The 226,651-nt window shown below is 58.6% G+C and carries 217 protein-coding genes, 3 tRNA genes, 1 other RNA gene, 1 pseudogene and 1 riboswitch (1 of these 223 cut by a window edge); of the genes and pseudogenes, 110 read left to right on the top strand and 112 right to left on the bottom strand.

What is annotated here, in order from left to right; translation table 11 throughout:
* Positions 1-749: the 5' end (the start) of a methylmalonyl-CoA mutase gene (scpA, locus tag B9Z40_RS14510; RefSeq protein ID WP_100174066.1), read on the bottom strand. Its footprint begins 1,429 nt before the window's first position; the window shows 749 of its 2,178 coding nt (coding positions 1-749); it begins with the start codon at positions 747-749; its stop codon lies off the left edge, out of view.
* Positions 750-932: 183 nt separating this feature from the next.
* On the opposite strand from scpA, the gene B9Z40_RS14505 reads away from it, so the two are divergent.
* The gene (locus B9Z40_RS14505; protein ID WP_100174065.1) at positions 933-1,568 is read left to right on the top strand and encodes a GntR family transcriptional regulator; all 636 of its coding nucleotides are present in this window, start codon (positions 933-935) and stop codon (positions 1,566-1,568) included.
* Positions 1,569-1,694: 126 nt separating this feature from the next.
* A complete protein-coding gene (locus tag B9Z40_RS14500) occupies positions 1,695-3,647 on the top strand; it encodes a methyl-accepting chemotaxis protein (RefSeq protein ID WP_100174064.1) in 1,953 nt (650 codons plus the stop codon).
* Between the two features lie 12 nt (positions 3,648-3,659).
* Here the strand turns inward: B9Z40_RS14500 and dusA are convergent, their stop codons facing one another.
* From dusA to B9Z40_RS14480, 4 genes are all read right to left on the bottom strand, one after another.
* Positions 3,660-4,676 carry a tRNA dihydrouridine(20/20a) synthase DusA gene (gene dusA / locus B9Z40_RS14495; protein WP_199172575.1) on the bottom strand — a complete coding sequence of 339 codons (1,017 nt, stop codon included), beginning with the start codon at positions 4,674-4,676 and terminating at the stop codon, positions 3,660-3,662.
* Positions 4,677-4,776: 100 nt separating this feature from the next.
* Entirely contained in the window at positions 4,777-5,514 is a 738-nt protein-coding gene (gene phbB / locus B9Z40_RS14490; protein ID WP_100174063.1) for an acetoacetyl-CoA reductase, read from the bottom strand.
* Positions 5,515-5,558: 44 nt separating this feature from the next.
* Entirely contained in the window at positions 5,559-6,740 is a 1,182-nt protein-coding gene (locus B9Z40_RS14485; protein WP_100174062.1) for an acetyl-CoA C-acetyltransferase, read from the bottom strand.
* Between the two features lie 25 nt (positions 6,741-6,765).
* Entirely contained in the window at positions 6,766-8,484 is a 1,719-nt protein-coding gene (locus B9Z40_RS14480; protein ID WP_100174061.1) for an alpha/beta hydrolase, read from the bottom strand.
* An 89-nt stretch (positions 8,485-8,573) separates the two neighbouring features.
* On the opposite strand from B9Z40_RS14480, the gene B9Z40_RS17365 reads away from it, so the two are divergent.
* The gene (locus tag B9Z40_RS17365; RefSeq protein WP_100174060.1) at positions 8,574-8,864 is read left to right on the top strand and encodes a hypothetical protein; all 291 of its coding nucleotides are present in this window, start codon (positions 8,574-8,576) and stop codon (positions 8,862-8,864) included.
* Here B9Z40_RS17365 and pgeF read toward each other — a convergent pair.
* Positions 8,778-9,566 (bottom strand): peptidoglycan editing factor PgeF, encoded by a 789-nt coding sequence (gene pgeF / locus B9Z40_RS14470; protein WP_100174059.1) that lies wholly within the window; start codon positions 9,564-9,566, stop codon positions 8,778-8,780. The two genes, B9Z40_RS17365 and pgeF, sit on opposite strands and share 87 nt — an antisense overlap.
* A 134-nt stretch (positions 9,567-9,700) precedes the next feature.
* Between pgeF and aat the strand changes: the two genes are divergently transcribed.
* From aat to B9Z40_RS14455, 3 genes are read left to right on the top strand one after another with little or no spacing between them, the layout of a single operon-like run.
* Entirely contained in the window at positions 9,701-10,468 is a 768-nt protein-coding gene (aat, locus tag B9Z40_RS14465) for a leucyl/phenylalanyl-tRNA--protein transferase (protein WP_100174058.1), read from the top strand.
* Positions 10,465-11,202, top strand: coding sequence for an arginyltransferase (locus B9Z40_RS14460; RefSeq protein ID WP_100174057.1), 738 nt, complete (start codon positions 10,465-10,467; stop codon positions 11,200-11,202). The genes aat and B9Z40_RS14460 overlap by 4 nt, the downstream gene beginning before the upstream one ends.
* Positions 11,203-11,250: 48 nt before the next feature.
* The gene (locus B9Z40_RS14455; RefSeq protein WP_100174056.1) at positions 11,251-12,030 is read left to right on the top strand and encodes an IclR family transcriptional regulator; all 780 of its coding nucleotides are present in this window, start codon (positions 11,251-11,253) and stop codon (positions 12,028-12,030) included.
* A 66-nt stretch (positions 12,031-12,096) separates the two neighbouring features.
* On the opposite strand, the gene B9Z40_RS14450 is transcribed toward B9Z40_RS14455, so the two are convergent.
* The 6 genes from B9Z40_RS14450 to B9Z40_RS14425 form a co-directional block, all read right to left on the bottom strand.
* Positions 12,097-13,191: a serine hydrolase gene (locus B9Z40_RS14450; RefSeq protein ID WP_100174055.1), complete on the bottom strand. Its 1,095-nt coding sequence runs from the start codon at positions 13,189-13,191 to the stop codon at positions 12,097-12,099.
* Positions 13,192-13,307: 116 nt separating this feature from the next.
* Complete coding sequence (locus B9Z40_RS14445; RefSeq protein WP_100174054.1) at positions 13,308-14,846, bottom strand: 2-isopropylmalate synthase; 1,539 nt, start codon at positions 14,844-14,846, stop codon at positions 13,308-13,310.
* Between the two features lie 197 nt (positions 14,847-15,043).
* The gene (pssA, locus tag B9Z40_RS14440) at positions 15,044-15,865 is read right to left on the bottom strand and encodes a CDP-diacylglycerol--serine O-phosphatidyltransferase (protein ID WP_100174053.1); all 822 of its coding nucleotides are present in this window, start codon (positions 15,863-15,865) and stop codon (positions 15,044-15,046) included.
* 112 nt (positions 15,866-15,977) lie between these two features.
* Positions 15,978-16,994 (bottom strand): ketol-acid reductoisomerase, encoded by a 1,017-nt coding sequence (gene ilvC / locus B9Z40_RS14435; RefSeq protein ID WP_019425312.1) that lies wholly within the window; start codon positions 16,992-16,994, stop codon positions 15,978-15,980.
* A 40-nt stretch (positions 16,995-17,034) separates the two neighbouring features.
* Entirely contained in the window at positions 17,035-17,526 is a 492-nt protein-coding gene (ilvN, locus tag B9Z40_RS14430) for an acetolactate synthase small subunit (protein WP_053175395.1), read from the bottom strand.
* A gap of 2 nt (positions 17,527-17,528) precedes the next feature.
* Positions 17,529-19,292, bottom strand: a complete 1,764-nt coding sequence (locus B9Z40_RS14425; protein ID WP_100174052.1) for an acetolactate synthase 3 catalytic subunit — start codon at positions 19,290-19,292, stop codon at positions 17,529-17,531.
* A 304-nt stretch (positions 19,293-19,596) separates the two neighbouring features.
* On the opposite strand from B9Z40_RS14425, the gene B9Z40_RS14420 reads away from it, so the two are divergent.
* Genes B9Z40_RS14420 through B9Z40_RS14395 form a run of 6 tightly spaced genes read left to right on the top strand, consistent with a single transcriptional unit; the run spans position 19,597 to position 22,904 of the window.
* Positions 19,597-20,163: an RNA polymerase sigma factor gene (locus B9Z40_RS14420; protein ID WP_100174051.1), complete on the top strand. Its 567-nt coding sequence runs from the start codon at positions 19,597-19,599 to the stop codon at positions 20,161-20,163.
* On the top strand, positions 20,160-20,606 hold the full coding sequence (locus B9Z40_RS14415; protein ID WP_100174050.1) for a DUF3619 family protein: 447 nt from the start codon (positions 20,160-20,162) through the stop codon (positions 20,604-20,606). The genes B9Z40_RS14420 and B9Z40_RS14415 overlap by 4 nt, the downstream gene beginning before the upstream one ends.
* A complete protein-coding gene (locus B9Z40_RS14410) occupies positions 20,599-21,327 on the top strand; it encodes a DUF3106 domain-containing protein (RefSeq protein ID WP_100174049.1) in 729 nt (242 codons plus the stop codon). Before B9Z40_RS14415 ends, B9Z40_RS14410 begins: the two co-directional genes overlap by 8 nt.
* Entirely contained in the window at positions 21,324-21,863 is a 540-nt protein-coding gene (locus tag B9Z40_RS14405; protein WP_233204925.1) for an RDD family protein, read from the top strand. The genes B9Z40_RS14410 and B9Z40_RS14405 overlap by 4 nt, the downstream gene beginning before the upstream one ends.
* Before the next feature lie 22 nt (positions 21,864-21,885).
* Positions 21,886-22,290 (top strand): diacylglycerol kinase, encoded by a 405-nt coding sequence (locus B9Z40_RS14400; RefSeq protein WP_100174047.1) that lies wholly within the window; start codon positions 21,886-21,888, stop codon positions 22,288-22,290.
* Positions 22,287-22,904: a TIGR00730 family Rossman fold protein gene (locus B9Z40_RS14395; RefSeq protein WP_100174046.1), complete on the top strand. Its 618-nt coding sequence runs from the start codon at positions 22,287-22,289 to the stop codon at positions 22,902-22,904. The genes B9Z40_RS14400 and B9Z40_RS14395 overlap by 4 nt, the downstream gene beginning before the upstream one ends.
* A gap of 44 nt (positions 22,905-22,948) precedes the next feature.
* Here the strand turns inward: B9Z40_RS14395 and B9Z40_RS14390 are convergent, their stop codons facing one another.
* Together B9Z40_RS14390 and B9Z40_RS14385 are read right to left on the bottom strand one after the other, a co-directional pair.
* On the bottom strand, positions 22,949-23,287 hold the full coding sequence (locus B9Z40_RS14390) for a P-II family nitrogen regulator (protein WP_100174045.1): 339 nt from the start codon (positions 23,285-23,287) through the stop codon (positions 22,949-22,951).
* 35 nt (positions 23,288-23,322) lie between these two features.
* Complete coding sequence (locus B9Z40_RS14385) at positions 23,323-24,996, bottom strand: NAD+ synthase (RefSeq protein ID WP_100174044.1); 1,674 nt, start codon at positions 24,994-24,996, stop codon at positions 23,323-23,325.
* A 4-nt stretch (positions 24,997-25,000) separates the two neighbouring features.
* Here B9Z40_RS14385 and B9Z40_RS14380 point away from each other — a divergent pair, with 4 nt between their 5' ends.
* The 3 genes from B9Z40_RS14380 (at position 25,001) to B9Z40_RS14370 (ending at position 27,064) form a co-directional block, all read left to right on the top strand.
* Complete coding sequence (locus B9Z40_RS14380) at positions 25,001-26,212, top strand: GNAT family N-acetyltransferase (RefSeq protein WP_100174043.1); 1,212 nt, start codon at positions 25,001-25,003, stop codon at positions 26,210-26,212.
* Positions 26,213-26,447: 235 nt separating this feature from the next.
* Positions 26,448-26,774: a type II toxin-antitoxin system RelE/ParE family toxin gene (locus tag B9Z40_RS14375; RefSeq protein ID WP_100174042.1), complete on the top strand. Its 327-nt coding sequence runs from the start codon at positions 26,448-26,450 to the stop codon at positions 26,772-26,774.
* The gene (locus B9Z40_RS14370; protein ID WP_100174041.1) at positions 26,771-27,064 is read left to right on the top strand and encodes an addiction module antidote protein; all 294 of its coding nucleotides are present in this window, start codon (positions 26,771-26,773) and stop codon (positions 27,062-27,064) included. Before B9Z40_RS14375 ends, B9Z40_RS14370 begins: the two co-directional genes overlap by 4 nt.
* 49 nt (positions 27,065-27,113) lie before the next feature.
* Here B9Z40_RS14370 and ppa read toward each other — a convergent pair whose 3' ends face one another.
* Complete coding sequence (gene ppa / locus B9Z40_RS14365) at positions 27,114-27,644, bottom strand: inorganic diphosphatase (protein ID WP_100174040.1); 531 nt, start codon at positions 27,642-27,644, stop codon at positions 27,114-27,116.
* 159 nt (positions 27,645-27,803) lie between these two features.
* Here ppa and B9Z40_RS14360 point away from each other — a divergent pair, with 159 nt between their 5' ends.
* From B9Z40_RS14360 to glp, 4 genes are all read left to right on the top strand, one after another.
* Positions 27,804-29,237, top strand: coding sequence for an aldehyde dehydrogenase family protein (locus B9Z40_RS14360; protein ID WP_100174105.1), 1,434 nt, complete (start codon positions 27,804-27,806; stop codon positions 29,235-29,237).
* Between the two features lie 114 nt (positions 29,238-29,351).
* Positions 29,352-30,494, top strand: a complete 1,143-nt coding sequence (moaA, locus tag B9Z40_RS14355; protein WP_100174039.1) for a GTP 3',8-cyclase MoaA — start codon at positions 29,352-29,354, stop codon at positions 30,492-30,494.
* A 5-nt stretch (positions 30,495-30,499) separates the two neighbouring features.
* Positions 30,500-31,132: a molybdenum cofactor guanylyltransferase MobA gene (gene mobA / locus B9Z40_RS14350; RefSeq protein ID WP_100174038.1), complete on the top strand. Its 633-nt coding sequence runs from the start codon at positions 30,500-30,502 to the stop codon at positions 31,130-31,132.
* A 51-nt stretch (positions 31,133-31,183) separates the two neighbouring features.
* Positions 31,184-32,482 (top strand): gephyrin-like molybdotransferase Glp, encoded by a 1,299-nt coding sequence (gene glp / locus B9Z40_RS14345; protein WP_100174037.1) that lies wholly within the window; start codon positions 31,184-31,186, stop codon positions 32,480-32,482.
* 64 nt (positions 32,483-32,546) lie between these two features.
* On the opposite strand, the gene B9Z40_RS14340 is transcribed toward glp, so the two are convergent.
* From B9Z40_RS14340 to B9Z40_RS14325, 4 genes are all read right to left on the bottom strand, one after another.
* Positions 32,547-35,639 (bottom strand): efflux RND transporter permease subunit, encoded by a 3,093-nt coding sequence (locus tag B9Z40_RS14340; protein WP_100174036.1) that lies wholly within the window; start codon positions 35,637-35,639, stop codon positions 32,547-32,549.
* Positions 35,626-36,948, bottom strand: a complete 1,323-nt coding sequence (locus tag B9Z40_RS14335) for an efflux RND transporter periplasmic adaptor subunit (protein ID WP_100174035.1) — start codon at positions 36,946-36,948, stop codon at positions 35,626-35,628. The genes B9Z40_RS14340 and B9Z40_RS14335 overlap by 14 nt, the downstream gene beginning before the upstream one ends.
* A gap of 132 nt (positions 36,949-37,080) precedes the next feature.
* Positions 37,081-37,527, bottom strand: coding sequence for a ribonuclease HI (gene rnhA, locus B9Z40_RS14330; RefSeq protein WP_100174034.1), 447 nt, complete (start codon positions 37,525-37,527; stop codon positions 37,081-37,083).
* Positions 37,514-38,365, bottom strand: a complete 852-nt coding sequence (locus tag B9Z40_RS14325; RefSeq protein ID WP_100174033.1) for a class I SAM-dependent methyltransferase — start codon at positions 38,363-38,365, stop codon at positions 37,514-37,516. The genes rnhA and B9Z40_RS14325 overlap by 14 nt, the downstream gene beginning before the upstream one ends.
* Between B9Z40_RS14325 and gloB the strand changes: the two genes are divergently transcribed.
* Both gloB and B9Z40_RS14315 read left to right on the top strand, forming a co-directional pair.
* Positions 38,364-39,134: a hydroxyacylglutathione hydrolase gene (gene gloB / locus B9Z40_RS14320; RefSeq protein ID WP_100174032.1), complete on the top strand. Its 771-nt coding sequence runs from the start codon at positions 38,364-38,366 to the stop codon at positions 39,132-39,134. The genes B9Z40_RS14325 and gloB overlap by 2 nt on opposite strands.
* Before the next feature lie 65 nt (positions 39,135-39,199).
* Positions 39,200-40,714, top strand: a complete 1,515-nt coding sequence (locus B9Z40_RS14315; RefSeq protein WP_100174031.1) for a transglycosylase SLT domain-containing protein — start codon at positions 39,200-39,202, stop codon at positions 40,712-40,714.
* A gap of 40 nt (positions 40,715-40,754) precedes the next feature.
* Here B9Z40_RS14315 and B9Z40_RS14310 read toward each other — a convergent pair whose 3' ends face one another.
* The 4 genes from B9Z40_RS14310 to dnaX form a co-directional block, all read right to left on the bottom strand.
* On the bottom strand, positions 40,755-41,801 hold the full coding sequence (locus B9Z40_RS14310; RefSeq protein WP_100174030.1) for an ABC transporter substrate-binding protein: 1,047 nt from the start codon (positions 41,799-41,801) through the stop codon (positions 40,755-40,757).
* A gap of 133 nt (positions 41,802-41,934) precedes the next feature.
* Positions 41,935-42,525, bottom strand: coding sequence for a recombination mediator RecR (gene recR, locus B9Z40_RS14305; RefSeq protein WP_100174029.1), 591 nt, complete (start codon positions 42,523-42,525; stop codon positions 41,935-41,937).
* A gap of 10 nt (positions 42,526-42,535) precedes the next feature.
* Positions 42,536-42,859: a YbaB/EbfC family nucleoid-associated protein gene (locus B9Z40_RS14300; protein WP_019429347.1), complete on the bottom strand. Its 324-nt coding sequence runs from the start codon at positions 42,857-42,859 to the stop codon at positions 42,536-42,538.
* Between the two features lie 38 nt (positions 42,860-42,897).
* Positions 42,898-44,826, bottom strand: a complete 1,929-nt coding sequence (dnaX, locus tag B9Z40_RS14295; protein WP_100174104.1) for a DNA polymerase III subunit gamma/tau — start codon at positions 44,824-44,826, stop codon at positions 42,898-42,900.
* A gap of 198 nt (positions 44,827-45,024) precedes the next feature.
* Here dnaX and ffs point away from each other — a divergent pair.
* Both ffs and B9Z40_RS14285 read left to right on the top strand, forming a co-directional pair.
* An RNA gene (gene ffs / locus B9Z40_RS14290) (signal recognition particle sRNA small type) lies at positions 45,025-45,121 on the top strand.
* A 359-nt stretch (positions 45,122-45,480) separates the two neighbouring features.
* On the top strand, positions 45,481-47,178 hold the full coding sequence (locus tag B9Z40_RS14285) for an AMP-binding protein (RefSeq protein ID WP_100174028.1): 1,698 nt from the start codon (positions 45,481-45,483) through the stop codon (positions 47,176-47,178).
* A gap of 98 nt (positions 47,179-47,276) precedes the next feature.
* On the opposite strand, the gene B9Z40_RS14280 is transcribed toward B9Z40_RS14285, so the two are convergent.
* Together B9Z40_RS14280 and B9Z40_RS14275 are read right to left on the bottom strand one after the other, a co-directional pair.
* A complete protein-coding gene (locus B9Z40_RS14280) occupies positions 47,277-47,570 on the bottom strand; it encodes a hypothetical protein (RefSeq protein ID WP_100174103.1) in 294 nt (97 codons plus the stop codon).
* An 83-nt stretch (positions 47,571-47,653) separates the two neighbouring features.
* A complete protein-coding gene (locus B9Z40_RS14275; protein WP_100174027.1) occupies positions 47,654-48,991 on the bottom strand; it encodes a TIGR03862 family flavoprotein in 1,338 nt (445 codons plus the stop codon).
* Between the two features lie 103 nt (positions 48,992-49,094).
* Here B9Z40_RS14275 and trxA point away from each other — a divergent pair, with 103 nt between their 5' ends.
* The 12 genes from trxA to B9Z40_RS14215 all read left to right on the top strand — a co-directional run bounded on the left by trxA (position 49,095) and on the right by B9Z40_RS14215 (position 59,772).
* Positions 49,095-49,427, top strand: coding sequence for a thioredoxin TrxA (trxA, locus tag B9Z40_RS14270; protein ID WP_100174026.1), 333 nt, complete (start codon positions 49,095-49,097; stop codon positions 49,425-49,427).
* 243 nt (positions 49,428-49,670) lie between these two features.
* Positions 49,671-50,933: a transcription termination factor Rho gene (rho, locus tag B9Z40_RS14265; RefSeq protein ID WP_019425344.1), complete on the top strand. Its 1,263-nt coding sequence runs from the start codon at positions 49,671-49,673 to the stop codon at positions 50,931-50,933.
* Between the two features lie 84 nt (positions 50,934-51,017).
* A complete protein-coding gene (locus B9Z40_RS14260) occupies positions 51,018-51,281 on the top strand; it encodes a type B 50S ribosomal protein L31 (RefSeq protein ID WP_019425345.1) in 264 nt (87 codons plus the stop codon).
* Positions 51,282-51,371: 90 nt separating this feature from the next.
* The gene (locus B9Z40_RS14255; RefSeq protein WP_100174025.1) at positions 51,372-53,105 is read left to right on the top strand and encodes a hypothetical protein; all 1,734 of its coding nucleotides are present in this window, start codon (positions 51,372-51,374) and stop codon (positions 53,103-53,105) included.
* A 2-nt stretch (positions 53,106-53,107) separates the two neighbouring features.
* Positions 53,108-54,469, top strand: coding sequence for an MATE family efflux transporter (locus B9Z40_RS14250; RefSeq protein WP_100174024.1), 1,362 nt, complete (start codon positions 53,108-53,110; stop codon positions 54,467-54,469).
* Between the two features lie 36 nt (positions 54,470-54,505).
* Entirely contained in the window at positions 54,506-54,808 is a 303-nt protein-coding gene (locus B9Z40_RS14245) for an antibiotic biosynthesis monooxygenase (protein ID WP_100174023.1), read from the top strand.
* A gap of 118 nt (positions 54,809-54,926) precedes the next feature.
* The gene (locus B9Z40_RS14240) at positions 54,927-55,625 is read left to right on the top strand and encodes a fumarylacetoacetate hydrolase family protein (protein WP_100174022.1); all 699 of its coding nucleotides are present in this window, start codon (positions 54,927-54,929) and stop codon (positions 55,623-55,625) included.
* Positions 55,626-55,832: 207 nt separating this feature from the next.
* Complete coding sequence (locus tag B9Z40_RS14235) at positions 55,833-56,861, top strand: TRAP transporter substrate-binding protein (RefSeq protein WP_100174021.1); 1,029 nt, start codon at positions 55,833-55,835, stop codon at positions 56,859-56,861.
* Positions 56,862-56,985: 124 nt separating this feature from the next.
* Positions 56,986-57,474 (top strand): TRAP transporter small permease, encoded by a 489-nt coding sequence (locus B9Z40_RS14230; RefSeq protein WP_100174020.1) that lies wholly within the window; start codon positions 56,986-56,988, stop codon positions 57,472-57,474.
* Positions 57,471-58,787 (top strand): TRAP transporter large permease, encoded by a 1,317-nt coding sequence (locus B9Z40_RS14225; protein WP_100174019.1) that lies wholly within the window; start codon positions 57,471-57,473, stop codon positions 58,785-58,787. The genes B9Z40_RS14230 and B9Z40_RS14225 overlap by 4 nt, the downstream gene beginning before the upstream one ends.
* 117 nt (positions 58,788-58,904) lie before the next feature.
* On the top strand, positions 58,905-59,453 hold the full coding sequence (locus B9Z40_RS14220) for an NUDIX hydrolase (RefSeq protein WP_100174018.1): 549 nt from the start codon (positions 58,905-58,907) through the stop codon (positions 59,451-59,453).
* Between the two features lie 85 nt (positions 59,454-59,538).
* Complete coding sequence (locus tag B9Z40_RS14215; RefSeq protein ID WP_100174017.1) at positions 59,539-59,772, top strand: hypothetical protein; 234 nt, start codon at positions 59,539-59,541, stop codon at positions 59,770-59,772.
* Between the two features lie 90 nt (positions 59,773-59,862).
* Here B9Z40_RS14215 and B9Z40_RS14210 read toward each other — a convergent pair whose 3' ends face one another.
* The gene (locus B9Z40_RS14210; protein ID WP_100174016.1) at positions 59,863-61,521 is read right to left on the bottom strand and encodes an acyl-CoA synthetase; all 1,659 of its coding nucleotides are present in this window, start codon (positions 61,519-61,521) and stop codon (positions 59,863-59,865) included.
* A 129-nt stretch (positions 61,522-61,650) separates the two neighbouring features.
* Between B9Z40_RS14210 and dnaG the strand changes: the two genes are divergently transcribed.
* Positions 61,651-63,735 (top strand): DNA primase, encoded by a 2,085-nt coding sequence (gene dnaG / locus B9Z40_RS14205; RefSeq protein ID WP_100174015.1) that lies wholly within the window; start codon positions 61,651-61,653, stop codon positions 63,733-63,735.
* Between the two features lie 77 nt (positions 63,736-63,812).
* On the opposite strand, the gene cysE is transcribed toward dnaG, so the two are convergent.
* The gene (cysE, locus tag B9Z40_RS14200) at positions 63,813-64,580 is read right to left on the bottom strand and encodes a serine O-acetyltransferase (RefSeq protein WP_100174014.1); all 768 of its coding nucleotides are present in this window, start codon (positions 64,578-64,580) and stop codon (positions 63,813-63,815) included.
* Positions 64,581-64,591: 11 nt separating this feature from the next.
* On the bottom strand, positions 64,592-65,335 hold the full coding sequence (locus B9Z40_RS14195) for an RNA methyltransferase (RefSeq protein ID WP_100174102.1): 744 nt from the start codon (positions 65,333-65,335) through the stop codon (positions 64,592-64,594).
* 149 nt (positions 65,336-65,484) lie between these two features.
* On the opposite strand from B9Z40_RS14195, the gene B9Z40_RS14190 reads away from it, so the two are divergent.
* The 3 genes from B9Z40_RS14190 to B9Z40_RS14180 are packed head-to-tail and all read left to right on the top strand — an operon-like array spanning position 65,485 to position 69,913.
* Complete coding sequence (locus tag B9Z40_RS14190) at positions 65,485-66,435, top strand: inositol monophosphatase family protein (RefSeq protein WP_100174013.1); 951 nt, start codon at positions 65,485-65,487, stop codon at positions 66,433-66,435.
* A 3-nt stretch (positions 66,436-66,438) separates the two neighbouring features.
* Entirely contained in the window at positions 66,439-69,075 is a 2,637-nt protein-coding gene (gene mutS, locus B9Z40_RS14185; protein ID WP_100174012.1) for a DNA mismatch repair protein MutS, read from the top strand.
* A 10-nt stretch (positions 69,076-69,085) separates the two neighbouring features.
* Positions 69,086-69,913, top strand: a complete 828-nt coding sequence (locus B9Z40_RS14180; RefSeq protein WP_100174011.1) for a proteasome-type protease — start codon at positions 69,086-69,088, stop codon at positions 69,911-69,913.
* Between the two features lie 56 nt (positions 69,914-69,969).
* On the opposite strand, the gene B9Z40_RS14175 is transcribed toward B9Z40_RS14180, so the two are convergent.
* Positions 69,970-73,365: a DUF2126 domain-containing protein gene (locus B9Z40_RS14175; protein ID WP_100174010.1), complete on the bottom strand. Its 3,396-nt coding sequence runs from the start codon at positions 73,363-73,365 to the stop codon at positions 69,970-69,972.
* Positions 73,366-73,670: 305 nt separating this feature from the next.
* On the opposite strand from B9Z40_RS14175, the gene B9Z40_RS14170 reads away from it, so the two are divergent.
* Entirely contained in the window at positions 73,671-75,140 is a 1,470-nt protein-coding gene (locus B9Z40_RS14170; RefSeq protein ID WP_100174009.1) for a circularly permuted type 2 ATP-grasp protein, read from the top strand.
* A gap of 18 nt (positions 75,141-75,158) precedes the next feature.
* Positions 75,159-76,136 (top strand): alpha-E domain-containing protein, encoded by a 978-nt coding sequence (locus B9Z40_RS14165; RefSeq protein ID WP_100174008.1) that lies wholly within the window; start codon positions 75,159-75,161, stop codon positions 76,134-76,136.
* A gap of 28 nt (positions 76,137-76,164) precedes the next feature.
* Here the strand turns inward: B9Z40_RS14165 and B9Z40_RS14160 are convergent, their stop codons facing one another.
* Both B9Z40_RS14160 and B9Z40_RS14155 read right to left on the bottom strand, forming a co-directional pair.
* A complete protein-coding gene (locus B9Z40_RS14160; protein WP_100174007.1) occupies positions 76,165-77,064 on the bottom strand; it encodes a transglutaminase family protein in 900 nt (299 codons plus the stop codon).
* A 15-nt stretch (positions 77,065-77,079) separates the two neighbouring features.
* Positions 77,080-79,836: a circularly permuted type 2 ATP-grasp protein gene (locus tag B9Z40_RS14155; protein WP_100174006.1), complete on the bottom strand. Its 2,757-nt coding sequence runs from the start codon at positions 79,834-79,836 to the stop codon at positions 77,080-77,082.
* A gap of 168 nt (positions 79,837-80,004) precedes the next feature.
* Here B9Z40_RS14155 and B9Z40_RS14150 point away from each other — a divergent pair, with 168 nt between their 5' ends.
* Complete coding sequence (locus B9Z40_RS14150) at positions 80,005-80,808, top strand: alpha/beta fold hydrolase (protein ID WP_100174005.1); 804 nt, start codon at positions 80,005-80,007, stop codon at positions 80,806-80,808.
* On the opposite strand, the gene B9Z40_RS14145 is transcribed toward B9Z40_RS14150, so the two are convergent.
* A complete protein-coding gene (locus tag B9Z40_RS14145; protein WP_100174004.1) occupies positions 80,809-81,633 on the bottom strand; it encodes an undecaprenyl-diphosphate phosphatase in 825 nt (274 codons plus the stop codon). It lies immediately after the preceding gene.
* A 184-nt stretch (positions 81,634-81,817) separates the two neighbouring features.
* Here B9Z40_RS14145 and B9Z40_RS14140 point away from each other — a divergent pair, with 184 nt between their 5' ends.
* From B9Z40_RS14140 to B9Z40_RS14125, 4 genes are read left to right on the top strand one after another with little or no spacing between them, the layout of a single operon-like run.
* Positions 81,818-82,228, top strand: a complete 411-nt coding sequence (locus B9Z40_RS14140) for a DUF2306 domain-containing protein (protein ID WP_100174003.1) — start codon at positions 81,818-81,820, stop codon at positions 82,226-82,228.
* Between the two features lie 19 nt (positions 82,229-82,247).
* Positions 82,248-82,751 (top strand): DUF6622 family protein, encoded by a 504-nt coding sequence (locus B9Z40_RS14135; protein ID WP_100174002.1) that lies wholly within the window; start codon positions 82,248-82,250, stop codon positions 82,749-82,751.
* 38 nt (positions 82,752-82,789) lie between these two features.
* Positions 82,790-83,908 (top strand): sensor histidine kinase, encoded by a 1,119-nt coding sequence (locus tag B9Z40_RS14130; protein ID WP_100174001.1) that lies wholly within the window; start codon positions 82,790-82,792, stop codon positions 83,906-83,908.
* Positions 83,909-83,915: 7 nt separating this feature from the next.
* Positions 83,916-84,731, top strand: a complete 816-nt coding sequence (locus B9Z40_RS14125; protein WP_100174000.1) for a LytTR family DNA-binding domain-containing protein — start codon at positions 83,916-83,918, stop codon at positions 84,729-84,731.
* 17 nt (positions 84,732-84,748) lie between these two features.
* On the opposite strand, the gene B9Z40_RS14120 is transcribed toward B9Z40_RS14125, so the two are convergent.
* Positions 84,749-85,117: a hypothetical protein gene (locus B9Z40_RS14120; protein WP_143473992.1), complete on the bottom strand. Its 369-nt coding sequence runs from the start codon at positions 85,115-85,117 to the stop codon at positions 84,749-84,751.
* 234 nt (positions 85,118-85,351) lie between these two features.
* On the opposite strand from B9Z40_RS14120, the gene B9Z40_RS14115 reads away from it, so the two are divergent.
* Positions 85,352-86,578, top strand: a complete 1,227-nt coding sequence (locus B9Z40_RS14115; RefSeq protein WP_158238106.1) for a cytochrome-c peroxidase — start codon at positions 85,352-85,354, stop codon at positions 86,576-86,578.
* On the opposite strand, the gene B9Z40_RS14110 is transcribed toward B9Z40_RS14115, so the two are convergent.
* Positions 86,571-87,782: an MFS transporter gene (locus B9Z40_RS14110; RefSeq protein WP_100174101.1), complete on the bottom strand. Its 1,212-nt coding sequence runs from the start codon at positions 87,780-87,782 to the stop codon at positions 86,571-86,573. The genes B9Z40_RS14115 and B9Z40_RS14110 overlap by 8 nt on opposite strands.
* Positions 87,783-87,984: 202 nt before the next feature.
* On the opposite strand from B9Z40_RS14110, the gene B9Z40_RS14105 reads away from it, so the two are divergent.
* Genes B9Z40_RS14105 through B9Z40_RS14090 form a run of 4 tightly spaced genes read left to right on the top strand, consistent with a single transcriptional unit; the run spans position 87,985 to position 91,214 of the window.
* Positions 87,985-89,844, top strand: a complete 1,860-nt coding sequence (locus B9Z40_RS14105; RefSeq protein WP_100173997.1) for a glutamine--tRNA ligase/YqeY domain fusion protein — start codon at positions 87,985-87,987, stop codon at positions 89,842-89,844.
* Between the two features lie 47 nt (positions 89,845-89,891).
* On the top strand, positions 89,892-90,200 hold the full coding sequence (locus B9Z40_RS14100; protein ID WP_100173996.1) for a nucleotidyltransferase family protein: 309 nt from the start codon (positions 89,892-89,894) through the stop codon (positions 90,198-90,200).
* Positions 90,190-90,534, top strand: coding sequence for a DUF86 domain-containing protein (locus B9Z40_RS14095; RefSeq protein WP_100173995.1), 345 nt, complete (start codon positions 90,190-90,192; stop codon positions 90,532-90,534). Before B9Z40_RS14100 ends, B9Z40_RS14095 begins: the two co-directional genes overlap by 11 nt.
* Positions 90,535-90,587: 53 nt before the next feature.
* Positions 90,588-91,214, top strand: a complete 627-nt coding sequence (locus B9Z40_RS14090; protein WP_100173994.1) for a pyridoxamine 5'-phosphate oxidase family protein — start codon at positions 90,588-90,590, stop codon at positions 91,212-91,214.
* Between the two features lie 75 nt (positions 91,215-91,289).
* On the opposite strand, the gene B9Z40_RS14085 is transcribed toward B9Z40_RS14090, so the two are convergent.
* Positions 91,290-92,012, bottom strand: a complete 723-nt coding sequence (locus tag B9Z40_RS14085) for an SOS response-associated peptidase family protein (RefSeq protein WP_100173993.1) — start codon at positions 92,010-92,012, stop codon at positions 91,290-91,292.
* Between the two features lie 76 nt (positions 92,013-92,088).
* Here B9Z40_RS14085 and B9Z40_RS14080 point away from each other — a divergent pair, with 76 nt between their 5' ends.
* The 4 genes from B9Z40_RS14080 to B9Z40_RS14070 all read left to right on the top strand — a co-directional run bounded on the left by B9Z40_RS14080 (position 92,089) and on the right by B9Z40_RS14070 (position 94,370).
* On the top strand, positions 92,089-92,625 hold the full coding sequence (locus B9Z40_RS14080) for a pseudouridine synthase (RefSeq protein ID WP_100173992.1): 537 nt from the start codon (positions 92,089-92,091) through the stop codon (positions 92,623-92,625).
* Between the two features lie 93 nt (positions 92,626-92,718).
* Positions 92,719-93,357: an NAD(P)H-dependent oxidoreductase gene (locus tag B9Z40_RS14075; RefSeq protein WP_100173991.1), complete on the top strand. Its 639-nt coding sequence runs from the start codon at positions 92,719-92,721 to the stop codon at positions 93,355-93,357.
* Positions 93,358-93,502: 145 nt separating this feature from the next.
* Positions 93,503-93,643 carry a hypothetical protein gene (locus tag B9Z40_RS17285; protein ID WP_019427071.1) on the top strand — a complete coding sequence of 47 codons (141 nt, stop codon included), beginning with the start codon at positions 93,503-93,505 and terminating at the stop codon, positions 93,641-93,643.
* A gap of 40 nt (positions 93,644-93,683) precedes the next feature.
* The gene (locus B9Z40_RS14070) at positions 93,684-94,370 is read left to right on the top strand and encodes an RluA family pseudouridine synthase (protein ID WP_100173990.1); all 687 of its coding nucleotides are present in this window, start codon (positions 93,684-93,686) and stop codon (positions 94,368-94,370) included.
* Positions 94,371-94,374: 4 nt separating this feature from the next.
* Here the strand turns inward: B9Z40_RS14070 and B9Z40_RS14065 are convergent, their stop codons facing one another.
* A complete protein-coding gene (locus B9Z40_RS14065; RefSeq protein WP_158238105.1) occupies positions 94,375-95,271 on the bottom strand; it encodes a DMT family transporter in 897 nt (298 codons plus the stop codon).
* A gap of 121 nt (positions 95,272-95,392) precedes the next feature.
* On the opposite strand from B9Z40_RS14065, the gene B9Z40_RS14060 reads away from it, so the two are divergent.
* A complete protein-coding gene (locus B9Z40_RS14060) occupies positions 95,393-95,683 on the top strand; it encodes a 2Fe-2S iron-sulfur cluster-binding protein (RefSeq protein WP_100174100.1) in 291 nt (96 codons plus the stop codon).
* 19 nt (positions 95,684-95,702) lie between these two features.
* On the opposite strand, the gene ntrC is transcribed toward B9Z40_RS14060, so the two are convergent.
* From ntrC to B9Z40_RS14005, 11 genes are all read right to left on the bottom strand, one after another.
* Positions 95,703-97,280 (bottom strand): nitrogen regulation protein NR(I), encoded by a 1,578-nt coding sequence (gene ntrC / locus B9Z40_RS14055; RefSeq protein ID WP_100174099.1) that lies wholly within the window; start codon positions 97,278-97,280, stop codon positions 95,703-95,705.
* A 36-nt stretch (positions 97,281-97,316) separates the two neighbouring features.
* Positions 97,317-98,381, bottom strand: coding sequence for a nitrogen regulation protein NR(II) (glnL, locus tag B9Z40_RS14050; RefSeq protein ID WP_100173988.1), 1,065 nt, complete (start codon positions 98,379-98,381; stop codon positions 97,317-97,319).
* 65 nt (positions 98,382-98,446) lie between these two features.
* The gene (locus B9Z40_RS14045; RefSeq protein WP_100173987.1) at positions 98,447-98,968 is read right to left on the bottom strand and encodes a hypothetical protein; all 522 of its coding nucleotides are present in this window, start codon (positions 98,966-98,968) and stop codon (positions 98,447-98,449) included.
* Positions 98,969-98,974: 6 nt separating this feature from the next.
* On the bottom strand, positions 98,975-100,390 hold the full coding sequence (gene glnA, locus B9Z40_RS14040; protein WP_100117643.1) for a type I glutamate--ammonia ligase: 1,416 nt from the start codon (positions 100,388-100,390) through the stop codon (positions 98,975-98,977).
* A 217-nt stretch (positions 100,391-100,607) separates the two neighbouring features.
* Positions 100,608-101,441 carry a molybdopterin-binding protein gene (locus tag B9Z40_RS14035; protein WP_100173986.1) on the bottom strand — a complete coding sequence of 278 codons (834 nt, stop codon included), beginning with the start codon at positions 101,439-101,441 and terminating at the stop codon, positions 100,608-100,610.
* 50 nt (positions 101,442-101,491) lie between these two features.
* On the bottom strand, positions 101,492-102,457 hold the full coding sequence (locus B9Z40_RS14030; RefSeq protein WP_100173985.1) for an EI24 domain-containing protein: 966 nt from the start codon (positions 102,455-102,457) through the stop codon (positions 101,492-101,494).
* A gap of 139 nt (positions 102,458-102,596) precedes the next feature.
* Positions 102,597-103,004 (bottom strand): type II toxin-antitoxin system VapC family toxin, encoded by a 408-nt coding sequence (locus tag B9Z40_RS14025; protein ID WP_100173984.1) that lies wholly within the window; start codon positions 103,002-103,004, stop codon positions 102,597-102,599.
* A 9-nt stretch (positions 103,005-103,013) separates the two neighbouring features.
* Positions 103,014-103,244 carry a CopG family transcriptional regulator gene (locus B9Z40_RS14020; RefSeq protein WP_100173983.1) on the bottom strand — a complete coding sequence of 77 codons (231 nt, stop codon included), beginning with the start codon at positions 103,242-103,244 and terminating at the stop codon, positions 103,014-103,016.
* Between the two features lie 55 nt (positions 103,245-103,299).
* Positions 103,300-104,262, bottom strand: coding sequence for a sterol desaturase family protein (locus tag B9Z40_RS14015; protein WP_100173982.1), 963 nt, complete (start codon positions 104,260-104,262; stop codon positions 103,300-103,302).
* A gap of 4 nt (positions 104,263-104,266) precedes the next feature.
* A complete protein-coding gene (locus tag B9Z40_RS14010; protein ID WP_100173981.1) occupies positions 104,267-105,121 on the bottom strand; it encodes a polysaccharide deacetylase family protein in 855 nt (284 codons plus the stop codon).
* Entirely contained in the window at positions 105,105-106,049 is a 945-nt protein-coding gene (locus B9Z40_RS14005) for a beta-propeller fold lactonase family protein (protein WP_100174098.1), read from the bottom strand. Before B9Z40_RS14005 ends, B9Z40_RS14010 begins: the two co-directional genes overlap by 17 nt.
* A 101-nt stretch (positions 106,050-106,150) precedes the next feature.
* Here B9Z40_RS14005 and B9Z40_RS14000 point away from each other — a divergent pair, with 101 nt between their 5' ends.
* Entirely contained in the window at positions 106,151-106,972 is an 822-nt protein-coding gene (locus B9Z40_RS14000; protein WP_100173980.1) for an alpha/beta fold hydrolase, read from the top strand.
* A 53-nt stretch (positions 106,973-107,025) separates the two neighbouring features.
* Here the strand turns inward: B9Z40_RS14000 and B9Z40_RS13995 are convergent, their stop codons facing one another.
* Positions 107,026-107,745 (bottom strand): pseudouridine synthase, encoded by a 720-nt coding sequence (locus B9Z40_RS13995; protein WP_100174097.1) that lies wholly within the window; start codon positions 107,743-107,745, stop codon positions 107,026-107,028.
* 124 nt (positions 107,746-107,869) lie between these two features.
* On the opposite strand from B9Z40_RS13995, the gene B9Z40_RS13990 reads away from it, so the two are divergent.
* Positions 107,870-108,145 carry a hypothetical protein gene (locus B9Z40_RS13990; RefSeq protein ID WP_100174096.1) on the top strand — a complete coding sequence of 92 codons (276 nt, stop codon included), beginning with the start codon at positions 107,870-107,872 and terminating at the stop codon, positions 108,143-108,145.
* Between the two features lie 59 nt (positions 108,146-108,204).
* Here B9Z40_RS13990 and ettA read toward each other — a convergent pair whose 3' ends face one another.
* From ettA to B9Z40_RS13975, 3 genes are all read right to left on the bottom strand, one after another.
* Positions 108,205-109,866 carry an energy-dependent translational throttle protein EttA gene (gene ettA, locus B9Z40_RS13985; RefSeq protein WP_100173979.1) on the bottom strand — a complete coding sequence of 554 codons (1,662 nt, stop codon included), beginning with the start codon at positions 109,864-109,866 and terminating at the stop codon, positions 108,205-108,207.
* 91 nt (positions 109,867-109,957) lie between these two features.
* Positions 109,958-110,908 carry a 3'-5' exonuclease gene (locus B9Z40_RS13980; RefSeq protein WP_100173978.1) on the bottom strand — a complete coding sequence of 317 codons (951 nt, stop codon included), beginning with the start codon at positions 110,906-110,908 and terminating at the stop codon, positions 109,958-109,960.
* A gap of 76 nt (positions 110,909-110,984) precedes the next feature.
* Positions 110,985-111,983 (bottom strand): tripartite tricarboxylate transporter substrate binding protein, encoded by a 999-nt coding sequence (locus B9Z40_RS13975; RefSeq protein WP_233204924.1) that lies wholly within the window; start codon positions 111,981-111,983, stop codon positions 110,985-110,987.
* A gap of 326 nt (positions 111,984-112,309) precedes the next feature.
* Here B9Z40_RS13975 and B9Z40_RS13970 point away from each other — a divergent pair, with 326 nt between their 5' ends.
* Positions 112,310-114,193, top strand: a complete 1,884-nt coding sequence (locus tag B9Z40_RS13970) for a DEAD/DEAH box helicase (protein ID WP_100173976.1) — start codon at positions 112,310-112,312, stop codon at positions 114,191-114,193.
* A 64-nt stretch (positions 114,194-114,257) separates the two neighbouring features.
* On the opposite strand, the gene B9Z40_RS13965 is transcribed toward B9Z40_RS13970, so the two are convergent.
* The gene (locus B9Z40_RS13965; protein WP_100174095.1) at positions 114,258-114,641 is read right to left on the bottom strand and encodes a hypothetical protein; all 384 of its coding nucleotides are present in this window, start codon (positions 114,639-114,641) and stop codon (positions 114,258-114,260) included.
* 147 nt (positions 114,642-114,788) lie between these two features.
* Here B9Z40_RS13965 and B9Z40_RS13960 point away from each other — a divergent pair, with 147 nt between their 5' ends.
* Positions 114,789-115,778 carry a 2-hydroxyacid dehydrogenase gene (locus B9Z40_RS13960; RefSeq protein ID WP_100173975.1) on the top strand — a complete coding sequence of 330 codons (990 nt, stop codon included), beginning with the start codon at positions 114,789-114,791 and terminating at the stop codon, positions 115,776-115,778.
* A 36-nt stretch (positions 115,779-115,814) separates the two neighbouring features.
* Here B9Z40_RS13960 and B9Z40_RS13955 read toward each other — a convergent pair.
* Positions 115,815-116,856 (bottom strand): annotated as a pseudogene (locus tag B9Z40_RS13955) (LacI family DNA-binding transcriptional regulator).
* 187 nt (positions 116,857-117,043) lie between these two features.
* Between B9Z40_RS13955 and B9Z40_RS13950 the strand changes: the two are divergent.
* The 10 genes from B9Z40_RS13950 to gndA all read left to right on the top strand — a co-directional run bounded on the left by B9Z40_RS13950 (position 117,044) and on the right by gndA (position 125,969).
* Positions 117,044-118,021, top strand: coding sequence for a 2-hydroxyacid dehydrogenase (locus B9Z40_RS13950; protein WP_100174094.1), 978 nt, complete (start codon positions 117,044-117,046; stop codon positions 118,019-118,021).
* A 16-nt stretch (positions 118,022-118,037) separates the two neighbouring features.
* The gene (locus tag B9Z40_RS13945; protein ID WP_100173974.1) at positions 118,038-118,562 is read left to right on the top strand and encodes a gluconokinase; all 525 of its coding nucleotides are present in this window, start codon (positions 118,038-118,040) and stop codon (positions 118,560-118,562) included.
* 18 nt (positions 118,563-118,580) lie between these two features.
* Positions 118,581-118,919, top strand: a complete 339-nt coding sequence (locus tag B9Z40_RS13940) for a hypothetical protein (RefSeq protein WP_100173973.1) — start codon at positions 118,581-118,583, stop codon at positions 118,917-118,919.
* Positions 118,920-118,959: 40 nt separating this feature from the next.
* Positions 118,960-119,934, top strand: coding sequence for a TRAP transporter substrate-binding protein (locus B9Z40_RS13935; protein WP_100173972.1), 975 nt, complete (start codon positions 118,960-118,962; stop codon positions 119,932-119,934).
* 65 nt (positions 119,935-119,999) lie between these two features.
* Positions 120,000-120,767, top strand: coding sequence for an SDR family oxidoreductase (locus B9Z40_RS13930; protein ID WP_100173971.1), 768 nt, complete (start codon positions 120,000-120,002; stop codon positions 120,765-120,767).
* Between the two features lie 81 nt (positions 120,768-120,848).
* On the top strand, positions 120,849-121,388 hold the full coding sequence (locus tag B9Z40_RS13925; protein WP_199172573.1) for a TRAP transporter small permease: 540 nt from the start codon (positions 120,849-120,851) through the stop codon (positions 121,386-121,388).
* Positions 121,389-121,403: 15 nt separating this feature from the next.
* Entirely contained in the window at positions 121,404-122,681 is a 1,278-nt protein-coding gene (locus tag B9Z40_RS13920; RefSeq protein ID WP_100173970.1) for a TRAP transporter large permease subunit, read from the top strand.
* Positions 122,682-122,720: 39 nt separating this feature from the next.
* Complete coding sequence (locus B9Z40_RS13915) at positions 122,721-123,761, top strand: L-idonate 5-dehydrogenase (protein WP_100173969.1); 1,041 nt, start codon at positions 122,721-122,723, stop codon at positions 123,759-123,761.
* Positions 123,762-123,800: 39 nt separating this feature from the next.
* Positions 123,801-124,550, top strand: a complete 750-nt coding sequence (locus B9Z40_RS13910; protein ID WP_100173968.1) for an SDR family oxidoreductase — start codon at positions 123,801-123,803, stop codon at positions 124,548-124,550.
* A 9-nt stretch (positions 124,551-124,559) separates the two neighbouring features.
* Positions 124,560-125,969: an NADP-dependent phosphogluconate dehydrogenase gene (gene gndA, locus B9Z40_RS13905; RefSeq protein ID WP_100173967.1), complete on the top strand. Its 1,410-nt coding sequence runs from the start codon at positions 124,560-124,562 to the stop codon at positions 125,967-125,969.
* Position 125,970: 1 nt separating this feature from the next.
* On the opposite strand, the gene B9Z40_RS13900 is transcribed toward gndA, so the two are convergent.
* The 3 genes from B9Z40_RS13900 to B9Z40_RS13890 all read right to left on the bottom strand — a co-directional run bounded on the left by B9Z40_RS13900 (position 125,971) and on the right by B9Z40_RS13890 (position 129,025).
* On the bottom strand, positions 125,971-127,164 hold the full coding sequence (locus B9Z40_RS13900) for a mandelate racemase/muconate lactonizing enzyme family protein (protein ID WP_100173966.1): 1,194 nt from the start codon (positions 127,162-127,164) through the stop codon (positions 125,971-125,973).
* 66 nt (positions 127,165-127,230) lie between these two features.
* Entirely contained in the window at positions 127,231-128,238 is a 1,008-nt protein-coding gene (locus tag B9Z40_RS13895) for a TRAP transporter substrate-binding protein (protein ID WP_100173965.1), read from the bottom strand.
* 40 nt (positions 128,239-128,278) lie between these two features.
* Positions 128,279-129,025 carry a FadR/GntR family transcriptional regulator gene (locus tag B9Z40_RS13890; protein ID WP_100174092.1) on the bottom strand — a complete coding sequence of 249 codons (747 nt, stop codon included), beginning with the start codon at positions 129,023-129,025 and terminating at the stop codon, positions 128,279-128,281.
* Between the two features lie 183 nt (positions 129,026-129,208).
* Between B9Z40_RS13890 and B9Z40_RS13885 the strand changes: the two genes are divergently transcribed.
* From B9Z40_RS13885 to B9Z40_RS13865, 5 genes are read left to right on the top strand one after another with little or no spacing between them, the layout of a single operon-like run.
* On the top strand, positions 129,209-130,945 hold the full coding sequence (locus B9Z40_RS13885) for an IlvD/Edd family dehydratase (RefSeq protein WP_100173964.1): 1,737 nt from the start codon (positions 129,209-129,211) through the stop codon (positions 130,943-130,945).
* Between the two features lie 15 nt (positions 130,946-130,960).
* A complete protein-coding gene (gene denD, locus B9Z40_RS13880; protein ID WP_100173963.1) occupies positions 130,961-131,977 on the top strand; it encodes a D-erythronate dehydrogenase in 1,017 nt (338 codons plus the stop codon).
* A 7-nt stretch (positions 131,978-131,984) separates the two neighbouring features.
* Positions 131,985-132,944 carry a sugar kinase gene (locus B9Z40_RS13875; protein WP_100173962.1) on the top strand — a complete coding sequence of 320 codons (960 nt, stop codon included), beginning with the start codon at positions 131,985-131,987 and terminating at the stop codon, positions 132,942-132,944.
* Positions 132,941-133,837, top strand: coding sequence for a 2-dehydro-3-deoxygalactonokinase (locus tag B9Z40_RS13870; protein ID WP_100173961.1), 897 nt, complete (start codon positions 132,941-132,943; stop codon positions 133,835-133,837). Before B9Z40_RS13875 ends, B9Z40_RS13870 begins: the two co-directional genes overlap by 4 nt.
* A 51-nt stretch (positions 133,838-133,888) precedes the next feature.
* A complete protein-coding gene (locus B9Z40_RS13865; RefSeq protein ID WP_100173960.1) occupies positions 133,889-134,539 on the top strand; it encodes a 2-dehydro-3-deoxy-6-phosphogalactonate aldolase in 651 nt (216 codons plus the stop codon).
* A gap of 43 nt (positions 134,540-134,582) precedes the next feature.
* On the opposite strand, the gene B9Z40_RS13860 is transcribed toward B9Z40_RS13865, so the two are convergent.
* The 4 genes from B9Z40_RS13860 to B9Z40_RS13845 are packed head-to-tail and all read right to left on the bottom strand — an operon-like array spanning position 134,583 to position 139,113.
* Positions 134,583-135,287, bottom strand: a complete 705-nt coding sequence (locus tag B9Z40_RS13860; RefSeq protein WP_100173959.1) for an ABC transporter ATP-binding protein — start codon at positions 135,285-135,287, stop codon at positions 134,583-134,585.
* Between the two features lie 2 nt (positions 135,288-135,289).
* Positions 135,290-137,074, bottom strand: coding sequence for a branched-chain amino acid ABC transporter ATP-binding protein/permease (locus tag B9Z40_RS13855; RefSeq protein WP_100173958.1), 1,785 nt, complete (start codon positions 137,072-137,074; stop codon positions 135,290-135,292).
* Entirely contained in the window at positions 137,067-137,918 is an 852-nt protein-coding gene (locus B9Z40_RS13850) for a branched-chain amino acid ABC transporter permease (RefSeq protein WP_100173957.1), read from the bottom strand. Before B9Z40_RS13850 ends, B9Z40_RS13855 begins: the two co-directional genes overlap by 8 nt.
* Before the next feature lies 1 nt (position 137,919).
* The gene (locus B9Z40_RS13845) at positions 137,920-139,113 is read right to left on the bottom strand and encodes an amino acid ABC transporter substrate-binding protein (RefSeq protein WP_100173956.1); all 1,194 of its coding nucleotides are present in this window, start codon (positions 139,111-139,113) and stop codon (positions 137,920-137,922) included.
* Between the two features lie 225 nt (positions 139,114-139,338).
* Here B9Z40_RS13845 and B9Z40_RS13840 point away from each other — a divergent pair, with 225 nt between their 5' ends.
* Genes B9Z40_RS13840 through B9Z40_RS13830 form a run of 3 tightly spaced genes read left to right on the top strand, consistent with a single transcriptional unit; the run spans position 139,339 to position 142,690 of the window.
* Positions 139,339-140,148 carry a citryl-CoA lyase gene (locus B9Z40_RS13840; protein ID WP_100173955.1) on the top strand — a complete coding sequence of 270 codons (810 nt, stop codon included), beginning with the start codon at positions 139,339-139,341 and terminating at the stop codon, positions 140,146-140,148.
* Between the two features lie 17 nt (positions 140,149-140,165).
* Entirely contained in the window at positions 140,166-141,797 is a 1,632-nt protein-coding gene (locus B9Z40_RS13835) for a class I adenylate-forming enzyme family protein (RefSeq protein WP_100173954.1), read from the top strand.
* Positions 141,794-142,690 (top strand): dioxygenase, encoded by an 897-nt coding sequence (locus B9Z40_RS13830; RefSeq protein ID WP_100173953.1) that lies wholly within the window; start codon positions 141,794-141,796, stop codon positions 142,688-142,690. The genes B9Z40_RS13835 and B9Z40_RS13830 overlap by 4 nt, the downstream gene beginning before the upstream one ends.
* 33 nt (positions 142,691-142,723) lie before the next feature.
* On the opposite strand, the gene B9Z40_RS13825 is transcribed toward B9Z40_RS13830, so the two are convergent.
* The 4 genes from B9Z40_RS13825 to B9Z40_RS13810 are packed head-to-tail and all read right to left on the bottom strand — an operon-like array spanning position 142,724 to position 145,683.
* The gene (locus B9Z40_RS13825; RefSeq protein WP_100173952.1) at positions 142,724-143,620 is read right to left on the bottom strand and encodes a pirin family protein; all 897 of its coding nucleotides are present in this window, start codon (positions 143,618-143,620) and stop codon (positions 142,724-142,726) included.
* A 33-nt stretch (positions 143,621-143,653) separates the two neighbouring features.
* A complete protein-coding gene (locus tag B9Z40_RS13820; RefSeq protein ID WP_100173951.1) occupies positions 143,654-144,406 on the bottom strand; it encodes a tRNA-uridine aminocarboxypropyltransferase in 753 nt (250 codons plus the stop codon).
* 21 nt (positions 144,407-144,427) lie between these two features.
* Positions 144,428-145,309 carry a PA4780 family RIO1-like protein kinase gene (locus B9Z40_RS13815; RefSeq protein WP_100173950.1) on the bottom strand — a complete coding sequence of 294 codons (882 nt, stop codon included), beginning with the start codon at positions 145,307-145,309 and terminating at the stop codon, positions 144,428-144,430.
* Entirely contained in the window at positions 145,306-145,683 is a 378-nt protein-coding gene (locus B9Z40_RS13810; RefSeq protein ID WP_100173949.1) for a VOC family protein, read from the bottom strand. Before B9Z40_RS13810 ends, B9Z40_RS13815 begins: the two co-directional genes overlap by 4 nt.
* Positions 145,684-145,841: 158 nt before the next feature.
* On the opposite strand from B9Z40_RS13810, the gene B9Z40_RS13805 reads away from it, so the two are divergent.
* From B9Z40_RS13805 to gloA, 3 genes are read left to right on the top strand one after another with little or no spacing between them, the layout of a single operon-like run.
* Positions 145,842-146,636 carry an SDR family NAD(P)-dependent oxidoreductase gene (locus tag B9Z40_RS13805; protein ID WP_100173948.1) on the top strand — a complete coding sequence of 265 codons (795 nt, stop codon included), beginning with the start codon at positions 145,842-145,844 and terminating at the stop codon, positions 146,634-146,636.
* Between the two features lie 14 nt (positions 146,637-146,650).
* Positions 146,651-147,223 carry a PaaI family thioesterase gene (locus tag B9Z40_RS13800; RefSeq protein ID WP_233204923.1) on the top strand — a complete coding sequence of 191 codons (573 nt, stop codon included), beginning with the start codon at positions 146,651-146,653 and terminating at the stop codon, positions 147,221-147,223.
* Positions 147,220-147,606, top strand: a complete 387-nt coding sequence (gene gloA / locus B9Z40_RS13795; RefSeq protein ID WP_100173947.1) for a lactoylglutathione lyase — start codon at positions 147,220-147,222, stop codon at positions 147,604-147,606. The genes B9Z40_RS13800 and gloA overlap by 4 nt, the downstream gene beginning before the upstream one ends.
* A gap of 65 nt (positions 147,607-147,671) precedes the next feature.
* On the opposite strand, the gene B9Z40_RS13790 is transcribed toward gloA, so the two are convergent.
* The 4 genes from B9Z40_RS13790 to B9Z40_RS13775 all read right to left on the bottom strand — a co-directional run bounded on the left by B9Z40_RS13790 (position 147,672) and on the right by B9Z40_RS13775 (position 151,638).
* On the bottom strand, positions 147,672-148,655 hold the full coding sequence (locus tag B9Z40_RS13790; protein ID WP_100173946.1) for a tripartite tricarboxylate transporter substrate binding protein: 984 nt from the start codon (positions 148,653-148,655) through the stop codon (positions 147,672-147,674).
* Between the two features lie 104 nt (positions 148,656-148,759).
* The gene (gene eda, locus B9Z40_RS13785; protein WP_100173945.1) at positions 148,760-149,395 is read right to left on the bottom strand and encodes a bifunctional 4-hydroxy-2-oxoglutarate aldolase/2-dehydro-3-deoxy-phosphogluconate aldolase; all 636 of its coding nucleotides are present in this window, start codon (positions 149,393-149,395) and stop codon (positions 148,760-148,762) included.
* Positions 149,386-151,227: a phosphogluconate dehydratase gene (gene edd, locus B9Z40_RS13780; protein ID WP_100173944.1), complete on the bottom strand. Its 1,842-nt coding sequence runs from the start codon at positions 151,225-151,227 to the stop codon at positions 149,386-149,388. The genes eda and edd overlap by 10 nt, the downstream gene beginning before the upstream one ends.
* Before the next feature lie 168 nt (positions 151,228-151,395).
* On the bottom strand, positions 151,396-151,638 hold the full coding sequence (locus tag B9Z40_RS13775) for a hypothetical protein (protein ID WP_199172572.1): 243 nt from the start codon (positions 151,636-151,638) through the stop codon (positions 151,396-151,398).
* Between the two features lie 113 nt (positions 151,639-151,751).
* On the opposite strand from B9Z40_RS13775, the gene B9Z40_RS13770 reads away from it, so the two are divergent.
* Both B9Z40_RS13770 and pdxH read left to right on the top strand, forming a co-directional pair.
* Positions 151,752-152,333: a gamma-glutamylcyclotransferase gene (locus B9Z40_RS13770; RefSeq protein ID WP_100174089.1), complete on the top strand. Its 582-nt coding sequence runs from the start codon at positions 151,752-151,754 to the stop codon at positions 152,331-152,333.
* A gap of 36 nt (positions 152,334-152,369) precedes the next feature.
* Positions 152,370-153,002: a pyridoxamine 5'-phosphate oxidase gene (gene pdxH, locus B9Z40_RS13765; protein WP_100173943.1), complete on the top strand. Its 633-nt coding sequence runs from the start codon at positions 152,370-152,372 to the stop codon at positions 153,000-153,002.
* A gap of 13 nt (positions 153,003-153,015) precedes the next feature.
* Here pdxH and B9Z40_RS13760 read toward each other — a convergent pair whose 3' ends face one another.
* The 5 genes from B9Z40_RS13760 to B9Z40_RS13740 all read right to left on the bottom strand — a co-directional run bounded on the left by B9Z40_RS13760 (position 153,016) and on the right by B9Z40_RS13740 (position 158,064).
* A complete protein-coding gene (locus tag B9Z40_RS13760) occupies positions 153,016-153,972 on the bottom strand; it encodes an AEC family transporter (protein WP_100173942.1) in 957 nt (318 codons plus the stop codon).
* Positions 153,973-154,055: 83 nt separating this feature from the next.
* On the bottom strand, positions 154,056-156,071 hold the full coding sequence (locus B9Z40_RS13755) for a TonB-dependent receptor (RefSeq protein ID WP_100173941.1): 2,016 nt from the start codon (positions 156,069-156,071) through the stop codon (positions 154,056-154,058).
* Positions 156,072-156,149: 78 nt separating this feature from the next.
* A complete protein-coding gene (locus B9Z40_RS13750) occupies positions 156,150-156,533 on the bottom strand; it encodes a DUF2946 family protein (RefSeq protein WP_100173940.1) in 384 nt (127 codons plus the stop codon).
* Positions 156,534-156,559: 26 nt separating this feature from the next.
* Entirely contained in the window at positions 156,560-157,093 is a 534-nt protein-coding gene (gene msrA / locus B9Z40_RS13745) for a peptide-methionine (S)-S-oxide reductase MsrA (protein WP_100173939.1), read from the bottom strand.
* 83 nt (positions 157,094-157,176) lie between these two features.
* Positions 157,177-158,064 carry a LysR family transcriptional regulator gene (locus tag B9Z40_RS13740; RefSeq protein ID WP_100173938.1) on the bottom strand — a complete coding sequence of 296 codons (888 nt, stop codon included), beginning with the start codon at positions 158,062-158,064 and terminating at the stop codon, positions 157,177-157,179.
* A gap of 102 nt (positions 158,065-158,166) precedes the next feature.
* Between B9Z40_RS13740 and B9Z40_RS13735 the strand changes: the two genes are divergently transcribed.
* The 8 genes from B9Z40_RS13735 to galE all read left to right on the top strand — a co-directional run bounded on the left by B9Z40_RS13735 (position 158,167) and on the right by galE (position 167,954).
* Positions 158,167-159,363 carry an acyl-CoA dehydrogenase gene (locus tag B9Z40_RS13735; protein WP_100173937.1) on the top strand — a complete coding sequence of 399 codons (1,197 nt, stop codon included), beginning with the start codon at positions 158,167-158,169 and terminating at the stop codon, positions 159,361-159,363.
* 135 nt (positions 159,364-159,498) lie between these two features.
* The gene (locus B9Z40_RS13730) at positions 159,499-160,143 is read left to right on the top strand and encodes a TetR/AcrR family transcriptional regulator (RefSeq protein ID WP_233204922.1); all 645 of its coding nucleotides are present in this window, start codon (positions 159,499-159,501) and stop codon (positions 160,141-160,143) included.
* Positions 160,144-160,170: 27 nt separating this feature from the next.
* Positions 160,171-161,304, top strand: a complete 1,134-nt coding sequence (locus B9Z40_RS13725) for an efflux RND transporter periplasmic adaptor subunit (RefSeq protein WP_100173935.1) — start codon at positions 160,171-160,173, stop codon at positions 161,302-161,304.
* A 13-nt stretch (positions 161,305-161,317) separates the two neighbouring features.
* The gene (locus tag B9Z40_RS13720; RefSeq protein ID WP_100173934.1) at positions 161,318-164,533 is read left to right on the top strand and encodes an efflux RND transporter permease subunit; all 3,216 of its coding nucleotides are present in this window, start codon (positions 161,318-161,320) and stop codon (positions 164,531-164,533) included.
* 41 nt (positions 164,534-164,574) lie between these two features.
* Entirely contained in the window at positions 164,575-165,234 is a 660-nt protein-coding gene (locus B9Z40_RS13715; RefSeq protein WP_100173933.1) for a protein-L-isoaspartate O-methyltransferase, read from the top strand.
* 17 nt (positions 165,235-165,251) lie between these two features.
* Positions 165,252-165,581 carry a rhodanese-like domain-containing protein gene (locus B9Z40_RS13710; RefSeq protein ID WP_100173932.1) on the top strand — a complete coding sequence of 110 codons (330 nt, stop codon included), beginning with the start codon at positions 165,252-165,254 and terminating at the stop codon, positions 165,579-165,581.
* Positions 165,582-165,620: 39 nt separating this feature from the next.
* A complete protein-coding gene (locus tag B9Z40_RS13705) occupies positions 165,621-166,976 on the top strand; it encodes a TolC family outer membrane protein (protein ID WP_100173931.1) in 1,356 nt (451 codons plus the stop codon).
* Between the two features lie 3 nt (positions 166,977-166,979).
* Positions 166,980-167,954, top strand: coding sequence for a UDP-glucose 4-epimerase GalE (gene galE, locus B9Z40_RS13700; RefSeq protein WP_100173930.1), 975 nt, complete (start codon positions 166,980-166,982; stop codon positions 167,952-167,954).
* Position 167,955: 1 nt separating this feature from the next.
* Here galE and B9Z40_RS13695 read toward each other — a convergent pair whose 3' ends face one another.
* From B9Z40_RS13695 to B9Z40_RS13685, 3 genes are read right to left on the bottom strand one after another with little or no spacing between them, the layout of a single operon-like run.
* Positions 167,956-169,317, bottom strand: coding sequence for a 3-deoxy-D-manno-octulosonic acid transferase (locus B9Z40_RS13695; protein WP_100173929.1), 1,362 nt, complete (start codon positions 169,315-169,317; stop codon positions 167,956-167,958).
* Positions 169,317-170,396, bottom strand: coding sequence for a glycosyltransferase family 4 protein (locus tag B9Z40_RS13690; RefSeq protein ID WP_100173928.1), 1,080 nt, complete (start codon positions 170,394-170,396; stop codon positions 169,317-169,319). The genes B9Z40_RS13695 and B9Z40_RS13690 overlap by 1 nt, the downstream gene beginning before the upstream one ends.
* Positions 170,397-170,415: 19 nt before the next feature.
* Entirely contained in the window at positions 170,416-171,819 is a 1,404-nt protein-coding gene (locus B9Z40_RS13685) for a phosphomannomutase/phosphoglucomutase (protein WP_100173927.1), read from the bottom strand.
* A 134-nt stretch (positions 171,820-171,953) separates the two neighbouring features.
* Between B9Z40_RS13685 and B9Z40_RS13680 the strand changes: the two genes are divergently transcribed.
* From B9Z40_RS13680 to B9Z40_RS13670, 3 genes are read left to right on the top strand one after another with little or no spacing between them, the layout of a single operon-like run.
* Positions 171,954-173,495 carry a DNA-3-methyladenine glycosylase 2 family protein gene (locus B9Z40_RS13680; RefSeq protein WP_100174088.1) on the top strand — a complete coding sequence of 514 codons (1,542 nt, stop codon included), beginning with the start codon at positions 171,954-171,956 and terminating at the stop codon, positions 173,493-173,495.
* Positions 173,492-173,995, top strand: coding sequence for a methylated-DNA--[protein]-cysteine S-methyltransferase (locus B9Z40_RS13675; RefSeq protein WP_100173926.1), 504 nt, complete (start codon positions 173,492-173,494; stop codon positions 173,993-173,995). Before B9Z40_RS13680 ends, B9Z40_RS13675 begins: the two co-directional genes overlap by 4 nt.
* Positions 173,992-174,888, top strand: a complete 897-nt coding sequence (locus tag B9Z40_RS13670) for a DMT family transporter (RefSeq protein ID WP_100173925.1) — start codon at positions 173,992-173,994, stop codon at positions 174,886-174,888. Before B9Z40_RS13675 ends, B9Z40_RS13670 begins: the two co-directional genes overlap by 4 nt.
* On the opposite strand, the gene B9Z40_RS13665 is transcribed toward B9Z40_RS13670, so the two are convergent.
* Together B9Z40_RS13665 and B9Z40_RS13660 are read right to left on the bottom strand one after the other, a co-directional pair.
* Positions 174,869-175,930 carry an RNA methyltransferase gene (locus tag B9Z40_RS13665; protein WP_100174087.1) on the bottom strand — a complete coding sequence of 354 codons (1,062 nt, stop codon included), beginning with the start codon at positions 175,928-175,930 and terminating at the stop codon, positions 174,869-174,871. The genes B9Z40_RS13670 and B9Z40_RS13665 overlap by 20 nt on opposite strands.
* Before the next feature lie 18 nt (positions 175,931-175,948).
* Positions 175,949-176,170, bottom strand: coding sequence for a SlyX family protein (locus B9Z40_RS13660; RefSeq protein WP_019430677.1), 222 nt, complete (start codon positions 176,168-176,170; stop codon positions 175,949-175,951).
* 176 nt (positions 176,171-176,346) lie between these two features.
* Here B9Z40_RS13660 and metK point away from each other — a divergent pair, with 176 nt between their 5' ends.
* Positions 176,347-177,528, top strand: coding sequence for a methionine adenosyltransferase (gene metK / locus B9Z40_RS13655; protein WP_100173924.1), 1,182 nt, complete (start codon positions 176,347-176,349; stop codon positions 177,526-177,528).
* Positions 177,529-177,625: 97 nt separating this feature from the next.
* On the opposite strand, the gene B9Z40_RS13650 is transcribed toward metK, so the two are convergent.
* Entirely contained in the window at positions 177,626-179,584 is a 1,959-nt protein-coding gene (locus B9Z40_RS13650; RefSeq protein WP_100173923.1) for a methyl-accepting chemotaxis protein, read from the bottom strand.
* A gap of 406 nt (positions 179,585-179,990) precedes the next feature.
* Here B9Z40_RS13650 and B9Z40_RS13645 point away from each other — a divergent pair, with 406 nt between their 5' ends.
* Positions 179,991-180,788, top strand: a complete 798-nt coding sequence (locus tag B9Z40_RS13645; protein ID WP_100173922.1) for a DUF6088 family protein — start codon at positions 179,991-179,993, stop codon at positions 180,786-180,788.
* Positions 180,781-181,545, top strand: a complete 765-nt coding sequence (locus B9Z40_RS17280) for a nucleotidyl transferase AbiEii/AbiGii toxin family protein (RefSeq protein ID WP_100173921.1) — start codon at positions 180,781-180,783, stop codon at positions 181,543-181,545. Before B9Z40_RS13645 ends, B9Z40_RS17280 begins: the two co-directional genes overlap by 8 nt.
* 459 nt (positions 181,546-182,004) lie before the next feature.
* Here the strand turns inward: B9Z40_RS17280 and B9Z40_RS13635 are convergent.
* The 9 genes from B9Z40_RS13635 to folC form a co-directional block, all read right to left on the bottom strand.
* A tRNA-Asp gene (locus tag B9Z40_RS13635) sits at positions 182,005-182,081 on the bottom strand.
* Positions 182,082-182,138: 57 nt separating this feature from the next.
* Positions 182,139-182,214: transfer RNA gene (locus tag B9Z40_RS13630), tRNA-Glu, on the bottom strand.
* A 53-nt stretch (positions 182,215-182,267) separates the two neighbouring features.
* Positions 182,268-182,343, bottom strand: a tRNA-Ala gene (locus B9Z40_RS13625).
* A 74-nt stretch (positions 182,344-182,417) separates the two neighbouring features.
* On the bottom strand, positions 182,418-183,812 hold the full coding sequence (gene gltX / locus B9Z40_RS13620) for a glutamate--tRNA ligase (protein ID WP_100173920.1): 1,395 nt from the start codon (positions 183,810-183,812) through the stop codon (positions 182,418-182,420).
* A 1-nt stretch (position 183,813) separates the two neighbouring features.
* Entirely contained in the window at positions 183,814-185,025 is a 1,212-nt protein-coding gene (locus tag B9Z40_RS13615) for an O-succinylhomoserine sulfhydrylase (RefSeq protein WP_100173919.1), read from the bottom strand.
* A 9-nt stretch (positions 185,026-185,034) separates the two neighbouring features.
* The gene (gene purF / locus B9Z40_RS13610; RefSeq protein ID WP_100173918.1) at positions 185,035-186,549 is read right to left on the bottom strand and encodes an amidophosphoribosyltransferase; all 1,515 of its coding nucleotides are present in this window, start codon (positions 186,547-186,549) and stop codon (positions 185,035-185,037) included.
* A 38-nt stretch (positions 186,550-186,587) separates the two neighbouring features.
* Complete coding sequence (locus B9Z40_RS13605; RefSeq protein WP_100173917.1) at positions 186,588-187,082, bottom strand: CvpA family protein; 495 nt, start codon at positions 187,080-187,082, stop codon at positions 186,588-186,590.
* Between the two features lies 1 nt (position 187,083).
* Positions 187,084-187,854 (bottom strand): SPOR domain-containing protein, encoded by a 771-nt coding sequence (locus tag B9Z40_RS13600; protein WP_369823460.1) that lies wholly within the window; start codon positions 187,852-187,854, stop codon positions 187,084-187,086.
* Positions 187,855-187,884: 30 nt separating this feature from the next.
* Positions 187,885-189,174, bottom strand: coding sequence for a bifunctional tetrahydrofolate synthase/dihydrofolate synthase (gene folC / locus B9Z40_RS13595; RefSeq protein ID WP_100173915.1), 1,290 nt, complete (start codon positions 189,172-189,174; stop codon positions 187,885-187,887).
* Between the two features lie 48 nt (positions 189,175-189,222).
* Between folC and B9Z40_RS13590 the strand changes: the two genes are divergently transcribed.
* From B9Z40_RS13590 to argG, 4 genes are all read left to right on the top strand, one after another.
* Positions 189,223-189,567 (top strand): arsenate reductase, encoded by a 345-nt coding sequence (locus B9Z40_RS13590; protein WP_100173914.1) that lies wholly within the window; start codon positions 189,223-189,225, stop codon positions 189,565-189,567.
* 91 nt (positions 189,568-189,658) lie between these two features.
* Positions 189,659-190,336, top strand: coding sequence for a glycine zipper 2TM domain-containing protein (locus B9Z40_RS13585; protein ID WP_100173913.1), 678 nt, complete (start codon positions 189,659-189,661; stop codon positions 190,334-190,336).
* Positions 190,337-190,466: 130 nt separating this feature from the next.
* A complete protein-coding gene (locus B9Z40_RS13580) occupies positions 190,467-190,784 on the top strand; it encodes a pyrimidine/purine nucleoside phosphorylase (RefSeq protein ID WP_100173912.1) in 318 nt (105 codons plus the stop codon).
* 19 nt (positions 190,785-190,803) lie between these two features.
* Positions 190,804-192,144, top strand: coding sequence for an argininosuccinate synthase (argG, locus tag B9Z40_RS13575; protein WP_100173911.1), 1,341 nt, complete (start codon positions 190,804-190,806; stop codon positions 192,142-192,144).
* Positions 192,145-192,474: 330 nt separating this feature from the next.
* Here the strand turns inward: argG and murB are convergent, their stop codons facing one another.
* Positions 192,475-193,527, bottom strand: coding sequence for a UDP-N-acetylmuramate dehydrogenase (gene murB / locus B9Z40_RS13570; protein ID WP_100173910.1), 1,053 nt, complete (start codon positions 193,525-193,527; stop codon positions 192,475-192,477).
* A gap of 40 nt (positions 193,528-193,567) precedes the next feature.
* On the opposite strand from murB, the gene B9Z40_RS13565 reads away from it, so the two are divergent.
* Positions 193,568-194,053: a YajQ family cyclic di-GMP-binding protein gene (locus tag B9Z40_RS13565; RefSeq protein ID WP_100173909.1), complete on the top strand. Its 486-nt coding sequence runs from the start codon at positions 193,568-193,570 to the stop codon at positions 194,051-194,053.
* A 12-nt stretch (positions 194,054-194,065) separates the two neighbouring features.
* On the opposite strand, the gene B9Z40_RS13560 is transcribed toward B9Z40_RS13565, so the two are convergent.
* Genes B9Z40_RS13560 through B9Z40_RS13545 form a run of 4 tightly spaced genes read right to left on the bottom strand, consistent with a single transcriptional unit; the run spans position 194,066 to position 198,616 of the window.
* Complete coding sequence (locus B9Z40_RS13560) at positions 194,066-194,818, bottom strand: 2OG-Fe dioxygenase family protein (RefSeq protein ID WP_100173908.1); 753 nt, start codon at positions 194,816-194,818, stop codon at positions 194,066-194,068.
* A gap of 20 nt (positions 194,819-194,838) precedes the next feature.
* Positions 194,839-195,858 carry a methionine synthase gene (locus tag B9Z40_RS13555; protein ID WP_100174086.1) on the bottom strand — a complete coding sequence of 340 codons (1,020 nt, stop codon included), beginning with the start codon at positions 195,856-195,858 and terminating at the stop codon, positions 194,839-194,841.
* A 29-nt stretch (positions 195,859-195,887) separates the two neighbouring features.
* Positions 195,888-196,901 (bottom strand): LLM class flavin-dependent oxidoreductase, encoded by a 1,014-nt coding sequence (locus B9Z40_RS13550; RefSeq protein ID WP_199172570.1) that lies wholly within the window; start codon positions 196,899-196,901, stop codon positions 195,888-195,890.
* Positions 196,898-198,616, bottom strand: a complete 1,719-nt coding sequence (locus tag B9Z40_RS13545) for a long-chain fatty acid--CoA ligase (RefSeq protein ID WP_100173907.1) — start codon at positions 198,614-198,616, stop codon at positions 196,898-196,900. The genes B9Z40_RS13550 and B9Z40_RS13545 overlap by 4 nt, the downstream gene beginning before the upstream one ends.
* Positions 198,617-198,850: 234 nt before the next feature.
* Here B9Z40_RS13545 and B9Z40_RS13540 point away from each other — a divergent pair, with 234 nt between their 5' ends.
* Both B9Z40_RS13540 and B9Z40_RS13535 read left to right on the top strand, forming a co-directional pair.
* Positions 198,851-199,501: a response regulator gene (locus B9Z40_RS13540; RefSeq protein ID WP_100173906.1), complete on the top strand. Its 651-nt coding sequence runs from the start codon at positions 198,851-198,853 to the stop codon at positions 199,499-199,501.
* Between the two features lie 142 nt (positions 199,502-199,643).
* Positions 199,644-201,842 carry an OsmC domain/YcaO domain-containing protein gene (locus tag B9Z40_RS13535; protein WP_100173905.1) on the top strand — a complete coding sequence of 733 codons (2,199 nt, stop codon included), beginning with the start codon at positions 199,644-199,646 and terminating at the stop codon, positions 201,840-201,842.
* Positions 201,843-202,324: 482 nt separating this feature from the next.
* On the opposite strand, the gene B9Z40_RS13530 is transcribed toward B9Z40_RS13535, so the two are convergent.
* From B9Z40_RS13530 to B9Z40_RS13465, 13 genes are all read right to left on the bottom strand, one after another.
* Positions 202,325-203,764: an SIR2 family protein gene (locus B9Z40_RS13530; RefSeq protein ID WP_100173904.1), complete on the bottom strand. Its 1,440-nt coding sequence runs from the start codon at positions 203,762-203,764 to the stop codon at positions 202,325-202,327.
* Positions 203,765-203,768: 4 nt separating this feature from the next.
* Positions 203,769-204,143, bottom strand: coding sequence for a TIR domain-containing protein (locus B9Z40_RS17240; RefSeq protein WP_158238104.1), 375 nt, complete (start codon positions 204,141-204,143; stop codon positions 203,769-203,771).
* A gap of 243 nt (positions 204,144-204,386) precedes the next feature.
* Positions 204,387-204,884, bottom strand: coding sequence for a TIR domain-containing protein (locus B9Z40_RS13520; protein WP_100173902.1), 498 nt, complete (start codon positions 204,882-204,884; stop codon positions 204,387-204,389).
* A 307-nt stretch (positions 204,885-205,191) separates the two neighbouring features.
* A protein-coding gene (locus B9Z40_RS13515; RefSeq protein WP_369823459.1) for an IS3 family transposase occupies positions 205,192-206,330 on the bottom strand; the annotation gives its coding sequence in 2 pieces (ribosomal slippage) (positions 205,192-206,081 and positions 206,081-206,330; 1,140 coding nt in all).
* Positions 206,331-206,450: 120 nt separating this feature from the next.
* Positions 206,451-206,759: a copper-binding protein gene (locus B9Z40_RS13505; protein ID WP_100174084.1), complete on the bottom strand. Its 309-nt coding sequence runs from the start codon at positions 206,757-206,759 to the stop codon at positions 206,451-206,453.
* 11 nt (positions 206,760-206,770) lie between these two features.
* Positions 206,771-207,235, bottom strand: coding sequence for a DUF411 domain-containing protein (locus B9Z40_RS13500; RefSeq protein WP_100173899.1), 465 nt, complete (start codon positions 207,233-207,235; stop codon positions 206,771-206,773).
* Positions 207,219-207,752, bottom strand: a complete 534-nt coding sequence (locus B9Z40_RS13495; protein WP_100173898.1) for a plastocyanin/azurin family copper-binding protein — start codon at positions 207,750-207,752, stop codon at positions 207,219-207,221. The genes B9Z40_RS13500 and B9Z40_RS13495 overlap by 17 nt, the downstream gene beginning before the upstream one ends.
* Positions 207,753-207,795: 43 nt before the next feature.
* Positions 207,796-209,217 (bottom strand): multicopper oxidase family protein, encoded by a 1,422-nt coding sequence (locus B9Z40_RS13490; protein WP_100173897.1) that lies wholly within the window; start codon positions 209,215-209,217, stop codon positions 207,796-207,798.
* A 72-nt stretch (positions 209,218-209,289) separates the two neighbouring features.
* Complete coding sequence (locus B9Z40_RS13485) at positions 209,290-210,726, bottom strand: TolC family protein (RefSeq protein WP_199172569.1); 1,437 nt, start codon at positions 210,724-210,726, stop codon at positions 209,290-209,292.
* 432 nt (positions 210,727-211,158) lie between these two features.
* Complete coding sequence (locus B9Z40_RS17155) at positions 211,159-211,602, bottom strand: hypothetical protein (RefSeq protein ID WP_143473990.1); 444 nt, start codon at positions 211,600-211,602, stop codon at positions 211,159-211,161.
* A gap of 205 nt (positions 211,603-211,807) precedes the next feature.
* Positions 211,808-214,963, bottom strand: coding sequence for an efflux RND transporter permease subunit (locus B9Z40_RS13475; protein ID WP_100173895.1), 3,156 nt, complete (start codon positions 214,961-214,963; stop codon positions 211,808-211,810).
* Positions 214,960-216,459, bottom strand: a complete 1,500-nt coding sequence (locus B9Z40_RS13470) for an efflux RND transporter periplasmic adaptor subunit (RefSeq protein ID WP_100173894.1) — start codon at positions 216,457-216,459, stop codon at positions 214,960-214,962. The genes B9Z40_RS13475 and B9Z40_RS13470 overlap by 4 nt, the downstream gene beginning before the upstream one ends.
* A complete protein-coding gene (locus tag B9Z40_RS13465) occupies positions 216,456-217,664 on the bottom strand; it encodes a TolC family protein (protein WP_233204927.1) in 1,209 nt (402 codons plus the stop codon). Before B9Z40_RS13465 ends, B9Z40_RS13470 begins: the two co-directional genes overlap by 4 nt.
* A gap of 593 nt (positions 217,665-218,257) precedes the next feature.
* Between B9Z40_RS13465 and B9Z40_RS13455 the strand changes: the two genes are divergently transcribed.
* Both B9Z40_RS13455 and B9Z40_RS17360 read left to right on the top strand, forming a co-directional pair.
* On the top strand, positions 218,258-218,458 hold the full coding sequence (locus tag B9Z40_RS13455; RefSeq protein ID WP_255408275.1) for a heavy-metal-associated domain-containing protein: 201 nt from the start codon (positions 218,258-218,260) through the stop codon (positions 218,456-218,458).
* Positions 218,455-218,673: a GDCCVxC domain-containing (seleno)protein gene (locus B9Z40_RS17360; RefSeq protein ID WP_100173890.1), complete on the top strand. Its 219-nt coding sequence runs from the start codon at positions 218,455-218,457 to the stop codon at positions 218,671-218,673. The genes B9Z40_RS13455 and B9Z40_RS17360 overlap by 4 nt, the downstream gene beginning before the upstream one ends.
* Positions 218,674-218,701: 28 nt before the next feature.
* Here the strand turns inward: B9Z40_RS17360 and cadR are convergent, their stop codons facing one another.
* Positions 218,702-219,184, bottom strand: a complete 483-nt coding sequence (gene cadR / locus B9Z40_RS13445; protein WP_100173889.1) for a Cd(II)/Pb(II)-responsive transcriptional regulator — start codon at positions 219,182-219,184, stop codon at positions 218,702-218,704.
* Positions 219,185-219,269: 85 nt separating this feature from the next.
* Between cadR and B9Z40_RS13440 the strand changes: the two genes are divergently transcribed.
* From B9Z40_RS13440 to B9Z40_RS17150, 3 genes are read left to right on the top strand one after another with little or no spacing between them, the layout of a single operon-like run.
* Positions 219,270-221,516, top strand: a complete 2,247-nt coding sequence (locus tag B9Z40_RS13440) for a cation-translocating P-type ATPase (protein ID WP_100173888.1) — start codon at positions 219,270-219,272, stop codon at positions 221,514-221,516.
* On the top strand, positions 221,513-222,589 hold the full coding sequence (gene lspA / locus B9Z40_RS13435; RefSeq protein ID WP_100173887.1) for a signal peptidase II: 1,077 nt from the start codon (positions 221,513-221,515) through the stop codon (positions 222,587-222,589). The genes B9Z40_RS13440 and lspA overlap by 4 nt, the downstream gene beginning before the upstream one ends.
* Complete coding sequence (locus tag B9Z40_RS17150; RefSeq protein ID WP_143473989.1) at positions 222,576-222,827, top strand: hypothetical protein; 252 nt, start codon at positions 222,576-222,578, stop codon at positions 222,825-222,827. The genes lspA and B9Z40_RS17150 overlap by 14 nt, the downstream gene beginning before the upstream one ends.
* A gap of 85 nt (positions 222,828-222,912) precedes the next feature.
* Here B9Z40_RS17150 and B9Z40_RS13425 read toward each other — a convergent pair whose 3' ends face one another.
* The 4 genes from B9Z40_RS13425 to B9Z40_RS13410 form a co-directional block, all read right to left on the bottom strand.
* The gene (locus tag B9Z40_RS13425) at positions 222,913-223,737 is read right to left on the bottom strand and encodes an FTR1 family protein (RefSeq protein ID WP_100173885.1); all 825 of its coding nucleotides are present in this window, start codon (positions 223,735-223,737) and stop codon (positions 222,913-222,915) included.
* A gap of 17 nt (positions 223,738-223,754) precedes the next feature.
* Complete coding sequence (locus tag B9Z40_RS13420; protein ID WP_100173884.1) at positions 223,755-224,084, bottom strand: cupredoxin domain-containing protein; 330 nt, start codon at positions 224,082-224,084, stop codon at positions 223,755-223,757.
* A gap of 227 nt (positions 224,085-224,311) precedes the next feature.
* Positions 224,312-224,572: a hypothetical protein gene (locus tag B9Z40_RS13415; protein ID WP_100173883.1), complete on the bottom strand. Its 261-nt coding sequence runs from the start codon at positions 224,570-224,572 to the stop codon at positions 224,312-224,314.
* Between the two features lie 26 nt (positions 224,573-224,598).
* Positions 224,599-225,177, bottom strand: a complete 579-nt coding sequence (locus tag B9Z40_RS13410; protein WP_100173882.1) for a TMEM165/GDT1 family protein — start codon at positions 225,175-225,177, stop codon at positions 224,599-224,601.
* A 4-nt stretch (positions 225,178-225,181) separates the two neighbouring features.
* A riboswitch (yybP-ykoY riboswitch) is annotated at positions 225,182-225,354 on the bottom strand.
* 71 nt (positions 225,355-225,425) lie between these two features.
* Between B9Z40_RS13410 and B9Z40_RS13405 the strand changes: the two genes are divergently transcribed.
* The gene (locus B9Z40_RS13405; RefSeq protein WP_100173881.1) at positions 225,426-225,761 is read left to right on the top strand and encodes a YnfA family protein; all 336 of its coding nucleotides are present in this window, start codon (positions 225,426-225,428) and stop codon (positions 225,759-225,761) included.
* Here the strand turns inward: B9Z40_RS13405 and B9Z40_RS17440 are convergent.
* Positions 225,758-225,916, bottom strand: coding sequence for a DUF4113 domain-containing protein (locus B9Z40_RS17440; protein ID WP_158238103.1), 159 nt, complete (start codon positions 225,914-225,916; stop codon positions 225,758-225,760). The two genes, B9Z40_RS13405 and B9Z40_RS17440, sit on opposite strands and share 4 nt — an antisense overlap.
* Positions 225,917-226,651: the final 735 nt, after the last annotated feature.

Here is a 226,651-nt window from a genome sequence, read left to right as displayed (position 1 = left end):
AGTGCCTGGTTCGCACCGGCCTCTTGCATGTGGTAACCCGAGATCGAAATCGAGTTGAACTTGGGCATGTTCTTGGCCGTGTACTCGATGATGTCGCCGATGATCTTCATCGACGGCTCAGGCGGGTAGATGTAGGTGTTGCGCACCATGAACTCTTTCAGAATGTCGTTCTGAATCGTTCCGGAGAGTTTGTCTTGGCTCACGCCCTGCTCTTCGGCCGCCACCACATAACCGGCCAACACGGGCAGCACCGCACCGTTCATGGTCATGGACACGCTGACTTTGTCCAGCGGGATCTGGTCAAACAAGATCTTCATGTCTTCGACCGAGTCAATCGCCACACCGGCTTTGCCCACGTCACCCGTCACACGCGGGTGGTCAGAGTCGTAACCACGGTGCGTGGCCAAGTCAAAAGCGACCGACACGCCCTGCCCGCCTGCGGCCAAGGCCTTGCGGTAGAAGGCGTTGGATTCTTCGGCGGTGGAGAAACCGGCGTACTGGCGGATCGTCCAGGGGCGCACCGCGTACATGGTGGCCTGCGGACCACGCAAGAAAGGCTCAAAGCCCGGCAGCGTGTTGGCATAAGGCAGGTTGGCTGTGTCAGCCGCTGTGTACAAAGGCTTGACGACGATGCCGTCGGGCGTCTTCCAGTTCAGGGCGGACACATCGCCACCGGGGGCAGACTTGACCGCTGCTTTTTGCCAGGCTTCCAGGTTGGATGCGTTGAATTCAAATGCGTTTGACGACATGGCGCTGTGCTTTCGGGACAAAAATGACTGAAATGGATTTTGGCAGCCTGGGGCTTCATACCCGCTTACAAGTGCTGTGATTCATAATTATTGATGCAGAATATTTTAACCGGCTTACAATTCAGCATCTGAAAAATAGACACCCGCCCCCCAAATTTCCGCCGATTTATCCCCTCACGCACCATGTCAGCCCTGTCTCTTGCCCCTCGCGCCCTGTACGAAGAAGTGGCAGAACTTCTTCGGCAACGCATTTTTGCGCGTGAACTGGAGCCAGGCAGCTGGATCGACGAATTGCGCATCGCCGAGGCTCTGGGCATCAGCCGTACCCCTTTGCGTGAAGCGTTGAAAGTGCTGGCCGCCGAAGGCCTGGTGACCATGAAGGTGCGCCGGGGTGCCTATGTGACCGAGGTCAGTGACAAAGATCTGCGCGACGTTTACCACCTCTTGGCCTTGATGGAATCGGACGCCGCCCGGGTAGTGGCCCAAACCGCCAGTCCCGAGCAAATCGCGCAAATCAAGGCTTTGCACCAAGACCTGGAAAAAGCCACGCACGACCGTGACCGTTTCTTTGAGATCAATGAAGCCTTTCATATGCTCTTGCTGGAATTGGCCAACAACCGCTGGCGCGACCAAATGGTGGCCGACCTGCGCAAGGTGATGAAGCTCAATCGCCACAGTTCGCTGTTCAAGGAGGGCCGCATCGAGCAATCCTTGGCCGAGCACCAAGCCATTGTCGAGGCCTTGATCGCGAGACAGCCCGAATTGGCAGCCGAGCGCATGTCGGCGCACTTCTCCAACGGACTGGAAGCGGCCAGTTGATGCAGGCAGGCATTTCTCTCAGCAAAAAATAGGCGAGACGGCGCAAAGAAGCCCTGAAAAAATTGTGGTTTTTAAATAAAATAGCAATTTTGATGGATTGCCGCATTCCATGTGGCGTGTTTGAAAATGCTGAACATTCAGAATTTACGCATTGGCACCCGGCTCGGTTTGGCCTTTGCCGCTTTGGTAGCGCTTCTCATCAGCCTTGCGCTGATCGGCATGAACCAACTGGCCAAGGTGGCCAAAGACACCGATGTGATCGCCCATGATCGGCTGGTCAAACTCAGTTTGACGCAAACCATCGAAAACGAGGTCAACCGACAATCCCGCGCCATTCGCACGGCATTGATCGCCAGCGACAGGAAAGTGGTCGAAGCCGAACTTGAAAAAATCAAAGATTCAACACCTCGCATTTCTGAAGCGATCACGCAACTTCAAGCGACGATTGACACCACCGAAGGTCTAGAGGCGCTAGACCAACTGATCAAGACCCGGAAAGTTTTTAAAGAGCACGAACTCAAATTGATCGAGCTCATCCTGGCCAAGCGCATCGATGAAGGTCAAGAATACCTGGTCAACGAAATGCTCAAACCCCAGACGGATTACCTCCTCAGCGTAGAAGCTTTGGCTGAGGCAGAAAAAAAAGACATTGAAACTTTTGCGGTCGATTCGGCGCAAAGCGCCACATTGGGGCAGACCTACATGCTGACAATCGCTGTGATTGCGGTCTTGCTGGCAGTGGCAGTGTCACTGCTGACCACGCGCTCCATCACACGACCGCTGAGTCAACTTCAGGATTTGTTGAGCGAGGTGGAGAAAACTTCGGACTTCAGCAAACGCATGGTCCAAAACGGGCGCGATGAAGTGGCCATAACGGCACAAGCTTTCAACCAAATGCTGGACGCGCAACAGCGTGCCATTCGCGAAGTCAACCAAGTGGTCTCAGCGATTGCACAAGGCGATTTCGACACCCGGATCACCACAGATCTTCGTGGTGATTTGGCCGCCATGAAAAACGCCGTGAACGAGAGTGCTCAAAGCGTCAAAGTCACGATGACTGCACTCAATGAGGTGATGCAGTCGCTGTATGAGGGCCAGTTCGGCGCCCAGATTCAGGCCCAAGTGAGCGGTGAATTCAAGGTCACTTTGGACCGCGCAGCACAAGCCACCGAGGCCCTTCAGAAGATGATGGGAGATATCGGTCTCGTGATGTCGCGCGTGTCTCAAGGTGACTTGACCAGCCGAGTGCAAGTGCTCGGACGTGGCGATCTGGAACACCTCAAAAACAACATTAACCAGTCACTGGACACCCTGGCGCTCACGCTGCGTGAAATCAATACCAACACCCAGCTGCTGGCAACGCAGGCCACCCAAACCAGCCAGGCCGTATCGCAAATTGCTTCGGGCGCCGACACACAAACCAACGCCATCAGCCAAGTGGCCACAGCCTTGCGCATGAGCGCAGACTCGATTGCCGATGTCTCCAGCAACACCGAATCGGCCAGCTACCAATCGCGTGAATCGGTGGCGCTGGTGCGCAGCGGCAAACAAAAAATGATGCACATGGCCGAGGTGGTCAACAACATCGCGGCCAATTCCCAAAAAATCAACAAAATCTCGGAAGTGATCGAGAGCATTGCCAACCGAACCAACTTGTTGAGCTTGAACGCGGCCATCGAAGCAGCACGCGCAGGCGAACAAGGCAAAGGTTTTGCCGTGGTCGCTGACGAAGTGGGCAAACTGGCCGTTAGCAGCGCTGAGAGCACCAAGGAAATTGCGATTTTGGTCAAACAAGCTTCGATTGAAGCCACACGCGCCGTAGAAACGGTAACGGGCGTGAACGAAGACATGGACAAAATTGAAGCCGGTGCAGGCAAAACCGACGGCATGCTGCAACGCATCTCGGCAGCGGTGGAGGAACAAAGCAGTGCCCTGCAAGAAATTGATGCCAACGTCGGCAATTTGAGCCACATCGCAGGAAGCAACGCTGCAGCCTCTGACGAATTGACGGCCACAGCCATAGAGTTGGCCAAAATCGCCGACAACAACCGCCGGGAAGTGGCCAAGTTCAGCTTTTAAGGGGGCGCAGCTTCAGTCGGTGATCACCGCGCCCCGCGCCAACGCCGCACGGGCCAAAGCCCAGACTTCACGCGGCGGCAAGGGCTTGAGCTTGTGGTCACTCCAGACCTGCCGCCACAAACGCCCACCGCGTTGCCCGTGGTACAGGCCCAGCATGTGCCGCGCGATCGCGTACCAAGGACAACCGTCTTCGGCAAAGGCGCGCTCCATATAAGCCACCATGGCCTCTTCAACCGATTCGCGGCTGGGCACCTCGTGGGCATCACCGTAAAACTCGGCGTCCCAAGTGCCCAAAAGCCAGGGGTTGTAATAGGCCTCGCGCCCAACCATCACGCCATCGGCATGCTCCAGGTGACTGGCGATCTCTTCGTTGGTTTTGATGCCGCCGTTCACAGCGATCAGCAAACTCGGAAAATCTTTTTTGAGCTGGTAAGCCAATTCGTAACGCAGTGGCGGAATTTCGCGGTTTTCCTTGGGGCTCAGGCCGTCGAGCCAAGCGTTGCGGGCATGGACGATGAAGACTTTGCAACCGGCCTCGCTCACCGTGCCTACAAAGTCGCGCACAAAGTCGTAGCTTTCAATGCGGTCAATGCCAATGCGGTGCTTCACCGTCACCGGCACATCCACCACATCGAGCATGGCCTTGACGCCATCAGCCACGGTTTGTGGCTCGTTCATCAAACAAGCACCGAACGCCCCGCGTTGCACTCGGTCACTGGGGCAGCCGCAGTTGAGGTTGATCTCGTCGTAACCCCACTCTTGCCCCAACTTAGCGGCATGGGCCAGGTCGGCAGCGTCGCTGCCGCCCAATTGCAGAGCCACAAGGTGCTCTTCGGCGTTGAAACGCAAATGCCGCTGCACACTGCCGTGGCGCAAAGCCCCAGTGGTCACCATTTCGGTGTAGAGCAAAGTGTGGCGGGTCAGCAGGCGATGGAAAAAACGACAGTGACGGTCGGTCCAGTCCATCATGGGGGCAACCGAAAGGCGCCAGGGATTAAAAGCTGGACTTGGCAAGGTGACTTCAGACATGGCTTGATTATCCCAGCCCCACCACCTGAGAATTTCTATCTGAGCATCCCAAAAACAAACCCCGCCGAAGCGGGGTTGGTTCAGGTTTGCCGAAAACGACTCAACCCATGTGCAAACCGCCGTTGACCGAGAAGTCTGCACCCGTGGCGTAACCGCCCTCTTCGCTGGCCAACCAGGCCACGATGGAGGCGATCTCGCTGGGCTTGCCCAAACGCTTTACGGGCACAGTGGCCACAATTTTCTCGAGCACATCCGGGCGAATGGCATTGACCATGTCGGTGCCGATGTAACCAGGGCTCACGGTGTTCACCGTCACGCCTTTGGTGGCCATCTCTTGGGCCAAGGCCATCGAGAAACCGTGCATGCCGGCCTTGGCGGCCGAGTAATTGGTTTGACCCGCTTGGCCTTTGTTGCCGTTCACCGAGGAGATCTGAATGATGCGGCCCCAGCCTTTTTCCACCATGTCGGGCACAACCTGTTTGGTCACGTTGAACATGGAGTTCAAGTTGGTGTCGATCACGGCATCCCAGTCTTCGCGTGTCATTTTTAAAAACACGCGGTCACGGGTGATACCGGCGTTGTTCACCAGCACGTCAATGACGCCATGCTCTTCTTTCGCTTTGGTGAAAGCGGAGACGGTGGAATCCCAATCACCCACGTTGCCCACCGAGGCGTAGAACGTGTAGCCCAGGGCTTTTTGCTCGTCCAGCCATTTGGTGAAGTCGCGGGTTGGGCCGCAACCGGCGATGACCTTGAAACCATCTTGGTGCAGACGCTGGCAGATCGAGGTACCGATGCCACCCATGCCACCTGTGACGTACGCTATTTTTTGACTCATGAAGTTGTCTCCTGTTATGAAAGTTGTTGAAAAACGAAAAGAAATCAAAGGCGCTCGATCGCCAAGGAAACGCCCATGCCGCCACCGATGCACAAAGCGGCCAGACCTTTTTGGGCTTGAGTGCGCTGCATTTCGTGGAGCAAGGTCACCAAGATGCGGCAACCGGAGGCACCGATGGGGTGACCGATCGCGATCGCACCGCCGTTGACGTTGACCTTGGCCGGATCGATATCGAGCGCACGGTTCACAGCACAGGCTTGTGCAGCAAAGGCTTCGTTCAGTTCGAACAGGTCGACGTCCTGGGCTTTCCATCCGGCACGGGCCAGCGCCTTTTGCGACGCAGGCACGGGGCCCATGCCCATGGTGGCTGGGTCCAGTCCGCTGGTGCCAAAAGCGGCAATGCGGGCCAAGGGCTTGAGGCCCAAAGCGGCAGCCTTCTTGGCACTCATGACCATCACGGCGGCCGCACCGTCGTTGATGCCCGAGGCGTTGCCTGCAGTGACGCTGCCGGCCTTGTCAAAGGCGGGGCGCAGACCGGCCAGCACTTCTTCGCTGGTTTTCTTGTTGATGAATTCGTCGTTGTTGAACACCAGCGCATCGCCCTTGCGCTGAGGGATCAGCACATCGACGATTTCGTCCTTGAACTTACCCGTTTCTTGCGCAGCGGCTGCTTTGCGCTGGCTGCCTGCAGCCAAGGCGTCTTGCATTTCTCGGGTAATGCCGTGGGCCTTGGCCACGTTTTCGGCTGTGATGCCCATGTGGTACTGGTTGTAGACGTCCCACAAGCCGTCCACGATCATGGTGTCGGTCATTTTCCAGTCGCCCATGCGCTGGCCGTCGCGGCTGCCGTTCAAAACGTGGGGGCTGGCACTCATGTTTTCCTGGCCACCAGCAATCACGATTTCGCTGTCGCCCCAAGCCACCGCTTGCGCGGCCAGCATCACGGCCTTGAGACCCGAGCCGCACACGGCGTTGATGGTCAGCGCTGGTGTTTCTTGCGCCACACCGGCTTTCATCATGGCTTGGCGGGCGGGGTTTTGGCCCACGCCTGCGGCCAGCACCTGGCCCATGATCACTTCACCAATGGCGTCCACAGGCAAACCACTGCGCTCCAGCAAGCCTTTGATGACGATGCTGCCCAATTCGGTGGCCGGGGTTTTGGCGAGTGAACCACCAAATTTACCCACGGCAGTTCGGGCTGCTGCAACGATGACGATGTCTTCCATTTTTTCTCTCCAGTAAAAAAATCAATCAGGCTTTGGCTTTGACGTAACGGCCAGGAGCCGCTTCGATGGCTTTGTATTTGGTCGCTTTGCCATAGGTTTTGGGGGCGGCAATTTGCTTGCCCGCATGGGTCTTGAGCCAATCCGACCAGTCGGTCCACCAGCTGCCCGGCACTTCTTTGGCGCTGGCAACCCACGCGTTCACATCGGCCGGGAATTTGCCGCTCTCGCTCAACCAGTGGCTGCGTTTTTTGGCAGCAGGTGGGTTGATCACACCTGCGATGTGACCCGAGGCTCCCATCACAAAACGCTTTTTGCCCGGTAAAACTTGCGTGCTGGCGTAAGACCCGCCAATGGGCACGATGTGGTCTTCACGCGAGCCGTAGATGTACACCGGCAAATCGACTTGCCCCAGATCAATGGCCTCGCCACACACGGTGACTTTGCCGGGTTTGACCAAGTTGTTTTCGAGGTACGTGTTGCGCAGATACCAAGCATAAAAAGGGCCGGGCAAATTGGTGGAATCGCTGTTCCAGTAGAGAAGGTCAAATGGCGGTGGAGTCTCGCCTTTGAGGTAATTGCCCACCACGTAGTTCCAGACCAAGTCGTTGGGGCGCAAAAAGCTGAAAGTAGAGGCTAAGTCCTGGCCTTTGAGCAAGCCGCCTTGCCCCATTTGCTGCTCACGGAACTTGACGAAGTTCTCGTCAATGAACACATCCAAAATGCCGGTGTCGGTGAAGTTGATCAGTGTGGTGAGGAAAGTCGCACTGGCCACCGGTTTTTCACCCCGAGCGGCCAAAACGGCCAGTGCTGTCGACAGGATGGTGCCGCCCACGCAAAAGCCCAAAGCGTTGATCTTGGGGGCGCCCGTGATCGCTTGCACGGTGTGGATGGCCTCGATGGCGGCGTGCTCGATGTAGTCGTCCCAGCTTTTTTGCGCCATGGACTCGTCGGGGTTGCGCCAACTCACCACAAAGGTTCGGTGGCCTTGGCTCACGGCGTAGCGGATCAGCGAGTTTTCGGGCTGCAAGTCCAGGATGTAAAACTTGTTGATGCAAGGCGGCACCAACAAAAACGGCTTTTCATAAACCTTGGCGGTCAAAGGCTTGTATTCGATGAGTTGGAAAAATTCGTTTTCAAACACCACCGCACCTTCGGTGGTGGCCACGTTCTTGCCCACTTCAAAAAGGCTCTCGTCGGTCATCGACACATGGCCCTGCTGCATGTCGTGGAGCAGGTTCTGGATCCCCTTTGAAATGCTCACGCCCTGGGTGTCAATGGCTTTCTTTTGCGCTTCGGCATTGAAGGCCAAAAAGTTGCTGGGCGAAGAAGCCGCCACCCATTGCTCAATGGCGAAGCGGATACGGGTGCGTGTTTTTTCGTCGGCATCCACTGCATCGGCCAAACCCATCAGCGTGCGGGCGTTGAGAAGGTACGTGGCGGCATTGAATGCAGCCATCGGATTGGCAGCCCAAGCCTCACCCGAAAAACGACGGTCTTTCATGGGAACAGTATTTGGCAAGCCCTGGTTCCACAACTCAGCGGCTTCTTTGACATACTGCGCTTGTAGGGTCTTGAGCTTTTCCTGTGAGAATTGCAGTGCTGATGGGGTGTTCGCTGCGCCTTGCTGGCCGCCAGTCAGGTCCATGGTTTGAAAATGTTGCATGGCCTGCCCCCAGCTTTTGGCCAAGTTTTCTTGAAAACCTTCACCCCATTGCGTCCAAAAATCTGGTGTGGATGCACTCATGAACCCGTCTCCTGAAAGTTGTTTTTTTGATATCGCGTGCTTTCAGTATCTTTCAATTTGATGTCGCATAAATTACAAAGCTCAAAAAAATGTATTTGATCGTTATTGCGTGGCTCTATGTCACCTTATTGATGGCCCTGGCTGAAGCCTTTAGCACTCAAGGGACTGTATTGGGTGCCATCATCACCTTTCTTTTGTACGGTGTACTGCCCATGAGCTTGGTGGTTTACATCATGGGAACCCCGTTGCGACGCAAAGACCGTTTGCGCAAAACAGACTTGGAAACCGAAGCCTCAGGGCTCGAGCCAGATACAAGCAGCCATGCGACCGGACTGCCCCAAAGTGGGACTGTCCCGCCGGTGAGAAAAGAACCGGACTGAGTTCGTAACCGTACACCAGTCGGATTGGCTGTTGTTGCCATAAACGCGTTCAATGCCGAGTTGCCGCAAGCGCAGTCGGGCCAGCCCCGCCAAATCGGCCAGCCATTTCCCAGGCCTCAAGGGCTTAAAAAGGTGTTCTGCGCTGCTGCCCTTGTCACAAAAGGCCGCCACCACCTCAGCGCCCACTTCGAAGGCTTGAGGTCCAATGCATGGCCCAAGCCACACCAAGATGTCTTCTGCCCGGGTCTGACCCACCGGTGAACTGCCGCGCAAGGACTCCAAAACCCCTAAACCGCCCTCTCCGGCCAAACCACGCCAACCTGCGTGCGCAGCAGCCACCCATTGCCCTTGGGTGTCACACATCAAAACAGGCAAGCAGTCGGCCACCATGATGGTGCAAGCCACACTTGGATCTGTCGCAACACAAGCGTCGGCCTCGGTCCCTTGCGCGCTGCCTGCATTCAAGTGAACCACTTGGTGGCCATGCACCTGGTTCAAAAAAACCACTGACGCGCCAACTGCGGACTGCAAACGCTGGCGGTTGATCTGGGTATGGGCGCGCTCATCACCCACATGGTCGCCCAAATTCATGCTGTCCCAAGGCGGTGTCGAAACACCACCGTGTCGATCGGTCATCAAGGTACGGACGTGCGGGGGTGCAGGCCAGATGGCGCGCAACCAAAAATCAGCTGGAGAGGTCATCGATCGGTCATTCCCTGGGAGCCACGCCTCTCAATTAAAAAGGCATCTTTGCATGGCGAGGATAAACCCAAAAAAGCAGCGCACGGCAGATTGCCATCCAGCGTTCGGGCTCGCTTTTCATGTGTAATGCTGGCATGCCACGCAACGCTTACGAGCCCCCACTGACATGGATTGAACCTGGTCAGGCATTGCCCTCGCCTGAACAAGCCTGGGGCCCCCACTCCTCTGCGCCTGGCTTGCTGGCGGCCAGTCCAGACCTGTCTGCGATGCGGCTTGTAGCGTCTTACAGCCAGGGGATTTTCCCTTGGTACAGCAGCGGTCAACCCGTGCTCTGGTGGAGCCCAGACCCCCGCATGGTGTTGCGGCCTCAGAACTTTCGGTTGCACCGTTCCCTGCGTCAGGCGCTCAAGCGAGGGCAACTTGATCCAGGCTTTTCATTGTGTTTTGACAAGGACTTTCACCAAGTCATCGAACGTTGCAGCCAAGCCCCCAGAACCGGGCAAAGCGGCACTTGGATCGTGCCCGACATGGTCAAGGCTTACCAAGAACTTCACAGCATGGGCTTGGCCCACAGCGCCGAACTTTGGCTGAACGGCTCGCTGGTGGCTGGACTGTATTTTGTGGCCATGGGTCACGCCGTGTTTGGCGAATCCATGTTCACCACCGTCACCGACGGCTCCAAAATGGCTTTGGCCATGCTCGTCAGTGTGTGCCTTGAGCACGGAATTGAGGCCATTGACTGCCAGCAAAACACCCGGCACCTGGCTTCGCTCGGGGCTGCCGAGATGCCACGCGCCGATTTTTTGGCTCAGGTCCAACAAGCGCGGCACATGCCCCCGGTGGACTGGGGCAGCCAATCTTTATACTGGGATTTGTTGGTGACTTTGGACAACACCCTGTGACCCACCTGAACGAAATTCCCCTGCAATCTGTGCAGTTCTACGCGACTGCGGCCTACGATTGCAGTTACTTGCCCAATCGATCGGCCCGATCGCAGGTCGCCACGCCCAGCCACCTGATCCACAACGAGGTCTATTCGGACTTAGTCGATCAAGGCTTTCGCCGCAGCGGCATGTTCACCTACCGCCCCTACTGCGATGGATGCCAGGCTTGCCTGCCTTTGCGCGTCAAGGTGGAGGCGTTCAAACCAGACCGCAGCCAGCGCCGTGCGTGGCGGGACCATCAGCGTTTGCAAGTGCGTATTCTCGATTTGCACTTTGACCCCGAGCATTACGCGCTCTACCTGCGCTACCAAACCCACCGCCACGCTGGTGGCGGCATGGACCATGACAGCGTTGACCAATACCAACAGTTTTTGCTGCAAAGTCGCGTCAACTCCAGAATCGTGGAATTCCGAGCCGCAGCGCCCGATGGCGAGTTGGGCGCTCTGAAAATGGTCAGCATTGTGGATGTTTTGAACCAAGGCCTCTCAGCCGTGTACACCTTCTACGAACCAGAGGACACGGGAAGTTACGGCACCTTTGGCGTGCTCTGGCAGATTGAGCAGGCCCGCCAGTTGAAATTGCCTTATGTCTTTTTGGGCTACTGGATAGAGCAAAGCCCCAAAATGAATTACAAATCACGCTTTGCACCTTGCGAGGTCAGGGTCCAAGGCGAATGGCAACCGTTGCCCTAGCATTTGAAATTTTCACAGTGTAAAATTTTGAGGCTGACCCACGACACCATGAAAAAAGACCCTGCCTTCACGCCAACACCTACCATCCAGGTGATCGAGCGCATGTTTTCGCTGATCGATGTGCTGGCCTCGCGCTCGGAAGCCATTTCGCTGAAAGAAATCAGTGAAAAAACGGGGCTGCACCCGTCCACTGCGCACCGCATTTTGAACGACCTGGCCACAGGTCGCTTCGTCGACCGACCTGAGGCGGGCAATTACCGTTTGGGCATGCGGCTCTTGGAGTTGGGTAACTTGGTCAAAGGCCGCTTGAATGTGCGCGACGCCGCTTTGTCACCGATGCGTGATTTGCACAAACTGATTCAGCAACCGGTGAACCTGAGCATGCGACAAGGCGATGAAATCGTTTACATCGAGCGTGCCTACAGCGAACGCTCGGGCATGCAAGTGGTTCGCGCCATCGGTGGACGTGCCCCCTTGCATTTGACTTCTGTGGGCAAGCTCTTCTTGGCTGCCGACGACCCATTGCGTGTGCGCTCTTACGCCACGCGAACAGGCTTATTAGGACAAACGCGCAACAGCATCACCCAGTTGCAGGTGCTCGAGCGTGAGCTGTCTCGGGTCAAACAATACGGCATCGCTCGCGACAACGAAGAGTTGGAGCTGGGCGTGCGCTGCATCGCTGCGGGTATTTACGACGACCAAGGCAAGTTGCTGGCGGGCCTGTCGATCTCCGCTCCCGCTGACCGTTTGGACGAAGGCTGGCTGCCCAAACTGCAGGCCACTGCCCACGCCATCTCCAGCACCTTGGGCTACGACGGCCGCCCATGACAACCGTTGGCGTTCACACAAGAAAAAACCCCGCATTGCGGGGTTTTTTTGTGAGTTTGTGAAATCTCAACCGGGCTGCTGGTCAGCCAAAGCAGAGTGTCGGGTACCGGATGTGTTGGAGGATTTTTCAACCCAGCGGCGCACGCGCTCAGCGTCTGCGATGCGGGTGAGTTTGCCTGCGGAATCCAGAAAAACCATGATCAGCTTGCGCCCTGACACTTGGGCTTGCATGACCAAGCACTGGCCCGCCTCAGAGATGTAGCCTGTTTTTTGGATGCCAATGTCCCAGTTGGCACTTTTGACCAACCGGTTCGTGTTGTTGTACTGAAGCGTGCGCCGACCGACCTCGATCTCACGACCGTGTGAAGTGGACAATTCGCGCAAGACAGGCACTTTGTAAGCCGCAGCCACCAGGGTGGCCAAATCGTTGGCGCTGGACTGGTTGCGACTGGACAAGCCAGTCGGCTCCACATAACGGGTGTCCGACATGCCCAAGGCTTGTGCGCGCCCATTCATGCGGCTGACAAAGTCGTCCATGCCGCCCGGGAAACTGCGACCCAAAGCATGGGCAGCGCGGTTCTCGCTGGACATCAACGACAAGTGCAACAAATCGCCACGGCTGAGCACTGTACCGACAGCCAAGCGAGATGAACTGCCTTTTTCAGTGTCCACGTCGGCCTGGGTGATGGCAATCATCTCGGACATGGGCAATTGGGCTTCTGAAATGATCAAGCCGGTCATGAGCTTGGTCAACGATGCAATCGGCAACACCGCTTTGTCGTTTTTACGAAACAACACCTCTCGGGTGTCTTGGTCGATGACCAAAGCCACGCTCGAATGCAGATCCAAAGGATCCGATGCGCCGTGAAGCCCTGCCAGCTGCCCATAAGAAGCTCGCATGGGCACTGCTGGACGCTGCGCAGAATTCACACGCTTGGCGCTGGCTTTGGGAGCCACGCTTGTCGCCTTCTTCTTGACCGCTTTTTGGGCAACAGTGACAGGCCGTTTTTTCTCGTTCGCCGTTTTGTTTTGCGCCCAAACGTCTGTGGGCGACACCAAAGTCAACAGCAAAGCGCACCCAAACAATGCAGCGGCCAAGCCACTCACTGCCGAGCCGGTGACTGGCCGAGAAAAAGAAAAACCAAATCGCAACGGGAACATCTTGTATCTATCAAAAGCTTAATCTTCTGCAAGTGTACTCAAATAAAAAAAGTCACGCAAGAACAAAGACTTGCGTGACTTTATTCAAGCCAGATAGTACGTTTAAAGTACTGCTTTCAACCCTGCGCAGCCACCCGATCGGCTTTGCTCTGCAATTTATTGAGGGCGCTCAGATAGGCCTTGGCCGATGCCACAACGATGTCAGGGTCTGATCCCACACCGTTGACCACACGACCGCTGTTTTGCAAACGGACCGTCACTTCACCTTGGCTCTCGGTCGACCCGCTGATGGCATTGACCGAGTACAGCACCATTTCAGCACCGCTTTTGATGTGCGACTCGATGGCTTTGAGCGAGGCATCCACAGGGCCGTTTCCGTCCGATTCGGCCCGCACCTCTTTGCCCTCAACCGTGAAAACCACCGATGCATGGGGCCGCTCGCCGGTTTCGCTGTGCTGCGACATGGAGACAAAACCATACTGCTCTTTGTCGGCAGTCACGCTCTCGTCGCCCACCAAAGCCAGGATGTCTTCGTCAAAAATCTCGCTCTTGCGGTCGGCCAACTCCTTGAACTTGGCAAAGGCGTTGTTGATTTCTGTCTCGCTGTCGAGCGTTACACCCAGGTCCTGCAGGCGCTGCTTGAAGGCGTTGCGGCCACTGAGCTTGCCCAAGACGATCTTGTTGGTGGTCCAGCCCACATCCTCAGCGCGCATGATTTCATAGGTGTCGCGCGCCTTGAGCACGCCGTCCTGGTGAATGCCCGAGGCGTGGGCAAAAGCGTTGGCCCCGACCACGGCTTTGTTGGGCTGAACCACAAAACCCGTCGTCTGGCTGACCATTCGGCTGGCCGCCACGATGTGGCTGGTGTCAATGCCGATGTCGAGGCCGAAATAATCGCGACGCGTTTTGACCGCCATGACCACTTCTTCGAGTGAGCAATTGCCCGCACGCTCGCCCAAACCGTTGATGGTGCACTCAACCTGACGTGCGCCGCCAATCTTGACGCCAGCCAAAGAGTTGGCCACCGCCATGCCCAAGTCGTTGTGGCAGTGCACGGACCAAATGGCTTTGTCAGAGTTGGGAATGCGCTCGCGCAGGGTGCGGATGAACTCGCCGTACAGCTCAGGCACGGCATATCCCACCGTGTCGGGCACGTTGATCGTGGTAGCCCCTTCGGCAATCACGGCTTCGATGACTCGGCACAAGAAATCCATCTCGCTGCGGTAACCATCTTCCGGGCTGAACTCAACATCGCCCACCAAATTGCGTGCAAAGCGAACCGATTGCTTGGCTTGCTCAAACACTTGGTCGGGCGACATGCGCAACTTCTTCTCCATGTGCAATGGGGAGGTTGCAATGAAAGTATGAATGCGACCGCTGTTGGCGCCTTTGAGGGCCTCGGCAGCACGCGAAATGTCGCGGTCATTGGCTCGGGACAAAGAGCAAATGGTGGAGTCCTTGATCGCGTCGGCGATGCTTTTGACCGCCTCAAAATCACCATTGGAGCTGGCAGCAAAACCGGCTTCGATCACGTCCACGCGCAGACGCTCCAGCTGGCGGGCAATGCGCAGCTTCTCGTCGCGGGTCATGGATGCACCGGGGGACTGCTCGCCGTCGCGCAAGGTGGTGTCGAAAATAATCAGTTTGTCAGTCATGTTCACTCCTGGTCAAAAACCCGCAAGTCCAAGCAAAAATGCAAAAGGCCCGATGCGGATGGCATTCGGGCCTTTTGGGAAAATGTTTGCGTGCGCTACACATCCCGCCCGTGGGGCGTTAGCAGTAGTGCAAACAAAGAAAAATTCATAGAAACACTTTAGCACAGTTCAAAACGCAAAGTGTCTTGCAGTTGACATCACTGGTGCAAACCGCGTTCATCGGGCTCGTCGGTGGAGGTGCTGATCATGCTGGTCGGCTGGCCTTTGGCCTTGCGCCAGATGTAGATCACATAACCGCTCAAGCCATAGAGCACAAACAAGCCGAACAAAACCGTGGGGGGATCGATGTTCACCGCCGCAATGCCCAAGGCCACCAACACCAAGGTGGCAAACGGCACGCTCTTTTTCATGTGCATGTCTTTGAAGCTGTAAAACGGCACGTTGGTCACCATCGTCAAACCCGAAAACAGGCACACGGCAAACATGCCCCAGGCCACCGCTTTGGCAGGCACGGCGTTGTCAAACATGATCCACACAAAGCCCATGACCAAGGCCGCGGCAGCTGGCGATGGCAAGCCCTGAAAATACCGTTTATCGACCACGCCCGTGTTCACATTGAAGCGTGCCAGGCGCAGCGCAGCGCAGGCGCAATACACAAATGCGGCAATCCAGCCCCAGCGGCCCAACTCCTTGAGCGTCCAGACATACGCAATCAGGGCAGGCGCGGCACCAAAAGACACCATGTCAGACAGCGAATCCATCTGTTCGCCAAAAGCACTTTGGGTGTTCGTCATGCGGGCTACACGGCCATCCAGGCTGTCGAGCACCATGGCGCTGAAAATGCCCACCGTGGCCAAATCAAAACGGCCATTGATGGCCATGACCACCGCATAAAAACCCGCAAACAGGGCCGCCAAGGTGATCATGTTGGGCAACATGTAAATGCCCTTGGAAGGTTTGCGCACGGGAGCGGCTGACTCCGGCTCTTCGGCTCTGTTTTTGTCGTTGATTTTGCTCATCGTCCATTCCTATTGCGTTTTTCGGAGCCATCCCTTATCAGCCAAGTTTAAGGCAGTCCGAGCGCCCAAGAAAAAGGCCACCGAGGTGGCCTTTTTCCATCGCAAAAAGCGATCAGTTGCGGGTCTTGTCAACCAGCTTGTTCTTGGCGATCCAAGGCATCATGGCGCGCAGTTGTGCGCCCACGACTTCGATGGAGTGCTCAGAAGTCAAGCGACGACGCGCCGTCATGCTTGGGTAGTTGGTCTTGCCTTCCAAGATGAACATCTTGGCGTATTCACCCGTTTGGATGCGCTTCAAGGCATTGCGCATGGCGACGCGCGACTCTTCGTTGATGACTTCAGGACCGGTCACGTACTCGCCGTACTCGGCGTTGTTCGAGATCGAGTAGTTCATGTTGCCGATACCACCTTCGTAGATCAGGTCAACGATCAGCTTCAACTCGTGCAAGCACTCGAAGTAAGCCATTTCAGGGGCGTAACCGGCTTCCACCAGCGTCTCGTAACCCATCTTGATCAGCTCAACCGCGCCACCGCACAGAACAGCCTGCTCACCGAACAAGTCGGTTTCAGTCTCTTCTTTGAAGTTGGTTTCAATGATGCCGGCCTTGCCGCCACCGTTGGCCATGGCGTAGCTCAGAGCCAAAGCACGGGCCTTGCCGCTCTTGTCCTGGTGAATCGCCACCAAGTGGGGCACGCCGCCACCTTGGGTGTAGGTGTTGCGCACGGTGTGACCTGGGGCCTTAGGGGCGACCATCCACACGTCCAGGTCTTCGCGGGGAACGACTTGGTTGTAGTGTACGTTGAAGCCGTGGGCAAAGGCCAAAGAAGCGCCTTGTTTGATGTGGGGGGCCACATTGTTGTTGTAAACCTCGGCGATCATTTCGTCGGGCAACAAGATCATGACCACGTCAGCTGCCTTGACGGCATCGTTGACTTCCATCACGGTCAAACCGGCTTTGCCGACTTTGTCCCAAGATGCGCCACCTTTGCGCAGACCGACGACCACTTTGACGCCGCTGTCGTTCAGGTTTTGGGCGTGTGCATGGCCTTGCGAGCCGTAACCAAGAATGGCAACGGTCTTGCCCTTGATAACGCTCAGATCACAATCTTTGTCGTAAAAAACTTTCACAGGGTTCTCCTTAGGAATAAAACAGGTTCAAGGGTTGAGTTTAGACGCGCAGGATGCGCTCGCCGCGCCCGATACCGCATGCACCGGTGCGCACGGTCTCCAAGATGGCACTGCGGTCGATCGCCTCCAAAAAGGCGTCGTTCTTCGATTGGTCACCGGTCAGCTCTACGGTGTAGCTCTTGTCGGTGACGTCAATCACACGGCCCCGGAAGATGTCGGCCATGCGTTTCATTTCTTCGCGTTCCTTGCCGACGGCGCGCACTTTCACGAGCATCAACTCGCGCTCGGTGTAAGCACCTTCGGTCAGGTCCACAACCTTGACCACCTCGATCAGGCGGTTCAAGTGTTTGGTGATCTGCTCGATCACGTCGTCCGAACCGGTGGTCTGGATGGTCATGCGCGAGAGGCTGGGGTCTTCGGTCGGGGCCACGGTCAAAGACTCGATGTTGTAGCCACGGGCCGAAAACAAACCCACCACGCGGGACAAAGCGCCCGCTTCGTTTTCAATCAATACAGCAATGATGTGTTTCATGATTACAGATCCTCCGCGCCCATGATCATCTCGGTGATGCCCTTGCCGGCCTGCACCATCGGGAACACGTTTTCAGTGGGGTCCGTTCGGATGTCCAAGAAAACGGTGCGGTCCTTGAGCCTGCGGGCTTCGCGCAAGGCGGGCTCCACATCCTCCGGTTTTTCAACCAAGATGCCGACGTGGCCATAAGCTTCGGCCAACTTCACAAAGTTGGGCAAGGCGTCCATGTAGCTGTGGCTGTAACGACCGGAGTAATCAATCTCCTGCCACTGGCGCACCATGCCCAAGTAACCGTTGTTCAGGGCCACCACTTTGATGGGCGTGTTGTATTGCAGGCAAGTCGAGAGCTCTTGAATGCACATCTGCACAGAACCTTCGCCCGTCACGCAGAACACTTCGCTGTCTGGCTTGGCCAGTTTGATGCCCATGGCATAGGGAATGCCCACGCCCATGGTGCCCAAACCACCGGAGTTGATCCAGCGGCGTGGTTCGTTGAACTTGTAGTACTGAGCCGCCCACATCTGGTGCTGACCCACGTCTGAGGTGATGTAAGCATCGGCGTCCTTGGTCATGTCCCACAAGGTCTCAATGACTTTTTGCGGCTTGATGACCAGAGAATTGCTGTTGTCGTACTTCATGCAATCGCGTTTGCGCCAGCCTTCGACGGTTTCCCACCACTGGGCCAAAGCCTGTGGGTCGGGCTTGAGGCCGGATTCGCGAATCATGCCCATGAGTTCGGTCAACACATCTTTCACGTCGCCCACGATCGGCACATCCACTTTCACGCGCTTGGAAATACTGGACGGGTCGATGTCAATGTGGATGATTTTGCGGTCCACCGAAGCAAAGTGCTTGGGGTTGCCGATGACGCGGTCGTCAAACCGGGCACCCACAGCCAAGAGCACATCGCAGTTTTGCATGGCGTTGTTGGCTTCGAGGGTGCCGTGCATGCCCAGCATGCCCAAGAAACGGCGGTCTGTGGCGGGAAAAGCCCCCAAACCCATCAAAGTGTTAGTGACCGGCACGTTGAGCATGTCCACCAGGGCACGCAACTCGGCGCTGGCATTGCTCAAGAGCACACCACCGCCGGTGTAGATGTAAGGCCGCTTGGCCGCCATCAGCAACTGCAAAGCCTTGCGGATCTGACCGCCGTGGCCCTTGCGCACGGGGTTGTAAGAACGCATTTCCACGGTCTCGGGGTAGCCCGAGTACATCACCTTGTTGAAGGAAACGTCTTTGGGCACGTCCACCACCACAGGGCCAGGGCGGCCACTGCGCGCAATGTGGAAGGCTTTTTTCATGACCTCGGCCATGTCCTTGGCGTCTTTGACCAAGAAGTTGTGCTTGACGATGGGACGGGTAATGCCCACGGTGTCGCATTCCTGGAACGCATCGAGGCCAATGGCCGCAGTGGGCACTTGGCCACTGATGATGACCATAGGGATGCTGTCCATGTAGGCGGTCGCAATACCGGTGACGGCATTGGTCAGGCCGGGGCCCGAAGTGACCAGCGCCACACCCACTTCGCCCGTGGCACGGGCAAACCCGTCGGCCGCGTGCACGGCAGCTTGCTCGTGACGCACGAGGACGTGCTGGATGGTGTCTTGCTTGTAAAAAGCGTCGTAAATGTGCAAAACGGCACCACCGGGGTAACCCCAGATGTATTGCACGTTTTCCGCTTGGAGTGCTTTGACGAGAATTTCTGCACCGCGCAATTCTTGAGCGCCCGCAGGGGTGTGAGCCGTATCGGCCTTGTTCATTTCCATATTCAACCTTTGTGAATTTCTCTAACGAAAAACCTTGGGTGCCCCTGGGCTCGACTCTTGTGAAGTGGCTTTGGGACTTAAGACCACAGACATGGGCACCAAACTGTAAAAGTGCCGGACGGTGATCCGTTTGCTTTTTTTCAATTGCAATCGCGCATTATCGCACTTGTGCGGTGCAAATTTTGAAATTCATGGAATGAGCCGATCCGGTGACATAATTGTTCAGCTCTGAGTGGCTATGACCCGCCCAACCGTTCAGCCTTTTTTATTCAAGCGAAGCATTGCTTTGGCGTGAGACAACTCTTTGGCATCCGACTCTGAACTTGCAGAATTTCTGAAAAACATGGAAAAAAAGGCGTTCAAACGCACTTATTACCATGTCAGAAACGAGGATGCGGCCTTGGATATCCTCCAAGACAGCATGATCAAGCTGTGCACCCATTACGCCGACAAGCCTGTGGTAGAACTGCCACTGCTGTTTCAACGCATCCTATCCAACACCACGCTGGACTGGTTTCGCAGGCAAAAAACCAGAAATGCACTTTTTACAAATTTGGGTGATTTCAATGCGGTTGATGGGGATGGCGAATTTGACCTGCTGGAAGTGACCGGCAACAACGCTGAAGATGCCTCATCAGAAAGCGCAGAAGACTGGGTAGGCCGTCTGCAGACCCTCGAGCACATCGAAACCGCTGTCATGGCATTGCCTGCACGTCAACGAGAAGCCTTCTTGCTGCGTTATTGGGAAGAGCACGACGTAGCGCAGACCGCTGCAGTGATGGGCTGCTCAGAAGGCAGCGTCAAAACCCATTGTTCCCGGGCGATCCAGGCCCTGAGCAAAACATTGGGAACACAAGGAATCAGACCATGAAACACGCATCCACACCCTCTGCCAACGAAATAGACAGCTTGGGCCATTACTTTTCAGGCCAGCTTTCCCTGGCGACCACAGATTTGCCCCATGAAATCTCCGAGCGCCTGCGCGTGGCACGCTTGTTGGCAATCGGTCAGCGCAAACCTTTGGTGCAAGTTCGTCAGGCCCAAACCAACACCGTCCATGCAAACGGCACCCTGGCCTCTTCGGGCGACGAAGGTTTAGGCTTGTGGGGCATCCTGGCCTCCTCCTTGCCATTGCTGGCCCTGGTGGTCGGTCTGCTGGCGATTCAATGGACAAAAGACGACAACATCGCCATGGAAATTGCGGCCACAGATTCGGCCCTTTTGACCGATGAATTACCGCCCCACGCTTACACAGATGCTGGTTTTGCCCAGTTTTTGAAACTCAACCGCAGCACCACGGGCCAGCATGACTGAGCTGCGCACTGGCCGTGTTCCCTTTTTGAAAGCCTTGCTGATCTTTGTCATCGGCGGGACTTTTTTTGCGGGTTGGATGGGTGCAGCAGCACAAACGCCTTCAATCACGCCTCCAGGCACATTGGCAGCCGGCAACAACGCCAAGGCCGACACCGTCAGCACTGCAACCTCCAGCGCATGGCGGCAACTGACCCCCATGCAAAGACAAGCGCTGGCGCCTTTGGGCGCGCAATGGAGCGCCTTGACTGCACAGCAACAAGCCAAGTGGCTCACCATTTCAAAGAACTTCACACAACTGCCTGTGGCTGACCAAGTCACCATGCACTCGCGCATGGCCGATTGGGTGGATTTGAGCCCCCAGCAACGCAACTTGGCGCGTTTGAACTTCAATCAGATGCAAAGCTTGCCCAAAGAAGATAAAAAAGCGAAATGGGAGGCTTACCAGGCTCTGCCCGCAGAAGAAAAACGCTTGCTCAGCGAAAGCACGGCAAGCCCTGCCAAAAGTGCGGCACCAACCATCAAGCCCTTGGAAGCCCATCGCCTAGTCCAGACACCTGCGAAAGCCTCATCAGGTGCTGCACCTCAAACGGCCGTCATCGATCGCAAAACCCTTTTGCCACGCCAAACGACTCTGACCACGCCGACCCAGAGCCCGCCCTTGCCCGCGTCGTCCGACATGCCCGAAGGTCTCAAGCCCGCCTCTGAAACGGCCCCATCATGACGGTCCAAGGCTTAGACTTTGCGTCTCTTGAGGAGACGACAACGCCGTCACTGATGCGCCGCATGGCCTGCTGGCTCTACGAAGGCATGCTCTTGTTTGGTGTCATGGTCTCCTCTGGCTTGGTCTATTTTGTGGCCGCCTATTGGGTGACAGGGTTGGCTCCTGGTGAGATGAACGTCCACCCCCAACTCAAATCTGGTTTGCAGGCCAGCAGTTTTTTGGTGCTGGGCCTGTATTTCATCTGGATGTGGCGACGCGGCCAGACTTTGGCCATGAAAACCTGGCGAATCCAAATCGTGGACTCGGCGGGTCAAAAAATCAGCCGAAAAACGGCCTTTAAACGTTACTTGGCCAGCTGGCTTTGGTTCCTTCCCCCTCTGGCCGCCTCATCGGCGCTGGGCTTGCCCCCTGTTGAGTTGGCTTTTTTGACTTTGGGTTGGATCACCGTTTGGGGTGTACTCAGCCGCTTTCACCCGCAAAGACAGTTTTGGCACGATGCTTTTGCCGGAACCCGCTTGATTACGGTTCAGAATTGAACTTTTCCCCGTTTGACGTGCCATGCAAGAACCCTCCCCCGCTCCAACAGACGTTGTCAACCCACAAAAAGCACGCAAAGGCTTGAACCGCGTGTTCCATGCAGGGGGTTACTCGATCCAGGGCCTGCGCGCTGGATGGGGAGAAACTGCGTTTCGCCAAGAAGCCATTTTGGCCATGGCCTTGCTGCCTATGGCATTTTGGCTGGGTCAAGGGTGGGTGGAAACCGCCTTGCTGGCCGGCACGGTGTTGCTGGTCATGATTGTCGAGTTGCTCAACACCTGCATCGAATCGGCCATCGATCGCATCGGCCCTGAATGGCACGATCTGTCCAAGCGGGCCAAAGACATGGGCAGCGCTGCGGTGCTGCTCAGCTTATTGCTGTGCTTGGGCGTCTGGTTGGGCGCACTTTGGCAACGGTTCGCATGACCGAAAGTAGCGTCAACCTAACCGCTACAGATCAGCCCGCCTTCTCTGTCTGCGTTTACTGCGGCTCCAAACCCGGTAACAAACCTGAATTCGCGCAAATTGCAGTGCAAGTCGGCACATGGATCGGCCAGCATGGTGGTCAATTGGTCTACGGCGGCGGGCGAAACGGCCTGATGGGCTTGGTGGCCGAAGCCACGTTGGCGGCAGGTGGCACTGTGATTGGCATCATCCCCAAGGCTTTGGTCGAAAAAGAATGGGCGCACCACGGTTGCACCGAACTTCATGTGGTGGACACCATGCACGAGCGCAAACGCCTCATGGCCGACAAAGCCGACGCTTTTTTGGCCCTGCCCGGGGGCATCGGCACTTTTGAAGAGTTGTTTGAGGTCTGGACCTGGCGTCAGCTGGGTTACCACGACAAACCCGTGGGCATCCTCAACAGCCTGGGCTACTACGATGGCCTGATGGGCTTCATCGGCCAAGTGGTGCAAGACGGTTTTATGGGCGAGTGGCAAACCGAGCTGGTCACCCTGGGCAATGAGCCCGAGGCGCTGCTGCAAAGTTTGGTGCAAAAAGCAGGCTTTTCCCCCCGCGCCAAAGTCGAACTGCTCTGACCTTTGGCGCTAGCTGAGCCGGGCTGGGTAGCCCGGCTTTCCCATCAAACCGCGGTTTCGTCTTGCTCGCCTGTGCGAATACGGATCACGCGCTCGACCGTGGTCACAAAAATCTTGCCGTCACCGATCTTGCCGGTGCGCGCTGCCTTGATGATGGCGTCCACACAGCTGTCCACGTCTTGGTCCTTGACCACCACTTCGACTTTGACTTTGGGCAAAAAGTCGACCACGTACTCTGCGCCGCGGTACAACTCGGTGTGGCCTTTTTGACGGCCAAAACCCTTGACTTCGGTCACTGTCAGGCCCGTCACGCCACATTCGGCCAAAGCTTCGCGCACTTCTTCGAGTTTGAAAGGTTTGATGACGGCGGTGATCTGTTTCATGGAAAAAATCCTCAAAAAATAGAAATGGCCCGAAATCAGGCGCGGAATTTGTTGGTCATAGGATAACGCCAATCCTTGCCAAAACTGCGGTGCGTCACGCGAATGCCCACCGGCGACTGGCGGCGTTTGTACTCATTGAGCTTAATCAGGCGAGTGACTTTTTCCACATCTTCCCGCTCAAAGCCATCGGCAATCAGCGCTTCTACGCCCTCGTCGTTTTCCATGTAGCGCTGAATGATCGCGTCCAGCACCTCATACGCGGGCAGGCTGTCCTGGTCTTTTTGGTCAGGGCGCAGCTCGGCGCTGGGCGGGCGGGTGATGATGCGCTCAGGGATCGGCTGGCTGCCCGTGCCGTAGGGATCGTTCTGGTTCCGCCAGCGCGCCAAGTCAAACACACGGGTCTTGACCACGTCCTTGATGACCGCAAAACCGCCCGCCATGTCGCCATACAGCGTGCAGTACCCCGTGGCCATCTCGCTTTTGTTGCCGGTGGTCAGCACAATCGCCCCGGTCTTGTTGGAAAGCGCCATGAGCAGCGTGCCGCGCACGCGGGCTTGGATGTTTTCTTCGGTCGTGTCTTCTTTCAGGCCCTCAAACTGCGCCGACAGCGCCTGTTTGAAGCCGTCAAACAAGGGCGCGATCGAGATTTCGTCATACCGCACATTCAGTCGCTTGACCATGTCGCGCGAATCGATCCAGCTGATGTCGGCCGTGTAAGGCGAAGGCATCATGACCGCGTGAATCTTGTCGGCCCCGATCGCGTCCACCGCAATCGCCAGCACCAGAGCTGAGTCAATGCCGCCCGACAGGCCCAAAATCGCACCCTTGAAACCGTTCTTGCCCAAATAGTCGCGCACGCCCAGCACCAGCGCATCCCACAGCTCGGCATCGGCACTGGCCATGGGCACCAAGGCCTCAGGCGCAGCACGCAGGTCCACACCCTGCTGGCCAACCGATGCCTGCACTGCCAAGTCGGCTTCGCGAAAGCCCTCGGCCCGCGCCACGGTTTCGCCTTGGGCGTTGAGTGCAAACGAGCGGCCTTCAAAAATCACCTCGTCTTGCCCACCGACCAAATGCGCGTAAATCAAAGGCAAGCCGCTATCGGCCACCCGCTCACGCATGCGCTGCTCGCGCTCCGGGCCTTTACCGGCATGGAAAGGCGAGGCGTTCAACACCGCCAGCACCTGGGCACCCGCATCACGGGCCAAGCGTGCGGGCTCTTCAAACCAAGCGTCTTCGCAAATGAGCAAGCCCACCCGCACACCTTCGACCTCGAAGACGCCCACCCCGTTGCCGGGCGTGAAATAACGGCGCTCGTCAAAAACTTGGTAGTTGGGCAGCTCGCGCTTGTCATAAGCACACACCACATGCCCCTCGCACAAGATGCTGGCGCGGTTGTGGCGGCGCGTCACCGCCACGCTGCGGGTCCGCAGGCCGCCGCCTTCGGGGTGGCCCACCACCACATGCAAACCTTTTAACCCAGCCAGTTCGCGGGCCACTGTTTTCAGGGCATCATCACAGGCGTCAATAAAGGCGGGGCGCAGCAACAAGTCTTCGGCCGCATAGCCGCAAATCGACAGCTCGGGCGTCAGCACCAGGCGCGCACCCTCGGCATGCGCCCGGGTGGCGAAGTCGATGATCTTGCGGGCATTGCCCGGCATGTCACCGACGACAAAGTTGAGCTGGGCCACACGAATTTGGAGAGTCATACAGGTGCTGGAAAATGTGAGCTTGAATTATGTCACCCGGGTGCAAGACGACCTGGGTGCCATCGCGCCTGAAGCCTGGGACGACCTGCTCGCCCGGCAAGACGCCCCATCCCCCTTCATGCAGCATGCCTATTTGTCGGCCATGCAGACCAGCCAATCGGCCGCGCCCGAGACCGGCTGGACGCTGCAAGTCATCAGCCTGTGGCGCAGCACCCCGCAAGGCGATGTGTTGGCCGCTGCCTGCCCGCTCTACATCAAGACCCACTCACGCGGCGAATACGTGTTTGACCACGCCTGGGCCGACGCCTACCAGCGCCACGGCCTGGACTATTACCCCAAAGCCCTCGTGGCCTCGCCCTTCACACCCGTGCCCGGCAGCCGCCTGCTGGCAGAGTCAGACGACGCACGCCAAGCCCTGCTGGCCGCCTTGCTGGACATTTGCCAAACCAACAACATCCCCTCGCTGCACATTTTGTTTGGCAGCGCGCAAGACCTGCAAACCTGTGAGCAAGCCGGGCTGCTGCAGCGCGACCAGGTGCAGTTTCACTGGCAAAACCAAGGCTGGCGCGACTTTGATGACTTTTTGGCCAGCCTCACGCAAGAAAAACGCAAAAAAATCCGGCAAGAACGCCGCAAAGTGCAGGAGGCGGGCGTGACCTTTCGCGGCGTGCGCGGCCCCGACATGACGGACGCCGACTGGGCCCTGCTGCTGCGCTGCTACCAACAAACCTATTGGGAACACGGCAATGCGCCGTATTTGACCCCGGCGTTTTTTGAGTCCATGCGCACCGATATGGCCGCCAACTGGCTGCTGTTTGTGGCCGAACACGAAGCGCAGCCGATTGGCATCAGTCTGATCGGCCTGCACCTGGATGCCCAGGGTCAGCCCGAAGTGGCCTATGGCCGCTACTGGGGGGCTATTGCCCGGGTGGACTGCCTGCACTTTGAAGCCTGCTATTACCAGCCCATCGCATGGTGCATCCAGCACGGCCTCAAACGCTTTGAAGGCGGCGCACAAGGCGAGCACAAAATGGCCCGCGCACTGCTGCCCACCCCCACGCACAGCGCCCACTGGCTGGCGCATCCGTCCTTTTCTGAGGCCGTGGCCCGGTTTTTGGAGCGGGAAAAAGCGGGGGTGGAGAACTATCTGGAAGCGCTTAATCAGCACTCGCCGCTAAAGCAAATCCAACCCCCTGCAGGCTCCGAAATTTTGTAAGTCACCTTAAGGTCCGACAGGCTTACCTTGACTGGACCGCCAACGTGGCCGCCGGTCTGCGCGGCGTGCACCCGGGGCTTGAGGCGGTATTTGATAAGGTTTATGTGCGCCGCTTGGGCTTGAGTTGATAGGACAAACGCCCCGCTTCATAAGGCACTTGATATTTGACGCAGTCAGTGGCTAACTTGATGGCATAAAAATACATCAGGAGGGTAGCTTTAAAGCTACAATTGCCATGTTTCTTTTGAAGCACTACGTCAGTCCCCAAGGAGTGGACCTGTTTGGTTTGTGGTTGGATGAACTGCGAGACAAACAAGCGAGAGCCAGAGTTTCGGCGCGGATGCTCCGGTTGCAAAACGGGAATTTTGGCGATTGCAAGCCTGTTGGGGCGGGTGTTTGGGAGCTGCGGATTGATTGGGGTCCGGGCTACCGCGTCTATTACGCCTTGGCCGATAAAAAAGTAGTCTTGCTGTGCCAAGGAGGAGACAAGCGCTCGCAGCCGGCCGATATCGACAGAGCCGTTCAGCGTTGGTTGGAATGGCAAACAAGGAGTTCAAAATGAATGAAACCGCAAAACATGATGACTGGCTTTTTCAACAACTCCAAGACGCCGAATTTGCCTCCGAATACCTGAATGCAGCCAATGAGGATGACGATCCCAAGACTTATTTGGCTGCTTTGCGCAAAGTGGTTGAGGCGCGCTGCGGCATGACGGCGTTGGCTGCGCAGACCCAGCTGTCACGCGAAACCCTTTACCGAACCTTGTCGGCCCGGGGCAATCCCACGATCAAAACTTTGGCGGCTGTGCTCAAAGCCACGGGCCTGCGAATTTCCATCGCACCAGCCCCATAAAAAAACGCCTGCACGGTGCAAACCGGGCAGGCGTTTTATTTAAGGACGCTCAGGCCTTGTTGTAGTTGGCGATGCCGTCCAGCAGTTCTTTGGCGGCGGACTCGACGCCTTCCCAGCCCTTGACCTTGACCCACTTGCCTTTTTCGAGGTCTTTGTAGTGTTCAAAGAAGTGGGCGATTTGCTTGAGTTGCAGCTCGTGCACATCGGCCAGGGCCTTGATGTTGGCATAGATAGGCAGAATTTTTTCGGTGGGTACGGCCAAGATCTTGCCGTCCATGCCGCCTTCGTCTTCCATCAGCAAGATGCCAATAGCGCGGCACGAGACCACCACGCCTGGGGGCAGCGGGAAAGGCGTCATGACCAACACGTCGACCGGGTCACCGTCACCGGCGATGGTCTGGGGCACGTAGCCGTAGTTGGTGGGGTAGTGCATGGCGGTGCCCATGAAACGGTCCACAAACAAAGCGCCGGACTCTTTGTCGACTTCGTACTTCACAGGGTCGGAGTTCATCGGGATCTCGATGATGACGTTGAATGCGTCTGGCACTTTGCTGCCGGGGGTGACTTTGTTCAGGGACATGGTGTCTGCTTTTGAAAGTTAAGAGGAATCGGAAAATCCTAGGGATTAACCCCGATTTTACTTTCACGGCGCTTGCGAAAGCGAAGGCTCTGGATCCGCTGGTGGGCGTGATGTCTCTTGCGTGATTTCCAAGGCTGCGGCACCACCGACAATGGGGGCATGCAACACAACTTCATCGCCAACCAATCCGTCCCAGCCTTGGCCGGCCAGACCATCGACGTGCTGGACCCTTCTGACGGGCAGGTGTTTGATCAGATTCCCCGCAGCCAAGCGGCTGACATTGACCAAGCAGTGCAAGCGGCCCGCGCAGCTTTCAACGGCCCTTGGGGCAAGCTGACGGCTGTGGAGCGTGGGCGCTTGCTCATGAAGCTGTCTCAAAAAGTGAGCGAGCAGGCCGCCGAGCTGGCCGCCCTGGAGCAGCGCGACTGCGGCAAGCCCACCAAACAAGCCGCCGCCGATTCGGTGGCCTTGGCCCGTTACTTTGAGTTTTATGCCGGGTCCTGCGACAAGCTGCACGGCGAGACACTGCCCTACCAAAACGGCTACAGCGTCTTGACTTGGCGCGAGCCGCATGGCGTGACGGGCCATGTGATTCCCTGGAACTACCCGATGCAGATTTTTGGGCGCAGCGTTGGCGGCGCTTTGGCTGCGGGCAATGCCTGCGTGGTCAAACCTGCCGAAGACGCGTGCCTGAGCCTGATCCGCGTGGCGCAGTTGGCCGCCGAAGTGGGTTTTCCGCCCGGGGCCATCAACATCGTCACCGGTTACGGCCACGAAGTGGGCGACGCGCTGGCCCGCCACCCGGGCATTGACCACATCAGCTTCACCGGCAGCCCCCGGGTGGGCACACTCATCCAGCAAGTGGCCGCTGAGCGCCATTGCCCCGTGACGCTGGAGCTGGGCGGCAAGAGCCCACAAATCATTTTCGACGACGCCGACCTGGACGCGGCCATTCCGGTGGTGGTCAACGCCATCGTGCAGAACTCGGGCCAAACCTGCAGCGCGGGCTCACGCGTGCTGATCCAGCAAGGCATTTACGAGCCGCTTTTGAAGCGCTTGGGCGAAGCCTTTGGCCGCCTGCAAGTGGGCTCGGCCGCCATGAACCTGGACTTGGGCCCGCTGATCCGCGCCAGCCAGTTGGAGCGGGTCACCGGCTTTTTGGACCAAGCCAAGGCGGATAGCATTGCCACCGTGGCCCAGGGGCAAATTGCGGCAGGTGTGCCAGCTGGCGGCTTTTACCAAGCCCCCACTTTGCTGCGCGATGTGCCGGTGATGCACCGTTTGGCGCAAGAAGAAGTCTTTGGCCCGGTACTGTCGGCCATGTCCTTCACCGACGAAGACCATGCCATCGAATTGGCCAACGCCACCGAATTCGGTTTGGTGGCGGGCATCTGGACGCGTGACGGCGGCCGCCAGTTCCGCATGGCCAAGCGCGTGCGCAGCGGCCAGGTGTTCATCAACAACTACGGCGCAGGCGGTGGTGTGGAGTTGCCTTTTGGTGGCGTCAAGTCTTCGGGCTACGGACGCGAAAAGGGCTTTGAGGCGCTGCTGGGCTTTACCACCCTCAAAACCGTGGCCATCCAGCACGGCTGAGGCCACCTGTTGATCCGACCCGATGATGTTGGCATGAACGCTTTTTTGTAGACCCGTTCATCCTTGACCATGCCATCTCAAGGGCGCTGGTAGCTCGGGCACAATCGACCCCCTATGTCTGAACGCGTTATTCCGCTGGTTGACCAGCGCCATCCCAGCTTGCCTTTGCCTGCCTTGCTTGCGGGCCAAGACCTGAGCACTTTGCCCATGGACAGCCTGCGTCGGCCCTTGACCGATTTGCGCATCAGCGTGACCGACCGCTGCAACTTCAGGTGCAGTTACTGCATGCCCAAAGAAGTCTTTGACAAGGACTACGCCTACCTGCCGCACAGCCACTTGCTGAGTTTTGAAGAGATCACCCGCATTGCCACCGTGTTCGTGGGCCGAGGCGTGCGCAAGATCCGTCTGACTGGCGGCGAGCCGCTGCTGCGCAAAAACATCGAAATCCTGATCGCCCAACTGGCCGCGCTGCGCACGCCCGACGGCCAGCCACTCGACTTAACCCTGACCACCAACGGTTCGCTGTTGGCGCGCAAAGCCCAAAGCCTGAAAGACGCTGGCCTGCAACGCGTCACCGTCAGCCTGGACGGGCTGGACGATGCAGTGTTCCGGCAAATGAACGACGTGGACTTTCCAGTGGCCGATGTGTTGGCCGGGATTGAAGCGGCCCGGGCTGCGGGCCTGGGGCCGATCAAGGTCAATATGGTGGTCAAGCGCGGTACCAACGACCACGAAATCTTGCCCATGGCTCGGCACTTTCGGGGCACAGGCATCGTGCTGCGTTTCATCGAGTACATGGACGTGGGCGCGACCAATGGCTGGTGCATGGACGAAGTGCTGCCCAGCGCAGAGGTGATCCGGCGCTTGCAAAGCGAACTGCCCTTGGTACAACTCGACCCCGCAGCCCCCGGCGAAACCGCCGAGCGCTGGGGCTATGCCAATGCCCAAGGCGAGCACGACCCGAGTTTGGGCGAAGTGGGTGTGATCAGCAGCGTGACGCAGGCTTTTTGCGGCGACTGCAACCGGGCCCGCCTGTCCACCGAAGGCCGTCTGTACCTGTGCCTGTTTGCCAGCCAAGGCTACGACCTTCGCCAACTCTTGCGCGACCCCACGCAAAGCGATTCGCAACTCGCCGCAACGGTGGACGCCATCTGGCGCGGGCGCACCGACCAATATTCGGTGCTGCGCAGCCTGCGCGGACCCGACACCGCCAGCGGCACAGGCCGCCGGGTGGAAATGAGCTACATCGGAGGCTAAGAGCCATGAACAGTTTCACGCAGAACGCCCCGGGCATCACCGGCCTCATCTTGGCAGGCGGACGCGGCTCGCGCATGGGCGGCACCGACAAAGGTCTGCAAAACTTCCACGGCCTGCCGCTGGCCCTGCAAACCCTGATGCGCCTGCAGCTGCAAAGCCTGCCGCTGCAAGAGGTGCTGATCAACGCCAACCGCAATCTGGCGGCTTATGAAGCGCTGGGTGTGCCGGTCTGGCCCGACAGCATCGACGGCTTTGCAGGCCCTCTGGCGGGTTTTCAGACGGGCCTGGAGCGCTGCGAAACGCCGCTCATGCTCACCGTGCCTTGCGACACACCTCTTTTCCCTCTGGACCTGGTGGAGCGGCTGCTCCAAGCCATGGAGACGCAAGACGCCGACGTGGCCATGGCCGCCGCCCTGGAGGCCGATGGCACGGTTCGCCCACAGCCAGTGTTTTGCCTGATCAAAACAGAGCTGCTCGAAAGTCTGGTCAAGTTCACACAAAGCGGCGGCCGCAAGATCGACGCCTGGACCGCCCAGCACCGCTGCGCCATCGTCCCGTTTGACCTGCCCGGCGACAGCCCCCATGCCTTTGCCAACGCCAACACCTTGGCCGAACTGCAGCAACTCGAAGCCCTCTGACTCCCCCCAGCCACGCTTACCCCGGCCACACTTGCCCTGACCGCGCAGACCATGACCACGCCATTGCACCCATCTTTGTCACTGAACGAGATCGCCGAGCGCTTACAGGGCTACGACCCGCAGGCTCTGTCGGCACGCCATGTGAACGACTTTCTGGCCCAACTGGTGCAACCGGTGCGCGAACAAGAGACCATGTCCCTGATGCAAGCCCATGGCCGCATCCTGGCGCAGGACGTGGTCTCGCCCATCAGCGTGCCGCCGCATGACAACTCGGCCATGGACGGCTATGCGCTGCGCGGTGCTGACCTGTTGAGCGATCGCCCCACCCCTTTGACCGTGGTGGGCACCGCGTTTGCAGGTGCTGCCTGGCAAGGCACGGTAAACGCGGGCGAGTGCGTGCGCATCATGACAGGCGCCATCATGCCGACAGGCCTCGACACCGTGGCCCCGCAAGAGCTGGTGAAGGTGGACGGCGACACGGTGCAGATCCCGCACGGGCTGCTGCAAGCGGGCGATAACCGCCGCCTGTTGGGCGAGGACCTGATGGCGGGCCAAGCCGCTTTGCGCGCTGGCATGCGCCTGAGCCCTGCCGCTTGTGGCTTGATGGCGAGCATGGGTCTGCCCACCGCGAACGTCTGGCGCCGGCCCAAAGTGGCTTATTTTTCAACCGGCGACGAAATTCTGAGCCTGGGCGAAGCGCCCCGCGAAGGCGCGGTGTACGACAGCAACCGCTACACCGTGGCCGGCATGGTGCAGACGCTGGGCTGCGAGCTGATCGACATGGGCGTGGTGCGCGACGAGCCTGCCGCGCTGGAACAAGCTTTTGTGGATGCGGCTGCACAGGCCGACGCCATCATCACCAGCGGCGGCGTGAGTGTGGGCGAGGCCGACCACACCAAGGCCATGATGAAAAAACTGGGCGACGTGGCTTTTTGGCGCATCGCCATGCGCCCTGGTCGCCCCATGGCGGTGGGCCGCATTCAGCGCGGCGAGCGCTCCGCTGTTCTGTTTGGCCTGCCGGGCAACCCGGTGGCCGTCATGGTGACCTTTGCCGCCTTTGTGCGCCCTGCCCTGCAGCAACTCATGGGTTGGCAAGCGCCTGCCTTGCCCCTGCTCAAAGCCAAAAGCCTAGAGGCCTTGCGCAAAAAACCCGGCCGCACCGAATACCAACGCGGCATCGTCAGCACCAATGCGGCGGGCGAGTTGCAAGTGAGCATCACCGGCAACCAAGGCTCAGGCGTTCTCAGCTCCATGGTGCAGGCCAACGGCCTGATCGTGCTGGGCCATGCCCAAGGCAACGTGGCCGTGGGCGACGAAGTGGATGTGATGATGTTTGACGGGCATCTTTGATGCCCACAACCAAGCAAAAGGGCTGCAGATGCAGCCCTTTTTTGTTAACAAAACCCCATAAGAATCAATGACCTGCGGAGTGCCCTGCCGCAGCCGGCTCGTCGTGCGCCACCGCCTTGTTGGGCCCAGGCACAGCCTTACGGGCCAACAGTGAGTACATGGTCGGCACCACAAAGATGGCCAGCAAAGTGCCCAAGCTCATGCCACCCACAATGACCCAACCGATTTGCGTGCGGCTTTCGGCACCCGCCCCTTTGGCCAAGGCCAAAGGCACCGCACCCAGCACCATGGCGCCTGTGGTCATCAAAATCGGGCGCAGCCGCTGACCCGAGGCCTTGACCAGCGCCTCTTGCATGGCCATGCCCTGTTCGCGCAACTGGTTGGTGAACTCCACGATCAAAATGCCGTGCTTGGTGATCAGGCCCACCAGCGTGATCAATCCAATTTGCGAATAAACGTTGAGTGAGCCGCCCGTCCATTTGAGGGCCAACAGCGCCCCGATCATGGACAGAGGCACAGACAGCATGATCACAAAGGGGTCGACGAAGCTTTCAAACTGCGCAGACAGCACCAAGAAGATGAAGAGCAGCGCCAGCACAAACACGATCACCAACGCCCCTTGCGAGCTCTTGAACTCACGCGAAGTGCCGTTGAGCTCGGTGGTGTAGCCAGGCTTCAAGACCTTGGCGGCGGTCTCGTCCATGAACTTCAAAGCCTCGCCCAAGGAGTAATCGGGCGCCAGGTTGGCCGTGATGGACACCGAGCGGCGCTGACCGAAGTGGTTCAACTCGCGCGGCGACACGCTTTCACGGATTTTCACCAGCATGCTCAAAGGAATCATGGTGTCGTTGCGGCCACGCACTTGGATCACATCGATGTCATCGGGCGTGTTGCGTGCCGACGGCAGTGTTTGAACAATCACGTCGTACTGCTCGGCATCGCGCTTGTAACGGGTCACCACCCGACCGCCCAGCATGGTCTCGATGGTTTTGGCCACCACTTCGATGCTGACACCCAATTCAGCCGCTTTCACCCGGTCCACTTCCACCCGCAGTTCGGGCTTGTTCAGACGCAAATCCACGTCGGGCGACAAGATGCCAGGGTTCTTGGCCACTTCTTCCATCAACTGACGCGTCAGCTGGTTGAGGTTTTGGTAACTGTCGGACGTTTGAATCACGAAGTTCAAGGGGCGTTCACGGAAACCTTGCCCCAAGGACGGCGGCGTGATCGGGAACGCGTTGATGCCCGGCAGGCTGTTGAACTTGGCACCCATTTCACGCGCGATCTCCAGCGTGGTTCGCTTGCGTTCGTCCCAATCCACCGCACGGTAGACCACCGAACCTTGACCAACCGTGGGATTGCCCATGTTGGCAAAAATGCGGTCAAATTCAGGGTAAGCCTGCCCAAACTTCTCGAGTGAACGGGCATAACGGTCGGTGTACTCCAAGGTAGAGCCATCGGGCGCATTGATCGTCGCCAAAATCGTGCCACGGTCTTCCAGAGGAGCCAGCTCTTGCTTCATGGTGGGGTAAATCAAGGCAATGCCCACGCCAGAGCTCAGCATGACCAACACCACCACCCAACGGGCGCGGGTCAGGATCAGACCCAACAAATTCTCATAACCATTGGAAAGCGCCGTGAGCCAGCGCTCCATGCTGCGGTCAAACCAGCTCGGGTTGGGGTTGTGGCGCAGCAGCTTGGCGCTCAGCATGGGGGCCAAGGTCAAAGCCACAAAGCCCGACACGATCACAGCCCCGGCCAAGGCCAGCGCAAACTCGCCGAACAACTTGCCTGTGCGTCCCGGCGTGAACGCCAAGGGTGCGAACACAGCAGCCAGCGTGAGGGTCATCGCGATCACAGCAAAACTGATTTCTCGCACGCCCTTGATGGCGGCAGAAAATGGGTCCAAACCTTCTTCGATGTGCCGGTAAATGTTCTCCAGCACCACAATCGCATCGTCCACCACCAGACCAATGGCCAGCACCAGCGCCAACAAGGTCAAAGTGTTGATGGTGAAGCCGGCCAAAGCCATCATGGCAAACGCACCGATCAAACTGACCGGGATGGTGATGATCGGGATGATCGAGGCTCGCAAGGTGCGCAAAAACACAAAAATCACCAAAGCCACGAGAACGACGGCTTCAATGATGGTCTGGAACACGTTCTTGATGGAACGGTCGATGAACACCGAGTTGTCGTTGGCCACATCGATCGAGATGTCACCCGGCAAATCGGCTTTCAAGCGAGGAATCATCTCGCGCACACCTTGGGACAACTCCAGCGGGTTGGCGGTAGCTTGGCGGATCACGCCGGCAGAAATCGCAGGCCGCCCGTTCAGTCGCACCACACTGCGGTCACTGGCAGCGTCTTCCTTGATCTGGGCTACATCTCGCAGCTTGACGGAAAAGCCATTGACGTTGCGAATGACGATGTCGCCAAATTGTCCTGGGCGGGTCAAGTCGGTTTGCGAAGACACGCTGAACTCGCGGTTGGTGGACTCGATTCGGCCTGCAGGCAGCTCCAAATTGCTGCGCCGGATGGCGTCTTCCACGTCTTGCGCTGTGAGCTTGTACGAGGACAGACGGGCCGCATCGAGCGAAACGAGCATGGCGTACTTGCGCTCACCGTAGATCCGCACATCGGCCACACCGGTCACGGTTTGCAAACGGGGTTTCACCACCCGATTGACCAAATCATTGATTTGCAAAGCGTTGAGCGTGTCGCTGGAAAAAGCCAACCAAATCACTGGAAAGGCATCGGCCTCGACCTTGGCAATGACGGGCTCTTCAATGGCCTGGGGCAAGCGGTTGCGCACCCGCGAGGTGCGATCGCGCACTTCGGCAGCGGCCGTATCGGCGTCTTTTTCGAGGCGAAAACGCACGGTGATTTGCGACTGCTCAGCTCGGCTGATGGACGTGATCACATCCACGGCGTCAATGCCGGCAATGGAGTCTTCCAGCGGTTTGGTGACCTGCGACTCGATCACTTCGGCCGATGCCCCCACATAGCGGGTGGTCACTGTCACCGTCGGTTCGTCGATTTTGGGGTATTCGCGCAGCGACAGGCTTTTGAAGCTCACGGCGCCAATCAACAAGATCAGCAAGGACATAACAACGGCCAACACGGGCCGCCGGATGGAAACTTCAGCGAGTTGCATCTGGACCCCTCAAGCAAGGGTTGGGGCCGGACGGCGGTTCTCCTTTGCCGGCAGCAGCTTGGCCGGGCTTGCCTGCTGCGGCTGGGCTTTTGCCCGCTGCGGTTTTAGCAGCATCGGCGGGTGAGGCGGCTGGTGCGGAAGCGGGTGCAGAGGCTGGCTGCCCAGGAGCGCCCGCCGGGCGGGGACCACCGGACTGAGGCAATTCCACCACACGCACAACGGTGCCGTCTTTTTGCAAACGCTGGTGGCCTGCGGTGACCACGGTGTCCCCAGCGGCCAGACCTTCCAAAATTTCAACCTTGCCCGGCAGACGCAAGCCGGTTTTGACGGCCACGCGCTCTGACATGAGTGAATCGGGTTTTTCACCCGCCACCACCTTGACGACGAAAGTGCGACCACCTTGGGGAATGATGGCTTCCTCGGGGATGACCATCGCGTTTTCACGCGAGCCGAACACGGCGTTCACACGGGCAAACATGCCCGGGCGCAGTTGTTGTTGGCGGTTGTCGATGCAACCGCGCACCCCGACCGAACGGCCATTGGCCTCGATCAAGGGGTCCACCGCCTGCACGATGGCCATGAAAGGGCGACCGGGCAAAGCATCCACGGTCAATTGGGCTTTTTGGCCCGCACGGATTTTGGCCTGGAAGCGCTCAGGCAAACGGAAGTCGAGCAAGACCGCATCCAGGTCTTCAACGTTGACCATGTCTGCGCCGTCTTTGAGGTAATCGCCCACGTTGACTTGCTTGAGACCGGTGATGCCGTCAAAAGGTGCCAGCACTTTCAGGCGCTGCAGCGTGGCCTCGGCCAAAGCCATTTTGGCGCGCGCCACTTCAAGAGCTGCACCGCTTTCGTCCAGCGAGCGTTTGCTGATGAAGTTTTGCGCCACCAGCTCTTGGTTGCGTTTGTGGTTGGCCTCGGCAATGGCCATTTCGGCCTTGGCCTGAGACAGCTGGGCCTGCTGCAACTGGTCTTCAAACTGGACCATCACTTGGCCCTTGCGCACGCGCTGGCCATCGTTGAAGAAGATTTGCTGGACACGTCCACCCACCTCTGGGCGAAGCATCACACCTTGCCGAGAGCGCAAACTGCCCACCGCTTGGGTTTCGTCCACCAAGGTTTGTGTTTCAACTTTGGCCACCTCGACGGCCGTGGGTCTGGCCGGACCTGCTGGCGTTGCGGGGCTGGAGACGGCAGGCTGGGTGCCATCGGCCGACGGACCGATCTTGTTTTGATACCACCATGCAGCGCCGGAGGCCGCGCAAACACCCACCAACGCCATCACAGCGTATTTTTTCTTGTAAGCCATTCAGATCTCTCTCGCAGGTTGAACTCACCCAGACTGTCGAAATGTAACAGTGTCTGTTCACTTACCTAATGGGCACCTCGATGGGTCTTGATTCACGACACAGGCCCACCTATGGGCTCGGTTGGGCTGGGCTCAGCGTCCCAAGGCCTTGTCCACGCCTTGGTTGGCCAAGGCATCGGCACGCTCATTGCCCGGATCGCCCGCATGCCCCTTGACCCAGCGCCAGTCAATTTGGTGTCCCGAGGAGGACACCACTGCGTCGAGTTTTTGCCACAAATCAGCGTTTTTGACAGGTTGTTTGGCGGCCGTGCGCCAGCCACGGGCTTTCCAGCCGTGAATCCACTCGGTGATGCCTTTGCGCACGTATTCGCTGTCTAAATAGAGCGTCACCTGACAGGGTCGCTTGAGGGCGGACAGACCTTCGATGACGGCGGTCATTTCCATGCGGTTGTTGGTGGTGTTAAGCTCACCTCCGCACAGCTCTTGTATGTGCTGGCCTGATTGCAGGCGAACGCCCCAGCCGCCGGGACCCGGATTGCCTTTGCAGGCGCCATCTGTGTAAATTTCAACGTGACTCAACGGTGTCTTTCGGGGCCGAAGTGGGGCCCATGTGGGTGTCTGTGCGGGCAACGGGTACCGTTGCACCAGCGGGCGATCGTACCGTGCGCCAGCGCCGTGCGTCGACGAACCGCCCCCCTGGAACCCTTTTGGTGGCGACCAAGAGATAGACCCCACCCAATATCGGCCACCAACGTTCGCCCACCGCATCCAACCAATGCAGGCGCTGCATCCAGGCCTCGCTGCCCGGGGCCGGGGTCCAACCGCCAAAACGGCTGATCTGAACCTCAAAGCCCAACAAGCGCAACCAATCGCGCAAGCGCCGATAGGCGATGAGCGACGAGGGCATGTGCGCCCCCGGATCGGGCGCTTTTGACAAGCGCTGACCACGCGTTTGTTGCCAACCCCACCAACTCCAGGGGTTCAACCCGGTGATCAAGACTTGTCCTTCAGGGATCAACACACGCGCCACCTCTCGCAAACAGGCATGCGGGTCGGCAGAGCGTTCCAAAGCATGGGGCAAAACCACCAAATCCAGACTGTCCGCGGGCCAAGGCCAAGCCCGGCTGTCCAAACAGAGGTGGGGGCCTGAGGGCTTGTCTGATTCAGGCAGCCCATCGGCTGTGGGCAGCATCGGCTCAAACTCGGCCTGCGCCAGCCAACGGTGGGGCATGCGGTTGCTGCGAAGGGTTTGCAGCTGGGGCCAGCCCAGCTGCAAGGCGTGGTAACCAAACACATCGGCCAACAGTTCATCGGCCTGCTGCTGCTCCCAAGCGAGCAGGCGCGACGCTGCCGGCTGACCCAAAGGGTTCAGCCAAGCTTCACTTGAATGCTGGCTTTCTATAATGGCGCTCTCCATGAAACTCATTGCACTGCCCGCATTCTCTGACAACTACATTTGGTTGTTGCACAACGACCACCATGCACTGGTGGTGGACCCGGGTGACAGCGCCCCCGTCCTGCTTTGGTTGCAGCAGCACCCCAGCATTGAACTGGACTTGATTTTAGTCACCCACCACCATGCTGACCACACGGGTGGCCTGACTGAACTGGTGGCACAAACAGGGGCACAGGTGGCGGGTCCTGCTCTGGAAAAAATGCCCGTTTTGGCGCGCGGCCTGCAGCAAGATGACACCCTCGATTGGCAAAGCCTGACGCTCAAGGTGCACGATGTGCCCGGCCACACCCTGGGACACATTGCTTTTTGGCTTCAACCTGCTGGGCAAGCGCCCTTGCTCTTTTGTGGCGACACTTTGTTTTCGGGGGGTTGCGGCCGCCTGTTTGAGGGAACACCCGCCCAAATGCTCGACTCTTTGGACCGCTTGGCCGCCTTGCCCGGCGACACCCGCGTTTGTTGCACCCACGAGTACACCCTGTCCAACTTGAAATTTGCCTTGGCCGTCGACCCCGAGAACCTGGCATTAAAAAGCTACGCGCAAGCTTGCGCACGCTTGCGTGAACAAAACCAAGCCACCTTGCCGGCGCTGTTGTCCACAGAACGCGCCATCAACCCTTTTTTGCGCAGCCGCAGCCAGGCCATCTCTTCGGCCGTCCAGCAGCGTGATGCTGCGGCACTGGACGATGTGGCTTGCTTTGCCGCGCTTCGCACCTGGAAAAACGAATTTTGAAAACCGCTTGGGGCCACTGCATCGATTTTTCATGGCCATCACGCCCAGCCGCTGGACGGCGGTTTATGGCAGTCAGCTGTTTAGGGTTGACGCTTTTTTTGGGCGCTTGCGCGACAGCGCCAAGCACCACCACCGAATTGCCCACCAAGGCAGCTCAGATTCAATCGCCGAAAACAGCCGAGCAAGCCAAGGTTGCCGCATCCGAAGCCGCTGCGGACAAAAACGACAGTTTGAAGGACGAGTCGGTTATCGGGCTCAAACCCCGTAGCCAGTTGACGCTCACACCCCCCAAGGACATTTGGGAACGGATTCGGCGCGGTTTTGCCATGCCCGACCTGGAGAACGAACTGGTGAGCAACCGGGAGCAATGGTATTCAGGACGTCCTGATTACATGCTGCGCATGACGGAGCGTTCGCGTCCTTATTTATTCCATGTCGTGGAAGAGCTTGAACGGCGCAACATGCCCACAGAGTTGGCTTTGCTCCCGTTCATCGAATCGGCGTTCAACCCACAGGCTGTCTCCAGTGCCAAGGCAGCAGGCATGTGGCAGTTCATGCCCGCCACAGGCAAGTTCTTCGACTTGAAACAAAACCTGTTCCGAGACGACCGCCGGGACGTGCTGGAATCGACCCGCGCAGCGCTGGATTACCTGCAAAAGCTGTACGGCATGTTTGGCGATTGGCATCTGGCCTTGGCCGCCTACAACTGGGGGGAAGGCAGCGTGGGCCGGGCATTGGCCCGCAACAAAGCACAGGGCAAACCGCTGAACTACAGCGATCTGAACATGCCCAACGAGACCCGCTATTACGTGCCCAAACTGCAAGCCGTGAAGAACATCGTAGCGCAACCGGAGGCTTTCAACACCCAACTGCCCTTGATTCAGAACCACCCTTATTTCAAGAGTGTGCCCATCGAGCGCGACATCGATGTGGCGGTCGCGGTCAAATTGGCTGCGGTCAGCTTGGAAGACTTCAAGGCGCTCAACCCCTCCATGAAGCGTCCCGTGATCTTGGCGGCCGGTACGCCAAAAATCTTGCTGCCCTGGGACAACGCCACCGTGTTTGAGCGCAACCTGCAAGCCCACGCCAACAAGCGATTGGCCACCTGGACAGCTTGGCAGGCACCCAAGTCCATGAAGCCTGAAGAGGTGGCCCAACAGTTGGGCATGCCCGTTGAACAACTGCGTTCGGTCAATGACATTCCCCTGCGGATGATGATCACTGCGGGCTCAACACTGCTGGTGCACCGCAAAGGACAGCTGGACAACGATGTAACCGAGCATCTGGCAGACAACGGCCAGTTGGGACTTGCGCCCGAAATGGTGCTCAAAAGGATCGCGATCAAAGCGCGCAAAGGGGATTCTTTGGCCAGTTTGGCAGCCAGACACGGCGTTTCAGAAGCCAATATGGCCGCTTGGAACAAGTTGAAAGTGAACGCGCATTTGGCCACTGGGCAAACCCTGACCATCCTGGTGCCGTCTGAGGGTGCAAGGCGAGTCACACGCCCTACCCCCAACAACGCAGACCGACCCAAGGCCAACAACCCGCAGCGCAAGACAGCGCGTCAAAAAGCGCGCTGAACAGCCAGCGATGAAGCCAGTTTGGCTGGCAACACCGGGCTCAAAAGCGGGTTTTGGATTTCGCAGCAAAACTGTTGGTGTAGGTCGAAGCCAAAACCGGTCGATTGCCCCCGGATCGGTTGGGCAAGCGCTTGTAAGCCTGCCAGGCATTGGCCACAGCGTCAGAGGCAAACAAACCATCGAGCCCATAGGACTCGCGCAGCTTTTCGAATGCCCCCAAATAAATGGCCCGATCCCCCTCCCAGTGACTGGGGGGCACCGTCTTCAAGATGTCGGTCAAGCCTGCCGTTTGTAACCATTTGAGGGCATGGACGACGGCATCGCTCAAAGCCTGCGTCAGCTCAGGCTGCTTTTGCAAAAAGTCTGAGCGGGCCCACAAAGAAGCGCCAGGAACAGGGCCGCCCATCAGTTTTCGCGAGGCGACCAACGTGCGCGCCTCGCCAATGATGCGAATCTCATTGCGCTGCTCTAGTCCATACATGATCGGGTCGGGGTTGCACAAGGCATCGATGGCACCGGCGCGCAAAGCATCGACGGCGCCTGCTGAGGAACCCACCTCCACAAAGACCACATCCTCAGGCAACAGGCCGTTTTGCATCAGCCAATGACACGCCATGAAATGGGTGCTCGATTGCAAAGAGCTGACCCCCACACGGGCTCCTTTGAGGGCCATCACCGAACGCACATCCAGTCGCGTCGCGACGCCCAAGCTGAGCTGAGGGGTTCGGCCCATCTGCACAAATGCCTGGTAACTCAAACCCTTTTGATGCAAGCCGAAAAGGTGTTCAAAAGCGCCGGCCACCACATGGGCTTGTCCCTGCAAAGCATTGGCCAAAGCCTTGGCGCCAGACTCATGCGGCAACCACTCCACCGCAACGCCCGATTGCCCGAAATAACCCAGGCGGTCGGCCAATGTCAGGGGCAAATGTTGCAGGCTGTGCGGCGCAGCCAAAGCGATGCTGACACGGTGCATGACCTTGGACTCAGTGCGCACAGGCTCAGGCGCAGCCAGCACTGCACGAGACGCAGCCCATGCACCCACTGCCGAAAGTAAAAAGGCACGCCGCCTTCCACGCCCATCAGACACCCGCTGCTCCTCATGATCCCAACCCTCGAAAATTCGAGTCCATCAGCATATGAAGAATCGCAGCTTTGCGCATCGGGATTGATCCCGATCGGGTTTTCACGTAATGGATTGCATGGACTGGCGCAGTCACCCATCAGCGGCGATCGACCAGCGCGTGGGCAATGGTGCCCAGATCCACGTATTCCAGCTCGCTGCCCGCAGGCACGCCTCGGGCCAAGCGGGTCACGCGCAAGCCCTGTTGCCGGATCATCTCCGAGATCACATGGGCGGTGGCTTCGCCTTCGGCTGTGAAGTTGGTCGCCAAAATCACTTCCGTCAGCACCCCGTCCCCCACCCTTTGCTTGAGCTTGGCCAAGCCAATGTCGTGCGGGCCAATACCGTCCAAGGGGCTGAGCTTGCCCATGAGCACAAAGTACAAACCGCGGTAAGTGCCCGTTCGCTCGATGGCCGATTGGTCGGCGGGGGTTTCAATCACGCACAACACCGTACGGTCTCGGGTGGCGTCCAGACAGGTGTCGCACAACTCGGCTTCGGTGAAGGTGTGGCAACACGCACAGTGCCTGATTTTTTGGACCGCGTTGTCCAAAGCTGCGGCCAATTGACGTGCTGTGGCCCGGTCGTTTTGCAACAACTGAAAGGCCATGCGCTGGGCCGACTTGATGCCCACCCCCGGCAGGCCCTTGAGGGCCTGGACCAAAGTGGCAAGGGCGTGGGTATCGGCCATGTTCAGACGATCAGAACGGCAACTTCATGCCCGGTGGCAAACCAGCGGTGAGCTTGCCCATTTTTTGTTGCGACACCTCTTCGGCCATTCGCACAGCATCGTTGAAAGCGGCGGCCACCAAGTCTTCCAGCATGTCTTTGTCATCGGCCAGCAAGCTGGGGTCAATGGTCACACGGCGCACGCTGTGCTTACAGGTCATCAAGACCTTGACCATGCCCGAGCCCGATTGGCCTTCCACCTCAACGAACGCCAGTTCGTCTTGGGCTTTTTTCAGGTTGTCTTGCATGGCCTGCGCTTGCTTCATGAGGCCCGCAAGTTGTCCTTTGTTGAACATGGTGTTTCCTTAAAGAGGGTGAAAAGTGGGTTTGAAAATCAAATCAGTTGGATACTGCCGGGCACGATTTTGGCCCCAAAATCGCGCACCATGGCTTGCACCAATGGGTCGTTTTGAATCATGTCTTGTGCGGCCAGCATTTTTTCGGCGGCCTTGACCGCCAAACGCTTGGCGGGGCTGTCGGTCACCGGGCCGATCTCGATGTGCAGTGTCACTTCGCCATGGCCTGCAGCCTGCAAAGCGGCTTGCAAGCGATCACGGCTGGCAGTGTGGTTGAGGGTCTCTCGCTCCACGCGCAGTTGCCACTGCTCACCTTCACGGCCCATCAATTGCGACTGCAAAGCCAGCTCGCGTACCAGCGCGGTGATGGTTTCCTGGTCCAACAAGCCTTGAACCACGCCCAGCCAGACATCGCCTTCAGGCGTGGCCTGCACAGCCGGCGGTGCGGACTGGACAGGCACATCGGCGCGCCCTGAGGTGGCCTCACGCACTGGCAAAGACCGTAAAGCGGGGGCTGCTTGACGATGCTCGGGCACAGCGGCGAGTTCCACAGGCGTGTGGATGGCCGGGACATCGGCGTAGTCGGTCGTGTCAGGCCAGTCTTCCCAAGGAGGGGGCTCAGAGGGGGTAGGCTCGGCTTGCGTGTGGATGATGGCTGGCTGGGGCTGCGGGTTGGCTGCGACCTCAGCAGGTGGGGCAGGTGCCACCACGGGCGGCCGAGGCGCAACGACGGGCGCGACAGCGGCCATCGATGGGGCGTGAACGGCTGGGCCTATGGCTTGAGTGGGTTCAGCAGCGGCCTGAGGTTTGGCTTGAGGACTGGCTTTAGGGCTGATCAGCGGGCTTTTTTTTTCCACCGATCCAGCTTGGGGCTTGAAGGCCAGCAAGCGCAAGAGCACCATGGTCAAGGCCGCGTACTCGTCCGGTGCCAAGCCCAGCTCGGTGCGGCCGTGCAGACACAGGCTGTAAAGCAGTTGGGTTTCCTCGGCCGACATGGCTTGGGCCAAAGCGGCCAAGCCCTGGGTGTCCGGATCGTCACCGTCTTGCGCCATGCTGGGCACCATCTGCATCACGGCCATGCGCTGCAGCAACAGGGCCATGTCTTCCAAGGTGGCTGCTGCAGAAACGCCTTGCAAGCGCAGGGCCTCGACCTGGTTCACCACCGATGCGCCGTCGCCCTCGGTCAGGGCGCTGATCATGTTCATGACATGGCTGCGGTCCACGCTGCCCAGCATCTGGCGCACACCGGCTTCTTGCACCTGGCCGTTGCCAAAGGCGATCGCTTGGTCGGTCAAGCTCAGGGCGTCGCGCATGGAGCCACGGGCGGCGCGGGCCAGCAGGCGCAAGGCCAAAGGCTCTGCGCTCAACTGCTCAGCAGCCATCACCTGGGTCAGGTGTTCAAACACCGTCTCAGGTGCCATGGGCCGCAGATTGAATTGCAGGCAACGTGATAACACCGTCACCGGCACCTTTTGCGGGTCGGTCGTGGCCAGCACAAACTTCAAATACTCGGGGGGTTCTTCGAGGGTCTTCAACATCGCGTTGAAGGCGGTGTTGGTCAACATGTGCACCTCGTCGATCATGAAGACCTTGAAGCGTCCTTGTACCGGTTTGTAAACCGCTTGCTCCAGCAGGCTTTGCACCTCGTCCACACCCCGGTTAGAGGCGGCATCGAGTTCGGTGTAGTCGACAAAGCGCCCAGAATCAATGTCCCGGCAAGCCTGGCACACGCCACACGGCTCGGCGGTGATGCCGCCCTGCCCGTCTGCGGCCTGGCAGTTGAGCGACTTGGCCAAAATGCGCGAGACCGTGGTCTTGCCCACACCCCGTGTCCCGGTGAACAAATAGGCGTGGTGCAAGCGTTGCTGCACCAAGGCATTGGTCAAAGCCTGAACCACATGCTCCTGCCCCACCATTTCGGTGAAATTGCGGGGGCGGTATTTGCGCGCGAGGACAAGGTAAGACATGGCCTTGATTCTATCGGGCTGGAGCGGCCTCATCTGCGCACCATCCTGCACATCCTCTTAGGACCAGCTGGTCAGCCGGCTTGGCCAAAAATCACGGATGAGGCCCATGGTTTGTTGGCCATAAGGAGATGCACACAGGCTCAGTAAAAATCAAACTTGAAAGCAAAAGGCTGGGCAAGCTCGCCTACAATCGTCGATGACGGGCCTTCCCGCATGGTGAAGCGGCCAACCGGGTCAGGTGGGGAACCAAGCAGCCCTAACTGTGAATCCAGTGCCGGGGTCAAGGCTCGTCACCTTTTTTGAGCAGTTGCGCGATTGGGCCAAGCAAGTTGGCCAAAAGACCTGGCTTCCGTCGGTGTCCCTGCTTCTTGAGCACCCCATCTCCACAATCCATCAACTATTTGGCAAGACCGATTGTCTTGTCAACAGCTGGGCCGGTCATTGAGCGAGGTCTAAACCATCACCAAGCCTGGCCCCCTACTCGGCGTCGCGTGGCGCGCTTTAAATAAGGCGGGTTAACGTGTCGAGTCTGTGGCTTCCGTGGCACCCGATTGCCCTTTATCTACCCAGGCAAGTCCTCATGCACAAGCCCTTGTGCAGGCGCTAAACTGTTTTAACGATACAGCACTGCCCCTGACACCTGCCGAGGAGCCCATGAGCGAACTTGCACAATTTTTGGCCAGCCGCGATGCTTTGCTGGCCCACCGCACCGACTACGAAGCCGCAGTGGCGGCGTTTCGCTGGCCTGAGTTGACACATTTCAATTGGGGGTTAGATTACTTTGACAGCATCGCGCGGGACAACCCCGCCCCGGCTCTGCACATCGTGGAGGCATCGGGCGAGCAGTTTCGCCTGAGTTATGCCGAGCTGTCGCAGCGCTCCAACCAAGTGGCCAACTGGTTGGTGGCACTGGGTGCGCGCAAGGGTGACCGGATTTTGCTGATGATGGGCAACGAAGTGCCCTTGTGGGAGACCATGCTGGCCGCGATCAAGCTGGGCGTGGTGCTGATTCCCGCCACCACCCTGCTGTCGGGCGATGATTTGCAAGACCGCTTGGAACGTGGGCGGGTCAAGTGCATCATCACCAACGCGGGAGGCATGGCCAAGGTGCTGGATTTGCCCGGCGCCGTGACGAAAGGGCTGACTTTGGTGAGCGTGTCAGGCGGCGCAGCTTTGCCTGCGGGTTGGCAAGATTACGCGCAGTCGCACCAAACCAGCACCGCCTTCACCCAGCCCGAGCCGACCCAAGTGACCGATCCTCTGCTCGAGTACTTCACCTCGGGCACCACGGCCAAACCCAAACTGGTGCAACACACCCAGCAAAGTTACCCGGTGGGGCATTTGTCCACCTTGTATTGGTTGGGCCTGCAAAAAGGCGATGTGCACTGGACCATCAGCTCACCGGGCTGGGCCAAGCACGCTTGGAGTTGCTTTTTTGCGCCGCTCAATGCACAGGCCTGCGTGTTCATTTACAACTATGCACGCTTCAATGGGCCGGACATTTTGGGCACCTTGGTGCAGCACCGGGTCAACACCCTGTGCGCACCGCCCACGGTGTGGCGCATGCTGATTCAAGAGGACCTGAAGGCTTGGCCCGTGCAGTTGCGCGAGCTGATTTCGGCGGGGGAGCCGCTCAATCCTGAGGTGATCGATCAGGTGCGCGCGGCCTGGAACATCACCATCCGCGACGGTTATGGCCAGACCGAGACCACGGCCCAGATTGGCAACCCACCGGGTGCGACGCTCAAGGCGGGCTCAATGGGGCGGCCTTTGCCCGGATACCGGATGGTGCTGCTGAACGCCGATGGCGAACCTGCCGACGAAGGCGAGATTTGCATCGACCTGGCGCACCGCCCCACCGCGTTGATGAACGGCTATGCCGACGACGCGGACAAAACCGCCGAGGCCATGCGGGATGGCCATTACCATACAGGTGACGTGGGCCAACGCGACGAGCAGGGTTTCATCACCTATGTGGGACGGGCTGACGATGTGTTCAAGTCCTCGGGCTACCGCATCAGCCCCTTCGAGCTGGAGAGTGCGCTGATCGAACACCCGGCTGTGGCCGAGGCGGCGGTGGTGCCTGCGCCAGATCCATTGCGTGGCTTGGTGCCCAAGGCCTATGTGATCTTGGCCCCGGGCCACGAGCCGAACGCGGCCACGGCGGGGGCAATTTTCAAGTTCATGAGGGAGCGGGTTTCAGGCTACAAATTGGTGCGCCGCATCGAGTTCAGCGACCTGCCCAAAACCATTTCGGGCAAGATTCGCCGGGTTGATTTGCGCGCCCAAGAAAATGCTCGTGCGGCTCAAGGAAGCCCTTACGCAAGCGAATTTCGGGAAGAAAACCCTTAAGACGGCGGGGATGCGCCGCCTTGGGTTGGGGTGCTAGGCCCCCCAGAAGCACCCGCGCAAAAAAGAGGGCAGCAGGGCCCCATGCGCTTTGAAAACACTCAGGCCATGCGACGGCGCAAGGCCGGAAACGGCATGGCTTTGACTTTGGTCGAACTCACCAATTGAGGTGCAGCAGGGGCTGCGCGCAACAACTCAGAAACCAATCTGTCGGCATTTTGATGGGCACCGGCTCGGTTCGCCTCAAAAGCCAATTTGGTCTGCTGCGACATTTGAGCCACAAAGTTTTGTGGGTAGTCACGGACGTTGAAACCACGCAAAGCCATCACTTTCATGAAAGCGTTGGCGGCCTCTTCAACGGCACGTTGGTATTCTTGGGAAGCTTCTGGAGACATGTCGACCTCGTTCTGGATGAAGTAATTCACCAACTCTCAACGCGCCAAGTGGGCCGCAGGTCTACACAAAATGTGTTGAGATGTTACAAATTTGCCAAAATACCCAAACCAGCAGCCCGGCCGCTGGCCAAACAGGCCGTCAAAAGGTAGCCCCCCGTTGGGGCCTCCCAATCCATCATTTCTCCCGCGCAGTAAACACCTGGGCACTTCAAGAGCATGCCCTGAGGTGTCACGCTCGCGTATTCAACGCCTCCCGCTGTGCTGATGGCTTCGGCAACAGGCCTGGGTTTTTGGAGCGAAATCACCAAGCCCTTCAGATTCGCGGCCAAGGCCTCCGGCTGGGCCAATGTCTGCGGCGAACACAACTCATGCAACAAGCCCATCTTGACGCCGTCGATGCCCAAACGGCTTTTGAGGTGGCTCGACAAACTCCGGCTGCCGCGTGGCCAGCGCACCTCGGTGAGCACCTGCGATAAGGATTTGTCAGGCAGCAAATCCAACATGAACTGCGCATGGCCCTGTGCCAAATCGTCACGCAACAAAGCCGATGCCGCATACACCAAGCTGCCCTCCACCCCGGTTTCAGTGATGACAAATTCACCTTTTCGATCGAACCTGTCGGGCAAAAAGGCCTCAACTGGTTCATGCGACGAAGCCTCAACCCCAGGCGCCCGATGGCCCACACGCAGTGCCACTGACTTGAGGGGATGCCCTGCAAATCGAGTTCGAAAGTGCTCAGTCCAACCCTGACCCTCGCGCCCAGTCACATCAAATCCACAATTGGACGGCTGCAAAGGGGCGATGCTCACGCCCTGCTCGGCCAACAGGGACACCCAAGCGCCGTCAGAGCCCAAACGGGGCCAGCTCGCCCCGCCCAGAGCCAACAAAGTAGCCCGAGCACTAACGCGCCGAACGCCCACGGGACCTGTGGGCTCAAACACCAATTGATCTCCCTCCCAACCCTGCCAGCGGTGACGCATGTGAAACTGGACAGGGACACCCGATGCCGGGTGCCTTAAGCGCTGCAACCAGGCCCGAAGCAACGGTGCCGCTTTCATTTCCAGTGGAAACACCCGTCCCGAGCTGCCCACAAAGGTGTTTACGCCCAAGCCTTGGGCCCAATCCCGAACCGCCTGCGCGTCCATTTGGCTCAACCATGGACCCACATGGGCTTGTTGAGCGCCATAACGAGACTTGAACAAATCGGGGGCTTCAGAATGGGTCAAGTTCAAGCCGCCCTTGCCCGCCAACAAAAATTTACGACCGACCGAAGGCATGGCATCGAACAAATGCACTGAGACGCCTGCTTGAGAGAGGACCTCGGCAGCCATCAACCCGGCGGGGCCACCGCCCACGATGACCACATCAACAGACAACTCAGGGGCGCTTGGAGAAGAGGAAGAATATGAAGAAAAAGTCATGAATGAATGCTGGGCAACGCCTGTGCGACAGAGCGGGGTGAAACTATTCTGTCAAAATAGACCCAACTTTAGCTGCATCTTCAATGTTCACAAGGAATAGGCCATGGCCAGCGATCTGATCAAACACATTACCGACGCCACTTTCGATGCCGACGTGCTCCAGTCGAGCCAGCCCGTGGTGGTCGACTTCTGGGCCGAATGGTGCGGTCCTTGCAAGATGATTGCCCCCATCCTGGACGAAGTGGCGGGCGCTTACGAAGGCAAACTGCAGATCACCAAAATGAACGTGGACGACAACCGCGACATCCCCGCCAAGTTCGGTATCCGTGGCATCCCCACCCTGATGATCTTCAAGGATGGTCAATTGGCCGCGACCAAAGTGGGTGCCATGAGCAAGTCACAACTGACGGCCTTCATCGACCAGCAATTGGCTTGACATCGGCTTTGGCCTGAACTGCTCAGGCCATTCCACCAGAACCGGGCAGTGATGACCCGGTTTTTTGTTTTCTGGCCCATTTCAAAACCTGTCATAATTTCCTCAAGGCAACCCGAACAGGGATCTTCGCCTTGATGGCCGGAAGCACCAGCCCCCAACCCCGGGCGGCAACCGGTTCTGAACATTTCCACCCGCTTATCTGAAAACGGTCCCCGACAGACCGATTCGCCACAGGCCAAATCCATGCATTTGAATGAACTCAAGGCACTCCATGTGTCCGAACTCCTGAAGCAAGCCGACACGCTCGAAATCGAGAACACGGGTCGCATGCGCAAACAGGAGCTGATGTTTGCCATCATCAAAAAGCGCGCCAAAGCAGGTGAGCAGGTGTTTGCCGACGGCGTGCTGGAAATCTTGCCCGACGGTTTTGGTTTCCTGCGCAGCCCCGATTCGAGCTACACGGCAAGCACCGACGACATCTACATCAGCCCCAGCCAGGTGCGGCGTTTCAACCTGCACACCGGCGACATGATCGAAGGCGAAGTGCGCATCCCCAAAGACGGCGAGCGCTACTTTGCCCTGACCAAGCTGGACCAAGTCAACGGCGACCTGCCTGAGAACAACAAACACAAGGTGATGTTTGAGAACTTGACGCCCCTGTTCCCCAAAGAGCAGATGCGTCTGGAGCGTGACATCAAGGGTGAAGAAAACATCACCGCCCGCGTGATCGACATCATCGCCCCGCTCGGCCGTGGCCAGCGCGCCCTGATCGTGGCGCAGCCCAAGTCGGGCAAGACCGTGATGATGCAGCAGATCGCGCACGCCATCACGGCCAACTACCCCGATGTGCACCTCATGGTGCTGCTGGTCGACGAACGCCCAGAAGAAGTGACCGAAATGCAGCGCAGCGTGCGCGGCGAAGTGATCTCCTCCACCTTTGACGAACCCGCTTCGCGCCATGTGCACGTCGCCGAAATGGTGATCGAACGCGCCAAGCGCTTGGTCGAGCTGAAAAAAGACGTGGTGATCTTGCTGGACTCGATCACCCGCCTGGCCCGGGCCTACAACAACGTGGTGCCTTCGTCGGGCAAAGTGCTCTCCGGCGGTGTGGACGCCAACGCGCTGCAACGCCCCAAGCGATTCTTTGGCGCTGCGCGCAATGTGGAAGAAGGCGGCAGCCTCACCATCATCGCCACGGCCCTGGTCGACACCGGCAGCCGCATGGACGAAGTGATCTTTGAAGAATTCAAAGGCACTGGCAACTGCGAAATCCACTTGGAGCGCCGTTTGTACGAAAAACGCGTGTTCCCAGCCATCAACCTGAACCGCAGCGGTACCCGCCGCGAAGAGTTGCTGCTGCAGCCAGAAGTGCTGCAGAAAACCCGCATCTTGCGTCAATTCATGTACAACATGGACGAAATCGAGGCGATGGAGATGGTCTTGAAGAGCATGAAAGCGACCAAGAACAACTCCGAGTTCTTCGACATGATGCGACGCGGCGGCTGATACCCTATAATCGTCAGGTTTTGCGGAAAGTGCACTCAGATAGGCTGAAGTGTGGCTACCGTAGCGAAAATAAAAGGATTTCCCATGAAAGACGGCATTCACCCCAACTACCGTGAAGTTTGCTTCCAAGACATGTCCAATGGTTTCAAGTTCGTGACCCGTTCATGCGCTAACACCAAAGAGATGATCAAAATGGAAGACGGCCGCGAGCTGCCTTGGTACAAGCTGGACACGACCAGCGAGTCGCACCCCTTCTACACTGGCACGCAAAAGTCGGTGGACAACATGGGCGGCCGCGTGGAGAAATTCCGCAACCGTTTCGGCAAGACCACCACCATCGCCAAGTAATTCGCGAATTGGTGACCCCAAAAGGGCAGCCCGGGCAACCGGCCTGCCCTTTTTGTTTGTTAACCCCACCTCTCGACATCTTTTAGCCTTGTGAACCAGCCGACCCCAGCCATCGTTGCCCAAAGTGCTGCGCGCAGACTGCCCCGTCTGTACCTGCTGCTGATTTGCGCCGCCTATGTTTTGCCAGGCTTTTGGGTGCGCTCGCCTTGGAAAGGGCAAGACATCGAAGCCTTGGGTTTCATGCTGCAAATGGCCCAACCGGGCATGGGCGAGTCACTCAGTTGGCTCAAACCCACATTGTTGGGCAGCCCCGACAGCAACCTCGCTCTGTTGCCTTATTGGTTGGGCGCTCTGTTCGTTCGGCTCTCGCCTGCGGGCTGGGAGGATCTCTTTGCCCGGCTGCCGTTCATGGGCATGTTGGCCGCCACCTTGGCATCCACTTGGTACGCGGTTCACGCACTCAACCGCCACCCAGCGGCTCAACCGGTGAGCTTTGCATTTGGTGGCGAAGCCAAACCCACCGACTACGCCAGAGCCATGGCCGATGGCGGCTTGCTCGCGCTGCTGGCTTGCTTGGGGCTCGCGAGGCTTTCGCACGAAACATCGCCCGCACTGAGCCAGTTGTGCTTTGCTGCCTTGTTGTTTTTTGGCTTGGCATCGTGGTCGCGGCACCGCATCGGCAGTGCCGCTGCGGTCGCGGCCGGCATGTTGGGCCTGACCTTGTCAGGCGCGCCCACGGTAGCCTTGCTCTTGGGCCTAGGGGGTGCCACGGTCTGTGCCCTGGGCCAGCCCAACCCCGTTCAGCGCCGCATGAGCATGCTCGATTTGGGCTTGCTGGCCTTGATGGGCTTGCTGTGCATCACCACTGCGGGCGCCCTGGATTTGTGGCGCTGGCGTGTGGTGCCCCACACCCTTTTGGAGCTGCACATGCTGGCCAAGCTGATCGCTTGGTTCACATGGCCCGCCTGGCCTTTGGCGCTGTGGTCCCTGTGGCGCTGGCGCGGGCAATTGTCACAAGTTTGGCGCTACCCCCACCTGGGTCTGCCGCTGTGGTTTGCGGCCGTCACAGTGGGCGCCACATGGTTCACCGGGCTGTCTGACCGCTCCCTTTTGACCGCCTTGCCGGCCATCGCGACTTTGGCGGCCTTGGCATTGCCCACACTCAAACGCAGCCTGGGCGCCTTGATCGACTGGTTCACCCTGCTGTTTTTCAGCATTTGTGCACTGACCATCTGGGTGGTCTGGTTGGCCATGCAAACGGGATCCCCTGCAGCGCCTGCACGCAACGTCGCCCGCTTGGCTCCCGAGTTTGTGTCCGAATTTTCAATCCATGCATTTGGATTGGCATTGATCGCCACCCTCGCTTGGGGCGCATTGGTGAAGTGGCGAACTGGGGACATGCCCGCAGCCATCTGGAAAAGCATGGTGCTGCCTGCAGGCGGCGCTGTGCTTTGCTGGCTCTTGCTCACCACTTTGTGGCTGCCCTTGCTCGACTACGCCCGCAGCTACGCTCCTTTGATGGCCAAAGTCAGCCAAGCCACAAACGGCAGTGTTTGCTACCAATATGCCGGCATCAGCAAAGCCCAAGGTGCCGCCCTGATGCACCACGCCCATGCCCGCTTGCTGCCTATGCAATCACCGCAAGAGGATTGCCCGTGGTTGCTCGTTGACCAAGCCAACCTGTCTTTGCTGTCGGCCAAAGTGCAGTCATTGGGTTGGGTTGAGCAAGCGACCCTCAAACGGCCCACCGACAAATTAGAAACTCTGGTCATTTTTCGTCCGGCCCAGCCGTTCATGACCGTGCCTGCCGACGCTGCGCGCTGACCATGTCAGAGTTGCGCGTCATCGCACGACATGCCGGCACCGTGCTGGTGGGGCAGTTGGCCGTCATGTCGTTTGGCATCGCCGACACCCTGATCGCAGGCCGTTACAGCCCTCAGGCCTTGGCGGTCTTGGCTTTGGCTTCCTCCATTTACATCAGCATTTATGTGGCATTGAACGGCTTACTCCAAGCCTTGTTGCCCGTTTGGGCTGAACTGCAGGGTGGCGGACGGCAGGCGGAGGTGGGGCGTTCGGTCCGTCAAGCGCTTTACATCGCAGGCGGTGCCGCGTTGATCGGTATCAGCGCCCTGTGGTTTCCAGACCTGTGGTTATCGGCCACCGAGGTGCCCGAAGAACTGCGGCCCGATGTCCGGGCTTATTTGCGCATTTTGGCGGTCGCCTTGGTGCCGTCTTTGCTGTTTCGCCTGTATGGCACCCTCAATCAGAGCTTGGGCCATTCCCGCTTGGTCACCTGGTTGCAGGCCGGGGCCTTGTTGGTCAAAGTGCCTCTGTCTTTCGCCCTGACGTTTGGTGGCGCAGGTTTCGCGGGCCTGGGCGTGGTGGGCTGCGCCTGGGCTACTTTGGCGGTCAACCTGCTGATGCTGCTGGCGGGCCTGTGGCTTTTGCGCACACAAGACATTTACCGGCCCTACCGTTTGTGGAAACGACCCGAAAAGCCAGATTGGACCATCATCCGGCGTTTTTTAGCTCTGGGTGTGCCTGCTGGGTTGTCCATCATGGTCGAGGTGACCTCATTCACTTTGATGGCCTTGTTCATTGCACGCCTGGGGGCAGTGGCTTTGGCCAGTCACCAAATCGCGGCCAGTTTGGCCGCTGTGCTGTACATGGTGCCGCTGGCATTGGGGATTGCCAGCAGCGCACGCACGGGTTACTGGCTGGGCGCTGGACAAGCACGCAAAGCCCGAAGCGCTGCCGCCTTGGGCATCGGCTTGGCCATTGGCGCGGCCTTGCTGGGCGCTGCTCTCTTGTTTTCAGGCCGCGAAACACTGGCCCAAGCCTTCAGCAAAGACCCCAGTGTGGTTCAAGCCGCTACCGCTTGGCTAGGCTGGGTGGCGCTTTACCACTTGGCCGACGCAGTGCAAGCGGTCTGTGCCTACCTGCTGCGCTGTTACCGCATCACCTTGATGCCCCTGCTGGTTTACACCGCCTTGCTGTGGGGCATGGGTTTGTACGGCGGTTACGTGCTGGCTTACCAAGGCCTCGACTGGTCGGGTTGGCCTCTGCGTGCCAGCGTGGACACCTTTTGGATGACCAGCACCGCAGCGCTGGCCTTGGTGTCGCTGTTGTTCACAGCCATGGTCTGGCATGCCTCGCGTTTGACAACGCCACAGCCCAGCATGCATTAAGGTAGAGGTTTCGCACAATTTGAATGGAAGCCCACCATGATTCTCGAACTCGCCGACATACGCATCCACCCCGGTCAACAAGCCGAATTTGAAAAAGCCATTGAACTCGGTTTGAACACCGTGGCCTGCAAAGCCAAGGGTTTTCAGGGCGGCAAAGTCAACCGCGGCATCGAGAGCCCCGAACGCTACGTGCTGCAAATCTTTTGGGACACCTTGGAAGACCACACCGTGGGTTTCCGTCAATCGCCCCTGTTCACCGAATGGCGTGCCATCGTTGGCCCTTTTTTCGCAGCTCCGCCCCACGTCGAACATTTCGAGCTGACCCTCAAGTCGGCCTGAAACGCCCCTTCGTCCCTGCAGTTGGCCAATTTTTTGTATTTTGCGACCTTGACTGCCGCGTCAACCCCTTGATTTTTGGCATGATGCCAAGGTCGGTAATGACTTCTGAAAGTGATTCATGAGTTTTCTTTTCCCTCCATCACCCACCGTCTCCGTGCCCGTTTTGGGACAACCCAGCCGTTTTCCGGTGCACCGCATTTACTGCGTGGGCCGAAATTATGAAGAGCACGCCAAAGAAATGGGTTTCACCGGTCGCGAGCCACCCTTTTTCTTTTTGAAGCCCACCGACAGCTTGGTGGTGGTGGAAGAAGGCCAAACGGGCCAAATGCCCTACCCCAGCCTCACACAAAACTTTCACCATGAGATTGAGCTGGTTGTGGCCATTGGCAAGGGCGGACGCAACATCAAAGCGGCCGATGCGGCACAACACATTTATGGCTACGCCGTGGGCCTGGACATGACGCGCCGCGATCTGCAAAACGAGATGAAAAAACAAGGTCGCCCGTGGTGCATTGGCAAAGCCTTCGACCATTCGGCTCCGATTGGCCCCATCACCCCCATCGACCAAGCCGGTGATGTGAACAATGCAGAGATCAGCCTGCAGGTCAACGGCGCAGATCGCCAACGCAGCAGCGTGGCCAAACTCATTTGGAACGTGGCCGAAACCATCGAGCACTTGTCAGCAGGTTGGGAACTGCAAGCCGGTGATTTGATTTACACCGGCACCCCTGAAGGTGTCGCCGCTGTGGTGTCGGGTGATCGTTTGGTCGGTCAAATCGCTGGCTTGACCCCTCTGACTGTCGACGTTCAGAGATGAACGGAAGTGCAAACACCTGAAGGACCATGGTGTTTACCCTTAGAGGACCACAAAAAACTTGCAACATAATGCATGCACATTGGCCATCCTGATCCAATTTGATAAAAGTGCAAGCCACTTTTCATCGAGATTGGGTAAACACCAATTAACCGACCGCTCGGTTGGTTTTATGATTACATCTGAGACAACATTGAAGGAACTCAAGGTATGACATTTTTGAAACAAACCGCGCTGGCCGTATGCTTGTTGGCATCCGGCTTGGCTGCTCAGGCCCAAACCATCACCTTGAAAGTGCACCACTTTCTGGGCCCACAGTCCATCCAGCACACCACCATGCTGGGCGACTGGTGCAAGAACATTGCACGCGATTCCAAAGACCGTTTGAAGTGCGACATTTTCCCCGCCATGCAATTGGGCGGCACACCCGTGCAGCTGTATGAACAAACCCGTGACGGCGTGGTCGACGTCGCTTGGACTTTGCAAGCCTACACCCCCAAGCTGGCCAAACTCGAAGTGTTCGAGTTGCCCTTCATGATGACCAACGCCGAAGCCACCAGCCGCGCCGCTTGGGACTACGGTCAAAAATTTGCCCAGGACGACTTCAAAGACGTCAAAATGCTGGCCATCCATGTGCACGGCCCAGGCAACATTTACAGCAAGTCCAAGGCCGTGACCTCCATGGCCGACCTCAGGGGCATGAAAGTGCGCGCCCCCACACGCCAAGTCAACAAGATGGTCGCGATGATGGGTGCCACACCTGTGGCCATGCCTGTGCCTCAAGTGCCTGAAGCTTTGTCCAAAGGCGTGATCGATGGCGCGGTGATCCCTTACGAAGTCGCACCTGGCCTGAAAGTCAACGAGTTGACCAACTTCACAGCCGAAACCGACCGCAGCTACAACGCGCTTTACACCACCGTGTTTGTGCTGCCGATGAACAAGGCCAAATACGAAAGCTTGCCTGCCGACTTGAAAGCCGTGATCGACAAAAACTCGGGCCGCGAACTCTCCGCGTTCATGGGCAAGACACAAGCGGGTCAAGACGTGCCCAGCAAAAAAGTGTTTGAAGCTTCTGCGAACCAAAAGATCAGCGTGATTCCCACAGCGGAATTGGAAAAGTGGAAAAAAGCCACCGATTCTTTGGACGACGCTTGGGTGGCAGAGATGACCGGCAAAGGCATGGACGGCAAAGCCATGCTCCAGTCGGCCACCGACCTGATCAAGCAATACACCAAGTAATCTGCTTTCAGCGCAGCCAAAGAGCAGGGCTTGCCCTGCTCTTTTTTCGACTCCAAGCGGCCTGACAAGGCGACTTGACGGTCAAGTTTTCAGTATTTAAATTTCCCGCTCTGTGGATCTCAACATGATGTTTTCGAACCCTCTGGAGCGGATCGCCCGACTCTGCAGCGTATTGGGAGGGCTGGTCATGACCGCCCTGATGCTGATGACCTGTTACAGCTTGATCGGGCGTAACTTTTTCGACACAGCCCTGATTGGCGACTTTGAGCTCACGGGCGTGGGTGCAGGTGCGGCGATCGCTTTGTTCATGCCCTTGTGCCAGTTCAAACGCGAAAACATCATCGTGGACTTCTTCACCGCCAAATGCAGTGAGACCACCAACTTCAGGCTCGACCGCTTGGGTGACCTGTTCATGACCGTGATTTTTTTCTTGCTGGCGTGGCGCTGCGGTGCTGCGGCCATCAATGCCAAAGAAACCATGGGTGCTTCCATGTTGCTGGGCTTTCCTGACTGGATCGTCTTCACCTGCATGTGCATCCCTTTCGGAATCACCGCCCTCATTGCGGCCATGCAAACCCTCTCGTCCATGGATCACCAGAAGGCTTCGACATGACCCCCATCCAGTTGGCTTTGCTCATTTTCGGCATCATGCTGCTGCTCATGGTCGTGCGCGTGCCGATCGCGGGCGCCATGTTCCTGGCCGGTGCTGTGGGCTTCATTTTGCAGTCTGGCGTCTCGCCTTTCCTGAATTTCCTGAACAACCTGGCCTTTGCCCGATTGGCCAACTACGACCTGTCGGTGATCCCGCTGTTCATTTTGATGGGCAATTTCGCCACCCAGGGCGGCATCAGCAAAGCGCTGTTCCAGTTTGCTGCGGCGGTCATGGGCCGCTTCAAAGGCGGTTTGGCCATGGGTGCTGTGCTGGCCTGCGGCGCGTTTGGTGCCATTTGTGGCTCGTCAGTGGCCACGGCGGCCACCATCACGGGGGTGGCTTTGCCGGAGATGAAACGCCACGGCTACTCAGGCCGCCTGTCCACCGGCACACTGGCCGCTGGCGGCACGCTGGGCATCTTGATCCCACCCTCGGTGCCTTTGGTGATCTACGCCATCTTGACCGAACAAAACATCGCCAAGCTGTTTGCTGCGGCCATGATGCCCGGCATCATCGCCATGGTCGGTTACATGATCGCCATCGCCATTTACGTTCGCCTAGTTCCTGGCCAAGCCCCTGACCAGGAAGAGCGCGAAAGGCTGACGTTGGAGTCGCTCAAAGGCATTTTGCCCATTGCCAGCATCTTTGTGATCGTGTTTGGCGGCATTTATGCGGGCTTTTTCACCCCCACAGAAGGGGCGGCCGTCGGCGCTGCGTCCACCTTTGTCGCGGCATTGCTCAAGCGTGAATTGAGTTGGGAAAAGTTCCTGAACTGCTTCCACGCCACCGCATTGAGCAGCGCCATGATTTTCATGATCTTCATGGGTGCAGACGTCATGAATGCCTCGCTGGCCCGCACGCAAGTGCCAGGGCAGTTGGCTGAACTGGTCGTCTCGATGAACCTGGCCCCACTGATGGTGGTCTCAGGCATCTTGCTGCTTTACGTGGTGCTGGGTGCGGTCATGGACGAGTTGTCCATGCTGCTGCTAACCATTCCCATCTTCTTCCCCATCATCATGAAGCTCGACTTCGGCATGACGCCTGAGTACACCGCCATCTGGTTCGGCATCATGGTGTTGATGACCGTGGGCTTTGGCATGCTGGCACCGCCCGTGGGCCTGAACGTGTATGTGGTCAACGGCATGGCCAAAGACGTGCCCCTGAGCGAAAGCTACAAAGGCATCATGCCTTTCCTGATCAGCGACACCATCCGCACTTTGTTGTTGTTGTTCTTCCCGGGCATTTCGCTGTTCCTGATCCCGTACCTGACCTGATCGGGCGGCACCTGCAAAGACCTCCTGGGCTTACCCCCTGGAGGTTTTTTTATGGTCAACTGGTTAGACTTGATGCGACACCGATTTTTCGTCCACTTCAGACTTTGAGCCTTCTCCATGATGTTTGACCGCACCATTCGACACTGCCGGCAATGCGGCGCACCCGTTGCCCGCCGATTGCCCGACGATGGCGACACCAAAGAACGGGCCATCTGCACCGTGTGCCACACCGTGCACTATGAAAACCCGCTCAATGTGGTGGGCACAGTACCCGTTTGGGGCGATCAGGTGTTGCTGTGCAAACGCAACATCGAGCCACGCAAAGGCAAATGGACACTGCCCGCTGGCTTCATGGAATTGGGCGAATCCACCTCTGAAGGTGCCGCACGCGAAACCACCGAAGAAGCTGGCGCCCAATTCGTCATGGAAGACCTGTTCACCGTCATGAGCGTACCGCGCGTGGGCCAGGTGCACCTGTATTACCGCGCCCGCCTGACCAGCGATGTGTTCGACCCAGGACACGAAACCATGGAAGCCCGTTTGTTCCATGAAGCAGACATCCCATGGGATGAGTTGGCGTTCAGAACTGTCAAGGAAACGCTGGAACACTACTTCGCCGATCGCCGCGCAGGGCGCTTTGGCACCCACGCCTTTGACATCGCTTAAAAAGAGCGCGCTCAGATTAAAAAAACGTTACAGACCTTTCATAATCGAAGGTGTTGTTTTTCTCAGTTTTTTTAAAAGGTTGAACATGATCAAGTCCATCTCCGCTCTGCTGACCAGTCTGCTGGCCGCCGCCGCCATGGCCCAAACGGCCGCCCCTGCACCTGCAGCACCTGCAGCACCTGCCGTGGCAGCAACACCAGCTGTTGCGCCAGCACCTGCGCCAGCAGCGGCTCCCAAGGCTGAAGCACCCGCCAAGAAAAAAGCAGCAGCCAAGTCCAGCAAGAAAAACAAAAAATCTAAAAAGAGCAAAGCCAAGTAAAACGAAGCACGTTTTCTTGCAAAGGCCACCTTCGGGTGGCCTTTGTTTTGGTCTTACACCGAGACTGAGGTGCGGTGTACGGCCAGACGTTCAAACGTCAATCGCCGCAGCCGACCCCGCCTGCTTGCGCAACTCAAACTTCTGAATCTTGCCGGTGCTGGTCTTGGGCAACTCGCCAAACACCACCGCACGCGGCACCTTGAAGCCCGCCAGGTGTTGCTTGCAGTGCGCCACGATCTGCTCGGCCGTGACCTGCGCGTCGGCTTTCAGCTCCACAAAGGCACAAGGCGTCTCTCCCCAACGTGCATCGGGCTTGGCCACCACGGCAGCGGCCAGCACAGCGGGGTGGCGGTACAGCACGTCCTCCACCTCGATCGATGAGATGTTTTCTCCGCCCGAGATGATGATGTCCTTGCTGCGGTCCTTGATCTTGATGTAACCGTCGGGGTACTGCACCGCCAAATCGCCGCTGTGGAACCAACCGCCCGCAAAGGCCTCTTGCGTGGCCTTGGGATTTTTCAAGTAACCCTTCATGGTGATGTTGCCCTTGAACATGATCTCGCCCATGGTCTCGCCGTCTTGCGGCACGGGCTGCAGGGTCTCGGGGTCCAGCACACGCACATCGCGCTGCAGGTGGTAACGCACGCCCTGACGGGCATTCAGCCGGGCGCGATCGCCAATGTCCAGCGCATCCCACTCGGGGTGCTTGGGGCAGACCGTGGCCGGGCCATAGACCTCGGTCAGACCGTACACATGGGTCAAATCAAAACCCATTTGCTCCATGCCTTCGATCATCGAGGCCGGGGGCGCTGCCCCCGCCACCATGGCCTTGATGCCTGCAGGCACGCCCGCCTTCATGGCGGCCGGGGCGTTGACCAGCAGGCCGTGCACGATGGGCGCGCCGCAGTAATGCGTCACACCATGGATACGCATGGCGTCGAACATGGCCTGTGCGTCCACCTTGCGTAAACACACGTTCACGCCCGCACGCGCCGCCACCGTCCAAGGGAAGCACCAGCCATTGCAATGGAACATGGGCAGCGTCCACAAATACGCCGCGTGCTTGGGCATGTCCCATTCCAGAATGTTCGAGATCGCATTCGTCGCCGCGCCCCGGTGGTGGTAGACCACGCCTTTGGGGTTGCCGGTAGTGCCGCTGGTGTAATTCAGCGCAATCGCATCCCACTCGTTGGCGGGCAGGCTCCAGGCATAGTTGCCGTCTCCGCGGGCCACAAAGGCTTCATAAGTGACAGCCCCCAGCTTTTCGGTGGGGCCGGTGTAGAGCACGTCTTCCACATCGATCACCAGCAAGGGCCGCTTGGACTGGCGCATCGCCAGCGCTTTTTTCATCACGCCCGAAAACTCCGGGTCCACGATCACGGCCTTGGCCTCTCCGTGGTCCAGCATGAAGGCCACCGTCTCTGGGTCCAAGCGGGTGTTCAGGGCGTTGAGCACGGCGCCCGCCATGGGGATGCCGAAGTGCGCCTCCACCATGGGCGGCGTGTTGGGCAGCATCACGGCCACCGTGTCGTTCTTGCCGATGCCCGCTTGCGCCAGCGCACTGGCCAGTTGGCGGGTGCGTCGGTAGGTGGTGGCCCAGTCCTGTCGCAAGTCACCATGCACGATGGCCAGGCGGGTCGGGTACACCTCGGCCGTGCGCTCGATGAAGCTGAGCGGCGAGATGGGGGCATGGTTGGCGGGGGTCTGGGGCAAATCTTGGTCAAAGATGCTGACTTGGGTATCGGTCATGGAGAGGTCCTGTTGCGGCTGACGGGTCAGATGTTGAACAGTTTGCCTGACCTGGGGCTGAAAGCCATGCTGGTTTGCCCCGAAATCCGTACGAAATGAAGCGCCCTAATCGGCGAAAATAACCCCCTTATGGCCATCCCTCAGTCTTTCATCCAAGAGTTGCTGTCCCGTGTCGACGTGGTCGACATCGTGGGCAAGTACGTACAGCTCAAGAAAGGCGGCGCCAATTTCATGGGCCTTTGCCCTTTCCATGGCGAAAAATCGCCCAGCTTCAGTGTCAGCCCCACCAAGCAGTTTTTCCACTGCTTTGGCTGCGGCAAAAACGGCAATGCCATCGGCTTTTTGATGGAACACGCGGGCATGACCTTCATCGAAGCGGTGAAGGACCTGGCCCAACAAACCGGCATGCAGGTGCCCGAAGAGCAGCAATCACCCGAAGACCGTGCCAAAGCCGCCGCAGCCAAAGCCAAGCAAGACAGCCTGAGCGACGTGCTGGAAAAAGCGGGCGAGGCCTACCGTGACCAGCTCAAGATCACCCCGCATGCCATCGACTACCTCAAAGGCCGTGGCCTGTCCGGGCAAATCGCCAAACGCTTTGGTCTGGGTTACGCACCCGAAGGCTGGCGCTCACTGGCGAGCATCTTCCCCAAATACGACGACCCGCTCTTGGCCGAGTCGGGCTTGGTGATCGTCAACGAAGAAGACGATAAGCGCTACGACCGTTTTCGGGACCGCATCATGTTCCCCATCCGCAACATCAAGGGCGAGTGCATCGGCTTTGGTGGGCGGGTGATTGGCAGCGGCACACCCAAATACCTCAACTCGCCCGAAACCCCGGTGTTCCACAAAGGCCGCGAGCTGTATGGCCTGTACGAAGCGCGTGAGGCCCTGCACAGCGCCGGCTATGTGCTGGTCACCGAAGGCTACATGGACGTGGTGGCCTTAGCCCAGCTGGGCTTTGCCAACGCGGTGGCCACGCTGGGCACCGCCTGCACACCCGACCATGTGCAAAAGCTGTTTCGCTTCACCGACGCGGTGGTGTTCAGCTTTGACGGTGACGCTGCAGGCCGCCGCGCTGCCCGCAAGGCGCTCGACGGTGCCCTGCCCTACGCCACCGATGTGCGCAGCATCAAGTTTTTGTTTTTGCCCGCCGAGCACGACCCTGACAGCTATGTGCGCGAATTCGGCCAAGACGCCTTTGCCGAGCAGATCAAGCAAGCCATGCCGCTGTCGCGCTTTTTGATCGACGCGGCCAGTGTCGACTGCGACCTGCAAACGGCCGAAGGCCGCGCACGCCTGTCCAGCCAAGCTCGCCCCTTGTGGCAACTGCTGCCCGACGGCGCACTCAAGCAGCAATTGCTGTCGGAGCTGGCGCAACTCATTCAGCTGGAAACCGCAGGCCTTGAAAAACTCTGGGGCCAGCAAGCGGCCAGTGAGCAGCGCTTTGCGCCTCGCAGCCAGGTGCCATCTTCGGCCCCGACCATGCAGTCGGCCAACGCCGCCTTCCATCAAGCCAGCGCGGGCGCTGACGAACACCACACGTTCGAGCCGCACTACGGCGAGCCCCCCGCCTGGTCAGGCGAAAGCAGTTATGGCGGCGGCGCTTACAACAACACAGGTGGCCAAGGCGCTGGCAACAACTGGCAGCGCAAAAACCCAAACTGGACACCCAACAGCAAGTTTGGCAACGGCAAATACAAACGCGACCCAGCGCCCGTCTACACCGGACCCCGCACTGTGCCCGCCAGCCGGGCCGACCACGCGGCGCGCCTGCTGCTGAGCAATATGGCACTGTGGGAAACGCTGGCCGGTGAAGACCACGCCATGCTGTGCGCACTGTCCGCACCGCACGGCAACCTGTTTGCATGGCTGGAATCTGTATTCCACGAGCAAGGGGCTTTGGGTTGGTCTGCACTGCAAGCCGAGATGCAAGGACAAGCCTTTGCTGAAGACGCGGTGCGCTGGATGGCTCAAGAAAACCTGGGCGTCACGCCTGGCAGCGAAGAGGCCACCCCACCCGACCCGCGAGAAGCACGGCAAGAACTGAGGCAACTGCTTCATCTGCTGATGATCGACCGTCTCAAGCAGCTCGAAACCGAAGCCCTGGTCCAAGCCAGTACGGGTCAGGACCCTGAGGCCCAACAACGCTGGCGCAGTTTGCATGAACGGCGCAAAGCGCTCATGGCAACTGCGGCTACGACCAGCGAATCCTGAGGCCTGCTGGCTGCGGTATTGGGCCTGCGAAGGCCTCATCGCGACGAGGGCGTCGCTCCCACAGTAAAGACCCGTGGCTACTTGTCCAGCAAGCGGTTGAGCTTTTCAGCCTCAAAGCTTTCACTCTTGGCCGCATCGCCCGGCATGGGCATTTGTTGTTGGGCACACAACTGCTCCAGCGCTTTCCAGATCATGGCGATCTGGTGTTCTTGGCCTGCTGCGTTGTCAATCAGTCCGCGCAGCGCTTGGCTCACCGGGTCATCGTCTTGGGTGATGCCATAGGCGCTGAACTTGCGCTCCGTGCCTGACACATCGGCGCTCTCACCCGATTTGGACGGGATGATGCGCGCCGGAATACCCACCGCCGTGGCCCCGGCGGGCACGGGCTTGATGACCACCGCGTTGCTGCCGATCTTGGCACCGTCACCGACTTCAAAGCCGCCCAACACCTTGGCCCCGGCGCTCACCACCACGTCTTTGCCCAGCGTGGGATGGCGCTTGGCACCTTTGTAGAGCGAGGTGCCGCCCAAAGTCACGCCTTGGTAAATCGTGCAGCCGTCGCCAATTTCGGCCGTTTCGCCCACCACCACGCCCATGGCATGGTCAAAAAACACGCGCTCGCCGATCTTGGCACCGGGGTGAATTTCAATGCCGGTCAAGCCACGCGAGATATGCGAAATAAAGCGCCCCAGCCACTTGAAACCGTGGTTCCAGCACCAATGCGCCCTGCGGTGCAGCACCAAAGCATGCAGACCCGGGTAACAGGTGAGCACCTCCCAGGACGTGCGGGCCGCAGGGTCCCGGTCAAGGATGCACTGGATGTCGGAGCGAAGGCGAGAAAACATAGGCTTTGAGTCTATCGCTTGACTGGGCTTTTGGATTCAGCGCTTTGAATCATGGCCTTGGCCACCCCGCGCAGTATGTGGATTTCCTCCGGGCTCAGGTCAGCTCGGTTGAACAGTTGGTTCAAGCGCGGCATGAGTTTTTTGGGCGCGTCCGGGTCCAAAAAGCCAATGTCGGTCAGCGCCTGTTCCCAATGCCCCAGCATGCCGGACACTTGCTGGGCATCGGCTTTGTCAGCGGGCGGCACAGCGTCCTGCACCGGAAAACCGCCCAAAGCCACACGCCAGTCATAGGCCAACACCTGAATGGCCGAGCCCAAATTGAGTGAACCAAACTGCGGATTGGTCGGGATCGACAGCGCCACATGGCAGCGGTAAACATCTTCGTTTTTCATGCCAAAACGCTCGCAGCCAAACAAAAAGGCCACGCTCTGCTCGGGCGCACCGGGTTTTGTCAGCTCGGCAAAGTGCTCGCGAGGCGAACGGGTGGGGGGGCCGAAGTCACGCGGCGTCATGGCCGTGGCGCACAAATGGGTCACGCCTTCCAAGGCCTCGTCCAGCGTATCGACCACCCGCGCCTTGGCCAACACGTCGTTGGCCCCGCTGGCGCGCTGGATGGTTTCTTCTTTGCGCAGCACATTGGGCCAGCGCGGTGCCACCAACACCAACTCGTCAAAGCCCATGACTTTCAGAGCGCGGGCGGCAGCACCCACGTTGCCCGCATGGCTGGTTTCTATCAAGATGAATCGCGTTTTCATGCCCCGATTGTCCATGCTGGGATGGCACTCAGACGACAGGCGCATCTTGGACATGACGCCAAAATGACGAATACACCCTGTTTTCATGAGAAAATGCACCCTTCGCCGCCGCGATCGTGCGTGGGCCAGACCAGTTCTTCACACAATTTATGTCGTCCAATCTCCACCCCATGCTCAACGTGGCCATCAAGGCTGCGCGCGCCGCTGGCGCCATCATCAACCGTGCGGCGCTCGACGTTGAAGCGGTTCGCATCTCGCAAAAGCAGGTCAACGACTTCGTCACCGAAGTTGACCACGCGAGTGAAAAAATCATCATTGAGACCTTGCTGACCGCCTACCCTGACCACGGCATCTTGGCCGAAGAGTCCGGCCGCGAATTCGGCAACCCCCTCGCTGACCACATCTGGATCATCGACCCATTGGACGGCACGACCAACTTCATCCACGGCTTCCCTGTTTATTGCGTGAGCATTGCCCTGCAAGTGCGCGGCAAGATCGAACAAGCCGTCATTTACGACCCCACCCGCAACGACCTGTTCACCGCCACCAAAGGCCGTGGCGCGTTCATGAACGACCGCCGCCTGCGCGTAAGCAAGCGCATCCGCATGGAAGAGTGCATCATTTCCACGGGCTTCCCTTTCCGCAAGGGCGACAACTTCAACCAGTACCTGCGCATGATGGGCGACGTGATGCAACGCACCGCTGGCCTGCGCCGCCCGGGCGCTGCAGCTTTGGATCTGGCTTATGTGGCCGCAGGTTTCACCGATGGTTTCTTTGAAACCGGCCTCTCGCCTTGGGACGTCGCTGCGGGCTCGCTGCTGGTCACCGAAGCCGGTGGCCTGATCGGCAACTTCACGGGCGAGTCGGACTTCTTGGAACAAAAAGAGTGCCTGGCGGGTGCCCCCCGCATTTACGGCCAGTTGGTCACGATCTTGGGCAAGTACAGCAAGTTCGCCAGCGCTGGCGACAAAGCCAATGTTCGCAGCGCTGTGGACACCCTGAGCCGCGAACGCACCTCAGACAACCACGACCTTGAAGCCGATGGCCAAGAGGATGCTGCGCCTCAGGACGGCGGCGAAACCAAAGACGCACCTTTTTAAGCCATGTCTGCGCTCGACTTGAGTGCCCACACCCCCATGATGGCCCAGTACCTGGGCATCAAGGCGGAATTCCCTGACACGCTGGTGTTCTACCGCATGGGCGACTTTTACGAGTTGTTCTTTGCCGACGCCGAAAAAGCCGCTGGCCTGCTGGACATCACTTTGACGCGCCGAGGCCAGTCGGCCGGGCAACCCGTGATGATGGCGGGCGTGCCTTTTCATTCGATGGAAACGTATCTGGCCCGCTTGATCAAGCTGGGCGAGTCGGTGGCCATTTGTGAACAAGTGGGCGATGTGGCCACGTCCAAAGGCCCAGTCGAGCGCAAAGTCGTGCGCGTGGTCACTCCCGGCACCCTGACCGACACCGCTTTGCTGTCCGACAAAAGCGAAGCCATCTTGCTGGCCGTGCACCAAGCCGCAAAAAACCGCTGCGGCTTAGCGTGGTTGAGCGTCACACAAGGCGTGGTGAACCTGGCCGAATGCGCGCAAAGCGACTTGGCCGACTGGATCGACCGCATCAGCCCCAGCGAGCTGCTGGCCAGCGCGGGCATCACGCCCACCTTTGAGCAAAAACTGCGCGGCCTCAAAACCGCAGGCCGAGGCAGCTGGTCATTCGCTCTGCGTCCTGATTTTCAGTTTGACGCGGGCCTGGGCCAGCGCAAGCTGCTGGAGCAACTGCAAGCCGCCTCGCTCGCTGCCTGGAGCGCCGACGCCCTGAGCGACGCGCACGCCGCAGCCGCTGCGCTGCTCACTTACGCCGAACACACCCAAGGCCGCAGCCTGCCGCATGTGCAGCGGGTGCAGGTGCAGCGCTCGGATGCGCTGATTGACTTGCCCGCCAGCACACGTCGCAACCTGGAGCTGACACAAACCCTGCGCGGCGAAAGCGCATCGGATTCACCCACGCTCTTTGCCCTGCTCGACACCTGCATGACCGGCATGGGCAGCCGCCTGCTCAAAAGCTGGCTGCTCAGCCCGCCGCGTGACCGCCAAGTGGCACAACAACGCCTGCAAGCCCAAGCCGTGTTGCGCGGTGACAGTGGATCGGGCGCCTGGAGCAGCCTGCGCGAACAACTCAAAGGCGCGAGCGACGTGGAACGCATCACCGCACGCACCGCGCTGCGCCAGGTGCGCCCGCGCGAGCTGGTGGCGCTGCGCCATGCGCTGGCGCGTGCGGCCTCGCTGTCGACCCAATTGCAGGCCCTGAACCCCGAGCCCGGCACCTTGCTGGCGGGCATGGCCCGCTGGCTCACACCGCCGACTCATTGCGCAGAGCTGCTGCACATGGCCCTGCTCGAAGAGCCCGCTGCCCTGGTGCGCGACGGCGGCATCATCGCCGACGGCCTGGACGCCGAGCTGGACGAGCTGCGCGGTATCCAGACCAACTGCGATGCGTTTTTGCTCGACCTGGAAACCCGCGAAAAAGAGCGCACCGGCATTGCCAACCTGCGCGTGCAGTTCAACAAGGTGCACGGTTTTTACATCGAGGTCACACAAGGGCAACTCGACAAAGTGCCTGATGACTACCGCCGCCGACAGACCCTGAAAAACGCCGAGCGCTTCATCACGCCCGAGCTCAAAACCTTTGAAGACAAAGCCCTGTCGGCGCAAGAACGCGCCTTGGCCCGCGAAAAGTGGCTTTACGAAGGCCTGCTCGACCAATTGCAGGCCTTTGTGCCCGCGCTCACCGAATTGGCGCAGGCCATGGCCAGCCTGGACGTGCTGTGCGCACTGACCGAGCGCTCGCTCACCTTGAACTGGTGCGCCCCCGAGTTCACCAAAGAGCCCTGCATCGAAATCCGCCAAGGCCGTCACCCGGTGGTAGAAGCACGCTTGGCCGAGCTGTCGGGTGCCAGCTTCATCGCTAACGACACAGTGCTGGGTTCGCGCCAGCGTTTGCAGATCATCACCGGCCCCAACATGGGCGGTAAATCGACCTACATGCGCCAAGTGGCCCTGATCGTGCTTTTGGCCAGCATCGGCAGCCATGTGCCCGCCAGCCGCTGCCGCCTGGGGCCCATCGACGCCATCCACACCCGGATCGGTGCGGCCGACGACCTGGCCAACGCCCAATCGACCTTCATGCTGGAGATGACCGAAGCCGCGCAAATCTTGCACAGCGCCACGCCGCACAGCCTGGTGCTGATGGACGAGATCGGACGTGGCACCTCCACCTTTGACGGCCTGGCTCTCGCCAGCGGCATCGCCACCCACCTGCACAACAAAACACAAGCCTTTGCGCTGTTTGCCACGCACTACTTCGAGCTGACCGAATTCCCGGCCACGCACACGGCGGCGGTGAACATGCATGTGAGCGCGGCCGAATCGGGCGCGTCCATCGTGTTTTTGCACGAGCTGCAACCCGGCCCCGCCAGTAAGAGCTATGGCGTGCAGGTGGCGCGGTTGGCGGGCATGCCTGCCACTGTCCTCAACCACGCCCGGCACGCGCTCAGCGCACTAGAAGCCGGGGCTACAGAAAGCCGCCAGCAGGTGGACTTGTTTGCCGCCCCGCCCGAATCCGAAGCCACGGGCCCCAGCCCCATCGAAGTGGCACTGGCCCAAATCAACCCCGACGCGCTCAGCCCCCGCGAAGCGCTCGACGCCCTCTATGCCCTGCAGCGCTTGCTGCCCAAAAGTTAAAGAGCACCACATGACTTACTGCGTTGCCGTCAAAACCCGCGCCGGGCTGGTGTTTTTGTCCGACTCCCGCACCAACGCGGGCCTGGACCAGATCAGCACCTTCCGCAAAATGATCGTCTATGAAAAAGCGGGCGACCGCTTCATGACCTTGCTGTCGGCGGGCAACCTGAGCATTTCGCAATCGGTGCGCGAAGTGCTGCAGATTGAAAAACTGGTCGAACCTGGCCAAGACGAGCCCCTGACCATCTGGAACGCCAAAAGCATGTTCGACGCCACCCGCGTGTTGGGCGCGGCCGTGCGCCGCGTCTACGAGCGCGATGCCGCTGCCCTGCGAGCCTCGGGTGTGGAGTTCAACGTCTCCATGATTTTTGGTGGCCAAATCGGCCAAGAAGGCATGCGCCTGTTCCAGGTCTATTCGCCCGGTAACTTCATCGAAGCCACCGACGAAACGCCCTACTTCCAGATTGGCGAATCCAAATACGGCAAGCCCGTGCTCGACCGCGTCATCACCCCCAACACGCCCTTGGACGAAGCGGCCAAATGCGCTTTGGTGTCCATGGACTCGACACTCAAGTCCAATCTGTCGGTGGGTCTGCCGCTGGACATGGTGGTCTACCAAGCGGGCAGCTTGCAGACCGACCGCATCATGTGCATCGACGAGCACAACCCCTACTTTCAGATGTTGCGTTCCAGCTGGGGCGACAAGCTGCGCCAGATGTTCGACAGCATCGAAGACCCCATGTGGCACGGCGGCGCAACCCAAGTCCCCCTCATGGTGCCGCCCACACGCAACGCCCTGCTCAAAAAAATCACCACGCCTGAAGAGAAACTGATTTGAATCAGCGCTGATTTTTCTGGCGCAATTCCCTGCTCTTCACTGCTGACAGGGCACCGTCAAACCCGTCTCAAATCCAGGGTGTACGGGAACTCTGGGCTGGCGTGCAATTGGGCATTGGGCTTCAGGGACGGCAACTGATTCATCGCCCCAGGTGTGTGCCCCATGCGGAAGAAGCGTGCCAATCGGCGGCTTTCAGCCTCGTAAGCGTTGACGGGGAAGGTGTCGTAGCTGCGGCCACCGGGGTGAACGACGTGGTACTGGCAGCCGCCCAGCGAGCGTTTCATCCAGGTGTCCACCAGGTCCACCGTGAGCGGCGCGTGCACGCCGATGCTCGGGTGCAGCGACGAAGGCGGGTTCCAGGCTTTGTAGCGCACGCTGGCCACGAACTCGCCCACCACGCCTGTGGGCTGTAGGGGCAGGGGCTTGCCGTTCACCGTCACCGTGTGGCGCGAGGGGTTCATGCCGGTCACATGTACCTCGATGCGCTCCAGCGACGAGTCCACATAACGGGCGGTTCCGCCTGCGCCGCTTTCTTCGCCCATGACGTGCCAGGGCTCCAGTGCATTGCGCAGGGTGACCACCGCGCCATCGACCCGGATTTGCCCCACCAGCGGGAAGCGGAACTCGAAATGCGGCGCGAACCAGCTCGGATCAAAGTGAAAGCCCGCATCGCCCAATTCGGTCAGCACGTCGTCAAAGTCCTTGTGTATCCAGTGCGGCAGCATGAAGCGGTCGTGCAGCTCGGTGCCCCAACGCGTCACGGGGGCTGAATACGGTTCGTCCCAGAAGCGGGCCACCAGCGCACGCAGCAGCAATTGCTGCACGATGCTCATGCGCTCGTGCGGCGGCATCTCGAAAGCGCGCAACTCCAGAAGGCCCAGACGCCCGGTGCTGCTGTCGGGTGAATACATCTTGTCGATGCAAAACTCGCTGCGGTGGGTGTTTCCGGTCACGTCCACCAGGATGTTGCGCAGGGTGCGGTCGACCACCCAGGGGGCCATGTCGGTGCCGTATTTTTTGCGGTTGTTCACGATCTCGCGCAGCGCGATTTCCAGCTCATAGACCTGGTCATTGCGCGCTTCGTCCACGCGCGGGGCCTGGCTGGTCGGGCCAATGAACATGCCGCTGAACAAATAACTCAGGCTCGGGTGGTTGTGCCAGTACAGCACCAGACTGGCCAGCAGTTCGGGGCGGCGCAAGAAGGGGCTGTCGGCGGGCGTGGCCCCGCCCATCACCATGTGGTTGCCGCCGCCGGTGCCGGTGTGGCGGCCGTCGGTCATGAACTTTTCGGCAGACAGGCGCGTCTCGAAAGCGGCCTTGTACAAAAACTCGGTGTGCTCGACCAACTCTTTCCAGTTGTGGGCCGGGTGGATGTTGACCTCGATCACGCCGGGGTCGGGTGTGACTTGCAACACTTTGAGGCGCGGGTCGCGTGGCGGCGGGTAGCCTTCCATGACGATCTTCATGCCGAGCTTCAGCGCTGTGGCTTCGACGGCGCTCACCAGCGCCAAGTAATCTTCGAGGCGCGCCAGGGGCGGCATGAAGACGTAAATCACGCCGGAATTCTCACCTTTGGCCAGGGCATCGGCTTCGGCTTTGGGGCCGTTGGCGCGGCGCGGATCACGCACTTCCACGCACAGGGCTGTGCGCACCACCGAGGCGTCAGACTCGAACTTGGCTGCGGGCACTGCTTGAACCGGCAAGGCTGCAGTGGGTTTGTGGCGTGGCTGCATCGTCACCGGAGCGGTGGGCAAGGCGTTTCGGGGAGAAAACGGGTCTTGCTCGATCATGTGCCAACGGTCGGTAGGGGCAGCCCATGGCAGCGAGTCGAGGGGCAAGCGCCAGCCCATGGGTGAGTCGCCGGGCATGAGGTACATGCGCTCGTCGCGCACAAACCAGCGGCCGGTTTGCCATTGCGGGCCCGTCAGCTCAGGAGAGGCGACTTCGACAGGCTGAATGGGCAGCACATAACCCACCGCCTGGTCCAAGCCCTGGCTGAAGATGCGGCGCAAGCGGTTGCGCTCCATCTCGTCGTCCAACCGCGCATCAAACGGGTCCACGTTCACAGGCAGACGGCGTTCACGCCACAGGTAGTACCAGGTGTCTTCGTAGCCGGGCAGCACGGTGTCTGCGCTCAAGCCCAGTTGCGCCGTGAGCCCTTGCATGAAGCGCTTAGCGTCGGCGCTGGTGTAGTGGCTGGGTTCGCGTTCGTCGGCAAACACCTCGGGGTTTTGCCAGCAGGGCGTGCCATCGGCACGCCAGTAAATGCTCAGTGCCCAGCGCGGCAGTTGCTCGCCCGGGTACCACTTGCCTTGGCCAAAGTGCAAAAACCCGCCTTGGCCGTATTGCTGGCGCAGTTTGTGCACCAACTCGGTGGCCAGGCCCCGCTTGGTCGGCCCCAGGGCATCGGTGTTCCATTCGGCCCCGTCGCGGTCTTGGGTGGACACAAAAGTCGGCTCGCCGCCCATGGTCAAGCGCACGTCTTGCGCCACCAGTTGCGCGTCCACCTGATCGCCCAAAGCCAGCACATCGGTCCATTGGTCTTCGCTGTAGGGCTTGGTCACGCGGGGCGACTCGTGGATGCGCGTCACGCTCATCTCGTGGTGGAACTCGACCTCGGCTTCGTCCATCAAGCCTTCGATCGGTGCTGCGGCAGACGGCTGAGGTGTGCAGGCCAGCGGAATGTGGCCTTCACCCGCCAGCAAGCCAGACGTTGGGTCCAGCCCCACCCAACCTGCGCCGGGCAAATACACCTCGCACCAGGCGTGCAGGTCGGTGAAGTCGACTTCGGTGCCGCTGGGGCCATCGAGCGATTTCACGTCGGGGGCCAGCTGGATCAGGTAGCCCGAGACAAAACGGGCGGCGATGTTCATGTGGCGGAACAACTGCACCAAGAGCCAGGCCGTGTCGCGGCATGAACCGCTTTTCAGGGTCAGGGTTTCTTCGGCCGTTTGCACACCGGGCTCCATGCGGATGGTGTAACGGATGTCTTGGTGCAAGCGCTGGTTGATCTGCACCAAAAAGTCGATGGTGCGCTGGCGCTTGCGGTCCATGCTGGCCAGGTATTTTTTGAAGAGCGGCGTCTTGTGGTCTTTGTCGAGGTAAGACTGCAGCTCTTCCCGCACGGTGTCGGCGTATTTGAAGGGCACCTCTTCGGCTGAGGGCTCCAGAAAGAAGTCAAAGGGGTTGAACACGGCCATCTCGGTGACCACGTCCACCGTGACTTTGAAGGCGTTGGTTTTTTTCGGAAAGACCAAGCGCGCCTGGTAGTTGGCAAAAGCGTCTTGCTGCCAGTTGATGAAATGCTCTGCGGGCTCGACCTTGAGGCTGTAGCTCAAGATACGGCTGCGGCTGTGCGGCGCAGGGCGCAGGCGAATCACCTGGGGGCCGAGCTGCACGGGGCGGTCGTATTCGTAATGGGTAACGTGGTGCAGGGCAACGTGTATCGACATATCTCGTTCAGCGCAACAGGGGCTGCACACATGACAGATGCAGCTTGGGCAGTGACAACTAGCAAGACACGCGCCAGTAGCAGCTGCCCGAACTCGGCTGTCGCACGCGTTTGGGCGCACTGCTTTGGTGCTGATGATGTTTTGGCACCGTTAGAGTGCACGACCTGTCCGCATGAGGTGTTCGCAAGCTGCATTCCAGAGCGGTTGGTCGCCGAACTGACTTGGCAACACCTCAAACGACCTGGATTCGGCTCCAGGTGCTTGGGTATATATCTTGCTAACCTTTAAAACAGGAGTGAAGAGCCATGCACCAATTCGACGAGATGTACAGCCGCCTGCCCGCTGCCGGCGAAGTGGGAAAAGAAGGGGAAGTGGGTGAGGTCAGGAATCATTACTTGGCCTATGCCCGCTGGTTGCAAACCCAGAACCCACAGACCATGGCGGCAAGGCGCGAAGAAGCTGAAGTGATCTTTCGCCGTGTGGGCATCACCTTTGCGGTCTACGGCGACAAAGACGAAGATGGCTCCGGCACCGAGCGATTGATCCCGTTTGACCTGATCCCGCGCATCATCGCCGCCCAAGAGTGGAAAAGCATGGAAGCGGGTCTGGTGCAGCGCGTCACCGCGCTCAACCGCTTCATCCACGACGTTTACCACGACCAAGACATCCTCAAGGCGGGCATCATTCCCCGCGAGCAGATCGAAGGCAATGCCCAGTTCCGCCCCGAGATGGTGGGGGTGGATGTGCCCAACCAAATTTATTCGCACATCAGCGGCATCGACATCGTGCGCGCCCCCGACAGCGCGGGCAACGGCGAGTACTACGTGCTCGAAGACAACCTGCGCGTGCCCAGCGGTGTGAGCTACATGCTCGAAGACCGCAAGATGATGATGCGGCTCTTTCCAGACCTCTTCAGCCAGCACCGCGTAGCCCCGGTGGCGCATTACCCCGACTTGCTGCTCGAGACACTGCGTGCCAGCAGCCCCGCCACAACCGCCGAGCCCACGGTGGTGGTGCTCACGCCCGGCATGTACAACAGCGCCTACTTCGAGCACGCCTTTTTGGCGCAGCAGATGGGTGTGGAGCTGGTCGAAGGGCAAGACCTGTTCGTCAAAGACAAGTTCGTTTACATGCGCACCACCCGCGGCCCCAAGCGGGTGGACGTGATCTACCGCCGGGTGGACGACGACTTTTTGGACCCCAATGTGTTCCGCCCCACCTCGACGCTGGGCTGCGCGGGCCTGATGGAGGCCTACAAGGCGGGCCATGTGGCGATCTGCAACGCGGTGGGCACAGGCGTGGCCGACGACAAGTCGATCTATCCCTATGTGCCCGACATGATCAAGTTTTACCTGGGTGAGGAGCCGATTCTCAAAAACGTGCCGACTTTTCAGTGCCGCAAGCCCGACGATTTGCAGTACACCCTGGCCAACCTGAAAGACCTGGTGGTCAAGGAAGTGCACGGCGCAGGCGGCTACGGCATGCTGGTCGGCCCGGCCTCGACCAAAGAAGAAATCGAGAGCTTTCGCGGCGCACTGCTGGCCAACCCCGAGGGCTACATCGCGCAGCCCACGCTCAGCTTGTCCACTTGCCCCACCTATGTGGACAGCGGCATCGCACCACGCCACATCGACCTGCGCCCCTTTGTGTTGTCGGGCCGCACGGTGCAGATGGTGCCCGGAGGCCTGACCCGCGTGGCACTCAAGGAAGGCTCTTTGGTGGTGAATTCGTCGCAGGGCGGTGGCACCAAAGACACCTGGATATTGCAGGACTGAAAAGGGGAGAACACACACATGCTTTCAAGAACCGCCGACCACCTCTTCTGGATGTCCCGTTACATGGAGCGGGCGGAGAACACCGCCCGCATGCTCAATGTGAGCTACGAAACCTCGCTGCTGCCGCAGTCGGCCGCTGCTGCCCAAGCCGGATGGGAAGGCATCCTCTCGATCAGCGAGTTGCTGCCGGCTTACCTTGCCCAATACCAGAGCATCAATCCGCGGGACGTGATGGAGTTCATGGTGAAAGACGTGGACAACCCTTCGTCCATCATCTCTTGCTTGCGTGCGGCACGCGAAAATGCCCGCGCCGTGCGCGGCACCCTCACCACCGAGGTGTGGGAAACGCAAAACCAGACCTGGCTCGAAGTCAACCGCATGCTCAAAAACGGGGAGTTCGAGCGCGACCCAGGCCAGTTTTTTGAATGGGTGAAATTCCGATCGCATCTGTCTCGCGGCGTCACGGTGGGCACCATGCTGATGGACGAGTCGCTTTACTTCATGCGCATGGGCACGTTTTTGGAGCGGGCCGACAACACGGCGCGTTTGGTGGATGTCAAGTTCCACGCCATGCAAAACGACTTTTTTGGCGTACCGCAGTTCGGGGCGTCCGAAACCGAAGTCTCACAGGAATACGATTTTTACCACTGGAGCGCCATCTTGCGCAGCGTCAGCGGCTTCGAGGTGTACCGCAAGGTGTACCGTGATGTGATCCGCCCTGAACGTGTGGCGGAGTTGCTGATACTGAGGCCCGACATGCCGCGCTCGCTGCATGCCAGTCTGAACGAGGTGGTGTCCAACTTGAAGCTGGTGTCGCACGATGCCAACAGCGACACGCTGCGCCATGCGGGGCGTTTGCGCTCAGAGTTGGCCTTTGGCCGCATCGACGAAATTTTGGCCACTGGCCTACACGCTTACCTGACCCAGTTCCTGGAGCGGGTGAACGTTCTGGGGGGTCGCATCAGCCGGGAATTCTTGATGCCCCATTCAGCTTGAATCTGACAAGCCAGCAAGTCACACAGGCTCATTCATCCAGGGGCGCAACCGTCACGGCCACTTCGAGCGTGTGCGCACCGCCGCCTTGCAAGACGCCCCTCAGCGGCGACACATCGGCAAAGTCACGCCCCACAGCCAGGCGCACGTAGTCTTCGCCTGGACTGGCCAGGCCCGTGCGGTCGTTGGTCGGGTCCAGATCCAACCAGCCTTGGCAGGCATGACCGGCCAACTCGGGCAGGTAAACCGACGCCCAAGCGTGCGAGGCATCGCTGCCCACCAACCGGGGTTGGCCCGGAGGGGGTTGCGTCAACAAGTAGCCGCTGACATAGCGGGCCGGTAAACCCAGCGAGCGCAAGCAGGCCAACAAAATGTGGGCAAAGTCCTGGCAAACGCCGCGTTTGTCTTGCAGGGCTTCAAGCGCTGGGGTGTTGATGTCGGTGCTGGCTGTTTCATAACGGAAGTCGCGGTGCATGCGCGCTGTCAACTCCTGCGCGGCCTGCATGAGGGATCGCCCCGGCGCGAAACTGCTTTGCGCGTAGGCCAAAAACGCTTCGTGGACAGGTGCATGGTGAGAGCCAAACACAAAGCCACTGTGCACATCGCCGGGGTGCCCCCCTCGGTAGCGAAAGTGTTCACGCACCGATTCCCAGCTTTGCTCGGATGTACCGGGTGCAATGGCTGAGGTCTCCAGTTCGCTGTACGCGCGAACCATCAGGCCATCGTGCGGATTTGTCAGAGCCCAATAGGCCCGGTGGTTGAAAAAAGCATCGATGTTGTGCTGCACCGAAGCTTGGGGCTCCACCTGCATCCAGTGGCTGATGACCTGTTGGCATGGGGTGTTGGCCGGTTGCAAGTGCGCCACATGCTGCGCGGTTTGTACCGATGGACTGTATCGGTAGCGGGTTTCGTGGGTGATGGCCAGGCGCATGGTGAAGGGGGCGGGTCAAGCGCCGACGCTGTAGCGGGCTTCGCCGCTGTGGGTGAAAAACAGGCTGCACAGTTGGTCAGAGACCTCACAAGCCGCAGTTTGACAATGCGCCAAAGCGGCATGCAGTGGCAACGTGCTACCGGCTTGTGCCGGCTTGTTGTCTAAAGGCCAGAGCGACTCGGGCGTCATCTCAATCAGCTGTGGCACCAGCTCAGCCATGGGGGTGGTGGCCCCATCGGCCAAGTTGCCCATGCGGCGCAAGCGTGAGCGCAAGGTGTGCGCCACCCAGCCCAGTGAACGTGGATTGTCAGAGTGGGTCACCAACAAATCCATCAGTGCCTGGGGGGTGCGGCTTTGCTGGTACTGGGCATGAAAACTGATGGTGCTGTCAAACAGGTCGAGCACGGCGTCAAACCCCGCTTGCTCGCCGATCAGCCCCAACTGCACGGCTTCGGAGAGGGCGCTGGACAAAAATTGCAGGCGTTCGATGTGGCGTCCAATGGACAACAAGCGCCAGCCATCGTCGCGGCTCATGCGGTCGGTTTGTGCGCCGGTCAGTGCGGCCAGCATCTGGCTGGTGTCGGCCAGCAGGCGCTGCACGGCCAAAGTGTCAGGTGCCGCACTCTGTTGCTCGGGGCTGAAGAAGCGCGACTCGGTTTGTTCCAGCAAGCGCCAATGTTCGGGCGACAGGCGTTCGCGCACCGAAGCGGCGGCCAGTCGCACAGCACGCAAATTGAAGCCAACGCTGGTGGCCAGTTCTTTGTCCCACAGGCCAGCCACCAAAGAGCGCTCAAAAACCCGATGCGCTTGCGATGCGGCGGGCACCCCTACCCTCACCAGACCATGACGTGTGGCCATGCGGGTGATGAACTGGAGCAGGTCTGGTCTGTTCTGGTTCTCGCTGCCCAGAATTTCCAGACTCAGACGCACCAAGCGCAACGTGTTCTCGGTCCGTTCGGTGTAACGCCCCATCCAAAACAGGTTTTCAGCGGCACGGCTGGTGACCAGGCGCTGCCGCTGCAGGGCTGTGACATCGGGAATGGGCTCCGCCTGTGGCCGTGGGGTGGGAGGGGTCGGCTTGGGTGATGGGCTGGACGACTGCGACTGCGACTGCGACTGCGACTGCGACTGCGACTGCGATTGCGATTGCGATTGCGATTGCGACTGTGATTGCCGCTGTGAATGCGCCGTACTCGGTGTCGCACTCTGCACCCAGACATCGGCGCTGCTGCCACCCCGCTGCATGGAGGCGATGCCTTCGCGGGTGCCCAGGCGAGCCAAGCCGCCAGGCAAAACCTGCCAGTGACCTTGGGCGTTGGCCACGGCGAACACGCGCAACTCCACGGGCCGTGACTGAATGCAGGACGCACCATCGGCAGCGGTTTGCCATGTGGGTTGGTGCGACAAGGGCAGCCACGATTGCAGTGTGTGGGCATCCGGGTCACGCAGGATGCGCCCCGCCCACTCGTCTTGTTCGCGGCGTGAAAGCGCATGACCTTGGACAGGCTCAAAGCTTTGGCGGTCGGTGTTGTAGGGGTAGGTGGGCTTGATCACACAGCTGCTGATGCGTGGCAACACATCTTGCAGCGCAGCGGCTTCACCGCACCACCAGCTCGGAATGGCAGGCAGTTGCAGTTCTTCGCTCAGCAGGTCACGCGCCAGTGCAGGCATGAAACCCAGCAGTGCGTTCGACTCCAGAAAGCCCGAGCCCGGTGTGTTGGCCACCAAAACATTGCCACTGCGCACCGCTTGCAGCAAGCCGGGTACGCCCAGTGTGGAGTCGGCGCGCATTTCCAGAGGGTCCAGCCAATCGTCATCGACGCGCTTGAGCAAACCATGCACCTGCTGCAAGCCCTGCAAGGTTTTCAGATAAAGCTTTTCGTCGCGCACGGTCAGGTCATTGCCTTGCACCAAGCTCAGGCCAAGATACCGCGCCAGATAAGCGTGCTCGAAATAGGTTTCGTTGTACGGCCCGGGGGTGAGCAGCGCGATGTGGGCAGAAGCCCCGGCTGGGCTGCGGGCCTTGATGCCGTCAATCCAGGTGCGGTAGGTCTCTGCCAAGCGCTGCACTGGAAATGCCTCAAACGCTTGAGGGAACAGGCGCGACACAATTTGCCGGTTTTCAAGCAAATAACCCAAGCCCGAAGGCGCTTGTGTTCGTTGCGACAGCAGCCACCAGCAACCGTCAGGCCCGCGTGCCAAATCAAACGCGGCCAACGACAAATAGCGCCCCCCCACAGGGGGTACGCCGTGCATGGCGGGCAGATACGCCGGGTGGCCTTGCACCAAAGCCGCAGGCAGTTGACCGTTGAGTACAAGCTTTTGCGGGCCATAAGCGTCGGCCATGATGCGTTCTAGCAACTGCATGCGCTGCATCACACCGGCTTCAATTTGCTGCCAGTCCTTGGTGTCCAACATGAGCGGAAACAGGTCGAGCGACCAGGGCCGCTGAGGCTGATCGGCGGCGGCATAGACGTTGTAGGTGATGCCGTTGTCACGCACCTGCCGCTGCAAGTTGGCCATGCGGGCATTCAGGTCTGGCTGTTGGCCCGCGGTTTCCGAGGCCAGACGATCGGTAAATGTTTGCCATGCCCCGCTGAGCGCGCTGACGGTCTCTGCCAGAGGCGCGAGGGTTTTTGCCTTGGTCAATGGGGTAACTTGACCCCGCAGCTCATCCCAGTGACCCGCAGGGGCGCGCTCCTGTTGGAGCGCAAGCCATTTAGTGGCCTCGGCTTCATCGCCGCCAAGCTGTAGAGGCGAGGTGTCATTCATCAGACCATTGTCGCTTTATTTTGAGCTTTTTCACCTGGTTTAAGATGCCGCTGACTTCACTGCAACATGATCTCCGTTGGCCCGGACATCGGAAGACCTCACGCCAACGCTCTGTGCTCGCTTCGCCACGATGCGCCTCGTTCACCTGGATATCGGTTCCATCACCACATGACTCCTCGCATCATCTTCTCGCACGGCAACAGTTTTCCGGCCAGCACCTACAAGGTGATGCTCGAGAACCTGCGCCAGCGCGGCTTTCAAGTGGGTGCGGTGGAGATGTTTGGGCACGACCCACAATACCCAGCCACCAACAATTGGCCGCACTTGGTGCAACAGTTGGCCGACTTTGCCAAAACACAACAGGGCGATGGCGAACCGGCTTTTTTGGTGGGTCACTCCTTGGGTGGCATTTTGAGTTTGATGTGCGCCGCCCGCCACCCGGAACTGGCACGCGGCGTCTTGCTGATCGACTCGCCAGTAATCGGTGGATGGCGCGCCACCACCCTGGGTTTGGCCAAACGCACACCTCTGATTGGCTCCCTTTCGCCAGGGCGCATCAGCCAAAAACGTCGCAACCACTGGCCCGATGCCCAAGCAGCCCTGGAAAGCTTTCAGCAGAAAAAGTCTTTTGCCCGTTGGGACCCACAGGTGCTGCAGGACTACATTGAGTTTGGCACCCACGATGCCGACGGCCAACGCGTGCTGAGCTTTGACCGTGACGTGGAAACCGCCATCTACAACGGCCTGCCCCACAAACTGGACAGCTTGCTCAAGCGCCATCCCCTTAAATGCCCAGCTGCATTCATCGGCGGCACCCACTCGTCTGAAATGCGTCAAGCTGGCGTTGATCTGACCCACAAGGTGGTCAAGGGCCGCGTCATGATGCTGGACGGCTCCCACCTGTTCCCGATGGAAAAGCCCATCGCCACGGCCGCGGCCATTGAGGCATCGCTGCGCAACATGGGGGCTTGATCAAGCCGCCCAGGTCACCATGCCTGTGTAACTGGTGCCCAGCACCACCAGACCAAACACGATCCGGTACCATGCAAACACCTCAAAGCTGTTGGTTGAGATGAACTTGAGCAACCAGCGCACACACACCCAAGCGCTCAAAAAAGAGAACAACAAACCCACTGCAAACATGGGCGCATCGGTCACGCTGAGCAAGGCACGCTCTTTGTAAAGGCTGTAAGCACCCGCACCAATCAATGTGGGAATGGCCAAATAAAAAGAAAAGTCGGTCGCCGCCTTGCGCGACATGCCAAGCAACATGCCACCGATGATGGTTGCACCGCTGCGGCTGGTGCCTGGAATCATGGCCAGGCACTGCACCAAGCCCACCTTGAGCGCATCACGCCCGCGCATGTCTTCGACCTCGTGAATGCGCACCTTGCTGACTGGGCGTCGCTCGGCCCACAAGATGATGAAGCCGCCAATGATGAAGGTGGTGGCCACCACCGCAGGCGTGAACAAATTCGCCTTGATGGCCTTGCCGAACAGCAGGCCCAAGATGACCGCAGGCACAAAAGCGATGAAGACATTGAGCGCAAAACGCTGGGCATCGGCGCTGTGCGGCAAGGCACGGATGGTCGTGTTGATTTTTTGCAAATACACAATGATCACGGCCAAGATCGCCCCAGTCTGAATGGCGATGTCAAACACCTTGGCCTTGTCATCGTCAAAACCCAGCAAGGCCCCGGCCAGGATCAAATGCCCGGTTGAAGAAATCGGCAAAAACTCGGTCAAACCTTCGACCAGCCCCATCACGGCGGCTTTGAGTAACAAAACGGTGTCCACAAACGCTCCTGAAAACTGAAGTCGATTATCGCTGTTGGCCCTTGCATGCACTTGCGTTCGCGCTGCATCGCTGCAACTGACGCCGAAAACCTGCCGTTTTGTCGCATCCTGCTTCTCAAAGCTTTGTGAAGGCCTCACAGTCGAGCCTCATCCCACCCACCACAACCATCCCAGGAGGAACAGCATGCAAATGTCACCCGTGATCGCCACCCACATGAGCTTGGCCTTGGCTGCCTTGGTCATGGGGCCCGTGGCGCTGTGGTCGCGGCTGGGCACGACCCGCCCGCGCCTGCACCGGGGCATGGGTTACGCCTGGGTCACCTGCATGGCAGGCGCGGCCTTGAGCGGCATCTTCATCCATGACTATGGCTTGCCCAACTGGGCGGGCTACACCCCCATCCACCTGCTCGTGCCTGTGACTTTTTTCAGCCTTTACAAAGGCTTGAGCGCCATTGCCCACGGCCAGGTCAGCCTGCACCGCCGCACCATGCAAACGACCTACATCCTGGCTTGCGTGGTCACAGGCCTGTTCACCTTGCTGCCCCAGCGCTATCTGGGCCAACTGGTCTGGGGCCAGTGGCTGGGCTGGCTTTAACTTCAAGAAAGCAATCCACATGCAAATACTCCAACACATCCCCGTCTGGGTTTTCTTCCTGCTCTTGGGCTTGATCGCTTTGGGTTTGCAGCAAACGCGCACACGGCACATCCCCAAGCCTCGGCTGCTGGGCATCAACATCGCGCTGACGGTCTTCACGTTGGTGGGGGTGATTCAACAGTGGTCACCCACGCCTTGGCTGGCACTGGGCCTGCTCAGCTGGGCCGCCAGCTGCGCTTTGGTGGCCTGGGGCTTGGGCCAAGGCGCTGCCCCCGCAGGCGCCAGCTACGACGCCGACACGCGGCGATTCACCGTGCCCGGCAGCTGGCTGCCCTTGGCCTTGTTCATGGCCATCTTTGTGTGCAAATTTGTGGTCGGCATGCTGACCGCCACCGCGCCTGAGCACATCCACAACCTGAACGCCGCCATCGGCATCAGCGCCTTGTATGGCTTCTTTTCTGGCGTGCTCAATGCACGGGCTTGGCGTTTGCTCAAATTGCAAACAGACACCGTGCGGGTTTGAACTCGCGCTATTCTTCAAGCAAATGCTCTAACCACAGCATGCCCCTTAACCACCTCTTCGCCTGGCTCCCCGTCGACCAGCGCAAACCCCTGCTGCACCGCCTGCTGATCGTGTGGGCGGTGTCGCTGCCCATCGCTTTGGCCACCTGGATCGGGCACAAAAGCGATGGCCTGCCGCACCGCTTTGAGGTATCGCTGGTTTACGCCTACGCCATCTCGACCTTCATCTGGCTGTTCACCGATGTGTCGCGCTTTGTGTTCAAGCACCTGCTGCGTGTGCAAGGGCCGTTTTATTGGCCACCTGCACTGCGCGTCAGCCTGATGCTGGTGATGGGCATTCCGCTGGGCTATGTGCTGGGCACGTTGGTGGGCGACGCCTATACGGGCTGGTCCACCTGGGATTTGTGGCGCCTGAACACCAACCGCTTGGCGGGCATGGTGGTCAGCTCGGTGGCCATCAGCGCCGCGTTTGTGGCGTTCTTTTACCAACGCAGCAAAGCCGAATCGCTGGCCAGTCAGGTCACGCAGGCGCAGCTGATGCTGCTGCAGTCACAGCTCGAACCCCACATGCTGTTCAACACGCTGGCGCATTTGCGGGCGCTAATCGGGCACGATACAGAGCGTGCTTTGGCGATGCTGGACCATCTGAACGACTACCTGCGCACCACCTTGCACGCCTCGCGCCAGCCACTGCACCCGTTGGCGGATGAGTTTTCGCGGCTCGCTGATTACCTGAGCCTCATGGCCATACGCATGGGGCCACGGCTGGTGTTTGAACTCGACCTACCGCCCGCACTGGCCGCCACCCCAGTGCCCAGTTTCATCTTGCAACCCCTCGTCGAAAACGCCATACGCCACGGGCTGGAGCCGGTCGTGACCGGAGGCCGCATCGAGGTGCAAGCCCGCGCCGAAGGCCAGCAACTGCTGCTGACGGTTTTTGATAACGGCTGCGGCATCAGCGAACTGGCTTTGGCCGAGTCGACTCGCTCATTGATGCCTGGTCATGAACGCCCAACAGCATCGTGGGGCATGGCCCATGTCCGCCAGCGCCTGCACACCTTGTATGGAAAACACGCAGACATGCACATCAGCCCTGTGGCCACAGGCGGCACCTGCGTGGTGCTGACTTTGCCTTTGACAAACCTTTTTGAGGGGTGAGTTCCACATGAACACAACCGCCACAGCCCTGATCGCCGAAGACGAACCGCTGCTGGCGCAAGCCCTGCAACGCGAGCTGAGCGCCCTTTGGCCAGATCTGCGCGTGCTGGCCACAGCAAACGACGGCCTGAGCGCGGTGCAATTGGCGTTGCAACACCACCCCGATGTGCTGTTTTTCGACATTCGTATGCCGGGCCAAAGCGGGCTCGAAGCTGCAGCCGAGCTGGCCGAGGAATGGCCTGAAACCCAAGCCTTTCCGCTGTTGGTGTTTGTGACGGCTTATGACCAATACGCCATTGCCGCGTTTGAAGCGCAGGCGGTGGACTACGTGCTCAAGCCTGTGCGTGCTGACCGGCTGGCCCAAACCGTGGCGCGGCTGCAAAAGACCTTGCACCTGCGACATCACGCCCCCAACACAAGCGACAAAATGGACCCTGTGCTCCAGCAACTGCGCGCCTTGCTGAGCGCGCCCCCCGAAGCCGCCAAACCTGAGGCCCCTTTGCAAATGATCCAAGCCAGCGTGGGCAACCAGCTGCGCATGATCCCTGTGGCCGATGTGATGCAACTGGAAGCGGCAGACAAGTATGTTCGTGTGTTCAGCCGTGACGGCAGCGAAGTTCTGCTGCGCACCCCCCTCAAAGAACTGATGCAACGGCTGGACCCGCAAGTTTTCTGGCAAATCCACCGAGGCTGCGTTGTGCGCGCCACCGCCATCGAATCCGTCACACGCGACGAATCAGGGCGTCTGAGCCTGCGCTTGAAAGGTCGCAGCGAAAAAATGAGCGTGAGCCGCCTCTACGCGCATGTGTTCAAGGCCATGTGAACCCAGGTTCATGGCCATCAACGACGCCAGTCGTGGCCACCATGGCTGCTGCGGTCGTCACGTCGCCCCCACCGACCGCCATCGCTGCGGTCATCACGGCGGTCATGGCCGTGTTGCCAACCAGGGGCCGGGCGATAGATTTGAGGCGCATAAACCACCCGAGGTGGGGGTGGGGGTAAGTAAATGACCCGAGGGGGCGGTGCATAAAGGACCTGGCCGGGCACCCCGATCTGCGCTTGAATTGGAAAATGGCCAAGACGGGAATGCACGACCACCGAAGGCTCAACGGAGACCGGATGGGCACAGCCCACTTGGGTCAGGCCCAACACCAAACTGCCCATGAGCAGGGCTTTGCGAGACCAGGTTTTGAACATCAGCGTTGACATGTGGGTTCCTCTGAAAAGGATGACAGGCCAAAGGCCCGCCTATGTCTTTAGCGCGCAAGCCCGGTCTGCGGTGGACAACGCCTGCTTGGCAATGGTTTCCATTCGTAACCACTGTTGACGACCTGTATGGATTTAGACAGCAGGGGTCTGATCTTGAAAATATCTAAAACTTACAAAGTTTCACACTTTTTGTTTTCCTTAAAGTTATATTCAGCGCTCTCAACGAGGCACAAAATGAAAACCAATTGGATTCAAAAAACCCACCGGACCACCCAAAAATCATTGGTAGCTCTTTGCGTACTGGTGGCTCTGGCCTTGAGCGCTTGCGGCGGGAGTGGCAATAGCAGCGCAGACAGCAATGCTGCCGTGGTGGATCCTTACCCCGGTGTCAAGGCCTACACCTCGTTGGATTTGAACGCCCCACTCAATTACACGTCGCCCACTTTATTGGCCCACTACGATGCCGATTTGTTGGCCACCCGCAACTCAACACCCGCCAATTCAACCACCGACAAAGGCGCCACACTGGGGCGTGTGTTGTTCAATGACACACGTTTGAGTTTCAACAACACCAAATCCTGCGCGTCTTGCCATGTTCAAGCCAATGGTTTTGTCGACCGAGCCCAGTTCAGCACAGGTTTTACAGGAGGCCAAACGACGGCCCATGCCATGCGCCTGGGCAATGTGGCCTTTTACCAAGGCAACCGCATGTTTTGGGATAAACGGGCAGCAAGTTTGGAGGTCCAAGCGACCGATCCGATTCAAAACGCCATCGAGATGGGTTTCGACGCCACACACGGTGGCTTCAGTGCACTGGTTTCCATAATGCAAACCCTGCCTTACTACCCCGAATTATTCAAATGGGTATTTGGCGATGAAGCGATCTCTGAGGTACGCGTTCAAAATGCTTTGGCACAATTTCAGCGCAGCATGATTTCTGCCAACAGCAAGTGGGATCGGGCCTATGCCGTGGTTTACGCCAACAACGGCAGTGTCAACAGCCCACAAAATTTTGGGCGATCCTTGGCTGGCAACAACATTCCTGAAGCCGATCGCTTCACAGCCTCCGAAGACAGAGGTCGGGCATTGTTCATTCAAGGCCCAAACAATGGCGGCAAAGGCTGTGCAGGCTGCCATCAGCCGCCCACCTTTTCACTGGACCCCAACTCCAGAAGCAACGGACTGGATTTGAATGAAACCGTGATTTTCAAATCACCCTCGCTCAAAAACGTCGCGCTCGATGGACGGTTCATGCACGATGGCCGCTTTAGCACTTTGGAAGAAGTGTTGACACATTACGCAACAGGCATTCAGGCTGGCCCAGCCAGAGACAACCGTCTGCCTGCAGGCGGCATCCCCATGACTGCGCAAGATCAAGCCGATATCGTGGCTTTCTTGAAAACGTTGACCGACTCGACGCTCAACACCGACACACGCTTTGCCAGCCCGTTTATCAAGTGATTGAGTTGGCTGCGTGCCTTTGGCGATGGCGACGCACATGCAAGACGGCCAAATACAAAGACGCCACCTGCAGCAGGGCGCAAAAGAAAAACGGTGCGCCTATGCGCCAATCGCCTTGCGGGTAGTGCGACACCACAGCCAGCATGGGAGCGCCCAACAAGGGCGCCAGCACCGCCATCAGACCGTTAAGCGAACTGACAGCGCCCATGGTCTGCCCTTGGCTTTTGCTGTCGGCCGCCGATGAAATCATGCTTTGCACCGAAGCTGTCACTGTGCCGCCCAGCAAGTTGAAGGCAATCACGGCGTACATCATCCAGCCCTCGGTGGCTGCGCCCCACAAGGTGTAGGCCAATACAGAGGACACCAAACCCCAAATCGCCAGCTGTTGGGGCAAAAAGCGCTTGAGTAAACGCCCCAGCAACACCCCTTGCACCAGCACCGCCACAATGCCGACCACGGCCAAAGACCAGCCGTTTTCTCGTGGCCCCCAGCCAAACTTGAAGCTGTTGTAGAGCACCCACACCGTGTACAACACAAATTGCGCCAAACCACTGAAAGCCACCACCCCCACCAAGGGGCCCACGCCTTTGAGTTGCCCCAACTTGCGCAGCGACGTGGCCGGATTGGCCGAACGCCAGCTGAAGGCCTTGCGGTTGTGCACAGACAGGGACTCGGGCAACACAAAGTAGCCGTAAAGTAAATTGATCAGGGTCAGGGTGCCCGCCAGGTAAAACGGCAAATGCAAATTCACCGCCCCCAGCAGACCGCCCACCACAGGCCCGACGATGAAACCCACGCCCATCATGGCCCCCAAAAAGCCAAACCGCTTGGCGCGCTCCTCGGGGGCTGAAATGTCGGCCACATACGCATTGGCAACGGCCACGTTGGCCTGCATGGCGCCGCCCAAAGTGCGGGCGATGAGCAAACCCATCAAAGAAGTGGTCATGGCCGTGCCAAAAAAGCTCACTCCCAAACCCATGAAGCCCAACAACATCACGGGCCTGCGCCCGAAACGGTCAGACAAGGCCCCCAAAATCGGCGAAGCCACAAAGTTGGCCAAACCAAAAGCAGCCGCTACCACGCCGTACCAAAACGCCTGATCGGCCGGGTCGGTGGCAAAACTGGCCACCAGCGTGGGCAATACCGGCACGATCACACCAATGGCCGCCATGTCGATCAACACAGCGATCATGATGAAAGGCATGGCCGCCTCACAGGAACGTAATTTTTTGAGCATTGGGGAGAAATCGCTTCCGAGTTAAGCAAGGCAGGCCGAACAAGCAAAGCGACGTCCAACGTAGGGGCATTTTAGAACCCGCCACGAACCCGCTGGTCAACACACCAAAGGCAAAGAAAAATTGCCTGGTGCCACAAAGTAAGCTGGGGCTAACCCATAAAATCAAATCATGACTGACACGACCCCCAACGCCCCACATTCAAAGCCTGCTGCACCTGCCAATGCGGCACAGCCCGAACACAAAGTCAGCAACTTCCTGCGCCAGATCATCGAAAAAGACTTGGAACAAGGCACTTACGCCAGCCGCCGCTGGGCAGGCAGCCCCGGCGACGCCGCGCACCACGCCGCAGGCCAACCCGACCCAGCCAAGATCCGCACCCGCTTTCCGCCTGAGCCCAACGGCTACCTGCATGTGGGCCACGCCAAAAGCATCTGCATCAACTTCGGGCTGGCGCAAGAGTACGGCGGCGTTTGCCACCTGCGCTTTGACGACACCAACCCCGAAAAAGAAGATACCGAATACGTCAACAGCATCATCGACGCGGTGAAGTGGCTCGGTTTTGACTGGGCCCAGTTGGGCCAAACCGCTGGCAGCGCCGCGCCCTACCAGGCCAGCGACTACTTCGACTTCATGTACCGCGCTGCCGAGGCCTTGATTGAAGCCGGCCACGCCTATGTGGACGAACAAAGCGCAGAAGACATGCGTGCCAACCGGGGCGACTTTGGCAAGCCCGGCGTGGACAGCCCTTTCCGCACCCGCACCGTCGCAGAAAACCTGGCGCGATTCCGAGAAATGCGCGACGGCAAGCTGGCGGACGGCGCCGCCGTGCTGCGTGCCAAGATCGACATGGCCTCGCCCAACATCAACCTGCGCGACCCGGCCATCTACCGCATCCGCCGCGCCACCCACCACCATACGGGCGACACCTGGTGCATCTACCCGATGTACACCTTTGCCCACCCCATCGAAGACGCGCTGGAGCAAATCACCCACAGCATCTGCACGCTGGAGTTTGAAGACCAGCGCCCGTTTTACGACTGGCTGATGGAGCGCCTGTGCGAATGCAAACTGCTGGCAGCGCCCGCGCCCAAGCAATACGAATTTGCCCGCCTGAACCTGACCTATGTGATCACCAGCAAACGCAAGCTGGCGCAACTGGTCAATGAAGGCAAAGTCAGCGGCTGGGACGACCCGCGCATGCCGACCATCGTGGGCCTGCGCCGCAGGGGCTACACGCCTGAGAGCCTGCGCCTGTTTGCCGACCGCATTGGCGTGACCAAAAGCGATTCCTGGATCGACTACAGCACGCTCGAAGGGTGCCTGCGCGAAGACCTGGAAAACAAAGCCCACCGCGGCATGGCCGTGCTCGACCCCGTCAAGCTCGTGCTGACCAACTGGGCAGAGGCCTTTGGCAGCGACGGCTACACCGAAGCCTGCACCCAACCTGCCCTGCCTCACTCGGCCATTGCCGAAGGGCAAACGCCCCCAGCCGACCGCACGTTCCTGATCGGCAAAGAAGTGTGGATTGAGCGCGAAGACTTTGAAGAAGTGCCGCCCAAGGGCTACAAACGCCTGTTCCCCGGGAACGTGGTGCGCCTGAAAGGCGGCTACGTGATCGAGTGCACAGGCTGCGCACGCGACGCGGCGGGCCAAGTGACCGAAGTGCACGCCAAACTGATCCCCGGCACGAAGAGCGGCACGCCCGGCGCCGACAGCGTCAAAGCCAAAGCCGCCATCACCTGGGTGGGCGTGGCCGACGGCGTGAAGGCCGAAGTGCGCCTGTACGACCGCCTGTTTGCCGAAGCGCACCCCGACGCGGGCGGCAAGGACTTCTTGCAGTCTCTCAATCCGGACAGCTTGAAGGTCGTCACGGCCTATGTGGAGCCGTCACTGGCCCAAGCACAGCCGGACCAGAAGTTCCAGTTTGAGCGCTTTGGGTACTTTGTGGCTGACCGCTTGGATCATGTGGCGGGAGCCAAGCCGGTGTTCAATCGGGTGACGGGGTTGAAGGATAGCTGGGGCAAGTGACAGCGGCTTAAATTAGCCTTGCTGCAGAACCTCGCTAAACTTGCCCCATGCACCCCGCCATTGCCCAACACCGCGCCGATATTTCGGCTATCTGTCAGCGATACCAAATCCGCCGACTGGAGGTGTTCGGCTCGGCCGCCCGTGCCGATGACTTTGACGCCGAGCGCAGCGATGCCGACTTTTTGGTGGAGTTTTCACCCGAGGCACCCGCAGACTTGCACCGCTTTTTTGGCATCAAGTCAGAACTGGAAACACTGCTGGGCCGGGGAGTAGATCTGATCGAGCTTGGTGCGGTGCGCAACCCCTTTGTGCTGGCCAGCATCAACCAGCACCGCGAGTCAATTTATGCAGCGTGACCCTCGCGCATTTTTGTGGGATGTGCGAGAAGCGGCGTTGGCCATCCAAACCTTCACGACAGGATTGGACGTTACCGCCTACGAAAACAATGAACTTGTACAGGCAGCCGTTGAACGCAAGTTTGAAGTGATTGGGGAAGCCCTGAACCAACTCTCTAAGTTGGATGCAACCATGGCCGCTCAACTGCCCGACTTGCCGCAAATCGTGGCGTTTCGCAACCAACTGATCCATGGCTACGCCACGGTCAACCCGAGCACGGTGTGGACCATTGCTCAAAATTCACTGCCCGGCTTGATCACTGCTCTTCAGGCTTTGTTGAACGAACAGGCTTAAGAATTGGGTTCAAGTAAACCCAATTTGGGTATTTCTCCTCTCCGCAGCTCCCCATGACAGCCCAACACATCACCACCCTCGAAACCCTCCGCACCCTTTACGGCCCGGCAGGAGAACGCGCACTAAAAAAAGAAATGCCGTCGCTGGACTCGCATGCGATCCGCTTCATTGAACTGTCGCCGTTTGTGGTTTTGGCCAGCAGCGATGCAGATGGGCACATGGACGCTTCACCGCGCGGGGGTGAGCCGGGCTTCGTCAAGGTGCTGGATGCGCAGACGCTCTTGGTGCCTGACTCGCCGGGCAACAACCGGCTGGACACGCTGGAGAACATTGTCAGCACCGGGAGTTTGGGTTTGCTCTTCATGGTGCCGGGGTTTGACGAGACTTTGCGCATCAACGGGCAAGCGGTTTTGAGCATCGACCCGGCCGACTTGGCGCTGTGCGTGGACGCTAGGCGCTCACCCAAGCTGGTGATCCGCGTGACGGTGGAATCGGTCTATCTGCATTGCGCCAAAGCCTTCATGCGTTCGCAGCTTTGGGATGCATCGCGGCACCCTGAGCGCAGCAAACTGCCCACCATGGGTGAGATGCTGCGCGACCAAATTCAGGCCTTCAAGGGCGAGACGATTGAGATCGAAACGCAGGCCGAGATGGTGCAGCGTTACCAGCAGTCGCTTTGAGCTGAGGACTCGACTGTTCGGCGTGTCATGACGGGTTGATGTACCTGGCCACCCGTGTTCACGGGTATGGCGCAACTACTTTTTCTGTACTGGGTTGGCCAACAACAGGTTGGTCGGGTAGGCGCGCATGAACTCGCGGGCTTTTTCCAAAGGCGCAGTGAGCCAAGCGCCATAAGCGCCTTCGTTCAGGATGGCAGGCATGCGTTTTTCGTTGCCGTTTTGGCCATAGCGGTTCATCAGCGCGTGGCTGTTGGCGTTCACCGTCAGCAGCGTGTAGCTCACAATTTCTTCGTCGCCCTGGGTCCAACGCTCCCACAAGCCCGCCACCCCCATGGGTTTGCCATCGACCCGCGCAATACGTGTGGGCACCGCCTTGCCGCTGCGCCAGTCGTCTTCTAAAAACGCTTGCATGGGGATGATGCAGCGCTGCGCATTCAGCCACGTCTCGCGCGTGGGCGTGGCGGTGCTCATGGTTTCGTAACGGGTCACGGCCAACTTGGTCGAGCGCAGTTTGGCGTCTGACGCCGACTTGACCCAAGTGGGCACCAAACCAAACTGGCCTTGGACCAGCTGCAAGACCAACGGGGTCGCCGGGGCAACGGAAGGAGTGGACTCGGGCGAAACGGGCTGTGCGATTTCAGTTTCTGGCGACCCGACTTCGGCGGATGCGGTTTTGCGGATGAAAAATCCCTGCTGGCGCGGCCAGACTTCTTTACCCAGCAAGGATTCGGGGGGGCTGATGCCAAAGGCCTCGGCATAAAGGTCGGCGCTTTTCAGGCATTCGTATTGGGTACTCATGCGGGCGATGCTAACCCACGCTCTACAGGTGAGGGACCTGATACGCTTTGGCCTCGATGACAAACCCTGCTTATTCATGCTGATCCGCTTCAACAAACCTTATGGCGTGCTCAGCCAGTTCACCCCCGAGGGACGCTGGACCGGGCTGATCGACCACATCGACTTGCCCGGCGTGTATGTGGCCGGGCGCCTGGACGCCGACAGCGAAGGTTTGCTGCTGCTGACCGACGACGGCCAACTGCAGGCCCGGATTGCCGACCCGCGCTTCAAGATGGAGAAGACCTATCTGGTGCAGGTCGAGGGCATCGTGACCGACCAAGCGCTGACCGCTTTGTGCCGGGGCGTGACGCTGAACGACGGCCCCACCCTGCCCGCCCGCGCCCGCTTTGTGGCGCCGCCTACTGACCTGTGGCCCCGCAACCCACCGATTCGGGAGCGCAAAAGCATTCCAACGACTTGGCTGGAACTGTGCATCCGAGAAGGCCGCAACCGCCAAGTGCGGCGCATGACCGCCGCTGTGGGTTTGCCCACGCTGCGCCTGATCCGCACCGCTGTGGGGCCTTACAACCTGAACGATTTACCCACAGGCACTTGGCAAGAAATCACGGCCTGAACGCGCCCTTTGCTGGGTTGCTGAAGCGCAGGTGACCTCAAGGGTCTGCGTCTTCGGACACAATCACGCATCTTTCAACTTAAGAGAACCTCCATGTCTGACTTGCTGAACAAACTCGAATGGCGCTACGCTTGCAAAAAAATGGACCCGACCAAGGTCGTGGCCCAAGACAAGGTCGACCGCATTGTCGAAGCCGCCCGTCTGGCCCCCACATCGAGCGGCCTGCAGCCTTTCGAAATCATCGTGGTGACCAACGCTGCCGTGCGCGAGCAGATCAAGCCCAAGGCCTGGGGCCAAGCCCAGATCACCGACGGTTCGCACCTGCTGGTGTTTGCCGCTTGGGACAACTACACGGCCGATCGCATCAACATGATGTTTGACCTGACCAACGCACAACGCGGCGGCACCAACGAAGGCTGGGAAAACTACCGCCAGATGTTGCTCAAGAACTACCCTGCGCGTACGCCTGAAGTCAACTTCGAGCACGCCGCACGTCAGGCTTACATCGGTTTGGGCGCATCCCTGATCGCAGCCGCTTTTGAAGAAGTGGACGCCACGCCCATGGAAGGCTTTGACCCGAAAGCCGTGGACGAAATCTTGGGCCTGAGCGCTCGCGGTCTGCGCAGCGTGGTCATCGTGCCCCTGGGCTACCGCGCCGCCGAAGGTGACTGGTTGGCGAACCTGAAAAAAGTGCGTCGCCCCACCGCCCAGTTTGTGACCGAAGTCAAATAAGAAGCGCCAAAACCTGAGGCGCTTTGGGCAACAGATTTTCTATGCCCAGCGGACCTTAGACCACCCCACACAAAGCCGCGGATCCTGCGGCTTTGTGCTTTAACATCAAGCCTTCCCAAGTCGGGATGCAACCCAAGGAAACACCATGGCCAAAGGCGAACAACGCAGCAACAAAATGGCCAAGAAGCCAAAGAAAGACACGTCACCCCCCAAGACGTTCACCTCAGACCGCCCCATGGCCCCGTCCACCTTTGTGGCACCCCGCGGCAAAGTCAAAGACAAGTGATTTTTTTGGCCAAGCGCCTTGCTCGCTTGGCCCGCCCTGCATGATCCCGATCCACGAAGACGAGCACCTGCTGGTGCTGGAAAAACCCAGCGGCTTGTTGTCGGTGCCCGGTCGCGGCCCAGAAAAGCAAGATTGCCTGTCCAAACGGGTGCAAGACCGTTACCCCGAAGCCCTGATCGTTCACCGCTTGGACCAAGACACATCGGGCCTGCTGCTCATGGCCCGGGGCATCGAAGCCCAGCGACGCTTGAGCAAGTTGTTTGAAACCCGTCAGGTCAAAAAACGCTATGTGGCGGTGGTCGCAGGCCAACCAGAACAAACCCAAGCGAGCGAGCTGCCCGACGAAGACGGCTGGCGCACGATCGACGGTCCGATCCTGCTCGACTGGGAGCGCCGCCCGCTGCACATCATTCACCCCGATGGCAAAGCCAGCCGCAGCCGCTGGCGTGCGCTGCAATCCAGCGACAGCGCCAGCCTGATTGAGCTCGAACCCGTCACGGGCCGCACGCACCAGCTGCGCGTGCACCTGCAAAGCATTGGCCACCCGATGCTGGGTGACTCGCTGTATGCGCCGCCAGACATCAAGGCGCAGAGTCCCCGCTTGCTGCTGCACGCGCAAGAGCTGGCCTTTGTGCACCCCTTCACCGAGCAAGCTTTGGCGTTCAAGGCCCTGGTCGAGTGGTCTGCCCTGTCGCCGTACTTGGCCGGTCATAAACCCCAGCCCTGAGCGATCAGGCCTTGGCTGAGCCCTTGATGCGGCCCGCCACCACACCACACAGCACCACCAGGCCCATGCCCGTGAAGGCCAGCGCGTCCGGGATGTGGTCAAACAGCCACCAGCCCATGAGCGTGGAAAAGCCCACCCCGGTGTAGAGGAATGGCGAGACCACAGAAGCCGGGGCTTTGGAAAACGCCACGATCAAGAGGTATTGGCCCAGCGTGGCGGCCAGACCTACCAAGAGCAACAGTGCCCATTCCTGCACACTTTGCGGCGTGACCCATGCGTTGAACACCAACACCGTGCTTACGGCCCAGCCCACCCAGCCTGTGTACAGCTGCATCACGGCCGGGTCTTCGGTGCGCGTCATGTGGCTGGTCACGGCCTGAAACACGGCATAAGTCACCACCACCGTGAGCGCCATCCAGCCGACCGAGCTGTCGACCTGCCCACCCGGGCGGATGACCAGCATGGCCCCGATCAGCCCGCCCACCACCATGAGCCAGCGCAGCGGCGAAACCTGTTCTTTCATGACAAAGCGGGCCAGCGCCGTGAGCACCAAAGGCGTGAGCATGACGGTGGCGGTGAACTCGGCCACCGGCATGCGCTGCAGGCAATAAAAAGCCAACAAACTGCACGAGACCATGAGCAAGCCGCGCAACAACTGCCAGCGCAGGCTGTGCGTGCGCCACATGGCCCACCCCCGCATCGGGGCAAGCACCAGCGCGGTGCCCACAGCCTGCACCGCGTAGCGAAACCACAGCACCATCAGGGGCGTGACGCTGAGCATGACCCATTTGCTGGTGGCGTCGCTGAAGCTCAGGCTGGCCATGGCCAGCACGGCAAAGAGGATGCCGGGCTGCAGCCAAGCGTGGCTGGAGGGATGGGGCTGGTGGGGTGGGTGATTCACAGGTGGCAAACTTTTCGATGGGTGCCATCTTGGCACACGCTGGAGCCCCAAGCTGTCACGCAAGGCAAACCCGTGCAAGCGCCTCGCCCCCTTTGGGCCAGAGCCACTACACTCGCCCACCATGTCCCCAGAAATCCCATTTTTTAATGCCCGCATCGCGCCCGATGGCGGCAGCTTCGACGCATGGAAAACGCAGAGCTTGCTCGACTCGCTGGAACAAGGCGGCCTACAGTGGCCCAGCTCGTGCCGCTCGGGCACTTGCCGCACCTGCATCGGCCAGCTGGTCTCAGGTCAGGTGCACTACGAGATGGAATGGCCTGGCCTGACCGCCGAAGAAAAAGCCGAGGGCTGTGTGCTGCCCTGCGTGGCCAGACCGCTGAGCGACGTGGTGCTGCAAGACCCCTTCGCCTGAACGCGGGCCTGCCCCAGCATCAGGCGTCGTCGATGCCCAGCTCTTGGATTTTTCGGGTGATGGTGTTGCGGCCGATGCCCAGTTTTTGCGCGGCTTCGATGCGTCGGCCCCGTGTTGTGGCCAACGCGGACTGGATCAAGCTGGTTTCAAAGCGGCGGGTGAGCACGTCCCACACGTCTGTGCGGCCAGCGTTGAGCAATGCCAGCGCCTCTTGCTCCAGCCCCGACTCCCACACCGACACAGGTGCGGCCACGGCTGCGGTGGCCAAACCTTGCACATCGAGCGCACCGTTCACAGCCAGTGGCGTTGCAACGCCGCTGTCGTTCGCAAGGGCTGCATTGGCATGGCCAAGCGCCTCAAGCACCTCACCACCTGCGCCAGACGACAAGGCGGAGAAAGGCGTAGGCAAAGTCGCAGCGACCGCGCCCGCTTGTGGGGCCAGCACTTCGGGCGGCAGGTCTTTCACCTCGATCACCTGCGCGGGTGCCATCACGGTCAACCAGTGGCAAATATTTTCCAGCTGGCGCACGTTGCCCGGGAACTGGAAATAGCTCAAGCGATCCAGCGCGGCGTCGGCGATGCGCTTGGGCTCGACACCCAGTTGCTGTGCGCTGCGTTGCAAAAAGTACCGCGCCAACACGGGCACGTCTTCGCGCCGCTCGCGCAGTGCGGGCAAACGCAAACGGATCACATTGAGGCGGTGGTAAAGGTCTTCTCGGAAGATGCCTTCCTTGACACGCTGCTCCAAATCCTGGTGGGTCGCTGCAATCACGCGGACATTGGCCTTGACGGCACTGTGCCCTCCTACGCGGTAGAAGTGGCCATCCGACAGCACGCGCAGCAAGCGGGTTTGCAAGTCGAAGGGCATGTCGCCAATTTCGTCCAGAAACAGCGTGCCGCCATCGGCCTGCTCAAAGCGGCCTCGGCGTGAGGCTTGTGCGCCCGTGAAGGCACCGCGCTCGTGACCAAAGAGCTCGCTCTCCAGCAAATCTTTGGGAATGGCAGCGGTGTTGATGGCCACAAAGGGTTGGTTAGCCCGAGGCGAGTGTTTGTGCAGCGCGTGCGCCACCAACTCTTTGCCTGAACCAGATTCGCCCGTGATGAGCACGGTGACGTGGCTTTGCGCCAAACGGCCAATGCCGCGAAACACGTCCTGCATGGCGGGCGCTTGGCCCAACATTTCGGGCGCGTCTTCCATTTTTTCTTCGGCCACGTCTTCGCGCTGGCTCTCGCCCACGGCGCGGCGGATCAGCTCCACCGCCTTGGGCAAATCAAACGGTTTGGGCAGGTACTCGAAAGCACCGCTGGAGAAGGCCGATACGGCACTGTCCAAATCCGAGAAGGCGGTCATGATAATGACCGGCAAACCAGGCATGCGCTGCTTGATGGTGGCCAACAAATCAAGCCCCGAGCCGCCCGGCATGCGGATGTCGCTCACCAACACCTGCGGGCCATCGGCTTCGCTCTCCGTGTCCAGCGCCTTCAAGACTTCGCGAGGGTTGGTGAAGCTGCGCGTGGGCAGGCCTTCGCGCAAAAGTGCTTTTTCAAGCACAAAGCGAATGGATTGGTCATCGTCTACGATCCAGATCGGCTTCATCAACGTAACGCTTTCAGTGTTCACAGGCATGTGCTATCAGGGCAACGGGATCAAAATTTTGAAATCCGTACGGCCGGGCTCGCTGTCGCATTCGATCATGCCGTGGTGCTGTTGCACAAAGGTTTGTGCCAATGTCAGTCCCAAGCCGGAGCCGCCTTCGCGCCCCGAAATCAACGGGAAGAAAATGCGGTCCTTGATCGAGTCTGGTACACCAGGCCCGTTGTCCACTACATGCAATTCCAGTGCCAGGCGATAACGCTGCTTGCCAAACGTGACTTGCCTCAAGATACGGCTGCGGAATGTGATCTGCGCATCGCCCTGTGCGATGCGCTCTTGTAAAGCCTGCGCGGCGTTGTGCGAGATGTTGAGCACGGCCTGAATCAGTTGCTCGCGGTCGCCGCGAAACTCCGGAATCGAGATGTCGTAGTCGCGCACCACTTTCAGGCCCTTGGGAAATTCGGCCAAGATCAAGGCCCGCACGCGCTCGCACACCTCGTGGATGTTCACATCGCCCACCACATGCGGCCTGCGGTGGGGGGCCAGCAGGCGGTCTACCAAGGTTTGCAGGCGATCGGCCTCGTGGATGATGACCTGGGTGTATTCGGTCAACTCTTTGTCGTTCAGCTCCATCTCGAGCAACTGGGCAGAGCCGCGAATGCCACCCAATGGGTTCTTGATCTCGTGCGCCAGATTGCGGATCAGCTCTTTGTTGGCTTGGGCTTGCTCCAACAGACGCTCTTCACGCTCTTGCCGCGTTTGTTGTTCCACAGGCAACAGCTCGACGATCACCTCATCGGCTTGGTCTGACGGGGCCACGATCACATGCACGGGCAAGGTGTCTTCGTGGTGCAAGCGGCGCAGCTGGGCTTCGTAGCGCAACGCTGCAAATTCGTTCGACTGTGCCCCCACCAAAGCGGTGACCAAAGGCTGCGGGTCAAGAAAGTAATCGGGCAGATGCGTGTCATAAAGCGTGCGCCTCGACATGCCCAAAGCATCTTCGAGCGCAGCGTTCACAAAGCGAACACGCCCTTGACCTTGAAGCACGGCCACAGGCGTGGCCAACAAGTCAAAAGCCTGGAATCGGGAAATGGGCGGGGTCATGTTTGGGGCTCTATGGGCTCTGTGGGTGCTTCAGTCGCTTTGGGCATTGTGCGGGACATCCAGCTTCAAGGCTTGGCCACCGGCATGGGCCCGGGCAAAGCCGCTTGTGGGCCGCGAGCCGCTTCACGTTGCAAGGTTTCCATCTCTCGTTCGGCCCGCTCCATCGCCAAATGCAGCGCAGCCACGCGGTCTTGATTTTTGGGGGCCGCACCGTATTCAGCCGTCCCTGTTTGGGACATCAGCTTTTCGACCTCTTGCGCCCATGCTTGGTGCTGTTTTTCCAAGCGGGCCAACTCTTGCGCCAAAACAGTGCGGAGACTCGGCTGCGGCGCTGCAGCCTTTGGCGTTGTATTTGGCGTCGTACCTTGAGGACGAAGGCCCGAAATCAGGGTCACCGATTGCTGAGGCAGGCGTTCACAGAGACTCAGGTCTTTTGGGGCATTGGTGTATTCCTGGCCGCAGCGGTAAATGGCCTCTTGGGCTTGCAAGTGACCACCGCCGAGCAGCCCCAGGATCAGCACCCCAAAAAAAAGGACGGCCGAAGCCGTCCTTTGGGGAATTGCACGGGTGAGTGCAATGCCGTGCATGTCCGCTTACAGCGAGTAGTACATGTCGTATTCGACAGGCGACACTTCGACGCGGCTGCGGTTGACTTCTTGCATCTTCAAGTCGATGTAAGCGTCGATCCACGAGTCGGTGAACACGCCACCCTTGGTCAAGAAAGCGCGGTCGGCGTTCAGTGCGTCCAAAGCTTGATCCAGGCTGGAGCAAACGGTGGGGACCAATTTGTCTTCTTCTGGAGGCAAGTGGTACAGGTCTTTGGTCGCTGCTTCGCCTGGGTGGATCTTGTTTTCGATACCGTCCAAGCCCGCCATCAACAAGGCTGCGAAGCCGAGGTAGGGGTTGCACAATGGATCGGGGAAACGGGCTTCCACGCGGCGGCCCTTGTCGCTGGCGACGTTGGGGATACGGATCGAAGCGGAGCGGTTCTTGGCCGAGTAAGCCAACTTGACCGGGGCTTCGTAGTGAGGAACCAAACGCTTGTAGCTGTTGGTGCCTGGGTTGGTGATCGCGTTCAGGGCACGGGCGTGCTTGATGATGCCGCCGATGTAGAACAAAGCGAATTCAGACAAACCAGCGTAGCCATTGCCTGCAAACAGGTTCTTGCCGTCTTTCCAGATGGACTGGTGAACGTGCATGCCGGAACCGTTGTCGCCAGCGTAAGGCTTGGGCATGAAAGTGGCAGTTTTGCCGTAAGCGTTGGCCACGTTGTGGATCACGTACTTTTGCAGCAGTGTCCAGTCAGCGCGCTCGACCAGTGTGGAGAACTTGGTGCCGATTTCGCACTGACCTGCGCCAGCCACTTCGTGGTGGTGCACTTCGACCGGGATGCCCACGGATTCGAGGATCAGGGACATTTCGCTGCGCATGTCATGCGTGCTGTCGACTGGAGGCACTGGGAAGTAGCCACCCTTGACGCGGTTACGGTGGCCTTTGTTGCCGCCGTCCATCTTGGTGCCGCTGTTCCATGGGGCTTCAGCTTCGTCGATGGCGTAGAAAGTGTTGTTTGGCTCGGTGCTCCAACGCACTTCGTCGAACAAGAAGAATTCTGGCTCTGGACCGAAGTAGGCGGTGTCGCCCAGGCCAGATTGCTTGAGGTAAGTCTCAGCGCGCTTGGCGATCGAACGTGGGTCACGCTCGTAGGCCTTGCCGTCTGTGGGCTCGATCACGTCGCAGATCAAAACCAGTGTGACTTCTTCGAAGAAGGGATCGATGATGGCGCTGTTGGCATCAGGGATCAACAACATGTCCGAAGCTTCAATGCCTTTCCAGCCAGCAATGGAAGAACCGTCAAAGGCTTGACCGTCTTCGAACTTGCTTTCGTCAAACTGCGACACGGGCGCAGTGATGTGCTGCCATTTGCCACGGGTATCGGTGAAACGGAAGTCAACGAACTTGACTTCGTTCTCTTTCACCATCTTCATCACGTCTGCGACGGTCTTGGCCATCAAATTCTCCTGAATGGAAAGGGGTTAAAAAGCTTGCTTGCAGGTCTTGCAGTTTCTGTGCCAACTTGGCCACCACCGCGCCACCCCACAACCCATGATTGTGCCCTGAGCCGGCCCCAATGGCCCCGGGTTCAGTATAAAAAAAGGACTTCAGAGGCCCAAGCCGGGATCGCAGAAATGCACTTTTATGGTGCAATTTTGCATTATTTTGGTGCAATCAGGCTTGTCGCACCAATTCAGGGCCGTATTCCAAGCTGAACGTTTTCAGACCGACCCGCAAGTCGGCATACGCCGCATCGGCTTGGGCTGGCTCGCCCTTGACCCCCAATTCAATGTGGCGCCCCCATTGCGGGTGGTCCACGCTGGGCAGGCTGAACACCTTCACGCCAGGGTGTGCGGCTTCAATCGACTCCATCAGCGGGGTCAAGGTTGCCTCCATGGCCCCCAAAACGATCACCGATTTCTCAACGTAAGCGTTCTGGCGGAAGTGGGCGCTGTAGTGGCTATCGAGCACCGACGCGATCATGGGCCAAGCCATGACCGGAAAGCCCGGCACAAAGTGCACCGCGCCGCCCCCGGCGCCTCGGCAGCTGAAACCAGGAATCTTGTTGTACGGGTTGCGAATGATGTCTGCGCCCGCTGGGAAGGTGCCCATGTTCAAGCGGTGGATGTTGTCAGGGCGATCTGGCTCGTAAGCCACGCCCTGCTCTTTGGCGGTGTCTTGCATGCGCTCTTGAATCAAGCGCTTGGCTTCGGGGTGCAAAGCGAGCGGCACACCCAATGCTTTGCCCGCGCACTGGCGCGTGTGGTCGTCCGGCGTGGCCCCGATGCCACCGCAGCTGAACACCACGTCGGACGACTCGAGAGCCCGTTTCAAAGTGGCCGTGATGCGCTCAGGCGAATCGCCCACGTACTCGGCCCAACTCAAGGTCAGGCCGCGCTCGTTCATCAACTCGATGACTTTGGGCATGTGCTTGTCTTGGCGTTTGCCAGACATGATTTCGTCGCCAATGATGATCAGGCCAAAAGTGGGGGGCGTATGAGAAGTCATGGGTTCAAGATTGAAAAATAAGGGTCAAAAACAGCCGCTTTGCCAAACGGTCAAGTGCTGGTGCGCGGCACCACATCGGTCACGCTGTCCGACTTGGCCGGATCGTTGGCACCCAAGCGGGCTGCGGTGTGGGGTGATGTTGTGTGGGTTGGTGAAGTGTTGCCAGATGCGGGCGCAGCATCCACCACCTCGTCCATGACCTCGTCCACCGCCGCTGCTCGGGGCTCATCGCGCAAGGCATGCAAGGCAGCCAGCGCAAAGTGGGCAAACCACAGCGAAGAAAACGCAAACACCAAGGTGTAGATCCAGATGGCCACGGGCACCAAGATGACAAAGGCCGCTGCAAACAGAGCGCCCGAGGCCCACACCAAACTGGGCGCAGCGCCCATGAGCCCGGTGATCACCCCCATGGCCAAGAAGCTCATGCGGTGGCGGGACATGAGGGTCTCGCGCTCTTCGGTGCTGGCAAATTCGGCCAACACATCAAAGGCCATGACCCGGTAAGTGAGCCAACCCCAAATGAAGGCAGGGAGCAACAAGGCGAGCGGCGGCACCAGCCACATGGGCAAGGTGAGCACCAACGCCCCCAAAGCCAGCACCAGCGAGAAAAAGGTCCACCACAAACTCGAGACCAAGCTACCACCATGTTTGCGCTGCAAGCCAGCAAACCGCCGCTCGGCCACCATGCGGGTCAACGCCGGGGTCATCAAAAACGACACCGCCAACAAAGAAGCCACCACCACCAAGGGCGTGAAAGAAAAGATGACCAACAAGGGCGCGACCACGGTTTTCAGGTTGGCCAAACCCACACCTTCCAACCAGCCCCAAACCAAGGCCAACCAGGAGCTGGCATCGAGCCAAGCCCGCACAAAGGTGACGGCGGTGTCCCAATACAAATAACCCAGCAACCAAGACAAAGCCACGATCAACACCAGGGGCAAAACCGACAGACCGATCACCCGGGGGTACAGGCAATACATGGCCGAGCGCCAAAAGGAATCGATCAGGAGTTTCATGGGTGAAAGCTTAACAGCAGGCTTTTACACGAATGCAATACGACGTGGACTTCCTTCTGGTTGAGGAAGTCCATTCTTCGCATCACTGCGACAAAATGCGCCGCATCAAACCTTCAGGACAAGCAACTTAACCAAGACATCAAACATCCGCATGCCAGTTGAGCACATGCAAGCCCGGTACACGCGCAAACTCACGCACATTGCGCGTCACCAAGCTGGCTTGATGCCGCAACGCGGTGGCTGCAATCAGTGTGTCATGCGGGCCAATCGGTGTGCCCGCTGCCTCTAAGGTGGCACGGATGCGGGCAGCGTGCGCCGCACATTCGGCATCGAAGGGCAGCATTTGCATGGGTCTGAGCAGTTGCGCCAAAGCGTCCAGCCGAGGTGCAGCCGCCTCTTGCGGCAGTCGCAGCAAGCCGTAGCGCAGCTCGTATTCCACAATCGCAGGAACCCCTAAATCCGCGGGGCGCACGGCTTGAAATCGCGGCACAACATGTGGGTCGCCCCGGAAGTAATAACTGATGGTGTTGCTGTCGAGGACCAACATGTCAGGCCCTCAAAAGCCCAGGCGCGGCACATCGGCGGGCTGCGGAAGGGTGCTGTCCTCGCGCAAGGGAAAGTCTGCAAAACGACCGGCCAGTGTCAGGCAATCCTTAGGCCATTCGTGAGAGGCATAGGTGCGGATGATGTCGGCGACCCAACGGCTCTTGGAGACACCGTTGGCCTTGGCCGCTTCGTCCACCAGAGCCTGTGTTGCGTCATCCAGGTAAAGCGTGATTTGTGACATGAGCCCACCCCTCAAAACAAGTATATGTGAAAGTATATGTGTTTTGAAAAATACCTCAAGCCCTGCCCATCAAACGCAGCACCCCCTGCCACTGCTGCGCCCAAAAGCCCTGCCCATAGTTGCGTCCCTGCTCCACTTGGTCGCGCACGCCAGTCGGTTCATAACGCTGCGCAAAGTCGGCCGTGCCAAAGAGCATGTCCCACCAAGGCAACAGCACCCCAAAATTGCAACCACCCAAAACCTTGCGGCCTTGCACCTCGAACTCATGGCCAATGCCAACGCTGTGGTGTCTGCGGTGAAAGCGGGGGCTGACCCACAGCCGCTCGCCGAAACGGCCAAACCAGATGCGCACATTGGCGTGCTGGAAGTTTTCACTCAATTGCCCGATGGCCACCAACGCCACGAACTGTCCCGGCCCCACGCCAATGAGCAGGGCAACGGCCGACACCAGCAAGCTGGTCAGCACATCGTCGAGCAAGTGGTTGCGGTTGTCACTCCACATGTTCATCTGGCGCTGCGCATGGTGCATCGAGTGCAAGGCCCACCAGGCGCTGGATTGGTGCTGCGCGCGGTGAATCGCGTAGTTCACCAAGTCAAAAACCACCAAGTACAGGAAGAAACTGACCAACGCCAAATCGGTGACACCGGGCCACACGCTGTCCAAATGGAAGGTGGGCCATCCTTGACTGCGCAATAAACCCCAGCCCTGTTCCAAGGCGTAGTCGAGGGTGAAAAACATCCCCAGCTTGAACAAGCCCAAACGGTGGATGAGCGTGTACAGCACATCCACGTGAACCGCTTGGCGGTCGGGTTGAGCCTCGACAGGCCACAGGCGCTGCAGGGGTCCGATCACGGTGAGCATGACCGCGATTTGCAGCAAGCCCACCACCACCCAGCCCGCGCCCTCATAAGCCTTGTCGAGCAAATTTCCTTGCCCTAAACCAAATGCGATGGGCTGCAAAACGCCTTCAAAAAGCGCTTGCTGAAGCCACGCAAAAGAGTCGATCCCAAAGTCCATGCCTTTATTGTCGCGAATCTGGCAAAACCGAAGGCGTCAAAGGGGTCATGGCGCGCTGGCGAATCCAGTCGCGGTAGGCCGGGTGCTCGCGTAAAGTGGCAAAGCAAAGCCCTTTCGCTTTCAGGCCAACAATCAGTGGCTCCAGAACGGCCGGTGCCCAGGGATCTTGGCGAGACCAAATGCCCAAGTGCGCCACCAAGATGTCACCAGAGCGAATGTTGTTGAGCGCCTTTTTCAGGAGCTGCGCATTGGGGTAACTGTTGCTGGGCAACTCGTCACCCAGAAAACCCGCATCGGCCCAACCCACATGGGCATAGCCGCATTGCCGCACCGCCTCGATCAGCCGTGGCGAGGTCTTGCCACCCGGGGCCCGAAACAGCGGCAGCGGAACTTGACCGGTCAGAAACTGCAAGCGCTGGGCGGCCTGGTTCAGGTTGTCGCAATAAGCTTTCGCCGTCCAAACCAAGTTTTGGCCTGCCTGTGCCCCTGCGCTGGGACGGATGCGGAATTTCTGAACACCGCCAGCATGGGCATCGCCCTGCAGGTCGGCACGCCAGTAGGCGTGGTCCCAGGTGTGGGATGCGAAGGCATGACCCTCGGCGGCGCGAGCCGCCCACCAAGGTGCCCAGTGTTCGCCCAGGGTGCCGTCCCCCACTTGGGTTTTTTCTTGCGCGGCGAAAAATGTCACTTTGACCTGTTGGCGCTGCAGCACCTCAGCAATCAAGGGGGCCACGCCCATGTGGCCTGTATCAAACGTGAGGTAAACCGGCTTGTCGCATGTGGCAGCGGGTACAGAAATGCTGCCCCAACAAAGGGCACTCGCTATCAGGAATCGCCTGTGCTCACTGGCGGGGCGCATGGTCCAGTGTCCACACCCCGTGGGGCGACTTCCCTACCGGGACCTGACGGAGCACTTTGCCCGTTGCGATGTCGATCACCGAGAGTTTTCTGGCCCAACGCGAGGCCACCAAAATGGTTTTGCCGTCGGCGGTGATGTCCATGCAATCCGGACCGGAGGGCCCTGGAAACTGCATCACCACGTCCATGCGCTGGTAATCTATCTGGCTGATCGTGTTGCTCACCCGGTTGCTGACCAGCACATGGCGTTGGTCACCCAGCGCCCGAAAGGCGTGCGCCCCCTTGCCTGTCGGTATTTTTTTGACCCACTGAGGCTGTTTGCCGGAGATGTCATAGACCTCCACACCGTCATCACCCGTGAGGCCCACCAGCAAAAATTTGTCATCAGGCGTGCCAAACACATCGGCTGGCATGGCACCCACGGCGGTGCGTGATTTCAGGGTCTGCTTGTCCAAGTCAATGGCCACGACCTCGTCGCTGTCTTGCATGGACACCCAGGCCACTTGGCTTTTGCTGTCGATCCACAAATGGCTAGGGGTTTTGCCTGTCGAGATGCGCTTGGCCAACGTCGCGGTTTGTCCATCCCAGCGGTAAATGTCCACATGGTTCAAACGGTTGGCGGCAATCACCAGCCACTTCATGTCTGGCGAAAAGCGCAGGTGGTACGGGTCCAAAATGCCCGTGACCGTTCGCTGCACTTGGGCGGTTCGCGGGTCAATGAAGGTCAAAGAGTCGCTCATGGCGTTGGCCACAATGACCGACTTTTCATCGGGTGTCAGGTACAAGTGGTGGGGCTCTTTGCCCGTGGGGATGCGTTTTTTTTCTTTCCAGGTGACAGGATCGATCACACTGACGTTGCCATCCAAGGAATTGAGTACAAAAACAGGGGCTTGACCCTTCGATGCCATCGCCTGGAAGCTGCAAGCCATCAAAACGAACAAACGGGCAACAAAACGCAAATAATTCACAAAAACGCTTTCAAAATCACCGCCAAGTGTAATCGCCACATCCGCCCATTTCATTTCATTTCATGCACTACCCGTTATCCACCTTGGTCGTGAAAAACCAACATCTGGAGCTTCTTCACCTTCCAAAGCCCGCAACAGGCCTGAACCCACACACCCTGGTTTTTTTGCACGAAGGTTTGGGCAGCGTGGCCCTGTGGCGCGACTGGCCTGCCCAGTTGTGTCAGCAGCTCGGTTGTGCGGGTTGGGTCTATTCGAGAAGGGGTTATGGTCAATCCGAGCCCGTGCCCGATGTGCGCGGCCCATCTCGCTCGGCGGGTGAACCCAGCCAACGCCAAGGCCGCTTGTTGCCCGACTACATGCACCACGAAGCGCTGGAAATACTGCCCGCCTTGCTGCAGGCGCTGGGTGTTGAACGGCCTGTGCTGGTGGGCCACTCGGATGGCGGCACCATTGCCCTCATCCATGCCAGCCGTTATGAAGTGGCTGGGTGCGTGGTGATGGCCCCGCATGTGATGGTGGAAGACTTGTCCATGCAGGCCATCAACGCCGCCACGCAGGCTTACGAAAACGGCGCCCTGCGCCAGCGCTTGGCGCCTTTCCATGCCGATGTCGACTGCGCGTTTTGGCAGTGGAACGATGTCTGGCTCAGCGCGGGCTTTCGCAGCTTTGACATCCGGCGGGAGCTGGCGGGCATTTCAGCGCCTTTGCTGGCGATCCAGGGCGAAAAAGACGCTTACGGCACGATGGCGCAAATCGATGACATTGCCCGCGCCGTGCCCCATGCGCAGCTGCTGAAACTGCCCGATTGCGGCCATTCACCCCACCGCGATCAGCCTGAAGCTGTGGCAAAGGCGATCGCCGATTTCATGCAACAGTCCCTGTAGGAGGCTGCCCCTGAAGCCGAATGGTCGTGGCCCCATACCCTGCGCGCAGTCCCTCAGGGCTTGAGCAAAGCCAAGTCTTCTTCGGTCAACCAGCGCCACTGACCGGGTGCCAAATCGTTCAAGACCAGACCGCCGATTTGTGAACGGTGAAGGCCTTCGACCCGATTGCCCACAGCGGCCAGCATGCGCTTGACCTGATGGTATTTGCCTTCGGTCAGGGTCAGCTTCAGATGCAACTCACCCACGGCCTCACAAGCGGCGGCTTTCACGGGCTTGGGATCATCGTCCAGCACCACGCCGCTGAGCAACTTGTCCACCATCTCGGTCGTGATCGGGTGCTTGGTGGTCACTTCGTAAACCTTGGGCACATGGTGTTTGGGCGAACTCATTTTGTGGATGAACTGACCGTCATCGGTCAGCAGCAGCAAACCCGTGGTGTCTTGGTCGAGACGCCCCACGGCCTGCACGCCCTGCACCGCCGCTTTTTGCGGGCGCTGACGCAAGGGCGCGGGCAGCAAGGTGTAGATGCTGGGCCAGGTCGACGGTTTTTGTGAACACTCGGTGCCTGCAGGCTTGTTGAGCAGCACATAGGCGTGCTCTTTGAAGGGCCACTCGGTGCCTTGAACGTTGAAATGCAGACCTTGCAGGTCAAAGAATTCGCCCGAATCGGTGACGGTTTCACCGTGGACTTGGACATGGCCTTGTTGCACCAGTCCGGCGCACACCCGGCGGGTGCCAAAACCCTGGCAGTACAAAATGTCTTCCAGGCGCATGGGTTTGAGAGATTTGGCTTTCATGGGGCATGATTGTCGCCGCGAAACCGACCCTCACCTTGAATGTGGCCTCAGACTTGGCCAGCCGACACAGACCGTCAATACTGGCAGGAGACCCATGCCCATGAGCACCCACCTTGACACCCTGACCCACATGGCCACCGCGCTGGACGCCTGCACGCGGGGCGATTTGCCGCAACAAGAAATGATCAAACTTTGGCGCAGCGGCGGGGCCAGCCTGCCCTTGCCCGAGAAGTTCGGTGTGGTGCTGGGCGACTTGCTCGACCGCATCGAGTCCAGCGCCATGTTCAGTGGTGAAAGCTGCTCATTCAGCCAACAGGGCCTGTTCGACAACCTGCACCTTTGGGCCAACAAGGCCAAGGCAAGACTGACACCATAGGCCTGTGCGCAAAAAACAACGGGCCCCGAAGGGCCCGTTGTTTTGTTTCAAGCAGCTGATTACTTCAACGCCTTGAAGCGCACGCGCTTGGGCTTGGCACCTTCTTCGCCCAAACGTCGTTTCTTGTCGGCTTCGTACTCTTGGTAGTTGCCGTCAAAGAACACCCACTGGCTGTCGCCTTCGGCGGCCAGGATGTGCGTCGCAATGCGGTCCAGGAACCAACGGTCGTGGCTGATGACCATGATGGAGCCCGCGAATTCCAACAACGCGTCTTCCAACGCGCGCAAAGTTTCCACGTCCAAGTCGTTGGATGGCTCGTCCAGCAGCAACACGTTGCCGCCTTCGATCAGGGTTTTGGCCAAGTGCAAACGGCCGCGCTCACCACCCGACAACATGCCGACCTTCTTTTGCTGGTCGCCGCCGTTGAAGTTGAAGCGCCCGCAATACGCACGGCTGGCCATCTGGAACTTGCCCACGTTGATGATGTCCAGGCCGCCCGAGACGTCTTCCCAGACGGTCTTGTTGTTGTCCAGGTCGTCACGGTTCTGGTCCACAAAGGCCATGCGCACAGTCTGGCCGATGGTGACTTCACCGCTGTCGGGCTGCTCTTTGCCCGCGATCAGCTTGAACAGGGTCGATTTACCGGCACCGTTGGGGCCGATGATGCCGACGATGGCACCCGCAGGCACTTTGAAGCTCAGGTTGTCGATCAGCAAACGGTCGCCAAAGGACTTGCTGACACCCTTGAACTCGAACACTTCGTTGCCCAAACGCTCGGCCACAGGGATGAAGATCTCCTGGGTTTCGTTGCGCTTTTGGTATTCGTGGTCGCTCAACTCTTCGAAGCGGGCCAAACGGGCCTTGCTCTTGGCTTGTCGTCCTTTGGGGTTGGCACGGGCCCACTCCAATTCTTTCTTCATGGCCTTGGAGCGGGCATCTTCGGTGCGCTGCTCGGTGGCCAAACGGGCGTCTTTTTGCTCCAGCCAGCTGGAGTAGTTGCCTTTGTACGGAATGCCGGAGCCCCGGTCGAGTTCCAAAATCCACTCGGCGGCGTTGTCCAGGAAGTAACGGTCGTGGGTGATGGCCACCACAGTGCCCGAAAAGCGCTGCAAGAAGAGTTCCAGCCAGTCCACCGATTCGGCGTCCAAGTGGTTGGTCGGCTCGTCCAGCAACAACATGTCGGGGCGCGACAGCAACAAGCGGCACAAGGCCACACGGCGCTTTTCACCGCCAGACAGCTTGCCGATGATGGCATCCCAAGCGGGCAGGCGCAGCGCATCGGCCGCGATTTCGAGTTGGTGCTCGGATGCGTCACCCGCGGTGGAGATGATGGCTTCAAGTTGGGCCTGCTCAGCGGCCAAGGCGTCAAAGTCGGCGTCTTCTTCGGCGTAAGCGGCGTAGACCTCTTCCAAGCGGGCTTGTGCGGCTTTGACTTCGCCCATGCCACTTTCAACGGCTTCGCGCACGGTTTGCTCAGCGTCCATCACAGGCTCTTGTGGCAAGTACCCGATTTTCAGGCCCGCCATGGGAATGGCTTCGCCTTCGATTTCCTTGTCGATGCCGGCCATGATTTTGAGCAATGTGGACTTGCCCGAACCGTTGGTGCCCAGCACGCCAATCTTGGCACCGGGGAAGAAAGACAGCGAAATGTCTTTGAGAATGTGACGCTTCGGAGGCACGATCTTGCCAACCCGGTTCATCGAAAATACGTATTGAGCCATGAATACCCGCCTGAAAAAATACCAATAAGGGCGCATTATCCCCGCTTGGCGTGAAGCACACGAAACAACCTTCGCCCCGAGGGCGGGGCTTCTACAACTCTCGGCCTGTCTGCTGGCCGGGCCGTGCCGAAAACTGCACCAAGCTGTCCATGGCCTCGAGCAGCACCGTGGCGTTGCGGCGGCCATAGACCTCGGCCCTCAGCCAATGGCACTCGGCGTCCAGCAGCTCGTCCGAAGACAAACTGCACCACCAAACACGGCCTTCACCGTCCCAGCGGTAACCCCGGGCCTTGAGCTTGTCCTTGGACTCGAACGGCGCACCCGTGGCGCGCAGCTTGTAGCGCGTCTGCCCGGACCCAGCCAACAAGCGCGACAAGCCGGTTTGGCCGTCAGCCAGCGGCGAAGACAAGACCTGGAGCAACGCGTGGCAGTCGACCTGCGCCCGGTGCGCGTCGTAAAACCAACCCCGCTCAGACGCCAAAAACTCCAATTTGGCCGAGCCGCTGCCCTCTTTTTTCCAGTCAATGCCCTGAAAAGAGCAACCCCATGCCTTGGTCGCAAACACAGGCCAACGCGCCTCGACAAACGGCCGGTCAAACCCGGCGTTGTGCGCCACGACCAAATCGGCCTCTTGCACCAAAGCGTTCACGGCCGCGTCTTCGATGCGCAAACCCTTCACCATGCTGTCGTCAATGCCGGTGATCTCGGTGATTTGGGCTGGAATCGGTTTTCCGGGGTCTTCGAACGATTCGTAAATGGTGACCGGCCCCACTGGCAAACCAGTGACTGTGTCCACCAACACCGACAACATGGCCAGCTCAATGACTTTTTCGCTTTTGCTGTCTAGCCCGGTGGTTTCGGTGTCCAGCACGATCACGCGTTGTGTGGCGTGGCCGCTCAGGGACCCGTAATCGCTGTGCGGCACCAAACGGCGCAGCACGCGAAAGTCGGGGTGCTGCGCCAGCGCCTGGGCCATGGCCTCGGGGTCCATCACGGGTTCGACAGGGGCGTCGAAAAAACTCATTTGTTGGGTTTTGCTCATACCCACAATTAAACCGCGACTTCAATGGCCTTTAGCCACCGTCGACCATGAAGGGTGCAGATGGCCAAATGACGCTTCAGTCGAGCTTGATGCCCAAATCCACCGCCAGCTTGATCCAGACGGGCACTTCGCCTTCCCAGTCTTTGCGGGTGCCCGCCAGATTTTTGGGTTTGTTGGGGATGGCAAAGGTCTCGCGCACCTTGGCGGCCTTGTCGGTGTTGGACCAAGCCACGGCTTCATCGGCCAGGAGTTTGAGCACGGCTTCGGGTGTGCCAGACGGCGCCACCAGGGGCAAGCCACCTTCCAAAGTCACCAACTTGGCGGTGTCGCCTTGCTCCATCAGGGTGGGCACGTTGGGCAGTTTGGGGGAACGGTAGCTGCCCGTCACGCCAATGGCACGCACGCCGCGGCTGGCCACGGCATTGAAGGCCAGGTAGCTGCCCACGGCAATTTGCGATTGACCCGAAGCCACGTCCAGCCACATGGGGGCTTCGCCGCGGTAATGGACTGACTGAATTTGGGTGCCGTGCACGCGGTTGGTCTGGTCGGCCACCATGTGCGGGTACGAACCCGGTGCGTAAGTGCCCATGGACACCGGGTTTTTCTTGGCCCAAGCCACAAATTCGGCCATGGTGTTGGCTGGAATTTTGTCGTTGATGCCCACCACCAGCGGGCCCGAGGGGAACACGGTGACCGGGGTCAGGTCTTTGTCGAGGTTGTAAGGCAACTTCGAATACAAGATGCGGTTTTGCCAAAAGGTGCCCGAGGTGCTCATGACCAGGGTGTATCCGTCTGCAGGCGCTTTGGCCGCCGCATCGATGCCAATGATGGCCCCAGCGCCGGGTTTGTTGTCGATGACCACCGGCACACCCAGCTTGGTAGAGAGGTGTTCGCCATAGCTGCGGGCCAAGGCGTCGGTCAAGCCGCCGGGCGGGAAAGCAACAATGATCCGGATGGGTTTGGCAGGCCACTTGGTTTGCGCCCAGGCATTGACCCAAGGCGTGCTGGCGGACACGGTGGCCGCAGCCACGGCGGCTGTTTGCAAAAAAGAACGGCGGTCAGAGAAATGCTTCATGGTCATGCGCTTGATCGGTTTGTGTTGACGATTTGGAGATGCCCTGCAGTCTAGTGGCACCAGCCCACAGTGGTCATTGGGGTTTGAACCCATGGCCTGACGGGTGGGGGACATCCAGAGGCCCTTGGGCTTTGTGCGACAATGCGCTTCGTTGCAGCCTCCAGATGCCGCAACATCAGCACTTCTGCTGGGGCCTGACCCGGGCAACGCTCAAAACAAGCGCCCGCGGTTTCCATGCCCACCTTGAGACCTATCGGCCCACACTGGTCACTGCCAACCGCAGTTGAATGAGCCGATACCTGCGCCGGACATGGCGCTCTGTAAAAATGAACTTTGAAGAATTGAATCTGGCCCCGGCCATCATGCAAGCCGTGCGCGAGCTCGGTTACGAAACCCCCACGCCCATTCAGGCACAAGCCATTCCCGCCGTTTTGGCCGGACAAGACTTGCTGGCGGGTGCCCAAACCGGCACCGGCAAAACCGCCGCATTCACCCTGCCCTTGCTGCACAAGCTGAGCTTGAGTGAGCCGGGTAAAAACCGCTTTGGCGGCAAAGCCATCCGCGCTTTGGTGCTCACCCCTACCCGCGAATTGGCCGCTCAGGTCGAAGAGTCGGTGCGGGACTACGGAAAATACCTGCAGCTCGACTCCACCGTGATCTTTGGTGGCGTGGGCATGAACCCGCAAATCAGCAAGATCAAAAAAGGCGTGGATATTCTGGTGGCCACACCGGGCCGTTTGCTGGACTTGCAAGGCCAAGGTTTCTTGGACTTGTCCAGCATCGAAATTTTGGTGCTCGACGAAGCCGACCGGATGTTGGACATGGGCTTCATCCACGACGTGAAAAAAGTGCTGGCCTTGGTGCCCAAAGACAAGCAAAGCCTGCTGTTCTCGGCCACCTTCAGCGACGAGATCCGCGAATTGGCGGGCAACCTGCTCAAGAACCCCCAGAGCATCCAGGTCACGCCCAGCAACACCACGGTGCAGCGCATCACACAGGTGATCCACCCCGTGGGCCGCAGCAAGAAAAAAGACGTGCTGCTGCACATCATCCAAAAACACGACTGGAGCCAGGTGCTGGTGTTCACCCGCACCAAGTTTGGCGCGAACAATGTGGCCGACTTCCTGACAAAAAACGGCGTGAAGGCCATGGCCCTGCACGGCAACAAGAGCCAAACCGCCCGCACGCAAGCGCTGGCCGGTTTCAAAAGCGGTGAGATCCGCGCTTTGGTGGCCACCGACATTGCAGCGCGCGGCATCGACATCGAAGACTTGCCACACGTCGTGAACTTTGAAATCCCGAACGTGTCGGAAGATTACGTGCACCGCATTGGCCGTACCGGCCGTGCAGGTGCGAGCGGCGAAGCCGTGAGCCTGGTGTGTTTGGATGAAGAAGGCTTCATGATGGACATCGAGCGCTTCACCAAGCAGGAGATTCCAGTGCAATTGCTCGAAGGCTTTGGCCCCGAGCCAGGCGAAGTGGCTGAGCCCATTGCCATGGGTCGCCAGACCCTGTGGGGTGGCGCAGGCAAGCCACCAAGCCGTGATGTCATGGCCGCAGCCGCCAAAGCAGCGCGCAGCGACATGATGCAGCGCATCCGGGACAACAAAGTCGCGGTTGGCGGCGGTGGCGGTGGTCAAGGCCCCCGTCAAGCACGCGGCGAAGGTCAGGGCCCAGCCCGTCCATCGCGCAACGGACCTCCGCCATCACGCCGCAATGGTCCACAGGGCGCACCGCGCTTTGAAGGCCAAGGCGATGGACGCCGTGAAGGCGGACGCGACGGTGGTCGCGGTCAAGAACAACGTGGCGATCCCCGTTTTGACAACCGTGGGGATGGCCAAGGCCGTCCTGCACCACGCGGTCCACGCCCTGAGGGACGTGGTCCAGGTCGCGGCCCACAGGGTGGCAATGGCGGTGGCGGCTACGGGGGTGGTCAAGGTGGCGGCCAAGACCGTCGCCGTGACGATGGCGACGAGTTGCCACGCCACATCGACCCCTTAAAGACCACACAGTTCGCGCGCCTGGACTTGCCCAACCGCAAGCCCGTGCGCACCAGCGGACAACCTGACCCAACACGCACCAGCATCGACAGTCTTGCCAGCGGCGGTCGCCGCCATGGCGGCGGCGGCGGCGGTGGTGGTGGTGGCTACGGCGGTGGTAACCGTGGTGGCAATGGCGGCGGCGGTGGTGGCCGTGGCTTCGGTCGCTGACCCACACCGATTCGCAAATAAAAAGAGCCCGCACATGCGGGCTCTTTTTTTGTCTGCTCAAAGCTCAGTCGCGCACAAACAAGGTCACCAAAGGGTCAGGGCCGACCTGACGGCTCCAGTGCCCGTGCACTTGGGCATCAAACGTGGCGCCTTCGGGCAAGGTGTCGGCCGAGTAAAAAAACTCGCCTGGGCCAAAAGTGCGCGAGCTGCCGTCTTGCAAAAAGATCTCCATCTGCCCTCCCAACACAAACAACCACTGCGGGTTGCCACTGCAATGGAAGGTGCTGCGAAACCCCACTGGGCTTTGGCGCAATTGGCAGCCTGTCGCGGCCATCAGGGCCGACAACTGGCTTTGGGGCGTGCCTTCGGTCAAGGGCACCGATTCCTCGCGAAATCGTGCGCGGCCGTCGGTATCGGTGAACAAAATGACTTTTTTCAACTCGGTCATGGCCATGGGTCTCGTGAAAAGAGGAAGGCCAGATTGTCGCTGACCGGCCAGCTGGGGTGGCGATAAGCGGGCTTCGCTTTGTGCGCATCTGGCATAGTTCCTCGCAGTTCAAGTTCTCACAGCCCAGCACCCAAGACATCCAAATCCATGAACACCACACCTTTGAAGATCGTTTTCCATGGCCAAAACGCCGCCAATTTCCGCCAAGGTTTTGAGTCACTCATTGGCTCAGAACACCAGATCCTCGACTTGAGCGATGCACTCGACCAAGCTGGCGAGCGTGCGCATTACGAAAGCGCAGACGTGGTGATCGGCATCAAACTGAACGACAGCATGCCCGTGCCGCTCAAAGCCCGGCTGTTCCATGCGCCAGCGGCAGGCACCGATGCCGTCAACACCGCCTTGCTGCCCGCGCCGTGCACATTGGCCAATTGCTTTGGCCATGAAAACGCGATTGCCGAATTTGTGATCGCTGCGCTGCTCATGCGCCATGTGCCCCTGGCCCGTGCTGACCAAGACCTGCGCCAACAACGCTGGACTTACTGGGCTGGACAAAAAGCCGCTTTGCGGTCAGAGCTGGGTTCACAAACGATTGGCCTGCTGGGTTTCGGTCACATTGCGCAGACTTTGGCCCTGCGGGCCAAGGCCTTCGGCATGCGGGTGCATGTGGCCAACCGCAGCCCCGTTGCGAGCCCCACCGTGGACCAAAGCTGGACGCTCGACGGTTTGCACGACTTTATGGGCTCGGCGGACGCCGTGGTGGTGAGCCTGCCGCTGACCGACAACACCGTGGGAATGGTGGATGCGCAAGCGATTGCCGCCATGCGGCCCGATGCCGTGCTGATGAATGTGGGGCGTGGCGCGGTGATCGACGAAAAAGCCCTCTACGACGCCTTGTTGGCGCGCCAGATTGGCGGTGCCGTGATCGACACTTGGTACCAGTACCCTACGCCCACTCAAGCCGAATGCGCCCCATCGCAATACGATTTTGCGGCGCTGGACAACGTGCTGATGACGCCCCACATGTCGGGCTGGACCGCTGGCACTGTGCGTCGCCGACAGGAAACGCTGGCAGAGAACATCGGCCGATTGAGCCGCGGCGAAGCATTGATCAACGTGCTGCACGGACCGCGCTGAACAAGCTTTCGCGAACAGGGGCTCGCTCCCACAGGGTCAGGTGCTTTGCCGCTGCAGGATCTCAAAGCCTAAGTCGACTTGCGCCGATTCGGGTGTTTCGCCCCGCATGAGCGTCAGCAGCATTTGCGCGGCGGCCTCACCAATCCTTGCGCGAGGGGTGCGCACTGTGGTCAAAGTGGGCCACATCTGGTCGCTGCCGGTCAAGTCATTGAAGCCGGCAATGGCCACTTGCGAAGGCACCGCAATGCCCAGTCGCAAGGCGGCCATCAAAGCCCCTTGCGCCAAGTCGTCGTTGCAAAAAAAGATGGCATCCACCGCAGGGCGCTGCTGCATGATTTGCTGAAACATCAGCCCCCCCCAAGGCAAGCGAGGAAGGCGCAGGATTGAGAAACTCCAAAGTGGGCTCATAAACCCCAGCGCCTTGCAAAGCACTGCGCCATCCGTACAGGCGCTGCATCACTCGGGGGTCCAACTGCGCGGCAGCAAACGCAATGCGCCGCCGTCCGCTCGACAGCAAATGCCGTGTCATGGAGGCACCCGCCTGTGTTTGCTGAAAACCGACACAGTAAGGCGCTTCATCGCTGACACCGATGGGCAAATCCATCAGGTGCACACAAGGCACCTGACTGCTTTCCATGAGTTTGCGTGTGGCGGGGTTGTGGTCCAGACCTGTGACCAGCAAACCTGCCGGACGGTGCAGCAATTGTTCGCGCAGCAATTGCTCTTCTTCGCTGGCGTCGTAATGGGTCACCCCCATCAGCGTCTGGAAACCTGCGGCACGCAAGGTTTTTTGGGCGGCATCCAGCAGGTCCACAAACAAGGCGTTGGACAGCAAGGGAATCAAGATGGCCACATGGTTGCTGCGTTGCGAGGCCAAGGCGCGGGCGGCGGGGTCGGGCACATACCCGAGCTTGCTGGAGACCGCCTGGACGCGCTCAATCAAAGCCGGGTCGACCGCACGCTCACCCCGCAAGGCGCGCGATACCGTGCTGGGGCTCACGCCAGCCGCTTGGGCCACATCACTCAAGGTGACTCGGCCTGTGGCACGGTGACTTTTAACGGTCTTTGGGGGTGTCAAAACAGGGTGGGACAAGGGTTAATCCGGAGGAAAATGCCATTCATCAACCGATAGGATAGCGCTATCCCAAAGTTTTCAACTGAAATTTTGCCGGATCGTGGAAAACCCCGATGCCATGTCAAAGTTGAAAACTTCCATTTGCCGTTTTTTTTGAATGTCTTGGACAGCGCTGTCCAAACTTCCCATGATGACTGGAGTGACTGAAGTGTCCAAACCCGATGTGCTGGCTGTAGCCAAACTCCACCCCTTCTACCAAAAAGCGCTCGAATCGCTCTACACCGTGCACGACCGCACCCATGTGACCGACCCCGCAGCGTTCGCCAGCTTGGCTGCACGCATCGTGGGCGTGGCAGGCACGGGCGAGGCCAGCGTGCCGCGCAGTTTGTTGTCCCAGCTGCCCAATGCCAAAGTGGTGGCGGTTTTTGGCGTGGGCTACGACGGCGTGGACGTTCAAGCGGCCATCGAACACGGCATTCCAGTGACCCACACCCCGGACGTGCTCACTGACGATGTGGCCGATCTGGCCATGGGCCTGGTGCTGTCGGTGGGTCGCGCCATTCCGCAGGCCGACCAGTTTGTGCGTGCAGGCCAATGGCCCAATGGACCGATGACACTGGGCCGCAAGGTCTCTGGCGTGCGCTTGGGCATTGTGGGTCTGGGCCGCATTGGCAAAGCCATCGCGCAGCGGGCGCAGGCATTTGGCATGTCGATCGCTTACACCGCACGCACAGAAAAAAAGGACTCAGGCTTTACCTTCTTCCAAACGGCTGCAGCACTGGCCGCCAACGTGGATTTTTTGGTGGCCATCACGCCTGGCGGCGCAGGCACCAAACACCTGATCAATGCCGATGTGCTCAAGGCACTGGGCCCACGGGGCTTTTTGATCAACGTGGCGCGTGGCAGCGTGGTCGATGAAGAGGCGCTGATCGAAGCCCTGCAAAACGGCACCATCGCCGGCGCAGGTCTTGATGTGTTCGCCAACGAGCCGAACGTGCCCGAAGCCCTGTGGGGGATGCACAACGTGGTGCTGACCCCGCACATGGCCAGTGCCACCACCGAAACCCGACAAGCCATGGCCGATCTGGCCTTTGCCAACATGCAGGCCGGTATTTCAGGCCAACCCTTGCGCACGCCTGTGCCTGAATGCTCAGGCTTGGTGAAGTGAGCGACGGCCCAAAACCATGAGCACTTCGCCTTTGCGCCTCATCGTCATGGGTGTGTCTGGTTGCGGCAAGTCGACCATGGCAGCGGCACTGGGCGAAAGCCTGGGCCTTGACATGGTGGACGGCGACGACCTGCACCTGATTGAGAGCGTGGCCAAGATGCGCGCTGGCATTGCCTTGCAAGACAGCGACCGGTGGCCTTGGTTAGACCGCATAGGCCACTACTTGGCTCAGGCCCAAACACCTGGCCGCGTGGTCGCTTGTTCGGCGCTCAAACGTGTTTACCGTGACCGCATCCGCGAACAAGCGGGCGATGTGTGTTTTGTCTTTCTGGACGGCGACTTTGAGCTGATTCAAAAGCGCATGCACCAGCGGGTGGGCCACTACATGCAGCCGGGCTTGCTGGACAGCCAATTCCGCACCCTCGAAAAACCCCAGGCCGACGAGACCGATGTCATCCGTCTGACGATCCACGAACCGGTGCAAGACATGGTCATGCAAGCGCTGAACGCTTTGCAGACCCGTCTTCACCCTGCCCTCTGACACTCAACAAGGACCCTCATGTTCATCCGCTGTGCATTCTTCCAAGGCAACGTCAAACCCGGCATGGAGGAAGCTTTCAACCGCTACATCCGCGACAACCTCGTCCCACTGTGGACCCGCTTTCCTGGCGCACAAGAAGTGCGCGTGCTGCGCCAAGTCGAGAGTGACGTGGCTGACCCGCATTTCGGCATGGTGCTGTCGGTTCGCTACCCCAGCCGCGAATCGATCGAGATTGCTTTGGCCTCAGAAGTGCGCATGAAAAGCAAAGAAGTGTCCAAAGACATGATCGCCATGTTCGATGGCACCGTGTTTCACACCGTCTTCAGCGCTGACGAATACGCACTGCCGACCGATTGATTTTTTCTACCGTTATTTTTTACAACCAGGAGACAAAACCATGAAACTTTCCCGCATCCTTCTCGCTTGCCTCGTGGCTGCTGTTGGCACCAGCGCCTTCGCCGCCAAGTTCAACCTGAAAATGGGCCACGCGGTCAACGCCACCGATGGCCAACACGCGGCCGCCCTCAAATTGGCCGAACTGGTCAAGCAACGCACGAACGGCGATATCGAAATCACCGTCTTCCCGTCCAACCAGCTGGGCAACGACGGCGCCATGATCAACGGTGTGCGCGGCGGCACCATCGACATCGTCTCCAGTGGCGCCTCCAACTACAACGGTTTGGTGGCCAACACGGCGGCCATGGAACTGCCCTTTGTGTTCCGCAACGCGCAGCACGCCTACCATGTGCTGGACGGCGACATCGGCACGGGCGTTCTGAACGAGTTGGCCCCACACAATATGAAGGGCTTGGCTTACTGGGAAAACGGCTGGCGCGCCTTCACCAACAACAAGCGGCCCGTCAACAAGCCCGAAGACTTGAAGGGCTTGAAGATCCGTTCCACACCCAACCCGTACCACATCCAGGCTTTCAAGCTGCTGGGCATGAACCCCTCGCCCATGCCGATCGCCGAGCTGTACACCGCGCTTGAATCGGGCGCCTTTGATGCCCAAGAGCACCCCATCAACGTGACCTGGTCGTCCAAGTTTTACGAAGTGCAAAAACACCTGACGGTGAGCAACCACGTTTACTCGCCCATCATCGTGGCCATGAACAAAGGCAAGTTCGACAGCTTGCCTGCCAACTACCAAAAGATCATGGTGGACTCGGCCCGTGAAGCGGCCACGTACCAGCGCAATCTGAATGCCCAGAACGCAGGCAAAGTGGTGGCCGACTTGAAGAAGTCGGGCATGCAAGTGATTGAAAACGTGGACATGGCCCCGTTCCAGAAAATCGTCTCGGCAGAGATCGCCAAAACATTCGGCGAGAAAAACGGTACAGCCCTGCTGAACGCCATCGAAGCCACCAAGTAAGTTGCCGCAACCTGTTCCCCTCCAAGGAGGGGGACTTTTTCAAGCCGGGTGACCGGCTTTCTCGCATGAGCATTCTTGAGTCTTTTCAGCTGAACGGCCGCAGGGCCCTGATCACCGGATCGTCCGGTGGCATTGGTTTTGCCTTGGCCCGGGCTTTGGGTCAAGCGGGTGCGCATGTCATTTTGAACGGTCGCAACGCCGACAAACTGAAACAAGCGGCTGCCACTTTGCAGTCCGAAAATTTATCGGTCAGCACAACGGCGTTTGACGTGACCAGTGCCGAAGAGGTCCGATCGGCCATCAACGAACTGGAAGCACAAGGCCCCATCGACATTTTGGTCAACAACGCCGGGATGCAGATCCGCGGGCCACTGCACGAGTTTGTCGATGACGATTGGCACACCCTGATGAAGACCAATCTGGACAGCGTGTACTACGTCAGCAAGGCCGTCGCTCAACAAATGATTCCCCGCGGGCAAGGCAAGATCATCAACATTTGCTCGGTACAAAGCGAGCTGGGCCGCCCGGGCATCGCGCCCTACACCGCCAGCAAGGGTGCGGTGAAGATGCTCACCAAGGGCATGGCCATCGACTGGGGTCAGTTTGGCCTGAACGTCAACGGCCTGGGTCCCGGTTATTTCAAAACCGAGCTGACCGAAAAACTCGTCAAGGACGAAGCCTTCACCGCCTGGCTGGTCGGCCGCACCCCGAGCCGCCGCTGGGGCGAAGTCGAAGAACTCGGTGGCGCAGCGGTCTTTCTGGCCAGCGAAGCTTCCCGCTTCATGAACGGCCACATTTTGTATGTGGACGGTGGTGTCACCGCCACCCTGTGATCGAAATGATCACCCTACCACCCGTTTGTATTCCATGATCCCGCATCCCACGCATTGCCCCGAACGTCAAAAGGCCCTCCCATGATTGAACAATTCATAGACCGACTTTGTAAGCTCATCAAAATGATCATGGTGGTCTTTCTGGCCATCATGGTCGTGCTCGTCTTCGGCAATGTGGTGCTGCGCTACGGCTTCAACTCGGGCCTGGCCGTCTCAGATGAACTCTCCCGCTGGTTGTTCGTCTGGATCACCTTTTTGGGGGCTGTGGTCGCCATGAAAGAAGGCACCCATTTGGGCACGGACACACTGATTTCCCGTTTGTCGCTGCGTGGACAAAAAATCTGTTTTGTCATTGCCAACTTGCTGATGCTTTTTTGCTGTGCATTGCTGGCCAAAGGAACCTGGCTCATTGTGGCCATGAACATCAACACCAGAAGTCCAGTCATGGAACTTTCCGAGGCCTTTTTTTATGGCTGCGGCATTTTTGCCGCCGTGGTGGGGGGGGCTGTTTTGGTCTACAAAATGTGGCGCATGGCGACAGGCCAACTCAAGGACGCCGAACTGATTGGGGTGCGAGAGTCTGAAGAAGACACCCTTGACATCCCCACCGCACAACGCTGAGCCCCGGAGAAACCCATGACCATTTTTATCTTCATCGGCTCCTTGTTGGCAGCCATGGCACTCGGTGTGCCCATTGCGTTTTCCTTGCTCCTGTGCGGCGTGGCCCTGATGTGGCACATGAATATTTTTGACGCGCAAATTCTGGCGCTCAATGTGATCGAAGGTGCCAACAGCTTCCCCTTGTTGGCTGTGCCCTTTTTCATGCTGGCGGGCGAGGTGATGAACACCGGCGGTTTGTCGCGCCGCATTGTGGACTTTGCAATGGCGCTGGTCGGCCATATCCGTGGTGGCCTGGGCTATGTGACCATCGTGGCGGCTTGTTTGCTGTCGGCCTTGTCGGGATCGGCCGTGGCCGATGCCGCAGCCCTCACGGCCTTGATGCTGCCCATGATGGTCAAAGCCGGTCATGACAAAGCGCGCAGTGGTGGACTGATTGCCGCTTGCGGCGTGATTGGCCCCGTGATCCCGCCCTCGATCGGTTTTGTGATTTTTGGCGTCGCCGCCAACGTGTCCATCAGCAAACTGTTTCTGGCAGGCATCTTTCCTGGCATTTTGCTCGGTGCCGGCCTGTGGATCACTTGGTGGTACCTGACCCGCAAAGAAATTTTGGAAACGCCGCCTCAAAAATCATTTCGTGAAGTCATGGGGGCCATGCGCAGTGCAGGCTGGGCCTTGATGCTGCCCCTGATCATTTTGGTGGGTCTGCGCATGGGTGTGTTCACGCCCACCGAGGCCGCTGTGGTGGCGGCCGTGTATGCGCTGTTTGTGGCGGGCGTCGTTTACCGCGAGCTGACCTGGAAGCAGCTGTACGAAGTGTTCGAGCGCGCCGCCATGACCACCGCTTTGGTCATGTTCTTGGTGGCTGCGGCCATGGTGTCGGCATGGCTGATTGCTGTGGCCAATCTGCCCGCACAGCTGATTGAACTGCTGCAACCACTGATCAGCAACCCCACCTTGCTGATGTTCGCCATCATGCTCTTGTGCATGGTGGTCGGCACTGCCATGGACATGACACCCACCATCTTGATCCTCACACCCGTGTTGATGCCGGTTATCAAAGCCGCAGGCATCGACCCGGTGTACTTCGGGGTGCTGTTCATCATCAACAACTCGATTGGTTTGGTCACCCCGCCTGTGGGCACTGTGCTCAACGTGGTGGCGGGCGTAGGCCGCATGCGCATGGACGACGTGACCCGAGGCGTACTGCCCTTCATGAGCGTGCAGTTCCTGGTCATGTTCTTGATGGTGATGTTCCCCGCGCTGGTGATGGTGCCTGCGCGCTGGATGTATTGATCAGACCGCCACCCCCTCTTTATTTGAAAGCACTCTCCCATGCGTTCTGTCATCTGCCACGGCCCCCGCGACTTGCGTTTAGAAACCCGTGACCTTGCGCCCCTGCAGGCCCATCAAATTCAGGTACAAGTTGCTTATGGCGGCATTTGTGGCTCTGATTTGCATTACGCCCAACACGGTGGCTTTGGCACGGTGCGCATCAAGGAACCCATTGCTTTGGGCCATGAAGTGTCGGGCATCGTCCAGACCGTGGGCTCCGATGTGCAAAGCGTGGCCGTGGGCCAACGCATCGCCATTTCGCCATCTCGCCCCTGCGGCAACTGCCGCTTTTGCCAGGCGGGTCAGCAGAACCATTGCTTGAATATGCGCTTTTATGGCAGCGCCATGCCCTTCCCGCACATCCAGGGCGCATTCAGTGAGCAACTGATCATCGAGGGCTACCAAGCCCACCCGATCGCCGACCACCTGAGCCTGTCCGAAGCCGCTTTGGCCGAGCCCTTGTCGGTTGGCTTGCACGCCATTCAGCGCGCAGGCAGCGTGTTGGGCAAGCAGGTGCTGGTGACCGGTTGCGGCCCCATTGGCTCGCTGCTCATTGGTGCTTTGCGCCGCGCTGGCGCAGCGCGGATCGTGGCGGCCGACATCGCCGACTTGCCTTTGAAGTGCGCCCAAGAGATGGGCGCTGACGAGACCATCAACCTGAAGACCGATGCAGCTGCTTTGGACAAATACAAAGTGGACAAAGGCCAGTTCGATGTCGTGTTCGAAGCCTCAGGCAGCGAAGCGGCTTTGCGCGTGGGCTTGGACACAATCGTGCCCAGAGGCGTGCTCATCACGGTGGGCATGGGTGGCGACATCAGCCTGCCCATGACACAGATCGTGGCCAAAGAAGTGGACCTGCGGGGCACCTTCCGCTTCCATGCCGAATTTGCCACCGCTGTGCGCTTTTTGAACGAAGGCTTGGTCAACGGCAAGCCTGTGATCACGGGTATATTGCCGGTCGAACGCGCCCTTGAAGCCTTCGATCTGGCGGCTGACAAAAGCCAGTCGCTCAAAGTGCAAATTTCTTTCCAAAACGCCTGAAAATCACCCCTTTTCACGCCCCCACTGAAAGTCAACACCATGTCAAAAATTGCCCTCGTCACCGGTGCCAGCTCTGGCATCGGCAAAGCCTGCGCCCTCGCCTTGCTCCAAGAAGGTTGGCAAGTCGTTCTGGTGGGTCGCCGCGCCGATGCGCTGGCCTCTGCCGTGGCCGAAGCTGGCGCCAACTCGGGTCATGCCCACGCCATCCCGACCGACCTGTCCAAAGAGCCAGAAGTCAAAGCCCTGTTCGATCAGATCCGCGCGCGCTTTGGCCGCATCGATTTGGTGTTCAACAACGCAGGCATCTCCCTGCCCTACACCCTGCCGGGCGACCTGTCGGGCGATGAATGGCGCCGTGCTGTGGACATCAACTTGAACGGTGCGTTCTACACTTTGTCGCATGCCTTCAAGCTGATGCAAGAGCAAAGCCCACAAGGCGGCCGCATCATCAACAACGGGTCGATTTCGGCCCATGTGCCGCGTCCTGGCTCCATTGCCTACACCGCCACCAAACACGCTGTCTCGGGTCTGACCCGTGCAGCCTCGCTCGATGGCCGCCCTTACAGCATCGCCGTGGGCCAGATTGACATTGGCAACGTGGCCTCGGACATGACCGAAAAAATGGCCAAAGGTGTGCACCAAGCTGACTTGAGCATCAAGGCTGAGCCGCGCATGGACATGTCAGGGGTGGTCGACACCTTCATGACGATGGCCCGCATGCCTTTGTCGAGCAATATTTTGTTCACCACGGTGATGGCCACCAACATGCCTTTTGTAGGCCGGGGTTGATTCGAACCTATGCAGAAGATGGACATTGGCCTGGTGGGCCTGGGGGTGATGGGCGAAAACCTGGCGCTCAATCTGGAGCGCAACGGGTTTTCAGTCAGCGGCTTTGACCTGGACGAGGCCAAGCGCAACAGCTTTGATCAGCGCACGCGGGGTCTGAACGGGCAAGCGGTCCACTCACTGAGCGAGTTGGTTGGCAGTTTGCAACAACCTCGCTGTGTCTGGCTGATGGTGCCAGCAGGTGCTGCGGTCGATGCGGTGCTTTACGAGCTGACGCCCCTATTGGCGGCTGGCGATGTGGTGATGGACGGGGGCAACACCCTTTTCACCGACACAGAGCGCCGCTTGAAGGCCTTGCAAGACTCGGGCATCCTTTATGTGGGTGCAGGGGTCAGCGGCGGCGAAGAAGGCGCACTGCGTGGCCCAGCGCTCATGCCTGGCGGCTCTGCAGCGGCTTGGCCACGTTTGAAACCCATGCTGCAAGCCATCGCTGCCAAGACCGAAGACGGCGCATCTTGCTGTGAATGGATGGGCCCAGGCGGTTCAGGCCACTTTGTCAAAATGGTACACAACGGCATCGAATACGCCGACATGCAGACCATTTGCGAGGCTTATGCGCTGATGCAACAGATGCTGGGCATGCACCCGTCCGAAATGAGCACCGTGTTCCGCACCTGGAATGCCGGTGAACTCAGCAGTTACCTGATCGGCATCACCGCCGACATCCTGGCCTACACCGACCCCGAAACGGGCCATGCGCTGGTGGACAAAATCCTCGACACCGCTGAACAAAAAGGCACGGGCAAATGGGCGAGCCAGGTCGCGCTCGACCTGGGCGTGAGCGCACCCACCATTGCCAATGCCGTGTTTGCCCGCACCCTCAGCGCACTCCAAGCTGAACGGGGCAAAGCATCGAAGGTCTTGACGGGCCCCACCACACAGCCTGCACCCGATCGGGCATCGGTATTGCCACGCCTCGAGCGGGCCTTGCTGGCGGCCAAGATTTGCGCCTACGCACAAGGCTTCAGCCTGCTGCGGGCGGCCGACAAAGAACACCAGTGGCAACTGCCCATGGGCACCGTGGCCTCGGTCTGGCGTGCGGGCTGCATCATCCGTGCGCGCTTGCTGCAAGACATTCGCCAAGCCTTTGATGGCGCGCCCGATCTGAACAACCTGCTGATGGACCCGCACTTCACAGGCGTGATGGCCCGCTGCCAGCAGGACCTGCGCGAAGTCGTGGCCCTGGGCGCATTGCACGGCGTGGCCATGCCCTCGTTCATGAGCGCGCTGAGCTACTACGACGCCTACCGCTCGGCACGCCTGCCGGCCAACTTGCTGCAAGCGCAGCGCGACTATTTTGGTGCCCACACCTACCAACGTGTAGACCGGCCCGGCAAGTTCCACACGCGGTGGACGGATTGAGTTACACGCTGATGCGCACTACCGCATCCTTGCGTTTGTGCAAGTCGGGGAGCAACTCCAAGCCCAAACCCGGTTTGTCATTCAGGCTGATCATGCCGTTCTTCACCTGCGGCAATTCGGTCACCAGCTCTTTGTACCAGCCACTGTAAAAGGCACGAACGCTCTCTTGAATTAAGGCGTTGGGTGCGTGCAATGACAAGTGGGTCGACGCCGCCCACACCACAGGCCCTGTGCAGTCGTGAGGGGCCACGGGCAGCTGCCAAGCGTCGGCCATGGCCGCGATCTTGCGCGCTTCGGTCAGGCCCCCACACCAGCTCAAGTCGAGCATGGCCACGCCGCCCACACCGGTTTGCAAATAGTCCTTGAAACCCCATTTGTAGCTGAGCGTCTCGCTGGCACAGATCAAGGCCTTGCAGTCCACCGCGTACTGCTTGAGCAGGTCCAGGCTGTCCATGCGGATCGCGTCTTCGTGCCAGAAGGTGTCGAACTCTTGCAGCGCGCGTGAAATCTTTTGCGCCATGGGCAAACGCCACAGGCTGTGGAACTCGACCATGATGTCCATCTTGTCGCCCACCGCTTTGCGGATCTTGCGAAAGGGTTCGAGCGCAGTGTTCAGGTCTTGCGGGCTGATGTATTGACCGTGCGACTTTTCAGCGGCCATGTCAAAGGGCCAGATCTTCATGCCGGTGATGCCTTCGGAGAGCAGCGACTCAGCCACCTCGTCGGCGCGGAGCAAAAAGCCCTGCAGGTCTTCGTAGGGTCCAGCGTTGTTGCCCAGACCCCAGTTGCTGCTGGTCTGGTTGACGTTGCTGCGGATGTACTGGTAGCCCGCGCAGGTGTTGTAGACACGGATCTCGTCGCGGCTCTTGCCGCCCAAAGCGGTGTAGACCGGCATGCCCGCGGCCTTGCCAAAAATGTCCCACAGCGCGATGTCCACCGCCGAGTTGCCACGCGTTTCCACACCGGACCCACGCCAGCCCAAATAACCCGTGATATCGCGCAAACGTGATTCGATCGCCAGCGGGTCTTGCCCGATCAGCTTGGGGCCCACCCATTCGTGCAGATAAGCCTCCACCGCTTGCGCGCCCATGAAGGTTTCGCCCAGGCCCACCAAGCCCTCGTCGGTGTGCAATCGCACCCAAATGATGTTGGGGAATTCATCCAGGCGGATGGTTTCGAGTTGGGTGATTTTCATGGCGGATCAAACTTCAGACATTAAAAAAGCCCCACAGCTTGGGGCTGTGGGGCTTGGTGCGATGGATCAACCGCCGCGTGCTTTCTTGAGCTCGTCTTGCACGACTTTGATGGCGTCGGCACCAATCGAGTCTTTGTGCTTGTCGTACACCGAGGCCACTTTGGCGCGGATGCGGTTTTGCTCAGCCCCGCTGACCTCGTTGATCTGCATGCCTTTGGTTTTGAGCGATGCCAGCGACTTCTCGTTCAGGGTGCGGTTGGCCGCGCGCTCAACCTTTTGACCCTCGATGGCCGCTTCACGCAGCAAGGCCTGCTCTTGGGGGTTGAGCTGGTCCCACAACTTTTTGCTGTAAAGAATCAGGAAAGGCGTGTAGGCGTGGCGTGTCACGCTCAGGTACTTTTGCACTTCATTGAACTTGGAAGTTTCAATGGTCACAAAGGGGTTTTCCTGACCGTCAATCGCGCGGCTCTCCAGCGCAGAGAACACCTCGGGGAAGGCCATGGGCACAGCGTTGGTGCCCAAGGTCTTGAAGGTGTCCAGGAAGATGTTGTTTTGCATCACGCGCACTTTGACGCCGTCAAAGTCTTCGAGCTTGGTCACAGGGCGCTTGCTGTTGGTCAGGTTGCGGAAACCGTTTTCCCAGTAAGCCAGATTCACCAAGCCAGCCGCTTCGAGCTTGGCATTGAAGTACTTGCCAGCCGGGCCATCCAGCACCATGTCGGCTTCTTTTTCGTTGGCAAACAAGAAAGGCAGGTCGAACACGCCCAACTCTTTGACAATACCGACCAGGGGCGAGCTGGAGGTGCAGACCATCTCTTGCGTGCCGGCACGCAAAGCCTGCGTGGCTTGCAAGTCACCACCCGCCATACCGCCCCAGAAAGCGGTAATCTTCATCTTGCCGCCCGATTTGGCGGTCAGGATTTCCTGCATCTTTTTGACGCCCACGCCCACGGGGTGGTCTTCGTTCACACCGTTAGTGAACTTGATGTTACGCTCAGAAAATTGCGCCATGGCACTGCTGGCCACCAGGAAAGTGCCCGCCAAGAGGGTCACCAGATTTCTGCGTTTGAACATGTTGTCTCCTAAAAAAACAGGGTTAAAAATCTATCAAAACTCAAGCCACTTTTCGCAGGCGTTCGGAAAAAGCCGAAACGCTTGGAATTTTTTTGCGCGTGGACACCACACGTTCGATGTCTTCATGCGCACCATTGATCAGCACCATGATGGCGCGCTCGGCCTTGTCCGGCGCGTGTTGGATGACGGCGTCCAGCACGGCCCGGTGCAGGGGCAATGAACTGCGGGGGCCGTCTTGGATTCGGGTGGAAATTTCAAAACTGGTGCGCAGCAAGGCGCTCAGGGCCTTGCCCATCTGAATCAGCATTCGGTTGTGCGAGGCATGCAGCAGGCCTTGGTGAAAACGCAGGTCGTGCACCACGTAGTCACCACCCTGCTCCACCGCCAGCTTCATGCCCGCAAAGGCTTGTTCGATTGCGGCGATGTCTTCGTCTGTGGCTTTTTCCGCGGCCAGTCGTACGGCGGCGGGCTCCACCACACGGCGAAGCTCTTGCAGGTCACGCAAGAACTCGGGCGTCAAACCGGCTTGGGCTTGCCAAGTGATGACATCGGGATCGAACCAGTTCCAGTGGTCATCGTTCAGCACACGCGTGCCCACTTTGGGGCCGGTGGAGATCAAACCTTTGGCGACCAGCGACTTGATGGCTTCGCGCACCACCGTGCGGCTGACCCCAAACTGCTCGCACAGCAAAGGCTCGGGCGGCAAACTCGCGCCCACGGCGTACTGGCCCGACAAGATGGCTTGTCCCAGCAAATCCAATGTGTGACCGTGTGCGTTTTTGACCATGGGTGATTTGACGAATCGTTCAATCATATGATGAATGAAAAATTCCAACACTGCGGAAAACCCTGAAGATCGGCCTGAGCGAGAATCGATTGTGCGCTGCACTAGGGTTTATAGGGTGGCCAACAAACTGTATTCATCATACGATTGAACCCATTCTCCCAACCTCCGAATCATTCGATCCTCATGTCCTCCAATCCCCGTAAAAAACCCGAAGAACTCCGCAGCCAGCAGTGGTTTGGCCGCCAAGACCGCGATGGCTTTGCCTACCGCAGCTGGGTCAAGGGCAAAGGCGTGCCGCACGACCAATTCGACGGTCGCCCCGTCATTGGCATTTGCAACACCTTCAGCGAACTGACCCCCTGCAACTCGCACTTCCGCACCCTGGCCGAGCAGGTCAAGATCGGCGTGTACGAGGCCGGCGGTTTTCCGCTCGAATTCCCGGTCATGTCGCTGGGCGAAACCCTGCTGCGCCCGACCGCCATGCTCTACCGCAACCTGGCGTCCATGGACGTCGAAGAAAGCATCCGAGGCAACCCGATCGACGGCGTGGTGCTGCTCATGGGCTGCGACAAAACCACGCCATCCTTGCTGATGGGCGCGTCCAGCGTGGGATTGCCAACCATTGGCGTGTCGGGCGGCCCCATGCTCAACGGCAAATGGCGCGGGCAAGAACTCGGCTCGGGCACAGGCGTGTGGAGCATGAGCGAGCAGGTGCGCGCAGGCACACTCAAATTGGCCGACTTTTTTGAAGCCGAGAGCTGCATGCACCGCAGCCATGGCCACTGCATGACCATGGGCACCGCCAGCACCATGGCCAGCATGGTCGAAGCCCTGGGCATTGGCTTGCCCGGCAACGCCACTTACCCGGCCGTGGACGGCCGCCGCAATGTCTTGGCCCGCGATGCGGGCCGCCGCATCGTCGAGATGGTGCACACCGACCAGACCATCACCAAAGTGCTGACGCGCGAAGCCTTTGAAAACGCCATCCGCACGCTGGCGGCCATTGGCGGTTCGACCAACGCGGTGATCCACCTGATCGCCATTGCAGGCCGCTTGGGCCTGAAACTCACCGTGGACGATTTCGAGCGTTTGGGCAGCGAGTTGCCTTGCCTGTTGAATTTGCAACCCTCAGGCGACCACCTGATGGAAGACTTTTGCTATGCCGGTGGCTTGCCCGTCATCATGAAAGAGATCGAGCACCTGCTGCACAAAGACATCATCACCGTGACCGGCAAAAGCGTGAGCGAGAACATCGCGGGCGCCGTGAATTACGACCCGCGCGTCATCAAGACCTTCGACGCCCCTTTCAAAGAAAAAGCGGGCATCGCCATCTTGCGCGGCAACCTGGCCCCGCGTGGCGCGGTCATCAAGCCCAGTGCCGCCACGCCTGCACTGATGGTGCACACCGGCCGCGCCGTGGTGTTTGAAGACAGTACCGACTTCCACAAACGCATCGACGACGAGAGCCTGGACGTGGACGAGAACTGCATCTTGGTGCTCAAGAACTGCGGCCCCAAGGGTTACCCTGGCATGGCAGAGGTGGGCAACATGCCGCTGCCGCCCAAGGTGCTGCGCAAAGGCATCACCGACATGGTGCGCATCTCTGACGCCCGCATGAGCGGCACGGCCTATGGCACCGTGGTGCTGCACACCACGCCCGAAGCCGCTGCCGGTGGCCCGCTGGCCGTGGTGCAAAACGGCGACATGATCGAACTCAATGTGCCTGAGCGCAAACTGCAACTGCTCATCAGCGACGAAGAGCTGGCACGCCGCCTGGCCTTGTGGGAAAAGCCTGCGCCGGCCATGAACTCGGGCTACTGGAAGCTGTACATTGACCATGTGCTGCAAGCCGACGAAGGCGCAGACATGGACTTTCTGGTCGGCCAGCGTGGCGCGGCCGTGCCCAAAGACAACCACTGATTCACGGAGAAAACCATGCGTATTTTGATCACCGGCGGTGCCGGATTTTTGGGCGCTCGACTGGCTCGCGAGATTTTGAAAAAAGGCCAACTCAACGGCCAAGTCGTCAACGAATTGGTGATTGCCGACCTCTTCCCCGCCCCAGCCGATTTGCTGGCCGACCCGCGGGTCAAGGGCCATGCAGGTCCCATGCTGGAACAAGGTGACTTGTTCAAGAGCGGCTTTGACGGCGTGTTCCATTTGGCCTCGGCCGTGTCGGGCGAGTGCGAACTCGACTTTGACCTGGGCCTGCGCTCCAACGTGGACAGCTCGCGCTTGCTGCTCGACAGCATCCGCGTGTCCACCGAGCGATTGGGCAAAGCCCCACGCCTGGTGTTTGCCAGCTCTGTGGCCGTGTTTGGGCCCGATGCAGCCAACCCCATGCCCGCCCTGGTGGCCGACACCACCTTGCCCACACCACAAACGTCTTACGGCACGCACAAGCTCATCATCGAGCACATGGTGGCCGACTACACCCGTAAAGGCTACATCGACGGCCGCGCAGCGCGCCTCATGACCGTGACCGTGCGCCCCGGCAAACCCAATGGCGCAGCGTCATCGTTTTTCAGCGGCATCATCCGCGAGCCGCTGGCGGGCACCCCCACCACCTGCCCGGTGGATGCCAGCGTCTCACACCCCATGTCCTCACCGGGCACCACCATCCACGGCTTGATCACCGTGTTTGAAGCCAGCCGTGAAGCCATCGGTGGGCGCATGGCACTGAACCTGCCCGGCCTGAATGTGAGTGTGGGCCAAATGTTGGCCGCACTGGAAAAAGTGGCGGGCCCCGCTGTTCGTGCCCGTGTGAAATTCGAGCGCGATGAACGCGTGGCAGGCATCGTGGACAACTGGGCCAAAGGTTGCACCTTTGAGCGCGCCCACGCGCTGGGCTTGCGCGCCGACGAGAGCTTTGAAGCCATCATCGAGCAGTACATTGCAGACTGCAAAGCCCGGCCCGGCTACCCAGCCGATGCTTTGAAAGGCCTGGCCTGAAAGCCGCATGACCGTGCACAAAACAGGGGACATCGTCGCCTTGGGTGAGGCGATGGTTGAGTTCAACCAGACCTCCAACCCAACACCTGATGAGGCGCCTTTGTATCTGCAAGGCTTTGGCGGCGACACCAGCAATGCCGCCATTGCCGCTGCTCGGGCAGGGGCCCGTGTGGCCTACCTGACGCGATTGGGTGCCGACCGCTGGGGCGATCGGCTGATGGATTTGTGGCAGCGCGAAAACGTAGGCACCGCCACGGTGCTGCGCGACCCCCAAGCCCCCACCGGCCTGTACTTTGTGAGCCACGATGCAAAGGGCCACCACTTCAGCTATGCCCGTGCCGGCTCAGCCGCCAGCCGCATGCAAGCCGCAGACCTCGCGCATTGGCAAGACGCCATTGCCCGCAGCCAGTGGCTGCACCTGTCGGGCATCTCATTGGCGATTTCGGCCTCGGCCTGCGACACCGCCTTGGCCGCCATACAACACGCCCGCAGCGTGGGCACACACGTGGCGCTCGACTCCAACTTGCGCCTGTCGCTCTGGCCACTGGCCCGTGCACAAGCCTGCATTGGCCAAGCCGTGCGCATGTGTGATTTGTTTTTGCCCAGCCTGGAAGACCTGACCGCGCTCACGGGCCTGACACAAGCGCAAGACATCATCGGCTGGAGCCATGCGCAAGGCGCAGCGCAAGTGGTGCTCAAGCTGGGGGCCGATGGCGCCATCGCCAGCGATGGCAAGTTGCAGCGCACCGTGCCGGGCCATAGCGTGCAAGCGGTGGATGCCACGGGTGCAGGTGACTGCTTTGCAGGCAACCTCTTGGCGCGCTTGTCAGCGGGCGACAGCTTGTGGGACGCCACCGCCTATGCCAATGCCGCTGCAGCCGTGTCGGTGCAAGGCTATGGCGCCGTCGCCCCCTTGCCCAGGCACGATGCGGTGCTGGACTTCTTGATGAAAGCGCACACACCATGAGGCCCTTGATCGCGATCGACTGGGGCACATCTTCGTTGCGCGGTGCACAGCTTGGGGCCGAGGGTCAAGTGTTGGCCACACGCGAATTTGCGCGCGGCATCTTGAGTGTGCCGCCGGGGCAGTTTGCCGCTGTGTTGGACGAACTCTTTGGCGATTGGATGCAAGCGCCGGGTGCGCTGTGCCTGATCTCTGGCATGGCGGGCAGCCGCCAAGGGTGGCAAGAAGCGCCCTACTGCCCCTGCCCTGCAGGCTTTGCCGAGTTGGGCCAACACCTGTTGTGGCTGCAGCCTGGTCGCATCGCCTTGGTGCCTGGCCTCAGCTGCCTGGGCCAAGACACCCTGCAAACAACCGATGTGATGCGCGGCGAAGAAGTGCAAATTTTTGGCGCACTGCAACTGGCTGGACAAGACAGTGCCACGCTGGTGCTGCCCGGCACACACAGCAAATGGGTGCAGGTGCAAGGTGGACGCGTGACCCAGTTCCAAACCTTCATGACCGGCGAGGTGTTTGCCCTGATGAGCCAACACTCGATTTTGGGCAAGACACTCGATTTGACCGGGGCCTTCGATGAATCGGCCTTTTTGCAAGGTGTGGACCAAAGCCAGCAAGCGGGCAGCGTGCTCAACAAACTGTTCGCGGTGCGTACCCTGGGCCTGTTTGAGCGCCTTGCTGCTGTGGCCTTGCCCAGCTACCTGTCGGGCTTGCTGATTGGGGAGGAACTGCACCATCCAAGGGCGTCCACCCCTGCAGAACCTGTCCTCCTGATCGGCAACGACGCCCTCACGCTGCGGTACACCTTGGCACTGAAACACTTGGGCGTCGCCTGCCAAAGCCATGGCCCAGAAGCCACTTGGGCGGGCTTGTTCGCACTGGCATCGGCATCGGCATGTTGATGTGCAAAAAAACCTTCGCGGCGAGGGCGCCGCTCCTACACAAAAAACACCATGACACCGACCACCTCCCCCGCACACGCTTTGGCACAAGCCATGGACCAACTGCCTTTGATCGCCATCTTGCGTGGCCTGACGCCGGCCGAGGCACCCGCCATTGGCGACGCGCTGGTGGGCAGCAGCTTTGCCATCATCGAGGTGCCGCTCAACTCACCCGAGCCTTTGCGAAGCATCAATGCACTGGCGACATTGTTTCCGCAAACGCTGATCGGTGCGGGCACGGTGCTGAACGCAGGGCAAGTGAAAGACGTGCACGCCGCCGGAGGCCGATTGATCGTCTCGCCCAACTTCAACCCCGCCGTGGTCGCGCAGGCCTTGGCCCTGGACATGGTCGTACTGCCGGGGGTGGCCACGCCCACAGAGGCCTTTGCGGCGCTCGACGCGGGCGCACATGGACTCAAGCTTTTTCCGGCCGAGATGATTTCACCCGCCACCGTCAAAGCCTTGCGAGCCGTGCTTCCGAAAGGCGTCGCCCTGATGCCCGTAGGCGGTATCACGCCGGACAACATGGCGACTTATTTGGCGGCCGGGGCGACAGGCTTTGGCCTGGGTTCGGCCTTGTTCGCGCCGGGACGCACCGCCCAAGATGTACAAAGTACCGCAAAGCACTTTGTCAAGTCTTTCCAAGGAAACGCGCAGACCTGAGTTGACCCGCTGTGGGGCTGCAAGCCTGTGATCAGTTTGGTGACTACACGCCTAAGTAGGCTTTGCGGATTTCAGGGCGATGGCTCAAGTCGGACGATGCACCCGAAGTTACCACGCGGCCATTTTCGAGCACATAGGTGCGCTGTGAAATCGCCAAGGCACGGCTGACGTTTTGCTCCACCAGCATGACCGCCGTGCCATTTTGATGGATGGCCTCGATGGCTCGAAACATCTCTCCCACGATGCTCGGGGCCAAACCCAAAGACGGCTCGTCCAGCAAGAGCAATCGAGGCAAAGCCATCATGGCCCGACCAATGGCGACCATTTGTTGCTGCCCCCCTGACAAGGTGCCCGAGATCTGATTGAGCTTGGCTCTCACCGCAGGGAACAAGTCACACACTTGTTCAAATGTGCGTGCGCGAGCGGCCTTTGCAGCCGGATGCATGGCGCCCAGCTCAAGGTTTTCACGCACCGTCATGCCTGTGAATAACCTGCGGCTTTCGGGTACCAAGGCCAAACCTTTTTCACACAAGCGGTGTGGCGGCAAACTCGAAACCGTCTCACCTTCCCATGCGATTTTTCCTGCGACCAAGGGGTTCAGCCCCATGACGGCATGGATCAATGTGGTTTTGCCCGCACCGTTGGGGCCGATCACGGAGACCAACTCGCCCGCATTGATCTGCAAAGAGACATCCCACAGCGCTGGCGCAGCGCCGTAATTGACTTGAATTTGATCTATTTGGAGCATGCTTACACCACCGCCTCATCACCCAAATACGCGCGAACCACTTCCTCGCGTGACATCACATCCTGAGGGTCTCCCTCCGCTATGACCTGGCCCTGGTTGAGCACCACCAAGCGGTCTGACAAGGCCAGCACCGCGCTCATGACGTGCTCGACAAACACGATGGACGTGCCTCTTTCCCGGATACGGCGAATGGTCTGCACGGCAGCACCGATCTCGGCCGGGGTCAAACCCGACAACACCTCATCCAAAAGCAACACCTGGGGACGGGCCGCCAAAGCACGTGCCAACTCCAAGAATTTGCGTTGGTGCAAGTTGAGCTCGTCTGGAAAATGGTCCCCTTTGTCTTGAAGACCGGTAAAAAGCATCCACTCTTGCGCCTCTGCACGAGCTTGCGCATCGGTCAAATGGGCACCGCCGTAGTGCGCGGCCAGCGTGACGTTTTGCTCCACGGTGAGCCCGTGGAATGGCCGCGGAATTTGGTAAGTGCGCGACAAGCCCTGGCGGCGAATTCGGTGAGCAGGCCATCCGGCGCAAGATTGGCCTTGCAGCACCACCGTCCCCTCGGTCGGTCGGTAGTGGCCGGTGACCACGTTGATGAACGTCGATTTGCCTGAACCGTTGGGGCCCAGCAAACCCAAAATTTCACCTTGGTACAAGTCCAAGTCCACTTGGTTCAATGCGCGGATGCCCGAGAAATGTTTGCTCAAACCCCGCACTTCCAGCACTTTTTGACGGTTCACAGACTCTGACGGCTTGGTTGTCGGTCGCTCAATCACCAACTCTGCGTCAAGGTGGAGGCCATGCTCTTGTTGCCCCTCAGCATGGTCCTTGTTACTTTGTATCAAACGCTTGTGCTGTCTTAACTGCCAAGTCCCCAAAATGCCGCGGGGCATCACAAGTACTGCGCCGGCCAAAACCAGACCAATGATGACTTTTCCGATCAAGGCACTGTCGCCCGCGGTGAAAGCATTGAGCAGCAGCGTGATCAAAATCCCCCCGAGCATCGGTCCTGCCCAGTGCCGACTGCCACCCAACACACTCATGAGGACCACTGTCAAAGGCACCGTGATGTTGAAGGTCTCACCCACCGTGACATAAGACACGTAGAGCGCGTGGATGGCCCCCATCACACCCGCAAAGAAACTCGACAGGGCAAAGGCCCCCATCTTGAGCCAAAAAGTGGGCACGCCATTGACTTCAGCGGCGTCTTCGTCGTCGTGAATGGCCAGCAAACCCAAACCCGCCCGCGCGTGAAACAACCACCATGCCACGGCCACACTGAGTACCGCCAGAATCAAACTGGCGTAATAGAAAGTCGAGGCAGGTTTGGGTCCCCACTGTGGCAAGGTCACTGACATCAAATAGACACCCGGGCCGCCATCGATGGAGGTGTTCACGGCCAAAGTTGCCAGAACAAAACCCACGGCCAAAGTGATCAAGGCAAAAGACTCGCCACGAATCTTGCGCACATTGAAAACCAGTGCCCCGATGGCCAAGGCCAGCACCGCTGCCAGCACACCGCTGCCCAAAGCAGCAGGCACCACGGGCCAATCGGCTTTGGTGGCCAGTGTGGCCATGCCGTACATCCCCACGCCAAAAAAGGCGCCATGCCCGAACGAAAAATAACCTGAATAGCCCGAAAGCATGTTCCAGGATGTGGCCAACGTGATCCAGAAAAAAATCACGTAGAGCAAGGACTGCAGGTGCACTGGCAGACCGATGTAAGGCCCGGCCACCAGCAAACCCAGCACCAGACCGAGCAAAGAAATGCGCTGAATCTTATTCATCACCACGCCTGAGCAAAAGAATCAGAATCAGCAGCGTGAATGCCACCAAGGGTGCCCAGGTGGGCGCGATCAAGGCTTGGGTCATGGCCTCGCTGATACCGATCACCAAACCACCCAACAAAGGGGTCACTGCCGAGCCGAGCCGACCGATCATCACCACCGCAAACACCACCCCAACCCAGGAAAAGATCTGAGAAGGTGCCAATGTGAAGGTCAATGCCACGCACACGCCTGCGCAGGCAGCCAATGCAGCGCACAAGCCAGCCACCCCGATCGCCAAACGCTTGGCATTCATGCCAAATGCCGTGGCAATGGCCGGATCTTCTGCACTGGCCCGCACCGACTTGCCCATGTCCGTGCGGTGGAGCAACCACCAGACCCCGGCCACAGCGGCCAGTGACATGCCCAAAGTAAGTGCTTCGGAGTAAGTCACGACCACGCTGCCCAAGCGGAACTTGTGCTCTTCGTAAACCGACGCCATGCGCCGAAAATCGGCACTCCAGATCCACTGCAGCAAGGCTTCCACCGACACAGTCATGCCGAAAGTCACCAACAATGAATTGAAGGGCGTGAGCGCAAACCGGGCAAACACCGCCTGCACGGCCATGCCCAGAGCGCCAAACACGGGAACCAAAACCAGCAAAGAAATCAGCGGATCAACGCCCAACTTCGTTTTGAGCTCATAGGTCATGTAGGCTGAAAGGAACACCCACGCGAAATGCGCCAGGTTGATTTGCCTGAGCAAGCCCCAGCCCAAACCGATGCCCAGGCCGATAAGGCCATACAAAGCACCGAGAAAGACACCAGAGGCCAGCGCTTGAAGTAACAACCCTGCGCTGGGCATGTCAGAACTGCATCTTGCTGCCGGGCAAAGCGACGTCTTTGGGGTGGATCACGATCCACTTGCCGGCTTGTAATTGCTTGATGCGGTTAAGGTCATCGCCGTAGTTGTTGGGGCCGTCAAACCGGACTTTGCCCACGATGGTGTCCACACGGTTTTTCTTGAGGAATGCCGCAATCTTGGCGTCTTCCAGACTGCCAGCCCCTTTGACGCCGGCTTCCAAGAATTGCCATCCCGTGAAGGCATTGGCCGCTTGCAACTCGAACACGGTGTCCGGCAAATTGGCCTTGCCCGCACGCTCGTTGTACATTTTGATGGCTTCGGCGTAAGTCGGATTGTTGGTGAACGGGGCGTGCTGCTCAAAGGTGGTCAAGGTCAAGGCATTGGCCGCCAAGGGCGACTGCGCCAGAGGGCCAGGTGTCGGGTAGACATGGAAATGGATCTTGGGCTTGTAATCGATCTTGTTCATGGCTTCGAGCAATTGAATGCTTTCCGCTCCGATCGAACCAATCCAGACCATATCGGCATTGGCTTCTTTCAAGCGCGAGGCAATGGGGCCAAAGTCGCGATTGCCAAACTCCCATTCCAGCCACAAGGCTTCGCGCAATCCGCGTTTCTTGAAGACTTCGCGTGCACCCACCGACAAAAACACCACCGAAGGGAATTTACTGGTGACGATTGCCACCGACTGTGGCTTGGCACCGCCAGCCGCAATGCTGTCGAGCAGGGTATTGGGCACGGTGGTGCCCGGATCGATGCCCATCACATAGGCCGGAAAGTGCATGTCGTATTTGGCCAGCGACGGAATACCAAACGAGTTGGTGATCAGCACCTTGCCATTGCGTTGAGCCACGCCCATGGCGGCCAATGAATTGGCCGTGGCATAAGGGCCCATCAGCAAATCGACGTTGTCGCCAGAGATCAGTTGCTCATAAAGCGTACGGGCCAGATCGGGCTTGGATTGGTCATCTTTGACCACCCACTCGACAGGGCGGCCCAGCAAGCCGCCGCGTTTGTTCAATTGTTCAATGAAGATATCGCCTGCAATCTTGTGCATCACGGCCGTGCCCGCCAATGGACCCGTCAATGACAAAGTACTCCCAACCCGAATGGGCTTGGCCTGAGCTTGTACCCAGGATGCCGTTGTGGAAAGCAACAAGGACGAACCCAGTGCTTTCAGAAAAGGCCGCTTTTGCATGGTTGATCCCTCAGATCTTGGTTGATGAAACACAAAACTCTCAAAATTAATTATGGAAGGCCAGAAACTTCTGACCATTGGGAGTAACCCCTTGTATGACTGTCGCTCATGCGATTGCGCTGCTCTGGAGATGCGATTCACAGTGCATTGACTTGTTTGGGATTCGCACCGAGCCCATGCTTGAAGTCAATTGACTATTTCACTCTTCACATTGCTACTGAATTCATGACCACAACACCTGCATCCAGCGCTTTCACACCCTCGGGCTCTACGCACATGGCCATTGCGGAAGTCGATCGCATCGTCGTACGCGGCAAGGACCTCTGCCGCGATGTGATTGGTCAGCAATCGTTCACCGCCTATTTTTTGTTTTTGTTGACCGGCGAAACGCCCAGCGAAAACCTGGTGCGCGTGGCCGATGCCACCATGGTGTCCCTGGCCGAGCACGGCCTGGTGCCCTCCGTGCAAGCGGCTCGCATGACCTTGGCCGCCGCGCCCGAATCAGTCCAAGGCGCGGTGGCTGCAGGCCTTCTGGGATGCGGCCCTGTGATTTTGGGGGCCTCTGAGACAGCTGGGCATTTGCTCATTGAGATGCTGGCCCAATCGACACAGCAAGGCCAACCGTTGGAAGACATTGCCCGAGAACGTCTGCAAGCCTTTCGCGCCGCCAAGAAAGCGCTGCCCGGCTTTGGCCACCCTGTTCACAAATTGGGTGATCCACGCGCCACCAAGCTGATTGACCTGGCCAAAGAGTGGGGTGTTGCAGGCGAGCATGTGCGAGCCTTGCAGGCCCTCGCATCGCAAGTCGAAAGCGTTTACGGTCGACCCTTCCCCATGAACGTGTCTGCGGCCATCCCGGCAGTACTGCTCGATGCAGGCTACCCCGCTGGTGCCCTCAAAGGCATTCCTTTGCTGGCACGAACGGCATCCTTGGTGGCGCACATTTTGGAAGAGCAAACCCGACCCATTGGCTTCAAGCTGGCCAGTGCTGCCGAACACGCCATGACCTACGACGGCCCGCCGGTCGCTCGCTGAGTTTTCCAAAGAAGTCCATGTCCGAGTCTACGCACTTATCCCCCCTGGAGGTCTTGCGCCAATTTGATGCGCACGACTTCTCAATCGATCAATTTTTCCAGGCACGCCTGAGCGCACGGTCCCTCCAGCCCATGGTGGAGTTCCAAGGCTCAGTCATGACTTGGCAAGATTGCGCTCAACTAGCTGACCATGCCGTGGGTTGGCTTTTGAGCAGAGGCATCCAAGCTGGCGACCGCATCGGGCTGATGGCCTACAACCACCCGGCCACGGTAGTCTTGCTGATCGCGTGCGCCCGCATCGGAGCCATCTTGGTGCCGTGCAACCCGGAATTTGAAGCGCGAGAAGCACAATACATTTTTGAGCATGCCGGAGTGCGAGGCGTCATTTGTTCACCCGAACCCTTAGCCAGGGTCCAAGAAGCCACCAGCCAGATGCGCCCACAGCCATGGAAAGTGGTCATCGAGCAAGACCAGCCGGAGGGAGAATCTTCACTGCTGTCGCAATGGCAAGCCAGCACAGCCGACAGCCTCACGCGCCAAGGCACGGCCGACAGCACCTGCATGATCATTTACACATCGGGCACCACAGGGTTTCCCAAAGGGGTGATGCACAGCCAGCGCAGCTATCTGCTGACGGCCGAGGCCTTTGTGCTGCGCATGCACCTGCAGCCTGATGAGCGCTTGATGTGTGTGCTGCCCCTGTTCCACATCAACGCACTGATGTACTCACTCGGTGGGGCCATGGCCTGTGGCGGCACACTGATTCTCATCCGACGGTTTTCAGCCTCGACGTTCTGGCAGCAAGCGGCCGAGACACGCGCCAGCGAAGTGAATGTCATCATGTCTGCAGCAGCCATTTTGGCCCGCAGGCCCGCCGAAGAATTTGTGGCCTCCCACCGCCTTCGAAAAATGTTTTTGGCTCCCTTAAACAAGGACCTGCTGGACACATTCCACCAGCGCTTTCATGTACCCGTGTTGATCGAGTGCTATGGCATGACCGAAATACCGGGCGTGCTCAGCAACCCCTTTTTAGGCCCTCACAAATTGGGCAGCATGGGCTGCATTTCACCGCACCCTGACCCCGCCATCGAACGCCCTCAAGTGCTTGTAATTGACGGGTCTGGGGCAGAAGTTCCCTTGGGCGAGGTAGGCGAGTTGGCTGTGAAAACACCCACCTTGATGCAAGGCTACTTCAATGACACCGAGCAAACAGAGGCGAGCTTCCAAGATGGTTGGTTCCTCACCGGCGACTTGGTGCGACGCGATGCAGATGATTTTTTGTTTTTCTTCACACGTAAAAAAGACATCATCCGACGACGCGGCGAAAACATCTCGGGCGCAGAAATCGACTCGGCCATCGGAAGCCACCCCGACATCCTCGAATGTGCTTCGATCGGTGTGGCCGCTGAGCTGGGCGAAGAGGAAATACTCTTGGCCGTGGTGCCTCGTCCAGGCACCCACATCACGCCAGAGATGGTCTATGCGTATGCACTGAACCAACTGTCACCCATCAAACGCCCCCGTTACATCGTCATGGTCGACAGCCTGCCGCATACCGGCTCCATGAAGATTGCCAAATTCCGCCTCAAGCCCGCAGACAATTTGCGCCGCCAGGCCACCGATTTTTCATCCAAGGAAGTTCAACCATGAGCGAGACACCTAACACCACCGAACACCGCTACGACGCACTGCACCTGATCACCGAAGAGGTGATTGCGCGCTATGCCAAAACCCCAGATCCGCGTCTGCGCGAGTTGATGCTGTCATTGATCAAGCACATCCACAGCTTTGCCAAAGAGGTCAAGTTGACGGCCGAGGAGTGGGCGTTTGCAATGAGCTTTCTGGAAGAAACCGGAAAATGGTGCTCACCAGGCCGCAACGAGTTCATGATTTTTTCAGACGCTTTTGGCTTGTCAATGCTCACCGTCACGCAAGACTACCCACGCCCGGAGCATGCGACAGAGCCCACCTTGGTCGGACCTTTCCTTTTGGAAAATGCTCCCCACTTCGCCATGGGCGAAGACATCAGTGCCGGCGCTGCGGGCACGCCCATGTACGCGCAAGGTCAGATTCTGGACATCCACGGCCAAGCCGTTCCAAACGCCGTGATCGATGTATGGCACTCCGATGACCGGGGCTTGTACGACGTGCAAGACGGCATCGAAGAAAACGGACCCTGGGCGCGTGCGGTGCTGACCACGGGCGCTGACGGCCGATTCAGCTTTTGGTCCGTTTTGCCGGTGGACTACCCAGTGCCACAAGACGGCACCGCCATCCAGATGCTGCAAGCCACCACGGGCCGAAGCTGGCGCCCAGCACATTTGCACTTTCGAATTCAAGCACCCGGTCAGCGTCCATTGATCACCCACATTTTTGACAGGACCAGCAAGAACCTCTACAGCGATGCTGTCTTTGGTGTCCGTCCCTCCTTGATCGCAGACTTCCATCTGCAGACGCCGGGTCAGGCACCAGATGGCAAAGTCATGGAACGCGAGTTTTATACGCTGGACTACAACTTTGTGATGACCGATGCCTTGAAATAAAGCCATCGCTGCTGGCCTGAGCCTATGACGAGCTCAGGCCTTTTCACCCAGCCGCCCATCCCGAAAATCCGCCAAGGCTTGGTAGATCTCTTCTTTGGTGTTCATGACAAACGGGCCGTACTGCACGATCGGCTGCTTGAGCGGCTGGCCTGCGACCAAGATGAGTTTGGCATCGGCACTGGCTTCGATCACCACGCCATCGGCTTGTGGCGTGTTCGCCAAAATGGCCATACGTTGCAGAGGCACAGTCTGACCACCGATGCGCACCTCGCCACGGTACACATAGACAAAGGCGTTGTGGTTGGCGGGCAACGCCTGCTCAAAACGTGCGCCCTTGGGCATGTGAACGTCCAGATACACCGGCTGGGTGATCTCGCGGGTCACGGCACCTTGCACGCCGTGACTTGTTCCCGCGATCACCGTCACCGCCACGCCTTCAGGCGTCTGTAACTGTGGCAACTGCTCGTTTTGAAAATCGCGGTACCAGGGGGCATTCATCTTCTCGCTGCTGTGCAGGTTCAACCAAAGCTGAAAGCCCTCCATCACACCATCAGCTTGCTGCGGAATTTCGGAATGGATCACGCCCTGGCCTGCGGTCATCCACTGCACACCGCCGTTTTGCAATAAACCCTCGTTGCCTGCGCTGTCGCGGTGCAGCATACGCCCGGCGATCATGTAAGTCACGGTTTCAAAGCCCCGGTGCGGGTGGTCCGGAAAACCGGCGATGTAATCGTCCGGCTTGTCGCTGCCAAAAGCGTCGAGCATCAAAAAAGGGTCAAGCCGATGCTGCAAATCTTGCGTGAGGATGCGGCTAAGTTTGACGCCCGCGCCGTCCGACGTGGCCTGGCCAGTGACCAGGCGCTCCACAGAACGAGTCAATGTGACCGGGTGGGTGGATGGGATGGATGAGATGGACGAAGTACGGGACATGACGACTCCTTGTTCAAGTTCAGTGGCGATGGCTCAGGACGCCTTCAAGCTCCGCAATTGTGAATGCGCTGGCCCGTCCAAATCTGGCGGCAGCTGGTGTTTGGCTTGGAGGTAGTGGTGGGTGTAGACCTCTAGCCAAGCCTGCAAAGTGTGCGCCGCATGGGCTTGGCCCGCCAGATGAAGGCACAGCGATGCCACTTCGCTGGTGCAAAAGTGGTCATCGCGCCTCGAACGGCGCAGCTTGTAATTCGAGACCTGTTCGGGGTTCAGACTCAGCACCGGCAACTTGTCCAAGTACGGGCTTTTGCGGAACATCTTGCGTGCTTCGGGCCAAGTGGCGTCCAGCAAAATGAACAGTGGTTTTTTAAGGTCGTCGCTGACCGTCAGGTCATGCACCACCCGCTCGGGTTCGACAAACTCACCCGGGAACACCACATACGGCTGCCACTGCGGATCGGCCAGCAGCGCCAGCAAGCCGGGGTCGACTTCGGTGCGTGCCCATCCAAACGCAAAAGTGTCCGGCACCACATCGGCAATCAGCCAGCCGGTGTTGCTGGGCTTGAGGGGTTCGATGTCGGCCATCAGCAAACACATGCCCACATGTGTGGGCATTTGTTGGCAAAGGGCGCACATGCAATGGCTGGGCACCAAGCGACAGCCTGGGCAGCGTTCGCCTTTGATGCCGCCACGGGCCATGAAGGGTTTGGCGCTGCGGGCCAGGCGTTCAGCACGCAGACGCGAGACAGCGTGAGGCTCGGTGGGACAAGCGGCAGTGACCAAGCTCATGGCTGTTTCAAAAAAGCCGACTCAAACCGCGGGCGTCGCCATGCGCAACCGTCGAACCGCCTCTTCATCACGCGCGTCGTCGATCTCGCGCAGCACCGCCTGCATGTCCACATCAGCGGTAGACCGCTCAAAACGACCGGTCAGCGGTGTCTCGTTGCTCAGCAATCCGGCTTGGTAAAGGCTCCAGATTTCGGGGCCGTATTCGGTCTTGAGCAGCGTGGGGGCAAATTGCCCGAAGAAGTCGCGCAGGTTGCCCACATCGCGCAGCAGCATGCGCTGGGCGTGGTTGTTACCGGCCGCGTCCACCGCTTGGGGCAAGTCGATGATGACGGGCTCGTCCACACCGGGCAAATCACCCTCACTGGGGATGTGCGCCAACAAAATATTGAACTCCGACAAATCACCGTGCACCACACCCGCGCACAACATGCGCACCACCTCGCCAATCAAGGTGGCATGGTGTTGCAGGGCTTGTTCGGGCGTGAAGGCCACATCGTTCAGCCGCGGAGCGGCGTCACCCTGCGCATCGGTGACCAGCTCCATCAGCAACACGCCATCAAAAAAGTTGTAGGGCCGGGGCACCCGAACACCTGCAGCGGCCAAGCGGTACAAGGCATCCACCTCGGCACTTTGCCAAGCGGCTTCTTGTTCTTGACGCCCAAACTTGCTGCCCTTGGCCATGGCACGGGCTGAACGCGAGTTTTTGACTTTGCGGTTTTCGGTGTAGTCCACCGCTTGCCGAAAGCTGCGGTGCGTGGCTTCTTTGTAGATCTTGGCGCAGCGGGTTTCGTCCCCGCTGCGCACCACAAACACCATGGCTTCTTTGCCACTCATGAGCTGGCGCACCACGGTGTCGATCAAACCCTCTTCAACGAGGGTTTGAAGTCGGGGCGGAGCCTTCATCCAGGGCGATGCACGACGCAGATTTTGTGGCCGTCCGGGTCACGCAAATAGGCCAAGAACAATTTGCCAGAGGGGCCCTCGCGCCAGCCCGGTGGGTCTTCGCAGGTCACACCACCATTGGCAATGCCTGCGGCGTGGAAGGCCTCAGCCTGCTCCGGCGAAGTCGCCTTGAAACCATACGTGGTGCCGTTACCGACCGAGGCCGCTTCGCCATTGATGGGCGTGGTGATGCCAAATGAGCCTGTGGGGCTGCGGTAAAAATAACGTTGGTTGTTGGCCATGCCTGGGGCTTGACCCAAGGTGCCCAAAACGGCGTCGTAAAACTTTCTGGAAGCTTCGAGGTCTTTGACCCCGACCATGACGTGGCTGAACATTGCTTTCTCCTTGTAGACCCGTTCTCGGGCGATTGATCACAGTCAATGGTACTTGATAGAAAGATGGGTTCTGGCCTGTGCAGCCACCCAAATCCCACCCTTGTGGCAGCATTAGGGCTTCAGACCTCACTGTTCAGCCAGCTTACGGAGACGACCCCATGACCCCATCCAACACCCTTTCTTTTGGCCTTCAAGGCCGTGTCGTCATCGTCACGGGTGCAGCCAATGGCATTGGCGAAGCCTGCGCTCGCCGCTTTGCGGCTGAAGGGTCCCATGTGGTGCTGGCAGACGTGAACAGCGAGCGCGGCGCCACCGTGGCTGCAGAGCTTCGCAGCGCAGGCCACAGCGCTGGCTTCATGGTTTGCGACGTGTCGCGCAAAGCCGATGTCGACGCGCTGGTGACCCATGTGCTGCAGGCCTTTGGCCGACTGGACGTGCTGGTCAACAACGCGGGTATTTTCAAGGCCGCTGATTTTCTGGACGTGACCGAAGAGGACTTCGACGCCGTCATCAACGTGAACATCAAGGGCTCCTTCTTGATGGGCCAGGCCGCTGCCCGCGCCATGAAAAGTACCGGGGGGGGCTCCATCGTGAACATGAGCTCGGTGAACGCCGTGATGGCCATCCCCAATATCGCCAGCTACAACGTGAGCAAGGGCGGCATCAACCAGCTCACTCGCGTCATGTCTTTGGCGCTGGCCGACTTCGGCATTCGCGTGAACGCAGTGGCCCCTGGGACGATTGCCACCGAATTGGCCCGCCAGGCGGTGCTGACCAGCGAGGCGGCCGAGAAGAAAATCATGATGCGCACCCCTATGAAACGCTTGGGCGAGCCCGACGAAGTCGCCAAGGTGGTTGCGTTCTTGGCCAGCGATGCAGCAAGCTACATCACTGGTGAAATCGTCACCGTAGACGGTGGCCGCATGGCACTCAATTACACCGTCCCTGTTTGAAGAAAAACACATTTGTGAAAACCCCTATCAACCCAATCGGTTCATCACTAGAGGCTTGGCTGGCCCAAGAAAAAGAGGTCCGCCAGCGTCTGGATACCGGTGCTGGCCCCGGAGTGGCACGCCCTGACCAAGTGGCAGGCAAAACCGGCTTGGAGGTCATGCAAGGCCTGCTCAGAGGAGAGCTGCCTTATGCGAGCATCGCCAAAACACTCGACTTTGTGCTGATCGAGGTCAGTGCGGGCCAAGCCATTTTTCAGGGCGCTCCGGGTTTGAACCACATGAACCCGCTGGGCACCGTGCACGGCGGCTGGTTTGCCACCCTGCTCGACTCGGCCCTGGGCTGCGCCGTGCACACCATGATGCCGCCTGGCCGGGGCTACACCACGGCCGACCTGAGCGTGAAACTCGTCAAAGCCCTGACGCCCAAAGTGCAGCGCGTGCGGGCCATTGGCCAAGTGGTGCACTGCGGCCGCCAACTGGCCACTGCCGAAGCCCGGCTGGTCGGGCCCGATGGCACGCTGTACGCCCATGCCAGCACGGCCTGCCTTGTTTTTGACATGCCTTCTCTTACTGGAAAAACCTCATGAGACTCCTTCACACCATGCTGCGCGTGGGCAACCTCCAACGCTCCATCGACTTCTACACCCAGGTGCTGGGCATGAAACTGCTGCGCACCTCGGAAAACCCAGAATACAAATACACATTGGCTTTTGTGGGCTACGGCAACAACCCCGACCACGCCGAGCTGGAGTTGACTTACAACTGGGGGACTGAAAGCTACGAGATGGGCACGGCTTATGGCCACATCGCTTTGGGAGTGCCTGATGCCTACGCCGCCTGCGAAAAAATCCGCAACAACGGCGGCAACGTGACCCGCGAGGCCGGCCCGGTCAAAGGTGGCACGACCGTGATCGCTTTTGTGACCGACCCCGATGGCTACAAGGTGGAGTTGATCCAGCGGGCGGAATAGGCCAGATCCAGCGCATGGCGGTCCAGGCCATAGATGGGGTGATGTCAGGACACCGGACAGGCGTCTTAGTCGATCGCAATTTGTGCGTCACGAATGACCTTGGCCCATTTTTCGGTATCGCGTTGGGTCCAGGCTTGGACTTCTTCGGATGAACCTGGCTGCAGCTCTGTGCCTGCAGCTTCTATTTTTGTAACCAAGGCCGGTGTTTTTAAGGCTTTTGTCAAGGCCATGTTGATGCTGTCCGAGACGGCCTTGGGGGTGTTCAAAGGCACATACATGGCGTACCAGGTGTTGTAGTCAAAGCCAGGCAAAGTCGTCGCGATGAGTGGCAATGATTTGGTGGCGGCAGACCGACTGGGCGAGGTGGCGGCGAGCACTTTGACCAGCCCCTTATCGGCCAAGCCTTGCAAGGAAGGCAGACTGCTGAACATGGCACTGACCTCGCCAGAAATCAAATCATTCACCGCGCCTGAGCTGCCTTTGTAGGGCACATGAATCACATGGGTTTTAGACAGTGACTTGAACATTTCCATGCCCAGATGGGCGGTACCGCCAGTGCCCGCAGAAGCAAAACTGACTTTGCCGGGGTTGGCTCTGGCGAAATCGATAAGCTCTGAAATACTCTTGACCGGCAACTTGGCGGAAACCACCAACACATGCGGGCCGGTCGAAATGGTGGACACGGGTTTGAGCTTGGCCACCAAGTCAGCGCCTCCGCGCTTGCTCAGCATGGGTTGCAACACCATGTTGCCAAAGGCTGCTAAAAGCAGAGTATGCCCATCAGGTTCAGATCGCGCCACAACGCCCAATGCAGGCACGCCCATGCCACCCCCTTGATTTTCAACGGTCACGGGCTGTTTGAGGTCGGCTGTCAACACCAAGGCCAACTCACGCGCCACCAAGTCTGCAGGACCACCCGCAGCATAAGGAACAATCAATTTGACAGGTTTATTCGGCCAAGCACTGGTTTGTGCTTGTACACCCAAGTGCAGGCTGGCGAGGACGCTGACAACCAACAAGACCAAGCTGCGCACGGAAAAAACCAACATTCAAAACTCCTGATTTAAGGTGAACTGGATGGACAGCGACCAACAGGCGGTCATCGCGCAAGGGGCCTTCATGCCTCCATATTAGCGTTACTCAGATCGGGCGGTCACCGTACCCATTGGCATGTGGCACGGGCCAGAGCCTCGATGCGCGCCCAGTCACCTTGGGCCAACGCATCCGCAGGCACCAGCCACGAGCCACCCACACAAGCCACGTTGGGCAAGCTCAGAAAATCGGCTGCATTTTGTGACGTCACACCGCCGGTGGGGCAAAACTTCACATCAAAGAACGGGCCGCTCCAAGCCTTGAGCATGGCGGGGCCGCCCGCTTGCATGGCCGGGAAGAATTTGAGTTCGGTGTAGCCGTCTTCCAGCGCCATCATGATTTCGCTGCCGGTGGCCACACCGGGCAACAAAGGCAGTCCCAAGTCCTTGCAGGCCTGCCCCACAGTCTTTGTATAGCCAGGGCTCACCGCAAAACGGGCACCGGCTTTGGCAGCAGCCGCTGCATCGGCTGCGCTGCGCACCGTGCCCGCACCGACAACGGCACCGGGCACTTCTTGGGCAATCGCTTCCATGCAGGCCAGCGCCTGCGGGGTGCGCAGCGTGACTTCGAGCATGCGGATGCCGCCAGCCACCAAGGCACGGGCCATGGGCACGGCGTGGGCCACATCGTTCAGCACGATCACGGGGATCACGGGGGCGTCCTGCATCACTTGCAGAGAGGTCAAATTCACAGCCATGTGCAGGCTCCTTCTTCGGCTTTGAGCGCGTTTCGGCGCAGGTTGGCAAACAGTTCACGGCCCATGCCCACGCCGTTGGCGGCGCAAAGCTCAACGGACATTTGGGCCAGCGGGCGGGCGGCCCAATCGGCCTCGCTCACCAGCACATGCAGGGTGCCCAATACGCCGTCGATCCGGATCAAATCGCCGTCTTGCACTTTGGCCAGCGGGCCACCGGCTGCGGCTTCGGGTGAGACGTGGATGGCGGCAGGTACTTTGCCCGAGGCGCCGCTCATGCGGCCATCGGTGACCAGCGCCACATTGAATCCTTTGCCCTGCAACACGGCCAGCGGCGGCGTGAGTTTGTGCAGCTCGGGCATGCCGTTGGCTTGCGGGCCTTGCCAGCGCACCACGCACACCACATCCCGGTCCAGCTCGCCCGCCTTGAAGGCGGCTTGCAGCTCATCCTGAGAATTGAACACGCGGGCAGGAGCTTCGATGACATGAAAGGCTTCAGGCACGGCAGAAATTTTGATCACGCTGCGGCCCAGATTGCCTTGCAACAGCTTGAGGCCACCCGTGGCGCTGAAAGGGCTGGACGCCGGGCGCACCACGGTGTCGTCTTTGCTGACGCCCGCGTCCTGCCAAACCAGCTGGCCATTTGGCGCAGATGGGATGCGTGTGAATTCGCGCAAGCCGCCAGAGCGCACCGTCAGCACATCGGCGTGCATCAGACCGGCATCGAGCAGTTCGCGGATCACATAGCCCGGGCCGCCTGCAGCCTGGAACTGGTTCACATCGGCGCTGCCGTTGGGGTACACGCGGGTGAGCAGCGGCACCACATCCGACAGGGCCGAGAAGTCGTCCCAATCGATCACGATGCCCGCCGCACGCGCCACCGCCACCCAATGAATCAAATGGTTGGTCGAGCCGCCCGTGGCCAACAAGGCGACCATGGCATTGACGATGCAGCGTTCGTCGACCAAGCGGCCAATCGGCGTGAAGTTTTTGTCTTTGACCAGCGCCAGCACCGTGCGGGCGGCCTCGCGAGTCAGCTCTTGGCGCACACCCTCGCCCGGGTTGATGAAGGCGGTACCGGGCACATGCAGCCCCATGGCTTCGAGCAGCATCTGGTTGCTGTTGGCCGTGCCGTAAAAAGTGCAAGTGCCTTCGCCGTGGTAGGCAGCCGATTCGGCTTCGAGCAGCTCGGGGCGACCGACCAGACCTTGCGCAGCTTGTTCGCGCACCTTGGATTTTTCGTTGTTGGACAGGCCGCTGGTCATGGGGCCAGCAGGCACAAACACGGTGGGCAAATGTCCAAACTGCAGAGCACCAATGAGCAGACCCGGCACGATCTTGTCGCACACGCCCAGCATCAGGGCCGCGTCAAACACGTCGTGGCTGAGCGACACCGCCGTGGCCATGGCGATCACGTCGCGGCTGAACAGGCTCAGCTCCATGCCCGGCGTTCCCTGGGTCACGCCGTCGCACATGGCGGGCACGCCCCCTGCCACTTGGGCGGTGGCGCCTAATTTGCGGGCTTCGTCTTTGATGAGGTCGGGGTAGTGCTGCAGCGGCGCGTGGGCCGAGAGCAAGTCGTTGTAGGCATTGACGATGCCGATGTTGGGCGCACGCGGGGCCACCACTTTGATTTTGTCCAGCGCCGTGGCACGGCCTTTGTCGCCTTCGGGCATGGCGGCAAAGGCGTGGGCCACGTTGGCACAGCCCAGGCGTTGGGCTCCGGGGTCGCGCCCTGCCGCTGCGTTCACCTGCTGCAAATAGGCCTGGCGGGTTGGGCGGCTGCGCTCGGTGATGCGGGCGGTGACGGCCACCAGAATCGGATGAAGTGTCATGTCCTTACGCCCTGATCGGGCTTGGTAACTAAATTACATAACCGATGGTAACCGCGTTCACCTCTTGGGGTGGACGGAACCGGTTACGAACAGGGTACGAGCTGTTCGCAACACCTCCAGGTACAAAAAAACCCGCCGAAGCGGGTTTTTTGGACCGGGTGGCCAAGTTCACTTGGCCGCCGAGGCTTCGGTGGCAGGCGCGCTGGCGGCTGATGCGTCAGCAGCCGGGGCCGAGGCCTGGGTCGCTGGTGCCGAGGCTTCGGCCGCAGGGGCTGTCACAGCAGCGGGCGCTGCAGGTGCTTTATGGCTTTTGGCGATACCGATGCCAATGGCCAGGCCCACCACCAACAGAACCACAGCCGCTACCAATGCCAAGACCACGGGTTGGTTTTCATCTTGCGAATTCGACATGCTTTTATCTCCGAAAATAATAGCGAGATTGTAATGGGGCCTGAAAACACATGAACCACACACCCGACACCTTCGGCACACCCGACCCTGCGCAAAGCTCCCTTAAGCCCAAGATGCCCCTTGAAGGCGCAGCGTCGGCCTTCCAAAAGGACGTGTTGGAGCGCTTCAGGGCCGAAACCGCTGGGCAGGATCTGTGGGTGTTTGGCTACGCGTCACTGCTGTGGCGTCCCGAATTCGAAGCCCAAGAACAACACCTCACACGCGTCTGGGGCTGGCACCGCGCCCTGAAAATGTGGAGCCGTCTGAACCGGGGCAGCCCCGAATGCCCAGGTTTGGTGTTTGCCTTGCTGCCCGGCGGCAGCTGCCAAGGCGTGGCCTACCGTGTCGCCAAAGAACAAGCCGATGAGGTGTTGGTCAGGCTTTGGGAACGCGAAATGCCCATGGATGTTTACGTCCCTAGCTGGCTGCCCTGCCCCACGCCACAAGGCACCGTGCGTGCCCTTGCTTTCACCCTGCCCCGCAGCAGCCCCAGCTACACGGGGCATTTGCCAGCCGAGAGCTACCAGCAAATTTTTCAGCAAGCCAGCGGCCGCTTTGGCACCACGCTGGACTATGCCTTGCAGACCTACCGCAGTCTGCAAGCACACGGCATCGAAGACCGGGCCTTGGCGGCATTGCTGCGGCATGCACCTTGAAGTTCCGCGAATTCACGACCTGCCTATACTGAGCCCATGAACATTGCCGACCTGCGCAAGAGCTACGAAAAAGCAGAGCTCAACGAAAACGCCTCCCACGCCAACCCCTTGAAGCAATTTGAGCAATGGCTGCAAGAAGCCATCACCTCCGAAGTGCCCGAGCCCAACGCCATGACGCTGGCCACCGTGGCCAGCAACCTGCGCCCCAGCACCCGGGTGGTGCTGATCAAAGGCTGCGACGAGCGCGGCATCGTCTGGTACACCAATTACGAGAGCCAAAAAGGCCAGGAACTGGCAGGCAACCCCTTTGCCGCGCTGCAGTTTCACTGGGTCGAACTCGAGCGCGTGGTGCGGATTGAAGGCCGGGTCGAAAAAGTCAGCGATGAAGAAAGCGACGCCTATTTCCACAGCCGCCCGCTCGATTCTCGCATTGGCGCTTGGGCCTCGCCACAAAGCCAGGTGATCGACGGCCGCACCGTGTTGGTGACCAACGCGGCCAAATACGCCGCGCAATTCATGCTCAGCCCACCACGCCCACCCCACTGGGGCGGCTACCGCCTGGTGCCCGACCAGTGGCAGTTCTGGCAAGGCCGCAAAAGCCGCTTGCATGACCGTCTGCGTTACACCCAAGAGGGCAGTGGTTGGCTGCGAGAACGGCTGGCCCCCTGAACGGATCGACCGCTCAGTTGGGCAGCAAAGGCAGCACGGCCATGACCACGGTCACGCTCGCCATGGCCATCGCCGTGGACACTGCCACGGCCGCGGTGACCGTGTCTTCTTCTTTGCGGTATCGCTGAGAGAACAAAAAGACATTGGCCCCGATCGGCAATGCCGCAGCCACCGTCATCACGGCCAGGTGCAAGCCGCGCAAGCCCAGGAAATAACCCACGCCGCCCATCAGCAAGGGGTGCACCACGGTTTTGACCAAAGACAAGCGAATGGCCAGTGACAGCCGTTGACCCATGGAAGTGAATGCCAAGGTGATGCCGACCAAGACCAGCGCCACAGGGCTGAATGCGCTGCTGAGCAAGGCCAATGGCAGGTCCACGGTCGGGTGCAGGCCCCAGCCTGTTTGGGCATAGGCCAAGCCCAACAAAATCGGCAGCGGTATCGGGTGGATGAGGGTGTTGCGCACCGCCGAAGCCACTGTTCGCCAAACAGGACGCCCCTCACCCGACAAAGCGGTCTGTTCGTGGGCCATTTGCAACTCCAGCACCAGTGTCGCCAAACTCAGCAGCACCAAAGCATGCAATGAAATCAAGGTGAACAGCAACACCTGCCCCTCTTGTCCGTATGCCAAGCCGATGAGTGGCACGCCAATCATCAAGGTGTTGCTGAAAATACTGGCCAGCGCCAGCACGGAAGCCCGGCTGTTGCCGCCAAAGGCCCAGAGCATGGTCACAAACAAAACGCCAGCGACCAAGAAATACTGTGCAACGGGTTTGAAATCGAGCTGCTCAATGTGCACACTGCTCATGGTCCGAAACAGCAGGGCCTGGATCAGCACCAGAAACACCAAGTTGGACAAATCGCGCACCGATTCCGCCCGCACCAGCTTGGCTTTGCCCGCCACAAAGCCGATCAAAATCAGCAACACCACGGGCAAGAGCGAGGACAGGACAGGGTGATCAAGGTTCATCCTTGGATTATCCCGGCCTGTCAGAGGCCTTCAGCAACGGAAACCACGTAGCGCCATCACTGTGGGCGGGGCCACGCAGGCCATCAAAACGTGGCTTGAACCCCCAGTTTGAAGCTGCGTCCTGGCAAAGGTGATTTGCCAAAAGCCGTGCTCGTGAGGATGGAACTGGCGCTGTAGGCCAACTGGTCGGTCAGGTTGTCCATGCGGACAAACCAGTTCAGCACCGTCGTGTCCAGCTTTTGGCGATAAGTCACACTGGCGTTGACGAGGGTGTAAGCCCCCGTGGCCACACTGCCATCGGGCACACGCTGTTGCGCGGCGTGCCAGTCGGCACCCAACTTGGCGCTCCATGGGCCTTGGCCGTGCTCCAAGCTTGCACCCACACGCATGGGCGCGATGCGCGGCAAGGGCTCGCCCTTGCTGCTGTTGGTCGCCCGCACGGTGTCGGCACGCCAGTCCAGATCGAGCGTCGAGGTGCCCTGCCATAAGCGCTGGCGGCCACTGGCTTCCAAGCCCCTGAATTGGGCTTTCACGCCTTGGTAGAGCTGCACTGGCAAATCAGCCTCGACATCCGGGGTGTTCATCAAGCCGATGTAATTGGCGAAGTGGCTGGCATAGGCCGTCAGACTCATACGGTCAGGACCAGACGTCCAATGCACGCCAGCGTCCAGGCTGTTGGACTTTTCCAAGCCCAGATTTTTGTTGCCGATCTCCCAGGCATGGGTGGCCAGGTGTGGGCCATTGGCAAACAACTCGTAATCTTTGGGCGCACGCTGGGTCATGGCCGCATTGCCGGTCAACGACCATGTCGGCGACAGCTTGAAGACCGTACCAGCGGCCAAACTGAAAGGATTGAACTTTTGAGCGCCCATGCTGGCATCAAAACGGTCCAATTCGGGGTTGCCCAATGATTCGACCCGCACCGACTCCCAACGCGCCCCAGCCGTGACTTGGCCCCAAGCGGTGGGCAGCTCTTCGTGCACAAAAACGGCATGGCTGCGCGTGCGGCTAGAGGGCGCAAAGGCTTCTTCACCCACGGCTGAAAAAAGGCTCGATTCGCTCTGCACACCCAGCACGCCTTGCCAACCGGCAAATGGGCGGTGCCGGGCTTCTATGCGCAGGTCGTGCCCTTTGTTGGCAAACAGGGTGCCAGGCGTGCCGTTGTCAAACTCGGTGTGCTGGTAATCGGTGTGGCTCAGGCGCGCTTTAACGCTCTGAAGCCACCCCGGCAGTTGGTGCACTTGCCCTTCCAGCGCAAAGCGCGTGGACTTCATGCCGATCTTCACTTGGTCTTCGGCGACCGTGCCGTAGTCGCTTTGGTACGTGTTGACCGATGCGCCCAAGTAACCATGGTCCCAAAAGGTGCTGACACCGACGGCACCACCACGAGACTGGCTGGCGGAGTTGCAGATTCGCCGGGCATATTGGGTTTCTCCGCTTGTGTCGCAAGCCAACTTCACCGGAACACCCACATCCCCCGTACGGCGGTCAAAACCATCCAGGTGCAAAGCAAAACGCTCATTCCCAGCCTCGACTAGCCCCGCAACGCTGCGCTCGTGGTTGCCCGTGCCTGCTTGCACTTGGGCTTTGCCGAGAACGCCAGAGACCGCTTCACGCGGAATGCGGTTGTCGATCACATTGACCACGCCCCCCACAGCGCTGCCCCCATAAAGCAAGGCCGCCGGGCCACGTAAAACCTCGATGCGGTCGGTGGACAAGACATCCAGCGGCACCGCGTGGTCATAGCTGAGCGACGACGCGTCCAGGCTGGAGGCGCTGTTGTTCAAGACCCGGATGCGGTCACCGTCCAGCCCGCGAATGATGGGGCGGCTGGCGTTGGGGCCAAAGTAAGTGCTGGACACACCAGGCAAACCGTTCAGGGTCTCGCCCAAAGTGCTCTGCCCGCGTTCGAGCAGATCGCTGCGGCCCAAGGTGCTGACGGGCACGGTGGTGTTGTCCCGGCCCAAAGGGTTACTGGTAATCACGATTTCAGTGGGCGCAGCAGGTGCCGTTGTTTGCGCCAAAACCGAAAAATGGCCCAGAGAAAGACTGGCCAGGCAAGCCGAGGCCAAAGCCGAGAGTGGAAAAGAAGATGTCATGGCAATCTGATTTGAAAAACAAGTACAGGCTGAGGCTTTCAGTGAGGAACTGAAAGACAACACAGCAGCAACAGGGATTCAAATCAGCGCAGGAGGCGCACGGGGTTGCGGGTGGGTCCAGCGATCATGGCCTGAAAAAACAGCCAACAACGCGAGGGGGTTCTGGGCAGCCACCATCGGGGTGGACCAGGCGGTATGGCTTGGGCTGAGCCCGTCAGACGGGGTCAGGTGGTCAAAAATTTTGCACAGGTCAGCGCCTGCGACATGGCCAAATGGGTCGCCACTCAGAGCCCCTTTCTGGTCTTCTTGGGCTTGACCTGCGTGCAAGCGAACCGTGACAGACGATGCCTGCAGGTCGCTGTGCGCCATGGCGTGCCACTGGCCCCAAATGGGCGTCCACAACAAGGCCCAAATCAGCAGAAAGCTCTGCCAAATTGAACCGGGTGAACGCGAATGGCGCATGTCAGTGGTGAATCGTGAGGGGAGACTCAGTCGCGAACCAAGCGGGCGAAGGTTTTTCGAAATTTATCCACCTTGGGCGCTGCCACGGCCATGCAATAACCTTGGTAGGGGTTGCGCTCAAAAAAGTCTTGGTGGTAATCCTCTGCCGCGCTGTAGTTGGCCAAGGCCAGCACCTCGGTCACGATGGGTCGGCCAAAGGCATTGGCAGCAGTCAACTCGGCGATCATCGCCCTCGCCTCTTCGGCCTGTTCGGGCGTGGTGAAGTAAACGCCGCTGCGGTACTGCGTACCCGTGTCGTTGCCCTGGCGGTTGAGGGTGGTTGGGTCGTGGATGACAAAGAAAATTTCGAGCAACTCTCGGGTGCTGATCTGAAGGGGGTCGTATTCGAGCTTGATGACTTCGTTGTGCCCGGTCCGCCCTGAGCACACTTGCTCGTAAGTGGGCGAGACAGTCTGGCCGTTGCAGTAACCCGACTCCACGTCGGTCACGCCACGCACTTTGACGTAAACCGCTTCGGTGCACCAAAAGCAACCGCCGCCTAAAACCAAGGTTTCTGTCATGTGGGTTCCTCGTGAGTGTTAAAAAATGGGCGCTGAACACTGTCCAGATGGACCGCTCGCCACCCGAACGCCGCATGTGATTATCAGTCGGCCAAAAGTCCTGCCTGAACCGCCTGCACAAAGTCCCCCAGCGCCGTCTGGTCTCGGTCGCTGCGCCAAAGGCAGCGGGTGTCGTAGCGCACATCCACGCCACGTAAAGGCACAAACACGGCACCCGCCAGTGCCGACTGCTGCAAAGCCTCGGGCACCAGCGCCCCCCCCAAACCCTGTGAGACCAAAGACACCACGCTCAACCAATGCCGCAACTCGTGCACGGCCGGAGGCATCCAGCCCGCTTGTTCACAGAGCATCAAAATGCGCTCGTGGTAATCGGGTGACACGGTGCGGGACACCACCACCAAGTCTTGTCCGCGCAACTGGTCCAGACCCAAACTGGCCTCACCTGCCAAAGGGTGGTTCACGGGCAAACAGACCCGCCAAGGCTGACTGGCCACCAAAATTTGCTCAAACCCCGGCGGCACCCGCGGCGTGTGGACAAAGCCCACATCGAGCCGGTCGCGCAGCAGCTCGGACAACTGTTCGGTTGAACTCAACTCGCGCAACACCAGACGCAAGCGCGGGTGGCTGGCCTGAAAACGGCCCAGGATCTGGGGCAAACCGCAATACAGCATGGTGCCGGCAAAGCCGATCTGCAGCTGGCCCGATTGGCCCTCGGCCACATCACGTGCTTTTTGGGCGGCAGCGCCCGCTTGCGAAAGCAAGGCCCTCGCTGCCGGCACAAATGCCAGACCCGCCGCCGTGAGTTGCACACCCCGGCTGTTGCGGTTGAACAATTGCGCCCCCACCGAGGCTTCCAGCTGCTGGATGTTCAGACTCAAAGGCGGCTGCGAGATGGACAGGCGCTGGGCAGCCCGGCCAAAGTGCAGCTCTTCGGCGAGCATCAAAAAATAACGCAGGTGACGAAATTCCATGAATTTAAAATATATATTGACATATAGGCAATCAATATTAGACAACTATTCATGAAATGCCAACAATGGCAGCTTGAATTGCACAGACCCAGGAGACCCCTCATGAAAACCACTTTCCAATGGAACGACCCCTTTTTGCTGAGCGAGCAGCTCTCCGATGACGAGCGCGCCATCGTTGAAGCGGCCCACACGTTCTGCCAAGAACGCCTGCAAACCCGTGTTTTGCAAGCCGCACGTCACGAAAAATTTGACCGCGAGATCATGAACGAGGCCGGGGCCATGGGATTTTTGGGCTCCACCATCGAAGGCTACGGCTGCGCGGGCCTGAGCTATGTGGCCTATGGCCTGATCGCCCGCGAAGTGGAGCGCGTGGACAGCGGCTATCGCAGCGCCATCAGCGTGCAAAGCTCCTTGGTCATGCACCCCATCAACGAATACGGCTCAGAAGCGCAGCGCCAAAAGTACCTGCCCAAGCTGGCCACGGGCGAGTGGGTGGGCTGCTTTGGCCTGACCGAACCCAACCACGGCTCGGACCCGGCCAGCATGATCACCCGCGCCAAGCCGGTCGACGGCGGCTTCATCTTGAAGGGCGCCAAGATGTGGATCACCAACGCGCCGATTGCTGACGTGTTCGTGGTCTGGGCCAAGCTCGAGAACGAAGACGGCACGGTGGGCGGCCAAGAAGCCATCCACGGTTTCATCCTCGAAAAAGGCATGAAGGGCCTGACCGCACCCAAGATCGAAGGCAAGATGAGCTTGCGCGCCAGCATCACGGGTGAAATCGTGATGGACGATGTGTTCGTCCCGTCTGAAAACCTGATGCCCAACGTCAACGGCCTCAAGGGCCCGTTTGGTTGCCTGAACAAAGCCCGCTACGGCATCGCCTGGGGCGCATTGGGTGCGGCCGAAGACTGCTGGCACCGCGCCCGCCAGTACACCCTGGACCGCGTGCAGTTTGGCCGCCCCCTGGCGCAAAACCAGCTGATTCAGAAAAAACTGGCCGACATGCAAACCGAAATCACGCTGGGCCTGCAAGCTTGCCTGCGCGTGGGCCGCCTGATGGACGAAGGCAAAGCCGTGCCCGAGATGATCAGCATGATCAAGCGCAACAGCTGCGGCAAGGCACTGGACATCGCCCGCATGTCGCGTGACATGCACGGTGGCAACGGCATCCACGACGAATACCATGTGATTCGCCACATGATCAACTTGGAAACCGTGAACACCTACGAAGGCACACACGATGTCCACGCGCTGATCTTGGGACGTGCTCAGACCGGTTTGCAAGCTTTTTATTGAACGCCGACCCGTCTTCACGCACAAAGGGGCTTCGGCCCCTTTTTTGCGTCACATTGCCCCCCTTTGTGCGCCAACGCCTTGACGAGCGCGCCGCTCAACACGTACATTACTAACCAACAAGTCATTAACTCACCCGTGAACACCGCCGAGACCCTCGCCCCCCACAAACGCGAACGCCGCAAACAAGACCGCCCGGGCGAACTGCTCGAAGCGGCTTTGGACTTGTTTGTGGAAAAAGGTTACGCCGCCACCCGTGTCGAAGAGGTGGCCGCACGGGCTGGCGTGTCCAAAGGTACATTGTTTTTGTACTTCCCCAGCAAGGAAGACCTGTTCAAGGCCGTGGTGCGGGCCAGCGTTGTAGAGCCCGTCACCCAAGGCGCTGCAGAAGTGGCTAATTTTCAAGGCACCTGCGGCGAATTGCTGGAGTGGATGATGCTGCAATGGTGGTACCGCTATGGCGACACCAAGGCCTCGGGCATCTCCAAACTGGTGATGAGCGAGGCCAGTAATTTTCCAGAACTGGCGCAGTTTTACCGCACCGAAGTGATCGAGCCAGGCCACGCCTTGGTGCGCAATGTTTTGCAAAAAGGCATCGACCAAGCAGAGTTTCGCCCGGTCAACGTGGAATTGGCCCTGCATTCGGTCATGACCCCTTTGCTTTTTTTGGTGATGTGGAAACACTCCATGGGCCCCTGCTGCCCCAGCCATGAACAGATCGACCCACAAGCCTTCATCTCGCAGCATGCCCAATTGCTGACGCGGGGCTTGGCCCCTTATTGAACAGCCTCATTTCGGACAGATACACCCATGAAAAAATCAACCCTTTGGATCTTGTCCGCCATTGCAGCTGCGGCCTTGTTGGCAGGCGGGGCGCGTTGGATGAACCAACGCCAAACCACTACGGCGGTCCAGACCAACGCCCCGATGTCCGGCACGATCGAGTTGAGCACCAGCGATGTGGTCAAGGTCCAAGCCATGGACATGGTGCAGGGCTTGCCGGTCTCTGGCACCCTCAAGGCCAGCCAAAGCGCCATGGTCAAGGCCCGCATGGTGGGCGAGTTGATGGACCTGACCGTCCGCGAGGGAGACCTGGTCAAAGCGGGTCAAGTCATTGCACGGATTGACCCCACCGAATACCAAGCGCGCGAGCGACAGGCCAAACAACAGGCTGACGCAGCCTGGGCGCAGGTGGAGATTGCGCAAAAACAGTACGACAACAACAAGGCGTTGATGGAACAGGGCTTCATTTCGCCGACTGCTTTGCAAAATGCCATGGCCAGCCTGAACGGCGCCAAGGCGACCCACATGGCCGCCATGGCGGCACTCGATGTGACCCTCAAAGCCATGGACGACACCACGGTTCGCAGCCCCATCAGCGGCCAAGTGGCCCAACGCTTGGCGCAGCCGGGCGAGCGCATGGCCCTGGACGGCCGAATTGTGGAAGTGGTCAACCTGAGCCAGCTCGAAATCGAAGCCGCTTTGCCTGCTGCTGATGCGGGTTTGGTGCGTCCAGGCATGCGCGCCAAAATGACCATCGAAGGCATGGAAGAAACCGTCACAGCCAAAGTCTTGCGCATCAGCCCCAGTGCCCAGGCGGGCAGTCGCAGTGTGTTGGTTTACTTGGGGCTGGCCGGAGAAGAAGGTTTGAGACAGGGTCTTTTTGCCGAAGGCACTTTGGGCACACGCAGCACCCGGGCTTTGGCTGTGCCTCTGGCCAGCGTGCGCACCGACAAACCGCAACCCTACGTCCAGGTGATTGACGGTGAACAAGTCAAACACATCACGGTTCAAACGGGCACACGAACCGAACAAACACAGAACAACCTCACCCTGACTTGGGTGGAGGTGCAAGGCCTGACCGAGGGCACGCAGGTGCTCACGGCCAGCGCCGGTGCCGTTCGTGAAGGCACCCGGGTGAAGTTCACCGCTGGCGTGCGCTGAAAGGGCCCCCGGCATGTGGTTCACCCGCGTCAGTCTGCAAAACCCCGTTTTCGCGACCATGGTCATGCTGGCCTTGGTGGTCATGGGCCTGTTCTCTTATCAAAAGCTCAAAGTCGACCAGTTCCCCAACATCGACTTTCCGGTGGTGGTGGTCAGCACCGAATACCCTGGTGCCTCCCCTGAAATCGTCGAAAGCGAAGTCTCCAAAAAAATCGAAGAAGGCGTCAATTCCATCGCGGGCATCAGCGCCCTGACTTCACGCAGCTACGAAAACCAGTCGGTCGTGGTCATTGAATTCCAGCTGAACATCAACGGTCGCAAGGCGGCCGAAGATGTGCGCGAAAAAGTGGCAGCGATACGCCCGTCGCTGCGGACCGAAGTCAAAGAACCCAAGGTGCTCCGGTTTGACCCTTCTGCCCGCGCCGTTTGGTCACTCGCTGTGGTGCCCAGTACGCCAACCGATGCCGCAAAGTCAGCCCAAAATGCTGCATTGAGCGCCGTGGAGTTGACCAATTGGTCTGAACAGGTGCTCAAAAAACGCCTTGAAAACGTGCGCGGTGTGGGCTCGGTCTCCTTGGTGGGCGGCACACGGCGCGAGATCAACCTGTACCTGATACCGGCTGCCATGGAGGCGCTGGGTGTCACAGCAGACCAAGTGGTCAATGCGGTGCGCAATGAAAACCAGGACTTGCCTGTGGGCGCCATACGCTCGCTTGAGCAAGAACGCATGGTGCAAGTCGAATCGCGCATGAAGCGCCCCGAGGACTTTGAACGCATCATCGTGGCCCGCAAAGGCAACACCTCCATCCGGCTGTCGCAGGTGGCCCGGGTGAAAGACGGCGCGCAAGAACTGGAGACCCTGGCCCTTTACAACGGTCAACGCACCTTGTTGCTGACGGTGCAAAAAGCCCAGGATGAGAACACCATCGACGTGATCGATGGCTTGGTCAAAACCGTGGCCGAGATGAAGCGCCAAATTCCAGATGGCATTCGACTCGAGCCCATCACCGATGGCTCACGCCCGATCCGCGTGGCGGTAGACAACGTTCGCCGCACCCTGATCGAAGGGGCCATCCTGACGGTGCTCATCGTTTTCCTGTTTCTCAATTCTTGGCGATCCACCGTCATCACGGGCTTGACCTTACCGATCTCCTTGATCGGCACTTTCATGTTCATGCAAATGTTCGGCTTCACCATCAACATGATCACGCTGATGGCGCTGTCCTTGTGTGTGGGCTTGCTGATCGACGACGCCATCGTGGTGCGAGAGAACATCGTGCGCCATGTGCAAATGGGCAAAAACGCGTTTCAAGCTTCCCTAGACGGTACCCAAGAAATCGGGCTGGCGGTGCTGGCCACCACCCTGTCCATCGTGGCGGTGTTTTTGCCCATTGGCTTCATGGAAGGCATCATCGGCAAGTTCTTCCACGAGTTCGGCATCACCATCGTGGCGGCGGTCATGATCTCGATGTTTGTCAGCTTCACGCTCGACCCGATGCTGTCCAGCATCTGGCATGACCCGAGTATCGACAAGCATGGCAAACAACATGCCCCAGTGACTTTCTACGACAAAACCATTGGCCGGGTAACGGGTTGGTTTGACCGCGGAACCGACCAACTGGCCGATGGGTATCAGAAGATATTGGCATGGTCTCTCGTGCACAAACGCAAAACAGTGCTGCTGGCCGTGGCCATTTTTGCTTTGAGCATCGTGATGCTGCGTTTTGTGGGCACCGAATTTGTGCCCAAAGCTGACTTCTCGGAAACCACCGTCAGCTTTCAAACCCCTGTGGGCAGTTCCTTGGAGGCCACCGAAGCCAAAGCCAGGCAGGTACAAGCCATCATTCGCGAGTTGCCCGAAGTGCGCTACACCTTGGCCACCCTCAACACAGGCAGCGCTCTGGGCAAAAACAACACCAGCGTTTACATCCGCTTGGTGGACCGCAAAGACCGCCAACGCAACGTAGACGAGATGTCTGGCGTCTTGCGCCAACGCCTGAGCCAAGTGCCGGGCATCACCGTCACCCACGTCGGCCTGCTGGACTCGGTGGGCGGCAACAAACAGGTGGAGTTCTCATTGCAAGGCCCCGACCAACGCGAATTGGAACGATTGGCATTGGAGGTGATGGAAAAGGTGCGCAACATCCCAGGTTTGGTGGATTTGGACTCCAGCGTCAAAGCCAACAAACCCACACTGCGCGTTGAACTTTTGCGCGACTCTGCTGCAGATTTGGGGCTGGGCACCGGCCAGATTGCAGGACCTTTGCGCACCTTGGTGGCCGGCCAAACAGTGGGCAACTGGCGCGCCCCGGATGACCAAACCTACGATGTGATTGTCCGCTTGTCCCCCGAAAGTCGCAACGCCACCCAGGACTTGGACCGTTTGCCCTTTGTCATGGGCAACGGACCTGACGGCAACCCGCGTGTGGTTCGCTTGGGCCAGGTGGCGAAAATCACCGAGTCCACAGGCTCCAACCAAATCAACCGGCGCGACTTGACCCGCGAAGTCGCCATCAACGCCAACACCTACGGCCGCGCTGCGGGCGAAGTGTCTGCCGACGTCCGCAAAATCATGGAGGGTGTGAACCTGCCACCTGGCTACCGTTACCAGTTTGGGGGTTCTACCAAGAACATGGCCGAATCCTTTGGCTACGCGGTCACGGCCTTGGCCATGGCCGTGATCTTCATTTACATGATTTTGGCCAGCCAGTTCAAAAGCTTTTTGCAACCGCTGGCCTTGATGACCGCCCTGCCCTTGACGCTGATTGGCGTGGTGCTGGCACTGATGGCGTTCCGTTCCACCTTGTCGATGTTTTCCGTCATTGGCGTGATCATGCTCATGGGTTTGGTCACCAAAAATGCGATTTTGTTGGTGGACTTTGCCATTCGAGCCCGTGAAGACCACACCGACGCCGATGGCCGCCGCATCGCGGGCATGGGCCGCAATGAAGCCTTGTTGATGGCTGCCAAAGTGCGCCTGCGCCCCATTTTGATGACCACCTTGGCCATGATTTTTGGCATGGTGCCGCTGGCTTTTGCCTTGACCGAAGGCTCAGAGCAACGCGCCCCCATGGGTCAGGCCGTGATCGGCGGGGTCATCACCTCGTCGCTGTTGACTTTGGTGGTGGTGCCCGTGGTGTATTGCTATATGGACGATTTGGCCCAGTGGCTGCGCCGAAAAGCAGGCTTGCCCCCAGCGCGTCAGAGATCTGACACGCCCGCCCCTTAAAATCACCCGATATTTGAAACAGATACCCGCAGGAGTAAGAAATGGACATGAACCAAGCCCGCTTCAACATGATTGAGCAGCAAATCCGCCCTTGGGAAGTGCTGGACCCTCAAGTGCTGGAACTGCTGTCTACCGTGCGCCGTGAAGATTTTGTGCCTTTGGCGCACAAGGCTTTGGCCTTTGTGGACATGGAGATTCCTCTGGGCGCTGCGCCCAACCAAGTCATGCTGGCCCCGCGCGTTCAGGCCCGTCTTCTGCAAGATTTGGCTGTTCAGTCCGGTGACAAAGCGCTGGACGTGGGCACCGGATCGGGCTTCATGGCCGCTTTGCTGGCCAACCAAGCGGCCAGCGTGCTGAGCTTGGAAATCGATTCAGGCTTGGCTGGACAAGCACAAACCAACCTGCAAAAAGCGGGCGTCACCAACGTCACCGTCCGCCATGCCGATGGCAGCCAAGGCGCCTCTGCAGATGGTCCGTTTGACGTGATCGTGCTCAATGGCTCGGTCGCCGAAGTGCCTGCGACCTTGTTGCAGCAACTGAGCGTGGGCGGCCGCTTGGCAGCGATCGTGGGTCAAGAGCCCATGATGCGTGCCACTGTGATCACCCGCAACAGTGAGACGAGCTGGTCCACCACCGAACCTTGGGATGCCAACGCGCCCCGCTTGTCAGGCTTTGCCGAGCCCTCCAGCTTCAAGTTCTAATTCAGGTTCTGATCACCATGCAACAGCTCTCCCCCTCTCAGATGGCCGAATGGACCAGCCAACAAACCCAACGCCCCATCTTGCTCGATGTGCGCGAAGGATGGGAAGTGCAAACCGCCAGCGCCAAGCCCGAAGGCATGGACCTGGTGCACATGCCCATGCAAACCATTCCTGCGCGACTGGATGAACTGGACAAAGCCAAACCGATTGCTTGCCTGTGCCACCACGGTAGCCGCAGCATGCAGGTGGCCAACTTCTTGCTCCAGCATGGCTTCCAAGTTGTGAATGTGGCCGGAGGCATCCATGCCTGGTCGGCCCAGGTCGATCCCACTGTTCCGGTTTATTGATACACACCGATGTTTAGTCGGTTTACAAGAAAGAAGTGCATGCAGCTCCCATTCTCCGCCCGGACCCTGTTCCAACGCTCTTCGGTTCATCTGTTCGTGGGCATCGCCTTGGCCGGCAGCGCCCAAGCGCAGAGCTTGACGGAGGTTTTTGACCTGGCCAAAAACTATGATGCGGCCTATCTTTCGGCCAAAGCGCAGTACCAAGCCAGTTTGGCCAAAGCAGACCAAGGCAAAGCGGTGCTGCTGCCCACAGTCGGTCTGTCGGGCAGCGCCTCCCGGACCGAACTGGACATCACAGGCATTGGGGCCATTTCCCGTGCTTACAACACACAAACTGCGGGCATCAATGCCACACAGCCTCTGTACCGACCCGCCAACTTGGCGACTTACCGTCAAAGCCAAAAAGCCCTGGATGCCGCACAAGCCGCTTTGGTCCAAGCTGAACAGGATCTGATCATTCGGGCGAGCCAGTCTTACTTTGACGTGCTGGGTGCGCAAGACAGCCTGACCTTTGTCAAAGCCCAAAAGGCTGCTGTGGGCGAGCAACTCGCCAGTGCCAAACGCAATTTTGAAGTCGGTACGGCCACCATCACGGACACACGGGAAGCCCAAGCACGGTTTGACTTGGTGACCGCACAGGAAATCGCGGCAGACAATGACCTACGGGTCAAAAAAATGGCTTTGGAAATCCTGGTTGGCAAAACAGGTATCCAACCGAAGAACTTTCAAGCCCGCGTTGAATTGCCACCGGTGCCAGAGGGCAGTGTGGACACTTGGGTCGATACCAGTGCACAAAACCACCCGGGCATCCAACAGGCTAGGACCAATTTTGAAGTCGCCAAACTGGAAACAGAGAAAGCCCAAGCGGGACACAAACCCACGGTGGACCTGACCCTGGGTTACAACTCACAAAAGAACATCAATGGAACCGCCACCGCCAACCTCGTTGGGGGAAGCAACCAGGTGAACTTGGCTTCTTTAGGCATCAACTTGAACGTGCCCCTTTTTGCGGGTTTTGCCACTCAAAACCGCATTCGCGAAACCGTGGCATTGGAAGAAAAAGCCCGCTTGGACCTTGAAAGCGTCCAACGCCAAGTGGCCCAGGCCACTCGCACCGCCTACTTTGGCTTGCAATCGGGCATTGGACAAGCCACGGCCCTGCAGGCAGCCGAATCGTCCAGCCAAGTGGCGCTCGATGCCAACAAGCTGGGCTACCAAGTCGGTGTGCGCATCAACATCGACGTGCTCAACAGCCAAAGTCAACTCTTTCAGACCAAGCGGGATCTGGCCAAGGCGCGTTACGACGTCTTGCTGGGACGTCTCAAATTAAGCCAAGCGGCTGGTGTGCTCAAACTGGAAGACCTGCAAAAAACCAACGATTTGCTGCAAAAGTAAAAAATGAACGTCTTGGTGGTCGGCGGTGCGGGTTTTATTGGCTCGCACATGGTGAAACAACTGGGACGTTCAGGTTGCCGTGTCACCACGCTGGACAACCTGAGCAACGGCCACCGCGATGCGGTGCTGTACGGGGATTTTGTCCAGGGCGATCTGGCAGACAAAGACTTGCTGGCCCAACTGATTCAACCCGGGCGTTTTGATGCAGTGATGCACTTTGCATCGTTCATTCAGGTCGGTGAGTCGGTTCAAGAACCTGCCAAATATTACGAAAACAATGTGGCCAACACCCTCCGTTTGCTGGAGGCCATGCGGCTGGCGGGGGTCAACCGTTTTGTTTTCTCCTCAACGGCCGCCACCTTTGGGCAACCCCTTTACTCGCCCATTGACGAGAAGCACCCCCAGCAGCCCATCAACCCCTATGGGCGCAGCAAATGGATGGTCGAGCAGATCTTGGATGATTTTGACCATGCCTACGGCTTGAAGTCCGTGTGCTTGAGGTACTTCAATGCCGCAGGGGCAGACCCCGAAGTCCAATTGGGCGAACGGCATGAACCAGAAACACACCTGATTCCCTTGGTTTTGCAAGTGGCTTCCGGCAAAAAACCCCACATCTCGGTTTTTGGCCGCGATTACGACACACCGGATGGCACCTGCGTGAGAGATTATGTGCACGTTGCAGACCTGTGCGACGCTCATCGGCTTGCCCTGGAAAGCCTGATCCATGGGGCGGACAGCCAACAGTACAACTTGGGCAATGGCAACGGTTATTCAGTCCAAGAAGTGATTGAGACCGCCCGCCGTGTCACAGGCCAAACCATTTCAACGGTGGATGCACCCCGTAGAGATGGCGACCCCGATCGCTTGGTGGCCGATGCGACGCAAGCCAAAAAAGTGTTGGGTTGGCAACCCCAATGGACTTCACTGGATGAGATCGTTGCTCACGCCTGGGCCTGGGAAAAATCTTTGCCTCAGTAGATCAACGGTCGCCTTGTGGGGTCAAAGGCAGTGCAAGCCACTGGGCTTTCAAAGCTTTGCTGTGCAGGGTAACAGCGCCACGGCCGGTGTCTAAAAGTGTTTGTGTCCCACCTCGCGCTTGGATCAACCATTGCGGTTGGCTGAGCGCCCACAACACATGGTCAAGGCCTGCTTGCATGTCCGGCACCCGCAACGCAGCCCCACAAGCGGCAGCCGATTCGGCAGCTTCGGAAAAATTAAACGTGTGTGGCCCCATGACCACGGGGCATCCACAGGCTGCGGCTTCGATCAAATTTTGCCCGCCAAGCGGCGCAAAACTACCGCCCAAAAGTGCCATCTGACTGACCAAATAATAGGCTTGCATCTCACCCAGACTGTCGCCCAGTAAAACGTCGACCTCCGCCTTGAGCGCTGAAGTGGGCGCCAAGTCACCCCACGCACTGCGCTTTTCGCAACGACAACCTGCTTGTTCAAGCAACGCATGCACCTCGTCAAACCGTTGGGGGTGACGTGGCACCAACAACCACAAAACGCCAAGCGCCTTGAATTGGGCCAAGCGCTCGGGATCGGACTGCAAAGCTTGTAACCACATCAGCTCTTCACCTTCGCGGGTGCTGGCCAACATCACCACCTGGCGAGATGACAAACCGCTTTGCCAGCGCAGGGCCAAAGCTTGCGACTGCTCAGAGACAGTGACATCGAATTTGAGGTTGCCCACCACGTCAACAGCAGGGCATCCCAATGCCCGCAGGCGATGCGCATCGGATGGCGTTTGCGCCAGCACAGCACTCAAACCCCGGTAGGCCGGTCCAGAAAGCAGCGGCCAGCGCAGCGCCTTCGTGCAGGACTTCTCACTCATCCGGGCATTGATCAAGCACAAAGGCACTTGGGCCTGACGACAAGTTTGGACCAAATTGGGCCAAACTTCTGTTTCCATGAGCAGTCCCATGCTCGGCTTGAAGTGCGTCAAAAATTGCCGTGTTGCTTGCTCGGTGTCCCAGGGTAGCCAAGCCTGTTGATCTCCCGCTTGCAAGAGACTGCGCCCCTGATGCCAACCGGTCGCCGTGCTGTGTGTCAACAAAAGCCGCATGCCAGGAATGGCCTCCCGCAGCGCAGGCAACAGCAAGGCCGCAGCACGGGTTTCGCCCAGAGAGACCGCATGCAGCCAAACAAACCCACCTTGGGGCGGTTGCTCTGAATAACGCCCGAATCGCTGCGCAATCCGCACACCATACTCAGGCTCTTGCCGGGCTCTGCGCTTTAGTTTGATCCGCAAAAGGGGTTGCAAAAGCTGCATCAGCCAGTCGTAGCCCAGCAAGGCCCATCGCTCACGCCAACTCCAATCGGCAGGTGAGCCCGTCATCAATCAAAAGCCTTTTCAAACAGACCGCGGTAAACACGGGCAATGCCTTCTGCTTCTTTGGACAGAGAAAAGTGTTCGGTGACACGCGCTTGCGCGGCCTCCCCCAATCGAGCAGCATGCTGCGGGTCTTGCATCACCGACAAGACCGCCTTGGCGAGCCCATCCACATCATCGGTCTCCACCATCTCACCCGTGACGCCGGGTAGGGCCAATTGGTCAAACGCGCCTGTTCGCGAGCACACCAAGGCGCACCCTGTCGCAGCGGCCTCAAAAGGCGTCAGGCCAAACGGCTCGTACCGTGGGCAAGCCACGCACAACAAGCAGCGCTGGTACCACAGGTGCACTTCGCCCGCAGGCACTTCACCCAGAAAAAAAATGCGATCGTTCAAACCGGCGGTATCGATCTGCCTTTGCAGGTCTTGCTGATAGGCCTGGTGTTGAGGTTGGGCCAAGCCCGCAATCACGGCCGTCGCACCGGGCAAGTGGGGCAAGGCTTGGATCATGGCCTGGACAAACACATCGCTGCCTTTGTCAGGACGCACGCGACCAAACACCCCAATGCCGTACTGTCCCGGCAAACCCGAACTGGCCCAAGCATTGAGCTTGTCAGGCGGCGGACTGAATCGAGACAAATCAATGCCGTGCGGCACCACAGCCGTGGTGTTGGGCACAAAACTGGCAGCGAGGGGCGTGGTGGAGATGACCGCGTCCATTTTGGAAATCAACCACCTTGGAAAGCGCCCGTGCAAATGCTGGGCGGCCGAGGTGAACACCAATTTGATGGGCAAACGCAAGACATCGCGCGCAAAAATGGCGGCCATCATTTCGGGGTCACGCCGCACATGCCAAATGCGAAACGCACGACCCACTGGCGGCTTTCGGGACCGTTGAATGGCTTGACCCAAGGTCATGCCATCGACACCGTTGGACATGCGTGTGCCGCAAAAACCCAAGTTCCACTGTTGGGCTTGCAAGGGCACCAAAGCGTTGATGGTGGCCGACACGCCTGTGTAGCGTTGTTTCAGGTTAAAAACGATCACCTCTGGGTCATCGCTGAGCACGGCATTGGCAAAGTTCATGGCAAGTTTTGTGTCTTGTTCAATGCGCCGCTGCGCCTAGCTGGGCATCGGGCTTGACCGAACGCAACAGCGCCAGCATCTCGGCTTCGATACGGTGCAAGGCCACTTCGGTCTGGCCTTCAAAACGCAACACCAGCACAGGTGTCGTGTTGGACGCACGGATCAAACCAAAACCATCGGGCCAGTCCACCCGAAGGCCGTCGATGTCTGAGACTTTGGCCGGGGCACTGAAAGCGTTGGCGGCTTTGGCCTGCAAGAGAGCCGTCACGCTGTGCGGCTCACCTTCGGCGCAAGCCACATTCAGCTCGGGTGTGCTGAAACTGGTGGGCAAAGCAATGAGCACCGCGTTGGCGTCAGGGGATTGGCTGAGGATTTCCAGCATGCGACCACCCGCGTAGGTGCCATCGTCAAAACCGTACCAACGCTCTTTGAAGAAAATGTGGCCGCTCATCTCGCCACCCAAAGGTGCCTGACCACCTGCAGCCTCAATGGCTTTCATTTGGGCCTTGATGAGCGAGTGGCCTGTTTTGTACATCAGGGCCGTGCCGCCCGCTGCCTCAATGACTGGGGCCAAGCGTTGGGAGCACTTCACATCAAACAAGATGGTGCCACCCGGCACTCGGCTGAGCACGTCCTGGGCAAACAACTGCATCTGGCGATCCGGGTAGATGTTTTGGCCGTCTTTGGTCACGATGCCCAAGCGGTCGCCGTCACCGTCAAAAGCCAAGCCGAGTTCAGCGTCTGTGCTTTGCAAAGCGTTGATCAGGTCTTGCAGGTTTTCAGGCTTGCTGGGATCGGGGTGGTGGTTGGGAAAGTTGCCGTCCACTTCGCTGAACAGCTCGATCACCTCGCAACCCAAAGCCCGAAAGATGCCGGGTGCCGAAGCGCCGGCAATGCCGTTGCCAGAATCGATCACGATCTTCATGGGACGCGCCAACTTCACGTCGCCCACGATGCGCTGCGTGTAGTCGGCCAGCACGTCCAGATGCGTGACGTGCCCCCCTTCACGCAACTGCCAGGTTTCGGCTTCCATCATGTGCCGCAGGGCCTGAATTTCATCCCCATAAATGGCGCGGCCACCCAAAACCATCTTGAAACCGTTGTAATCCTTGGGGTTGTGACTGCCCGTCACCTGAATGCCACTTTGGCATGCGGTGTGGGCAGCAAAGTAAAGCATGGGCGTGGTCGACAACCCAATGTCGATGACCTGCACACCCGCAGCCACCAAACCACGAATGAGTGCATCCGACAAGCTGGGCCCACTCAAACGGCCGTCGCGCCCTACAGCCACCCGGGTTTGGCCTTCAGACAGGGCTTGCGTTCCAAATGCTTGGCCTAAGCCCTCGGCAAATGTTTCGTTCAAGGTGCCCGGCACCACGCCGCGAATGTCGTAGGCTTTGAAGATGGAGGCGGTGACTTGCATGAGGAACCCGTTTATGCGCAGAGAATGATCGTCAATTGTAGGTGTCAATGGCGGCACAACATTCCGAAACAGGCTCGAAACCGCATGTCCGAAAATGGCTCATGCCTTCGGTTTTTGCGACTAACATGCCCCACATGCACACTCCTCAGGAACTGTTCTTGCACGGTCAGCCCGTCAACGAAGGCCGCTGCTACCGCGCCTTCCAGGACAAGGATGCCCGCTTTGACGGACTGTTCTTCATGGGGGTGCGCTCCACAGGCATTTACTGCCGTCCCGTGTGCCGGGTGCGTTTGCCTCTGCCAAAAAACTGCCACTTCTTTGAAACCTCCGCACAGGCCGAAGCGGCGGGTTTCCGGCCTTGCCTCAAGTGCCGCCCCGAACTGGCCCCGGCCCAGCGCTGGTGGTCGACCACGGACGCCAGCGCCATCCTGGCGCAAGCGGCAGCACGCTTGCTTGAGCAGGCTTTGCGTCAAGGCGGCAAAGCGCCAGCCATGACCGCACTGGCCGCCCAACTGGGCGTGAGCGACCGGCACCTGCGCCGCGTGTTTGAAACGCACTGGCAAGTTTCACCTTTGCAGTATTTGCAAACCAAGCGGCTGCTGCACGCCAAACAGTGGCTGCACGACAGCCCCTTGCCCACGTCCGAGATCGCCCACCTCAGCGGTTTCGGCTCGACACGGCGCATGAATGCCAGTTTTGCCCAGCATTACCAGTTGACGCCCCGCCAGCTGCGTGCCCAGGCACGCAACCCCGGGGCACCTGTGACACTGCGGCTGGCCTACCGCCCGCCCTTGCAGCGCGAACACCTTTGGGGCTTTTTGCAAAGCCGCTCGCTGCCTGGTGTTGAACTCTGGACAGGCGAAGGCATGCAGGCCCAGCTGCACCGAACGGTGCGCTGGCATCCCAGGGCATCGCATCAAGCCCCACTCACGGGCTGGATCGTGGTCGGTTGGGCACCTGACTCACCCCATGTGCAGCTGCAAGCGAGCGCCAGCCTTTTGCCGGTGCTGCCCGAATTGGTTGCCCAGGTGCGCCAGTGGCTGGATCTGGACGCCGACCCGGCCACCGTGCACGCGGTGCTGGGGGAGCACTTTGCGCAATCCCACGGCATCCGCATCCCGGGTGGGCTGGACAGCTTTGAGCTGGCCGTGCGCGCCGTGCTGGGGCAACAGATCACCGTCAAAGCTGCACGCACGCTGGGCGACCGCCTGGTGCAGGCCTTGGGACAGCCCTGTCAGACGCCCTGGCCTGAACTGGATCGGCATTTCCCCGATGCGGCGACCCTGGCCCGTGAGGAAAACGCCGCCCTCATGGGCAGCATGGGCATCGTGCGCCAACGCCAACGCGCCATCCATGCCCTGGCACAGGCCGTCGACAGCGGTCAACTGCAGCTGACACCGGGCAGCGACGTCGCCGCCACCTTGAGCGCCCTGCAAGCCCTGCCCGGCATCGGCCCTTGGACAGCCCACTACCTGGCCATGCGCACCCTGCACTGGGAAGACGCCTGGCCAGTGCAGGACGTGGCGCTGCAAAACGCCCTGGGGGTGCGTGACGAAGCCCGGCCCACCCAAGCGCTGGAACACATGGGCCAGGCCTGGCAACCTTTTCGCAGTTACGCCCTGTTGGCCGCCTGGTCACGCCTCACCCCTTCACTTCCCACGCCGGAGAAGCCATGATCACATTCACCACCCGCACCGCCAGCCCCTTGGGCGAACTCATCCTCGCCTGCAGCGACCGGGGCCTGTGCGGCGTCTGGTTTGAGGGGCAGCGGCATGGACCAGAGGCGCAAGTGATGCAAAGCTGGCAGCCCGCCCCGGACCACCCGGTGTTGCAAGCCACCGCGGCGCAGTTGCAGGACTACTTTGCCGGGCGCAGGACCGTGTTCGATCTGCCGCTGGACCTGTCGCGCGGCACGGCGTTTCAGCAAGCCGTTTGGCAAGCGCTGTTGACCATTGCGGCAGGCACTCACCAAAGCTACGGCCAGTTGGCCTCGCGCTTGAACAAACCTCAGGCCGTTCGGGCCGTGGGCGCGGCGGTGGGGCGCAATCCGGTGAGTATCATCGTGCCTTGCCATCGGGTGCTGGGCAGCACAGGTCAGCTCACCGGATACGCCGGAGGCCTGGAGCGCAAACGTGCGCTGCTGCAGCTCGAAGGCCACCAAGACCTGTTTTCATGACCCACTCCCCTGCCCGTCCCTGGGTTCGCGACTTCTTGCTGCTGGCCCTCATCTGGGGTTCTTCGTTTTTGTTCATGCGCATCGCCGCGCAAGAACTGGGGCCACTGCCCACAGCCGCCTTGCGCGTGACGATTGCCGCGCTTTTTCTGTGGCCCATCCTTCGCATGCGGGGCCATGCCCCGCTGCTGCGCCAGCACTGGAAACCCATCTTCTTGGTGGGCGTGCTGAACTCTGGCATCCCGTTTGCGTTGTATTCGTTTGCCGTGATGCACATCACCACGGGCCTGTCGTCGATCCTCAACGCCACCGTGCCGCTCTTTGGGGCCATCGTGGCCTGGCTGTGGCTGGGTGACCGCCCCGGTCTGTCGCGCAGCTTGGGGCTGGTGCTGGGCTTTGCGGGCGTGGCCCTGCTGGCTGGCGGCGAGGCCTCGTTCAAACCCAACGACTCGGGCATTGCCCCGTTCTGGGCGGTGCTGGCGTGTCTGGGGGCGACGGTCTGCTATGCCCTGTCCGCCAGCTTCACCAAAAAATTCATCCCCAGCCTTCCCCCACTGGTCACGGCCACCGGCAGCCAAATGGGCGCAGCACTGGCGCTCGCACTGCCTGCGCTGTGGTGGCGCCCGCAGCACCTGCCCAGTCTGCACGCCTGGGGCGCTTTGCTCGCGGTGGGCATCGTGTGCACGGGGCTGGCGTACATCCTCTACTTCAAACTGATCGAGAACACCGGTCCGGCCAAAGCACTCACCGTGACCTTCATGGTGCCGGTCTTTGCCATCTTGTATGGCGTGCTTTTTTTAGGCGAGAGCGTCACCGCCTGGATGCTGCTGTGCGGCGCGGTGATTTTGCTGGGCACCTCGCTCTCCAGCGGATTGGTCAAACTGCCGGGGCGTTGATGTGGCGGCGCAGGGTCACGGGTTGCACCCGCTGCTCACGCTGCACCAGATCGCGCGCCCTGAGCTGACCACATCCGCCCTCCACGTCCTGCCCCGCTGACTGGCGCAACTTGGTCAACACACCGCGCTGGTGCAGCGTGCGTGCGATGGCCGCGGCCCTCTCCCAACTCGGGCGCGCAAAAGGCAAATCGGGCACAGCGTTGTACGGGATCATGTTCATCAAAGCGTACTTGCCTTTGAGCAAACGCACAATGCCCTCGATTTCTTCATCGCTGTCGTTCACGCCGTCGATCAAGGTCCACTGGTACTGAATGGGGTAACCCGTGGCGCGTGCATAAACCTCCCCTGCTTCCACCAGGTCTTGTGGGTCGAAGCGCGGGGCACGCGGCAGCAGTTGCATTCGCAAATCGGCTCGGGTGGTGTGCAGCGACAAGGCCAGCGCCGGTTTAACGCGGCCTTGCGGCAAACGCTCAAACACCCGCGCATCGCCCACGGTCGAAAACACCAAGTTTTTGTGCCCAATGTTGCCCACGGTGCCCAGCAGGTCAATGGCCTCCATGACCGCGTCCAAGTTGTGCGAGGGCTCGCCCATGCCCATGAACACCACTTTCTTGACAGGCCTGAGCGTACGGGCCAGCGCCACTTGCGCCACGATTTCGGCACTGCCCACCTGACGGATCAGGCCCTCACGCCCGGTCATGCAAAACACACAACCGACTGCACAGCCCACTTGGGATGAAACGCACAAGCCGTCGCGCGGCAGCAGCACGCTTTCGACGGTCTGGCCGTCCTGAAGGCCCACCAGCAAACGTGCCGAGCCGTCTTGCCCCGGGTGTTGTTCACGCAACGTGGCCAAGCCTGTCAGCGTGGTGCTGAGCGCAGGCAAGGCCTCGCGCACTGCGGTGGGCATGAAACTTTGCAGCGGCCTGCGACCGCTGTCTTGCGGCTTGGCCTGCGCCCACAGGCACAGCACGCGCTGCTCGTGAAGGGCGTTCGCCCCCAGCGCACGCAAGTGGTCGCGGATGTCTTGAATGCTGTGCATGGCCGTCAACAACTGCCTTCAGTAATGCGGCGGAATTTCATCACGCAAATTGCGCATTTCAGCGCCGCCGCCTGACTCGGGCAGTCGGTCACGCATCTGACGCAACTCTTGGATGAGCGCGTCAATCTGTTGCTGCTGTCTGTAGACCTGTGCATTGAGCTGGTCCAGCAGGTCTTCGGTGAAACCGGCCTTGATTTCGAGGTCAACCAAGCGATTTTCTATTGGGGTTGGGATGTCCATGGGCTGTATTGGACATGATTTTGAAGAGGGCTCTGCCTTCTTTTATAATTTGTGCATCGCCGAGTTACCTGAACTACTTGCAGGGCGATTCATAAATTCTGCTAAAGCGTTCGCCAGGCTCCGGGTTAACAGGGTCGGCAACGCCGAACAACCTCTGTCAACAAGGAGCTTTTTTCATGTCCAGCAATTACCTCTTCACGTCTGAATCCGTTTCAGAAGGTCACCCCGACAAAGTGGCGGACCAAATCTCTGACGCGATTTTGGACGCCATCTTCGAGCAAGACCCACGTTCACGCGTGGCTGCTGAAACCCTGACCAACACCGGTTTGGTCGTGTTGGCGGGCGAGATCACCACCAACGCGCATGTCGACTACATCCAAGTCGCACGCGACACCATCAAGCGCATCGGCTACGACAACACCGACTACGGCATCGACTACAAAGGTTGCGCCGTGATGGTTTGTTACGACAAGCAATCCAACGACATCGCCCAAGGTGTTGACCACGCGTCCGATGACCACCTCAACATTGGCGCGGGCGACCAAGGCCTGATGTTTGGCTACGCATGCAGCGAAACGCCAGAGCTGATGCCCGCCCCCATCTATTACGCACACCGTTTGGTCGAGCGCCAAGCCCAGTTGCGCAAAGACGGCCGTTTGCCTTTCTTGCGCCCTGACGCCAAGAGCCAGGTGACCATGCGCTACGTGGACGGCAAGCCGCACAGCATCGACACCGTGGTCTTGTCGACCCAACACAGCCCTGACCAAAGCGAGACAGCCACCAAGATGAAGGCCAGCTTCACCGAAGCCATCATCGAAGAGCTCATCAAGCCCGTGTTGCCCAAAGAGTGGCTGCAAGACACCAAATATTTGATCAACCCCACAGGCCGCTTCGTCATCGGCGGTCCCCAGGGCGATTGCGGCTTGACCGGCCGCAAGATCATTGTGGACACCTACGGCGGTGCATGCCCGCACGGCGGTGGTGCGTTCTCTGGCAAAGACCCATCCAAGGTGGACCGCTCTGCTGCTTACGCTGCCCGCTACGTGGCCAAGAACATCGTGGCCGCAGGCTTGGCCACGAAATGCCAAATTCAAGTGGCGTACGCCATTGGTGTGGCGCGCCCGATGAACATCACAGTGAACACCGAAGGCACAGGCGTGATCTCTGACGACAAAATCGCCGCTCTGGTTGCTGAGTACTTTGACTTGCGACCCAAAGGCATTATCCAAATGCTGGACCTGCTGCGCCCGATCTACAGCAAGACCGCCGCTTACGGTCACTTTGGTCGTGACGAGCCCGACTTCACTTGGGAGCGCACCGACCGTGCCACTGCATTGAAAGCCGCTGCAGGTCTGTAAACCAAGCCCTTATTTGGGCCCCATGGTTTAAAAAAAAGCCGCTCAACCAAGTTGAGCGGCTTTTTTAATTCCAGGACACCGTGTCTTTATGATCCGCTCAAACGCTGGGCGATTCAATTTTGAAGTTCGACAAGCTTTTGCGAGTCGAGTCGGCAATCCTCGAAAGCTCTATGACCGACGCCGTGATCTCTTCACTGGCGTTGGCGTTTGATCGCGCAATCATGTCGAGGTTTTCTAGGTTGGCGGCGATCTCTTGTACCGCACTGTTTTGTTGCTCGATCGCCGAGGAAATTCTCACCAGAAAGCCGTTGGAGGCACTGGAGGCACCATCGATCTTTGACATTTCAACAGCGACTTCTTGAACGATTTCAACCGCTTTCTGCGTGTCGAGCACGGCCTTTTCAATCAACTGTTTGATCTCTTTGGCGTTTTGTGCGCTGATGGTGGCCAATTTACCCACCTCATCAGCCACGACACTGAAACCTTTGCCATGCTCACCCGCTCTGGCCGATTCAATGGCGGCATTGAGCGACAACAAATTGGTTTTGTTGGCAATGTCTTCGATGATGCCTGTGATCTTGTTGATCTTCTTAGAGTTGTCTGAAATGCTGCCAACGACCTCCACCATTTCATTCATTTTGTTTCGCGAGTGAAGAACAATTTCCATTGAAAATTTGGACTCGATCGACGCAGATTCGGTATTTTTAGAAACGTCTTCAATCGCTTTCGATGCTTCTTTGACCGCAATCACAATTTGGGAGATCGCGTGGGTTTGATTGATGGCGCCATCACTCACTTGGCTCAAAGCCTCGCTGGATTGATTGGCGGCGGTAGCCACTTGCTGTGCATTGTGGTTGAGTTCTTTCATCACACCACCCAACGCTTCAAGAGAGACGTTGGTGTTGTTTTTTAAACGCTCTAGATCGCCGAATGTTTCAACAACAACACGGCCTCTCAGATCACCTGTGGCCAAATTGGACAAGGCACGTCCCAATTCATCGATCAACGTTTCCATGGCTTGCATGGTCACATCCACCGTTGCTCTGATTTCTCCTTTGACTTGAGTCGACATCCGTTGACTGAAATCACCCTTTTGGAGTGCTTGCATCACATCGGTTAAGGCATTCATGGTGACAAACACACTGGAAGCACATTGATTGACGGCGATCTTCATCGTTTGGAGATCACCGCTCATCTCTGTCTTCACTTGGCGTGAAAAATTACCTTCGGCAATGGCGCTGACCACTTGATTGACTTCGTTGATGGCCATTTGTTGGCGCGACACCATCTCATTGAATACCGCAGCTGTTTGACCCAACTCGTCTTTAGAACCGATGTTGACCCGGAGGCTGAAATCGAAACTTTTCCCCACATTGGTGATCACATCTTGAATGGTTTTGAGGGGCTTGGTGATGGATCCCGTGATCACCCAAGAAATCACCAACGTGAACACGATCGCAGCCGAAGAGATGATGAACATCCACATTTGGCCCAAATTGACATCCGCAAGGGCTTGATCGCTGGTCTTCTTGATCGCTTCATTTTGTACGGCAATGAACTCTTCGACGCTGTGCAAGTACTCGGCTTGAACAGGCAATATCTCTTTGATCAAATAAGCGCCGCTTTCTGCCGCATCTTTGCCTTTGATCATGCCCACAAGGATGTCTTGTTTTTCGCGGTATGCATTTCTGAGTGATTCCAGTTTCGCGAGTGCCGCTTTTCCTTCCGGTGTACTGACCGTCAACTCCAGTGCATCGATGGCTTCAGCCGTTAATCTTTTGGACTCTGTCACCTTGGCTAACTCACCGTCAACGATTTTCGCGTCCATGGCGATGATCGCCGTGCGGATGGCACGCGCCTGACGGTTCATCTCGTTTTCAATAGCGTTTGCATGTTGGACCTTCATCATACGATCTTTGACGATCAAATTCAGATCCCGCTCGACGGAACGGAGCTCAAAAATACCAATTCCTGCAACAGAAATCAACAAAATAACTACAGCCAAAAAAGAAACTGCCAAACGAAAACCGATGGGGGTATTTTGAAGTTTATTCATATTTCAATCAATTCTTTACTCATTTCAGTATAGGTGTGGATTCCATTTTTACTGAGTAGAAATCTTACTTTTTAGAGGATATTCCAGATTCCAATAGTTTGTATATTCATGACCTGCAGCATGAGGCAATTTCGCGCTTGGCAGAAAAGCTTCAACTTCACGAATGGATGAAAGTCACGGGACACAAATCAAGTGCTGTGTTGGCAAGGTGCTACCACCCTAACGCTTCAGACTTGGCTTTGAAACTGGGTTAAGAGCATTTCCGCCTCAAATTACTGTCGCAATTTCATTGTTCTCCTGACCCTACATACACGCATGCAACCCCCACCTCTTTGCATGCAACGAGGCCTATCACAGCCACTCAAATAATTTTGACATTATTTGAAAAACATTCATAATTTCTGACATGCTCAAAGTTCAAACGATCAGACAAGCTATCGCAGACAAACCTCAAGGATGCGTCTTCTCAAGTACTGACTTTTTGTCGGTGGGGACTCGTGCGGCCGTTGACCAAGCACTCATGCGGATGATGAGATCAGGAATCATCCAACGGGTAGCCAGAGGGCTGTATGCCAAATCAGGTCAGCAAGTGGATGCACAAACCATTGCCTATGCTGCTGCGCAAAAGACGGGGGAGCGATTGGGACTTGCGCCATCCGGAGATACAGATCAGCTGCTGGTGGTGCCCACTTCTGGTCTGTCGCGCACCGTCAAAGCCGCCGGACACACCGTGCAATTTCGCCGCATGAGTCCAAGGAAAGTCCAGCTCGCTGCCAGCCCCAAGGGCAGGGTCTTGCTTGAGTTGTGGACCCGGGGCATCAAAGACCTCACAACACTGGACATCCAGCGTGCCACGGGTGACTGGGCAGAAGGGGAAATTGACAGCTACGCAGCTTTGATCCCAGCGTGGCTGCGCACCGTCATTGCGCAAGCCAACGCGCCACGCAAGTCCGTCAAGATCGGTTTGTCGGGTGCTTATGACTGGTCAAACCCCAACATTAGGGACGATGTATTGATCAGCAAGGTTCTCGAAAAGCACAAGTTCGAGGATGTGGCCAGGTTGTGCTTCTACTACGGCGTCCCCAAGGTCAAGCGCGTCTTCAAGCGTCGTTCTTTTGAGCCTATGGCCAACGCCAGTGTGACCCGGATGCTGGGCAACATCAGCAAAGGCTTGCGAACAGTAAAGGAGCAAGCGAATGCATAAGCTCAAACTGCAGTTCATGCCAGAGGCGACTCAGAAGAATTTCGCTCGCCTCAACGGCGACCCCAGATTGGCTGGCTTTACCCTCGTGGGCGGCACTGCATTGGCGTTGCAAATTGGGCACCGAATCAGCGAAGACTTGGACTTCAATATTTTTGGCCAGAAATTACCCATCAAAGCCATCGACGGGCTTATGGATGAGTTGGCTGCAAATGGCTCCACGATTGAAAGCCTGATCACATCCGAACAAAAGTTGGGATTCAAAATCAACACATCAGACAACCTTGACCACTACATTCAGGATTACTTGATTGATGGTGCCAAGGTGACTTTTCATTCCCGCAATGAAAATGATCGCCCTAAGGCACAAATTGACTATTTGAAGTCAGCGCCAAAGGTGATGGTTTGCAAGGGCGGTTTTGATCTGCTCGGCGTCAATGGGCTTCTTGTCATGAAAAGCATCGTCATCTATGACCGAGTGAAGTCGCGTGACCTTTACGATTTGATGGTTCTCACCAGAGACCATGGCTATGGCCTTGAAGAGATCTTTCAAGCAATTGATCGCTGTCAACCCATCAGGAACAAAGACCCCGAATACTTTAAAAGCGTGGTCACTGGCGTGATCCCGATAGACAAAAATGATGAAGGGTTTTCCAGCATTCAACTGAATGTGAAATTGGCTGAAATCTACAAGTACTTCAAGAGGCTGGTCAACGCCTACGAGATTAAAGCTATCCAGCGATTGCATTCCAGCCATTAAAAAAAGCTCTATTGGAGCTCAAGATATGTTGGCTCGTTGAGGGTTGAACGAGTCGCGCAGCCGCAAGAGTCGACTCTAAGATTGCAAGTTGCCGTAACGCCGCTACATTGACAAGTCGATGGTTGCCGGTGCGCAAACTAGCAAGCTCACCGCTCTCCATCAGCTCTACGACCACGGCGAGACTCCATCGACTTAACTTCGCACAGAGCTCAGTCGAGAGGACCGGAACAACTTGAGATGCCTGACCCTTGTTGAGTAGGCTGCGTTTGATGGTTGAACATTACGCGCTCTGGACCTGCCGGTACGCATACAAATGGAACCACAATCTAAAAATCCATTTACATATCAATAAATTTAGATGGGGGGCAATTTGGCGTCAGCTAGCCTCCAAAAAACAACAAAAAAGCCCGATAATTTCTTATCGGGCTTTTTGTAAGTCCTTTATTTAAAAGGATATTTTGGCGGAGTGGACGGGACTCGAACCCGCGACCCCCGGCGTGACAGGCCGGTATTCTAACCAACTGAACTACCACTCCTGGTAGCTGTAACTTTTGTCAGACTGCTTTTGCAAACTGACCAAGTGCTACAAAACTTGGCGACCCTACGGGGATTCGAACCCCGGTACTCACCGTGAAAGGGTGATGTCCTAGGCCTCTAGACGATAGGGTCATAACCTGGACTGATTCTTTCGAATCGTGTTCTTGCGAACATTCTCAACACGTTGGTGGAGGTAAACGGGATCGAACCGATGACCTCTTGCATGCCATGCAAGCGCTCTCCCAGCTGAGCTATACCCCCTTTGGTATAACTTTGAGCATTGCTGCTTTTTGTTATGCCTCGTTGGTGTCGAGACTCGAATTATAGACAGAAAATCAGGCGTTTTTCAAACGCTGCAGAATTTTTTCGCGGTGACTCAAAGCCAGCACGGCGTCCAGCGATGGCGTCTGGGCAGTGCCCATCACCAACACCCGAACCGGCATGGCCAAGAGTGGCATCTTGAGGCCCGTTTCGGTCAAGGTTTCCTTGATCGTTGCCGCAATCGAAGCCTTGTCCCATGTACATGCCGCCAACTTGTCGGCCAACAAGGCCAAGGCTGGTTTGACAGCATCGGTCACATGCAAAGTCTTTTCCTCAGCATTGGGGACCACGTCCAAATAAAAGGCCGAAATCCATTGCGCCAGAACCACCAGCGTGTCGCAACGGTCTTTGAACAAACCACAAATGCTGGCCAGTCGTTCATCGGCCACCACGCCCAGTTTGGCCAGGAAGGGCTGGACGTGTTGGGCCAATGCGTCATCGCACATGGCTTTGAGGTGCTGGGCGTTGACCCATTTGAGTTTGGCTTCGTCAAACTGCGCGGCGCTGCGGCCCAAGTGGTCCAGGTTGAACCACTCCAGGAACTGCGCACGGCTGAAGATCTCATCGTCGCCGTGGCTCCAGCCCAAACGGGCCAAGTAATTGACCATGGCATCGGGCAAATAGCCTTCGTCACGGTAAGCCGTCACGGCTTTGGCACCGTTGCGCTTGCTCATCTTCTCCCCCTGCTCATTCAGCACAGTAGGCAGGTGGGCATACACCGGTGGCTCTTGGCCCAGGGCTTTGAAGATGTTGATCTGACGCGGCGTGTTGTTCACATGGTCGTCACCACGAATGACGTGTGTGATCTGCATGTCGATGTCGTCCACCACCACGCAGAAGTTGTAGGTGGGAGTGCCGTCAGGCCGGGCGATCACCAAGTCGTCGAGTTCGTCGTTGCTGATTTCAATACGGCCCTTGACCTTGTCGTCCCAAGCCACCACACCGCCGATGGGGTTCTTGAAACGCAAGACGGGTTTCACGCCCTCTGGAATATCGGGCAGGGTCTTGCCGTCAGCAGGACGCCATGTGCCGTCGTAACGGGGCTTTTCCTTGTTGGCCATTTGGCGCTCACGCAGCGCATCCAAGGCTTCCATGCTCATGTAGCAGGGGTAGACATGGCCTGCGGCAATCAGCTCGGCCAGCACCGCCTTGTAGCGGTCCATGCGTTGCATTTGATAGAACGGGCCTTCGTCGTGGTTCAGTTCCAGCCAAGCCATGCCTTCAATGATCACGTCCACAGATGCTTGTGTGGATCGGTCCAGGTCGGTGTCTTCGATGCGCAAAATAAAGTCACCGCCCGTGGCGCGGGCAAAGGCCCAAGGGTACAAAGCCGAGCGGATGTTGCCCAGGTGAATGAAGCCCGTGGGCGACGGGGCAAAGCGAGTTCGTGTGCGTGCGAGGTGGGTCATATCAGAGGGTATCGAGACCGCGGGACAGGTCTTTTTGAACATCTTGCGGGTACTCAAGGCCCACCGCCACACGGATCAAGCCTTGGCCAATGCCTGCGGCTTGGCGTTGCGCTTCGGTCAAGCGGCCGTGCGAGGTGCTGGCCGGGTGCGCCACCATGGTTTTGGTGTCGCCCAAATTGGTCGCCAGTGACAACATTTGCATCTGGTCCATCACATGGAAAGCGCGTTGTCGCGATTGCTCCGGACCCTCGGCTTTGACCTCAAAGGACAACACAGCGCCGCCTAGGCCCGACATCTGGCGCATGGCCAGTTCGTGCTGAGGGTGGCTGGCCAAACCGGGGTAGTAAACACGGGCCACGGCGGGGTGCTTTTCGAGCCATTCGGCCAAAATTTGGGTGCGGGCTGTCTGCGCGCGCATGCGCAAGTCCAATGTTTCGAGGCCTTTGAGCACCACCCACGCATTAAAAGGTGCCAAGGTCATGCCACCGCTTTTGAGCACAGGCAAAAACTTCTCGGTGATCATTTGCTGCGAGGCGCACAACGCGCCTGCCATCACGCGGCCCTGGCCATCGAGGTACTTGGTGCCCGAGTGCATGATGATGTCGGCTCCCATGGCCACAGGGCGTTGCAGGGCGGGCGTTGCAAAACAATTGTCCACCGCAAACAAAGCACCGGCGTTGTGGGCGATGTCGGCCAGTGCCTGGATGTCACACACTTCGGTCAGTGGATTGGTGGGCGTTTCGGCAAACAACAAGCGCGTGTTGGGGCGAACCGCCGCTTGCCATTCTTTCAAATCGGTTTGCGAAACAAAACTGGATTCCACGCCAAACTTGGCCAGGTCTGAACCAATGAGTTTGATGGTAGAGCCGAACATGGAGCGCGAGCACACCACATGGTCACCCGCCTTCAAAAGGCCCATGCACATCATCAAGATGGCGGACATGCCAGAGGCCGTGCCCATGGCGGCTTCTGTGCCCTCCAGCGCAGCCAAGCGCATTTCCATGCTGCTGACCGTGGGGTTGCCGTAGCGCCCGTAGGTGTAGCCCTCTTCGTCGCCCGCAAAACGTCGTGCGGCAGATTCGGCTGTCGGCTGCACATAACCGCTGGTCAGGTAAAGCGCTTCGGAGTTTTCGCCGTACTGGCTGCGCTCCACCGCGGCACGCACGGCCAAGGTTTCGATGTGCAAATCGTCAAATCGGTTGGGTTCTGTCATGTTAGAGGCTCACACGCTGGCGTTGGGCAAAGCCAAACGCGAATTGTCGTCATCGCCCTCTTCGGCTTGAGGACGGGTTTGGTTCAAACGGCTGATGTCGTTGGCCGAAATATCGCCCGTCACGTACACGCCGTCAAAGCAAGACGCGTCGAAATCCGACAGTGCACCCGCTGCATTAACACGCGCTTGGGCCACCGCGGTTTTCATGGCGTCCACGTCTTGGTAAATCAGGGCGTCACAACCAATGATTTGGCGGATTTCTTCGATGCTGCGGCCATGCGCCACCAACTCTTCGGACGTGGGCATGTCGATGCCATACACGTTGGGAAAACGCACGGGCGGCGCGGCGCTGGCCATGTAGACCTTGCGGGCCCCGGCGTCGCGGGCCATCTGCACAATCTCCCGACTGGTGGTGCCGCGCACAATGGAATCGTCCACCAGCAGCACATTGCGGCCCTTGAACTCGCTGACGATGGTGTTGAGCTTTTGGCGCACCGACTTTTTACGAACCGCTTGGCCCGGCATGATGAAGGTGCGGCCCACGTAGCGGTTTTTGACAAAACCTTCGCGGTAAGGAATGCCCAGCAAATGCGCCAACTGCGTGGCGCTGGGGCGGCTGGACTCGGGGATCGGGATCACCACATCGATGTCGCTGGGCGGCACGGTGGAGATCACGCGCTTGGCCAGCGTTTCGCCCAGGTTCAAGCGGGCTTGGTAAACCGAAATGCCGTCCATGGTGGAGTCTGGGCGAGCCAGGTACACGTATTCAAAAATACAGGGGCTCAATTGCGACTTGTCGGCGCAGGACTGGGTGTGCATTTGGCCGTCCAGGTCCACAAAAATGGCTTCACCCGGGGCCACATCGCGCTCAAACTGGTGAGCGGTGCCATCCAATGCGACCGACTCGCTCGCCAGCATGATGGAGCCGTCTTCGCTGCGGCCCATGCACAAGGGGCGAATGCCGTGCGGATCGCGAAAAGCCACCAAACCGTGGCCTGCGATCAAGGCGATCACCGCGTAAGAGCCTTTGACACGGCGGTTCACGCCGCGCACGGCCTCAAACACGTCCATGGGCTTGAGCGGCAAACCACGGGTGGTTTTTTCCAATTCATGGGCCAAAACGTTCAGCAGAACTTCGGAGTCGCTGTCGGTGTTGATGTGGCGGTGGTCTACTGAAAACAGTTCGGCCTTCAAGGCGTGGGCATTGGTCAGGTTGCCGTTGTGCACCAACACCAAACCAAATGGCGCGTTCACATAAAAGGGCTGGGCTTCTTCTTCGCTGAAGGCGTTGCCCGCCGTGGGGTAACGCACCTGCCCCAAACCGCAGTTGCCAGGCAGGCTGCGCATGTTGCGGGTGCGGAACACGTCGCGCACCATGCCTTTGGCTTTGTGCATGAAAAATTTGCGGTCCAACTGGGTGACGATGCCCGCCGCATCTTGCCCTCGGTGCTGCAAAAGCAACAGGGCGTCATAAATCAACTGGTTGACCGGAGCGCTGCTGACAACGCCGACAATTCCACACATACGTTTATCCGTTCAAAAATCGAATCGCTCTGACAAATTCAGGGCAAATATTCCACGAAAGTTTGGGGCAACATGGGCTTCAAACCCGTGAGCAAAACTTGCAGCCACACCGGTCCCTGGGCCGTCGCCCACCAAGCGTCACGCGACACACCGGTCAACTGCAGCACCACGGTCAAAGCCAGCAGCAACACCACGCCCCGCGCCAAGCCAAACAAAGCGCCCAAAGTCCGGTCCACAGGGCGCAAGCCCACGGTTTCCACCAGCTTCTTGATCAACCAAGACAAGAACCCAGCCGCAAACAACGTGGCGACAAAGACCACTACAAAAGCGACCGCATACTGAATGGACTCGGGCGCACTCTGAATCATGGGCAACCAAGCGACCACATCGGCGGCCAGCCACTGGGCCACCACAAATGCAGCCACCCAGCCCGCCAAAGACAAGACCTCATAAACCAAACCGCGCCAAAGCCCCACCACCATGGACGAGAGCAATGCGCCCAGCAAAACCCAATCGGTGAGGCTGACCGCCATGTCAGATCTTCAAGAATGAAACAGGCAAGTCGAGCTTGCGAATTCGAGCAGCGACTTTGTCTGCTTCTTCTTTGGTCTCGTAGGGGCCTACACGTATGCGGATGGTGTTTTTGCCATCTTTTTCCACTGTCTGGGTGTAAGTTTTCACGCCCGCTTGCTCCAGCTTGCTGCGCACATCGCGCACTTTGGCGGTGTCGCTGAACGCACCCACCTGAATCACCAAACGTCCGGCAGAAGGTTTGGCTGTTTTGCCCTCCAGCAAAGCCTGGGCTTTGTTGCCATCGTCTTTGGGCTTGGCCGCAACGACTGGCTTGGGCTCTTGTTTGACCACTGCAGGTTTTTCAGGGGCTTTTTCAGCGATTTTTTCAGCGGGAGGGGTTTCTTTGACCGCTGCTGGCTTAGGCACCGGCACCGGAACAACCGAAGCTGCTGGTAAAACCACCTCTTCGCGGGCATCCAAGCTGGCTTGAGCAGAGACCGCCTCAGGCGAAGGCGAAGGTGCAGGCAACAAGGGCTTGGCAGGGGCCTGCGAGGCGGGCAAAGGCACGGCACTGGTCAAAGGCGGCGTGCTTTGGCGGTCAGGAATCACAATGGGCGTGTCAACCGCAACAGGTCGTGGCTGGGTGTCAAACAGCAGCGGAAATCCCACCACCGCCACCAGCACCAGCACCACGGCCCCCATCAAACGGTGTCGCGCACGGCGACGGACCACCTCGAGGTTTTCATTGGGGCCAGGTGCCGCGGCTTCTGTTGAAGCGGTTTGAGCTGGCATTCGAAACTTGAAAAAGGCCATAACGGGTGCTCACGGGGCGAGGTGTTTGGCTTGCAGACGCGGGGTGCCGTCTCTCAAAACACCGCCCACGGTATAGAAGGAGCCAAAGACAACAATTCTATCAGCCGGGTCTGCCGCATCGATGGCTGCCTGGAGGGCCAGCATGGGCTCTGCATGAACGCTGGACGAAGTATCTGTGCGGGTGTTTTGCGCCTGCCAGGCCTGCTGCAAATCGGCTGCTTTGGCGGCTCGGGGCAAGGGCAAATCGGTGAAGTACCACTTGTCCACCATCGGATTGACCTTTTGCAGCATGGGCAACAAGTCTTTGTCGGCCATCGCCCCCAACACCGCGTGGGTGGTGGGGTAAAAACCCATCGCATCCAAATTGACCGCCAGCGCGGCCACCGAATGCGGGTTGTGCGCCACATCGAGCACCAAAACCGGCTGCCCTGGCACGATCTGGAAGCGCCCGGGCAGCTCCACCATGGCCAAACCGTTGCGCACGGCCTGCGCGGTGACGGGAATGCGCTGGCGCAAGGCGTCCAGCGCCGCCAACACGCCCGAAGCGTTGATCAATTGATTGGCCCCGCGCAGAGCCGGGTAGGCCATGCCACTGTATCGGCGGTCACGCCCAGCCCAAGCCCACTGCTGCTTGTCGCCTGAGAAATTGAAATCTCTGCCAAAAAGCCAAATATCCGAACCTAAGGCGGCTGCATGGTCCAAAACGCTTTGGGGTGGCACCGGGTCGCTCACGATCACTGGACGTCCGCCTCTCATGATGCCGGCCTTTTCAAAACCAATGCTCTCGCGGTCTTTGCCCAAAATGGCGGTGTGGTCGATGTCGATGCTGGTGATCACGGCGCAATCGGCGTCGATGATGTTCACGGCATCCAGGCGGCCGCCCAAACCCACCTCCAAAATCGCCACGTCCAGCTTGGCGCTGGCCATCATGTGCAGGATGGCCAAGGTGCTGAACTCAAAATACGTGAGGCTGACATCACCCCGCACGGCTTCCACAGCGGCAAAAGCATCGGCAAATACCTCAGCCGATGCCGATTCGCCATGCAAGCGGCAGCGTTCTTCAAAGTGCACCAAGTGCGGTGAGGTGTAAACACCCGTGCGGTAGCCCGCTTGCAGCAGCACTGCTTCGAGCATGGCGCAGGTCGAGCCCTTGCCATTCGTGCCCGCCACGGTGATGACGGGGCAGTCAAAACGCAGATTCATGCGATCGGCCACGGTTTTCACGCGGTCCAGGCCCATGTCAATGGCCACGGGGTGTAACTGCTCGCACCAGTCGAGCCATTGCTGTAGAGTCTTCATGGCGGCGATTGTCGCCCAGTCCTGTCCCTTTCTTTTCCGGTTTGAGCTATGCACCCGATTGTTTACGGCATCCCCAATTGCGACACTGTCAAAAAAGCCCGGACTTGGCTGGCCGCCCAAGGCCTGGAGGCCACTTTCCACGATTTCAAGAAACAAGGCGTGCCAGAAGCTGAACTGAACACTTGGCTGGCCGCCGTGGGCTGGGAAACCCTGCTCAACCGCAAAGGCACCACTTGGCGCAAGCTCGACCCAGCGGTGCAAGCGGGTGTGACCGACAGCGCCTCGGCCAAGGCGGTGATGCAAGAACACGCCAGCACCATCAAGCGGCCTGTCGTCGCATGGCCTTCCGGCAAGATCACGGTGGGCTACACACCCGAACAGTGGCCGCTTTGACACGCTGGTCACAAATCTTTACTTTTCAAAACGTGTGGCTTGGATCTGACCGACTTACACTCAATTGATCTACTCCCAATTCGCAAAAATCATGAAAACTTGGATCACCACCAGTGCTTTGCTCCTTTCGGCTTTGGGCGCACACGCTCAGGAAATCGGACAAGTGGTTTCGCGCACACCGGTTTACCAACAGGCTGCTGTGCCGCGCCAGACCTGCACCCAAAGCCCTGCGGTGGCTCCGGCCCAAAACTCAGGGGGCGGTGCCCTCATCGGCGCGATTGCTGGCGGGCTGATCGGCAGCCAACTGGGTGGACGAGACAGCAAAGGCCTCACGGCCATGGCAGGTGTCATTGGTGGTGCCATGTTGGGTGACAAAGCCGAAAGCCAGGGCAACGCCCCGCAGCCCACCACCACCTGCACCACACAAACCGTCTATGAAAACCGCTTGGTGGGCTACAACGTGGTCTATGAATATGCGGGCAAGCAATACAACGTGCAGCTGCCCCAAGACCCCGGCCCCACCATTTCACTGCAAGTCACGCCCTTGAGCGCCCCCCGCTCCGAGGCGCCAGTTGAAACTTACTATTCGGCAGCACCCTCAGTGACAGAAACGGTCACCGTCATCTCCGAGCCGCGCGTGGTTTACGTGCCCAGCCCGGTTTACCGCTATTACCCGCCCAGTTACACAAGCATCAACCTGGGTTGGAGCGGAGGGCACCGTTATGGCCCAGCCTACAACCCGGGTTTCAGGCACGGTGGTTGGCGCTGAAAGGGCAAGACAAAAGCTTCCCACTGTGGCCGACTGGCCTAAAATGCTGGCTTGATTTGCCTTCAAGGGCGTCTTCAGACGCCCTTTTTTATTTGATGCGGAACCATTCCGCCCCTTTAAAGCCCCATCCATGACCACCCAAACCATCGACGGCGTCTCCGTCAACACCCAAGCCAATGTTTACTTTGACGGCAAATGCGTCAGCCACGGCCTGACCCTGGCCGACGGCACCAAACTGTCGGTGGGCGTGATCCTGCCCGCCACGCTGACCTTCAACACCGGCGCACCCGAGATCATGGAATGCGTGGGCGGCTCCTGCGAATACAAGCTCGACGGCAGCACCGAGTGGGTCAAGTCCAGCGCGGGCGAAGAATTCAGCATCCCCGGCAACTCCAAGTTCGAGATCCGCGTGACCGAGCCTTACCACTACATCTGCCACTTCGGTTGAACTCGCAGAACGAAACGATATGAGCACCATCCTGCAAAACCTGCCCAAAGGGCAAAAAGTCGGTATCGCCTTCTCGGGCGGCCTGGACACCTCTGCCGCCCTGCTGTGGATGAAGCAAAAGGGCGCCCTGCCCTACGCCTACACCGCCAACTTGGGCCAGCCTGACGAGTCGGACTACAACGAGATTCCCCGCAAAGCGATGGAATACGGCGCAGAAAAAGCCCGCCTGGTCGACTGCCGCACCCAACTGGCCCACGAAGGCATTGCCGCGATCCAGTGCGGCGCTTTCCATATTTCAACCGGTGGCATCACTTACTTCAACACCACGCCATTGGGCCGCGCCGTCACGGGCACCATGCTGGTGGCCGCCATGAAGGAAGACGACGTCAACATCTGGGGCGACGGCAGCACCTTCAAGGGCAACGACATCGAGCGCTTTTACCGCTATGGTTTGTTGACCAACCCAAGCCTGAAGATCTACAAGCCTTGGCTCGACCAGCTGTTCATCGACGAGCTGGGTGGCCGCGCCGAAATGAGCGCTTTCATGACCGCCAACGGCTTTGGCTACAAGATGAGCGCCGAAAAGGCCTACTCCACCGACAGCAACATGTTGGGCGCGACCCACGAAGCCAAAGACCTGGAAAGCCTGCAAAGCGGCATGAAGATCGTCAACCCCATCATGGGCGTGGCGTTCTGGAAGCCCGAAGTTGAGGTCAAGGCCGAAGAAGTGAGCGTGCGCTTTGAAGAAGGCATGCCCGTAGCACTGAACGGTGTGGAATACGCTGACCCGGTCGAGTTGTTCCTCAAAGCCAACGAGATTGGCGGCCGCCACGGCTTGGGCATGAGCGACCAGATCGAAAACCGCATCATCGAAGCCAAGAGCCGCGGCATCTACGAAGCCCCCGGCATGGCGCTGCTGCACATCGCTTACGAGCGTTTGGTCACCGGCATCCACAACGAAGACACCATCGAGCAGTACCGCATCAACGGCCTGCGCCTGGGCCGTTTGCTGTATCAAGGCCGCTGGTTCGATCCACAGTCCATCATGCTGCGCGAAACCGCCCAGCGCTGGGTGGCACGCGCCGTGACCGGCACCGTGACGCTGGAACTGCGCCGTGGCAACGACTACAGCATCCTGAACACCGACAGCCCCAACCTGACCTACGCGCCAGAGCGCCTGAGCATGGAAAAAGTGGAAGACGCGCCGTTCAGCCCGCTGGACCGCATTGGCCAGCTGACCATGCGCAACCTCGACATCGTCGACACCCGCGCCAAGCTGGGCATCTACGCGCATGCTGGTTTGTTGTCAGTGGGCGATGGCCCGCACATCTACAAGCTCGAGGGCAACGGCAAGAAGTGATTTCTGCTGAGCTCCATTAAAAAAACGGCCTTCGGGCCGTTTTTTGTTGTCTTAACTTGCTCTGTGGTGTTTTCCGCCTTGTCAGGGCGGCCAGCCGGCCAGCCTCATAACTCGCTTCGCTCGCAAAATCGGCTGGTCCGGCTGGCCGCCCTAACAAGGCTACGCCGGTTGAAAAACAGCACGACTGGGGTGACTTCAGCGGCGCAGCGCCAGAGTGGGGCCTGCGCGGATCGGCCGATTTAGCGAGCGAAGCGAGTTATGAGGCCGACCGCGTAGGTCCCACCCCGGTGCGGAACATTGGCGCAACAAAGAACCAAAAACGCAAAGCCGTCAAATCACCACCGGCTCAGGCTCCAGCCGAATTCCAAACCGCTCGTACACACTGGTCTGGATGGCTTTGGCCAAGGTCATTACCTCGCCACCGGTGCAGGGGTTCTCGCGCCCGCCCCGGTTGACCAGCACCAGCGCCTGTTTTTCATAGACGCCAGCGTGGCCCACGGTTTTGCCTTTCCAGCCGCAGGCGTTGATCAGCCAGCCCGCCGCCAGCTTGATGCTGCCGTCGGGCATGGGGTAATGCACCACCTTGGGGTCGCGGGCGATGATGTCGGCGCATTGCTCAGGCGTCACCGTAGGGTTCTTAAAGAAACTGCCCGCGTTGCCGATCACAGCCGGATCGGGCAGTTTGGCGCGGCGGATCGCCACCACCCAGTCAAAAATCTGCTGGGCATCGGGGTTGTGGATGCCGGTCTCGGCCATCTTGCGCTCCAAGTCCAGATAACCCAGCTCAGGTTTCCAGCGCTTGGGCAGCGCAAAGCGAACGCGCAGGATGACCGCCCGTCCCGAAAGGCCCAAACCCTCTGGACCGCTCGAGACATGTTTGAACACCGAGTCACGGTAACTGAAGCCGCACTGCGCTGCGTTCAGGCTGAACAGCTCACCGGTGAAAAGGTCCATGGCGTCGAGTGAATCGAAGCGGTCTTGCAGCTCAACGCCATAAGCACCAATGTTTTGCACGGGGGAGGCACCCACGGTGCCAGGGATCAGGGCCATGTTTTCCAGACCCGGGTAACCGTTGTCCAGCGTCCACGCGACCAAGGCGTGCCAGTCCTCGCCAGCGCCAGCCTCTATCACCCAGTTTTTGTCCGTTTCTGACGCCAAACGCATGCCCGGCACCTCGACTTTGAGCACCAGCGCTTTGACGTCGCCCGTCAAAACAATGTTGCTGCCGCCGCCCAGCACTTGCCGGGGCAAAGTGGCCAAAGCGGGGTCGGCCAGCACGGCCAAAAGGTCGGCCTCGGTGTGCACCCGCACCAAAGCTTGGGCCTTGGCGGCGATGCCGAACGTGTTGTACGGCTGCAGGGGGACATTTTTCTCCAGGTTCATGGGAGAATTGTCGCATTCTCAACCTCGGATATTTCCTGCCATGCCCTCGTTTGATACCGTTTGCGAACCCAATATGGCCGAAGTGCGCAACGCCGTTGACACTTCTGCCAAAGAAATCGGCACCCGCTTTGACTTCAAAGGCACATCGGCCAAGATCGAGCTCAAAGACAAAGAGATCACGATGTTCGGTGATGCCGAGTTTCAACTGACACAAGTCGAAGACATCCTGCGCAACAAACTCACCAAGCGCAGTGTGGACGTGCGCTTTTTGGACATTGGCAAAGTCGAAAAAATCGGCGGCGACAAGGTCAAGCAAGTGATCAAGGTGAAAAACGGCATCGAGACCGAAGATGCCAAGAAAATCACCAAACTCATCAAAGAAAGCAAGATCAAGGTGCAAGCCTCGATACAAGGCGATGCGGTGCGTGTGACCGGTGCCAAGCGCGACGACTTGCAAGAAGCCATGGCGCTGTTGCGCAAGGACATGACCGAGTTGCCTCTGTCCTTCGACAACTTCAGGGATTAAAGTGCTCTGAATTCAGGCCTTGGGTGTGGGCTGATCCAAAAAACCCTCTGAGCGCAAAGTGACCACCAAGGTGTCACGCCATCCACCCGGTTGTTCGGGCTGGATGGGCGTGGTCTCGTGGATCACACGGGTATCGTCCAACAACAACACCGACCAAGGTTCACTCAAGGTAAAGCGCTGGCCTCGCGGGCTGTCCATGTCAAACACCCGCGTTTCGCCGCCTTTGATGCCGTGGCGGCCTACCAAAAACACTGCCACCCAATTCACGCCATCGCGGTGCGCACCCTCGGGTGTGGGGCGGCCAATGCCGTCGGTCGTGTCGATGCGGAACTGGTGCGCTTCGGTGAACCAGGTCTGATCGCCCTGCGCTTTGGAAGCCACCCGGCCCAACCAGCACAACAATTGCAACCAAGCCGCTTGCTGCACCACTTCAGTGGCCATGGGCTCAAACCAGCGCTGCATGCCGCCGTGCAAGGCGTTGTAGGACAGGGGCTGCCAATGGGCCCGGTGTGGGGTGGCTTGGGCCATGTCGCCCGTGACCTCAAAGCTCGCATGGCGCCTGCGGCGGTAGCGCCCACCGTCCTTCAGGTACTGGTCGGGTGGCAAGTCGTGCCAACTGAGCTCCAGCGCCTGCAAGGCGTCAAGCGAGACACCCGCCAAAGCGCAAACGCTGGCAGACCCCAGCACCGCAAACCCTTGGTCCGCCAGCGTGGCGTTCAGCAGGTCGGGCGATGTCAGTGGGGGCTGCAGCAGTTGTTGGGGCATGAACGTCTCGGTTTTCAGTTTCAGGCGTAGCGTTGGCTGGCCAGCTTGGCCCCTTCGGCCAGGGCCTTGAGCTTGGCCTCGGCCACCGCGCGGCTCATCGGAGCCAGACCGCAGTTGGTGCAGGCGATCAGGCGGTTCTTGGGCACAAACTGAAGCGCACGACCGATGGTGTCAGCGATTTCTTCGGCGGTTTCGATGGCCGGGTTGGCCACGTCGATCACGCCGACCATCACGTCTTTGCCTTCCAGCAGCTTCATCATCTCCATCGGCACATGCGAATGCATGCACTCCAGGCTCACTTGCTGGATGCTGCTCTTGGCCAATGCTGGGAAGACTTTTTCGTATTGACGCCACTCTTGGCCCAGCGTCTCTTTCCACTTGTTATTCGCTTCGATGCCGTAGCCGTAGCAAATGTGAACCGCCGTGGTGCAGGTCAGGCCGCGCGCGGCCACTTCAAGCGCCTTGACGCCCCAGTCGGCCGCGTCGTCCATGTAGACGTTGAAAGCCGGCTCGTCGAACTGGATGATGTCCACGCCGTCAGCTTGCAGCGCCAGCGCTTCTTGGTTGAGCAACTCGGCAAAGGCCATCGCCATCTTGACCTTGTCGCCGTAAAAACGGTCGGCCACGGTGTCCACAATCGTCATCGGGCCGGGCAATGTGAATTTCAGTTTTTTCTTGGTGTGGGCACGGGCCAGTTGAGCTTCAAAAGCGTGCACACGGCCCTTCAGGCGCAGCGGCGCGATGACTTGCGGCACTTGCGCGTCGTAGCGGTTGTTGCGGATACCCATGGTGACTTTGTTCACAAAGTCGATGCCCTCGACCTGCTCCACAAAGCCGTGCACAAAGTGCTGGCGGGCTTGTTCGCCGTCGCCGATCACGTCCAGGCCCGCGTCTTCCTGGGCCTTGATCCACAGCAGCGTGGCGTCGGCTTTGGCTTGCTGCAGCTCAGGGCCCTGGGTGGTCCACTGGGGCCAGAGTTTTTCGGTTTCGGCAAGCCAAGCGGGTTTGGGCAAACTGCCAGCGATCGCAGTGGTGAACATCAGGATTTCCTCGGGTGAAAAAAACAAAGTCAGGAGTGTGCCGCAAGTCCAAATTCTTGGGCCAACAATTCATAAGATCGGCATTGTGCCGCAGGGTCATGCGTCCAGGTGATGACCACCAGTTCATCGACTTCCAGCCGTGCCGCCAGTTGGCGCAGTTTGCGGCCCACCGTGGCCGCTGAGCCGATCAGGGCGGAATCCCGCAGGCGATCGAGTGCAAACTGCTCAGCGGGGCTGTAATCCCGCGCCGCCTCTTCTGGCGGTAACAAAGGCCCGATGCGGCCCAAGTTGCGGTCCATCTTCCAGCGGGCTCGGCTTTCAAACAGGCGAAGCGCCTCTTCGTCGGTGTCGGCGGCCAAGGCCCAGAGGCACAAAGCGGCAGAGGGCTTGGCCAGACTTGCACTGGGGCGGAAGGTCTCGCGGTAGATTTGCAAGGCCTCGTCAGCGCCCTGCCCGTCGGTGATGAAATAGGCAAACGCATAGGGCAGGCCCAAATGCGCTGCAAGCTGAGCGCCATAGTCGGAGCTGCCCAACATCCAAACGTCTGGCGAGGTCTCCGACTGGGGGTAGGCGTAAACGTTGTGCCCTGGGTGGCCCGGGGGCAAATTGCGCCCACTCACCCAGGCCTGCAGCTCCATGACCTGTTGAGGAAAGCGCTCCGAAGCGTTGCGGTCGGGGTTGAGCAGCTGGGCCGTGCGGCCGTCGCTGCCCGGCGCACGCCCCACACCCAGATCAATGCGTCCGGGGGCCAGCGCATCGAGCACCCGAAACTGCTCGGCCACTTTGAGCGCCGAGTAATGCGGCAGCATGACGCCCGCACTGCCCAGACGAATGCGCTGCGTACGCGCCGCAATGGCGGCCATCAAGACCTCGGGCGCAGTGCCCACAATGCTCGGATGGCTGTGGTGCTCGCTCACCCAAAAGCGGTGGTAGCCCCAGGCCTCGGCCTTTTCGGCCAGCGCGAGAGTTTGGCGGATGGTGGCGTCTTGGCCGAGTCCGGCAGCTGCGGCAGATTGGTCAAGGACAGAAAGTTTCAGGCTCATGGGGTTTTGGTTTCGGTGCTCAAAGCGGCCATTTCGGCCTCTTGCAATGCCCGCCACATGACTTTGCCGCTGCCGCTCTTGGGCAAGGCATCGACAAAACTCACAGCGCGAGGCATTTTGTAAACCGCCATGTTCTCACGGCACCAGTCGATGATGTCTTGCTCGCTGACAAGGCCTTGTTGACCTTGGCGCAAAACCACCACCGCCTTGACCGACTCACCACGGTAGGCGTCTCGGGTGGCAATGATGCAGGCCTCCTGAATGGCCGGGTGGCGGAACATCAGGGCCTCCACCTCGGCGGGCCAAACCTTGAAGCCACTGGCGTTGATCATGCGCTTCAAGCGATCGGTCATGAAGAAGTAGCCCTCTTCATCGACACGGCCCATGTCGCCGGAGCGGAAGAAGCGCAGGCCATCGCGCTCAAAGAAGGCGTCTGCCGTGGCATCGGGGCGTTTCCAATAGCCCTTGAAGACTTGAGGGCCACAAATCACAATTTCACCCGACTCGCCCGGTGGCAACTCGGCCAAGGTCTCGGGGTCCACGATGCGCGACTCGACGCTCATGAACGGAATGCCCAAACACTGCTTCTTGGGCGCATCGGGCGGGTTGGTGTGCGAGGGGGCCGCCGTCTCCGTCAAGCCATAACCCTCCACGTAACGCAGGCCAAACTGGTCCAACAAGCGCTGGGCCACAGCTTCGGGCATGGCAGCACCACCACCGCCGATGTAGACCAGGCTGTTCAGGTCATAGCGGTCCATGTTCGGGCTGCCCAGCAAGTCGATCACCATGGTGGGGATGTTGGTCCAGTGGGTCACACGCCATTTGGAGATCAAATGCCCCGCCACATCGCGGTCCCAGCGCGGCATGATGACCAAGCTGGCCCCCAACAAGATGCTGGTGTGCATCACGCTGACCATGCCGGTGATGTGGAACATGGGCACCACGCACAGCGTGACGTTCTCCGGCGTGCCGTTGCCCCACAAGCCGCTGGCCATGGCGTTGTGCATGAGGGTGCCGTGGGTGTGCATGCACCCCTTAGGCAAGCCCGTCGTGCCACTGGTGTAAGGCAGCACAGCCAAGTCATCAGGCTTGGCTTGTGGTGGCGGCAAATCTGCGGCAGGCGCGGCCATCAACTGGGCCCAAGCATGCACATGGCCCGAGGACAAAGTGGGCAAATCCCTGACCGGCAACAGCCAAGGCCGCCAAGCCTCAGGCATGTCTTCGGAGCCCACGGTTTGGGCATCGAACACATCGGTGAACTGGGTCACCACCAAGTGCTTCAAGCGCAGCTCAGGGGCCAACGCGGCGCTGGCCTGCGCCAGCTCCGGGGCCAAATCGGCGGTGGTCACGGCCACGCGCGTGTCGGGGTCGGTGATGTAGTGCTTGAGCTCTTCGGCCCGGTTCATCGGGTTGACGGGCACCACCACCGCATCGATGCGCAAAATAGCAAAGTGGGTAATCACCAGCTGCGGGCAGTTTTGCATGTCCAAGACCACGCGATCGCCAGCATTTACGCCCAAAGCTTTGAGCTGTCCTGCCAACTGCTCGGCATGGGCCATCAATTCTCGGTAGGTCCAGACTCGGCCCATGAAGACCAACGCCGCTTTTTCGGGATAGCGCAGGGCGCTGATGGCCAAGTTCATCCAGAGCGAGGTGGCAGGGGGCGTGATCTTGGCGGGCAAACGAACAGGCCAAACAGCAGCATGGGCGGGCATCGACAGTCTCCAGGTGTTATTTCAATCCATGTTAATCCTGCTCCGGCTTGGCTTGTCTTGGTACTTTGTCACGGCGGAGACCACACAAACCGGTCATGACAAGCACGCAATCCTTGAAATGGGCACCAGCACAACCCAAACGAGCGGTAAGAAGCGGGATTATTTTATTTTTTAAGTATTTTTAAGATCGCTTAAACATCGATTTTTATACTTTTATTACTAAAATAAACCACCATGCAAACAAACACCACACCTGACACCCCTGAAGACTACTGCGGCACCACCTATGCAGCCAAGCTGCTGGGGCTGTCGGTCGGTACGATTCAAACCTTGGTCGAAAAAAATGAGCTGCAAGCTTGGAAAACGCAAGGAGGGCACCGCAGAATTTCGATGCCCTCCATCCGTGAGTACCAGCGCAAGCACAACATGTTGACCATCCACACCGAACCGCGTGACACCCGCTTGCGCGTTTTATTGGTGGAGGACGATGCCGTCACACGCGAAATGCTGCGCGGTTACTGCAACCGGTCCACCATGCCCGTCGATTGCACAGCGATGGCATCAGGCTTGGAAGCCTTGATTGACATCGCCAGCATCAAACCCGACGTCTTGATCACCGATTTGGACATGCCCGGCGTCGATGGTTTTGAACTGCTGCGCACCCTGCGCCAAAATCCGAATTTCAACCGAATGACCACCTTGGTGTTGTCTGCGCTGACTTCCGAGGAAATTGAAAGCCGTGGGGGCCTGCCCGAAGGCAGCATCTTCATGGCCAAGCCCATCAACATGGACTGGTTCAACGGGTTTTTCACCGCGTTTTTGGCAGGTCGTTACGCCGAAGCGCATACCCACGAGGCCAGCAAAACAGGGCCACCTGCTGAATAAAACAACCCATAAAGTGCGGCGGCCAACTCGGCCGCTTTGCACGGCTGGGGCAGTTTTGGTTGACTGGGCTTTTATACTGGGCATCAAAGTGGCAGCCAAAAACGGCTGCCACATCTTTTTTGCCCCCCTTTAGACAGCGCCCATGGAAATCAAGGTCAACTTTCTCGACAAACTTCGCCTTGAAGCCAAGTTCGATGACTTCACCGTCGTGGCCGACCAGCCGATCCGCTACAAAGGCGATGGCTCGGCCCCGGGCCCCTTCGATTATTTTTTAGCCTCATCGGCTTTGTGCGCGGCTTACTTTGTGAAGCTGTATTGCGACACCCGCAAAATTTCCACAGAAAACATCCGCCTGTCGCAAAACAACATCGTGGATCCGGAGAACCGGTACCAACAGATTTTCAAAATTCAGGTGGAGTTGCCAGCCGATATTTCGGAAGTCGACCGCCGGGGCATTTTGAATTCGATCGAGCGCTGCACGGTCAAGAAAGTGGTGCAAGCCGGACCCGAATTTGTCATTGAAGAAGTCGAGAACCTGGACGCCGATGCGCAGTCCTTGCTCACGCTCAAACCGAGCGCTGATGGCAGCACCTTCATTGCAGGCAAAGACCTGCCGCTGGAGCAAACCATCGCCAACATGTCGGGCCTCTTGGCGGGCTTGGGCATCAAGATTGAGATCGCTTCGTGGCGCAACATCATTCCCAATGTGTGGTCACTGCACATCCGCGATGCGCACTCGCCCATGTGCTTCACCAACGGCAAAGGCTCGACCAAAGAAAGCGCGTTGGCATCGGCACTGGGCGAATACATCGAACGGATCAGTAACAACCATTTCTATGCGGGCGCCTATTGGGGCGAAGACATCGCGAACGCGGCCTTTGTGCATTACCCCAATGAACGCTGGTTCAAGCCAGGCAAAAAAGACGCGCTGCCCAAAGACATTCTGGATGCCTACTGCCTGCCCATTTACAACCCCGATGGCGAACTGCGTGGCTCGCACCTGATCGACACCAACTCGGGCAACGCGGCGCGCGGCATCTGCGCGCTGCCCTATGTGCGCCAGTCGGATGGCGCGGTGGTGTATTTCCCGTCCAACCTGATTGAAAACCTCTTCGTCAGCAACGGCATGAGTGCGGGCAACACATTGGCCGAAGCGCAAGTGCAATGCCTGTCCGAGATTTTTGAGCGTGCCGTCAAACGTGAAATTCTGGAAGGCGAGATTTGCTTGCCCGATGTACCGCAACACGTCTTGGCCAAATACCCCAGCATCTTGGCGGGCATCCAAGGACTGGAAGAACAAGGTTTCCCGGTGCTGGTGAAAGATGCTTCCTTGGGCGGAACCTACCCCGTCATGTGCGTCACGCTCATGAACCCGCGCACAGGCGGCGTGTTTGCATCGTTCGGTGCGCACCCCAGCCTGGAAGTGGCGTTGGAGCGCAGCCTCACCGAGTTGCTGCAAGGCCGCAGCTTTGAAGGCCTGAACGATTTACCGCCGCCTACCTTTGAGAGCAACGCGGTCACCGAACCCAACAACTTTGTCGAGCATTTCATCGACTCCAGCGGCATCGTGTCGTGGCGCTTCTTCAGCGCCAAGGCGGATCACGAATTTGTGGAATGGGATTTTTCTGGCCAAGGTGAGAACGCCAATGCCGAGGAAGCCGCCACCTTGTTGGGCATCCTCAAAGACATGGGCAAAGAGGTTTACACCGCTGTGTACGACCAGTTGGGCGCCGTGGCTTGCCGCATTCTGGTGCCAGGTTACTCCGAGGTTTACCCCGTCGAAGACTTGGTCTGGGACAACACCAACAAGGCCTTGCTGTTCCGCGAAGACGTCTTGAACCTGCACCGCTTGGACGATGCCCGCTTGTCTGCCTTGCTGGACCGCTTGGAGAACAACGAGCTCGATGAGTACTTGGACATTGCCACCTTGATCGGCATTGAATTTGATGAAAACACCGAGTGGGGACAACTGACGGTGCTGGAGTTGAAGCTGCTAATCCATTTGGCCTTGCAACAGTTAGAAGAAGCCCAAGAGCTGGTGGGAGCCTTCTTGCAGTACAACGACAACACGGTCGAGCGCAAATTGTTTTACCAAGCCATGAACGTGGTGCTGGAAGTGCAACTCGATTCCGACCTGGAACTCGCCGATTACGAGCACAACTTCCGCCGAATGTTTGGCAACGATCGGATGGACGCGGTCATCGGCTCAGTCGACGGCACCGTGCGCTTTTTTGGACTTGCGCCCACCAGCATGCAACTGGAAGGTCTGGACAGGCACCACCGACTCATGGACAGCTACAAAAAGCTGCATGCAGCGCGTGCGCTTGCGCGTAAAGCTTGAAAGAGTCCCAAAGTACTGTTGCCAGACCTTGCGATGGCAAAGAAAAAAGGCCAACCGGTGACGGTTGGCCTTTTCAGGTTTGGTGGTGGGGCGTAACCACTGCGCAAAGAGCCTCAGAGTAGCCCCGGCGGGCCTCATCTAGTTCCTGCGAACAATCCCCAATCCAGTGCCGTCCCCCAATGGGAACGCCTCCATCGAATGCGTCCAATTCTACAAAATTGCGGACGGCGGTTCAAATCCGTAAATCGCAATTGAACCGGCGTCTGCGGGTCGAAACCCGACACTCTCTCGCAAGAGAGCAAAACGCAATTAGTAATCCACCCAGCTCAATAGCATCTGTGGATGGATCGGCGTCATCGAACGCGGTGCTAAGCGCTACCAAACTTCGTGCACCCTAGATGTCAATCTCCAGGTTTCACTTCGTCATAGTAAAAATGCCTACGGTCTCGATCAATTGCGCGCCAGAAAATCTGGCCAGACCATTACTCTTTACCGAGCAGATCCAATATTTCAGAAATCCGGCTCAGCAATTCCTGAGGTTTGGCGGCGGGCGCTTGAAGTCTGGCGAATGCCTGCTTGATTTCCTCACTCATTGCGGATGATTTCACTCCTGGCTCGTCGAGCTGCCAGAGCTCATTGGCAACATAGCCCGTAGGGGCAACAGGTACGGTCACTAGATCGAGTTCCCGTGCGATGGCGTACTCCTTACGCACGCCGTCTGCGAGGACTGTTTTGCCGTCGCTCAATTTGTTTCCAAACATGAAGAGCGCGATACCCGCTTGTGAGATTAAGTCTTTACGGAACTCATGCCACAGAGCATCTCGGACGCCAACGTCAGCGATGTAGCGTGGGAACGGGCGAACGATCAAATGGTCCTGGATGTGTCCGATCCGCTGGCCGTAGATCTGCTCGATGGCGCCAGACAAAAGGTCATTGCTGATGCCCCAGCCAAAGCCTGACACTAGACGAAAACCACGCTGGATGACTATCTTTCCAAGATCGTTGAGAAATTCAGAGACATCCGACTTATCCCAAGCACCAAACTCCTCAGCACTGCCCGAAATGAACAGCGTTTTTCGGCGATATGTACGTTCGATGCGGCGCAACAGTTCTGTGATCTCATCGTAACTGTCGACCAGCAAGGTCTTGATGTTGAAGCGTTTCAGGTCATTGATGGCAAGGCGTTGCTTGATTTGGAGATATTCGTACTCCGCCTGAGACTGCCCCGCCTGCTCCTGCACACGACGAAAGACGCAGTAGTGCTGGCGTCCGTTTGCTTGAAAGGTTAACCGAATCCTCGCCAGGATGTAGTCAAGATTAGGGTCCTTGAAACTAAAACCAAGAAACAGAAAAGTCTTAGAGACAAGGTCACCGGTCAGCCCGTTGATGAACGCGCCTCGATCAATCGGGTAACGCTCATAATCGTCCTTGGTCAACACGACTTGCGCCGGATGCTCAACATCTCCGTGCATCTTAAAAACTACCGCATCCCGGCGTGGCTTTGTAAAGGCAAGTTGGTCAACCCGATGCTTCGAGTCAACGATTTTTCCGGCCCCTTCCAAGGCCCGCTCAATTAGCCGATCGTAATTAGTGGTCCAGTAGACTGCAACTGGCAGCCGCGCCAAAAGTTGATGATTTACAGTAGGCTGTGCGTCTGTCGGGAACTCCTCCAAAAGTCGCTTGTGCAACCCGGCCCGATTCATGCCATTGTCATTTACGTGGTGCTGCGCAAGCGCAACCAAATGATCGCTTTCACGCTCAGCATCAAGCCCGAGCTCAGCTGCCAGTGGCTGGAGAAGCCCAACCCAATCTACGAACCCCTTGCCCACCGATAGACCAGCGCCAGCAAAGATCGCCGCCGTCTCATTGTGAAGTTCCTTGACGTATTCCTTAACGAAAGCATCCAGTTCATTAATATGCATAGGGTTAGCTCAGCAACTTCTTAAGGTTCTGCCAATTCCAGGCATACAGACGGCCAGCATTTGGTACGGGGGTGTAGTCCCCGTCCTTATAGCCAATGACTTGCACCACCTGCACGCCAGCCTCACGTGCCATGGTGATTTCCTTGAGCACACCACCTGCGCGGTGCGTGTCGTTACCGACCATCACGATAACGATATCTGATCGAGCGATCGCAGCCCTTGCTTTTGCCTCCCAGTTCCGTTCGGGAGCAGCCTCCTTAAGCGAATGATCGATAACTTCAAATGGTGAGTCAGGCAGTCTCGCCTGTCCCAACATGAAGTCCCGCAATACGCGGTCGTTATCGAAGTCGAAGCTGATGAACACACGCTTTTTCGTCATATTGTTAAGTCCCGTGAAATTTCGAAAAGAATGCCCCGCCAAGCCACCGAGGACAATACCAAGACCCGGTATCAACGCGTGTCCGACTAACGCTCCGGCAGCGGTGGCGAATAGTTCACCAGAGGAAATCTCTGACGCATGGATCGCACAAAAGTCGGTGCCTGTCCGCTGCCCATTCAGGCAACGCCGTCCGTCTTTCGTTGTTGCCTTACAGCGCTTCATTGACTTTCACTTGAATATCACTTAGTTGGCTTTTCGAATGGCAATCGCTTCTTCGACGGCTGCCTCTAAGTTTTTTGATATCCACGCATAGCGCTCTTTACTGTCAGAACCCGACGGGGTGTAACACTTCACAATGGATGAAAGCTTTTTCTGGGAAGTGCCGTGTATTACATGGTCGAACGGATTGCCCCCTTGAGAGGCGGTATTGCCGTCAAAGTTTTTGAGGCCGTGAATGCGAATCCCGACAACGCCCAAACCACGGTCCCACGCCTGCACAATTTCGTGATTGATCCACTTTCGATTGGCCGTATTCTCGCCGACCAGCACGATGGCACAGGTTTTACCTTCCATCTGTCCGGCGATCCATTTCTTTATGGCGGCATCTCCACCACCGACCACAGTTTCCCAGTCGTTATCAAGTGCTGGTGGGTTACCTTCAATCGCACCGATCTGTCGAACCTGAGACGCCCGAACACAGTCGGGTACATAGTGAAAACTGAAAAAACACTTTCGCGACATTTTTCACTCTCCCTTTCTTGTTTTGAATGAAGTGATCTCATGATATTGACAGACAAACCCAAGCCCCTTGATCAAATCGCCGTCATCCTTGAGAGTCATTAAAACTGATCCTTTTCAATGCTCGGGGTTGAAGGCCAGTCATCCCGATCATTGAAAACCGCCCCAATGCCAGTCGCGGTGCTTCCCATGCGAGTACTGCCATCGGTACTGAAACTGCCCATCTGAGTGAAAACAGACCCGTCAGACCCAACGGTGGTCGAACCCATCTTTGTGTAGGTTGGACGTCACCCGCTTTCGTAGACATAAATCAACTTCCGGTTTGAAGTTGCTCGAACGCAAGCGGGCTCATTTGGTCAAGATGACTGTGCCTGCGGACTCGATTGTAAAAACCTTCAATGTAGTCAAACACGTCTGACTTGGCTTCCTGGCGGGAAGCATAGATGCGGAGTTTGATTCGCTCCTTCTTCAAGTTACTGAAAAACGATTCAGCAACAGCGTTGTCCCAGCAGTTCCCGCGCCGACTCATGCTGGGCACCAAGTGGTTGTCTTTGCACCAGCGGTTGAACTCATCACTGCCAAACTGGCTGCCCTGGTCGGAATGAATCATCACTGGCGCTTTAGGGCGCCTGCGCCATACCGCCATCATCAGGGCATCCAGCACCAGTTCTGTGGCCATGGTGGATTTCATGGACCAGCCAACCACTGCGCGTGAGTACAGGTCAATCACCACCGTCAGATACAGCCAGCCTTCATAGGTGCGGATGTAGGTGATATCGGTGACCCAGACTTGGTCAGGGTGAGCTACTGTGAATTCGCGCTGCAACAGGTTTGGTGCTGTGGTGGAGGGCATGCCGACCTTGTAGCGTGGTCGCTTGTAGCCGCGCACCGAGCGCAGTTGGGCTTGGCGCATCAGGCGGGCAACTCGCTTCTCGCCGCAGGCGATACCAGCCTCGCGCAGGTCACAATGAACGCGTGGGCTGCCATAGATACCTTGGCTGTCTTCAAAGGATTTGCGGATGTCGGCCATGAGGGATTCATCGGCTAAGGTGCGTGCGCTCTTGGGTGCAGCATTCCACGCGTAATAGCCGCTGCGCTGGATACGCAAGACCCGACACATGCTGCTGAGTCGGAACTGGCCTTGGTGCTCAGCCATAAATACGTACTTCACCCGGACAGTTTGGCAAAGTACGTTGCGGCCTTTTTTAGGATGTCACGCTCCTCGTTGGCCCTCTTCAAATCGGCCTTGAGGCGCGACACCTCGGCTTTGAGTTGGGCAGTTTCTCCACTGCCTGGGCCTGCTCTGTCCTGCGCAAGTCGCACCCACAGGTATAGGCTTTTGTCCGACATGCCCAAACGCTTGGCAACGTTAACGACTCCGTGGCCACGCTCAGTTACTTGGCGCACCGCTTCAGCCTTGAATTCGGCCGGGTATCTCACTCTCTTCATGACTATCACTCCAGTTCAATTTAGACCTTAACAAGTGTCTATTGAAACGGGTGACGTCCACCTGAGGCCGAATTTGAAATCTGAAGGTGCCAACTTGTAGAGCTGGCACCTCCGAGTCAGTTACTGCGTGGACTGAATGTCGGTCACGATCATTTTTCCGTCTTCGCGAACCACAGCGAACTTCACCTTGTCCCCGGGCTTGACCTTGTCGAGCAATGCCGGTTCTTTAACTGTGAACACCATCGTCATGGGTGGCATTTCAAGGTTCTTGATTTCCCCGTGCTTGATCGTAATCTTGCTGGCGTCCTTGTCGATCTTGCGAATCTCCCCCACGGTCATGTCTGCCATGGATTGGGCAAAAACGGAAATAGAGGCCATTGCCGATGTGGCAAGAGCAGCAGTGATAAATATTGACTTGATGAGTTTCATGTTTGATTCCATTAACGATAGCTTTGATAAACGCTGGTCGATCCATCTTGCAGTACCAGCAACACGTCATACGGGTCTTTACGACCGTTGTAGATTGCACCATCCATTCCCGGCGAGCCAACTGGCATACCAGGTACAGCCAGTCCAACAGCCTTAGGTCGATCACGCAAGACGCGCTTGATCTCTTTGGCAGGTACATGCCCTTCTACGGCGTAGCCTTCTACTCTGGCGGTATGGCACGAACCTAGTTTTGCTGGAATTCCCATCCCTGAGCGAGCGGCATTGTTTCCGGTCTCATGAACCGAAACGTCAAAGCCCGACTTCTCTAAATGTGCAATCCAGTCCTTGCAGCATCCACATGCCGGATCCTTCCAGACCTCAACGTTGGGCCGCTGTGCAGCCATGGCACCACTGGCTGAAATCAAAAACAAGCCAGCCAGGACACTTCTGCGCGAAAGATCAGTGCTCGTGCGCATGACCATCTTCGTTTTTAGCTGCCTGTCCCTTGGCCGCCTTTTTCACTGCTGCAACTTGGATTGAAGCCTTCATGCCAGCATCGTAGTGTCCGGGGTGGAGACAGGCCACATTCACAGCTCCCGCCTTGCTGAACTTCCAGATCATCTCGCCTGTTTGACCCGGTGCCACGCTCAGCATGTTGTCATCGGCATGCTCCATTTCTGGAAATTTTTTCATCACCTCGTAGTGTTCATCGAGATCTTTTTTGGTGCCTAAAACAAATTCATGCTTAAGTTTGCCTGTGTTCTTGACAACGAATTTGATAGTCTCACCCTGCTTTACCGCGAAGCTGGCAGGGGTGAAGCGCATGGTGTCCAGCATTTGAACTTCGACGGTTCGCGTTACATCCGCAGCTTTACCTGCTTCGCCAACCGTGGCTTCGTCGTGGCCATGTCCGCCTGCATGGTTGCCGCTGGCCATAGCCGCCGCAGTGAACAATGACGCGATAAGAATGATTGCAATATTGAGCTTCTTCATTAGATTTCCTTTGGTTAAGAGTGAGAGAGTGGAGTGAAACGATTCAATGTTCTGAATGATTGGTTTTACCTTGTGGTTTGCGCACTTGGACCTCAATGTCTTTGGCAGGCATGTTTTGCGTTGGCATCATGGTGGAGCCACCCGATTGGCTGCGAGCGGGTTCAGCAAGTGCCCCTTTCCATTCATAGGCGACTGTTCCAGCGGGGTGTTTAAACCATCCAGGATCTTTGTAGTCGCCAGGCTTTTGGTCCTTGCGAACCTTGATCACGCTGAACATGCCCCCCATTTCGACACTGCCAAATGGCCCTTGGCCGGTCATCATGGGTGATGTGTTGTCGGGAATGGGCATCTCCATTTCAGTCATGTCCGCCATGCCTCGCTCCCCCATCACCATGTAATCAGGAATCAGGTTGGTAATTTTCTTTGCCACACCCCGGTGATCCACACCGATCATGGTGGGCACGTTGTGCCCCATCGCATTCATGGTGTGGTGGCTTTTATGGCAGTGAAATGCCCAATCGCCCTCTTCGTCGGCAACGAATTCGATTTGACGCATCTGCCCGACAGCAATATCGGTCGTGACTTCGTACCAACGGGTGCTTTTGGGTGTCGGCCCGCCATCGGTACCTGTTACTAAAAACTCATGTCCATGCACATGAATGGGGTGATTGGTCATCGTCAGGTTGCCGATCCGGATTCGAACCTTGTCGTTTGTTCGGACGTTGAGGGTATCAATGCCAGGGAAAATTCGGCTGTTCCAAGACCACAAATTGAAGTCCAGCATGGTCATGATCTTGGGCGTGTAACTGCCAGGATCAATGTCGTAACCGTTGAGCAAAAAGCAAAAATCTCGATTCACTTCGTCAATCAACGGGTTCTTGGCTTTGGGGTGAGTGATCCACATGCCCATCATGCCCATGGCCATTTGCGTCATTTCATCGGCGTGGGGGTGGTACATGAACGTACCAGGACGACGCGCTTCAAATTCATACACAAAAGTCTTGCCCGGCAGAATTGCAGGCTGTGTCAACCCAGAAACGCCATCCATGCCATTGGGCAGTCGTTGCCCGTGCCAATGCACACTGGTGTGCTCAGGCAGCTTATTGGTGACAAAGATTCGAACACGGTCGCCTTCCACGACCTCAATCGTTGGGCCAGGCGACTGTCCGTTATAGCCCCAAAGATGGGCTTTAAAACCTGGTGCCATCTCACGGACCACCGGTTCGGCTACCAGGTGAAACTCTTTGACTCCGTTGTTCATACGCCAGGGCAGAGTCCAGCCGTTGAGCGTGACTACTGGGTTGTAGGGGCGGCCTGTATTTGGAACCAAAGGCGCCATGGTCTCGGGACTTGTCTGGGTGACGGGCTCAGGCAAGGCAGCCATTGCCACACGACTGACTGCAGCCGCTGCGACAGCGCCACCAGCAATACCAGCTGCCTTAAAAAATTGACGACGTGAATTCATTTTGCGTACTTTCGAATAAGAGGGATGGTGTTTGGGCAAGTGCCAGAAAAATCACAGAGCTATTGCTCCGCATCAATGTCCCGCGTCACCACCTCCCGAACCCGTTGCAACCATCGAACCCACGGAAGCGCTGGTGGGCTTACCCATTTGGGAGGCTTGCAATGCAGCATCGGCTAACCAGAACTGTTGCTCTGCCGCGATGGCAGCCATCACGCTGGAGATCTGGTCTTTGCTGTCTGCGAGGAGCTCGAAAACGCCAATGATCATTCCGTTGTAACGAAGCACACTTTCTTCTGCAATCGTCTTGCGCAAGGGGACCACCTCATCCCGGTAATGCCGTGCTATGTCATAGGCGGTCCGGTATGCGGAATAGCTCTCACGAAGGTTGGAGCCTGCTGAACGCACGGTTGCTTCCAGGCGATTTGCCACCGCCAGCGTTTGGGCGTTCATCGCGTCGCGACGCAATCCGCCGAAATCAAAGATCGGCAACTTCATGCTGATCTCATAGCCATGGCGCGGTGTCTCCGTACCGGCTGCATTGTCAAAAACCGTGTCGCGTCGAATGCCGAGCTCAATGTCGGTCAAACTTGTCAGCATGGTGAGCCCCTGCGCTTTGGCAGCGGACTCCAAAGCAGACTGCGCGAGTTTGATGTCAAGACGGCCTGCGTTCGCAGCCTTGCTGACGTCTTCTGGGCTGCTTGGTGACTTGGGCAAATCCGGCAAGCGATCTGGTAATTTGAGATATTTAGATTGGGCCTCGGTGAGTCCCAAAGCCCGGTTCAGTGCTTCACGGGTTGCCATGGCATCGTGCTGCGCAGAAGCAAATTGGGTCGCCGCATCCGCATAGAACGCTTGCTGTCTTGCCCGCTGCAACTTTGTGAAGTTGCCCACAGCTTGCAGACGCCTCGCCAGATCTGCACTGACTTCGGCCGCACCATTGACCTGCTGCGCGTACATCAAGTTTTGTTTGGCCGCCACAGCTTTGACCCACGCCTGGCGAACTTGTGTGACTTGATCCACTACATCCGAAGTCAGCTGGATCTGTGCGCGCGCAATTCCCCGCTCTGCAATTCCCAACCTTTGAGGAAGGGTGATCAAATCCAACAGACCAAACGTCAATCTTCGACCTATCTCCACTTCGTCTAGGAATGTTGAGCGCTCGAAGGTAAATGTAGGGTTAACAATACGGCCTGTTTGCGCCGCATTGGCCGCATCAGCCCAGTTTTGCGCCAGCATGGCTTGTAAAGCTGGACTGTTGACCAGGGCCAATTGAACGGCGTCGCCTTGGCTTAAGGGTTGTGCCAGGTAGCGTGCTGCCTTTTCCTCCTGTGCGCTGCGTTGCTCCTGGGTTTGCGCAAGTTCCAGCTTGCCCTTGGTGAATTCAGTCGTGTCTTGATTGGCCTTGGCAAGTGAATTGTCAAAATTCACACTCGCACAGCCGGACAGTACAAGTACGGCCATGGCGACGACTAACGTGGTCGCACGCGGCTTGTTCTGAAGCATTTTCATTGTTTTGCTCCATTCGATGAGGCTGGCGCGGGCGCGGGCGCGGGCTCTGGCTGCTGTGATTCTTTAGCGTAGGTCCGCCAACCGCCAATCTTGGCGACCGTATCATTCGCTTCGCGCCAGGACACTATGGGCTGATCGACGAAAGGACGGTAGTTCGTGAAGGTCGATTTGTATTCAACCAAGATGGGCGCGTCCGAAGCACCTTTGGATTCTGGCTTGGTAGGCGGCTTATTCGTCTGTGCAAATGCCAGTGGCGCCGCAAATGTCAGAACGGCTATCGCACACCGATTTTTTAGAAAAAGAGACATGAAGTCCTCGTGTTATCTCGTTGAAAGGTCATGGGCAGGCCCATGCGAAACGAAGATGTAACGACGCGGAAATAACGGATTCTGCCTAGGGCTTGAACCCTAGGTAAATTTGAACCTCCACGCGTTACGCGAGGAGTTCTTGAGGTGGTCTGTCCAAGCCCGCGAGAGCGGGAGACAAATGATGGGATGAAATTTCTGGGGATTGGAATTTCCCATCGAACTGCGCGACGACAGGTTCAAACGAAGAAACTAGGGCAGCCCCGATACAGCACGGGCCACATGCGCTGCACTTCAAATGAGCACCATCGTTGGTAGGCAGGTGGTCATTTTGATCTGCAGCTGAATCATGCTGTCCTGGAAATTGATCAGCCAAGGCGACCATGCTTTGGCTCACCGGTTCAATTGCAGTGTGACTGTGCGCCTCGTCAGAGGCCATTGAATCAGCCACTCCATACAAGGCTTGGTGATTTCCTTCGCACACTGCCGCAAATGCTCCTGCAAAACCTTGAACAGGAATTGCAATGAGCATGAGGCAAGTAAAAAGAAGTTTCCAAATTGCTTTTTTCACAATCTGATTAGACCATACCCAACGAAAATTTGATTTTGAGTATATGACTTTACAAACAATTTGCTTAGGCGATTTGCTGGTTAAATGTTCTGAGGCAGTAAGCTAAAAATCTGCTGGTACTACTTGCCGTGCATACCGGACATGGGACAGCCAAAAGTTTATTTTTGCTGAACTTCAGGTTTGCAGCTCGGGCATCGGCGTCCAGTCAATTCAAGTTCAAATCCGGGGATTGAGCCCCTAACTGCCGTCGCATCAGTAGCATCCAAACCCCGGGGATCACAAGCATCGACAGAAGCGGCGCCGTCACCATGCCGCCCACCATCGGTGCAGCAATGCGCTGCATGACCTCAGAGCCAGTGCCCCCGCTCCACAGAATGGGGAGCAACCCAGCAAGAATGACTGCGACTGTCATCGCCTTGGGACGAACACGGTGGACGGCACCCTCTGTGATGGCTTCTATCAGCAGCGCTTCCGTCGGTTCCTTTCCCTGCGCCATTCGTTGCTCCCACGAGCCTTTCAAGTAAACCAGCATCACGACGCCGAACTCAGCTGCGACACCCGCTAGTGCGATGAATCCGACCGCTGAAGCCACAGAGACGGCATGCCCAAGCGACCAAATGAGCCAGAACCCACCTGTCAGTGCGAAGGGAACCGCCAGCAGGATAAGCAGCGCTTCGTCCACACGGCGAAACGTCAGGTACAGCAGCAAGAAGATGATGGCCAGCGTGAACGGCACCACCATGGTTAGTCGCTGTGAGGCACGCTCCAGATATTCAAACTGCCCCGACCATGCGATGGAGTAGCCAGCCGGGAGTTTTACCTCCTTGGTCACGCGCTGCTGCATCTCCGTCACCGCTGATTTCAGGTCCCTGCCGTGCAAGTCGACATAGACCCAGCCCGAGAGCCTGGCATTTTCACTGCGCAGCATGGGCGGGCCGTCATCAAACTTGATGGTGGCTACATCACCCAATCGCAATTGCGCTCCCTTTTCGGTAACAAAGGGCAACCCCTGCAGCTTTTCTAAGGAGTCACGAATTTCCCTGGGATAGCGCACGTTGATGGGGAACCGCTGACGACCCTCCACCACTTCACCAACGTTGTCACCACCAATCGCCGATGACACCAAGGTTTGGACATCCGCGACGTTGAGCCCGTAACGTGCGGCTGTCACGCGGTCAATGGAGATGTCGATATACCGACCACCCACTAGGCGTTCCGCGAGCGCTGAGGTCACTCCAGGCACATCTTTGACGCTTTTCTCCACTTCACCCGCCAGTCGGTCGATGACTGCGAGGTCTGGCCCAGTCACTTTCACCCCCACCGGGCTCTTGATACCCGTGGCCAACATGTCAATCCGGTTGCGGATGGGGGGCACCCAGATGTTGGACAGGCCTGGCACCTTCACCGCTTTGTCCAATTCCTCAACCAGTTTGTCAGGTGTCATGCCGGCACGCCATTCTTCCCGCGGCTTGAATTGCACGGTCGTTTCAAACATCTCCATGGGCGCCGGGTCCGTAGCGGTCTCAGCCCGCCCAGCTTTACCAAAGACTCTGGCGACTTCCGGGACGGTCTTAATCATGCGGTCAGTCTGTTGCAGTAGCTCTGACGCTTTGGCCGCCGATAAGCCCGGCAATGCGGACGGCATGTACAGCAGGTCGCCCTCGTCCATGGGCGGCATGAATTCACCGCCCAACTGGGAAAGCGGGAACGCCGCGCTAAGCAGCGCGACCAATGACACCGCGACCGTTGCCTTGGGAAATCGTAGTACCAGTGCGAGCACAGGCCGGTACAGGGCAATCAAGGCTCGATTGATAGGGTTGGACTGTTCTTGCGGAATACGGCCACGAATCAGGTAACCCATCAACACCGGCACCAGTGTCACAGCGAGAGCTGCGGAGGCGGCCATAGCATACGTCTTAGTGAATGCCAAAGGAGCAAACAGACGCCCCTCCTGGGCTTCCAGCGTGAAGACCGGAATGAACGACAAAGTGATGATGAGCAGGGAGAAGAAGAGCGCCGGCCCCACTTCGACGGCTGCCTCGGTCACTACGGCCCAACGCTCGCTGGAGGTCAGCTCCTGGTTCGGATGTGCCTCTCCCCAGGCTTCGAGGTGCTTATGTGCGTTCTCAATCATCACTACAGCGGCATCGACCATGGCACCAATGGCAATCGCAATACCACCGAGGGACATGACGTTGGCGTTGACACCCTGGTAGCGCATCACGATAAAGGCGGCCAGGATGCCGACAGGCAAGGATACGACTGCCACCAACGACGAGCGCAAGTGAAACAGGAAGAGCAGACAGACCACCGCCACCACAATGAACTCCTCGATGAGCTTGTTTTGAAGGTTGGCAACCGCGCGTTCAATCAGCTGCGAGCGGTCATAGGTGGTAACGATTTCCACTCCCGGTGGTAAGCTGCCCTTGAGCTGTTCGAACTTGGCCTTGACCGCCTGAATAGTCTCCAGTGCGTTTTTGCCGGTACGCATGACGATGACACCACCTGCGACTTCGCCCTCTCCGTCCAGCTCCGCAATGCCGCGGCGCATCTCGGGTCCGACCTGGATGCGGGCTACATCACCCAAGCGCACAGGCACCCCTTGTGTGGACGCACTGAGTGGGATATTGCGGAAGTCCTCCAGACTGGCGAGGTAGCCTTTGGCTCGAACCATGTACTCAGCCTCAGCCAACTCAATGACAGCGCCTCCAGTTTCCAGGTTGGAGCGCTTGATGGCGTCCAAGACCTTGGCATGGGGGATTCCGAAAGAACGCAGCAGATTGGGGTCGAGCACTACCTGGTACTGGCGCACCATGCCGCCTAGGCTGGCCACTTCAGCCACATTAGCTACGGACTTCAGCTCGAACTTCAGGAACCAGTCTTGCAGGGCACGCAGTTGTCCCAAGTCCAGGTGGCCAGTGCGGTCCACCAACGCGTATTCATAAATCCAGCCCACTCCAGTCGCATCCGGACCGAGGGACGCTGCAGCACCAGGCGGCAACTTGGATTGCACCTGGTTGAGGTACTCCAGCACACGGGAGCGCGCCCAATACAGGTCTGTCCCATCCTCAAACAGCACGTACACAAACGAGTCGCCAAAGAACGAGTAGCCACGTACTGTCTTCGCACCCGGCACCGACATCATGGTGGTGGTCAGTGGGTAGGTGATTTGATTTTCCACCAACTGCGGTGCTTGCCCCGGATAGCTGGTGCGGATGATGACCTGCACGTCGGAGAGGTCTGGCAACGCGTCCAGAGGGGTTCTCGCCAGTGACCAGATGCCCGCCGCCACCAGCAATGCGGTGGCCAGTAGCACCAGGAACCGATTGGCGACTGACCAGTGAATAATTTTTGCAATCATGGTTTGACTCCGCCCATGGCCGGCGTAATGCGCTCCAACTGGTAGGCATCGCCTTGCTGACTGAACTCGAACGTCACTTGCGAGCCAGGCTTCAGGTCTTTGGGAAGTCCATCCTTCGGCGCCTTGAAACCCATGGTCATGGCACCCCACTGGATGGAGGCAATAGGCCCATGGGAAATAGTCACCTCGTCTTTGTCAACCGCGACCACCTTGCCTGACCCGGTGTGCACCTGCGCAGTAGCCACAGCGGGAGTACCTGTATTGAGACGACTCAAGCCGGATTTGAGGCTTGCCTCCGAATCCAGAAGGAACTGACCTGAAGCCACCACTTTCTGTCCTTCAGACAGTCCAGACTTGACCTCAACGTCGGTATCAATTTCGCGTCCAAGTTTGATTTCCACGGGGGCGTACTTGCCGTCAGCGACCGCCACTATGACGACGTTGCGCTTGCCGGTGGCAATCACTGCCTCTTGTGGAATTACCAGTGCCTGCGCGGTGGATGACTGCTTGAACACGACGCGCACGAACATGCCAGGCTTGAGCATCAAGCCAGGGTTGCGCAGCTCGATACGGGCTTTGAGCGTGCGTGTGGCCGGGTCCACATCCGGCAGGATGGCCGAAAGCTTGCCCGCAATCGAGTCTTGGAGTCCCGTGACTTGAACTTCGGCACCGCTTCCAACACGAATCTGCGAGGCAACCGCCTCCGGCACGTCGGCCATGGCCCACACGGTACTGAGGTCCGATATCCGGAACAAAGTCATGCCTGGCGAGACCATAGCGCCATCCCGAACACCAAGTTCGGCGACTACTCCCGATGTGGGCGCCGTAAGCGTAAAGCGCGTTTGCGCCGTGCCAGATTGCTCTGAGCGCACCACCACGTCGTCTGGAATGGAGAGAAGGCGCAGGCGCGCACGCGCTGCATCCACCAACGCGGAGCCGACTTGGGCCCTGCGAATACCAAGGTACTCTTCCAGCGCAGACGCCCACTCGGGAGCGTAAATGGTTGCCAGTGCCTGGCCTTTGCGGACAGGGTCAAAGACTGCACGTACCTGGAGCTTTTCGATGTATCCCGTCACACGGGACTGAACGACCTCAGTGCCGCGCTCGTTCTGGGCAATCACACCTACTGCTTCCAGTCGGGATTGCATGTCCGCCATACGGACGATGGCGGTGCGGATACCAAGGTTCTGTGAGACGCCTGCAGCCACGGATACACCTTCGCCTGCAGCTTCGTCCGCATAGACCGGCACCAACTGCATATCCATGAAAGGTGACTTGCCAGGCTTGTCGAACTTGGTCGCCGGCACCATGGGGTCGTGCCAGTACAGAACTTGGCGACCGGTCTTGGGGTCCATCTTGGTATCGGACATGGCAGAGGCCGATGGTGCGTCACCTCCGGGCATTGCTGCAGGGTGCCTGGTGCCCAATTGGTAGGAGCCAATCGCTATGGCAGTGCCAGCGACAACGAAGCAAGTGATGAGGGTTGATGTTTTCATTGCTGTGCTCCTTCGGCGTAGACGTATTGCAGTTGGGCCCAGAGTCGGGCGGCCTCTCTTTCCAAGTCCAGCAACTGGAGTTGCGCCTCCACTTCAGCGCGGCGGGCCTCTAGAACAGTGGCTAAGCTGACCTGCCCACCGCGGTAAGCAGCCAGAGTCAAATCGATGCGTTGGCGAACGGCTGGGAGTAATGCAGACGCCAAAGTCTTGCGACGTTCAATCAGGCTTTGCCACTCCACGTAGCTGGACGCAATGTTGGCTTGGGTCTCACGCACGACGTCGTCATGCATCGCATGGGCCTGCCGCACTTGGGCTTGCTTGGCGGAGATTTCGCGGTCTTGTTTGTTAGCGGAGTTGGTGAACAGCGGGATATTCACTCCCACGGAGACCATGTTGGAGTAAGCGCTGCCCCGTTGGCTGTACGAGACTTCCCAGCTCCAGTTGGGTTTTTTGGCGGCCTGGGTGAGTTCCAAGTCGGCTTGGGAAATATCCCGTTCATTGGCATGTTCGCGCACCGCAGGGGCCTCGGTGGCAATTTCTGGATTTGCAAGGTCAACAGCCAACTTGTCGATGTCGGGCGCGCTTGCGGGTGTTCTGCTGGCGTCTGGACCCAGCCACCTCTCTAGAGCGATGCCCGCAACGCGCTCCTGCTTCTTGGCTACTTGCAGGCGGTCCTGTGTTTGCAGGAGGACTACGGTGGCCATGGGTAGCTCAGATGCAGATGCCTTTCCCGAGCGCAGTTGGGAGTCGAGGGTCCGTAGTTGCAGTTCGATTTCTGTCTCAAGTGTCTTCAGTAGCCCCTGGGACTTGGTGGCGTAGTAGCGGTCCAGCCAAGCCGCGGCGACATCCCTGCGAATACCAGCGGTGAGACTACGCTGCGCTGCTGTCTGGCGTTGGGCATCGAGCTCCATGCGGCGACGTACTAGCGCTCGCTTTTCCTCGGAGACGTACTCTTGCGTAATTCCGATGCGGCGTTGCGTCATGAAGTCGTTGGTCAGGCTCCAACTGTCCGGGCCATTGACTGGTAGGTTATCCACCCCCAGTCGCAAAACAGGGTCAGGTAGCTGACTACCCGAAATGGCCGCTTCCTGCGAGGCTTGGATGCCGTGCGATGCGGCGCCAACTGAGGGCGACCGGGCCGTAGCAATGCTCAGGGCTTCATCGAGTGATAGCGGTTGTAAGGATTGCGCGTTTGCCAGCGACATTACCGCGAGCGACCAAAAGGCAGCCCTGGCAATGCTGCACATGGCGATTGAAAAAGGTGAGGACATGACAACTCCAGAAACACGAGGCGAGATTCGCCTGACGACGCGGGGTTAGCGCGTCACTTTGTGCTCAGGAGTGGGTCAAATACGCAGCCGACCGGTGCGTAAGTAGGGAGGCGTGGATGCCGTTCGGACTAGCGGTTCAGTCCGCAAATCGACTGCGTAGGCTGGCTCGAATGAAGCTAGAGAAGGCAGAACAAGAAACAGGACGAGCGCTGGCTGAAAGTCAGGAACCTGAATCGAGGAAACACTTTGGTGACCCTGGTCGCAGTGCTGAACACAAAGTGCCGATGGACCCGCTTCCTTCTTCGTACCCATTTCTGCACAGGGCATAACAGCCATATCAGCCGACATTTTTGCAGTCTGTTGCCCAGCAGGCGCGGCCAGAAGCGGACACGCGTAAGCTGACAACGCGAGTTGGGAAAAAACGATTCCCAACAGCGCAATCCAGGCGAACAGTGATTTGCGGACAATGCTCATTGTAAAAATAAATTGTACCGACGTTTTCCGAATTCGAGATCTACACCCTGGACGTGAAGAACATGACCTGCGAGTTGTGTCCCGCGACGGTCAAGAAGGCGCTGGAGAAGACCCCTGGCGTTGCCAAGGCCCAAATCGACTTCGCGAAGAAGATCGCCACGGTCACTTTCGACCCCGATGTCGCTACCGTGGCAGCTTTGACCCAGTCCACGACCAACGCCGGATACCCATCCACCTTGCAGGCGACTAAATGAACTCGCATATTCAAACTGCTTCAACGTTGACCTGCCCCGAGTGCGGCCAGGCCGTCAAGCTTGACATGCCTACGGACGCGTGTCAGTTTTTTTACGAATGCACCGCATGTAAAAAATTGCTGCGGCCGTTGCCGGGAGATTGCTGCGTCTTTTGCAGCTACGGCGATGTCAAGTGCCCTCCCATTCAAGCGCAATCTCCCTGTTGCGCCCAATAGCCGACCCACCTCGGGTTCATCGGACAAGTCAGTGCCTGTGGACAACCTTGCGCGCACCGCTTGCTGAGTGAGCGCCATGAACGTGTCCTTCTCGACCAGGTGGCGTCGAGGGACTCTTTGCGATCTCGGTCAGTTCATTGAGGATTCCGCAGTGCTGGGCTTCTTGCCCGCCCAGGCAGGCCTCGCGCAAGCTTTTGAGTTGCCTCTCCAACTGGCGCAGTTCCTTGATCCGTTCAGCAACATGGCCGATGTGCTCGTCCAGGAGCTCATTGACCTCAAAGCAATTCTCAGTCGGTGCGTCTTTGAATCGCAACAGGACGCGTATCTCATCCAGCGTCATGTCCAGGCCACGGCAATGGCGAATGAAGGATAAACGCTCTGCATGGGCTTCACCGTAAATACGGTAATTGCCCTCACTACGTCCGGGCTCGGCCAGCAAGTTCTCGCGCTCGTAGAAACGGATCGTTTCGACTTGCGTGTTCGTCAAAGCGGCAAGTTCACCGATTTTCATGGGAATTCCTAAAAGGCTTGACTCTGTAGTGGCTACAGGGTTTTTAATACTGTATCGACTCGAATGCCATTTAGCAAGGACACCCATGAGCAAACCGCACACCGAAGAATCCAATACCAGCCACTCCTGCGGTTGTGGAAGCGTCTGTGGATCAGAATCGACCGAGATTGCCCAACCCCAGCCCGAGCCAGCAGGCATCCAGGTTTTTCGTATTCCCTCCATGGACTGCGCCTCCGAGGAAGGAGAGATTCGCCATGCGCTGGCCCATCTTCCAGGCTTGCGCAGCCTGAGCTTTCAACTGGCAGCGCGCACGATAGCCATTGACGCCCCTGCGGAATCCATTTCCCAAGCATTGGAGGCCATCCGTAAGGCTGGCTTCAAACCGGTTCCCCTGGCGGTAAGCGGTGGCCAGGATGAATCTCACCAGCTCCCAAGCTCACAAGCAATGTCACGAGGCGGAATTGCGCTACCCGAAGGACTACCACGCTATGCGCTTGCACTGCTGCTTGCCATCGAGGCCGAATTCGTCGCGTTCTTGGCACCCCACACATTGGTTTACACGGGAATTGGAATGGCACTGGCTGCCTCCGCCATCGGCTTGGCGGGCTTTTCTACTTATTTGAAGGGTATGGCGGCGCTGCGAAACCTGCGCTTGAACATCAACGCATTGATGTCGGTCGCCGTTACCGGTGCGTTCATTATTGGCCAGTGGCCGGAAGCCGCCATGGTGATGGCCCTGTATGCCATTGCCGAACTCATCGAGGCCCGCTCTGTCGACCGCGCTCGCAATGCCATCAAGGGGCTGTTGGACATGACGCCTGAGAAGGCCGAGGTCAAGCAAGCCGATGGTTCGTGGGCTCAGACGTTGGTCAAGTCCGTCGCAATTGACGCTATCGTCCGGGTTAAGCCCGGTGCACGCGTCCCTTTAGACGGTCTGATAGTGGTCGGAACCACTTACATAGACCAGTCTCCTGTGACCGGAGAGAGCATCCCCGTTGACAAGGCAATAGGCGATCCAGTTTTTGCGGGCACCATCAATACCACTGGGATGTTCGAGATGCGTGTCACCTCTGCCGCTAACGGCACTTTGCTGGCTCGCATCATCCATGCAGTCGAACAGGCCCAGGGATCGCGCGCTCCCACGCAGCAATTTGTAGACCGCTTTGCCTCCATCTATACCCCTGCTGTGTTCGCGCTGGCTCTGGCTGTGTGTGTCCTCGCGCCTTGGCTGATGGACTGGACCTGGATGCAGGCAATCTACAAAGCGCTTGTGCTGTTGGTCATCGCTTGCCCCTGCGCGTTGGTGATCTCCACACCAGTTACGGTTGTGAGCGGCCTGGCTGCGGCAGCTCGCCGGGGCATTTTGATCAAGGGCGGCATCCATCTAGAAGGTGCTCGCAGGATCAAGGTGGTCGCGCTGGACAAGACCGGCACCATCACACAGGGTAAGCCCAAGCTGGTCGCGACCGAAGTCCTCCACAGTGACCATGCGGAATCACAGGTTTTGCGCTGGGCAGCGGACTTGGGCGGACACTCCGACCATCCCGTCTCCAAAGCAATCGCCCAAGGACTGGGTATTCAAGAAATGGGACAGCTCGAAGGCTTCACGGCCTTGCCGGGTCGCGGCATTGAAGCCAAAGCCGGTGGATTTTCATTGATTCTTGGGAATCACCGCCTGATCGAAGAGCGTGGGCTTTGCAACCCTCAGATTGAAGCGCGCTTGGCAGATCATGAAACACAGGGCCGCACGGTGACGATGCTGGCTTCATCCACCCAAGTTCTGGCGATATTCGCAGTTGCCGACACCATCAAGGAGAGCTCGCGAGAGGCCATCGCAGAGTTGCATGCGCTCGGGGTGGCGTCCATCATGCTCACGGGTGACAACGTCGCCACGGCCAAGGCCATCGCAAAGCAGGCTGGAATTGACGATGCGCGCGGCAATTTGCTGCCCGAGGACAAGCTCGCCGCCATTGATGAGCTGCAAAAGCAATATGGCTATGTCGCCATGACCGGCGACGGTATCAACGACGCTCCGGCGCTTGCCCGGTCCAACATTGGTTTTGCCATGGGTGGCGCGGGAACCGACACCGCCATGGAAGCGGCGGACGTAGTGATCATGAACGACGACCTGCGCCGCATTCCCGAGGCAATCCGGCTCTCGCGCAGGACCCAGGCCATTCTCTGGCAGAACATCGCAATGGCCTTGGGCATCAAAGCGGTGTTCTTGCTGCTTGCGTTGTTCGGAGGAGCCACGATGTGGATGGCGGTCTTTGCAGACATGGGAGCAAGCCTTCTGGTAGTGTTCAATGGACTGCGGATGCTTCGCAAATGACTTGGACGCAGATTCTCTACGGCTGGGGAGGCCTGAATGAAGCCATATTTCACCTGATCAACGGAGCAACGCCACCAAGCCTCGCGTCGATGGTTAAGTTTTTGGCTCTAGCGGGAAGCTATTGGACTGCTCCTACTGTGATGGTTGGCCTGTGGCTGTTGGCAAAAAGGACTGACGATGCGCGACGCGCAAATGCAATCAACAATGCTTTGCTTCTATTTGCTGTCGCCTTTGCTGTGGCGCTTGCCACTGCATCGTTGCTTAAAGTCACGTTGGCTTTTCCTCGTCCCTCAGTGGTGTTTGGCGACGCCATTCGCTTGATAGGCGAAGCTGACAGCCAATACAGTCTTCCAAGCGGCCACGCAACTTTTTCTGCGCTTGTTGTCAGCGCGCTATGGGCGCTGACCAGCAAACCATTGCAAGGGGTTCTGATTTTGTATCTATCTGCCGTGGGATGGTCGCGTGTTGCAGCGGGAATGCACTTTCCTGCCGATGTCGCAGCAGGATGGATTGTGGGAGCGGCCAGCTTCCAGATTGCCAAGGTGGTGATTATTCATAGATCGCTCAAAGCGTCAGGGACTGGACTGTGGTGCGGAATTGCCGTTTGCATCGCGATCCTGGATCAAATTGCCAAAAGCATGGTGTCGGACCACATGGCGCTCTGGGAGATGCGCCCTATCACCTCATTCTTCAATTTAGTCCATGTATTGAATCCCGGTGCTGCATTTAGCTTTCTTGCAAGCGCAGGTGGGTGGCAACGCTATTTCTTTCTTGCCATCGCCGTGCTTGCTTGCGGATGGTTGGTCGTCATTTTGTCCAGGCCTCGATCCACAACCGAGACGGTGGGCTTTGCCTTGATTCTTGGCGGTGCTTTTAGCAATGCGCTGGACCGCGCGCTGCGAGGGCCTGTGGTTGACTATTTTGATTTTCATTGGAATTCTTGGCATTGGCCGGCGTTCAACATCGCGGATGTAGCCATCTGCATTGGAGCAGGGATGGTCGCCTTCTTGACCATCAATTCGGGCAACCAATTCAACAACCAACATTCAGGAGCCGCCAATGCAAACCACTGAACCTACGAATCAAAAATTCAAGGCCTTAGCAGTCAAAGCCACGCAGATCAAACAGTCCAATGATCATTGCTCCGGTCAAAGCGAAACTTGGAGCGAGGTCGATTTTGACGCGTTTGCTCACATGCTTATTGAAGAATGCGTAGGTGTGATCGAGCACCATTGCGCTGAAAAAGAACAGCGGCCGGTCGACGCAAAATCCTTGAAGTTCGCCTTGCATTCTCATTTCGGAATTGATTAAAGTAATCCCTGCACTTTTGGGTGGTGAGACCATGATTGCAACCGGTGTTGGGCAGCCATCGTCCCGTTTCTGCGAGTTCAATAGGCTACACGGCCTGACTAGGTGAAGCTCGCCTGGATGCCAAAAACATGCCACTAGCGATCACGATCAACACGCCCATGTAAGCGACAACCTGCATGCCAGCAGGCTGCGCATCGTAGCCAATCAGCCCATGCAGAATCGTTCCAGCCACTGTTTCCTGTGACAGGTAGTTGGAAGTATTCCAGATGGGTGCCGCCAAACTGGGAAGCACGTCAGCCTGTATCAACAGACGCGCTGCTTGGGATGCCATGCTTGCCGCCAATAGCAGGACAAGTGCGCCAGTGGCTGCAAAAAACCATCGCACGGGAATGCGCAGCAAGCCTGCATACAGGAGGGAGGCAACCAACGCACCCGCCACAAGTCCCAAGACACCCCCAGCCACCGTGTTTTGAAGACCGTTTGCGCTGTCAGTGGCCACTCCGTAGAGAAATAGCACGGTCTCCGAGCCTTCTCGCATCACAGCAAGCGCAATTACCAAAAGTATCACCGAACGTTCGCTACGACCATCACTCACCGAGCGCGCTGTATTTTTCATTTGCTGAGCCAACTCTCGCCCATGTGAGGCCATCCATATGTTGTGCCAAGCCAGCATGGCGACTGCGGTCAACAAAATGGCGATGTTAAAGAATTCCTGCCCCATTCCATCCACCAGATTGGCGATCATCTGCATCCCAGAGGCCACAACCACCGCACCCGCCAAGCCCGTGACAACACCACCCAAAACCCACCGGCCGCGCATGGCGATTCCGCGCGTAGCAGCCAGCATGACGCTGATGATCAGGGCTGCCTCCAGTGACTCTCTAAAAACGATGATGGCGGCTGCATACATGTTATGTGCCCCTTGGGTTATTCGACAACGATGGTGCCCTGCGCACCTGCTTCGTTTTCGTGGTATTCCTCGACAAAGCTATAGCGCCCCGGTTTTAGCGGACCGACATTGATGACTCCAGTGGATTTTCCTGGAATGACTTTCTCGCGGTTTAGCGGTTTGCTTTCAAACTCGGCGGGCGTTGCGTCCTGATTGACCACCAGAATCTTGACCTTCTTTCCAGCTGGCACTTTAAGTTCTTTGGGTTGGAACGTATGGTTCTCGATGGTCAAGGTAATCTCATCTGTGGCAGCAAATGCTTGGGAGGCGGCTAAGCAAAAGGCGATCAGGGTAAGTTGGTTCTTCATGAATGATTCGATTAAATGAGAATGATTCTTATTATAGCGCCATGATTGAGCCCCCGTGGGGACTGAACTAACCCTGGATACACGAAAATTGGGCAGTAGTTTGCCTTCGAGTTCTCAGTCAAACAGTTCTTGCCAAATAGATTTTTTTCGACGGTAGCCGGAGTGCTCATCGTGATGATCGTGGCGACTGCATGTTGGATCCTAGGTCCGCTTAGCTATGAGAAGAGTCATTTGGTCTTTTCCTCAGAGTTTTTGCTGTCTGCCTGCGCACCCTTTTCTTCCTTTTTCGCCTCTGTTCCCGTTTTCAACTCCTTCAATTGACCGATGGCGTCATTTTTCGCTTCTTCAATTTTTTGGGTGGCAGCCTTGTTGGCTTCTGCTGCGACTTCGGCGGCTGCCTTTTTGGCCTGCGCTGTTAACTCTTCACTGCAAGCAGAGAGTGTCAAGGCGGCGGACAGAATCAAGAGGGATGTGATGAACGATTTCATGTTGACTCCTTGATTGGGGTAACTGCTTAGAAGACCAGCTTTGAACCAGCGCCCAGCAATGTCGCCACACCCATCACGGCAAAGACACCTGCGGCAATCGAGTGGACCAATTTCATGGGAATCTTGGCGGCGAACTTGTTGCCGACAAATACAGCGGGAACGTCAGCAATAAGCATTCCGAGCGTGGTTCCTGCAATGACCAACAGCGGGGCGGCATAGTGCGCGGCCAAGGCAACCGTTGCTATCTGGGTCTTGTCACCCATTTCAGCCAAGAAGAACGTGATGAAGGTTGCGCCGAAAACGCCCAGGTGTTTCGCGACCTGTGTTTCTTCTTCTTCGATTTTGTCGGGGATCAATGTCCAGATGGCCATACCGATGAATGACAGTCCCAGAGCCCAGCGCATGTTCTCAGGACTGACAACCGACGTAATCCAAGCGCCAAGGGCACCCGCCAGGCCATGGTTAATCAACGTGGCGCACAAAATGCCAGCAATGATCGGTAGCGGCTTCTTGAAGCGTGCTGCGAGGATGAACGCGAGCAGTTGAGTTTTGTCGCCAATTTCCGCGAGTGCGACGACTCCGGTTGATATGAAGAGAGCTTCCATGATGAATTCCAAGGCCGGACAAAAACAATGACCACACGCCCCCCGGCCATACCGAAGGCTATGTGGTCAATGGTCTTGCCAAGTTAGGAACCGCTTGCACCATGATCGAAGGATCAAGTATGTTGACGCAAGCCCTTTCGCCGAAGCGAAAGCCGACTACTCCCCAGTGACGGACTTAGTATACGCGGCCGGGTCTGGCCCTGGATCGTTATGATGAATTGAATTGGGCTTTACCAAGGTGAACAACATTGGATTTCGTAAAAACCGTCTTGCTTTTCGTCGGCACGGCACTGGCAGAGATCGTCGGCTGCTACCTGCCTTGGCTTATTCTTAAGCAAGGTAGGTCAATTTGGTTGCTAATACCCGCGGCTTTGTCGTTGGCGCTTTTTGCCTGGCTCCTGACGTTGCATCCCACCGCCGCTGGAAGGACTTACGCGGCATACGGTGGCGTCTACATTGCGGTGGCCATAGTTTGGCTGCGTCTCGTGGATGGCATCCCACTTACGACGTGGGATGCGGTCGGCGCTCTGATTGCAATGGCTGGTATGGCGGTCATCGCGATTCAACCAATGGCAAAGGTCTAGACTCTTGCTAAGGACAAATCACCCCATTTGGTGGTGTATTGCGGCGTGAGGCGCTCCTGCCGCATTGACCAATCACTCGGTGCGCGCTGACGCGCCCCGCTTCCGACATGGAACGTGCCTCGGCCGTATCGATCATTCAAGGCGTCCATCGCCATCATCAGTCTGGTTCGGTCGCCGGCAACCCAAGCTTGCGGACACGTTCTCATTCATCAGCTGACCAGTTTTCGTTTTGGGGTTTCTGCTGCTAGGCAGACTTTAGTTCCAACCAGCCCCTCGTAAGTTGTTGATTTATATAAAACAGGTCTCGCGATCGCTCGCGAGGGTCACAGAGAACAGAGAGAGGAAAACGCAGAGAAATGCCCACTTCCGACCGAATTGGGTCGACGGCGCTCGCGAGGGGGTAAGGTCAGAAAAGTGCGTTTTCACTGGGGAAACTGCAAAAAAAAGACCCCCCACCATTTCTGGTGAGAGGTCAGTTTTTGAGGGTAATGGTGGGTCAGAAGATACCAGATCACAAACCGCCTAAGTTTCCCAAGAACAAGCCGATCAAGTACTTGGGCCCCAGTTCATTATTCTAAATGTTGAGACATCTTCTTTTACCGAGAGTTTTCAGATCCTCTGTGCTAAAGGCTCCGGAATTAGAACCTGCTAGGTTGTCCCACTATGCCCCTTCGACCCAAAGCGAACGGTCGCGGCTCTGCCTTGGGCGGCGGTAATGCAGCGTTAGCAGACATCGGTCACAGCCAAGGGGGCTGCCTGCTATCGGCCGAGGCTGTGTGGAAACGCATCTGCGCAGGCATTTTCTTAGCCCACAGAGGTGCTGGCGGCATTCGCGCAGAATTTGATCAATTTCGAGGCGCATGAGAGGGCATACGCCCTCTCAGAAACCC

The organism is Limnohabitans sp. 15K (genome assembly GCF_002778285.1).
Taxonomy (GTDB): domain Bacteria; phylum Pseudomonadota; class Gammaproteobacteria; order Burkholderiales; family Burkholderiaceae_C; genus Limnohabitans_A.
The sequence above is the reverse complement of the archived record's forward strand: the minus strand, read 5'-3'. Positions and strand labels throughout refer to the sequence as shown.

Coding starts and splice junctions, on each gene's coding strand:
- B9Z40_RS14095 (WP_100173995.1), top strand. CDS start 90,190: ATGCAGCGTGACCCTCGCGCATTTTTGTGGGATGTGCGAGAAGCGGCG.
- B9Z40_RS14085 (WP_100173993.1), bottom strand. CDS start 92,012: ATGAGTACCCAATACGAATGCCTGAAAAGCGCCGACCTTTATGCCGAG.
- B9Z40_RS14250 (WP_100174024.1), top strand. CDS start 53,108: ATGTCAGAGTTGCGCGTCATCGCACGACATGCCGGCACCGTGCTGGTG.
- B9Z40_RS13815 (WP_100173950.1), bottom strand. CDS start 145,309: ATGAAGGCTCCGCCCCGACTTCAAACCCTCGTTGAAGAGGGTTTGATC.
- B9Z40_RS17285 (WP_019427071.1), top strand. CDS start 93,503: ATGGCCAAAGGCGAACAACGCAGCAACAAAATGGCCAAGAAGCCAAAG.
- B9Z40_RS13440 (WP_100173888.1), top strand. CDS start 219,270: ATGAGCAAACCGCACACCGAAGAATCCAATACCAGCCACTCCTGCGGT.
- B9Z40_RS13825 (WP_100173952.1), bottom strand. CDS start 143,620: ATGTCCCGTACTTCGTCCATCTCATCCATCCCATCCACCCACCCGGTC.
- B9Z40_RS14215 (WP_100174017.1), top strand. CDS start 59,539: ATGATCAAGTCCATCTCCGCTCTGCTGACCAGTCTGCTGGCCGCCGCC.
- purF (WP_100173918.1), bottom strand. CDS start 186,549: ATGTGTGGAATTGTCGGCGTTGTCAGCAGCGCTCCGGTCAACCAGTTG.
- B9Z40_RS13840 (WP_100173955.1), top strand. CDS start 139,339: ATGACCACAACACCTGCATCCAGCGCTTTCACACCCTCGGGCTCTACG.
- dusA (WP_199172575.1), bottom strand. CDS start 4,676: ATGTCTGAAGTCACCTTGCCAAGTCCAGCTTTTAATCCCTGGCGCCTT.
- galE (WP_100173930.1), top strand. CDS start 166,980: ATGAACGTCTTGGTGGTCGGCGGTGCGGGTTTTATTGGCTCGCACATG.
- B9Z40_RS13665 (WP_100174087.1), bottom strand. CDS start 175,930: ATGCACAGCATTCAAGACATCCGCGACCACTTGCGTGCGCTGGGGGCG.
- B9Z40_RS14360 (WP_100174105.1), top strand. CDS start 27,804: ATGCAACACAACTTCATCGCCAACCAATCCGTCCCAGCCTTGGCCGGC.
- denD (WP_100173963.1), top strand. CDS start 130,961: ATGCGTATTTTGATCACCGGCGGTGCCGGATTTTTGGGCGCTCGACTG.
- B9Z40_RS14150 (WP_100174005.1), top strand. CDS start 80,005: ATGACTCCTCGCATCATCTTCTCGCACGGCAACAGTTTTCCGGCCAGC.
- B9Z40_RS14335 (WP_100174035.1), bottom strand. CDS start 36,948: ATGGCTTACAAGAAAAAATACGCTGTGATGGCGTTGGTGGGTGTTTGC.
- B9Z40_RS13980 (WP_100173978.1), bottom strand. CDS start 110,908: ATGAGCAAAACCCAACAAATGAGTTTTTTCGACGCCCCTGTCGAACCC.
- B9Z40_RS13975 (WP_233204924.1), bottom strand. CDS start 111,983: ATGAAGCATTTCTCTGACCGCCGTTCTTTTTTGCAAACAGCCGCCGTG.
- B9Z40_RS13530 (WP_100173904.1), bottom strand. CDS start 203,764: ATGCATATTAATGAACTGGATGCTTTCGTTAAGGAATACGTCAAGGAA.
- B9Z40_RS13585 (WP_100173913.1), top strand. CDS start 189,659: ATGAAAACTTGGATCACCACCAGTGCTTTGCTCCTTTCGGCTTTGGGC.
- B9Z40_RS14195 (WP_100174102.1), bottom strand. CDS start 65,335: ATGAAAACGCGATTCATCTTGATAGAAACCAGCCATGCGGGCAACGTG.
- metK (WP_100173924.1), top strand. CDS start 176,347: ATGTCCAGCAATTACCTCTTCACGTCTGAATCCGTTTCAGAAGGTCAC.
- B9Z40_RS13850 (WP_100173957.1), bottom strand. CDS start 137,918: ATGCCCAGCGCAGGGTTGTTACTTCAAGCGCTGGCCTCTGGTGTCTTT.
- B9Z40_RS13685 (WP_100173927.1), bottom strand. CDS start 171,819: ATGCAAGTCACCGCCTCCATCTTCAAAGCCTACGACATTCGCGGCGTG.
- B9Z40_RS14260 (WP_019425345.1), top strand. CDS start 51,018: ATGAAAGACGGCATTCACCCCAACTACCGTGAAGTTTGCTTCCAAGAC.
- B9Z40_RS14220 (WP_100174018.1), top strand. CDS start 58,905: ATGATGTTTGACCGCACCATTCGACACTGCCGGCAATGCGGCGCACCC.
- B9Z40_RS14140 (WP_100174003.1), top strand. CDS start 81,818: ATGCAAATGTCACCCGTGATCGCCACCCACATGAGCTTGGCCTTGGCT.
- dnaX (WP_100174104.1), bottom strand. CDS start 44,826: ATGTCTTACCTTGTCCTCGCGCGCAAATACCGCCCCCGCAATTTCACC.
- B9Z40_RS13820 (WP_100173951.1), bottom strand. CDS start 144,406: ATGAGCTTGGTCACTGCCGCTTGTCCCACCGAGCCTCACGCTGTCTCG.
- B9Z40_RS14000 (WP_100173980.1), top strand. CDS start 106,151: ATGCACTACCCGTTATCCACCTTGGTCGTGAAAAACCAACATCTGGAG.
- B9Z40_RS14280 (WP_100174103.1), bottom strand. CDS start 47,570: ATGTCTCCAGAAGCTTCCCAAGAATACCAACGTGCCGTTGAAGAGGCC.
- folC (WP_100173915.1), bottom strand. CDS start 189,174: ATGAAGACTCTACAGCAATGGCTCGACTGGTGCGAGCAGTTACACCCC.
- recR (WP_100174029.1), bottom strand. CDS start 42,525: ATGGCCGATACCCACGCCCTTGCCACTTTGGTCCAGGCCCTCAAGGGC.
- glnA (WP_100117643.1), bottom strand. CDS start 100,390: ATGGCCAAGACCGTCGCAGACGTGATGAAGATGGTGAAAGAGAACGAA.
- B9Z40_RS13760 (WP_100173942.1), bottom strand. CDS start 153,972: ATGAACCTTGATCACCCTGTCCTGTCCTCGCTCTTGCCCGTGGTGTTG.
- B9Z40_RS14045 (WP_100173987.1), bottom strand. CDS start 98,968: ATGCACGGCATTGCACTCACCCGTGCAATTCCCCAAAGGACGGCTTCG.
- B9Z40_RS13520 (WP_100173902.1), bottom strand. CDS start 204,884: ATGTCGCGAAAGTGTTTTTTCAGTTTTCACTATGTACCCGACTGTGTT.
- B9Z40_RS13830 (WP_100173953.1), top strand. CDS start 141,794: ATGAGCGAGACACCTAACACCACCGAACACCGCTACGACGCACTGCAC.
- B9Z40_RS13420 (WP_100173884.1), bottom strand. CDS start 224,084: ATGAAGAACCAACTTACCCTGATCGCCTTTTGCTTAGCCGCCTCCCAA.
- argG (WP_100173911.1), top strand. CDS start 190,804: ATGAGCACCATCCTGCAAAACCTGCCCAAAGGGCAAAAAGTCGGTATC.
- B9Z40_RS13810 (WP_100173949.1), bottom strand. CDS start 145,683: ATGTTCAGCCACGTCATGGTCGGGGTCAAAGACCTCGAAGCTTCCAGA.
- lspA (WP_100173887.1), top strand. CDS start 221,513: ATGACTTGGACGCAGATTCTCTACGGCTGGGGAGGCCTGAATGAAGCC.
- B9Z40_RS14480 (WP_100174061.1), bottom strand. CDS start 8,484: ATGAGTGCATCCACACCAGATTTTTGGACGCAATGGGGTGAAGGTTTT.
- B9Z40_RS14400 (WP_100174047.1), top strand. CDS start 21,886: ATGCAAGAACCCTCCCCCGCTCCAACAGACGTTGTCAACCCACAAAAA.
- B9Z40_RS13950 (WP_100174094.1), top strand. CDS start 117,044: ATGACTGGAGTGACTGAAGTGTCCAAACCCGATGTGCTGGCTGTAGCC.
- B9Z40_RS14245 (WP_100174023.1), top strand. CDS start 54,506: ATGATTCTCGAACTCGCCGACATACGCATCCACCCCGGTCAACAAGCC.
- B9Z40_RS13805 (WP_100173948.1), top strand. CDS start 145,842: ATGACCCCATCCAACACCCTTTCTTTTGGCCTTCAAGGCCGTGTCGTC.
- B9Z40_RS14115 (WP_158238106.1), top strand. CDS start 85,352: ATGAAAACCAATTGGATTCAAAAAACCCACCGGACCACCCAAAAATCA.
- B9Z40_RS13960 (WP_100173975.1), top strand. CDS start 114,789: ATGAACACCACACCTTTGAAGATCGTTTTCCATGGCCAAAACGCCGCC.
- B9Z40_RS17240 (WP_158238104.1), bottom strand. CDS start 204,143: ATGACGAAAAAGCGTGTGTTCATCAGCTTCGACTTCGATAACGACCGC.
- B9Z40_RS14325 (WP_100174033.1), bottom strand. CDS start 38,365: ATGGAGAGCGCCATTATAGAAAGCCAGCATTCAAGTGAAGCTTGGCTG.
- pssA (WP_100174053.1), bottom strand. CDS start 15,865: ATGAGCAAAATCAACGACAAAAACAGAGCCGAAGAGCCGGAGTCAGCC.
- B9Z40_RS13845 (WP_100173956.1), bottom strand. CDS start 139,113: ATGCAAAAGCGGCCTTTTCTGAAAGCACTGGGTTCGTCCTTGTTGCTT.
- B9Z40_RS14455 (WP_100174056.1), top strand. CDS start 11,251: ATGAAAAAAGACCCTGCCTTCACGCCAACACCTACCATCCAGGTGATC.
- cysE (WP_100174014.1), bottom strand. CDS start 64,580: ATGTTTTCTCGCCTTCGCTCCGACATCCAGTGCATCCTTGACCGGGAC.
- B9Z40_RS13945 (WP_100173974.1), top strand. CDS start 118,038: ATGAGCACTTCGCCTTTGCGCCTCATCGTCATGGGTGTGTCTGGTTGC.
- B9Z40_RS14370 (WP_100174041.1), top strand. CDS start 26,771: ATGAATGAAACCGCAAAACATGATGACTGGCTTTTTCAACAACTCCAA.
- B9Z40_RS13565 (WP_100173909.1), top strand. CDS start 193,568: ATGCCCTCGTTTGATACCGTTTGCGAACCCAATATGGCCGAAGTGCGC.
- B9Z40_RS13540 (WP_100173906.1), top strand. CDS start 198,851: ATGCAAACAAACACCACACCTGACACCCCTGAAGACTACTGCGGCACC.
- B9Z40_RS13990 (WP_100174096.1), top strand. CDS start 107,870: ATGAGCACCCACCTTGACACCCTGACCCACATGGCCACCGCGCTGGAC.
- B9Z40_RS14410 (WP_100174049.1), top strand. CDS start 20,599: ATGACTGAGCTGCGCACTGGCCGTGTTCCCTTTTTGAAAGCCTTGCTG.
- B9Z40_RS14160 (WP_100174007.1), bottom strand. CDS start 77,064: ATGCGCCTGGCCATCACCCACGAAACCCGCTACCGATACAGTCCATCG.
- B9Z40_RS13710 (WP_100173932.1), top strand. CDS start 165,252: ATGCAACAGCTCTCCCCCTCTCAGATGGCCGAATGGACCAGCCAACAA.
- B9Z40_RS14120 (WP_143473992.1), bottom strand. CDS start 85,117: ATGTCAACGCTGATGTTCAAAACCTGGTCTCGCAAAGCCCTGCTCATG.
- B9Z40_RS13650 (WP_100173923.1), bottom strand. CDS start 179,584: ATGAATAAACTTCAAAATACCCCCATCGGTTTTCGTTTGGCAGTTTCT.
- mobA (WP_100174038.1), top strand. CDS start 30,500: ATGAACAGTTTCACGCAGAACGCCCCGGGCATCACCGGCCTCATCTTG.
- glnL (WP_100173988.1), bottom strand. CDS start 98,381: ATGACCCCGCCCATTTCCCGATTCCAGGCTTTTGACTTGTTGGCCACG.
- B9Z40_RS14125 (WP_100174000.1), top strand. CDS start 83,916: ATGAACACAACCGCCACAGCCCTGATCGCCGAAGACGAACCGCTGCTG.
- phbB (WP_100174063.1), bottom strand. CDS start 5,514: ATGAGTCAAAAAATAGCGTACGTCACAGGTGGCATGGGTGGCATCGGT.
- B9Z40_RS13750 (WP_100173940.1), bottom strand. CDS start 156,533: ATGCGCCATTCGCGTTCACCCGGTTCAATTTGGCAGAGCTTTCTGCTG.
- B9Z40_RS14060 (WP_100174100.1), top strand. CDS start 95,393: ATGTCCCCAGAAATCCCATTTTTTAATGCCCGCATCGCGCCCGATGGC.
- B9Z40_RS13755 (WP_100173941.1), bottom strand. CDS start 156,071: ATGACATCTTCTTTTCCACTCTCGGCTTTGGCCTCGGCTTGCCTGGCC.
- B9Z40_RS13560 (WP_100173908.1), bottom strand. CDS start 194,818: ATGCCCCAACAACTGCTGCAGCCCCCACTGACATCGCCCGACCTGCTG.
- cadR (WP_100173889.1), bottom strand. CDS start 219,184: ATGAAAATCGGTGAACTTGCCGCTTTGACGAACACGCAAGTCGAAACG.
- B9Z40_RS13870 (WP_100173961.1), top strand. CDS start 132,941: ATGAGGCCCTTGATCGCGATCGACTGGGGCACATCTTCGTTGCGCGGT.
- B9Z40_RS14090 (WP_100173994.1), top strand. CDS start 90,588: ATGACAGCCCAACACATCACCACCCTCGAAACCCTCCGCACCCTTTAC.
- B9Z40_RS14075 (WP_100173991.1), top strand. CDS start 92,719: ATGTCTGACTTGCTGAACAAACTCGAATGGCGCTACGCTTGCAAAAAA.
- B9Z40_RS13670 (WP_100173925.1), top strand. CDS start 173,992: ATGACCCACTCCCCTGCCCGTCCCTGGGTTCGCGACTTCTTGCTGCTG.
- B9Z40_RS13695 (WP_100173929.1), bottom strand. CDS start 169,317: ATGACGGGCTCACCTGCCGATTGGAGTTGGCGTGAGCGATGGGCCTTG.
- B9Z40_RS14005 (WP_100174098.1), bottom strand. CDS start 106,049: ATGGCTTGCAGCTTCCAGGCGATGGCATCGAAGGGTCAAGCCCCTGTT.
- B9Z40_RS14425 (WP_100174052.1), bottom strand. CDS start 19,292: ATGGAAATGAACAAGGCCGATACGGCTCACACCCCTGCGGGCGCTCAA.
- B9Z40_RS13860 (WP_100173959.1), bottom strand. CDS start 135,287: ATGCTCCAAATAGATCAAATTCAAGTCAATTACGGCGCTGCGCCAGCG.
- B9Z40_RS13715 (WP_100173933.1), top strand. CDS start 164,575: ATGGACATGAACCAAGCCCGCTTCAACATGATTGAGCAGCAAATCCGC.
- B9Z40_RS13725 (WP_100173935.1), top strand. CDS start 160,171: ATGAAAAAATCAACCCTTTGGATCTTGTCCGCCATTGCAGCTGCGGCC.
- B9Z40_RS14240 (WP_100174022.1), top strand. CDS start 54,927: ATGAGTTTTCTTTTCCCTCCATCACCCACCGTCTCCGTGCCCGTTTTG.
- B9Z40_RS14015 (WP_100173982.1), bottom strand. CDS start 104,262: ATGGACTTTGGGATCGACTCTTTTGCGTGGCTTCAGCAAGCGCTTTTT.
- B9Z40_RS14225 (WP_100174019.1), top strand. CDS start 57,471: ATGACCCCCATCCAGTTGGCTTTGCTCATTTTCGGCATCATGCTGCTG.
- B9Z40_RS17365 (WP_100174060.1), top strand. CDS start 8,574: ATGTATTTGATCGTTATTGCGTGGCTCTATGTCACCTTATTGATGGCC.
- B9Z40_RS13590 (WP_100173914.1), top strand. CDS start 189,223: ATGCACCCGATTGTTTACGGCATCCCCAATTGCGACACTGTCAAAAAA.
- B9Z40_RS14130 (WP_100174001.1), top strand. CDS start 82,790: ATGCCCCTTAACCACCTCTTCGCCTGGCTCCCCGTCGACCAGCGCAAA.
- B9Z40_RS13485 (WP_199172569.1), bottom strand. CDS start 210,726: ATGAAAATGCTTCAGAACAAGCCGCGTGCGACCACGTTAGTCGTCGCC.
- B9Z40_RS14500 (WP_100174064.1), top strand. CDS start 1,695: ATGCTGAACATTCAGAATTTACGCATTGGCACCCGGCTCGGTTTGGCC.
- B9Z40_RS13545 (WP_100173907.1), bottom strand. CDS start 198,616: ATGCCCGCCCATGCTGCTGTTTGGCCTGTTCGTTTGCCCGCCAAGATC.
- B9Z40_RS13410 (WP_100173882.1), bottom strand. CDS start 225,177: ATGGAAGCTCTCTTCATATCAACCGGAGTCGTCGCACTCGCGGAAATT.
- B9Z40_RS14035 (WP_100173986.1), bottom strand. CDS start 101,441: ATGACTTCTCATACGCCCCCCACTTTTGGCCTGATCATCATTGGCGAC.
- B9Z40_RS13890 (WP_100174092.1), bottom strand. CDS start 129,025: ATGGTCAAAAACGCACACGGTCACACATTGGATTTGCTGGGACAAGCC.
- B9Z40_RS13935 (WP_100173972.1), top strand. CDS start 118,960: ATGAAACTTTCCCGCATCCTTCTCGCTTGCCTCGTGGCTGCTGTTGGC.
- B9Z40_RS13490 (WP_100173897.1), bottom strand. CDS start 209,217: ATGAATTCACGTCGTCAATTTTTTAAGGCAGCTGGTATTGCTGGTGGC.
- B9Z40_RS13930 (WP_100173971.1), top strand. CDS start 120,000: ATGAGCATTCTTGAGTCTTTTCAGCTGAACGGCCGCAGGGCCCTGATC.
- B9Z40_RS13615 (WP_100173919.1), bottom strand. CDS start 185,025: ATGACAGAACCCAACCGATTTGACGATTTGCACATCGAAACCTTGGCC.
- B9Z40_RS13475 (WP_100173895.1), bottom strand. CDS start 214,963: ATGATTGCAAAAATTATTCACTGGTCAGTCGCCAATCGGTTCCTGGTG.
- B9Z40_RS13855 (WP_100173958.1), bottom strand. CDS start 137,074: ATGAATAAGATTCAGCGCATTTCTTTGCTCGGTCTGGTGCTGGGTTTG.
- B9Z40_RS13995 (WP_100174097.1), bottom strand. CDS start 107,745: ATGCGCCTGGAAGACATTTTGTACTGCCAGGGTTTTGGCACCCGCCGG.
- B9Z40_RS13965 (WP_100174095.1), bottom strand. CDS start 114,641: ATGACCGAGTTGAAAAAAGTCATTTTGTTCACCGATACCGACGGCCGC.
- dnaG (WP_100174015.1), top strand. CDS start 61,651: ATGGCCATCCCTCAGTCTTTCATCCAAGAGTTGCTGTCCCGTGTCGAC.
- B9Z40_RS14300 (WP_019429347.1), bottom strand. CDS start 42,859: ATGTTCAACAAAGGACAACTTGCGGGCCTCATGAAGCAAGCGCAGGCC.
- B9Z40_RS13495 (WP_100173898.1), bottom strand. CDS start 207,752: ATGAAGAAGCTCAATATTGCAATCATTCTTATCGCGTCATTGTTCACT.
- B9Z40_RS17280 (WP_100173921.1), top strand. CDS start 180,781: ATGCATAAGCTCAAACTGCAGTTCATGCCAGAGGCGACTCAGAAGAAT.
- B9Z40_RS14385 (WP_100174044.1), bottom strand. CDS start 24,996: ATGACTCTCCAAATTCGTGTGGCCCAGCTCAACTTTGTCGTCGGTGAC.
- B9Z40_RS14275 (WP_100174027.1), bottom strand. CDS start 48,991: ATGACTTTTTCTTCATATTCTTCCTCTTCTCCAAGCGCCCCTGAGTTG.
- B9Z40_RS13505 (WP_100174084.1), bottom strand. CDS start 206,759: ATGAAACTCATCAAGTCAATATTTATCACTGCTGCTCTTGCCACATCG.
- B9Z40_RS14155 (WP_100174006.1), bottom strand. CDS start 79,836: ATGAATGACACCTCGCCTCTACAGCTTGGCGGCGATGAAGCCGAGGCC.
- B9Z40_RS14100 (WP_100173996.1), top strand. CDS start 89,892: ATGCACCCCGCCATTGCCCAACACCGCGCCGATATTTCGGCTATCTGT.
- B9Z40_RS14190 (WP_100174013.1), top strand. CDS start 65,485: ATGTCGTCCAATCTCCACCCCATGCTCAACGTGGCCATCAAGGCTGCG.
- glp (WP_100174037.1), top strand. CDS start 31,184: ATGACCACGCCATTGCACCCATCTTTGTCACTGAACGAGATCGCCGAG.
- B9Z40_RS14505 (WP_100174065.1), top strand. CDS start 933: ATGTCAGCCCTGTCTCTTGCCCCTCGCGCCCTGTACGAAGAAGTGGCA.
- B9Z40_RS13770 (WP_100174089.1), top strand. CDS start 151,752: ATGCCCCTTGAAGGCGCAGCGTCGGCCTTCCAAAAGGACGTGTTGGAG.
- B9Z40_RS13580 (WP_100173912.1), top strand. CDS start 190,467: ATGACCACCCAAACCATCGACGGCGTCTCCGTCAACACCCAAGCCAAT.
- B9Z40_RS13605 (WP_100173917.1), bottom strand. CDS start 187,082: ATGGCGGTCAGCCTCACCGATTGGGTTTTGCTGGGCGCATTGCTCTCG.
- B9Z40_RS13895 (WP_100173965.1), bottom strand. CDS start 128,238: ATGTTCAAACGCAGAAATCTGGTGACCCTCTTGGCGGGCACTTTCCTG.
- B9Z40_RS14415 (WP_100174050.1), top strand. CDS start 20,160: ATGAAACACGCATCCACACCCTCTGCCAACGAAATAGACAGCTTGGGC.
- B9Z40_RS14315 (WP_100174031.1), top strand. CDS start 39,200: ATGGCAGTCAGCTGTTTAGGGTTGACGCTTTTTTTGGGCGCTTGCGCG.
- B9Z40_RS14080 (WP_100173992.1), top strand. CDS start 92,089: ATGCTGATCCGCTTCAACAAACCTTATGGCGTGCTCAGCCAGTTCACC.
- B9Z40_RS14405 (WP_233204925.1), top strand. CDS start 21,324: ATGACGGTCCAAGGCTTAGACTTTGCGTCTCTTGAGGAGACGACAACG.
- B9Z40_RS13940 (WP_100173973.1), top strand. CDS start 118,581: ATGTTCATCCGCTGTGCATTCTTCCAAGGCAACGTCAAACCCGGCATG.
- B9Z40_RS14375 (WP_100174042.1), top strand. CDS start 26,448: ATGTTTCTTTTGAAGCACTACGTCAGTCCCCAAGGAGTGGACCTGTTT.
- B9Z40_RS14025 (WP_100173984.1), bottom strand. CDS start 103,004: ATGTTGGTCCTCGACAGCAACACCATCAGTTATTACTTCCGGGGCGAC.
- B9Z40_RS13555 (WP_100174086.1), bottom strand. CDS start 195,858: ATGTTCACCACTGCGATCGCTGGCAGTTTGCCCAAACCCGCTTGGCTT.
- gltX (WP_100173920.1), bottom strand. CDS start 183,812: ATGACCCACCTCGCACGCACACGAACTCGCTTTGCCCCGTCGCCCACG.
- B9Z40_RS14030 (WP_100173985.1), bottom strand. CDS start 102,457: ATGAAACTCCTGATCGATTCCTTTTGGCGCTCGGCCATGTATTGCCTG.
- B9Z40_RS13740 (WP_100173938.1), bottom strand. CDS start 158,064: ATGGAATTTCGTCACCTGCGTTATTTTTTGATGCTCGCCGAAGAGCTG.
- B9Z40_RS14235 (WP_100174021.1), top strand. CDS start 55,833: ATGACATTTTTGAAACAAACCGCGCTGGCCGTATGCTTGTTGGCATCC.
- B9Z40_RS14020 (WP_100173983.1), bottom strand. CDS start 103,244: ATGTCACAAATCACGCTTTACCTGGATGACGCAACACAGGCTCTGGTG.
- edd (WP_100173944.1), bottom strand. CDS start 151,227: ATGACACTTCATCCGATTCTGGTGGCCGTCACCGCCCGCATCACCGAG.
- B9Z40_RS14210 (WP_100174016.1), bottom strand. CDS start 61,521: ATGACCGATACCCAAGTCAGCATCTTTGACCAAGATTTGCCCCAGACC.
- B9Z40_RS13535 (WP_100173905.1), top strand. CDS start 199,644: ATGGAAATCAAGGTCAACTTTCTCGACAAACTTCGCCTTGAAGCCAAG.
- B9Z40_RS14010 (WP_100173981.1), bottom strand. CDS start 105,121: ATGCGCCCCGCCAGTGAGCACAGGCGATTCCTGATAGCGAGTGCCCTT.
- B9Z40_RS13875 (WP_100173962.1), top strand. CDS start 131,985: ATGACCGTGCACAAAACAGGGGACATCGTCGCCTTGGGTGAGGCGATG.
- B9Z40_RS13680 (WP_100174088.1), top strand. CDS start 171,954: ATGCACACTCCTCAGGAACTGTTCTTGCACGGTCAGCCCGTCAACGAA.
- B9Z40_RS13500 (WP_100173899.1), bottom strand. CDS start 207,235: ATGCGCACGAGCACTGATCTTTCGCGCAGAAGTGTCCTGGCTGGCTTG.
- B9Z40_RS13465 (WP_233204927.1), bottom strand. CDS start 217,664: ATGTCGCTGGCAAACGCGCAATCCTTACAACCGCTATCACTCGATGAA.
- B9Z40_RS14070 (WP_100173990.1), top strand. CDS start 93,684: ATGATCCCGATCCACGAAGACGAGCACCTGCTGGTGCTGGAAAAACCC.
- B9Z40_RS14285 (WP_100174028.1), top strand. CDS start 45,481: ATGAGCGAACTTGCACAATTTTTGGCCAGCCGCGATGCTTTGCTGGCC.
- B9Z40_RS17360 (WP_100173890.1), top strand. CDS start 218,455: ATGAACTCGCATATTCAAACTGCTTCAACGTTGACCTGCCCCGAGTGC.
- B9Z40_RS14485 (WP_100174062.1), bottom strand. CDS start 6,740: ATGGAAGACATCGTCATCGTTGCAGCAGCCCGAACTGCCGTGGGTAAA.
- trxA (WP_100174026.1), top strand. CDS start 49,095: ATGGCCAGCGATCTGATCAAACACATTACCGACGCCACTTTCGATGCC.
- B9Z40_RS13690 (WP_100173928.1), bottom strand. CDS start 170,396: ATGAACTTTGCCAATGCCGTGCTCAGCGATGACCCAGAGGTGATCGTT.
- B9Z40_RS17440 (WP_158238103.1), bottom strand. CDS start 225,916: ATGGCGATGGACGCCTTGAATGATCGATACGGCCGAGGCACGTTCCAT.
- B9Z40_RS14170 (WP_100174009.1), top strand. CDS start 73,671: ATGCACCAATTCGACGAGATGTACAGCCGCCTGCCCGCTGCCGGCGAA.
- B9Z40_RS14445 (WP_100174054.1), bottom strand. CDS start 14,846: ATGACTGACAAACTGATTATTTTCGACACCACCTTGCGCGACGGCGAG.
- gloA (WP_100173947.1), top strand. CDS start 147,220: ATGAGACTCCTTCACACCATGCTGCGCGTGGGCAACCTCCAACGCTCC.
- B9Z40_RS14450 (WP_100174055.1), bottom strand. CDS start 13,191: ATGTTCCCGTTGCGATTTGGTTTTTCTTTTTCTCGGCCAGTCACCGGC.
- msrA (WP_100173939.1), bottom strand. CDS start 157,093: ATGACAGAAACCTTGGTTTTAGGCGGCGGTTGCTTTTGGTGCACCGAA.
- B9Z40_RS13915 (WP_100173969.1), top strand. CDS start 122,721: ATGCGTTCTGTCATCTGCCACGGCCCCCGCGACTTGCGTTTAGAAACC.
- B9Z40_RS13970 (WP_100173976.1), top strand. CDS start 112,310: ATGAACTTTGAAGAATTGAATCTGGCCCCGGCCATCATGCAAGCCGTG.
- eda (WP_100173945.1), bottom strand. CDS start 149,395: ATGGCTGTGAATTTGACCTCTCTGCAAGTGATGCAGGACGCCCCCGTG.
- B9Z40_RS13720 (WP_100173934.1), top strand. CDS start 161,318: ATGTGGTTCACCCGCGTCAGTCTGCAAAACCCCGTTTTCGCGACCATG.
- moaA (WP_100174039.1), top strand. CDS start 29,352: ATGTCTGAACGCGTTATTCCGCTGGTTGACCAGCGCCATCCCAGCTTG.
- B9Z40_RS14105 (WP_100173997.1), top strand. CDS start 87,985: ATGACTGACACGACCCCCAACGCCCCACATTCAAAGCCTGCTGCACCT.
- pdxH (WP_100173943.1), top strand. CDS start 152,370: ATGAACATTGCCGACCTGCGCAAGAGCTACGAAAAAGCAGAGCTCAAC.
- B9Z40_RS14340 (WP_100174036.1), bottom strand. CDS start 35,639: ATGCAACTCGCTGAAGTTTCCATCCGGCGGCCCGTGTTGGCCGTTGTT.
- B9Z40_RS13865 (WP_100173960.1), top strand. CDS start 133,889: ATGACACCGACCACCTCCCCCGCACACGCTTTGGCACAAGCCATGGAC.
- B9Z40_RS14135 (WP_100174002.1), top strand. CDS start 82,248: ATGCAAATACTCCAACACATCCCCGTCTGGGTTTTCTTCCTGCTCTTG.
- B9Z40_RS13675 (WP_100173926.1), top strand. CDS start 173,492: ATGATCACATTCACCACCCGCACCGCCAGCCCCTTGGGCGAACTCATC.
- B9Z40_RS14390 (WP_100174045.1), bottom strand. CDS start 23,287: ATGAAACAGATCACCGCCGTCATCAAACCTTTCAAACTCGAAGAAGTG.
- B9Z40_RS17150 (WP_143473989.1), top strand. CDS start 222,576: ATGCAAACCACTGAACCTACGAATCAAAAATTCAAGGCCTTAGCAGTC.
- B9Z40_RS13735 (WP_100173937.1), top strand. CDS start 158,167: ATGAAAACCACTTTCCAATGGAACGACCCCTTTTTGCTGAGCGAGCAG.
- mutS (WP_100174012.1), top strand. CDS start 66,439: ATGTCTGCGCTCGACTTGAGTGCCCACACCCCCATGATGGCCCAGTAC.
- B9Z40_RS13775 (WP_199172572.1), bottom strand. CDS start 151,638: ATGTCGAATTCGCAAGATGAAAACCAACCCGTGGTCTTGGCATTGGTA.
- B9Z40_RS14395 (WP_100174046.1), top strand. CDS start 22,287: ATGACCGAAAGTAGCGTCAACCTAACCGCTACAGATCAGCCCGCCTTC.
- gndA (WP_100173967.1), top strand. CDS start 124,560: ATGCAGAAGATGGACATTGGCCTGGTGGGCCTGGGGGTGATGGGCGAA.
- B9Z40_RS13550 (WP_199172570.1), bottom strand. CDS start 196,901: ATGAGCCTGAAACTTTCTGTCCTTGACCAATCTGCCGCAGCTGCCGGA.
- B9Z40_RS13470 (WP_100173894.1), bottom strand. CDS start 216,459: ATGAAAACATCAACCCTCATCACTTGCTTCGTTGTCGCTGGCACTGCC.
- aat (WP_100174058.1), top strand. CDS start 9,701: ATGCCACGCAACGCTTACGAGCCCCCACTGACATGGATTGAACCTGGT.
- B9Z40_RS13600 (WP_369823460.1), bottom strand. CDS start 187,854: ATGCCAGCTCAAACCGCTTCAACAGAAGCCGCGGCACCTGGCCCCAAT.
- ilvN (WP_053175395.1), bottom strand. CDS start 17,526: ATGAAACACATCATTGCTGTATTGATTGAAAACGAAGCGGGCGCTTTG.
- B9Z40_RS13425 (WP_100173885.1), bottom strand. CDS start 223,737: ATGTATGCAGCCGCCATCATCGTTTTTAGAGAGTCACTGGAGGCAGCC.
- B9Z40_RS13885 (WP_100173964.1), top strand. CDS start 129,209: ATGTCCTCCAATCCCCGTAAAAAACCCGAAGAACTCCGCAGCCAGCAG.
- B9Z40_RS13790 (WP_100173946.1), bottom strand. CDS start 148,655: ATGTTGGTTTTTTCCGTGCGCAGCTTGGTCTTGTTGGTTGTCAGCGTC.
- B9Z40_RS13705 (WP_100173931.1), top strand. CDS start 165,621: ATGCAGCTCCCATTCTCCGCCCGGACCCTGTTCCAACGCTCTTCGGTT.
- B9Z40_RS13925 (WP_199172573.1), top strand. CDS start 120,849: ATGATTGAACAATTCATAGACCGACTTTGTAAGCTCATCAAAATGATC.
- B9Z40_RS14175 (WP_100174010.1), bottom strand. CDS start 73,365: ATGTCGATACACGTTGCCCTGCACCACGTTACCCATTACGAATACGAC.
- gloB (WP_100174032.1), top strand. CDS start 38,364: ATGAAACTCATTGCACTGCCCGCATTCTCTGACAACTACATTTGGTTG.
- B9Z40_RS14180 (WP_100174011.1), top strand. CDS start 69,086: ATGACTTACTGCGTTGCCGTCAAAACCCGCGCCGGGCTGGTGTTTTTG.
- B9Z40_RS13645 (WP_100173922.1), top strand. CDS start 179,991: ATGCTCAAAGTTCAAACGATCAGACAAGCTATCGCAGACAAACCTCAA.
- B9Z40_RS13835 (WP_100173954.1), top strand. CDS start 140,166: ATGTCCGAGTCTACGCACTTATCCCCCCTGGAGGTCTTGCGCCAATTT.
- B9Z40_RS14110 (WP_100174101.1), bottom strand. CDS start 87,782: ATGCCTTTCATCATGATCGCTGTGTTGATCGACATGGCGGCCATTGGT.
- rho (WP_019425344.1), top strand. CDS start 49,671: ATGCATTTGAATGAACTCAAGGCACTCCATGTGTCCGAACTCCTGAAG.
- murB (WP_100173910.1), bottom strand. CDS start 193,527: ATGAACCTGGAGAAAAATGTCCCCCTGCAGCCGTACAACACGTTCGGC.
- pgeF (WP_100174059.1), bottom strand. CDS start 9,566: ATGACCTCTCCAGCTGATTTTTGGTTGCGCGCCATCTGGCCTGCACCC.
- ppa (WP_100174040.1), bottom strand. CDS start 27,644: ATGTCCCTGAACAAAGTCACCCCCGGCAGCAAAGTGCCAGACGCATTC.
- B9Z40_RS13910 (WP_100173968.1), top strand. CDS start 123,801: ATGTCAAAAATTGCCCTCGTCACCGGTGCCAGCTCTGGCATCGGCAAA.
- B9Z40_RS14165 (WP_100174008.1), top strand. CDS start 75,159: ATGCTTTCAAGAACCGCCGACCACCTCTTCTGGATGTCCCGTTACATG.
- B9Z40_RS13920 (WP_100173970.1), top strand. CDS start 121,404: ATGACCATTTTTATCTTCATCGGCTCCTTGTTGGCAGCCATGGCACTC.
- ettA (WP_100173979.1), bottom strand. CDS start 109,866: ATGGCTCAATACGTATTTTCGATGAACCGGGTTGGCAAGATCGTGCCT.
- B9Z40_RS13660 (WP_019430677.1), bottom strand. CDS start 176,170: ATGGACATCCCAACCCCAATAGAAAATCGCTTGGTTGACCTCGAAATC.
- B9Z40_RS13900 (WP_100173966.1), bottom strand. CDS start 127,164: ATGAAAATCACCCAACTCGAAACCATCCGCCTGGATGAATTCCCCAAC.
- B9Z40_RS14230 (WP_100174020.1), top strand. CDS start 56,986: ATGATGTTTTCGAACCCTCTGGAGCGGATCGCCCGACTCTGCAGCGTA.
- ntrC (WP_100174099.1), bottom strand. CDS start 97,280: ATGAAGCCGATCTGGATCGTAGACGATGACCAATCCATTCGCTTTGTG.
- B9Z40_RS13415 (WP_100173883.1), bottom strand. CDS start 224,572: ATGAAATCGTTCATCACATCCCTCTTGATTCTGTCCGCCGCCTTGACA.